Annotated in this window: 206 protein-coding genes, 1 pseudogene and 1 riboswitch (2 of these 208 cut by a window edge); of the genes and pseudogenes, 169 read left to right on the top strand and 38 right to left on the bottom strand. The window is 42.0% G+C overall.

Going from position 1 to position 230,686, the window contains the following annotated elements:
* The 7 genes from cntA to C4B60_RS12475 form a co-directional block, all read left to right on the top strand.
* Positions 1-479 carry the final stretch of a staphylopine-dependent metal ABC transporter substrate-binding lipoprotein gene (gene cntA / locus C4B60_RS12505; RefSeq protein WP_104058470.1) on the top strand. Its footprint begins 1,129 nt before the window's first position, so the window shows 479 of its 1,608 coding nt (coding positions 1,130-1,608); its start codon lies beyond the left edge, outside the window; its stop codon occupies positions 477-479.
* A 53-nt stretch (positions 480-532) separates the two neighbouring features.
* A complete protein-coding gene (gene opp1B / locus C4B60_RS12500; RefSeq protein ID WP_104058341.1) occupies positions 533-1,465 on the top strand; it encodes a nickel/cobalt ABC transporter permease in 933 nt (310 codons plus the stop codon).
* Positions 1,466-2,353: a staphylopine uptake ABC transporter permease subunit CntC gene (gene cntC / locus C4B60_RS12495; RefSeq protein ID WP_104058340.1), complete on the top strand. Its 888-nt coding sequence runs from the start codon at positions 1,466-1,468 to the stop codon at positions 2,351-2,353.
* The gene (gene cntD / locus C4B60_RS12490; protein ID WP_104058339.1) at positions 2,350-3,177 is read left to right on the top strand and encodes a staphylopine uptake ABC transporter ATP-binding protein CntD; all 828 of its coding nucleotides are present in this window, start codon (positions 2,350-2,352) and stop codon (positions 3,175-3,177) included. Before cntC ends, cntD begins: the two co-directional genes overlap by 4 nt.
* Positions 3,164-3,910 carry an ABC transporter ATP-binding protein gene (locus tag C4B60_RS12485; RefSeq protein WP_104058338.1) on the top strand — a complete coding sequence of 249 codons (747 nt, stop codon included), beginning with the start codon at positions 3,164-3,166 and terminating at the stop codon, positions 3,908-3,910. Before cntD ends, C4B60_RS12485 begins: the two co-directional genes overlap by 14 nt.
* 67 nt (positions 3,911-3,977) lie before the next feature.
* Positions 3,978-5,156, top strand: coding sequence for a staphylopine family metallophore export MFS transporter CntE (gene cntE, locus C4B60_RS12480; protein WP_104058337.1), 1,179 nt, complete (start codon positions 3,978-3,980; stop codon positions 5,154-5,156).
* Positions 5,157-5,318: 162 nt separating this feature from the next.
* Positions 5,319-6,230, top strand: coding sequence for a M23 family metallopeptidase (locus tag C4B60_RS12475; RefSeq protein ID WP_245153964.1), 912 nt, complete (start codon positions 5,319-5,321; stop codon positions 6,228-6,230).
* 28 nt (positions 6,231-6,258) lie between these two features.
* Here the strand turns inward: C4B60_RS12475 and C4B60_RS12470 are convergent, their stop codons facing one another.
* Positions 6,259-6,561 (bottom strand): spore coat protein, encoded by a 303-nt coding sequence (locus tag C4B60_RS12470; RefSeq protein WP_104058336.1) that lies wholly within the window; start codon positions 6,559-6,561, stop codon positions 6,259-6,261.
* A gap of 14 nt (positions 6,562-6,575) precedes the next feature.
* Complete coding sequence (locus tag C4B60_RS12465) at positions 6,576-6,782, bottom strand: hypothetical protein (RefSeq protein ID WP_104058335.1); 207 nt, start codon at positions 6,780-6,782, stop codon at positions 6,576-6,578.
* Between the two features lie 180 nt (positions 6,783-6,962).
* On the opposite strand from C4B60_RS12465, the gene C4B60_RS12460 reads away from it, so the two are divergent.
* A complete protein-coding gene (locus tag C4B60_RS12460; protein WP_104058334.1) occupies positions 6,963-7,208 on the top strand; it encodes a transcriptional regulator SplA domain-containing protein in 246 nt (81 codons plus the stop codon).
* Positions 7,201-8,229: a spore photoproduct lyase gene (splB, locus tag C4B60_RS12455; protein WP_104058333.1), complete on the top strand. Its 1,029-nt coding sequence runs from the start codon at positions 7,201-7,203 to the stop codon at positions 8,227-8,229. The genes C4B60_RS12460 and splB overlap by 8 nt, the downstream gene beginning before the upstream one ends.
* Positions 8,230-8,416: 187 nt before the next feature.
* Here splB and C4B60_RS12450 read toward each other — a convergent pair whose 3' ends face one another.
* Positions 8,417-8,620 carry a hypothetical protein gene (locus C4B60_RS12450; protein WP_104058332.1) on the bottom strand — a complete coding sequence of 68 codons (204 nt, stop codon included), beginning with the start codon at positions 8,618-8,620 and terminating at the stop codon, positions 8,417-8,419.
* A gap of 429 nt (positions 8,621-9,049) precedes the next feature.
* Here C4B60_RS12450 and C4B60_RS12445 point away from each other — a divergent pair, with 429 nt between their 5' ends.
* The 7 genes from C4B60_RS12445 (at position 9,050) to C4B60_RS12415 (ending at position 16,299) form a co-directional block, all read left to right on the top strand.
* Positions 9,050-9,838 (top strand): endonuclease/exonuclease/phosphatase family protein, encoded by a 789-nt coding sequence (locus tag C4B60_RS12445; RefSeq protein WP_104058331.1) that lies wholly within the window; start codon positions 9,050-9,052, stop codon positions 9,836-9,838.
* A gap of 257 nt (positions 9,839-10,095) precedes the next feature.
* Positions 10,096-11,112 (top strand): Gfo/Idh/MocA family protein, encoded by a 1,017-nt coding sequence (locus tag C4B60_RS12440; protein ID WP_104058468.1) that lies wholly within the window; start codon positions 10,096-10,098, stop codon positions 11,110-11,112.
* Positions 11,113-11,118: 6 nt separating this feature from the next.
* Positions 11,119-12,117 carry a Gfo/Idh/MocA family protein gene (locus C4B60_RS12435; RefSeq protein WP_104058330.1) on the top strand — a complete coding sequence of 333 codons (999 nt, stop codon included), beginning with the start codon at positions 11,119-11,121 and terminating at the stop codon, positions 12,115-12,117.
* A gap of 95 nt (positions 12,118-12,212) precedes the next feature.
* Positions 12,213-13,337, top strand: a complete 1,125-nt coding sequence (locus tag C4B60_RS12430) for an amidohydrolase family protein (RefSeq protein ID WP_167578650.1) — start codon at positions 12,213-12,215, stop codon at positions 13,335-13,337.
* Positions 13,338-13,513: 176 nt separating this feature from the next.
* Complete coding sequence (locus tag C4B60_RS12425; protein WP_104058328.1) at positions 13,514-14,716, top strand: processed acidic surface protein; 1,203 nt, start codon at positions 13,514-13,516, stop codon at positions 14,714-14,716.
* 3 nt (positions 14,717-14,719) lie between these two features.
* The gene (locus C4B60_RS12420; protein WP_104058327.1) at positions 14,720-15,400 is read left to right on the top strand and encodes a class D sortase; all 681 of its coding nucleotides are present in this window, start codon (positions 14,720-14,722) and stop codon (positions 15,398-15,400) included.
* 311 nt (positions 15,401-15,711) lie between these two features.
* Entirely contained in the window at positions 15,712-16,299 is a 588-nt protein-coding gene (locus tag C4B60_RS12415; protein WP_104058326.1) for a transposase, read from the top strand.
* A gap of 454 nt (positions 16,300-16,753) precedes the next feature.
* Here the strand turns inward: C4B60_RS12415 and C4B60_RS12410 are convergent, their stop codons facing one another.
* Complete coding sequence (locus C4B60_RS12410; protein WP_104058325.1) at positions 16,754-18,187, bottom strand: carbon starvation CstA family protein; 1,434 nt, start codon at positions 18,185-18,187, stop codon at positions 16,754-16,756.
* 377 nt (positions 18,188-18,564) lie between these two features.
* Here C4B60_RS12410 and C4B60_RS21840 point away from each other — a divergent pair, with 377 nt between their 5' ends.
* The 5 genes from C4B60_RS21840 to C4B60_RS12390 all read left to right on the top strand — a co-directional run bounded on the left by C4B60_RS21840 (position 18,565) and on the right by C4B60_RS12390 (position 23,068).
* A complete protein-coding gene (locus C4B60_RS21840; RefSeq protein ID WP_280632268.1) occupies positions 18,565-18,699 on the top strand; it encodes a hypothetical protein in 135 nt (44 codons plus the stop codon).
* A gap of 129 nt (positions 18,700-18,828) precedes the next feature.
* Entirely contained in the window at positions 18,829-19,782 is a 954-nt protein-coding gene (manA, locus tag C4B60_RS12405; protein ID WP_104058324.1) for a mannose-6-phosphate isomerase, class I, read from the top strand.
* A gap of 228 nt (positions 19,783-20,010) precedes the next feature.
* Positions 20,011-21,264, top strand: coding sequence for an ABC transporter substrate-binding protein (locus tag C4B60_RS12400; RefSeq protein ID WP_104058323.1), 1,254 nt, complete (start codon positions 20,011-20,013; stop codon positions 21,262-21,264).
* Positions 21,265-21,358: 94 nt separating this feature from the next.
* On the top strand, positions 21,359-22,240 hold the full coding sequence (locus C4B60_RS12395) for a carbohydrate ABC transporter permease (RefSeq protein ID WP_104058322.1): 882 nt from the start codon (positions 21,359-21,361) through the stop codon (positions 22,238-22,240).
* 18 nt (positions 22,241-22,258) lie between these two features.
* Entirely contained in the window at positions 22,259-23,068 is an 810-nt protein-coding gene (locus C4B60_RS12390; protein WP_104058321.1) for a carbohydrate ABC transporter permease, read from the top strand.
* A gap of 211 nt (positions 23,069-23,279) precedes the next feature.
* Here C4B60_RS12390 and C4B60_RS12385 read toward each other — a convergent pair whose 3' ends face one another.
* Positions 23,280-23,741, bottom strand: coding sequence for a hypothetical protein (locus C4B60_RS12385; protein ID WP_104058320.1), 462 nt, complete (start codon positions 23,739-23,741; stop codon positions 23,280-23,282).
* 98 nt (positions 23,742-23,839) lie between these two features.
* On the opposite strand from C4B60_RS12385, the gene C4B60_RS12380 reads away from it, so the two are divergent.
* Positions 23,840-24,457, top strand: a complete 618-nt coding sequence (locus C4B60_RS12380) for an SGNH/GDSL hydrolase family protein (RefSeq protein WP_104058319.1) — start codon at positions 23,840-23,842, stop codon at positions 24,455-24,457.
* 127 nt (positions 24,458-24,584) lie between these two features.
* On the opposite strand, the gene C4B60_RS12375 is transcribed toward C4B60_RS12380, so the two are convergent.
* The gene (locus C4B60_RS12375) at positions 24,585-25,436 is read right to left on the bottom strand and encodes an alpha/beta fold hydrolase (RefSeq protein WP_104058318.1); all 852 of its coding nucleotides are present in this window, start codon (positions 25,434-25,436) and stop codon (positions 24,585-24,587) included.
* 278 nt (positions 25,437-25,714) lie between these two features.
* On the opposite strand from C4B60_RS12375, the gene C4B60_RS12370 reads away from it, so the two are divergent.
* Positions 25,715-29,131: a pullulanase gene (locus C4B60_RS12370; RefSeq protein ID WP_104058317.1), complete on the top strand. Its 3,417-nt coding sequence runs from the start codon at positions 25,715-25,717 to the stop codon at positions 29,129-29,131.
* A gap of 73 nt (positions 29,132-29,204) precedes the next feature.
* Here C4B60_RS12370 and C4B60_RS12365 read toward each other — a convergent pair whose 3' ends face one another.
* The 4 genes from C4B60_RS12365 to C4B60_RS12350 are packed head-to-tail and all read right to left on the bottom strand — an operon-like array spanning position 29,205 to position 33,534.
* Entirely contained in the window at positions 29,205-30,206 is a 1,002-nt protein-coding gene (locus C4B60_RS12365; protein ID WP_104058316.1) for a bile acid:sodium symporter family protein, read from the bottom strand.
* Positions 30,207-30,240: 34 nt separating this feature from the next.
* Positions 30,241-31,683, bottom strand: a complete 1,443-nt coding sequence (locus C4B60_RS12360; RefSeq protein ID WP_104058315.1) for an aldehyde dehydrogenase family protein — start codon at positions 31,681-31,683, stop codon at positions 30,241-30,243.
* Positions 31,684-31,697: 14 nt separating this feature from the next.
* Entirely contained in the window at positions 31,698-32,447 is a 750-nt protein-coding gene (locus tag C4B60_RS12355; protein ID WP_104058314.1) for an SDR family NAD(P)-dependent oxidoreductase, read from the bottom strand.
* Positions 32,448-32,460: 13 nt separating this feature from the next.
* Entirely contained in the window at positions 32,461-33,534 is a 1,074-nt protein-coding gene (locus tag C4B60_RS12350) for a tartrate dehydrogenase (RefSeq protein WP_104058313.1), read from the bottom strand.
* 185 nt (positions 33,535-33,719) lie between these two features.
* Between C4B60_RS12350 and C4B60_RS12345 the strand changes: the two genes are divergently transcribed.
* The 16 genes and pseudogenes from C4B60_RS12345 to C4B60_RS12270 all read left to right on the top strand — a co-directional run bounded on the left by C4B60_RS12345 (position 33,720) and on the right by C4B60_RS12270 (position 44,193).
* Positions 33,720-34,418, top strand: a complete 699-nt coding sequence (locus C4B60_RS12345) for a FadR/GntR family transcriptional regulator (protein ID WP_104058312.1) — start codon at positions 33,720-33,722, stop codon at positions 34,416-34,418.
* A 25-nt stretch (positions 34,419-34,443) separates the two neighbouring features.
* Positions 34,444-35,712 (top strand): M48 family metallopeptidase, encoded by a 1,269-nt coding sequence (locus tag C4B60_RS12340; protein WP_104058311.1) that lies wholly within the window; start codon positions 34,444-34,446, stop codon positions 35,710-35,712.
* Between the two features lie 84 nt (positions 35,713-35,796).
* Positions 35,797-36,327 (top strand): GNAT family N-acetyltransferase, encoded by a 531-nt coding sequence (locus C4B60_RS12335; protein ID WP_104058310.1) that lies wholly within the window; start codon positions 35,797-35,799, stop codon positions 36,325-36,327.
* A gap of 287 nt (positions 36,328-36,614) precedes the next feature.
* Entirely contained in the window at positions 36,615-36,959 is a 345-nt protein-coding gene (locus C4B60_RS12330; RefSeq protein ID WP_104058309.1) for an ASCH domain-containing protein, read from the top strand.
* 141 nt (positions 36,960-37,100) lie between these two features.
* Positions 37,101-37,958 carry a GRP family sugar transporter gene (locus C4B60_RS12325; RefSeq protein WP_104058308.1) on the top strand — a complete coding sequence of 286 codons (858 nt, stop codon included), beginning with the start codon at positions 37,101-37,103 and terminating at the stop codon, positions 37,956-37,958.
* Between the two features lie 179 nt (positions 37,959-38,137).
* A complete protein-coding gene (locus C4B60_RS12320) occupies positions 38,138-38,680 on the top strand; it encodes a ribonuclease FAU-1 family protein (protein ID WP_104058307.1) in 543 nt (180 codons plus the stop codon).
* A 12-nt stretch (positions 38,681-38,692) separates the two neighbouring features.
* A complete protein-coding gene (locus C4B60_RS12315; RefSeq protein ID WP_104058306.1) occupies positions 38,693-39,223 on the top strand; it encodes an AAA family ATPase in 531 nt (176 codons plus the stop codon).
* Positions 39,220-39,756 (top strand): GNAT family N-acetyltransferase, encoded by a 537-nt coding sequence (locus tag C4B60_RS12310; protein ID WP_104058305.1) that lies wholly within the window; start codon positions 39,220-39,222, stop codon positions 39,754-39,756. The genes C4B60_RS12315 and C4B60_RS12310 overlap by 4 nt, the downstream gene beginning before the upstream one ends.
* Before the next feature lie 117 nt (positions 39,757-39,873).
* Entirely contained in the window at positions 39,874-40,302 is a 429-nt protein-coding gene (locus tag C4B60_RS12305; RefSeq protein ID WP_104058304.1) for an NUDIX hydrolase, read from the top strand.
* 50 nt (positions 40,303-40,352) lie between these two features.
* Entirely contained in the window at positions 40,353-40,787 is a 435-nt protein-coding gene (locus tag C4B60_RS12300; RefSeq protein ID WP_245153963.1) for a GNAT family N-acetyltransferase, read from the top strand.
* Between the two features lie 36 nt (positions 40,788-40,823).
* On the top strand, positions 40,824-41,156 hold the full coding sequence (locus C4B60_RS12295; RefSeq protein ID WP_104058303.1) for a hypothetical protein: 333 nt from the start codon (positions 40,824-40,826) through the stop codon (positions 41,154-41,156).
* A gap of 37 nt (positions 41,157-41,193) precedes the next feature.
* On the top strand, positions 41,194-41,679 hold the full coding sequence (locus C4B60_RS12290; protein WP_104058302.1) for a tetratricopeptide repeat protein: 486 nt from the start codon (positions 41,194-41,196) through the stop codon (positions 41,677-41,679).
* Between the two features lie 217 nt (positions 41,680-41,896).
* A pseudogene (locus tag C4B60_RS12285) lies at positions 41,897-42,429 on the top strand (GNAT family N-acetyltransferase).
* 141 nt (positions 42,430-42,570) lie between these two features.
* Positions 42,571-43,146: a GNAT family N-acetyltransferase gene (locus tag C4B60_RS12280; RefSeq protein ID WP_104058300.1), complete on the top strand. Its 576-nt coding sequence runs from the start codon at positions 42,571-42,573 to the stop codon at positions 43,144-43,146.
* An 85-nt stretch (positions 43,147-43,231) separates the two neighbouring features.
* A complete protein-coding gene (locus C4B60_RS12275) occupies positions 43,232-43,744 on the top strand; it encodes a GNAT family N-acetyltransferase (protein WP_104058299.1) in 513 nt (170 codons plus the stop codon).
* Between the two features lie 215 nt (positions 43,745-43,959).
* The gene (locus C4B60_RS12270) at positions 43,960-44,193 is read left to right on the top strand and encodes a hypothetical protein (RefSeq protein ID WP_104058298.1); all 234 of its coding nucleotides are present in this window, start codon (positions 43,960-43,962) and stop codon (positions 44,191-44,193) included.
* Positions 44,194-44,398: 205 nt separating this feature from the next.
* On the opposite strand, the gene C4B60_RS12265 is transcribed toward C4B60_RS12270, so the two are convergent.
* On the bottom strand, positions 44,399-44,830 hold the full coding sequence (locus C4B60_RS12265) for a VOC family protein (protein WP_104058297.1): 432 nt from the start codon (positions 44,828-44,830) through the stop codon (positions 44,399-44,401).
* 154 nt (positions 44,831-44,984) lie between these two features.
* Between C4B60_RS12265 and C4B60_RS12260 the strand changes: the two genes are divergently transcribed.
* Entirely contained in the window at positions 44,985-45,863 is an 879-nt protein-coding gene (locus C4B60_RS12260) for an SMI1/KNR4 family protein (RefSeq protein ID WP_104058296.1), read from the top strand.
* An 81-nt stretch (positions 45,864-45,944) separates the two neighbouring features.
* Positions 45,945-47,186, top strand: a complete 1,242-nt coding sequence (locus C4B60_RS12255; protein ID WP_104058295.1) for a pyridoxal-phosphate-dependent aminotransferase family protein — start codon at positions 45,945-45,947, stop codon at positions 47,184-47,186.
* 73 nt (positions 47,187-47,259) lie between these two features.
* Here C4B60_RS12255 and C4B60_RS12250 read toward each other — a convergent pair whose 3' ends face one another.
* Entirely contained in the window at positions 47,260-47,505 is a 246-nt protein-coding gene (locus C4B60_RS12250) for a hypothetical protein (RefSeq protein ID WP_104058294.1), read from the bottom strand.
* A gap of 116 nt (positions 47,506-47,621) precedes the next feature.
* Positions 47,622-47,858 carry a hypothetical protein gene (locus C4B60_RS12245; protein WP_104058293.1) on the bottom strand — a complete coding sequence of 79 codons (237 nt, stop codon included), beginning with the start codon at positions 47,856-47,858 and terminating at the stop codon, positions 47,622-47,624.
* Between the two features lie 437 nt (positions 47,859-48,295).
* Between C4B60_RS12245 and C4B60_RS12240 the strand changes: the two genes are divergently transcribed.
* From C4B60_RS12240 to C4B60_RS12215, 6 genes are all read left to right on the top strand, one after another.
* A complete protein-coding gene (locus tag C4B60_RS12240) occupies positions 48,296-48,766 on the top strand; it encodes a C1q-like domain-containing protein (protein ID WP_104058292.1) in 471 nt (156 codons plus the stop codon).
* Between the two features lie 161 nt (positions 48,767-48,927).
* The gene (locus tag C4B60_RS12235; RefSeq protein ID WP_104058291.1) at positions 48,928-49,395 is read left to right on the top strand and encodes an ABC transporter permease; all 468 of its coding nucleotides are present in this window, start codon (positions 48,928-48,930) and stop codon (positions 49,393-49,395) included.
* A gap of 218 nt (positions 49,396-49,613) precedes the next feature.
* Positions 49,614-50,702 (top strand): Gfo/Idh/MocA family protein, encoded by a 1,089-nt coding sequence (locus C4B60_RS12230; RefSeq protein ID WP_104058290.1) that lies wholly within the window; start codon positions 49,614-49,616, stop codon positions 50,700-50,702.
* A 259-nt stretch (positions 50,703-50,961) separates the two neighbouring features.
* Complete coding sequence (locus C4B60_RS12225) at positions 50,962-51,243, top strand: YhdT family protein (protein ID WP_104058289.1); 282 nt, start codon at positions 50,962-50,964, stop codon at positions 51,241-51,243.
* Positions 51,240-52,730 (top strand): sodium/pantothenate symporter, encoded by a 1,491-nt coding sequence (panF, locus tag C4B60_RS12220; protein WP_104058288.1) that lies wholly within the window; start codon positions 51,240-51,242, stop codon positions 52,728-52,730. The genes C4B60_RS12225 and panF overlap by 4 nt, the downstream gene beginning before the upstream one ends.
* The gene (locus tag C4B60_RS12215) at positions 52,711-53,937 is read left to right on the top strand and encodes a M20 family metallopeptidase (protein WP_104058287.1); all 1,227 of its coding nucleotides are present in this window, start codon (positions 52,711-52,713) and stop codon (positions 53,935-53,937) included. The genes panF and C4B60_RS12215 overlap by 20 nt, the downstream gene beginning before the upstream one ends.
* 47 nt (positions 53,938-53,984) lie before the next feature.
* Here C4B60_RS12215 and C4B60_RS12210 read toward each other — a convergent pair whose 3' ends face one another.
* Complete coding sequence (locus C4B60_RS12210; protein ID WP_104058286.1) at positions 53,985-55,601, bottom strand: PucR family transcriptional regulator; 1,617 nt, start codon at positions 55,599-55,601, stop codon at positions 53,985-53,987.
* A gap of 152 nt (positions 55,602-55,753) precedes the next feature.
* On the opposite strand from C4B60_RS12210, the gene C4B60_RS12205 reads away from it, so the two are divergent.
* The 5 genes from C4B60_RS12205 to C4B60_RS12185 all read left to right on the top strand — a co-directional run bounded on the left by C4B60_RS12205 (position 55,754) and on the right by C4B60_RS12185 (position 60,436).
* Positions 55,754-57,220, top strand: a complete 1,467-nt coding sequence (locus C4B60_RS12205; protein WP_104058285.1) for a CoA-acylating methylmalonate-semialdehyde dehydrogenase — start codon at positions 55,754-55,756, stop codon at positions 57,218-57,220.
* A 21-nt stretch (positions 57,221-57,241) separates the two neighbouring features.
* Entirely contained in the window at positions 57,242-58,600 is a 1,359-nt protein-coding gene (locus C4B60_RS12200) for an aspartate aminotransferase family protein (protein WP_104058284.1), read from the top strand.
* Positions 58,601-58,741: 141 nt separating this feature from the next.
* A complete protein-coding gene (gene coaA, locus C4B60_RS12195) occupies positions 58,742-59,686 on the top strand; it encodes a type I pantothenate kinase (protein WP_104058283.1) in 945 nt (314 codons plus the stop codon).
* Positions 59,687-59,700: 14 nt separating this feature from the next.
* The gene (locus C4B60_RS12190; RefSeq protein WP_104058282.1) at positions 59,701-59,940 is read left to right on the top strand and encodes a hypothetical protein; all 240 of its coding nucleotides are present in this window, start codon (positions 59,701-59,703) and stop codon (positions 59,938-59,940) included.
* A gap of 28 nt (positions 59,941-59,968) precedes the next feature.
* On the top strand, positions 59,969-60,436 hold the full coding sequence (locus tag C4B60_RS12185) for a GNAT family N-acetyltransferase (protein WP_104058281.1): 468 nt from the start codon (positions 59,969-59,971) through the stop codon (positions 60,434-60,436).
* 143 nt (positions 60,437-60,579) lie between these two features.
* On the opposite strand, the gene C4B60_RS12180 is transcribed toward C4B60_RS12185, so the two are convergent.
* The 3 genes from C4B60_RS12180 to C4B60_RS12170 all read right to left on the bottom strand — a co-directional run bounded on the left by C4B60_RS12180 (position 60,580) and on the right by C4B60_RS12170 (position 64,809).
* Complete coding sequence (locus C4B60_RS12180) at positions 60,580-62,016, bottom strand: sucrose-6-phosphate hydrolase (protein ID WP_104058280.1); 1,437 nt, start codon at positions 62,014-62,016, stop codon at positions 60,580-60,582.
* Positions 62,017-62,078: 62 nt separating this feature from the next.
* Positions 62,079-63,476 carry a sucrose-specific PTS transporter subunit IIBC gene (locus C4B60_RS12175; protein ID WP_104058279.1) on the bottom strand — a complete coding sequence of 466 codons (1,398 nt, stop codon included), beginning with the start codon at positions 63,474-63,476 and terminating at the stop codon, positions 62,079-62,081.
* A gap of 343 nt (positions 63,477-63,819) precedes the next feature.
* Positions 63,820-64,809, bottom strand: coding sequence for a LacI family DNA-binding transcriptional regulator (locus tag C4B60_RS12170; RefSeq protein ID WP_104058278.1), 990 nt, complete (start codon positions 64,807-64,809; stop codon positions 63,820-63,822).
* 195 nt (positions 64,810-65,004) lie between these two features.
* On the opposite strand from C4B60_RS12170, the gene C4B60_RS12165 reads away from it, so the two are divergent.
* The 9 genes from C4B60_RS12165 to C4B60_RS12125 all read left to right on the top strand — a co-directional run bounded on the left by C4B60_RS12165 (position 65,005) and on the right by C4B60_RS12125 (position 78,435).
* The gene (locus C4B60_RS12165) at positions 65,005-66,003 is read left to right on the top strand and encodes an aldo/keto reductase (protein ID WP_104058277.1); all 999 of its coding nucleotides are present in this window, start codon (positions 65,005-65,007) and stop codon (positions 66,001-66,003) included.
* Positions 66,004-66,344: 341 nt separating this feature from the next.
* Positions 66,345-67,964, top strand: coding sequence for an alkaline phosphatase (locus tag C4B60_RS12160; protein WP_104058466.1), 1,620 nt, complete (start codon positions 66,345-66,347; stop codon positions 67,962-67,964).
* Between the two features lie 278 nt (positions 67,965-68,242).
* A complete protein-coding gene (locus tag C4B60_RS12155) occupies positions 68,243-68,947 on the top strand; it encodes a FadR/GntR family transcriptional regulator (RefSeq protein WP_104058276.1) in 705 nt (234 codons plus the stop codon).
* Between the two features lie 33 nt (positions 68,948-68,980).
* The gene (locus C4B60_RS12150) at positions 68,981-70,300 is read left to right on the top strand and encodes an FAD-binding oxidoreductase (protein ID WP_425331164.1); all 1,320 of its coding nucleotides are present in this window, start codon (positions 68,981-68,983) and stop codon (positions 70,298-70,300) included.
* Entirely contained in the window at positions 70,300-71,679 is a 1,380-nt protein-coding gene (locus C4B60_RS12145; RefSeq protein ID WP_425331161.1) for a (Fe-S)-binding protein, read from the top strand. Before C4B60_RS12150 ends, C4B60_RS12145 begins: the two co-directional genes overlap by 1 nt.
* Complete coding sequence (locus C4B60_RS12140; RefSeq protein ID WP_104058273.1) at positions 71,660-73,120, top strand: FAD-linked oxidase C-terminal domain-containing protein; 1,461 nt, start codon at positions 71,660-71,662, stop codon at positions 73,118-73,120. The genes C4B60_RS12145 and C4B60_RS12140 overlap by 20 nt, the downstream gene beginning before the upstream one ends.
* Before the next feature lie 43 nt (positions 73,121-73,163).
* The gene (locus C4B60_RS12135) at positions 73,164-75,341 is read left to right on the top strand and encodes a malate synthase G (protein WP_104058272.1); all 2,178 of its coding nucleotides are present in this window, start codon (positions 73,164-73,166) and stop codon (positions 75,339-75,341) included.
* A gap of 89 nt (positions 75,342-75,430) precedes the next feature.
* Positions 75,431-76,213 carry a fumarylacetoacetate hydrolase family protein gene (locus C4B60_RS12130; protein ID WP_104058271.1) on the top strand — a complete coding sequence of 261 codons (783 nt, stop codon included), beginning with the start codon at positions 75,431-75,433 and terminating at the stop codon, positions 76,211-76,213.
* A 431-nt stretch (positions 76,214-76,644) separates the two neighbouring features.
* Complete coding sequence (locus tag C4B60_RS12125; protein WP_104058270.1) at positions 76,645-78,435, top strand: L-lactate permease; 1,791 nt, start codon at positions 76,645-76,647, stop codon at positions 78,433-78,435.
* Between the two features lie 37 nt (positions 78,436-78,472).
* Here the strand turns inward: C4B60_RS12125 and C4B60_RS12120 are convergent, their stop codons facing one another.
* The gene (locus C4B60_RS12120) at positions 78,473-79,219 is read right to left on the bottom strand and encodes a MurR/RpiR family transcriptional regulator (protein WP_104058269.1); all 747 of its coding nucleotides are present in this window, start codon (positions 79,217-79,219) and stop codon (positions 78,473-78,475) included.
* Between the two features lie 187 nt (positions 79,220-79,406).
* Here C4B60_RS12120 and C4B60_RS12115 point away from each other — a divergent pair, with 187 nt between their 5' ends.
* The 11 genes from C4B60_RS12115 to C4B60_RS12060 all read left to right on the top strand — a co-directional run bounded on the left by C4B60_RS12115 (position 79,407) and on the right by C4B60_RS12060 (position 96,424).
* Positions 79,407-81,374, top strand: coding sequence for a fructose-specific PTS transporter subunit EIIC (locus tag C4B60_RS12115; protein ID WP_104058268.1), 1,968 nt, complete (start codon positions 79,407-79,409; stop codon positions 81,372-81,374).
* Between the two features lie 511 nt (positions 81,375-81,885).
* The gene (locus tag C4B60_RS12110) at positions 81,886-84,549 is read left to right on the top strand and encodes a glycoside hydrolase family 38 N-terminal domain-containing protein (RefSeq protein ID WP_104058267.1); all 2,664 of its coding nucleotides are present in this window, start codon (positions 81,886-81,888) and stop codon (positions 84,547-84,549) included.
* The gene (locus C4B60_RS12105) at positions 84,546-86,219 is read left to right on the top strand and encodes an alpha-amylase family glycosyl hydrolase (RefSeq protein WP_104058266.1); all 1,674 of its coding nucleotides are present in this window, start codon (positions 84,546-84,548) and stop codon (positions 86,217-86,219) included. Before C4B60_RS12110 ends, C4B60_RS12105 begins: the two co-directional genes overlap by 4 nt.
* Before the next feature lie 15 nt (positions 86,220-86,234).
* On the top strand, positions 86,235-87,374 hold the full coding sequence (locus C4B60_RS12100) for a glycerate kinase (RefSeq protein WP_104058265.1): 1,140 nt from the start codon (positions 86,235-86,237) through the stop codon (positions 87,372-87,374).
* 42 nt (positions 87,375-87,416) lie between these two features.
* On the top strand, positions 87,417-87,914 hold the full coding sequence (locus C4B60_RS12095) for an NUDIX domain-containing protein (RefSeq protein ID WP_104058264.1): 498 nt from the start codon (positions 87,417-87,419) through the stop codon (positions 87,912-87,914).
* A gap of 645 nt (positions 87,915-88,559) precedes the next feature.
* Positions 88,560-90,098: an AbgT family transporter gene (locus C4B60_RS12085; protein ID WP_104058262.1), complete on the top strand. Its 1,539-nt coding sequence runs from the start codon at positions 88,560-88,562 to the stop codon at positions 90,096-90,098.
* Between the two features lie 148 nt (positions 90,099-90,246).
* Positions 90,247-91,449, top strand: coding sequence for a M20 metallopeptidase family protein (locus tag C4B60_RS12080; protein ID WP_104058261.1), 1,203 nt, complete (start codon positions 90,247-90,249; stop codon positions 91,447-91,449).
* Positions 91,446-92,762, top strand: coding sequence for an amidohydrolase (locus C4B60_RS12075; RefSeq protein ID WP_104058260.1), 1,317 nt, complete (start codon positions 91,446-91,448; stop codon positions 92,760-92,762). Before C4B60_RS12080 ends, C4B60_RS12075 begins: the two co-directional genes overlap by 4 nt.
* Complete coding sequence (locus C4B60_RS12070; protein ID WP_104058259.1) at positions 92,759-94,006, top strand: M20 family metallo-hydrolase; 1,248 nt, start codon at positions 92,759-92,761, stop codon at positions 94,004-94,006. Before C4B60_RS12075 ends, C4B60_RS12070 begins: the two co-directional genes overlap by 4 nt.
* Positions 94,007-94,008: 2 nt before the next feature.
* Positions 94,009-95,313, top strand: coding sequence for a helix-turn-helix domain-containing protein (locus C4B60_RS12065; protein ID WP_104058258.1), 1,305 nt, complete (start codon positions 94,009-94,011; stop codon positions 95,311-95,313).
* A 163-nt stretch (positions 95,314-95,476) separates the two neighbouring features.
* A riboswitch (cyclic di-GMP riboswitch) is annotated at positions 95,477-95,563 on the top strand.
* Positions 95,564-95,902: 339 nt separating this feature from the next.
* Positions 95,903-96,424: a VanZ family protein gene (locus C4B60_RS12060; RefSeq protein WP_104058257.1), complete on the top strand. Its 522-nt coding sequence runs from the start codon at positions 95,903-95,905 to the stop codon at positions 96,422-96,424.
* Positions 96,425-96,448: 24 nt separating this feature from the next.
* Here C4B60_RS12060 and C4B60_RS12055 read toward each other — a convergent pair whose 3' ends face one another.
* The gene (locus C4B60_RS12055; protein WP_245153962.1) at positions 96,449-97,543 is read right to left on the bottom strand and encodes an amidohydrolase; all 1,095 of its coding nucleotides are present in this window, start codon (positions 97,541-97,543) and stop codon (positions 96,449-96,451) included.
* A 292-nt stretch (positions 97,544-97,835) separates the two neighbouring features.
* On the opposite strand from C4B60_RS12055, the gene C4B60_RS12050 reads away from it, so the two are divergent.
* Positions 97,836-99,065, top strand: a complete 1,230-nt coding sequence (locus tag C4B60_RS12050; RefSeq protein WP_104058255.1) for an MFS transporter — start codon at positions 97,836-97,838, stop codon at positions 99,063-99,065.
* A 115-nt stretch (positions 99,066-99,180) separates the two neighbouring features.
* On the top strand, positions 99,181-100,068 hold the full coding sequence (locus C4B60_RS12045) for a hypothetical protein (RefSeq protein WP_104058254.1): 888 nt from the start codon (positions 99,181-99,183) through the stop codon (positions 100,066-100,068).
* A 42-nt stretch (positions 100,069-100,110) separates the two neighbouring features.
* Here the strand turns inward: C4B60_RS12045 and C4B60_RS12040 are convergent, their stop codons facing one another.
* Complete coding sequence (locus tag C4B60_RS12040) at positions 100,111-101,040, bottom strand: LCP family glycopolymer transferase (RefSeq protein WP_104058253.1); 930 nt, start codon at positions 101,038-101,040, stop codon at positions 100,111-100,113.
* Positions 101,041-101,344: 304 nt separating this feature from the next.
* On the opposite strand from C4B60_RS12040, the gene C4B60_RS21685 reads away from it, so the two are divergent.
* Positions 101,345-101,449, top strand: coding sequence for a putative holin-like toxin (locus C4B60_RS21685; RefSeq protein ID WP_245153961.1), 105 nt, complete (start codon positions 101,345-101,347; stop codon positions 101,447-101,449).
* A gap of 177 nt (positions 101,450-101,626) precedes the next feature.
* Here the strand turns inward: C4B60_RS21685 and C4B60_RS12035 are convergent, their stop codons facing one another.
* Both C4B60_RS12035 and serC read right to left on the bottom strand, forming a co-directional pair.
* Complete coding sequence (locus C4B60_RS12035) at positions 101,627-102,811, bottom strand: phosphoglycerate dehydrogenase (RefSeq protein ID WP_104058252.1); 1,185 nt, start codon at positions 102,809-102,811, stop codon at positions 101,627-101,629.
* A complete protein-coding gene (serC, locus tag C4B60_RS12030) occupies positions 102,808-103,920 on the bottom strand; it encodes a 3-phosphoserine/phosphohydroxythreonine transaminase (protein WP_104058251.1) in 1,113 nt (370 codons plus the stop codon). Before serC ends, C4B60_RS12035 begins: the two co-directional genes overlap by 4 nt.
* A 220-nt stretch (positions 103,921-104,140) precedes the next feature.
* Here serC and C4B60_RS12025 point away from each other — a divergent pair, with 220 nt between their 5' ends.
* Together C4B60_RS12025 and C4B60_RS12020 are read left to right on the top strand one after the other, a co-directional pair.
* Positions 104,141-104,983: a 3D domain-containing protein gene (locus C4B60_RS12025; protein ID WP_104058250.1), complete on the top strand. Its 843-nt coding sequence runs from the start codon at positions 104,141-104,143 to the stop codon at positions 104,981-104,983.
* A 192-nt stretch (positions 104,984-105,175) separates the two neighbouring features.
* Positions 105,176-105,634, top strand: coding sequence for an IDEAL domain-containing protein (locus tag C4B60_RS12020; RefSeq protein WP_245153960.1), 459 nt, complete (start codon positions 105,176-105,178; stop codon positions 105,632-105,634).
* Between the two features lie 675 nt (positions 105,635-106,309).
* Here the strand turns inward: C4B60_RS12020 and C4B60_RS12010 are convergent.
* The 3 genes from C4B60_RS12010 to C4B60_RS12000 form a co-directional block, all read right to left on the bottom strand.
* Positions 106,310-107,578, bottom strand: a complete 1,269-nt coding sequence (locus tag C4B60_RS12010) for a helix-turn-helix domain-containing protein (protein WP_104058248.1) — start codon at positions 107,576-107,578, stop codon at positions 106,310-106,312.
* A gap of 153 nt (positions 107,579-107,731) precedes the next feature.
* Positions 107,732-108,781, bottom strand: coding sequence for a C40 family peptidase (locus tag C4B60_RS12005; RefSeq protein WP_104058247.1), 1,050 nt, complete (start codon positions 108,779-108,781; stop codon positions 107,732-107,734).
* A 24-nt stretch (positions 108,782-108,805) separates the two neighbouring features.
* Positions 108,806-109,618, bottom strand: coding sequence for a hypothetical protein (locus C4B60_RS12000; protein ID WP_104058246.1), 813 nt, complete (start codon positions 109,616-109,618; stop codon positions 108,806-108,808).
* A gap of 193 nt (positions 109,619-109,811) precedes the next feature.
* Between C4B60_RS12000 and C4B60_RS11995 the strand changes: the two genes are divergently transcribed.
* The 15 genes from C4B60_RS11995 to C4B60_RS11925 all read left to right on the top strand — a co-directional run bounded on the left by C4B60_RS11995 (position 109,812) and on the right by C4B60_RS11925 (position 128,337).
* A complete protein-coding gene (locus C4B60_RS11995; RefSeq protein ID WP_104058245.1) occupies positions 109,812-110,558 on the top strand; it encodes a YveK family protein in 747 nt (248 codons plus the stop codon).
* Positions 110,548-111,249: a CpsD/CapB family tyrosine-protein kinase gene (locus C4B60_RS11990; RefSeq protein WP_104058244.1), complete on the top strand. Its 702-nt coding sequence runs from the start codon at positions 110,548-110,550 to the stop codon at positions 111,247-111,249. The genes C4B60_RS11995 and C4B60_RS11990 overlap by 11 nt, the downstream gene beginning before the upstream one ends.
* A 14-nt stretch (positions 111,250-111,263) precedes the next feature.
* Positions 111,264-112,034, top strand: coding sequence for a tyrosine-protein phosphatase (locus tag C4B60_RS11985; RefSeq protein WP_104058243.1), 771 nt, complete (start codon positions 111,264-111,266; stop codon positions 112,032-112,034).
* A 359-nt stretch (positions 112,035-112,393) separates the two neighbouring features.
* A complete protein-coding gene (gene tagD / locus C4B60_RS11980; protein ID WP_104058242.1) occupies positions 112,394-112,795 on the top strand; it encodes a glycerol-3-phosphate cytidylyltransferase in 402 nt (133 codons plus the stop codon).
* A complete protein-coding gene (locus tag C4B60_RS11975) occupies positions 112,792-113,988 on the top strand; it encodes a CDP-glycerol glycerophosphotransferase family protein (RefSeq protein ID WP_104058241.1) in 1,197 nt (398 codons plus the stop codon). Before tagD ends, C4B60_RS11975 begins: the two co-directional genes overlap by 4 nt.
* Positions 113,978-115,165, top strand: a complete 1,188-nt coding sequence (locus tag C4B60_RS11970; RefSeq protein WP_104058240.1) for a CDP-glycerol glycerophosphotransferase family protein — start codon at positions 113,978-113,980, stop codon at positions 115,163-115,165. The genes C4B60_RS11975 and C4B60_RS11970 overlap by 11 nt, the downstream gene beginning before the upstream one ends.
* 45 nt (positions 115,166-115,210) lie before the next feature.
* A complete protein-coding gene (galE, locus tag C4B60_RS11965; protein ID WP_104058239.1) occupies positions 115,211-116,218 on the top strand; it encodes a UDP-glucose 4-epimerase GalE in 1,008 nt (335 codons plus the stop codon).
* 35 nt (positions 116,219-116,253) lie between these two features.
* Positions 116,254-117,063 (top strand): ABC transporter permease, encoded by an 810-nt coding sequence (locus C4B60_RS11960; RefSeq protein WP_104058238.1) that lies wholly within the window; start codon positions 116,254-116,256, stop codon positions 117,061-117,063.
* A 30-nt stretch (positions 117,064-117,093) separates the two neighbouring features.
* Entirely contained in the window at positions 117,094-118,737 is a 1,644-nt protein-coding gene (locus C4B60_RS11955) for an ABC transporter ATP-binding protein (RefSeq protein WP_104058237.1), read from the top strand.
* 82 nt (positions 118,738-118,819) lie between these two features.
* On the top strand, positions 118,820-120,004 hold the full coding sequence (locus C4B60_RS11950; RefSeq protein WP_104058236.1) for a glycosyltransferase: 1,185 nt from the start codon (positions 118,820-118,822) through the stop codon (positions 120,002-120,004).
* A complete protein-coding gene (locus C4B60_RS11945) occupies positions 119,985-122,630 on the top strand; it encodes a bifunctional glycosyltransferase/CDP-glycerol:glycerophosphate glycerophosphotransferase (protein WP_167578648.1) in 2,646 nt (881 codons plus the stop codon). The genes C4B60_RS11950 and C4B60_RS11945 overlap by 20 nt, the downstream gene beginning before the upstream one ends.
* Positions 122,631-122,653: 23 nt before the next feature.
* Positions 122,654-124,195 (top strand): glycosyltransferase family 2 protein, encoded by a 1,542-nt coding sequence (locus C4B60_RS11940; RefSeq protein WP_104058234.1) that lies wholly within the window; start codon positions 122,654-122,656, stop codon positions 124,193-124,195.
* Positions 124,196-124,466: 271 nt separating this feature from the next.
* Entirely contained in the window at positions 124,467-125,078 is a 612-nt protein-coding gene (locus tag C4B60_RS11935) for a hypothetical protein (protein WP_104058233.1), read from the top strand.
* A 128-nt stretch (positions 125,079-125,206) separates the two neighbouring features.
* The gene (locus C4B60_RS11930; RefSeq protein ID WP_104058232.1) at positions 125,207-126,595 is read left to right on the top strand and encodes an N-acetylmuramoyl-L-alanine amidase; all 1,389 of its coding nucleotides are present in this window, start codon (positions 125,207-125,209) and stop codon (positions 126,593-126,595) included.
* An 83-nt stretch (positions 126,596-126,678) separates the two neighbouring features.
* Positions 126,679-128,337 carry a S8 family peptidase gene (locus C4B60_RS11925; RefSeq protein ID WP_104058464.1) on the top strand — a complete coding sequence of 553 codons (1,659 nt, stop codon included), beginning with the start codon at positions 126,679-126,681 and terminating at the stop codon, positions 128,335-128,337.
* Positions 128,338-128,383: 46 nt separating this feature from the next.
* Here the strand turns inward: C4B60_RS11925 and C4B60_RS11920 are convergent, their stop codons facing one another.
* Positions 128,384-129,022 carry a hypothetical protein gene (locus tag C4B60_RS11920; RefSeq protein WP_104058231.1) on the bottom strand — a complete coding sequence of 213 codons (639 nt, stop codon included), beginning with the start codon at positions 129,020-129,022 and terminating at the stop codon, positions 128,384-128,386.
* A gap of 122 nt (positions 129,023-129,144) precedes the next feature.
* Positions 129,145-130,155: a C40 family peptidase gene (locus tag C4B60_RS11915; RefSeq protein WP_245153957.1), complete on the bottom strand. Its 1,011-nt coding sequence runs from the start codon at positions 130,153-130,155 to the stop codon at positions 129,145-129,147.
* A 355-nt stretch (positions 130,156-130,510) separates the two neighbouring features.
* Between C4B60_RS11915 and C4B60_RS11910 the strand changes: the two genes are divergently transcribed.
* From C4B60_RS11910 to C4B60_RS11860, 11 genes are all read left to right on the top strand, one after another.
* The gene (locus tag C4B60_RS11910) at positions 130,511-135,265 is read left to right on the top strand and encodes a S8 family serine peptidase (RefSeq protein ID WP_167578647.1); all 4,755 of its coding nucleotides are present in this window, start codon (positions 130,511-130,513) and stop codon (positions 135,263-135,265) included.
* A gap of 205 nt (positions 135,266-135,470) precedes the next feature.
* Entirely contained in the window at positions 135,471-137,420 is a 1,950-nt protein-coding gene (locus tag C4B60_RS11905; RefSeq protein ID WP_104058229.1) for an S-layer homology domain-containing protein, read from the top strand.
* A 119-nt stretch (positions 137,421-137,539) separates the two neighbouring features.
* A complete protein-coding gene (locus tag C4B60_RS11900) occupies positions 137,540-138,274 on the top strand; it encodes a WecB/TagA/CpsF family glycosyltransferase (protein ID WP_104058228.1) in 735 nt (244 codons plus the stop codon).
* Positions 138,274-139,830, top strand: coding sequence for a putative polysaccharide biosynthesis protein (locus tag C4B60_RS11895; protein ID WP_245153956.1), 1,557 nt, complete (start codon positions 138,274-138,276; stop codon positions 139,828-139,830). Before C4B60_RS11900 ends, C4B60_RS11895 begins: the two co-directional genes overlap by 1 nt.
* 41 nt (positions 139,831-139,871) lie before the next feature.
* On the top strand, positions 139,872-141,779 hold the full coding sequence (locus C4B60_RS11890; protein ID WP_104058226.1) for a DUF5693 family protein: 1,908 nt from the start codon (positions 139,872-139,874) through the stop codon (positions 141,777-141,779).
* Positions 141,767-142,849 carry a polysaccharide pyruvyl transferase CsaB gene (gene csaB / locus C4B60_RS11885; protein WP_342365038.1) on the top strand — a complete coding sequence of 361 codons (1,083 nt, stop codon included), beginning with the start codon at positions 141,767-141,769 and terminating at the stop codon, positions 142,847-142,849. The genes C4B60_RS11890 and csaB overlap by 13 nt, the downstream gene beginning before the upstream one ends.
* A gap of 223 nt (positions 142,850-143,072) precedes the next feature.
* Positions 143,073-144,125, top strand: a complete 1,053-nt coding sequence (locus C4B60_RS11880; protein WP_104058224.1) for a glycosyltransferase family 4 protein — start codon at positions 143,073-143,075, stop codon at positions 144,123-144,125.
* Positions 144,126-144,305: 180 nt separating this feature from the next.
* Complete coding sequence (locus C4B60_RS11875; RefSeq protein WP_104058223.1) at positions 144,306-145,037, top strand: glycosyltransferase family 2 protein; 732 nt, start codon at positions 144,306-144,308, stop codon at positions 145,035-145,037.
* Positions 145,034-145,399: a DUF2304 domain-containing protein gene (locus tag C4B60_RS11870; protein ID WP_104058222.1), complete on the top strand. Its 366-nt coding sequence runs from the start codon at positions 145,034-145,036 to the stop codon at positions 145,397-145,399. The genes C4B60_RS11875 and C4B60_RS11870 overlap by 4 nt, the downstream gene beginning before the upstream one ends.
* On the top strand, positions 145,396-145,737 hold the full coding sequence (locus C4B60_RS11865) for an EamA family transporter (protein ID WP_104058221.1): 342 nt from the start codon (positions 145,396-145,398) through the stop codon (positions 145,735-145,737). Before C4B60_RS11870 ends, C4B60_RS11865 begins: the two co-directional genes overlap by 4 nt.
* Before the next feature lie 22 nt (positions 145,738-145,759).
* Positions 145,760-147,103: a glycosyltransferase family 39 protein gene (locus C4B60_RS11860; protein ID WP_104058220.1), complete on the top strand. Its 1,344-nt coding sequence runs from the start codon at positions 145,760-145,762 to the stop codon at positions 147,101-147,103.
* A 41-nt stretch (positions 147,104-147,144) separates the two neighbouring features.
* Here the strand turns inward: C4B60_RS11860 and C4B60_RS11855 are convergent, their stop codons facing one another.
* Both C4B60_RS11855 and C4B60_RS11850 read right to left on the bottom strand, forming a co-directional pair.
* Positions 147,145-148,173: an LCP family protein gene (locus tag C4B60_RS11855; protein WP_104058219.1), complete on the bottom strand. Its 1,029-nt coding sequence runs from the start codon at positions 148,171-148,173 to the stop codon at positions 147,145-147,147.
* Between the two features lie 104 nt (positions 148,174-148,277).
* A complete protein-coding gene (locus tag C4B60_RS11850; RefSeq protein WP_104058218.1) occupies positions 148,278-150,584 on the bottom strand; it encodes a CotH kinase family protein in 2,307 nt (768 codons plus the stop codon).
* 145 nt (positions 150,585-150,729) lie between these two features.
* Here C4B60_RS11850 and C4B60_RS11845 point away from each other — a divergent pair, with 145 nt between their 5' ends.
* The 3 genes from C4B60_RS11845 to C4B60_RS11835 all read left to right on the top strand — a co-directional run bounded on the left by C4B60_RS11845 (position 150,730) and on the right by C4B60_RS11835 (position 154,933).
* Positions 150,730-151,476: a polyphosphate polymerase domain-containing protein gene (locus C4B60_RS11845; RefSeq protein WP_104058217.1), complete on the top strand. Its 747-nt coding sequence runs from the start codon at positions 150,730-150,732 to the stop codon at positions 151,474-151,476.
* A 19-nt stretch (positions 151,477-151,495) separates the two neighbouring features.
* The gene (locus C4B60_RS11840) at positions 151,496-152,188 is read left to right on the top strand and encodes a DUF4956 domain-containing protein (RefSeq protein ID WP_104058216.1); all 693 of its coding nucleotides are present in this window, start codon (positions 151,496-151,498) and stop codon (positions 152,186-152,188) included.
* 207 nt (positions 152,189-152,395) lie between these two features.
* Complete coding sequence (locus C4B60_RS11835) at positions 152,396-154,933, top strand: DUF2339 domain-containing protein (RefSeq protein ID WP_167578646.1); 2,538 nt, start codon at positions 152,396-152,398, stop codon at positions 154,931-154,933.
* 51 nt (positions 154,934-154,984) lie between these two features.
* Here the strand turns inward: C4B60_RS11835 and C4B60_RS11830 are convergent, their stop codons facing one another.
* The gene (locus C4B60_RS11830; protein ID WP_104058215.1) at positions 154,985-156,112 is read right to left on the bottom strand and encodes an LCP family protein; all 1,128 of its coding nucleotides are present in this window, start codon (positions 156,110-156,112) and stop codon (positions 154,985-154,987) included.
* A gap of 168 nt (positions 156,113-156,280) precedes the next feature.
* Complete coding sequence (locus tag C4B60_RS11825) at positions 156,281-156,934, bottom strand: YigZ family protein (RefSeq protein ID WP_104058214.1); 654 nt, start codon at positions 156,932-156,934, stop codon at positions 156,281-156,283.
* Positions 156,935-157,273: 339 nt separating this feature from the next.
* On the opposite strand from C4B60_RS11825, the gene C4B60_RS11820 reads away from it, so the two are divergent.
* Positions 157,274-158,410: a sensor histidine kinase gene (locus C4B60_RS11820; RefSeq protein ID WP_104058213.1), complete on the top strand. Its 1,137-nt coding sequence runs from the start codon at positions 157,274-157,276 to the stop codon at positions 158,408-158,410.
* 31 nt (positions 158,411-158,441) lie between these two features.
* On the top strand, positions 158,442-159,116 hold the full coding sequence (locus tag C4B60_RS11815) for a response regulator (RefSeq protein WP_104058212.1): 675 nt from the start codon (positions 158,442-158,444) through the stop codon (positions 159,114-159,116).
* An 84-nt stretch (positions 159,117-159,200) separates the two neighbouring features.
* Here the strand turns inward: C4B60_RS11815 and C4B60_RS11810 are convergent, their stop codons facing one another.
* Together C4B60_RS11810 and treR are read right to left on the bottom strand one after the other, a co-directional pair.
* A complete protein-coding gene (locus C4B60_RS11810) occupies positions 159,201-160,310 on the bottom strand; it encodes an acyltransferase family protein (protein ID WP_245153955.1) in 1,110 nt (369 codons plus the stop codon).
* A gap of 175 nt (positions 160,311-160,485) precedes the next feature.
* Positions 160,486-161,205 carry a trehalose operon repressor gene (gene treR / locus C4B60_RS11805; RefSeq protein WP_104058210.1) on the bottom strand — a complete coding sequence of 240 codons (720 nt, stop codon included), beginning with the start codon at positions 161,203-161,205 and terminating at the stop codon, positions 160,486-160,488.
* A gap of 109 nt (positions 161,206-161,314) precedes the next feature.
* Between treR and C4B60_RS11800 the strand changes: the two genes are divergently transcribed.
* Positions 161,315-161,911 carry a nuclear transport factor 2 family protein gene (locus C4B60_RS11800; protein WP_104058209.1) on the top strand — a complete coding sequence of 199 codons (597 nt, stop codon included), beginning with the start codon at positions 161,315-161,317 and terminating at the stop codon, positions 161,909-161,911.
* Between the two features lie 1,018 nt (positions 161,912-162,929).
* On the opposite strand, the gene treC is transcribed toward C4B60_RS11800, so the two are convergent.
* Together treC and treP are read right to left on the bottom strand one after the other, a co-directional pair.
* Positions 162,930-164,615 (bottom strand): alpha,alpha-phosphotrehalase, encoded by a 1,686-nt coding sequence (gene treC / locus C4B60_RS11795; RefSeq protein WP_104058208.1) that lies wholly within the window; start codon positions 164,613-164,615, stop codon positions 162,930-162,932.
* An 87-nt stretch (positions 164,616-164,702) separates the two neighbouring features.
* Entirely contained in the window at positions 164,703-166,145 is a 1,443-nt protein-coding gene (treP, locus tag C4B60_RS11790) for a PTS system trehalose-specific EIIBC component (protein WP_104058207.1), read from the bottom strand.
* A 376-nt stretch (positions 166,146-166,521) separates the two neighbouring features.
* Between treP and C4B60_RS11785 the strand changes: the two genes are divergently transcribed.
* From C4B60_RS11785 to fliT, 21 genes are all read left to right on the top strand, one after another.
* Positions 166,522-167,373 carry a DegV family protein gene (locus tag C4B60_RS11785; RefSeq protein WP_104058206.1) on the top strand — a complete coding sequence of 284 codons (852 nt, stop codon included), beginning with the start codon at positions 166,522-166,524 and terminating at the stop codon, positions 167,371-167,373.
* A 46-nt stretch (positions 167,374-167,419) separates the two neighbouring features.
* Entirely contained in the window at positions 167,420-168,832 is a 1,413-nt protein-coding gene (locus C4B60_RS11780; RefSeq protein WP_104058205.1) for an ATP-dependent helicase ComFA, read from the top strand.
* Positions 168,829-169,518: a ComF family protein gene (locus C4B60_RS11775; RefSeq protein ID WP_104058204.1), complete on the top strand. Its 690-nt coding sequence runs from the start codon at positions 168,829-168,831 to the stop codon at positions 169,516-169,518. The genes C4B60_RS11780 and C4B60_RS11775 overlap by 4 nt, the downstream gene beginning before the upstream one ends.
* 145 nt (positions 169,519-169,663) lie before the next feature.
* Positions 169,664-170,014, top strand: coding sequence for a hypothetical protein (locus C4B60_RS11770; RefSeq protein WP_135122115.1), 351 nt, complete (start codon positions 169,664-169,666; stop codon positions 170,012-170,014).
* A 125-nt stretch (positions 170,015-170,139) separates the two neighbouring features.
* Positions 170,140-170,403 (top strand): flagellar biosynthesis anti-sigma factor FlgM, encoded by a 264-nt coding sequence (gene flgM, locus C4B60_RS11765; RefSeq protein ID WP_104058202.1) that lies wholly within the window; start codon positions 170,140-170,142, stop codon positions 170,401-170,403.
* 111 nt (positions 170,404-170,514) lie between these two features.
* Positions 170,515-172,569, top strand: coding sequence for a hypothetical protein (locus tag C4B60_RS11760; RefSeq protein WP_104058201.1), 2,055 nt, complete (start codon positions 170,515-170,517; stop codon positions 172,567-172,569).
* The gene (locus C4B60_RS11755; protein ID WP_342365037.1) at positions 172,569-172,859 is read left to right on the top strand and encodes an EscU/YscU/HrcU family type III secretion system export apparatus switch protein; all 291 of its coding nucleotides are present in this window, start codon (positions 172,569-172,571) and stop codon (positions 172,857-172,859) included. Before C4B60_RS11760 ends, C4B60_RS11755 begins: the two co-directional genes overlap by 1 nt.
* A gap of 48 nt (positions 172,860-172,907) precedes the next feature.
* Positions 172,908-173,357 carry a flagellar export chaperone FliS gene (locus C4B60_RS11750; RefSeq protein WP_104058199.1) on the top strand — a complete coding sequence of 150 codons (450 nt, stop codon included), beginning with the start codon at positions 172,908-172,910 and terminating at the stop codon, positions 173,355-173,357.
* Positions 173,358-173,361: 4 nt separating this feature from the next.
* Positions 173,362-174,237: a flagellin N-terminal helical domain-containing protein gene (locus C4B60_RS11745; protein WP_104058198.1), complete on the top strand. Its 876-nt coding sequence runs from the start codon at positions 173,362-173,364 to the stop codon at positions 174,235-174,237.
* A gap of 84 nt (positions 174,238-174,321) precedes the next feature.
* Positions 174,322-174,759 carry a YaaR family protein gene (locus C4B60_RS11740; RefSeq protein ID WP_104058197.1) on the top strand — a complete coding sequence of 146 codons (438 nt, stop codon included), beginning with the start codon at positions 174,322-174,324 and terminating at the stop codon, positions 174,757-174,759.
* An 86-nt stretch (positions 174,760-174,845) separates the two neighbouring features.
* The gene (locus C4B60_RS11735) at positions 174,846-175,322 is read left to right on the top strand and encodes a flagellar protein FlgN (RefSeq protein ID WP_104058196.1); all 477 of its coding nucleotides are present in this window, start codon (positions 174,846-174,848) and stop codon (positions 175,320-175,322) included.
* A 25-nt stretch (positions 175,323-175,347) separates the two neighbouring features.
* Positions 175,348-176,979 carry a flagellar hook-associated protein FlgK gene (flgK, locus tag C4B60_RS11730; protein ID WP_104058195.1) on the top strand — a complete coding sequence of 544 codons (1,632 nt, stop codon included), beginning with the start codon at positions 175,348-175,350 and terminating at the stop codon, positions 176,977-176,979.
* A 15-nt stretch (positions 176,980-176,994) separates the two neighbouring features.
* Positions 176,995-177,879: a flagellar hook-associated protein FlgL gene (gene flgL / locus C4B60_RS11725; RefSeq protein ID WP_104058194.1), complete on the top strand. Its 885-nt coding sequence runs from the start codon at positions 176,995-176,997 to the stop codon at positions 177,877-177,879.
* Positions 177,880-177,900: 21 nt separating this feature from the next.
* A complete protein-coding gene (locus tag C4B60_RS11720; RefSeq protein WP_104058193.1) occupies positions 177,901-178,464 on the top strand; it encodes a DUF6470 family protein in 564 nt (187 codons plus the stop codon).
* The gene (fliW, locus tag C4B60_RS11715; protein WP_245153954.1) at positions 178,442-178,930 is read left to right on the top strand and encodes a flagellar assembly protein FliW; all 489 of its coding nucleotides are present in this window, start codon (positions 178,442-178,444) and stop codon (positions 178,928-178,930) included. Before C4B60_RS11720 ends, fliW begins: the two co-directional genes overlap by 23 nt.
* 3 nt (positions 178,931-178,933) lie before the next feature.
* Positions 178,934-179,152, top strand: a complete 219-nt coding sequence (csrA, locus tag C4B60_RS11710) for a carbon storage regulator CsrA (protein ID WP_104058192.1) — start codon at positions 178,934-178,936, stop codon at positions 179,150-179,152.
* Positions 179,153-179,544: 392 nt separating this feature from the next.
* Positions 179,545-180,561 (top strand): flagellin N-terminal helical domain-containing protein, encoded by a 1,017-nt coding sequence (locus tag C4B60_RS11705; protein ID WP_104058191.1) that lies wholly within the window; start codon positions 179,545-179,547, stop codon positions 180,559-180,561.
* Between the two features lie 383 nt (positions 180,562-180,944).
* The gene (gene flaG / locus C4B60_RS11700) at positions 180,945-181,322 is read left to right on the top strand and encodes a flagellar protein FlaG (protein WP_104058190.1); all 378 of its coding nucleotides are present in this window, start codon (positions 180,945-180,947) and stop codon (positions 181,320-181,322) included.
* Positions 181,323-181,338: 16 nt separating this feature from the next.
* A complete protein-coding gene (locus C4B60_RS11695) occupies positions 181,339-182,838 on the top strand; it encodes a flagellar hook-associated protein 2 (RefSeq protein ID WP_104058189.1) in 1,500 nt (499 codons plus the stop codon).
* Between the two features lie 24 nt (positions 182,839-182,862).
* Positions 182,863-183,264 (top strand): flagellar export chaperone FliS, encoded by a 402-nt coding sequence (fliS, locus tag C4B60_RS11690; protein ID WP_104058188.1) that lies wholly within the window; start codon positions 182,863-182,865, stop codon positions 183,262-183,264.
* A complete protein-coding gene (gene fliT / locus C4B60_RS11685; RefSeq protein ID WP_104058187.1) occupies positions 183,261-183,608 on the top strand; it encodes a flagellar protein FliT in 348 nt (115 codons plus the stop codon). The genes fliS and fliT overlap by 4 nt, the downstream gene beginning before the upstream one ends.
* Before the next feature lie 201 nt (positions 183,609-183,809).
* Here fliT and C4B60_RS11680 read toward each other — a convergent pair whose 3' ends face one another.
* A complete protein-coding gene (locus C4B60_RS11680) occupies positions 183,810-184,115 on the bottom strand; it encodes a hypothetical protein (protein ID WP_104058186.1) in 306 nt (101 codons plus the stop codon).
* Positions 184,116-184,283: 168 nt separating this feature from the next.
* Here C4B60_RS11680 and C4B60_RS11675 point away from each other — a divergent pair, with 168 nt between their 5' ends.
* The 31 genes from C4B60_RS11675 (at position 184,284) to C4B60_RS11525 (ending at position 221,961) form a co-directional block, all read left to right on the top strand.
* Complete coding sequence (locus C4B60_RS11675) at positions 184,284-186,044, top strand: sensor histidine kinase (RefSeq protein WP_104058185.1); 1,761 nt, start codon at positions 184,284-184,286, stop codon at positions 186,042-186,044.
* Entirely contained in the window at positions 186,034-186,807 is a 774-nt protein-coding gene (locus C4B60_RS11670) for a response regulator transcription factor (protein ID WP_104058184.1), read from the top strand. The genes C4B60_RS11675 and C4B60_RS11670 overlap by 11 nt, the downstream gene beginning before the upstream one ends.
* Positions 186,808-186,922: 115 nt before the next feature.
* Positions 186,923-188,230: an extracellular solute-binding protein gene (locus tag C4B60_RS11665; RefSeq protein ID WP_104058183.1), complete on the top strand. Its 1,308-nt coding sequence runs from the start codon at positions 186,923-186,925 to the stop codon at positions 188,228-188,230.
* Positions 188,231-188,329: 99 nt separating this feature from the next.
* A complete protein-coding gene (locus C4B60_RS11660; protein ID WP_104058182.1) occupies positions 188,330-189,208 on the top strand; it encodes a carbohydrate ABC transporter permease in 879 nt (292 codons plus the stop codon).
* A gap of 13 nt (positions 189,209-189,221) precedes the next feature.
* Positions 189,222-190,151 carry a carbohydrate ABC transporter permease gene (locus C4B60_RS11655; protein WP_104058181.1) on the top strand — a complete coding sequence of 310 codons (930 nt, stop codon included), beginning with the start codon at positions 189,222-189,224 and terminating at the stop codon, positions 190,149-190,151.
* A gap of 24 nt (positions 190,152-190,175) precedes the next feature.
* Positions 190,176-192,296, top strand: a complete 2,121-nt coding sequence (locus C4B60_RS11650; protein ID WP_104058180.1) for a glycoside hydrolase family 52 protein — start codon at positions 190,176-190,178, stop codon at positions 192,294-192,296.
* 21 nt (positions 192,297-192,317) lie between these two features.
* Positions 192,318-192,947, top strand: coding sequence for a YesL family protein (locus C4B60_RS11645; protein WP_104058179.1), 630 nt, complete (start codon positions 192,318-192,320; stop codon positions 192,945-192,947).
* Positions 192,948-193,483: 536 nt separating this feature from the next.
* Positions 193,484-194,467, top strand: coding sequence for an aldo/keto reductase (locus tag C4B60_RS11640; RefSeq protein ID WP_104058178.1), 984 nt, complete (start codon positions 193,484-193,486; stop codon positions 194,465-194,467).
* 309 nt (positions 194,468-194,776) lie between these two features.
* On the top strand, positions 194,777-195,358 hold the full coding sequence (hpf, locus tag C4B60_RS11635; RefSeq protein ID WP_104058177.1) for a ribosome hibernation-promoting factor, HPF/YfiA family: 582 nt from the start codon (positions 194,777-194,779) through the stop codon (positions 195,356-195,358).
* Between the two features lie 110 nt (positions 195,359-195,468).
* Positions 195,469-196,521, top strand: a complete 1,053-nt coding sequence (locus tag C4B60_RS11630; protein ID WP_104058176.1) for a YecA family protein — start codon at positions 195,469-195,471, stop codon at positions 196,519-196,521.
* Positions 196,522-196,739: 218 nt separating this feature from the next.
* Positions 196,740-198,350 (top strand): gamma-glutamyltransferase, encoded by a 1,611-nt coding sequence (gene ggt / locus C4B60_RS11625; protein WP_104058175.1) that lies wholly within the window; start codon positions 196,740-196,742, stop codon positions 198,348-198,350.
* Positions 198,351-198,378: 28 nt separating this feature from the next.
* Positions 198,379-198,972, top strand: coding sequence for a chromate transporter (locus C4B60_RS11620; RefSeq protein WP_104058174.1), 594 nt, complete (start codon positions 198,379-198,381; stop codon positions 198,970-198,972).
* On the top strand, positions 198,969-199,502 hold the full coding sequence (locus C4B60_RS11615) for a chromate transporter (protein ID WP_104058173.1): 534 nt from the start codon (positions 198,969-198,971) through the stop codon (positions 199,500-199,502). Before C4B60_RS11620 ends, C4B60_RS11615 begins: the two co-directional genes overlap by 4 nt.
* Positions 199,503-199,591: 89 nt before the next feature.
* Positions 199,592-200,419, top strand: coding sequence for a DUF1028 domain-containing protein (locus tag C4B60_RS11610; protein WP_104058172.1), 828 nt, complete (start codon positions 199,592-199,594; stop codon positions 200,417-200,419).
* A gap of 291 nt (positions 200,420-200,710) precedes the next feature.
* Positions 200,711-203,224, top strand: a complete 2,514-nt coding sequence (secA, locus tag C4B60_RS11605) for a preprotein translocase subunit SecA (RefSeq protein ID WP_104058171.1) — start codon at positions 200,711-200,713, stop codon at positions 203,222-203,224.
* Positions 203,225-203,307: 83 nt separating this feature from the next.
* A protein-coding gene (gene prfB, locus C4B60_RS11600; protein ID WP_104058170.1) for a peptide chain release factor 2 occupies positions 203,308-204,412 on the top strand; the annotation gives its coding sequence in 2 pieces (ribosomal slippage) (positions 203,308-203,379 and positions 203,381-204,412; 1,104 coding nt in all).
* 268 nt (positions 204,413-204,680) lie between these two features.
* The gene (locus tag C4B60_RS11595) at positions 204,681-205,553 is read left to right on the top strand and encodes a YitT family protein (protein ID WP_104058460.1); all 873 of its coding nucleotides are present in this window, start codon (positions 204,681-204,683) and stop codon (positions 205,551-205,553) included.
* A gap of 58 nt (positions 205,554-205,611) precedes the next feature.
* Positions 205,612-205,923 carry a c-type cytochrome gene (locus tag C4B60_RS11590; protein ID WP_104058169.1) on the top strand — a complete coding sequence of 104 codons (312 nt, stop codon included), beginning with the start codon at positions 205,612-205,614 and terminating at the stop codon, positions 205,921-205,923.
* A 270-nt stretch (positions 205,924-206,193) separates the two neighbouring features.
* Complete coding sequence (gene ftsE, locus C4B60_RS11585; protein ID WP_104058168.1) at positions 206,194-206,880, top strand: cell division ATP-binding protein FtsE; 687 nt, start codon at positions 206,194-206,196, stop codon at positions 206,878-206,880.
* Positions 206,870-207,754, top strand: a complete 885-nt coding sequence (gene ftsX / locus C4B60_RS11580) for a permease-like cell division protein FtsX (protein ID WP_104058167.1) — start codon at positions 206,870-206,872, stop codon at positions 207,752-207,754. The genes ftsE and ftsX overlap by 11 nt, the downstream gene beginning before the upstream one ends.
* A gap of 53 nt (positions 207,755-207,807) precedes the next feature.
* Complete coding sequence (locus C4B60_RS11575; RefSeq protein ID WP_245153953.1) at positions 207,808-209,280, top strand: murein hydrolase activator EnvC family protein; 1,473 nt, start codon at positions 207,808-207,810, stop codon at positions 209,278-209,280.
* 677 nt (positions 209,281-209,957) lie between these two features.
* Positions 209,958-210,521, top strand: a complete 564-nt coding sequence (locus tag C4B60_RS11570; protein WP_245153974.1) for a peroxiredoxin family protein — start codon at positions 209,958-209,960, stop codon at positions 210,519-210,521.
* 77 nt (positions 210,522-210,598) lie between these two features.
* On the top strand, positions 210,599-212,026 hold the full coding sequence (locus tag C4B60_RS11565) for a S41 family peptidase (RefSeq protein ID WP_245153952.1): 1,428 nt from the start codon (positions 210,599-210,601) through the stop codon (positions 212,024-212,026).
* 147 nt (positions 212,027-212,173) lie between these two features.
* Entirely contained in the window at positions 212,174-213,376 is a 1,203-nt protein-coding gene (locus C4B60_RS11560; protein ID WP_167578645.1) for a PDZ domain-containing protein, read from the top strand.
* A 234-nt stretch (positions 213,377-213,610) separates the two neighbouring features.
* Positions 213,611-214,249, top strand: coding sequence for an HD domain-containing protein (locus C4B60_RS11555; protein ID WP_104058163.1), 639 nt, complete (start codon positions 213,611-213,613; stop codon positions 214,247-214,249).
* A 38-nt stretch (positions 214,250-214,287) separates the two neighbouring features.
* Positions 214,288-214,533 carry a CsbA family protein gene (locus C4B60_RS11550; protein ID WP_104058162.1) on the top strand — a complete coding sequence of 82 codons (246 nt, stop codon included), beginning with the start codon at positions 214,288-214,290 and terminating at the stop codon, positions 214,531-214,533.
* A 264-nt stretch (positions 214,534-214,797) separates the two neighbouring features.
* Positions 214,798-216,780 carry an excinuclease ABC subunit UvrB gene (gene uvrB / locus C4B60_RS11545; RefSeq protein WP_104058161.1) on the top strand — a complete coding sequence of 661 codons (1,983 nt, stop codon included), beginning with the start codon at positions 214,798-214,800 and terminating at the stop codon, positions 216,778-216,780.
* A gap of 6 nt (positions 216,781-216,786) precedes the next feature.
* Positions 216,787-219,666, top strand: coding sequence for an excinuclease ABC subunit UvrA (uvrA, locus tag C4B60_RS11540; RefSeq protein WP_104058160.1), 2,880 nt, complete (start codon positions 216,787-216,789; stop codon positions 219,664-219,666).
* Positions 219,667-219,952: 286 nt separating this feature from the next.
* Positions 219,953-221,194, top strand: a complete 1,242-nt coding sequence (locus tag C4B60_RS11535; protein WP_135122113.1) for a DUF4097 family beta strand repeat-containing protein — start codon at positions 219,953-219,955, stop codon at positions 221,192-221,194.
* Positions 221,195-221,360: 166 nt separating this feature from the next.
* Entirely contained in the window at positions 221,361-221,597 is a 237-nt protein-coding gene (locus C4B60_RS11530) for a hypothetical protein (protein ID WP_104058158.1), read from the top strand.
* A gap of 112 nt (positions 221,598-221,709) precedes the next feature.
* Positions 221,710-221,961: a hypothetical protein gene (locus tag C4B60_RS11525; protein WP_104058157.1), complete on the top strand. Its 252-nt coding sequence runs from the start codon at positions 221,710-221,712 to the stop codon at positions 221,959-221,961.
* Positions 221,962-222,011: 50 nt separating this feature from the next.
* Here the strand turns inward: C4B60_RS11525 and C4B60_RS11520 are convergent, their stop codons facing one another.
* Entirely contained in the window at positions 222,012-222,704 is a 693-nt protein-coding gene (locus C4B60_RS11520) for an N-acetylmuramoyl-L-alanine amidase (protein WP_104058156.1), read from the bottom strand.
* Between the two features lie 167 nt (positions 222,705-222,871).
* On the opposite strand from C4B60_RS11520, the gene hprK reads away from it, so the two are divergent.
* From hprK to C4B60_RS11495, 5 genes are read left to right on the top strand one after another with little or no spacing between them, the layout of a single operon-like run.
* A complete protein-coding gene (hprK, locus tag C4B60_RS11515; protein ID WP_104058155.1) occupies positions 222,872-223,807 on the top strand; it encodes an HPr(Ser) kinase/phosphatase in 936 nt (311 codons plus the stop codon).
* 27 nt (positions 223,808-223,834) lie between these two features.
* The gene (lgt, locus tag C4B60_RS11510; RefSeq protein WP_104058154.1) at positions 223,835-224,665 is read left to right on the top strand and encodes a prolipoprotein diacylglyceryl transferase; all 831 of its coding nucleotides are present in this window, start codon (positions 223,835-223,837) and stop codon (positions 224,663-224,665) included.
* Positions 224,666-224,677: 12 nt separating this feature from the next.
* On the top strand, positions 224,678-225,631 hold the full coding sequence (locus C4B60_RS11505; protein ID WP_104058153.1) for a nucleoside recognition domain-containing protein: 954 nt from the start codon (positions 224,678-224,680) through the stop codon (positions 225,629-225,631).
* Positions 225,615-226,268, top strand: a complete 654-nt coding sequence (ppaX, locus tag C4B60_RS11500) for a pyrophosphatase PpaX (RefSeq protein ID WP_104058152.1) — start codon at positions 225,615-225,617, stop codon at positions 226,266-226,268. Before C4B60_RS11505 ends, ppaX begins: the two co-directional genes overlap by 17 nt.
* Complete coding sequence (locus C4B60_RS11495) at positions 226,265-226,789, top strand: acyltransferase (protein WP_104058151.1); 525 nt, start codon at positions 226,265-226,267, stop codon at positions 226,787-226,789. The genes ppaX and C4B60_RS11495 overlap by 4 nt, the downstream gene beginning before the upstream one ends.
* Before the next feature lie 42 nt (positions 226,790-226,831).
* On the opposite strand, the gene C4B60_RS11490 is transcribed toward C4B60_RS11495, so the two are convergent.
* Complete coding sequence (locus C4B60_RS11490) at positions 226,832-227,434, bottom strand: biotin transporter BioY (RefSeq protein WP_104058150.1); 603 nt, start codon at positions 227,432-227,434, stop codon at positions 226,832-226,834.
* Positions 227,435-228,403: 969 nt separating this feature from the next.
* Here C4B60_RS11490 and C4B60_RS11485 point away from each other — a divergent pair.
* The 3 genes from C4B60_RS11485 to hisG form a co-directional block, all read left to right on the top strand.
* A complete protein-coding gene (locus C4B60_RS11485; protein WP_104058149.1) occupies positions 228,404-229,174 on the top strand; it encodes a SurA N-terminal domain-containing protein in 771 nt (256 codons plus the stop codon).
* A gap of 262 nt (positions 229,175-229,436) precedes the next feature.
* Positions 229,437-230,624: an ATP phosphoribosyltransferase regulatory subunit gene (locus C4B60_RS11480; RefSeq protein ID WP_104058148.1), complete on the top strand. Its 1,188-nt coding sequence runs from the start codon at positions 229,437-229,439 to the stop codon at positions 230,622-230,624.
* Positions 230,621-230,686, top strand: partial view of an ATP phosphoribosyltransferase gene (gene hisG, locus C4B60_RS11475; protein WP_104058147.1) — the 5' portion only. The gene runs 573 nt beyond the window's last position; 66 of the gene's 639 nt are visible here — the first part of the coding sequence; the start codon lies at positions 230,621-230,623; the stop codon falls past the right edge of the window. Before C4B60_RS11480 ends, hisG begins: the two co-directional genes overlap by 4 nt.

Raw genomic sequence — 230,686 nt, 5'->3', positions numbered from 1 at the left:
TGCAGCTATTTTATGACAATGCTTCTTCTTCTCAAAAAACACAGGCTGAGTTTATTCAATATTCCTTGCAGGAGATAGGCATTCAGCTTGAAATTATTGGTGAAGAATCTACCTCTATTGCAAATAGAAGAGCTACAGGCGAGTATGATTTACTGTTTAATCAGACCTGGGGCTTAGCTTATGATCCGCAAAGCACCATTGCTGCTTTTACTTCTGATGCGTCCTATCTTCACACGACCAGCGGAATCGAACAGGCGGATGAACTTTATAAAAAGATCGATGAGGTTATGGTAACGACCGATGAAAATAAACGGGAGGACCTTTACGCAGATATTTTGACGACGGTTCATAATGAAGCCGTTTTTATACCTATAACTAATGGAAGTGTAACCGTTGTTGCACCTGATAATCTTAATGGAATTTCTTTTAAACAAACGCAATTTGAGCTGCCTTTTGAACAAATGAATTTTAAGGATTAAGTTTTAAAAGGGAGGACTCCTCCCTTTATTCCTTTTATTAAAGGAGATCTAGTATGGCAATTTATATGATTAATCGTATCCTCTTGGCCATTCCTATGTTGTTAGTCGTATCATTTTTAACTTTCATTTTAATCAATCTTTCACCGCTGGATCCGGCAGAGGTGGTCTTACAGGCGCAAGGGGTTCCTGTAATTACAAGTGAATTACTTGCGCAAACCAGGCAGGAGCTTGGAATGGACAAGCCATTTTTAATGCAATATGTTGACTGGATTATTGCTTGTCTGCAGTTTGACTTTGGGCATTCTTATGTAACGGGACAGCCAGTGTGGTCACTATTGGCGCCAGCGTTTGTAAACACACTTAAGCTTACTGTTATTTCATCTTTTGTGATTATCATCCTGTCTGTGTTGTTAGGAGTACTTTGTGCCCTGAACGAAGGAAAGCTGCTTGATCAATCCCTCAGAGGTATTTCTTTTTTCCTGACGTCCATGCCATCGTATTGGCTGGCTGCTCTTATGGTATGGTATTTCTCTGTCAAATTGGATCTATTGCCAACAAGCGGGATGGGATCGCTTCAGCATTATATTCTGCCAGTCATTATTATTACGGTGAGCTACTCAGGCATTTATTTCAGAGTGGTCAGAAGCTCGATGCTGAACAATTTACATCAGGATTATGTGCTTTACAGCAGAGCTTGCGGCCTTCCGGAAAGAAGGATTATCCTGCATATTGTAAGAAATTCCTTGCAGGTGTCTGTTTCGGTTTTTTGTATGGCTGTTCCAATTATTTTAGGGAGCACAGTTGTCATTGAAAATGTGTTTGCATGGCCGGGCCTGGGGAGCTTAAGTGTCAGAGCCATCCTTGGCAGAGATTTTCCCATCATTCAGGCTTATGTTCTTATTTTGGCGGCAGCGTTTGTTCTTTTTAACGCGCTGTCAGACATCATTAATGCATGGATGAATCCTAAATTAAGGAATGACCTTTAAATGAAGATGTTACTAAACTTAAGGCAGGATAAAATCGGATTCTTATCGTCCATTGTGATTTTTGTAACGATTATGCTGGGGGTGTTTGCTCCGTTTTTTGCTCCTCATGATCCGAATCAGGTAAATATGAGTTTACGCTATGCTCCTTCTTCAATGGAATATCTGCTTGGAAATGATCACCTTGGAAGGTGCATATTATCAAGGCTTATTATCGGTATTCGCCCAAGTGTATTGTGGGTTTTGGCTGCCCTTGGTGTTTCTGTATTAATCGGAGCAGCTCTTGGTTTTCTCGCTGGCTATTTCAGAGGAAAGATAGACACTGTTATTATGCGCATGTGTGACACGATGCTCTCATTTCCGGGCTACGTCATGGCATTGGCGATTATTGGGGTGCTTGGAGTAGGGCTGCAAAATATCCTAATTGCTTTCATTTTAATTAAATGGGCCTGGTTTGCCCGAATCATCAGGACGTCTGTTTTGCAGTATGCAGAACTGGATTATGTGAAATTTGCTAAGGCTCCGGGGATCAAAGATCTTCAAATCATCTACAAGCATCTATTCCCGCTAACCTTTTCAGATATTGCAGTAATTGCTAGCAGCTCAATGGGCTCTATGATTCTCCAAATATCAGGTTTTTCATTTTTAGGGCTTGGTATTCAGGCGCCAAATGCCGAATGGGGAATGATGCTGAATGAGGCGAGGGAAGTCATGTTTACACGACCCGAATTAATGCTGGCCCCAGGTTTAGCCATTGTTATCGTGGTTTCAGCGTTTAACTTTCTATCTGATTCCCTCCAGGTTGCGTTGAATCCAGCACTTTCAACAGGACAGAAACGCTCAAAACAAGAATCGCTTTCCACCGAAAAGAAAGAGGTGCTGATGAAATGACCAGTCTTTTGGAAGTGAGAAACCTGAAAATATGGGATTCACGCACAGAAAAAATCATTGTTCCTGCAAGCACGTTTCAATTAACTAAAGGAAGCTGCCTAGCAATAGTGGGGGAAAGCGGAAGTGGAAAATCTGTAACGTGTAAAGCCATCATGCGGCTAAACAACTCCTCACTGCAGCAAACGGGAGAGATTTGGTTCAAAGGAGAAAATCTAAATACACTGTCTGAAAAGCAAATGAGAAAGAAACGGGGAAAACAGCTTTGCCTGATCATTCAAAATGGAATGAGTGCATTTGATCCTTCCTGTTTGATTGGAGTGTTCGCAAGAGAAGTTCTGACGCAGCATTTTGACTGGGGACGCAAAAAAATAGAAGAAGAAATGATAAATGCGATGGAAAGCGTTTTGCTGCAGGAGCCGTCTAAAATTATGAGGAAATATCCGCATCAATTGTCAGGTGGAATGCTGCAGCGGATCATGATTGCACTCGCGATTGTCCTTAAGCCTGAGATTATCATCGCTGATGAGCCGACCACTGCTCTGGATGTGATTTCTCAATATGAAGTGCTAGAGCAGTTTAAAAAGCTGCGTGAAACATTGGGATGCTCTATGATCTTTGTTTCCCATGACTTAGGGGTTGTTAAAAAAATCGCGGATGAGGTCTTGGTCATGAAGGACGGGGAAATTGTGGAGAGAGGGAGCACCAAGGCTGTATTTTTAGCTCCTAAACATGAGTACACCAGGTTTTTAGTGTCGACGAGACTTGCGGTCAGTGAGCATTTTAACCATGTAATGAAGGGAGATGCGGTTCTTGCTGAACGTTAAGGATGTTTATAAATCATATAGAAAAGGCGGACTGATCTTCTCTGAAACCCACCAGATTATAAAAAATGTGAGCTTTACCTGTCATGCCGGGGAATGCCTTGGGATTATCGGAGAAAGCGGGAGCGGGAAATCAACATTGGGACGCCTCATTCTTGGAATTGAAAAGCCGGATAGCGGTACTGTCCTTTTAAACGGGCAGAATATGGCGGACCGGCGTGTGAGAGCGGGTAATATCAGCGCTGTTTTTCAGGATTATAAATCCTCTATTAACCCTTTTTACACGGTTAAGGACGCCATAATGGAGCCGATGAAACGGAAAAATAAAACCGGAAAAGATGGGCTGAGAAAAATTGATCAGCTATTAATCCAAGTGGGGCTTGATCCTTCTTATAAAGATCGGTATCCACATGAATTGTCGGGCGGCGAGGTTCAAAGAGTATGTATTGCAAGAGCTATTTCAACAGGTCCTAACTATATTTTATTGGACGAAGCCATCAGCTCATTAGATGTGTCTGTTCAAACGCAGATTCTTGATCTATTAAAAGAGTTAAAAAGGATTTATAACATGAGTTATGTGTTTATTACTCATGACATTCAGGCAGCTGCCTATATTTGTGACAGAGTACTTATTTTTAAGGATGGTCAAATTGAAGAATTGGTCGATATCGACGAATTAAAGGATGTTCAATCTGCCTATGCAAAAGAATTATTTCAGTCAATAATCTCTTTTTAATTCTTAAGAAGTATCAAGCTGTGTATGCTGAAGGTTTAACGTGAAACAAAATTTAGGAGGTAGGCTTGTGGGTGGAGCTTTGTCATGGCCGTTTCTTCGTTTATATTTTTTAGTTCTTTTATATTTTAGTGCAAATTCGATCATAAATGTAATTATTCCTCTGCAGGGGGAGGCACTCGGTGCGAGTAACACAGCCATTGGAATCATAATGGGGGCTTATTTGTTCACTACGATGTTCTTTCGGCCGTGGGCGGGACGAATCATTCAGAAGCAGGGTCCAATTAAGGTCCTGCGTATTATTTTGCTCGTTAATGGCTTTGCCCTATTGCTTTATACCTTTACTGGTCTTGGAGGATATTTGGCGGCCCGCATGCTGCAGGGCGTCTCCACTGCATTTTTTTCTATGGCACTGCAGATTGGTATTATTGATGCATTACCGGAAAAGGTCCGCTCTCAGGGCATTTCCTTATATTCATTGTTTTCTTACATACCCGGAATAATTGGGCCGTTATTGGCCATTGGAATCTGGCAGGCCGGAATGGATTACTTCTCCATTGTTATGATTGCTATTGCCCTTTTTACGGGGGTGGTCGGCTACAGTGCCAAAATAGATAAGGGAGAAAGCAGGGCTGAGAATTCTGCAGGCGAGGCAGAAATCAGCACACTAAAATCCTTTAAAGAGTTATTTAAAAATCCATTTTTATTTAAATGCAGTGTATTAATGCTTACTGCATCAATTGTATTTGGGGCAATTACCACCTTTATTCCCCTATATGCCATGCAAGTAGAAAGCGGCAATGCCGGGGTATACCTTATGCTGCAGGCTGGGACAGTCGTTTACGCCCGTTTTGCTTTAAGAAAAAGAATCCCTTCAGATGGAAGGTGGCACTCGGCTTTTATGGTGGGGACAATGCTGATTTTAGCGAGTGCAGCACTATGTGTTAGCTTAGCCAGTACAGGCGGAGCGGTCTTTTTTTATACTGGCGCCATTTTGATGGGGGCTGCTCAGGCAATTATCTATCCAACCTTAACCACGTATTTAAGCTTTGTCTTGCCAAAGTTGAGCCGCAATATGCTCCTCGGGCTATTTATTGCTATGGCAGATTTAGGTGTCTCGCTTGGAGGAGTGATGATGGGCCCGCTTGCTGACCTTTTTTCTTATTCCTTTATGTATATGATTTGTGCACTAATAAGTTTGGCTGCGACCTTTTTTGCTTATGAGAGGAGAAAAATAGCTATAGAATAGACGGTTGAAAAGATTATAGGACTCTCTCCTATGGTCTTTTTTAAATTGAAGAAAATGTACGTGGTGAGTTGGAGCTTGCATCCTTATGTGGGTATTGAAATAATTAGGAATATTATTATCGTTTTATTCAATGAGCGAAACCGACTAGTAAGGAGGCATTCCATGAGTACGATGATCTGGTTTCAAGGAGTTATCAATATTGCGCTGCCGATTTATTTTCTGTGGCGTCTGTTTAAGGCCGATTATGTCAGCAGGCGTCAGTGGTGGGCTGAGTGGCTGTCAATTGCCATGTTTATCGGCTTTGTTTTTGTACTAAGTCCGTGGCATATCTATGTATATTATTTCCGTTATCTTTGGCCGCTGCTTTTTGTCATTATATCAATTTTTTCTTTTAAAAGGATCAAGGATAAGCCTGTAAAAGGACCGGAAAAGGATAAAAGCTATACTTTTTCATTAATCCTGAGCGGGGCTCTTGCTGTGTATTTCGGGTTGTTTTTTAGCTTGGGTCTGTCAGGTTACTTTTTCAATGACCGTGAAAAAGCCATTGAGCTTGAATTTCCTTTGAAGGACGGGGTGTTCACGACTGGTCATGGTGGGGCGCACACTTCTATCAATTATCATCATTCACATCCGGAACAGGCATATGCTTATGACATTCTTCAGCTAAATGGGTTCGGATTGAGAGCGAACGGTTTGACCCCTTCTGAAAATCGCCAGTATCAAATTTACGGGCAGACCTTATACAGTCCATGCTCAGGTACAGTGACAGCGGCAGTGGATGAGCATGAGGATCTGCCGCCTTTAGAAATGCCGACTGAAGTCGAGGATGCTGCAGGAAATCATGTGATCATTAACTGCCTCGATGCAGAGGTGCTGATTGCTCATATGAAGCCGGATACTGTGGTTGTCAGTGAAGGCGATGAAGTGGAGAGCGGTGACGTCATCGGTGGGGTTGGGAATACGGGAAATACTTCTGAAGCTCATCTTCATATTCACGCAGTAAGAGACGGGGAAGGAATCCCGATTTTATTTGATGGACGGTTTTTAAAACGGAATAGCCTCATTTTTAATTAAAAAAGAGACGCAGTTCGCGTCTCTTTTTTCACCCCTTTACAGGCGTTTTTTCAGCAATCTCTGCTTTTTTCAAATCATTTGCCAGCTGTTCTGTGACGTTATAGGCGTGATACATTTCATTTTCGATCATGTATGTAGCCACTTTATGGTGCAAGGCAATTGCTTCATCCAGCTGTTTTTTCAGCAGCTCGTGAATTTCAGGGGACGCCGTTTCCGTGATCGCCACGGCATAGCTTCTTACTGCTGCTTTTGCTGACACTAATAAATCAGATGCGATCATTTCATCGTTAATGATGTCTCTATTGCTAATTTTATCTAATAAACCAGCCATTATTTTTCCCTCCCTTAAGATCCGATTCCTTTTTCGATAACTTCGCTTAATTCCTTAACAGCCTTTTGCGCTGTTTCAGCGTCTTCCTGGAGGAGATCTTTAAGGCCTTTGTCAGAAGCGAGTCCTCTCATCAAGGTTGATTTGGCAACGCTTGCTGATTTGATCGTGATCATTTCATGTACCTCAAGAATTTCATGCACCGCATATCCGTTTCTTGCCAATTCTTCCACCTCCTTTAAATTTTTCTCTCGTAGTACGTGTATTTCCTCAAACTTTCCTAATGAAACAAGGAGCGGGATAAATAGGGTGATATACCTAAGCGGCGGCATTTCCTTTCTTATAAATAACTTTCTTATTTACGGAAACAATATAGGGAAAGGAAGAAGGAAAGGTGAAGATTTATGATTGATAATGAATCATTTTCAAATGGGGAAGTAGTGTACGTCATTATGCGGAATCCCCATGCACAGGGGGTTGCCAATATTCATGAAGCCTCTGTTGTGGTGAATCCTGATGACGCTGAGAGGAAATTTTTATATATGCACGATTCGTATTATCCGCTGACAGAGGAAGTGGCGGTGTATGCGTCTCATTTAGAAGCGGACAGTGCTTACCGTGCAGCCTTTGGGGAGGATCTTCATGGTTAAGCCGTTTGTTCCGCAGCTTGTTTATGTTGAGCCTCGTGCATTGGATTACCCGCTTGGCAGGGAGCTTGTGGAAAAGTTTAAGGGGATGGGGATTGAGATCAAAGAAACCACATCTCACAACCAGATCCGAAATCTACCGGGTGAAAATCATTTTCAAAAATACCGCGTGGCGAAATCAACTCTTGTCATCGGAGTTAGGAAAACGCTGAAATTTGATACGTCAAAGCCGTCTGCTGAATATGCGATTCCGTTTGTGACAGGCTGTATGGGGCATTGCCATTATTGTTATTTGCAGACAACGATGGGGGATAAGCCGTATATCAGGACATATGTAAATGTGGACGAGATATTTGAGCAGGCAGATGAATATATGAAGGAACGGATGCCTGAGGAAACACGGTTTGAAGCTTCCTGTACGTCAGATATCGTTGGCGTTGACCATTTAACCCATACGCTTAAAAAAGCAATTGAGTTTTTCGGTCAATCGGATCACGGCAGGCTTCGCTTTGTCACGAAATTTGCTCACGTGGACCATTTGCTTGATGCGAAGCATAACGGGCGCACCCGTTTTCGTTTCAGTATTAACGATCAGTACATTATTAAGCATTTTGAGCCAGGGACCTCGCGACTGGATGAGCGGATCGAAGCGGCTGTGAAAGTTGCTGAAGCAGGGTATCCGCTGGGGTTTATTATTGCACCAATCTATCTTCATGACGGCTGGAAGGAGGGCTATGGTGAAATGATGGAAAAGCTTGAGGCGAAGCTTCCTGCATTTGCGAAAAAGGATTTGACCTTTGAGATGATCCAGCATCGTTTCACCAAGCCAGCTAAACGAGTCATTGAAAAAAATTATCCGATGACCAAACTTGAGCTTGATGAGTCAGCCCGAAAATGGAAGTGGGGCCGCTATGGAATCGGCAAGTATGTGTATCAGGACGATGAGCAGGAGGAAATTAAAGACACGCTTGCGGGCTATATTGACTCGCAGTTTCCAGATGCGAAAATCGAATATTTCACGTGATTAGATCAAAAAAACCTGAGTCCGGCAGCTGCTGAGCTCAGGTTTTTTACGTACTATTATTCTGAAAAGGTTCCACTCATGTTCTCTCAAAAGACGGATTTACTTCATAATCAATGACAGTCATATTGGTTAAGGTTTCTCCAGCTGAGTGCTCGTCTTCTGATGAAATGGAGCTCTCTGATTTGATTTAATCGTTATAAAATACAATTGCGCCTTCCATCACCTCTTCAGCCGATACATCGTCATCAGGTGCGGGCTCATCCTCTTCATCAATTGGCGCATGGCCGCCTTCATCCTCTTCAACTTCTTCCTCATTGTCATAACCGTCATCCGGACTGCAGGCGCCAAGAACCAATGCACTTATCAATGCAAACGTCGCTGCTTTTTTCATTATATGATATGCACCCCTTTCGACCTGTTACTTACCTTATTCACTTGGGAACTTTGGTGTAAACATTTAAGTAAATCATCTAGTTTACGGTAATTATCTTCAGGAATTGGATATTTTATTTGAGGTCATTTTTTAATGAAGGTGGCAATAAACTGGAGTTAGGCGATTTATTTTAATTATTAGAGGACTATTTTTTAATCAGTGTTTTAAAGGCCAAAAATCGGGAAAATTCAGTGATAAATAAAATTGAAGTTAAGGACGTTTCGATTAGTGAACTGGTTTGCGGGGAAGAGAGTGGATAGGTGAAGATGGATCGCGGTTAATTTCCTTTTTCCCTCGCTTCTAAAATAAACGTGGTGTCCAAGTTTTTGCCGTATCAAAACAGAAGTGCGAAATTCACTATTTAAGATTGGTTAGGAGCCTGATACGATGAGACTGCTTACACTAAATTGCCATGCGTGGCAGGAGGAAGATCAGTTGGAGAAGATGGATATTCTGGCTGAGACGATTGTTGAAAGAAGCTACGATGTCATCGCGCTTCAGGAGGTAAGCATTAAAAAATTTGCAAGGTATGATAACGTGACATCTGAGGACCATTACGGCGAAGTGCTGTTGAAAAAGCTAGAAGCCCTCGGGTGCAGTGATTATAAAATGGTATGGACTTTCAGCCACCATAGCTATGGCTGGAATGAAGAAGGGGTGGCGATTCTATCCAGGGTCCCTATTTTAGATGTGGACGAGTTCTTTGTATCGCGCACAACGGATCCGGAGAAATGGAAGAGCAGGGCGATTATCCGTGCAGCCATTGAATGGAAGGGAGAAGAGATTGATATTTACTCCTGCCATACCGGCTGGTGGAGCGATAAGGACGAGCCCTTCCCTGAGCAGGTTGACCGCCTGATGGAAAAAATCGACCCAAGCCGCTTGTCCATTTTAGCCGGTGATTTCAATAATGACGCAAGGATAAAAGGAGAAGGATACACGTACTTGCTCGAGCAGGGACTGTATGATACCTATTCACTTGCTGAGAATAAAGACAAAGGAATCACCGTACCCGGAAGAATCGCCGGCTGGAGCCAAAACGATCACGCGCTTCGAATCGACTACATCCTGGCCACACGTGCCATCGAAGTCAGCTCCTCCACCGTCATCTTCAACGGCCAAAACAAACCCATCATCTCCGACCACTACGGCGTCGAGGTAGAAATCAATATCTAAAAGCCAATAGCCTACTATCCATCACCGCCTGAACTTGGGGCGGTGATTTTTTTGGGTTTAGGGAATCGGGTGGTGCCAGACACCACCCGAATGAAGGGCGTTGCTTTCGACAGAATTTGACAGGTGCCTGTCACCACGCGGGTTCGACAAGTGCCTTCGACAAGTGCCTGGCACCACCCGAAAATATCACCACCTGAAAATTCATTTGTCATATTTGCCTACTCTGATAAATAAAATAGGAGGGGAGGGGTGTGGAGATGCTGAGAGTTTTGGTGGTTGGTGCCGGGACGATGGGAGGTGTGCATGCGAGGGCGTATAAAAGCCTGCATGGGGTTGAGCTTGCGGGGATTGTGGATCCTCGTGTGGAAAAAGCGGAGGCTCTAGCTGTTAATTCATCGGCAAAGGTGTTTTCAGGATTTGATGAGGCTGCCGCAAAGCTTAAGAATCTTGATGTTATCGATATTTGTCTGCCTACTCATTTACATAAGGAATATGTACTTAAGTCTGTACAGCTTACAAAAAATATCATTTGTGAAAAGCCTCTGGCCAGAAGTCTGGAGGAAGCGAGAGAGATGATAGAAGTTTGTGGAAAAAAGAGTGTGAGATTATTTGTTGCTCATGTCGTGCGTTTTTTTCCGGAATATAAACGAATCCGCTCGCTTTTAGATAAAGGAAAAATCGGCTCGCCTGCTGTCGTTCGAACGACAAGAGGCGGTGCGTTTCCGAAAGCGTGGGAAAACTGGTACGGGGACCCCTCAAAAAGCGGTGGGCTGATTCTTGATTTACTGTTACATGACTTTGACTTTTTGCGCTCCTGCTTCGGCGAGGTCAAAAGGGTATTTGCTAAAACGCTTAAACGTGAAGAGGCATCGAAGGAAATGATTGACTATGCTCTTGTGACTCTGCGATTTCAAAGCGGAGTCATTGCCCATTTAGAAGGAACCTGGGCGCATCAGAACTTTTCCTATGGAATTGAAATCGCGGGAAGAGACGGCATTATAGAATACGACAGTAAGAAAATTTCTCCGCTAAGCTATCAGCCAAGAAACAAAAAATCAGGTGCTGGAGGGGTCAAGGTGCCTGAAAGTCCTCTCGCCTCGAGCCCTTACCGGGAAGAGCTCAAGCATTTTATCGAATGTATTATTTCCGGAAAAGAACCGCTTGTCACGGTACTTGACGCCTATCGTGCGATGGAGATCGCAATGGCTGCCATCATTTCAACGGAAAACGGATTGCCTGTGACACTTGGCGGCCACTCCGAAAAAGGGGGATAACGTTTTATGAAGCTTGGAATCATCAGCTTTGCACATGGTCATGCCTACAGCTATGCAAAAATCATCAAAAAGCAAAAAGGATTGGAGCTTGCAGGGATTTATGATGACGATGCTGCGAGGGGACTTGGTGCTGCCAGGCATTTTAAAACAACCTTCTACCGTCATCTCCCTCAGCTTCTCCAATCAACTATTGACGCAGTTATCGTCACTTCTGAAAATGCGAAGCATGCAGAGCATGTAATTGCGGCTGCACGTGCTAAAAAAAGCATTTTGTGTGAAAAGCCGATTGCTACCACGTTAAAAGATGCGAAAGAAATGATTTTCTGCTGCGAAGAAAATAACGTCTCCCTCAAAATTGCTTTCCCGGTCCGGTACAACACCCCGGTTAAAAGAGCAAGGGCCATTGTAAAAAGCGGAGGACTAGGTCGTATTCTCGCAGTTAAAGGGACCAATCGCGGCACGAATCCAGGCGGCTGGTTTTTAAAGAAAGAGCTTTCCGGTGGCGGAGCAGCAATGGATCATACCGTTCATGTCGTGGATTTACTCAGATGGTTTATGGGTGCTGAGATTAAGGGAGTGTATGCTGAAATAGGCAATCTACTAATTAATGAAGCTATTGATGACAGCGGAATCGTCACCATGGATTTTGACAATGGAGCCTTTGCCACACTGGACTTCAGCTGGTCAAGAAATAATAACTATCCAACATGGGGAGACGTCACACTCGAAATTATCGGAACCGGCGGCACTCTTTCCGTAAACGCCTTTGATCAGAAGCTCGAGCTATACTCAGACACAGACGGCATCAGCTGGAATTTCTGGGGGGATGACATGAACACAGCCATGCTCCTTGACTTCACCAATGCCATAAAAAAAGGGCAAAAACCCGCCATCACAGGCCACGACGGCCTAAAAGCATTAGAAGCTGCCCTATGCGCCTATGAGTCTGCAGAACGGGGGGTGCCTGTCACTCCCCGAATTTTTCAAATTGACTGGGTGAAGTGACAGGCACCCCTCGAAATTTGTCAAATCAATATACCGAGTCCGTGAGAGAACACAGCTCCTTGGGTTTTTTTATGCAATATTCAGGAGGGGGAGCAGTGGTGAAGGGGCTTCGGAATATTTCGATTGAAACGATTACAAATGGTTTTGTTCCTGATGGAGTGATTGTGTTTGATGAGGTTATTCATTATGTGGGAACGCCGCAAAATCTCCCCAGCTTTAACAAACCCATTGAGTGGATGGACGGAGGAGGTGCTGTAGCATTTCCAGGGTTGATTGATGTGCATACTCATCTTGGTATTAATGAAGAAGGAATTGGCATTGAAGGAGATAGTTTTAATGAACTATCGAGTGCGGTGACGCCGCAGATACGTGTAATTGATGGAATTAATCCTTTTGACGAGGGTTATTATAGAGCGTTAATGGGCGGCGTGACAACAGTACAGGTCGTACCTGGAAGCTCCAATATTATTGGCGGTTTAACAGCGATTATTAAGGTTAAGCCCGGGCGGCCGGTAGAAGAGCAGGTTCTTCAATCTCCGTCAGGTTTAAAGATTGCATTTGGTGAAAATCCAATTCTCGCACATAGAAATGTCGCCACTACACGAATGGGCGTTGCTGCAGTCATCCGTGAAGCATTTTGGCATGCGAAGAAAAATGAGGGGATTGCGCCTGCAACAATGGCGGAGGAAGCTATGCAGTATGTTCTCGCCCACCATCTGTCGGTTAAGGCGCATGCTCATCAGGCAGATGATATTCTAACAGCGATTCGGATTGCAAAGGAATTTGGTTTGAATTTAACAATTGTTCACGCAACAGATAGTCTTAAAATACTTCCACAGATCAAGAGCTCAGGCTATGACGTGGTACTTGGACCAACCATGATGGGGAAACTGAAGGTAGAGCTGGCCAATCTATCATGGGAGGTTTATCGTGCATTTGAAGAGGCTGGAATTCCATTTACCATAACAACAGACCACCCTGTGGTACCAATCGATGAATTATTAACAGAAGCAAGAAGAGCTATGTCTTATGGCCTTAGTGAAAAAACAGCTGCTGAAGCGATAACCATACAAGCCGCGAGACAGCTAAACCTCAGTGACCGGATCGGATCCCTCGAAATAGGAAAAGACGCAGACATCGTTCTGTGGTCTGCAAACCCCTTAAAAGACTTTAAAGCTAAGCCGGTTATGATTTTTATAGATGGGGAGCAGGTGTTTTAGGCCCAATTAGAGTGGGGCCTTCCGAGTGGTGACAGGCACCACTCGGTTTTTGTCGAACGAAACGTGCCGTAAATTGTAAATATATCTTAAAATATAGGTAAATAGTCTATATTCATAACCAGTATTTAGTTTTATACTATTCAGGTATATTACAAACAGATTACAGGAGGATGGGAATGAAGCGATTAATTGCAATACTTTTGACTGTTACTATGGGGTTTTGGGCTTTGCCAAGTATGACATTTGCACTGGAGGCAAATGACGCTGAATTCGAAACTTTTTTAGAGAAGAACGGGCTAAATAAAGATGAGTACGTTACATATTTGGAATCCAAGGGCTGGACTCTTGAGGATTTCGATACAGTAGACGAGCTTGGAACTCCAATTACAGAAGAATCTATTCAAACTATTTTAGTAGATTTTGATTTAACGAGAGAAGAGCTTAACGCATTGCTTGTTGATAATGGCGATCTGGAAGCCGGAGAGGATGTTACTGAAGGCACTTATCTTATTTTTTCTGAAGAGCTTTATATGTTTGTTGAGTTTTATTTAACAGAGTACACGCCGATCACGGATGAAACACTAAAGCAGCTTTTAGAAGAATATGGCTTCGAATCTAAAGAAGAGCTTGAGGCATTTCTAAATGAGCATGGCGACTCTATTGATAACTATGAATATATTGAAGACCTGGACTGGGCAATCTATATGTATTTAGATGATTATGATTTCCTTGAAGAACTCTCTTATCTTTTTTCGGGTATTGGTCTAACTTACGAAGAGCTTGAAAGATTATTTGCACATCTTGAAACACTGCCATATGAGGATCCGGCATTTGAAGCAAGACTGGATTCATTACTTGACCGCATGTTTGCAATTGAAGATTTTGAGACTGCTGATGAGCTTTCAGACGCTGAGTTGGTAGAGTTGTTCAACATCTACATGGAACTGCTGGACCTTTTCGAATTTGATACAAAGTATTATGTAATTCAGGACGGGGTAACGACTCCGGTAACAATTGAAGGTCTGCTTACTCTTGATACAACGAAGAACTTTGATTTATTAATAGAATTTTATAATAAACAAGGTGTATTTTTAGCAGATATTATATTAACAGCTGATATGTTCGGATCCGGCCTTATTAAGGATACTGGAAAAGACATTAAAGAGATGGAGCAAGTGGTAAAAGAAAACCCTCAAGCAGGAGCAGGTGGAAAAAAGAAGATAAATAAAAAAGCTTCAGAAGCAGCACCAGTTAAAACTGTTAAAGGAGCCAAACTGCCAAAGACAGCATCCAATTCGCTTGGAAATACGATGGCAGGCATGGCGCTTGTGTTAATTGGAATCGTCCTATTCCGCCGGTTCAAAACGCAAGGGATCTAATTTATGAGAGCAGATAGAAAAAAAGCCCGAGGCAGTCGCAGAAGGCGCAGTATTTTTCTAGCAGCATCCGTGGGGTTGATCTTGGTTGGTCTATGGTTTGGCGGTACAAATGCTTATGCATATTTTAAAGGATATTTCCTTTTAAAGCCTGCAGAAATTGCAGCAGAGGATCCAGAACCAGTACAGGTAAACATGGAGGAGGATACAGCGGATACAGAACAGCCGCTGTATCCCGTTCGTCCAAAGATTGGTGATAATATCGGTGACCTTATTATTCCTGTGCTAGATGCTAAGCTTCCTATCTATCATGGAACAGATGAGGATGAGCTTGAAAAAGGCGTAGGGCACTTTGCAGGAAGTGTGCTGCCTGGGGAGCAGGACAATTCTGTTCTTTCAGGTCATCGTGATACAATTTTCAGGACGCTAGGAGACGTTAAAAAAGGCGACCTTCTGATTGTTGAAACATCCGCAGGGAAATTTACGTACAAGGTAAAAAACACGCGTATAGTTGATAAAGATGAACTGAGCGTTATCGTTCCAAAGCCGAAAGCAACCCTAACTGTCTCCACCTGCTATCCATTTTATTACGTTGGACCTGCGCCTGAACGCTTCATCCTCATGGCCGACCTAGTTGATAGTCAGCTAACAAACCAGGAACAAACTGAAGTCAGCGCAGCCAACTAACCGCACAGCTATTGTGCGGTTTTTTTGTGTGAATGTGCAATTCGGGGGGTGCCAAATTCGGGTGGTGCCAGGCACTTGTCGAAAGGGTTTCGCGAAGTGCTTCGAGCAGTGCCAGGCACTTGTCGAACGAATAACCCATCCCTCCTTCCCATTTTTCAAAATCCAATGGTACAAAAAGATGGTATAGTAAGGTTGTGAAGGGAGCTTCACGAATAAGGATTTAAAGGAGGTTTTTTATTGGAAGAGTGTAGGCTTGATAAGTTTTCTGTTCTTTTTAATCTGCTGATACTTGAATTGGGAGGTGACGGCGAATGGTGAGGAAAAGACGCGCTTTTTTACCTGGGTATTTTTATCATATTGTATGCCGAGGTAACAGGAAAGAACCTTTATTTTTGCAGGACAGTGATTTTAGAGTGTTTTTTTATATTCTCAATCAAATTCATGAAAAATACCCCTTCGAGATTGCCTCCTATTGTCTGATGACAAACCACTACCATCTTCAGCTTAGACCGTTAGATCCCCAGCTTTCCATTTCAAAAATTATGTCTCTATTAAACAAACGTTATGCCAGCTATTATAATAACCGTTATGGACTTACGGGTCACGTTTTTGAAAAGCGCTTTTTTGCTCAGCTGATTGAACCCAAAATCGGCATGCTTGAGGTAAGCTATTATATCCACTTAAACCCTGTAACAGCGGGTATCGTAAAAAAATGCAAGTCCTACCCGTGGAGCAGCTCTCACCTCTACTATAACCCTCTAAAAAAAATACCCCCATTCATGAACCTGAACTCCATTTTAAACCTCTACCAAGGCTCAGACCCACAAAAACGTGCAAACTATCTCCAATCCCTCCAAACAAAGATGCTGGAAGCCACTTTACCTGAGATTAACGATTAGCGTAAGATAAGTGCCTTTCGACAAGTGCCTGTCACTCTGTCTGTCATTTTTCGACAAGTGACAGGCACCACGACAGGCACCACGATGAAAGGCACCAAAAAGCCACCACCAAAATTCCTCCAAAAAATGGTTTGATTTTAGTTGGGAAAGGGTTTATTCTTAATAGAGAACATTCTGTTAGTTAAATCATTTTCAAGGGGGAAGAGAATAAATGGTTCGGATGGATATAAAAATGCAGGTGATGGCAAATGAAGCTTAAATACAGGGTTGATTGCTGGCTGAAGAAGAAGCATAGGTATAGTATTTACACAGGAAGGTGCATTGTGTGTAATCGTACTAAAGAGGAAATTAACGGCAAGCGGAAAAACCAGCGTACTGGTTAATTTTTTTACGTTGTCTGTTCTGTAAAGAGAATAAAACAAGCGATTCTGCCTAAACAGAATCGCTTGTTTTATTATGCGGCCTTCAAGCCGCCTTTTTTATGCAGTTTTCGGTAGCGTACGATTTGTACCACATACCAGATAAGAACGAAGAGAGTGAGAATAGATCCGATAATCATTGAAAGGGTGTAGTCCATTCCGAGTCCTTCAGGCGCATAGAAGATATAGGTGCATACAACTGCTGTCATGAACATGGCAGGAACACCGCAGATCCAGTGAAATTTATTATGCTTCATTAAATAAACTGCGCCTGTCCAAAGCATAACGGAAGCGACCACCTGGTTTGTCCACCCTACATATCTCCATAGGAATGTGTAATCGATTGTTGAAAGATAGAATGTGGGAGCAGCTAGTAGAAATGTGATTAACAGCAGTCTGCCCTTATTTTCCATATTGAAAAATTTGGATAGGTATTCTGCCAAAATCATTCTTGAAGAACGAAGTGCCGTATCGCCTGTTGTGATTGGCAGGATAATAACACCTAAGATCGCAAGGATTCCGCCAAGTGTTCCAAGCAGGGAGGTGGAAATTTCGTTTACCACACCTGATGGTCCGCCTGCGGCTAAAGCCTCCTGTAGCCCGGCTGTTCCATTAAAGAACGTCATGCCGGCAGCCGCCCAGATCAATGCGATAATCCCCTCAATCACCATCGCTCCATAAAAGATTTTCCGGCCGTCAGATTCCTTTTTCATTGTTCTAGCAATGATCGGGCTCTGTGTAGAGTGAAAACCTGAGATCGCACCGCATGAAATGGTCACCATTAATAGCGGCCAAAGTGGCAGCTCACCTGGATGAAGATTGGATAGCGTTAGATTTGGAATCGGACGATCAAAAAACAGCAATGCAATGCCAATTGAAATCGCCATAAATAAAAGGATTCCGCCAAGTACTGGATAAATCTTACCAATTACTTTATTCACGGGGAGAATCGTTGCTAGCAGGAAATACGTGAAAATAACAGCCAGGGCGGTCATAAATGTTAATGGCGTCAGCTGGGAAATCAACTGAGCCGGTCCCGCTGTAAATGCAGCTGCTACAAGGAGCATTAAAACAAGTGACAGGAGGTTTATAAATGCTCTGACTGAGTTTCCTAAATATCGTCCAACAAGTGATGGAAACTGAGCGCCTCCGTGTCTCATCGATAGCATACCGGAAAAATAATCATGCACGCCTCCTGCAAAAATACAGCCCACAACAATCCATATAAAAGCAGATGGCCCGTAGAGTGCGCCCGCTACTGCACCGTAGATAGGGCCAAGACCTGCGATATTAAGCAGCTGAATGAGGTTACCCTTCCACCAGCTCATTGGAACAAAATCAAGATTATCTCTTTTCGTGTAGGCAGGAGTAGAGGTGTCGTTATCAATGACAAATACTCTTTCTACAAATTTTGAATAAAATACGTACCCTAATACAAGTAAAACAATTGCCCCTAGAAAAGTCACCATGGCTGATCCTCCTGCTGTCTGAGTAAAATATGTTATTTGAATATAGGGAATAGTAACACTAAAAATAAAGAAGTGGAACCTATTTTCTGAAAAAATATATTATTTCGTAAATTAAAGCGTTTACAGTTTTCAATCTGTGTATACTAAACCCTAAGTAAGTCAAATGAACCTTTATTTTCACTTGCCGGGTCTTTTTCTCCCATTTCGCTTGAGCTGTTATTGGATAGATTGGAATAGCATATTCACAGCCGGTTTAGGGTACACAAAACATAAAGCACTGTTAAAAGTATCATCACTCTTCAAATTCAATCTTTTTTGATGGAGGAAGGTAAGATGAACAGATTAACAAAGCGGCAAGGCAGGGTGAAAACATGAAAATGAAGTATTGGTTTGAATGCAGAATCAGAGGAAAGCACCGGTACAGCTTTTACTCGGACCGGTGTATCGTTTGCGGAAAACAGAGACCAAGTTCTTCTAAGGCAATCGAAAAGGAAGAACAGCTCAGCAAATAAGCTAAATTAGGGGGAACAGGCTGCATTTCAGTCCTGTTCCTTTTTAGTGTAAAAAGAGCAATTGACACCGGGCGTGTCTTGCCATATCGTTTATACGGGAAGCTTATCGAGAATGAGAGGATGACAAATATGAGTTTATATAAATTGAAACCGCTTTTTCAGGAGAGAATCTGGGGGGGCCGCAAGCTTGAAACAGAGTTTGGCTATCAAATTCCGGAAGGTCCAATTGGTGAATGCTGGGGCATTTCAGCTCATGCTAATGGAGAAAGTGTCATCGAAACGGGACCTTATGCAGGGATGAAGCTTTCTGCACTTTGGGCAGAGCATAAAGAAGAGCTTTTTGGCGATTATGACCTGGATGCATTTCCGCTCTTAGTTAAAATTTTGGATGCAGCAGATGATTTATCGGTTCAGGTGCACCCGAATGACGAACAGGCGATGAAGCTTGAAGGCGAGCCTTATGGAAAAACGGAATGCTGGTATGTGCTTGATGCAGATCCTGGCGCTGAACTGATTATCGGTCATACAGCCCAGTCAAAGGAAGAGTTCATTCAATTGATTGAAGATGGAAGCTGGGATATGCTTTTGCAAAAGAAACCTGTGACAAAAGGTGATTTTGTTTTTGTTGAGAGCGGAACCATCCATGCCATTGGAGCGGGGATTACTATCCTGGAAATCCAGCAATCAAGCGATACCACGTACCGAGTGTATGACTTTGACCGCCGGGATCCACAAGGAAATTTGAGGGATCTTCATATTGAGAAAGCGATTGAGGTATCTATGATTCCACATGAGGAGCCGAAAAATGAAACAGAGATCACTAAAACTGATTTCGGAGTTGAGAAAAAACTGATCGATCGTCCGGAATTTAAGGTTTGGCATCATGCGGTTGAAACCGGCTATCATTTAGACGTTTTGGATCGTTTCCGTTTAGTGAGTATTATAGAAGGAAGCGGCAGTATTCACATTGAGAAAACAGGGGAAAAAGCAGCTGTGAAAAAAGGTGATCACTTTTTGGTGCCGAAAGATACAGGACGTATTACTGCTGAAGGCACAATGGAATGGATGACAAGTGAATCATAACAAGAAGAGAGCAAAAGGGTTACACCCGATGCTCTCTTTTTATTTTATTTCCGAAAAATAGGGCTATATTCTTAAATTTCCTTATTTATAAAAAAATAATGTCGAAAAAAGTTTAATTTTGTATAAAAAAAGGAAAAAACTATTAGACTGGCATTATACATATAAAGGGAATATATTACATTTTTTATCATGAATCGTTTAAGAAACTTACACAAGGGGAGATGCAGAATGATAAAAAAAGTGGCGGGCATCACCGTATTAGCTCTAGGTGCCCTTTTAGCCGGCTGTGTGGGCGGTACAGGCGGAGGGAATTCCTCTGAAGACGGCGGGGAAGAGGGCACAATCAGTTTTATCCATTGGCGTGGTGAGGATAAGGCTGTTTTTGATGAACTGATTAGTAAATTTGAGGATGAAAATCCTGATATTTCAGTTGAAATGACGATTTATCCATCCGAGCAATACCAATCAACTGCTCAAACGCTTTTACGTGACGGTTCAACAGGCGATGTTTTTACGAGCTTTCCCGGCTCACAGTTTGACATTATTAACCGCGCAGGGCTTTTTGAGGATTTGAGTGATGAGGGATTTTTGGAAAAATATAATGATGAACTAATCAGCGTTGGACAGCTTGATGGCCAGCAGCTGGCGGTTCCGCTGCAGCTCGTCTTTAACCAGCCTGTTTACAATGTAGGTCTTTTTGAAGAACTAGGACTTAAGCCGGCAGCCAATTGGGAGGACTTTTTATCCCTTTGCCAGGATCTTCAGGATGCAGGCTATATTCCGATCGCTTTTCCTGGGTCTGATATTGGACCCGGGCAGCTGATGAATTCCATGGTCATGAATAATGCACCAAACGAGGATGTTTTTGATCAGCTGATGGCCGGTGAAACTTCTTTAACAGACGATTGGTGGATTGACACACTTTCACAATTCCAGGAGCTTGATGAGAGAGGGTTTTTAAATCAGGATTCTCTTGGCACCAACCATTCAGGCGCCATTTCCCTGATGGCTAATGAACAGGCAGCGATGCTTGGTAGCGGATCCTTTGCGATGGCGAGCATTAAGGAAATGAATCCTGATCTTGAGCTTGGTCTGCTTGCTCCGATTACGACTACGGAGGAAGAGGCTGAGTGGGAAGGGATCCATACAACGACCTTTATGCTTGCTGTTAATGCAAACTCAACGAAAAAAGGCGCAGCGAAAAAATTCGTTGAGTTTCTATCAGATGTTGAAAATGCAGGAACCTATGCAAATGAAACAGGTCAGCATGTAACAGTAGAAGGCGTTGAATATGATTCGGAGGAGCTGAAGTCAACGATTGACTGGACAGAGCGCAATACCCGTTTTCAGCCGCGATTCTTAATTACCAATGCGGATGTGGAAAAAGCAGTCCTCGCTTCAATCCAGGCGGTTCTTGGCGGCGACAGCCCGGAACAGGCTGCAGAGAACGCTCAGCAGATTGTGGATCAACATATTGATTAAAACCTGAATAGTGATAAAAAGGGAATCACGCTCAAGCGTATTCCCTTTTTGCCCATTCACCAGGAAGCAGGTTCATCTATTAAGGGGGGTTCCCATGCATTTTCGTAAAAACAAATCACTATTCCTGTTTATTGTTCCGGGACTTATTCTTTACACGTTATTTTTCATTGTCCCAACACTCAATGCGGTTATTTATTCCTTCACTGACTGGGACGGATTATCTCCTGATTTTACTATTGTCGGGTTTGAGAACTATATAAATGTGCTAACCAATGATTCAATTTTTCAAAAAGCCTTTTTTAATAATATAAAATTTATGCTGTTTGTTTTGGTTTTCCAGACTTTATTTTCGTTGATTTTTGCCATGTTTCTTATTAAAAATACGAAAACGAATATCTTCTTGCGCGCACTTTATTTTTTCCCGACGATTTTAAGCTCGGTATCAGTTGCTTTTATTTGGACATTTATTTATGACCCGAATATGGGTGTGCTGAATACAGTTCTGGATAGTCTAAACCTTGAATTTCTACGGCAAAACTGGCTCGGAAATCAAAATATTGCCATCTATTCAATTGCTGTTACGCAGGTCTGGTTTCATACCGGGCAAATGCTGATTATTTTCGTTGCCGGTCTACAGGCAATTCCGAAGCATCTTTATGAAGTGGCAGATATTGAAGGAGCGAGAAAGTGGGATCGTTTCCGTTTTGTCACCTGGCCGATGATTGCTCCTTCAGCGACCATTGTCATGGCGTACACAACGATTCAGTCGTTTAAAGCGTTTGATTTAATTTTTGCTATGACTCGGGGAGGCCCCAATTATTCAACTGAAATACTGGCTACGCGTATATATTCCACTGCCTTTAGAAGCTTTGAATTCGGCTATGCCTCAGCGCAATCCGTCATATTTATGTTCGTGATCGCTGTCATAACCGTTGTGCAGTTCCGGCTGCTTAAAGCAAGCAGGGTGCAGGAGTAATGGAAGGAGTGAAGAAGCATGAAGGTATTTAAGATAGTTATGCTGAGTATTTTTGCCGTAGTTATTATTATCCCGCTTATGGCGGTGGTGTTTACAACCTTTAAATCAACATCTGAGGTGTTTTCAAATATATTAGGCGTTCCTGAAGCGTTCCGTTTTGATAACTATGTGAATATATTTGTTGATCAGCCGATGGCGAGATACTTTATGAATAGTGTGATCGTGACGTTGTTTTCCGTTTCTTTAACAGTCTTTTTCTCAAGTTTAATAGCTTATGCAATCACACGGATGCTCGGCTGGATCGGTGTTGTGTTCTTTTCGCTGTTTACCCTGGGCATGATGGTGCCCGCCCAGGTAAATATGATTCCGCTTTATCAGCTTGTTTATGACCTGGGACTGACAAATTCACTACTTGGACTGATTTTGGTGAATATTTCAGTCACGATGCCAGTCGCCATTTTTATCATGAGCGGGTTTATGAAATCCATTCCAAAGTCGCTTTTTGAGGCAGCGAAAATAGACGGGGCAACGGAGTGGGCGATGTATCGGCGCGTGGCAATCCCGTTGTCTGTTCCTTCTATTGCGGCAACGGCAATCTTCCTGTTCGTCATGCACTGGAACGACCTGCTTTATCCCTTGCTCTTTATCACACAAAACCAATACAAAACACTCCCACTGGCACTGCTTGAATTTCAGGGAGAATACGCAACAAACTATCCCCTGCTCTTCACAGGCGTACTTATCGCCTCAGCACCCATGGTCGTCGCCTACATCTTCCTCCAGCGCTACTTCGTCGCCGGTGTCACCGCAGGCTCGGTGAAAGGCTAATAACAGTTGCATAACAGTTTTATCTACTGACAAAATGCGAGAGGTGCCTGTCACGCCCCGGTTTCCCGTGACGTAACAGGCACCTCTCTTTTTCAATCAAACGCCGTTTTTTGTGTCGACAAATTTCGGGTGGTGCCAGGCACTTCGTCTTTCTTACGTCGACAAACTTCGGGGAGTGACAGGCACTCCGCCTTTCTCCCCTTATCCCAGCTCAATTATAATCCCACAATATCATCCACTCTCCGTCTTCTTTGGCGAGGTAGACGTCCTGGATGAAGCGGAATTTGCCGTATTTGCCCTGGTAGGATTGGATGACGATGTATTTGTGGACGTTTTTGAGGGCGGGGGTTTCTTTGTTCATTTTCCATTCGCTGAGTTCTATGTCTTCTTCGATGATGAAGGTGAAGGTTTCAACGCCGAAGTGGTTAAGGAAGACGTGGGCACGGTCCTGGATATAGCTTCCTTTTTCCCATCGTTCATGCATGAGGGGGTGGAGAAGCTCCCACGATTCTGCAAATTGGGCTTCCTGCTCAAGCGTATAAAATTCTTCGACCACTTTTTTTGTTTGGTAATCTGCTGAAAAGGAATAAGTAATGTAGCCGGCTAAAGACAGAAGAGAAGCAATAACAATCAAAACAAAAAATAGTCGTTTTATTCGCCGTCTTCTTCTCATAGGGCCTCCTTTTTAAAAAAGGACTTATAATAAGATATGAGAAAAATAAATGTTTAGTATATGCTAACTATATACATAGAATCTAGGAGGAATAGTCAATGACAAAAAAGGTTGTATTAATTGGAGATAGCATTACAGATGCGGGGCGCAGAGAGGATCCAAACGGCATCGGCACAGGTTATGTTAAACATTTATATGAGGAGCTGTTTAAAAATAATAAAGACTGGGAGCTGATTAATAAAGGGGTAAGCGGCGACCGGGTGACAGATCTTGAAGCGCGCTGGGAGGAGGATGTCCTTAAGCTTAATCCGGACGTACTTTCCATTTCTATCGGTATTAATGATGTATGGTACCAGATTGATCATCCGGAAATGGAACAGGTGACGCCGGATCAATTTGAAGCCGTTTATCGTTCGCTGCTTGACAAGGTGCCTGCATCAACACAACTAATCCTGATGGAGCCGACAATCATTGAAGAGCATCTTGGCTCACTTGGAAACCAGGGGCTTGTTGAATACGCGGAAATCGTCCGGTTCCTGGCTGAAGAAAAAGGGGCAATCCTTGTTCAGAACTATGCGGTCTTTATGGGCACCCTGGCAAATGGAAATCACCCACCATTAACGACCGATGGGGTGCATATGACAGATGCGGGCAGCCGCTTGATGGCAGATACGTGGAAAAAAGCAGCAGGATATCTTTTTAAAACAGATAAGTAAGCTGCAACGCAAGAATAAAGAACAGATAAAGGCTCAGAGTGATTAATCGGCTCTGAGCCTTTGTTTATATTTATTAGCAGTGATAAATTAAAAGCTGAAGAGGCTGCAGTTTACTCACCTTTTTCATTCAATTTCCCACCCCCAAATCTAAAAACCGTTTAACCATCTCACCAAATTGTTCCCTTTCTTCTAAATGAGGAAAATGATTGCTTTCTTCAAATACAATAAATAATGAACCTGGAACAAGCTGATGAATTTCCTCTGAAAAAACGAAGGGACATTGACTGTCATACTTTCCGCAAAAAATAATAGAGGGGGTGTTAATTTTTGAAATATCCCCTTTGATATCATAGTCTGGAAGCTCAGTATACGAATAATAATCCAGACGCTTTTGAACCACTTTTCCGCTGCTAGGTACAGAAAAATACTCATTAAACCTCTCTGGGCGGTACAGTGACATTTTGGTCCATTCTCTTCCTGCCTGAACCCGTTCTTCTTTTGTTGCTTCCGGAGAGGCGAGGATCGTAAAGATCTCTTTTAATCGGTTATTTTTCGGGTTTTTAAAGCTATAAATACTGTCTTTATGCTTCATATACTCATTTGTAGCAGCTGCTCCGCCTGCGATGAACCGCTTCAAGGAATCAGGATGATGAGATGCATACACCAAACCCAGCATGCCTCCGGTCGAATGCCCTGCAAAGCTCCATTTTTCCAGACCTAACGCCGTCCGGACAGCTTCTAAATCCTTACACGTTTCGCTCATACTTAACTCAATTTCATCTTTTACAGAGTCAGACTGACCAGCTTCTTTCAGGTTAACAAGGAAGACGTGAAAATCGTCTGCAAACCGATCAGCAAAATAATACCCCCGGTCGTTAAATTCGCTGTATAGGTGAGTAACACTTAATGGTTCGCCGCTTCCTGTTTCAAAAATCTCAAATACTCCCCGTTTAGTATGTACTAGCTTTTGTGTCCACAAAGCTTTTCCTCCGTTCAACTTTATTGTTTTTACTGCTATTTTAACATAAATTCCCTTTTAAGTTTATTCAGCATTGCTTCCAAAAACTATTGATTTTTCCTCCTTCTCACAGGATAATAGACTGAAAGAAAGCGTTTGCATTAAAAAGAATACATATATCTAAATGAACTAGAACTTTTCACATCTAATTGTGCAAACGGTTTCATTAATTATCTATTATATTAAAGAGGGCAGCCCCAGCCTGGAAAACCACCATAATTAAAGGAGTGAAAGATTCATTGAAAAAACAAAAAGCAAAACGATCTCTGCCGCTGTTCCTAGTATTTGTATTACTGCTAAGCCTTGTGCCGTCCATTGACATCGTTCAGGCTGAGGAGGCTGCCAACAAGCCTGCAGAAGCCTTCCAACCCATTCCCGACCAAACGCTTCGTGTACATTATCAAACAGAAAGCAATAACTTCACAGGGCTCGGTCTGTGGGTTTGGGAGGATGTTGTTACACCTTCTGACCAGACCGGGTCATGGCCTGGAGGGGCAACTCCTTTTTCTGAAGGCGGATCTACTGCCTACGGAGCCTATGTTGATGTGCCTTTAAAGGATGGGGCGCAAAAGGTGGGGATGCTGGTCAATAACAGCACAGGTGAGAACCTTACCGGCGACATTCATCTAACACTTTTATCGCCCGACATGAATGAGGTCTGGCTATCACAAAATGGCAGTGTATCGCTCATTGAACCGGTTGAGCTGCCTGAAAACACGGTTAGAATCCACTACGTAAAGGAAGATGGAGTCTATGAGCCGTGGCGGGTCTGGACGTGGGGAGATGTACTCGAGCCTGGCGCAAGCTGGCCAAACGATGCTCATCCATTCACGCAGGATCAAATTGGAAAGCACGGAGCTTATCTTGACATCCCGCTTGCTGAAGCTGCAGAGGAAATAGGTTTTCTTTTTCTAAACCCTGAAACAGGGGAGCAGTCGGGAGACATGGTATTTTCGAACCTGCAAAGCAATCAGCATCTCTTTGTACGCGAGGGGGATGAAACGGTTTATACAAACCCGTATTACGTATTCGAGGATGGGCTTGAGCACGGTGTGCTTCTTTCAAACGAAACAATGGAGCTTCGTTTTTCTTCAACAGAAGACTTTTCAACAGAAGAATTAATCGGAGGACTGTCTGTATTGGATAAGGATGAGAATGAAGTGCCCATTCAAAACGCAGAAAAAAATGAAGATGGAAAAACCGTCCAACTTACAGGAACCTTTGATGCAAAGACTGCTCCATATTCCGTTACGTTTATGGACACAACAATTTCTGTCAAAGCAGGCTGGCGTTATAAGGATGAATTGTTTGCGTACGAAGGAGATTTAGGAGCCCAGCTGCACCAGGACGGATCGGCGACGCTTAAGGTGTGGTCGCCAAGTGCTGATCAGGTGTCTGTCGTTTTATACGATCGGGATGACCAGTATGAAGTAGCTGCTGAAGATATCGCGATGAATGCTGGCGACAGCGGAGTTTGGGAAGTGACATTAAACGAAACGAATACAGGAATCAGCGATCTGAATGGTTTTTACTATCATTACAAAATTGAGCGGGACGGTGATTCCGTTTTAGCGCTTGACCCGTATGCTGCTTCAATGGCTGCGTGGGATAGCGGTGATACAGAAAATATCCCTGTTGGAAAAGCGGCGATTGTCGATCCGGCAGCGATTGGGCCGGAGCTTGAATTTGCTGATATAAAAGGGTATGAAAAGCGAGAGGATGCGATCATTTATGAAATCCATGTTCGCGACTTTACCTCTGATCCTTCTCTTGAAGGCGAGCTGCAAAACCAATTTGGCACATTTGCTTCGTTTGCTGAAAAGCTTGATTACATTGAAGATTTAGGGGTGACCCATATTCAGCTCCTTCCTGTTATGAGCTATTTCTTTGCAGATGAGTTCAGTAACGGAGAAAGAATGCCGGACTATCAATCTACTGATACAAACTACAACTGGGGCTATGACCCGCATAGTTATTTTTCTTTATCCGGAATGTATTCAGAGAATCCAGAGGACCCTGAAAAACGGATTGAAGAGTTTAAAAATCTGATAGATGAAATTCACAAAAGGGGAATCGGTGTGATCCTCGATGTCGTTTATAATCACACCGCAAGAGTAGAGATTTTTGAAAACCTTGAGCCGGAGTATTATCACTTTATGAACGCTGATGGAACCCCGCGCACAAGCTTTGGCGGCGGACGACTTGGCACCACGCATTTCATGTCAAGAAGAGTACTGACAGATTCCATTATGCACTGGGTGGAGGAGTACAAGGTCGATGGCTTCCGTTTTGATATGATGGGAGATCATGACGCCGAAAGCATTCAGCTTGCTTATGACAAAGCGAAGGCAGTAAATCCGAATATGTTAATGATCGGAGAAGGCTGGAGAACCTTTGCGGGGGACGAGTACGGTGGAGATATTATGCCGGCTGATCAGGATTGGATGCAGTACACAGAGGCAGTTGGCTCGTTTTCTGATGAATTTAGAAATGAACTGAAATCAGGCTTTGGGAGTGAAGGACAGCCGAGGTTTTTAACTGGCGGAGCGAGAAACATTCAGCAGATTTTTGATAATGTAACCGCAAATCCGCATAATTTTAAGGCAACAAACCCGGGAGATGTTGTACCATATATCGCAGCACACGATAATTTGACGCTCCATGATGTCATCGCGCAATCCATTAAAAAGGATCCGGACTACCATCAGCAGGAGATTCATGAGCGAATCCGCCTTGGTAATTTGATGGTGCTGACTTCACAGGGAACCCCATTCCTCCATGCCGGGCAGGAATTCGGCCGGACAAAGCAGTTCCGCAGTGAAACGAATGAAGCGCCATACAAATCTACTTATATGGAAAATGCGGACGGAACACCATTTAATTTCCCGTACTTTATCCATGATTCATATGATTCATCTGATGCGATAAACAAAATCGACTGGGAAAAAGCGACGAATGAAGAAGCGTATCCAATCAATAATTTAACACGTGAGTATACAACAGGATTAATTGAATTACGCAGATCAACCGATGCCTTCCGTTTAGGAACGATGGAGGAAATCGCTTCAAACATTTCACTTATTGATGCACCGGAAATCAATGAGCAGGATCTTCTGATTGGCTATCATGCAAAATCAACGAATGATACAGGGGATTACTTTGTTTTTGTAAACAGTGACAGTAAGGAACGCAGCCTGACTTTGCCTGAGTATGATCTGACAAAAGGCACTGTGGTTGTTGATGACGACGAATCAGGAACACAGGCGGTTACAGATCCTTCAGGCTTTGAACTTGCAGCAGAGCAGATTACACTTGATCCTTTAACGGCTGTTGTGGTAAAAATGGGCGGGGAAGAAGAAACGCCTGAAAATCCGAAAACTGTTAAGGAGCTGCTTAAAGAGCTGGAAGACCTGCTTTCTGAGCATATTTCTTCCGGCGCTATTCGGGGGCCGCTCGCAAAGCAGCTTGAAAACTCACTCAGACAAGCGATTCATCACGAAAATAAAGATCATTCCAAACAGACAATTAAATTCCTTGAAAAATTTCTGGACCATTTAAACAATAAGCAAAACAGCAAGCATACGAATGAAGAAGTAAGATCGGAGCTTGAAGCAAGGGTGAACGAGGTTATTGAGCTGACTAAAAAAGAACAATAGCCCCTCCTAACAAAAGTTGCCGTAACAAAGGGCACCAGTCATCAATTTTGATGATCGGTGCCCTTTTCGGTGTTTATTTAGGCAGTTCCTTTGCAGCAGCAGAAGAATGAAGAGGGCTGTCCTCTTTTGGAACAGAATTTTTACCCTTTTGATCCTCATTCTTTGCCCAGTAGGAGGATAAAAAGGTCCCCGTGATGATTTGCCAGGCAGAGGCGAAGGCACTTGGCAATGCAGCCAGCGGGGTGAAATACACAGAAGCCAATGCGACCCCAAGACCTGAGTTTTGCATCCCTACCTCAATTGAAATCGCGCGCTGGTCCTGTGGAGACAGCTTTAATGCCTTTGCTGCCCAATAACCGAGCAAGAGTCCAAAGCCATTGTGCAGTAAGACTGCTGCAAATACGAGTAGTCCCGCAGTTGCAATTGTTTCTTTATTATTTGCAACGATCGCTGACACAATGATGGTGATGGCCACAATGGATATCAGGGGCAGAAAAGAAATACTTTTTCTCGTAAATGCAGGCAGGAACCTGCTAACGATTAACCCTAAAATAATCGGAATAATGATTACCTGGATGATGGAAATAAACATGGATCTTGGATCGATCGGCAGCCATTGCCCCGCAAAGATCAGCAGCATTAAAGGCGTCATAATCGGCGCAACCAATGTAGAAACACTCGTCATGGTGATAGAGAGAGGGACGTTTCCTTTTGCTAAAAAGACCATCACATTGGATGAAGTGCCTCCCGGGACACTGCCGAGTAATACGAGACCAGCTGCAAGCTCCGGAGGCAGGTTTAAAATGAAGGCGATGGTAAAGGCAATCGTTGGCATGATGAGAAACTGTGCCACAATTCCGATTAAAACAGGGAGCGGGCTTGAAAAAACTAATTTAAAATCGGATGCTTTCAGCGTAAGCCCCATACCAAACATAACGACGCCAAGCAGAATCGTGATATAGGCGCCAAAGGAAGAAAATAAACCGGGCACCATAAAAGCTAAAATTGAAAACACGATGATAATAAGAGCAAAATATTTGCCGGCGAGATTGCTGAGTGTATTAAGCGCTTTCATTTTAACCCTCCACTCCTTTTTCTGAGGATCCTTCTTACAGCTGTAGTTGAATCGCAGTATTTTTTATTTGGATATAATTTTGAACGGCTAAATGACTTTTTTCCCGGCCAATCCCGCTTTTCTTATAGCCTCCAAACGGCATTTGAACGCCGCCTGCCGCTCCGTAGCTATTGATAAAAACCTGACCGCTGTCAATTCGCGACGCAGCATAATGTGCACGGTCTATGTCCTTTGTCCAAACACCGGCCACCAATCCATAAGGGGTGTCATTCGCAAGGTCAATCGCTTCTTCCACAGAGGTAAAACGGATGACACTTAGAACTGGCCCGAAAATTTCCTCCTGTACAAAAAAATCACTGTGACTGGATGCTTCAATAATCGCAGGACTTATGTAAAAGCCATTTTCATAGCCTTTAACCTGTACCGCTTTTCCTCCAGCTAACACATTCGCATTTTTATCAATTGAACCAAGCATAGCTAAAATTCGTTTGTATTGTTTTTCGTTAATAATTGGACCAACATCAGCATTATGGGAAGGGGGTCCAACCTTAATCCCGCTGAATCTTTCCTTAATCCGCTCCAGTAATTCGTCCGCAATCGATTCATCAACTAATAAACGGGAGCCTGCAGAACACGTTTGCCCTGCATTTTGCAGAATAGAATTAACGATCGAAGGGACGGCGCGGTCTAAATCTGCATCTTTGAATACGACATTCGGCGACTTGCCGCCGAGCTCAAGTGTAACCGGAACCACATTGTCTGCGGCTGCTTTCATAACAGCAATTCCTGTAGGGACTGAGCCTGTAAACGTGATTTGATCAACGCCGGGATGTGAGGATAAAGCAGCACCGATTTCCGCTCCATATCCCGTTACATGCTGAAATACTCCTTTAGGGAGCTTTTCGTTGAACCACTCGGCTAAAAAGTTGGTTGTGAGAGGGGTATCCTCTGAGCTTTTAACAATAACAGCGTTCCCGGTAGCAATGGCAGCAGCCACACTGCGGGCTGTAATTTGGATTGGGTAATTCCACGGGACGATATGAAGGGTCACACCAATCGGTTCAATCGTGGTGAAATTTACTAGATTTTCTTCAATCGGAATCGTGTCACCGAATACTTTGTCAGCCAGTCCACCGTAAAATTCAAAGTAGCGGGCAGCAGCCTCAATATCGGCATTTGCCTGCCCGATCGGTTTGCCGGTATCGAGCGATTCAAGTCGGGCTAATTCCTCTGCATTTTCTCTGACATATCGAGCAGTATCCTGCAGAAGCTGTCCTCTTTCAAACGGTTTTACTGATTTCCACGTGCTGCTTTTTAATGCATTCTTCGAGGCTTGGACAGCACGGTCCGCATGTGCATTGTCTCCGCGGACAATTTGTGTCGTTAATTTGCCTGAAGCAGGATCAATGACATCAATCCATTGGTCATTTTGATCGCCAATCCATTCCCCGTCAATTAGCATTTGTATTTTCTTCATGTGAACCCTCCTTTCTAAACGCTTCTTCCTCCATCAACATGGATGACTGCACCGGTAATAATCTGGGCGCCGTCTGTTAATAAATGCGACACCGTTGCTGAAATGTCATTTGGCTTAATCAATCTGCCAAGCGGAACACTTTCTGAAAAAATATCTTTATTCAGCTCAACCTCCCCTTCTTTTTGGGAAGAGAATTGACTGAGCATTTGTGTATCGGCCGGACCTGGGTGCAGGACATTTACACGAATATTAAACGGAGCTGTTTCAAGTGCCAGCGCTTTTGAAAAGGCTTCAACAGCTCCTTTTGAGGCGACATAGCTTTGCAGGCCGGGCCGCGGTCTTGTAACTGAAACAGAGCCAATATTAATGATGGATCCATTTTCTGTTTTTTTCATATGCCGGACTGCTTCACGGTTGGTCAAGAAGACAGCCGTAGCATTAATATCCATGATTTTATGCCACTCAGAGGGCTCGACTTCCGTTATGGGCTTTGCAGCCTGTGCGATCCCGGCCGCATTAACAAGTCCGTCTAATCGGTTAAATTCATCATCAATCTCCTCGAATACTTCCTTAATGCTTGATTCCTCAAGCAGGTTAATCTGTTTAACCCGCAAATTATGATGATCAATAGAAGACAGTGAGTCTGTGTTAATATCAAGACCGATCACCACAGCGCCTTCTTCTAACAGATGCTCAACGACCACTTTGCCCATCCCGCCGCCAGCGCCTGTGACAGCAATAATCTTTTCTTCTAATTGTCCCATTTTACCATCCTCCTTACGCCTCTTTTTGAATCTCTTCAATGATTTTATCCGCAAATTCAGCAGTAGAAGCCGTGCCGCCTAAATCAGGCGTTCGCACTTCGCCTTCGACTAACGCAGCTTCGATTCCGTTCACCACTTTTTTTGCGAGCTCAGGATAGCCCAGATGCTCAAGCATAAGGGAAGCACTCCAAATTTGTGCGATTGGATTGGCGATTCCCTGATTTGCAATATCCGGTGCGGAGCCGTGAATGGCTTCAAACATAGACGGGTAATTTTTTTCAGGGTTGATATTTCCTGAAGGAGTGATGCCAAGCCCTCCGGATATTGCTGCACCTAAATCGGTTAAAATATCGCCAAATAAATTGCTGCCAACAACTACGTTAAAAATTTCAGGCTTCGAGACAAAAAAGGCGACTAACGCATCGATATGGTAAAAGCCTGCATCAATTTCGTTATAATCAGCTCCAATTTCCTTCACCACTTCATCCCAAAACGGCATCGAAAAATTAATGGCATTTGATTTGGTCGCAACAGAAAGCTCTTTAGATCCTCTTTTTCTTGCCAGCTCGTACGCATATTTGATGACACGCTCACTACCCATTCTGGTAAAGACGCTATTTTGAACGACAACCTCATAAGGCGTACCAATATGCAGCCGGCCGCCGCTGTTTGAATATTCGCCTTCTGTATTTTCCCGCACGACAACAAAGTCAATGTCGTCAACACCTTTGTTGGTCAAAGGGCTTTCGATTCCTTTTAATAGTTTGATCGGCCGTAAATTTATGTATTGCTGAAATTCTCTTCTTATCGGCAGGATCAATTCCCAAACTGAAATATGATCAGGAACCTCAGGTGATCCAACGGCACCGAATAAAATGGCGTCATAAGGGGCCAGGGTTTGAATTCCGTCCTCCGGCATCATTCGTCCGGTTTCAAGATAACGCTTACAATTCCAGTCGTACGAATCTATAGTAAAATGCAAATCGCCATGGATTGCTTCCACGGCTCTGAGAACCTTAATCGCTTCCTTCATGACTTCAGGCCCGATCCCATCTCCCGGGATACTGGCAATATTATGTGTTGGCAAAGCATACACGTCCTTTCAATCGATTACATACTACATATGATGTACTAACTCCTTGATCGTATCATCCCTTAAAAAGGATGTAAACAAAATATTCTAAATTGTTTAAATTTAATTGTTCTTAAAAATTTCCAATAAATCCGATATACTTTAAACGTAGGAAGCCAATTTAACTGGGGGATCCATTTATGCGTTTTGAAAAATTAACCGTATCTCATAAAATCTCAACAGAAATTGTTTCGATGATTAAAAATAAACTTCTCGATGGGACCCTTAAAAATGGGGATAAGCTGCCAACTGAAGCAGAAATGGTTGAACAGCTCGGCGTCAGCCGGACTCCGGTGCGTGAAGCGATAAAAGTGTTGGAATCGATTGGAGTCATTCAAATTAAGCGGGGAGAAGGAATGTTCATTACCAACAATCCTTCTCATTTTTCCTTGAATCCCTTAATCTTCAGCCTGATTTTGCACAGCAATAATACACAAAAGCTTGTTGAATTCCGACAGCATTTTGAAATTTTATTAATCAATCTCGTTCGAACGAAATGGTCTGAGGAAAAAATTAAAAAGATAGAAGATGTTTATAACAGTCAGGTAAGCCGGCTAAAGCCGGATTTGAGTCCTGAGGAATTAGCTGATATAGATCTTGAGTTTCATTACGCCGTTCTTGATGCAACGGAAAATGCTTTTGTCTTTGAAATCGGAAAAACAATTTATGAATTATATAAGCCTAAAATGATTTCTGCCAAGCAATCAAGCAATATTGAACAAACTCTTGATCGGCATAAGGCGTATCTGGATCTTCTTTCACAGAAAAATGTGGCGATCAGCGAGAAGCAGATCGATGAAATGATTAGTTACAACCAGGAATGGCTGGAGGAAAAGTAAGATTGAGGATTGGGGGAGTGAAGAGTTGGTAAGAGAGATTCAGTCGGAACCGTGTCCGTCGTGCGGGGAGGAATACCCTGTTGTTCCCGGTTATGTTTCATGGTGTGATCACTGTTTGTACAATGTAAATCCTTTAGCGGACGAGGAAAAGAAGACATTTATGGAAAGGGCTTATCTTTCGTTAGGTGAGAGAAACGGGAAAGCTTTACTGGATAAAATGATTCAGCAAAAATCAGAAAAGCCATCGCTAAATGTAAATGACGTCATGGCTTATATCTTTGCTTCTCTAGTTCATTTAGTGAGCCTGGGTTTAATTTTTCTGGCTGGTTATCTTTTAGCTGTGTTCTATCATGAACCTATTTTAGTCATTACAGCGGTCATGCTGCTCGGTGTTGCCTGGGTTGCACGTCCACGAATAAACCGGCTTGAAAAGGAAGATGTCGTGTTAGAGCGGAGTCAGCTGCCCGAGCTTTTCGGTGTGCTAGATGATATAAGCGATGGCCTTCACATTAAAAGAATTGACGGTGTAGTGCTTGACGGACAGTTTAATGCGGCAATAGGTCAGGTCGGACTGCGAAAAAAGGTTATCCTGCGAATCGGCATGCCTCTTTTTTCCATTATGACGCCTGAGGAACGTCTGGCCCTTTTAGGTCACGAGCTTGGTCATCTAGCAAATGGGGATTTATCAAGAGGCGGCTATATCGGCACAGCAATGAATACACTTGCGACATGGTATCAGGTGATTCATCCCGGAATTCCGAGCGAGCATGATGAGGTGGGGGTGCTTGAATGGATCAGCTCATTTTTCTTAAGAGGAATTGCCTTTTTCCCTAAAAGCGGTTATTATCTCCTGCTTTATTTGCTTTATTTCAATAGCCAGCAGGCAGAGTATTATGCCGATTACGCAGGAGCGCGGGTGGCAGGAGGAGAAGCATCCAAAATGGTTCTTGAAAAACTGCAGTATCATGATACGTACGCTTATTCGGTAAGGAAAACGGCTCTATCAAATGACAAAACAGATTTGTATTCTTTTTTTACGCACCAATTAGACACTATGCCTCAACGGGAAAAGCTGAGGCTGAAAAAAATAAACGAAATGGAAAAATCAAAGGTGGACGAAACGCATCCGCCGACTCATTACAGAATGAACTATTTGGAATCAAAGCAAATGATCGATCCCTTGATTGAAATTGATCAGGAAAGAGCTGAACGACTCGACAAAGAGCTGGCGTCTTACCGAAAAGAAATTCAGGAAACGCTTGTAGAGGAATATCGGTATTATTCGGGATGGTGAGGGTACAGTTCAGTTTCTTTATTCGGGCAAGGTAATGTAAATGCATTTAGAATAACGGAGGCGGTTTTAATCAAACACACGGAGATTAGCCTTTCTAATGAAAGAATATCGTTAAGAGAATTTACTTATAGCGATTGGACTGAAGTGCATAAATACGCCTCACAGGAAGTTGTCTGCCAATATCAGCCTTGGGGGCCAAATAAGAAAGAGGACTCGAAAGAATTTGTTAGTCAAGCGATGAAAGACGCTGAGCGAGAACCGAGAATAAGGTTTGTTTTGGCCATCATGTATAAGGAATTTTTGATAGGCGCTGGAGAATTTAACATCAAGGATTTCACTAATAAAGTCGGAGAAATCGGCTATATCGTCAATCCGGATTATTGGGGAAAAGGGGTAGCGACAGAAGTTGCAGCTCTGTTAATTGATTTTGGTTTCAAGGAGCTTAACCTGCATCGGATCTACGCAACCTGTGACCCAAGAAACATTGGTTCATCTAGAGTTTTAGAGAAAGCTGGAATGGTAAAGGAAGGCAGGCTTCGTGAGGATTTATTACTGAAGGATGGCTGGCGGGATTCATTTGTATATAGTGTTTTGGAGCATGAATGGGGGAAATAATAATAAGTATTTTATTGGGATTCACAATAAGGCTGGAACTAGTAGGATTTGACGTATTATATCCGGCTCACTGCGCTTCAGACGGACGCTTTCCGCAGGGCGGGGCTTGAGCTAACTTGCTATCGCAAGTGGATCTCAAGCTCCCGCTTCTTCCTGCAGGAGTCGCCGCCTTCCGCTCCGCTCACCTCATTTATGCTTATAAAAGTAATCGTCGATAATGTATCTTTTAAAGTTAGGTTCCAGCTTGGTTTTAAGATATTTCTTAATCAGTAAAAAGGAGAATTTTATTGAAGCATAAAATGGGTTTGTACGATGGGCCGTTTAAATCAATTCAGGAGAATAAGAAAGAATTTGAAGTCAGATTAAATGATGAAAAAAGAAGAAAAATAAGCATTGGCGATGTGATTGAATTTGTGAAGGTTCCTGAGAATGGTGAAGCGATAAAGGCCGAAGTTCTTGGACTTCGCAATTATAAAACATTCGAGGAAATGTATAAGGATATTCCTTTTACCCTTTTTGACTGCGAAGGCTGGACTATGGAAGAAATGATCGAAGGTACATATGAAATATATACACAGGAACAAGAAAGAAAATGGGGTACTTTAGCTATCCAGATTAAAGTCCTTAATTAATTTCCTCCAATCGAGGCATCCGGTCCGCTTTTACTTTTTGTGAGAATTCAGACTTTACACATGCACAACCCGCTGGTTTATCCCTGCCTTCTTAAGGGCAAATGAGTGTAAGAGATAAACAGTTTTAAAGGCGGTGTCGTTTTGGAAATTTTAATTGCATTAATTCCTGCAGTAATGTGGGGAAGTATTTTACTAGTCAGCACAAAACTTGGCGGCGGACCTTATCAGCAGGGGGTCGGAACCACCATTGGCGCGCTGATTTTTTCAGTTGCCGCTTTTTTCTTTACCTCTCCTGAGTTTACCTGGACGATTGTCATTGTCAGCTTTATTTCAGGGCTGATGTGGGCGCTTGGGCAGATGAACCAGTTTAAAACAGCGAAGCATTTAGGTGTTTCAAAAACATTGCCCATTTCAACGGGTATGCAGCTTGCCGGAACGTCTTTATTTGGTGTACTCGTGTTTGGTGAATGGTCCACAACGATGACACTGACGATTGGTATAACTGCCATTGTTCTTGTTATCGCAGGGGTTGTTTTTACTTCTTTTCGGGAAAAGAACGGGGATGATGAAGGGGAAAGCCCTATGAAAAAAGGCATCCCTTTGCTTCTTCTTTCCACAGCGGGTTTTGTCGGATACGTTGTGATTATCCGCTGGTTTTCAGTTGATGGGTGGGACGCGATCCTGCCGCAATCAGTGGGGATGGTAACAGGTGCCCTGCTGCTTAGCATCAAGCATAAGCCGTTTACAAAATACACGTTCAGAAATTTAATCCCAGGATTAATGTGGGCTGCCGGTAATATTGCACTCCTTCTTTCTATCCCAAGAGTCGGAACCGCAACCAGCTTCTCACTCTCTCAAACCGGGATCATCATCTCCACACTCGGCGGCATCTTCCTGCTGGGTGAAAAGAAAACCAAAAAACAAATGATCATGGTCATCTTTGGCTGTGTCTTAATAATTGCAGGTGGTGTCCTCCTAGGATTCACACGAGAAGGATAACACCAAGCCAACCAAAATTCCCTTTCACTCAGAAAAGGGGATTTTTTTAATTGAGTAATCTGCCTTTCTTTGGAATAATTGGTATAAACATCAGTTCGAGTGGTGCCTGTCACTTGTCGATTTGTCGAATGCACTTCACTTCGGGGAGTGACAGGCACTTGTCGAATAGGAGGATAATCATGCTCAAAAGAAAATACGGAGATCGTTCCGATTGGCCGAGGATTTTAGAGCGCAGGTATGCTCAGACTTTTATGGAATCAAAGGAATTTACAGGATACGTTACGCTGTTACAAACGGTTAAAGTGGCTGAACCGTTGTTTGTTTATTATGAAGGAAGAAGAATCTGCATTGTGGATGATGGCTACCTTTGGCTTCAGCAATTTCCTAAGGGGGAAAACCATGCACTGACGACGATGTTTGATTCAAAGGGGGAGGTTGTTCAATGGTATGTCGACATCTCTCTTGAAAATGGAGCAGAGGGAGATGTTCCATGGATTGATGATTTGTTTTTGGATGTCATTAAACTGCCGACTGGAGAGCTCATCCTAAAGGATAAAGATGAGCTGGAACAGGCGTTATCCGAAGGAATTATTAATCAGAATCTTTATGAATTAGCCTGGAAGGAAGCCAGAACTGTGATAGAGTTAATTCGAAATAACGAGTTCAATTTATTAAATTTATCTTCCCTCCACAAGGATGCATTGTTACCAAAACTAAATTAAAGCGGTGATCGTTTGATAAACAAAATCCCTCAAAAAATACATATCATCGGCTCAGTTGGAAGCGGGAAAACCACTCTGGCGAAAAAACTCTCCTCCCGCTTATCCATCCCTTTCTATGAACTGGATAATGTCGTCTGGGAAAGGGACAGCGTAAACGGGGATAGAAGACGAGCAGAAAAAGAAAGAGAAGAGTACTTGACTGACCTGACTAATAAAGAAAGCTGGATCATTGAAGGGGTTCATAATGAGGAATGGGTGGGGGAGAGCCTCCGGAAAGCTGAGTTAATTATTTACCTCGACACCCGGTATTCGGTAAGGACCTTTCGCATCATAAAAAGATTCCTGCTTCAGCGGCTAAAAATAGAAAAAGCGAATTATAAACCGACTGTTGAGATTTTCTTGAAGATGTTTAAATGGAATCGTTATTTTGAAGAGGTGGGGAAGCCAAATTTCTTCACAGCATTTGGACAGTATGCTGAGAAAATTCTTATAGTAAAAAACGGGGAAGCAGCGGAAAAACGACTAAAGGGGAAGGCTTTATGAACAAGCTAAGCTTCACAAAATTAAATGATGAAGGTCAGGAATTAATCGAATTATTAACGACAAACATCTGGGAGTTCCACTCAGAGAAATCAGTATTACCCGATCAAATAAATAAAGCCCTTCAAAAAGGCTGGTATTCAAACGACAGGGAAACGTATTGGATCGAGGAGAATGGAGCCAAAACCGGGCTGCTTATCATTCATGATTTCAGTGATACGATTCCTTCATTTGATATTCGGATCGCTAAAGATTATAGAGGCAAAGGACATGGAGCAGCAGCTGTTAAATGGCTGACAGACTATCTTTTTACCCATCCCGATCAAAAGATTAGAATCGAAGCCTACACGAGACGAGATAACCTGGCAATGAGAAAAACCCTTTATAACAGCGGATATGTAAAAGAAGGCCACCTCAGAAATGCGTGGGAAAACAAGGACGGCACCGTTTCTGATTCCTGTTGTTATGCAATCATCAGAAGTGACTGGGAGGAAGGGAAGACAACGCCAGTCTGTATTGACGATTATCCTTACTAGCTGCCATCTGAATTATAGTTTTTTTAATCTTTTTGATGAGTAACATTCGAGGAGTGCCAGGCACTTGTCGAAAGGCTTGTCGAAGCTCGTTCCAACAAACAATGAGGAGGGATTCACATGTTTATTGTAAATGTTGAAGGTGCGGTACATAAGGATGGTAAGTGGCTGATGGTTATTAGGAGTGAGAAGGAGGAGCATGCTGGAGGCGAGCTGGCAATGGTTGGGGGCAAGGTTGATCAGGAAGGGTTTTCGAGTGATATTTTAGAACGGACACTTGCAAGGGAGATGAAAGAGGAAGTAGGGATTGAGATACAGAATTTGCGCTATGTAAACAGCTCAACGTTTGTCACTGATGCGGGTGCACATGTAGTGGATATTGTATTTGTTTGCGACCATCTATCAGGAGAAGCGTATGCAGTTGATAAAGATGAGGTTAGTGAGGTCGTTTGGCTAACCACAGAACAAATAGTAGAGGACACCTCTCTTCCGGATTATTTAAGAGAAAATATACGATTAGCTGCTGCGGTACTAAATGGCAAAAGCTAATGGATGATAAGAAACGAGTGATTGCCTTGGTTTTGAAATTAGACATAAAAATGAAAGAAATCGCTGAAATGGTCCTAGCCGTCCAGCTGCCTGCTTACAGAGTGGAAGCTGCGATCATTGGCTTTTATGACATTCCGCCTCTGAAGGATACCGCAACAACCCTCCAGCAATGCAGAGAAACCTTTTATGGTTATTTTTTAAATGAAGAGCTTTGCGGCGTCATATCGTTAAAGCTTGAGAATGAAATAATTGATATTCACCGATTGATCGTCCATCCAAACCATTTTAAAAAGGGGATTGCCCAGAAGCTGTTAACCTTCATTGAGAACGAATATAAAACCAAACCCCTTAAAGTTAGCACTGCTTCTAAGAATCTTCCTGCCATTCGATTTTACGAAAAAAACGGCTTTCAAAAGTGTAAGGAACTAACACTGAGTGAAGAGCTGTCGTTAACCTTTTTCGAAAAGAGAGAACAAACCGTATAGTTGGCATCGGCTTTTCAGCGCTGGAAAGGAGATCCCATGAATACTTTAATTGAAAACCTTCTAATGCTTCTAATTCTTTTGCTTATCTTAAGCCCTTATATTGCGATTTCTGTCTACCAATCAAGAAAGTATAAACATACCGAAAAGGTGGACAAAGGCTCTGAGGTAACGTATTACAAGCTAAGCTACCGCAGGAAATTTATTCGAAGCTTGTGGATTCTGCTTTTTACTCTTATCATCATTTTTCTCTATCACCTGTATTCTAGTATTGATATTGAAAGATATATCTTCATTATTGCAGTTATTATTTTATACCCCATCGTTCAACTGGCCTATACTTTTTCCCGTTGGAAGAACGGAAATGCATGATGAAAAACTATTACGTAAGAAAGCTGGTGTGATGTAATTGGTAAGTAAATTGAATGAAGCAATTGAGCTGCGGCGTAACGGAGACTTAGAAAAATCCAATCAATACCTTTTAGACCTATGTAAAGAATACCCTGATGATCCGATCGTGTTCTACCAGTGCGCCTGGAGCTTTGACGTATTAGGAAAGGAAACAGAAGCTGTGCCTTATTATGAAAAAGCGATAGATTCAGGGTTATCCGGTAACGATCTTGAAGGAGCTTATATAGGCTTAGGAAGTACGTATCGAGTTTTAGGTGAATACGAAAAATCGAGGGAGGTTTTTCTAAAAGGGCTAGGAGCTTTCCCTGAAAACCAGGCACTTCGCGTATTTTACGCCATGACTTTATATAACGTAAACGATCATCAACAAGCCATGGAGATACTCCTAACCTCTCTGCTTGAAACAACCACAGACCCCCAGGTTTTAAACTACAGCAAGGCGATCAGCTTTTATAAGGACAAGTTGGATAGAGTTTGGAGTTAAAGACGTGCTGCTAGAAAAGGTTTTTTGAGGAGATAGATCGACATGCTCAAATACGGCTTTAAAGGAAACCGGAATACAATTTAATAATTTTGGAATTTAGTATGGAAACAAAACTACCCAGCTAAATGCTAAAAAGATCCAGCAAGTGAAAAGCGATGAAAGGGTCGATGGAAAATTAGTCGACTAAATGAAAAATTAATTACCAGGAGTGGTGACCATCCTTACCAACAATACGATAACCTTAAAACCATTTGAATTAAAGATGCTGAAGAACTTCTTCACTTCCAAACCAAAAACAAAGACTTCTTCGAGCAGTTTTCAGCGGGGCGCCCGGCTGAGTACTACACACTCGAATATCAGCAGGAAAAAATTAAAAAGTGGAAGCACCACATGGAAAACGACGAGGAGTATCAGTTCGGCATTTATTATGAGAGCCGCCTGATTGGCAGCATTAGCTTATTTCAGGTCATGCGCAGCTATCTGCAAAGTGCGTTCATTGGCTATTTTCTTGATAAAGAGTTTAACGGAAGAGGTTTTACGACACAGGCGGTAAGGCTGTTAGTGGACCATGCCTTTGACCATCTTCATTTACATAGAATCGAAGCAGGAGTCATGCCGCATAATGTGGGGTCCATACGGGTCCTCGAAAAGTCAGGCTTTCACAAAGAAGGTCTGGCTATTAAGAACGTTAAGATTAATGGGAAATGGGAAGACCATCTGGTGTTAGCGATCATAAACCCGATGGATTAAGTTCGGATAAGGACATAGGAATGTGTTAGGGGCTTTTCATCCAAATTCATCTTTCTTCCAAAAACCAATTGCTAACCTAAATTATCCCATGTTACCCTGTTTTTATAGAGAAAACGAAAAAAATGATTGGCGGTTGAAAGGATGAAGGAACTAAAGGGGAAAGCGGTTTATTTAAGGGAGCTGAAGGAAGAAGATATGAAAGGGCTGCATCAGGCGCTTTCAAATGATGAAATTAGGTATATGACCGGGACCAGAAACTCTTTTACTATGGAGCAGATGAAGAATTATTTTAAACGGATCAGCGAGGATCAAACCCGCTATAATTTTTCCATCCGCCTGCTTGAAACAGATGAATTAATCGGTGATCTAGCTATTATGGATATTGATGAGGACAATAAAAAAGCGGGTTTCAGGATCGCGCTTCATCAGACGAGTCTGTTAAACAAAGGGTACGGGACAGATGCGCTCAATCAGGCGCTGAAATTTGCTTTTGAGGTGCTGAAGCTGAACAGACTGCAGCTTGAGGTTTTTTCTCATAATATCCGGGGGATCAAATCCTATGAAAAAGCAGGATTTCAAGTTGAGGGCGTGCTAAGAGAGTCCCTTTATTATGAAGGTGCTTTTTCAGATGAAATCATTATGAGTATGCTGCAGAAGGATTATTTTGAACGAAAAAGTGAAGCGCTGAGAGAAGAAAATTATGCAATGGAAAAATAGATAGGATTAGGGAGCAGTTTGTTTTTTAAAGCATTCTCGCTCCTTTTTTCTTGAAAAAATTCACCTGAAAAAGAGGGGAACATATATGAGTGAAAAGCTGGCTATAAAAGAAATTACAGCGGTCGTGGAGACGTTAGACGACCTCTCAGACATCCTTGTACGTATTGTTGAAGATGGTGCTTCCATTGGTTTTTTAACCCCCTTCAGCAAACTAGATGCAGAACAGTACTGGCAGGCAGTTCCAGGCAAAGATGTAATTTTGCTGATCGCTGTAGACAGGTCTAAGGTGGTTGGAACCGTTCAATTGCACTTGGCTTCCAAACCAAATGGACTGCACCGTGCGGAGGTCGCTAAGCTTTTAACACACCCTGATTTTCAGCGTAAAGGAATCGGGAGAGCATTGATGCTAAAGGCGGAGGAAATGGCAAAAAAACAAGGCCGCACACTCCTTGTGCTTGATACACGCAAGGGCGATCCGTCGAACCTTCTTTATACCTCCCTTGGTTATCAGCTGACCGGTGAAATACCTTTATTTGCTAAATCCTCTATAGATGGATCGCTGGAGTCGACGATGGTTTATTACAAAAACCTGGAATGAAAGAAATGAACAAAGAATGCTTCCTCCAACAGATTTTAGCAGTCTACGATATAATTACCAGTAAAAAGAATAGGAGGAAACAGAATGAATAACAATGTAAAAAATGGTCTGCTAGTCGTATTCGGTATTTTGATTGGATTGTTTGTAATTCCTATGTTTCTATGAACTTTTAGTTGTTTATTTTCTCATTCTAAAAGAAAAGAGGCGATGTCATTATGGTGATAGCGGGAGGACTCCTAATCCTGTGGGGAGCATTTGTAGTGTATTCTTCTATTTTCAAAATGCGAAAACAAGATGTGAAAGATGACAGCAGAGTAGGAAGCAGCTGGTATATTGAATTGGAGGTTCTGTCTAAGCTGGCAAATAATCTTCCGTACGGCTTAGCAAAAGGCTTGATCGCTTTCATTGGTTTTTCTTTTATGGCCCTTGGCAGCTGGATGGTTTATTAATCCAGTCGATAAAAAGAGGCTGGTTTATAAACGTGAGGTGAACGGAGCGGAAGGGGGCGACTGCTGCGGGAGGAAGCGGGAGCTTGAGATCCACTTGCGCTAGCAAGTTAGCTCAAGCCCCGCCCCGCGGAAAGCGTCCCCCTAAAGCGCAGTGAACCGGGTTTAAGAGGATGAGACACATTTGTCCAACCCCCTTTTTATGGTCTTATATATCTGAGGGCTTACCAACGCTGTATTTCTCCCTAAAATCCTCGCTCAGCTCACTCCATACATCAAAAAGATTTCCATCCGGGTCGCGAAATACAAAATTTTTACCGGCATGACCTCTGTTTTCAATTTCTCCTACGTTTAGTTGTCTCTCTTTAAAATCCCTATGTAGTTCCTCTAGCGCGTGTAGTCCATTTACCTCAAATGTTAATGAAAAGCGTTCATCACCGTTGGCGTCATAAAAATTAAGGTTTTGTTTTTTCTCAGTTTTTACGAGAAAAAAGCTTTGATTCGCCAGGTTAAGTATAGCCTTATCCATATCCTGATAGGTTAATTTTGCACCGAGCTTGTTTACGTACCACTGGACAGAAGCCTCGACATTTGAGACAGGTAGATATGTCGTGCCAACCCGTATTAATCTCTCATTCATTCTGAACTCCCCTTTCGCAATAGGTTGAAAATTCCACATAATTATACCATTTTCATTCCAATTAAGAGAAAAAAGGTTACTAGAATCTAAAATCTTCTAGTAATAGAAACGGATACTATGTCATACTAATTCAAAAGCATTTCCGGAGGAAGAAATGAAAAAAGCGATTCATAGGATCAATCCAAGCTCAAAGGCAACAGGCGTCTCCGAGCTTCAATTAAAAAAGACGGAAAAAGAATTGGGAGCTGTCTTTCCCGAGGAGTACAAGGAGCTGTTTTTAGAAACGAATGGAGCAGCATTTGATGAATGGATTTTGTATCCTATCCAACCAATTGAGCAGGGAAGATTATCAAAGGATATTGTCAAAATGAATAAAGAAAAAAGACCCGAAAATCTTCCGGATGACATGATTTGTATCGGAGAGAAAACAAATGGGGACAAGCTCTGTTATCGTATAAGGCGAAGATTAATGCAGGAGCAGATCTACGTTTACTATGAAAAGACTGAGAAATGTGACTGCAAATCATCAGATCTAAAGTCTTTTATCGACTGGTTTGTGCCTAAAGTAGATACCACTAAACCAAATAATATTGGTGTATTTAAAATTGAAAGCGGTAATCTGGTTGTGGCGGACCCGTACTATCTTGAAGATGACGAATCGGAAGGGAAAATCAGCATATCAAATGTGAAAAACGGAGAGTGGACAGCCTCCCTTTCCTATTTACCTGATGAAACCATTAAGAGCTTAACCGTTTATTACGGGGATAAAAAATCAAGCGGCAGGTGGCATGCCTGTGAAAAAATGATTGCTGTTGACTCTGCATCGGCTGGTGTTTTTGATCCGTCTTTATCCGTACAAATTAAGGACGACGAATACATTGAGATAACCTCTTCAGATGTTCAGGGCGGAATCGTTCCCGGAGGAGCAATCTCGGTATCAGGTTACGGGGATGGATTGTATGAGGTAAACGTAAAATACAATCGTTCAAAAGAGGTAGTGGGGGTTATGATTGGCTTTGAGGAAGATTACTGAAAAGAATAGAAAAAGAAATAGCCTTTTGAAGACGATCATTCATTTTGATTGGCTTTTGTACAGAAGGGAAGGACGAAGAAAATGAGCTACAAGGAGTTAGATATGCCGCGTAGAACAATTTTAACGCCGGGTCCGGTTGAGGTTGATCCGCGTGTGCTGCGAATGATGTCAGCACCGATTCTTGGTCAATTTGATCCTGCATTTACGACAATTATGAATGAAGTAATGGAAATGCTGAGAAAGGTATTTAAAACAAAAAATAAATGGGCATTTCCCGTGGACGGAACCTCAAGATCAGGGATTGAAGCGCTGCTTTGCAGTGTAATAGAACCTGGTGACAAGGTTCTGGTTCCGGTGTATGGACGTTTTGGACATCTATTAATGGAAATTTGTGAGCGTTACGGAGCAGAGGTAAAAGCAATTTATCAGGAATGGGGCACTGTTTTTAACCCGGAAGAGGTTATTCGGGAAATTCAGGAGTGGAAGCCTGACGTGGTGGCAATGGTTCATGCTGAGACATCCACTGGGTGCATGCAGCCGCTAAAAGAGATTGGGGAAAGCTGCAGAAAAGAAGATGTTCTTTTAATTGTTGATGCCGTGGCTTCAGTTGGCGGAGTGGATGTTCGGGTAGATGAGTGGTTTATTGACGGACTGATTGCCGGTACGCAAAAATGCTTATCGATTCCATCCGGTATGTCGCCTCTTACCTATAATGAACGAATAGAAAAGCGCATCGCCCGCAGAAAAAAGGTGGAACGCGGGATTGCTTCAGAGGATGATCGGACGCAGAACGCTTCTTTCATCAAAAGTAATTATTTTGATCTTGGCATGCTGCAGGACTACTGGAGTCCGCGCCGGTTAAATCACCATACGGAAGCAACCTCGATGGTTTATGCGCTTCGTGAGGGCCTGCGTCTTGTGCTTAATGAAGGTTTGGAGGAACGTTTCGAGCGTCATCGCTATCATGAAAAAGCATTAACAGCCGGAATAAAAGCAATGGGTCTCGAGCTATTTGGCGACCCCAATGCCAAGCTTCCGGTTGTCACCTGCATTAAAATTCCAGAAGGAGTAGACGGGGAAGAGGTTAGAAGGGTGCTTCTCGACATGTTCGGGATTGAGATTGCCAGCTCGTTTGGTCCGCTGCACGGGAAAATATGGAGAGTCGGCACAATGGGCTACAGCTGCCGGAGAGAAAATATTTTGGCGTTTCTCGGTGCATTTGAAGCCGTGCTTGTTCAGCAAGGGGCGACTGTTCAGAAGGGAGCAGGTTTACAAAAGGCATTGGCATATTATATAGAAGAAACGGGTGAGTCTAAGGTGTAACTCCAATTGGGACACTCCATTTCAAACAGGGCTGCATATTGTGTCCAGCCCTGTTAAGCGTGGAAGAGCTTTTTTACTTGCTAAAATCGCTCTTAATTAAATAGGCAACCTCATATTTTTCCAGTTCATTTAAATATTCATCTACATCAGTTGAAAAATCGGTATGCAGTGCCTGGCTTATCATTTTATTTTCCGTAAAATAGATGCTGGCTAAAACTCTTTCTCCATCAAGCGAAATGGATTCATCGGGAAAGGAGGTAGAAGACGATTCTGTTACTAGCCCATTACCTAAAATAATATCCGGGCTGCGCATGGTCACTGTACTTTCATTGCTTGCAATCCCAATTGCAAGCCCCTGTTCAGTTTTGTCTTGCCCTATTCCCGGTAAGACAATGAAGATGGAACCGTCACCTTCAATCTGACCGGATAGAGCGCCTATCTCTTCTGTAAACTCTCCGAATTCATATTTTTCAATCCAAACGGCTGCCTCTTTATAGCTGCTGTCAGTAGTAAAATCAAATACATAAGAATGGTCTGAATTAACGGAGAGAGAAACGCTTTTTCTCTCTCCGTTAATTCAGCTGTTGAAATCGAATTTGGTTTTTCTCTGTCAATACAGCCGCTTACTGCAATCAATATTACAATAAAAGGGATGAGCATTTTCTTTTTCATGTTTTTAGGCTCCTATTCTACCATTGTTATTTTAATTCTGTTATTTACCTTTTTTGGTCCGATTGCAACACCTACCAAAAGCCCGCCCCCCCCTCACTTATAAGTGGGCTAAGCATATTTTTTTTGTACTCAATTTTGAATCCGTACAGCTATTTTTTCAATTTGTTACCAGATTTACGGAAACAAGAAAGAATAGTTTCAGTTATTTATTTATTATTACTCAGTTTTTTGCTTGCTAAGGAAAGTGAAAGTATTGATTTTTATATGATATTCAAAAGCTTCTTCCAAAACCGGAAGAGGCCTTTTTTTGTGTTCTTTTATATCAAGATTAATCTCTTAGTTTGTAGACAAATCTCCTCCCTCTATTTCTTAACCTGCATAAAATAACTAGAGGGACGATTTTTAACATTTTACTGAATAGAGTTGGAGGTGAAGTAATGTTTAAATTTTTTAAAAAGAAAAAGTCCAAACCCTCTGCTTTCAGAGCGGTATCAGGTGCAGATCAGAGGGTCGAGGCAAATGAGCAGACGAAGGTTCTCTTTGAAGCAATCAATTTTGATCTTGATGAAGAGTATCAGCCGGTTCAATCGGTATTTGTTCCAAAAGAGGACGGGATCTATGTGATCTCAAGTACGTTTTCTTTTCAGCCTGACGTCACTGACGAAAATTACCGGACCAGAATTCAAATCCAAAAAAACGGAGATCCAGCTGTCGATGGAGATAATGATTTTTGGGGAACAGGAGTCGACTTCAAGAATGCTGTACAGACATCATCCATCCTGGAGCTTGAAGCAGGGGATCGTGTAGAAATCTTTGCGCAAAGTACACTTGCAGGATTTATTAAGATCAACCAACCAGGGTTAAGCATCACCTATTTTTCTGCAGACAGGCTGATTGAGCTGAAGTAAGCAGGGAGAGCATGAGAAATTTACTTGCAATCTCATAGATAGGTTGCTTATTTAAGTGAAGACGTAGACTATTCCTTATTTTCCGCATCCACTAACGGCATAGGATATAGTTGGGCAGTTTATGATTGCTGCTCTAGTAAGAATGCAAAAGAGGTGAAAGAATGTTTGAGTGGTTTAAAAAGAAGAAAGAGAGACCCTCTGCTTTTCGGGCTGTATCAAGTGAAGACCAGCAGATGCCGGCTAATGAAGCAGTAAAGGTTCTCTATGATCTTAAGGAGTTTGATCTGAACTATGAATACCGGGCTGCGCGCTCTGTATTTGTTCCGAAAAAGGATGGAATCTATTTAATTATTGCAACGATCTCCTTTAATCCTGCAAGCTATGATCAGAACTACCGGGCTCGTTTGGATATCCGTATAAACCAAAATCCTTATGAAGTGGCTGATAATGATTTCTGGGGCGAAGGGGTTCCGGATGAAAATGTGGTACAGGTATCCGCCATCTTAAAGCTTGAAGCAGACGACGAGGTAGAAATTTATGCGGAGAGTTCGTTTCCGGGCACAATAAAAAAGAATGTGCCGGGGGATAATGCGACAAGTTTTTCAGCAGCTAGGCTGGTAGAGTTGTAGAAAGTATAGAAGTAAAAGCAAGGAGAAGGTCTTGGGATAGAACCTTTTCCTTTTTATTTTAGAAAAAAACTATTACTGCATTCAAAAAAGAAGATTCCGAATTTTAGAATAATACTAGAAGAGAATGCCCTAAAAAGGTATGATGAAAGGGTATACATAATAAAGCAGAGTTTATGCATTAAGAGTGCAATCTACTACCAACAGGAAGGATGAATAAAATGACAGAAAAGATACGAGTAGCAGTGATTGGCTGCGGAGGAATTGCGAATACGAAACATCTGCCTTCTCTTTCAAAATTAGAGCAGGTGGAGCTTGTGGCATTTTGTGATATTGAAAAAGACCGGGCTGAAAAAGCAGCAGCTCAATACGGGGCAGAAGGATCACAGGTGTATGAAAACTACCAGGAGCTTTTGGCAGATGAAACGATCAATGTCGTTCATGTTTGTACACCAAACAGCTCCCATGCTGAAATTTCAATTGCGGCTCTTGAGGCAGACAAGCATGTTATGTGCGAAAAGCCGATGGCTAAAACCTCAGAGGAAGCTAAAGCAATGGTGGAAGCAGCCAAGCGTTCAGGCAAAAAGCTGACGATTGGCTATAACAACCGGTACAGAGAGGACAGCCGGTATTTAAAGTCGGTTTGTGAGCAAGGCGATCTTGGCGAAATCTATTTTGCCAAAGCACATGCAATCAGAAGAAGAGCAGTTCCGACATGGGGCGTATTTTTAGATGAAGAAAAGCAGGGCGGCGGACCATTGATCGATATCGGGACCCATGCCCTTGATTTAACGCTTTGGATGATGAATAACTACAAACCAAAGGCTGTGCTTGGTACGACGTATCATAAATTAGGACAGAAAAAAAATGCCGCTAATTTATTTGGTTCATGGGATCCGGAGAAATTTACGGTGGAAGATTCAGCATTCGGTTTTATTACGATGGAAAACGGGGCAACGATTACCCTTGAATCAAGCTGGGCGCTCAATTCTCTTGAGGTAGATGAAGCAAAATGCTCCTTAAGCGGAACAGAAGGCGGTGCGGATATGAAGGATGGACTCCGGATTAACGGGGAAAACCACGGCAAGCTTTATACAACCAAGGTGGACTTTGCAAATGACGATATTGCGTTTTTTGACGGGGAGCTCGTAAGTGAAGCAGATCTTGAAGCAAGACTTTGGATCGAAAGCATTATTAATGACACACCGCCGCTCGTTAAGCCGGAGGAAGCGTTTGTCGTGACACAGATTTTAGAAGCGCTCTATGAATCAGCAAAGACAGGAAAAGCCATTTATTTTGATGAGCAATGAGTCGCTGCCGGAAGCGTTCGTTTGAAGCGCAGTAAACCGGCTGCAGGAGCCTGAGACTATTTGTCGCAGGCTTTTTCTCTTTCATTCAAAAATCTCGTCTATTAGACTGGTAAAGATGTACAATCAGGAGGAGAGTAAATTTTACCTTTTGGCAAAAAGGACATACGTTTTGTTTACATTTTGTCTAAATGAATAGCCGCTTCAATAAGTTAGAATTATTTTATAATTCTGAAAAGTTAGTCGGAATGGAGGGGGAAGGATGAAGGGGATGCAGGAAAAGGAAGACTGGCGTTTTAAAATTGCGAACCGGGAAGCATTGATCGGTGTAGCATTAGCCCTTTTTAACTTTGTTTGGTGGTTCGGTTTTGCCTATGGCTTAGGCTCACGCCCTGTTGAAGAATATACATATGTGTTTGGTCTCCCCAGCTGGTTTTTTTACAGCTGTATTGTTGGATTTATTACAATCGCTGTCTTAGTTATTTTGGTCGTCCGCTTTTTCTTTAAGGAAGTACCCTTTACAGAAGAGGGGGATGAACAATGAATTGGTCGGTCATTATTCCAATGCTCGGGTTTCTCGTTATCATCTTTTTCATCGGGATATGGTCAAGCCGGAAAACAGCAGCTTCCGGAGATGGTTTTATACAGGATTATTTCCTTGGCGGACGGGAGCTTGGCGGTTTCGTTCTCGCTATGACGATGGTCGCAACCTACGGGAGTGCGTCAAGTTTCTTAGGCGGACCAGGCACCGCTTATACGATGGGATTTGGCTGGATCCTGCTTGCCATGTCCCAGGTAGTGACGGGATATTTTGTCCTAATGATTTTAGGAAAGAAATTTGCGATCTTAGCCAGACGCTATAAAGCGATTACGCTCATTGATTTTCTGAAAATGCGTTATCAAAGTACTGCAGTAGTAATCCTGTCAGCGCTGGCGATTATTATTTTTCTTTTTTCTGCAATGGCTGCCCAGTGGATAGGAGGAGCCCGGCTTGTCGAGTCTCTGACCGGAATATCCTATAATACGGCTTTATTCATTTTCGCGATATCTGTTCTGGTTTATGTCACAATCGGCGGCTTTCGGGCAGTAGCTGTGACCGATGCGGTTCAGGGAGCGGTAATGGTGGTCGGAACCTTTGTCTTACTGATTGCTGTCATCATAGCTGGCGGAGGAGTTCCGAATATTATTGGCGATTTAGTCAGTGAAAATCCCAATTTGATTACGCCGTTTGGGAATGAAGGGAATCTATCGAAAGCCTATGTATCCTCCTTTTGGATTTTGGTCGGAGTCGGAGTGGTCGGACTGCCGCAAATAGCCGTGCGGTCCATGTCCTATAAAAGCTCGACCGCTATGCACCGCGCACTTATTATTGGGACGATTGTGACTGGAGTTATTATGCTGAATATGCACTTAATTGGGGTATTTGCACGTCCTATTCTTCCAGGTATTGAAGTGGGGGACCAGGTTATTCCCCTCATTTCAATGGAGGTGCTTCCTGCGTGGGTAGCTGGAGTTGTACTCGCTGCACCAATGGCTGCCATTATGTCCACCGTTGATTCATTGCTGATTCTCGTAAGCTCGACGGTTGTTAAAGATGTTTATTTAAATTACGTCAAACCTGATGCGTCAATGAAAGCAGTGAAGCGGGCAAGCTTCGGGGTAACAGGCTTTCTCGGGATTATTGTGTATCTGCTTGCACTGAATCCGCCTGACCTTTTAATCTTCCTGAATTTATTTGCATTCGGTGGATTGGAAGCAGCATTCATCTGGCCGATTGTCATGGGGCTTTATTGGAAATACAGCAATAAACATGGGGCCATCGCTTCAATGATTGTAGGGATCTCCAGTTATATTGGCCTTCATTTTTATAATCAGGCAAACGGTGAATTATTTGGCCTTCATACCGTTGCCATTCCGGTTCTTCTATCGTTTATCGCTTTTGTCACTGCCAGTCTTCTCATTGACCGGAAGGCATACAGCTTTACAGAAGCAAGAAGGGAGCAATTAAAACATGAGCAATCGGTTAACTAATCAATCGTATACAAGAGACAGAGAAGCGGTTATTAAGCTGACTCAGGCATTGGTAAGGATCCCAAGCGTCTATAGAGGTGAGGGGGTCAATGGAGGGAATGAAGAAGCGGCAGCTAATTATGCAGCCAGACATTTAAGAGAAATCGGCATCGAAACTCATATAGAAGAAGTGGTGCCGGGAAGGCCGAATGTAATCGGCATAATCGACTCAGGCACACCAGGGAAAACTTTATTGTTTGAAGGACACACCGATGTTGTGACAGAAGGCGACCGAAGCGCCTGGAAGTACGATCCGTTTGGAGCTGAAATTGTGGAGGGCCGGATGTACGGCCGCGGCACCAATGATACGAAAGGGAATTTAGCTTGCATGATTACAGCTGTTCACTCTATTTTGCAGGATAAAGAGGAATTCAGCGGGAAAATCATTTTGTGCATTCCCTGTGATGAAGAAGGGCTTATGATTGGAATTAAACACTTTATAAAACAGGGATGGGCAGAAGGGGTCGATGGCGCCATCATTTGTGAGCCGGAGGAAAATAATGTCTGCATCGCTCAGCGGGGAGCAATCCGTCTGCAGGTCGACTTTTATGGCAAAATGGCTCATGGCGCTATCTCATGGAGCGGAATTAACCCTAACTGGCGTCTCGCGCGTTTTATCACAGAAATTGAAAAGCTGGAAAAGGCAGAAACAAAACGCCTTGGGGAGGACCCGTATTTAAAGTGGCCGTCCATCACCCCAACCATTATTCAGTCTCCCGTAAAAGGAGATGCACAAATCAATGTAATTCCGGAGCATTGTTTATTGACGCTCGATATTCGTACAGTACCAGAGCAAAATCATGATGACATCCTCCAGGCTATTGAAAATATCGTAACGGGTATGAAGGCGGAGGATCCGGATTGCCGGATTGAATTAACGGTTTTGGATAATCGTCCTCCGACTGCTACATCTAAAGAGGATCCTGTTGTAAAAGCTATCTATGGAGCAGTTGAAGAGATCACGGGCAAGGAGCCGGTTTATAACGGGGTGCCGGGTGCGACAGACGGAACTTTTCTTCATATGGAAGGGATTCCGATCGTCACAATCGGTGCAGGGGATCGGGAAATTCCCCATCAGTTAAATGAGTATGTGGATATAGAGGAGCTTGCTGAGACGACCGCCATTTATAAAGAAGCGGCACTCCGGTTTTTAAATGACAGAGTGTAAAAGCCAGAGGAGAGGAGTGCCGGATCAGCTTCTGGCACGTTGGTTAGTTAACCGAGCAGCCGGTAAGCTTTTACAGCACTTTCAAGGGCAAGCCGGCTGGATGGTGCCATAAAATCTTTACCGAGTAGCATTTCCAGCTTTTCAAGCCGGTGATAAAGCGTCTGACGGACGATAAATAATTGCTCGGCAGCTTCTTTTTTAGAGCCGTTAGTCTCTAAATAAACCTCAAGCGTTTCAAATAAGCGGCTGTCCATCCTTTCATCGTATTCAAGCACCGGGGCGAGGTGGCTTTCCACATAAGATGTTAAGAATGAAGAATCATTTATTTCAAGGAGAAGCTTATAAAGACCAAGGTCTTCGTAAAAAGGAGAGTCAACTACGCCTTTTTTTCCCATCTGTTGTGCTTTCAAGGCTTCCCCGTAAGCCTTGGGAGCGAGGGCTAAATCCTGATAAACAGAACTGATGCCGCAGCTGCAATGCTGACCGTTCATATAATTGCTGCTTCTCATTTCAAGGATTTGTTCAATTGCATGAAGTGATCTGTTTTTCTCATTCTTGACCCGATCGTCTGCCAAAAAACAGGCGACGGCGTGTATCTCTGTTTTACTGCAGGACAGAGCAGGGAAAAACCCGCATCTCTTTAACAGAGTACGAATGCTCATCAGACGCTGCAGCTTCGTTTCTTCCCAGTCACCATGAGGTAAATCACTTTCAGGGGGATCCATCTGAATACAGAAAATACGGTAATACATATTTTTGCTTTGAACAGGGAGGAAGGTCTGCAGGTCTTTAGGGTCCACGGGTCTGCCGTTTACTAAATCCCGCACGAAATCATCTTCATTGTTTAATTTCCGTTCTTCAATCGTCCGTTCACGCAAAAGAATCTGAGCAATGGCAATCGCTGCACGATCAAGGAGCAAAAAGGTGAAATCCTCCGGGATTGAGTGGTTTCGCTGAAGGCATAAATGGCCGAGCACCTGTCCGAGCCCTTCCACCGGGAGAGCGCCAAACGTTTGATCGTCAACAGTGAGTGTTTTCTTTTCAGCAAATTCTCCTGTTGATTGCTCCAGCTTTCTGCGGATGTCAGTTTCCCATTTCTTACTCTCGGCAGGATAATAATAAAGCTTTGGCTGATCGGTGATGAACATGACACTTTGATTAAAAAAGCGATGCAGCTCCTGAAGAATTTTAAGAATGCCATTATGGGTCAGCGACAATGCATTAAATTTCCGTGATAAAGCATCCAATTGCGACAGCATATGGTGATGCTGATTGATAATGTATGTATGTAAATCCTGTGTGATATCGACAAAACGCACTTTCTTTTCAAATAGGATGATCGGAAACGCATGCTGGTTGGCTACATCAATGATTTCTTGGGATATTTCTTCAAAATAAGGACCAATTTCAATGCATAAACAGGCCACCTTGCGTTCGATCAGTTTCTTTACATAGGTAAGCTGAGCCGTCAGGTCCAACTGGAGACCAACGCCAGTGGTTAAAATTAGCTCTCCGCCATTGATTAAGCTATCAAGCTCCTGGACTTCAAGAACATGAGACCATTTGACTTCCCGGTCCAGCCCTTCCCTGCCTGCTGCGACCCTTGCACTCATAAAAGATTCCCTTTCGAGTATATGGCGAATCGTTAAAGTGAATTTTTCCATAAAGAAATCACCTCCATAACGTTAAAGTGCTTACTGCACAATTTGACATAATGTAAATTGAAAGATGACAGAATTTTTTGTAAAGTACATCTAACAGTTTAGTGAAAATCATTGGAAAAGACAAGAATCATATTGAATAGGAGGAGTGTAAGATGAGCATAGCAATAAATAAAAATCAAACTCTATCAAACTTCATTGGTGGACAATGGGTTAAATCAAGCACCTCAACTTATGAGAAGGTTCCAAACCCTGCCACAGGGGAGACTTTGGCAGAGGTACCGATATCAACAGCGGAGGATCTTGAGCAGGCGGCAGCTTCAGCGAAGCAGGCATTTACAGGATGGAAGAAAACTCCGGTGCCTCAGCGAGCCAGGATCTTATTTAAATACCAGCAGCTTCTCGTTGATCATTGGGAGGAGCTGGCGAAAATCATTACACTTGAAAACGGAAAGAATTTTAATGAAGCGTACGGAGAAGTGCAGCGGGGAATTGAATGCGTTGAATTTGCTGCAGGTGCCCCTACGTTAATGATGGGGCAGCAGCTGCCGGACATTGCAAACAGCGTTGAGTCCGGTATGTACCGGTACCCGCTCGGAGTAGTAGGAGGCATCACGCCCTTTAATTTCCCGATGATGGTGCCATGCTGGATGTTTCCTCTCGCCATTGCAGCTGGCAACACATTTATTCTAAAGCCTTCTGAACGCACACCTCTTTTAGCGAACCGATTAGCAGAGCTGCTGCAGGAAGCCGGGCTGCCAGACGGCGTCTTTACAATTGTCCATGGCGCTCATGACGTCGTTAACGGAATCTTAAACCACCCTGATATTCCAGCAGTGTCATTTGTCGGCTCGCAGCCGGTTGCTGAATATGTGTATAAGACAGGCACATCAAACGGCAAACGTGTTCAGGCGCTTGCAGGAGCTAAAAATCACACGATTGTAATGCCCGATGCGGATTTGGATCTCACAGTTACAAATATCATCAATGCCTCCTTCGGCTCAGCCGGTGAACGCTGCATGGCATGTGCTGTTGTAGTCGCAGTCGGAGATATAGCGGACGAGCTGTCAAAAAGACTTGTTGGGGAAGCGGATCAAATGACGATTGGAAACGGGCTCGATGAAGATGTATTTCTTGGTCCTGTCATTAGAGAAGCCCATAAAGACAAGACGATCGGGTATATTGAGTCGGGCGTCAAGGAAGGGGCTAGTCTATTGCGTGATGGCCGCAAGGATCCGGTTTCTGACGATGGGTACTTTGTGGGACCGACGATATTTGACGGGGTTACGAAAGAGATGAAAATCTGGAAGGAAGAGATTTTTGCACCGGTGCTGTCCGTGATACGGGTCGAAACGCTTGATGAAGCCATCGAGCTGACGAATCAATCTGATTTTGCAAATGGTGCCTGTCTCTTCACGGATAGTGCTAAAGCGATCCGTCAATTCCGGGAAGAAATCGATGCGGGAATGCTCGGCATTAATCTTGGCGTCCCTGCACCGATGGCATTTTTCCCATTCTCAGGGTACAAGAAATCCTTCTACGGGGATTTGCATGCAAACGGGCGGGATGGCATTGAATTTTACACACGCAAAAAGATGGTAACAGCGCGTCACTCATATTGATCAAATAAGGAGGCGGGTGGCATGACATCTGCGAAAGAAAAGCTGAACACCTTAGCTGAAAGAGACCGGAAAACCATATGGCATCAGATTTCCTCTTATAATGAAACCAAACGCCCGATGGTAGTCCAAAAAGGCGAGGGTGCATGGATCACAGATCATGAAGGCAATCGTTATTTGGACGGAATGTCAGGTCTTTGGTGTGTGAATGTCGGATATGGCCGGGAAGAGCTGGCAGATGCAGCGGCGGAGCAAATGAAAAAGCTTGCCTATGTACCCATGACTCAAAGTCATGAACCGGCGATTCGCCTGGCTGAAAAGCTAAATGAGCTGCTTGAGGGCGAATACAAAATTTTTTACTCTAACAGCGGATCAGATGCAAACGAAGTTGCCTTTAAGCTTGCCCGCCAATACCACCAGCAAAACGATGAACCGTCACGCTTTAAATTTATCTCCCGCTACCGTGCCTATCATGGCAGCTCAATGGGAGCACTGTCTGCCACAGGCCAGGCGCTGCGTAAATATAAGTACGAGCCCCTGGTTCCCGGCTTTTTGCATATCGCTCCACCCGATAATTACAGACGTCCGGCTGGCCAGTCAGTTGAGGACTATAATGTAAAATGTGCTTTGGAGTTTGAAGAAAAAATCATTTGGGAACAAAAAGAGACGATTGCAGGCATCATTATGGAGCCGCTCATCACAGGCGGCGGTGTCTTGATTCCACATCCTGTTTATGTGAAAAAAGTGCAGGAAATCTGCCGGCGGCACGGTGTCCTGCTTATTATAGACGAGGTCATCTGCGGCTTTGGGAGAACGGGAAGAGTATTTGGACATCAGCATTTTGGTATCAAACCGGATATCATCACGATGGCAAAGGGGCTGACAAGTGCTTATCTGCCACTTTCTGTCACAGCAATCCGAAAAGATATTTATGACCGGTTTGACAGTGAAGAGGAAAATAGCCACTTCCGTCACGTCAACACATTTGGCGGCAACCCATCTGCATGTGCTGTGGCGTTAAAGAATCTGGAAATCATCGAGCGGGAAAACCTTGTGGATCGTTCTGCCCAATTAGGCGAGCGTCTGTTAAAAGAGCTGGTTGACTTGCGTGAGCATCCTCATGTTGGTGATATCAGGGGCCTCGGGTTCCTTCTTGGGATTGAGCTCGTTGAAAACAAGGAATCAAAGGAGCCCGCTTCAAATGAAAGAATGGCTGCAATCGTCGGTGCTTGTAAAGAAATCGGTCTGATCATCGGTAAAAACGGAGATACCGTAGCGGGATTTAATAATGTACTGACAGTAAGTCCGCCTTTATCATGTACAGATGAAGATGTTGACTTTATTATCGCTGTACTAAAAAAAGTGTTTAATGAAATCAAATAGGATATTCTAAGCCCCTTTGAAATCAGCCCGTTTCAAGGGGCTTTTTTTCGAAAACAATTGCATAAATGCTGGGAAATTGAAATAATGACTTAAAATGAAAGAGGCTTTGAGAAAGCATTGGACCGGAAAGGATTTTACACAATGACAAAGGAACAGTTTTCACCTTATATCACTTATTCAAGAGAAGAATGGGCAAGGCTTCAGGAAACAACCTCCATCACAATTTCTGAGGAGGAGCTTGAAAAGCTTGAAGGAATTTATGAGACCTTATCGGTAAAAGAAATAACAGAGGTATACCTGCCCCTTGTTCGTCTTTTATCCATTAAAATAGAAGCCGCAAAACAACTGCATGCACTTACCGATCACTTTTTGCAGCAGGAAACTAGAAAAGTACCATACATCCTTGGGATAGCTGGAAGTGTCTCCGTAGGGAAAAGCACCACGGCAAGAGCACTAACCTTTTTACTTTCTTCCTTAACTCCCAACTACAAGGTTGATCTTGTGACAACAGATGGCTTTCTGTATCCAAATCAGGTGCTAGAGGAGAAGGGAATAATGAATCGAAAAGGGTTCCCTGAAAGCTACAATGTAAAAGCGTTAATCGAATTTTTAACAGAAATAAAATCAGGAAATACCAATGTTCGTGCGCCGGTCTACTCGCATCTGCATTATAACGTGATTCAGGATGACTATACCGAGGTGGTTGAACCGGATGTCGTTATTCTTGAAGGTGTGAACGTTCTGCAAACCCCGATTCAGACAGGAGAAAGAGTATCGAGTATTTATGTCTCTGACTTTTTTGATCTGTCTCTTTATATTGATGCTGAAGAACAAAACATAGCCAATTGGTATGTGGAGCGATTTAAGCTTCTTAAAAAGACCGCTTTTACAGAAGAGGCGTCCTATTTTAAACGCTATGCAAACTTATCTGATCAGGAGGCTGAGCAGGTTGCTAAGGATATATGGAACCGGATCAATAAAATGAATCTGGAATTAAACATCCGGCCGACAAAAGGCAGAGCGGATATCATTATAGAAAAAGGGAATGACCATAAAGTTTCCAGTTTGGCGCTTCGAAAGCTATAACATAGGAGACCAAAATGGAAATTTCGTTAATCAGACACGGTATAACAACGTGTACCGATCATAAATCAATTACATATAAAGAGTTTACCGACTGGGTCAGGCAGTATGATGACAGCGGTGTCTTTGAAGAAGATAACTATCCAGTAGAAACAGGTAGAAAAATAGATAAAGCAGCATTTATTCTGACAAGTGACTTAAAAAGGTCGATTGAGTCAGCAAAGCTCTTGAACTGCGTGCAGTTCGTATACGTATGACAGTAAGTAAGGGATTGGAGGGGGAAAGATGTCATTAAATTTCAGAAAATCAGCCATGGAAGATATCGATCGTTTACTTCCGATTCAAAGAGCCTCGTTTCAGGACGACCTGGAAAAGTATGAGGATTTCGAAACGAATCCAGCCTGTGAAACGGCTGAAAAACTAACGGAAAATATCAGGAAATATCATCACTTCACCATTTTAGACGGAGAAACAGTGATCGGAGCAATTGATGTAAGAGGAAATAATGAACGTATGCATATCGATAAAGTATTCATTTCCCCTGGCAATCAAAATAGAGGAGCCGGTACGGAGGCCATTCGGTTTTTAGAAAAACAATTTTCTGATGTAAAATTATGGACCTTATACACCCCTCATTTAAGCTTTCGAAACCACTATTTTTACGAGAAGTTCGGCTATAAAAAAACAAAAGAAGTTAGACTTACTCCAAAGTTAATTTTGTTTAAATACGAGAAATTACGATCAATCAAGTGATCCAAATGCCTTCAAGATGGGAGCAGTCCAGGGGAAACCAGCCGGTTAAACTAGTATTAACTCTAAAAAAATGAATAAAAATGATGTACAGCCACAAATGCTAAACGCTGACTCAAACCATCGTCTGAGTCAGCCTGTATCCATTACTTATAATCATTCCGGTAATCAACTGTATCATTTTTTAATGCCCACACCGTCAAGTGGACATCCTCACCACAGACTGCCAACGATTGGTTCTCTGGATTAGCAAATAATCTAGAAGTAAACACTTCCTCACCGTCATTTACGAATATTTCAAGTGAAGAGTGGTCAACCCATACTTTCAAGTTTCGAAGTTCGTCCTTTAAATGACAGCTTCTGCATTCTATCCGGCCATCTACATAGCTCGGTCTTTCGAGAGTAAGCAGCTGCGTTTCTTCATTATAACTAACTTCCATATTCCCAAACAGCGTCAACTTCTCCATTTTTCCTTCAATTTCAATCTCTGAGGTGCGGGAAATGGAGTCTGAAAATGTTCCGTTCACTTTTGAATTTACCGTTTTGGCAGTACGCAGCTGCTTCATTTCCTCTAAAGGCATCTGGTGAATGTGTCCGTTTATAAGCTTCAGCTCACGGGGCAGAGTCAGCTGGTGAACCCAGCCATTTTTTACTGTCGGCTGATCAAATTCGTTTTGGTCAGGAACACCCATCCAGCCAAATAGGATGCGGCGGCCTTTATCGACGGTGGTCTGAGGTGCGTAAAATTCAAAGCCTCGATCAATTTCAGTAAAATCCCCATGCGTAAATTTCGCTTTTTTATAATTAAGCTCGCCAACGACGTAGCCTGACTGGTACTGATTATTGAAATGAATGCCTTCTGCTTTAAGTCCCTGTGGAGAAAATAACAGAACCTCTTGATCCCCAAGCGTAAATACATCCGGACATTCCCACATATAGCCGAAGCGTTCAAGCGGACGTTGATTGGCGTGGCTGATAATGCCTTTATTTGTCCAGTTCTCTAAATCAGCGGATTCAAATAAAACGACAGAACCTTGCATTTCTTCCGTTTGCGCACCAATCACCATATACCAGTGATCCTCGTGCTTCCACACCTTTGGATCTCTGAAATGAGGGGTGAAGCCTTCAGGAAGCTCAATTTTCACGCTTTTATTTGTGAAATGAATCCCGTCCTCACTTTCGGCCGTGCACTGGTAGCTTTGACGGAGGCCCTGCTCATTTTTCACATTTCCAGTATAAAATAATGTTAATTTTCCATCTGCATCAATAGCACTTCCTGAATAGCAGCCATTTTTATCAAACGAGTCACTCGGTGTTAGGGCAATGGGTTCAAGTGTCCAGTCCGTTAGATTTTGTGAGGTAAAGTGTCCCCAGAACTTGGCGCCATGAGCGGTTTCAAATGGCAGCCACTGAAAGAATAGATGATAAATTCCCTTCCACTGAATCCAGCCATTTGGGTCGTTCAGCAATCCGGCAGGCGGGGCTAAGTGGTAGCCAGGAAAGTACGGGTCTTCCTTCACGGATTTCCACTGATTATCAACTGCAGTATACGCCTCTAGTTTTAATTTTTCGTCACGATTCATTTAAAAACCTCCATATAAGAAAAGAAGGCCCAGAACGTTCTCCAGGCCTCTTTTTAGTTTCATTATTTTTTCTCAAGCATTTTATCGGTAAAACCAAATAGATACGTTAGGGTAAAGGCTGTTCCGATTGCCACAAGATTAACGAGTATATAGCTGAAGATCTGCTCATTTAAGTATAGCAGGGTTCCCGGGATAACCGTGATCGCCATCCCTGTTGCCTGCAGGTTCAAAATAGAAGCAAGGAAGCCTGAAACACCACCGCCGATTAATCCCATCACAAACGGCTTCACATAGCGCAGGTTCACCCCGAAAATGGCCGGCTCTGTAATTCCAAGGAATGCAGATAGGGCAGATGGGTATGAAAGTGCTTTTAATTTCTTTGAGCTCGTTTTAACCGCAACAGCTAATGCAGCCCCGCCCTGTGCGGCGATCGCACCGGTGATAATCGGGTTAAATGGGTTAAAGCCAAGTCGTTCCAGGAGCTGGATTTCCAGGAAATTAAAGATATGGTGTATACCAGTCACCGTAATGATCTGGTGAGTAAGACCAATAACTAGACCGCTCAAGCCAAATGGCAGATCTAGAAGAAAGTTCATCGATGCAAAAATACCGTTTTCTGCAGCGTGAAGAATTGGTCCAAGCACAAACAATGACAACATGATCATGATAAGCAAAACAAGAAACGGCGTTAAAATTAAATCCAATGCTTCCGGTATTCGTTTTCTGAGTGCTTTTTCAAGCTTAGCACCAACCAGACCGGCAAAAAAGGCTGGAAGAACAGAGCCCTGATAGCCGCTCACTGCAATAAAGCCAAAGTAGTAAAGGGGATCAGCAGCACCCTCAGCCACTGCCCATGCGTTAGGAAGGGCAGGAGAGACAAGCATCAAACCAAGGACGAGACCGATAATCGGTGTCCCTCCAAATACCCTGAACGCTGACCAGGCAACAAGCGCCGGCAGGAAGGCAAATGCTGTATCCGTTAAGATTTCTGTAAAAAGAATTAAGTTTGTCGGCACACTGTCAGGCGTTAACCCAAACCAGCCGAGTACGGTTTCCTGAAGAATTAAACCCCTGAGCCCCATGAAAAGTCCTGTTGCAACTAGAACGGGGATGATTGGAACAAAGACGTCACCGAAGACGCGGATTGCACGTTGAAAGGCAGAACCCTGTTTTGCGCTTTCTTTTTTTATATCAGATTTTGTGCTTCCTTCAACTCCGAGTTCTGTAACAGCTTCAAATACCCGGTTTACTGTGCCTGTGCCAAATATAATCTGGTACTGGCCGGAGTTGTAAAAAGCTCCTTTTACTTTCTCGATTTCTTCTATTGCTTCTGCGTCCACTTTTTCACGGTCGTGAACCATGACCCGTAATCGTGTAGCACAATGGGCAATGGACTGAATGTTCTCCTGTCCGCCAAGTGCGTGTATAACCTGCTTCGCTATTTCAGCATAACCTGCCATTGATGTATCCTCCTTTTTGTATGTGGTATCGATTCCATACAGGTCACAAAAACATTGGTAATCACTAAAAAGATAAATGTGGTATCGATTCCATAAACCGATAAAAAAATTTGTGAACTATAAAGCATCTTAAAGGGACATGCTGCCTCCTGTCTCCTCCTTGATCAATTAATGCCTGGAGCAGAGTGAAACAAAAAGGGAGGCTGCTGATTTTTAAAGAGGCTTTACTGAGAGTCCCATGCATCCGACTACTCCATTTCTTAAAAATGTAAGCGGTTGTATGTTACCTCAAAAGAATAAGGAGCATGTGTGGAATCGATTACATGTCCTTTGTTGATTTGTACTATACACTATCTCTTTTAATGAGTCTATAGCTTTGCACAAATTTTTCTTTTGGCTTTTTTTTCTTCATTTGTGCAAGCAGCAGCTGGGCTGCTTTTTCACCGGCGTGTTTATTAAAATAGTCCACAGTGGTTAGGGCAGGGGTGACATATTTAGAAAGTGTTGAAGCTCCGATTCCTGCTATGGCAATGTCTTTTGGGATGGAAAAGCCTTGCTCTCTCAAGTATTCCATCGCACCAATCGCCATTCTGTCTGTTACGCAAAAGATGGCAGTGGGCAGGTTACTGGCGCTGTTTTTAATAATTTTTTTTGCGCATTCATAGCCTGATTCGATACTGAAATCACCTTCCTGTATCCACTCATTATGGATTGGAAGTTCATTTTTTGCCATTGTATCAAGATACCCTTCTTTGCGGAGGCCTCCGACTGAAGGGTCCTGTTCACCAACACCGATATAGGCAATTTTTTTATGCTGGTGACTAATCATCATATTCGTCACATCAGCTGCAGCATGGTAATCATCGTAAAGGATAGAGGTCACACCCGGAAGGTCCTGGCCAATTGAGATGAAGGGAAGATCTGCAGTTTGGATTGCCTGGGTCAGATCCTCATTTATATTTGTAGCAAGCAGGATAATCCCATCAACTTGTCTGCTCTTAAGCAGACGGATAAATTCTATTTCCTTTTCTTTATTCAACTCAGTATCAGTTAAAAGAATTTGATAGTCTTCTTTTGAAACGACTTCATTAATTCCGCTTACAACACGGCTAGCTGTTTCTGTGCTGATTTTTGGAAGAATCACCCCGATAACACCGGACTTTTTCGTGCGGAGTGATTTTGCAGAAAGGCTTGGGGTGTAACCTGTTTCTTTTACCAGCTTCAAAATTCTGTCGCGTACGTCTTCACTCACATAGCCTTTGTTATTCAAAACTCGGGAGACGGTTGTGCGGGAAACATTCGCCATTTTTGCAATATCATTAATCGTTGTCATTCAAGCGCCTCCCTCACATAATCTATCGCTATTTTAGGGTAAATTCTAAAAAATGTCTATCACTTATAAAAAGGGTCGTTCATTTTATCAATGTTTTATTTAGAAAAAACCAGATTATTGAAGTGGTTTAAAGGGTATTAAAAACGATATGAAGACAAATCAGCCAGCAACAAAAATTTATAATGAGGTGAAAAAATGAAGAACAACATATCGATCAATAATAAAATTGGAATGGGTACAGCTCCCCTCGGAAATATGTTCAGGGAAGTACCGGAAAGCGAAGCCCGGGAAACGATTCAGGCAGCCTGGGATCAGGGGGTTCGCTACTTTGATACGGCTCCCTTTTACGGTGCAGGTCTTGCTGAAATGAGACTGGGCGAGGTTCTCTCCTCCTATAACCGTGATGACTATCAGCTGAGTACAAAGGTAGGCCGCCTGGTGCTTGATGAGGAAGAAGAAAAAGAGGGCTTGTTTGCAAATGGCCGGAAGAATAAAATTATTACGGATTACACCGCTGATGGCACAAAATGGTCAATTGAAGAAAGTTTAAAGCGGCTTAAAACGGATCGTCTGGACTTTGTGTATGTACATGATATTTCCCCTGACTTTTTAGGAGATGAGTGGATTACAAAATTTGATGAAGCAAGAAATGGAGCATTTAAGGTCCTCGACAAGCTCCGGGATGAAGGTGTCATTCAGGGATGGGGAGTCGGTGTGAACACGACTGTTCCAATTGAGTTAGCATTGGAGCTTGAGGAAGCACATCCGAATTTAAATCTATCTGCCACTCAGTATACACTTCTTCAGCATGAGCGGGCGCTTGAGCGAATGATGAAGTTGTCTGAGGAGAAAAACGCAGGCCTTGTCATTGGCGGTGCTTTAAACTCCGGCGCCTTAATGGGAGGCGATTATTTTGATTACCAGGAGATCACACCGGAGATCAAGCAGCGTGTTGAAAAGTTTAGCGAAGTAGCTAAAAAGCATGATGTTTCGCTTAAGGATGCAGCTCTTCAATTCTCTACTGCCCATCCTGCCGTGAAAGCAGTCGTAGTAGGCTCTACTCGTCCGGATCGGATCCAGGAGGATTTAAACGCTATGAAAGCTGATATTCCGGAAGCTTTCTGGCAGGAACTGATTCAAAAAGAACTAATATCAGCTTCCGCGCCACTTCCGACTAAACAATTAAATCTGTAATAGGCTGAGAAGCACTAGTATGAAATAGAAATTTAACTAGCACCCTGATTACACGCTGGCATGTGAAATTGTTATCGTGTTAATCAGGGTGTTTTTTGTTATTTTTTATGTGTTCGGGAAAGCTATCAATTGGAAACTCCCGCTTTTGGGCTGATTCGATTCTCTCCAAAAATTCCCTCTAATTGTATTATTTGCGTACTTATCTACAAAAGTGGAGCTTCTAAATTAGCCCCATTCTCTGATAGGAATCACTAGTTATAGCCTATATAATGATGTGTGAATGATTTGAATAGTAAAAAAACGGAGGGATTTTATTGAAAATACCGAAGAAAATTATTGGGATGACGTTAGCTGCAAGCTTAGCAGTCGGCACGGTGGCAGTAGAAACAACGCCTGAAAACGTAGGGGCTAAAAAAGAGAAGGCTAAGGCGGATAACGTCATTGTGCTAGTAATGGATGGTGTAAGCTCCACGACTACCACACTTGCAAGATGGTATAAGGGCGGACCGTTAGCTATGGATGAGATTGTGACCGGAGGCGTTCGTACATATTCAGCCGAATCGGCTATTACAGACTCTGCCCCTGCAGGAACAGCAATGGCAACGGGGTATAAGTCAAATGATAAATTTATTGGCGTTCTTCCGGCAACAGTAAGCTCTCCTGGCGTGGATCCTTCTCTTGCAAATGACCCGTATAAGCCTGTGGCAAATGTGCTTGAAGGAGCACAGGCACAGGGGAAAGCAACTGGAATTATCTCCACATCAGAAATTCAGCACGCCACACCTGCAGCATTTTCCTCACATGCTGAAAATCGCAGTCAATACGACAATATCGCAGAACAGCAGGTTTATCAGAACATGGACGTTATTTTGGGCGGAGGAAAAAGAGCTCTGATGACCCCTGAAGATGACGGAAGCAGACTTGATGGAGAAAATCTTCTAAATGTAATTGAAGAACGCGGCTACGACTTGGTTGAAACACGTGATGAACTGCTTAACTCCAGTTCTGATAAACTTTGGGGAGCTTTTGCACCTGACGAACTGGCCTATGATCTTGATCGTGAAGCTTTACGTCCTGAAGAGCCGACTCTTGCTGAAATGACTGGTAAGGCAATCTCCACGCTTTCACAGGACAAGGATGGTTTCTTCCTATTTATTGAAGGAAGCAAGCCGGACTGGGCAGCTCACGGCAATGATGTTATGGGAATGATTGGTGATGTGCTGGCATTTGACGCAGCAGTTGAAGAAGCACTTGAGTTTGCTAAAAAGGATAAAAAGACAATGGTTGTAGCTGTATCTGACCATGGCAACAGCGGCATTTCGATAGGCAATCAAAACACTTCTACCTCCTATTCCTCACTGCCGGTTTCTGAAGTCATCGATCCTTTGAAGGATGCGAGTATGACCGTTGAAGGAGCACTCAGCCTGCTTGAAGAAGGTCATGTTAATTTAGAGGAAGCAGCTGCCTTATATGGATTGAAAGACTTAACGGCGGAGGAAAGAGAAGCAATTGATGCGTCAGAGGACCTTGAGAAAACCTTTGTTGAGCTGTTGGCTGAGCGGGCAAATATCGGGTTTACAACCGGAGGGCACACCGGTGAAGATGTATTCCTGCATTCCTACGGTCCAGGCAAACCAGTTGGCATGATTGAAAACACGGACATTGCTAATGCAATAGCTGCTGCGTTGGGCTTTGATTTAGGAAAGCTGGATAAGGATTTATTTATTAATGCTGAGGAAGCATTCAAAGGCGAGGCCTTTGATGTACGAACAGACATAACAGATGAAAATAATCCTGTTCTAGTCGTATCCCAAGGAAAAACAACCGCTGAATTCCCGGTCAACAAAAACATCGTTGTAATTAACGGGAAAGAAATTCAACTTAACAGCGTAACCGTCCAAACAAACGGCCAATTCTACATCTCTAAAGAAGCCGTAAAAGCAGTCAAAAAAGGAAAATAAATAAAAAATCGCTCCCCAGAGTATTTGGGAGCGATTTTTTTTATTCGTTAAGAGCGATTCGACAGGTGCCAGGCACCACGCCGGTACCACGCAAAGAAAGACGCAGCGAAAGTAGAAAAATAGATGACAGGAATCGACAAGTGACAGGCACTACGCTTTAATAGTTTAATAATTCATTAAATTGAGAAAACGGTTGAAGTTTAGTAGGCTAGGTGCTTTAATGGAAAAAAGAGAACTTGTCAGATATGTGATGTCTGAAAGGAGAGGGCGGGGGAGTTATGGTTGTTGATAAGATTCCGACGAGGAAGGTGTCTGAAGCGGTAGCGGAAGAGGTCGAAAAGCTGATCGAGAAGGGGACGTTTCAGGCAGGTGAGAAGCTTCCGTCGGTCAGGGAGCTTTGTGAGATGTTTGGTGTAGGGCGCTCCGCTGTACGGGATGCGATTACAACCTTAAGCGGAAAAGGAATCGTTTATGTTAAGCAGGGAGAAGGCACGTACGTTTATGAGTTTGATCCTTCCAGGCTTTTCAATCATACGCTTATGCTTCCGAGTTCAAAGGATATTATTGAATTATTCCAGGTCAGAAAGATCCTTGAAACCGGTATTGCTGAAAAAGCGGCCATTCATCGTTCTGAAGTGAATCTGGAAAGAATGGAGGAATGTCTGAATGATCAGACGGAAAACAACTGGGAGTCAGATTTCCAATTTCATTTAACGCTGGCTCAGTCGACCGGAAATGAGATTTTGATTCAATTCATGCAATTCATTTCAGCAACGATTCAAAAAGCGATGATTGATTTTCATCAGTACATCGGACAAAAGCCAGAGACGCTAAAAAAGATCCACCAGCAGCACCGCGAGATATTCGAGGCTATTCAAAGCCGTAAGCCAAAGGACGCTCATAAAAAAATGGGCGAGCATTTAAGCTTTGTTGAAAAAGAGTTATTAGAGAGCCATGTTTTGCAAGAGGAATCCGAACAATAAACTACTAGATCATTTATTGGAGGGAAGCACATGCTGCTTGCAGAAAATCTGCTGGAGGAGTTAAAAACGATCATCCCACAGGAGCGGATAAAGGAAAAGGATAGGAAGTCTGATCCTCTAGGCAATAGCGGGAAAATAACGGTTTTACCTGTCACAGAAGAAGAGATCTCAGCCGTGTTAGCCTATGCAAATGAGCAGGGTAAAAAGATTGTGATTGAAGGCGGCGGCACAAAACGCGGCTTCGGTGGAGTGGAGGAAGAGGGGGATATCCTTCTTTCCATGGCTGAATTCAAAGGCGTTGTTGAGCACACAGCGGGTGATATGACGCTGACCGTAAAAGCGGGAACCACCTTTAATGAGCTGCAGGATTTTTTACTAGATTACGAGCAGCAGATCTCCCTCGATCCCCCGCTGCGGGAACAGGCGACAATAGGAGGAATTGTATCTGCAAATGAAAGCGGTCCCAAAAGACTCGGATACGGCTCCTCGCGTGACGCGGTAATTGGTCTTCGGATGATTTACCCGGATGGAACCATCATTCGTGCAGGAGGAAAGGTCGTAAAAAATGTAGCGGGCTACGATATGAATAAGCTTTTCATCGGTGCGATGGGCACACTTGGCGTCATCACTGAAGTAACGGTTAAGCTGAGACCAATAGCAAAATACGAAAGCCTTATTCTGCTGAGCTTTGAAGAACAGGATCTGGAAAAGATAAGAGCCTTCTCAAAGGAGCTGCTCGATTCCTCCATTGAGCCGGTGGTCTGCGAATTGCTCAATCCATCCTTATCAAAAAAACTGATCGGTGAGGAACAGTACACATTAGCCGTAAGCTTTGAGGATGTTGAAAGCTCTGTGCATTACCAAGAAGAATTTGTGAAGAAAATGAAGCCAGACGGGGCCAAATTAAAGCTGCTGTCAGGTATGGATGCACAAGACTTTTGGCGAATATTTTCTGCGATTGCTCCAAACGGAAATGAAGAAGAATCGTTCGAAGAGGCAGCTGTAAAAATAGGAGCTGTCAACCTCACAATAGTAGATATCATCAAAGAAAGCCGCCAATTATCCAGCTCCTTTTCCGTTTCAGCTGAAGCGCACGGTGGACTTGGTCACGGCATTTCAAGCGTCTACTTAAAAGGAGAAAGCAAGGAATTGCTCAAAGCGATTACTCATTTGAGAAAAACGGCCGAAAGCCTCGGAGGCTATGCCATAGTAAAGCATCTGCCGCTTGCTCTGCGAAAAGAGATCGAGGTGTGGGGCAAAAAGCCTGCGTACTTCTTTTTACTTGAAGGAATTAAAAAGAAGATTGATCCTAAAAGAACACTTAATCCGAAACGATATGTGGGAGGGTTATGATGGTTAAACAAGCTGAAATAAAGGAAAATCCGCCTTGTACTACTCAAAAGAGCTTAAGCAATTATCTCTGGAAGGATCATCCGGATGAAAATAAATGGGCAGATTGCACACATTGCGGGATGTGCCTTGAATCATGTCCCACCTATGAGCTGACAGGGCAGGAACAACATTCCCCAAGAGGTCGCGTTCATTTAATCAAGTCAGTAGCTGAAGGGAAAATTGCAGTCAATGAACAGTTCATGGATCCCGTTTACACCTGTCTTGACTGCCGGGCCTGCACAACAGCCTGTCCTGCAAATGTGGATGTCGGCGGTTTAATTGAAGAAGCACGGGGGCAAATACGCCAGTCCATGCCGCTCACAGGAGCAAAAGGAGCCGTCAGTAAGCTGTTTTTAAACGGAATTTTTCCTCATCAAAACCGTCTTAATTCATTGGGCGGCGCATTAAAGCTTTACCAGAAGAGCGGAATGCAGAAGGTTATTAGAAAATCTAAGCTGATCAATGTTATGCCTAAGCATTTAGTCGAAATGGAAGCCATCATGCCTAAGGTACATATGCCGGTCAAAAAGAAATACAAAAATGAAAGCGTTATACCGGCGAAAGGAACACCTAAAGGGGATGTTGCTTTGTTGACCGGCTGTGTGATGGATGTGATGTTCAGTGATATTAATGAAGCAACCATTAATGTCCTTACCCGAAACGGCAGCAATGTGAGAATTCCGCAAAACCAGACGTGCTGCGGAGCTCTTCATGTGCATGCAGGAGACCGCGATTCAGGAAGAAAGCTCGCCAAACAAAATATCAAAGCATTCAGTGACGCAGAAAAAATCATCGTCAACGCTGCAGGCTGCGGCTGCATGATGAAGGAATACGCTGAGCTGTTCAGAGAAGTTGAGCCTGAATGGCATGACCGCGCTGTCGCGTTTTCTGAAAAAGTAGAGGACGTCTCAAAATACCTTTATGACACAGGCTATGAAAAACCAAAAGCCTCAATTAATAAACGAATTACCTATCATGATGCCTGTCACTTGGCCCATGGGCAGAACGTACGAGAGGAGCCAAGGGATATCCTCCTTAAAATTCCGGGAGTAGAAATGGTTCATATGCCAAATGCAGACCGGTGCTGTGGAAGTGCAGGAATCTACAATATTACCAACCCTGAAATGGCCGGTGAGGTTTTGGAAAGCAAAATGAAGAATGTCCCCGATGATGTTGACATGATTTCGATGGGAAATCCAGGCTGTATGCTGCAAATGGCGATGGGCGTTCAAAAATACGGAAGAAACCAAAAAATCGTCCACACCGTTCAGCTGCTTGATTGGGCCTACCAAAAAGAACGGGCAGAAGAGGAGGAGAACCATGGCAGTGAAGGGAATTAAAACAAAGGACAAGCATATCCACGGCCTTGCTAAGCTTGTTGGCGGTCAGAGAGCCATTCTTTATCATAAAGAGGATCTTGTCGCCTACGACTGCGACGGGTTTACGATTCATAAGCATCTTCCAAGAGCGGTTGTTTTTCCGAAAAACACAGAGGAAGTAGCTAAATGCGTAAAATACTGCGCAACGCATAACCTGCCTTTTCTTGCCCGTGGAGCTGGTACAGGACTTAGCGGCGGAGCAGTTCCGCTTCATAACGAAGTCATCATCAGCCTTGTCCGAATGAAAAATCTGATTTCCGTTGATCTGGAAAACAGACGCGCCGTTGTAGAGCCTGGATTCGTCAATTTAAAGCTTACCAACTCAATCGCAGACAGAGGGTATTATTACGCACCGGATCCTTCAAGCCAGTACTGCTGCACAATCGGCGGGAATGTAGCGGAAAATGCAGGAGGCGCTCATTGTCTCAAATATGGAGTCACAACAAACCATATTTTGGGACTTGAAGTAGTACTGCCAGATGGGGAAATAATCGAGCTTGGGCAAAACGGAATTCCGGACGCCCCTGGCTATGACCTTTTAGGACTGATGACCGGTTCTGAAGGAACGCTTGGAATCGTCACAAAAATCACAGTCAGGATTTTAAAAAATCCGGAAGCGAAAAAAACAGTTCTCGCTTATTTTGATAATGTGACAGATGGCAGCCAGGCGGTTTCTGATATTATTTCTGCAGGAATTGTCCCGGCAGCACTCGAAATGATGGATAAAACGGCGATTGAAGGCGTGGAGGCAGCAGCCTTTCCTGTCGGGCACCCGAAGGATATCGCAGCTGTTCTGCTGATTGAAGTAGATGGAATTGCAGTTGGTATCGATGAACAAATCACACAGATTCTAGATGTGTGCACTGCCAGAAACGTCAGGGAGGTTCGGGCTGCCAAGAATGAAGAGGAGCGTGCCAGATGGTGGGCCAACCGCAAAACAGGCTTTGGTGCGATGGGCGCAATTTCTCCAGACTACCTTGTTCAGGATGGTGTCATTCCAAGAAGCCGTCTGCCGGAGGTTTTAGAACGCATTGAACAAATCAGTGAAGAAACAGGTCTTCGCATCGCGAACATCTTTCATGCAGGAGACGGTAATCTTCATCCACTTGTTTTATTTGATGCACGAATCCCGGGTCAGACAGAAAAAGCAATTGAAGCGGGAAGTGCCTGTCTTCAGGCCTGTGCAGATGTTGGCGGAACCATCACCGGCGAGCACGGAGTCGGTATTGAAAAAAGGGAGGAAATGCGCTTTGTCTTCAAGGATGAAGAAATTATCGCCCAGACAAATATTAGAGAAGTCTTTAACCCTGGCAATCTGCTAAATGCAGGCAAGCTGTTCCCGACTCCGGGGCGATGCGGTGAGGTTAAAAAAGAAATGAAGGAAGCACTTCTTGCCCAGTAGATTCATTATTTTTTAGATAAATCAATTGAAGGAGGAACAAGTGATGGAAAATTACATTAACATTCATGATCTTAAGGTGGCATCGGTACTCTATGAATTTATTAATTCCGAGGCTCTTCCGGAAAGCGGGATCGACCAGGAAGAATTCTGGGCAGGTTTTTCAGAGATTGTAAGAGACTTTACGCCAAGAAATAAAGAACTGCTTGCGATCCGTGAGGAAATTCAAACGAAAATAAACGCGTGGCATCTTGAAAATAAAGAGTTTACCTTTGACTCCTACAAATCCTTTTTAGAGGAAATCGGCTATCTTGAGCCGGTGACAGAGGATTTTAACATTACATCTGACCGGGTTGACGATGAAATTGCCGTGCAGGCTGGTCCTCAGCTCGTTGTTCCCGTTAATAACGATCGCTACGCTATTAATGCAGCTAATGCAAGGTGGAGCAGTCTTTACGATGCCCTTTACGGAACGGATGCTATTTCCGATGAAGGCGGAGCAGAAGCGGGATCAGAATATAATCCGGTGCGGGGAGAACGAGTTATCGAATTTGCCCGGAATTTCCTTGATCAGTCTGCACCGCTGAAGGCAGCCTCTCATAAGGAAGCGGTTCAGTACCTCGTAAAAGACGGAAAGCTTGCTGTAAAACTCAGCAGCGGAGAGGAGGTTGCTCTAGAAGACGGGGAGAAATTCCTTGGCTATCAGGGTGAACAGGAAAATCCAAGTGCCGTACTTCTAAAAAACAACGGACTTCATTTTGAAATTCAAATCGATAGAAACCATCCGATCGGGAAAACGGATGATGCCGGAGTGAAAGATATTTTAATGGAAGCTGCCATCACAACGATTATGGATTGCGAGGATTCCGTAACTGCTGTAGATGCAGAAGACAAGGTGCTCGTATACCGCAACTGGCTCGGGCTGATGCGGGGCGATTTAACCGCTACCTTCTCAAAAAACAACAAAACAGTTTCCCGGACATTAAATCCTGACCGCAGCTATACGTCACCAGATGGAGGAGAACTTACTCTTTCGGGGCGCTCACTCTTGTTTACAAGAAATGTTGGTCATTTAATGTCTAATAATGCCATCCTTGACGAAAATGGTGAAGAGGTGCAGGAGGGGATCATGGATGCAGTCGTGACCAGCCTGATCGGAATGCATACTCTTTTAAGAAACGGCAAGTATCAAAATACGAAAAAAGGCTCCATTTACATTGTAAAACCAAAAATGCACGGCTCAAAGGAGGTTGCATTTGCCAACGAGCTCTTTGACCGGGTAGAGGATCTTCTAAGACTCAATCGAAACACCCTGAAAATCGGGGTAATGGATGAGGAAAGAAGAACTTCTCTGAATCTGAAAAACTGTATTCGCGAGGTAAAGGACCGCGTTGTCTTTATTAACACAGGCTTCCTCGACAGAACAGGCGATGAAATGCATACGTCTATGGAAGCAGGGGCGATGATCCGGAAAAACGAAATGAAATCCTCGACATGGCTGGCAGGCTATGAAAAATCAAATGTCACCACTGGGCTTTCAAGCGGGTTTAAAGGAAGGGCACAAATTGGAAAAGGCATGTGGGCAATGCCTGATATGATGAACGAAATGATGCAGCAAAAAATCGGCCATCTAAAAGCCGGCGCAAACACTGCATGGGTACCGTCCCCAACAGCTGCCACCCTGCATGCGCTGCATTATCACCAGCTCAATGTGACAACCGTTCAGGACGAGCTTGCAAGCCAGAATGTTGATTACAGAGATGATATTTTGCAAATTCCAGTGGAGAAAAATCCGCAATGGACTGCAGAGGAAATCCAGGAGGAACTTGATAATAACGCGCAGGGCATTCTTGGTTATGTGGTCCGGTGGGTTGAGCAGGGAATCGGCTGCTCCAAGGTTCCGGATATCAGTAATGTGGAACTGATGGAAGACCGGGCAACTCTGCGAATCTCCAGTCAGCATATGGCAAACTGGCTGCACCAGGGGATCTGTACAAAAGAACAGGCAGAAGAAACGCTGCAGCGCATGGCGAAAGTAGTGGATGAGCAAAATGCCGGAGATCCCAACTACCTGCCAATGGCTGCTGATTACGAGAACTCCGTTGCATTTCAGGCAGCAAAGGAGCTTGTATTTGAAGGATACGCTCAGCCAAGCGGCTATACAGAGCCCATTTTGCACCGCCGCCGTTTAGAAGCAAAAGTAAAATACGCGATTAAACAATAATTGATTAGGAAAGTGATTGGGAAAAGCAGGACATCCTGCAACAAAGATGTCCTGCTTTCTCTGAACCATTCTTGAAAGGGGAAAACGCGATGAAATTTGTACGATTTAAAACCAGCAGCTTTGAGGTACATAATGGCATTTTAAAGGATGAAAAAATTCAGAAGATAAATGGAGACTTTTTAGGTGGCTGGGATTACGACGAAAAATCTTTTTCGCTTAGCGAGGTTCAGCTTCTTGCACCACTCGAGCCTAACAGCATCATTGGAATTGGAGCAAACTACGTAACGGATGAAAGTGAGCTGCCGGATGAATTGCCTGAGATTCCTGTGTTTTTCTTCAAGCCTAATTCCTCTGTCATTGGGCCTGATGAGGAGATCGTGATTCCTGAAGGAACTGAGCAGGTAAAGTTTGAGTCTGAACTAGCAGTCGTGATTGGAAAAGAAGCGAGAAATGTCTCGGAATCAGAGATTTTAGATTATGTGTTTGGTTATACAGTCGGCAATGACGTAACAGCTCCTGATTTCTTTCATCAGGACGGGCACTGGACGATCGGAAAATCTTTTGATACCTTTACACCGCTCGGTCCTGTGATTGAAACAGAGCTTGATCCTTTTGCGGTTAAAGTAGAAGCAAGATTAAATGACACGGAGAAACAAAACAGCCCTACCTCACTCATGATCGTACCAATTCGCGAAATGCTGTCCTATCTGACTAAGGTGATGACCCTTAAACCGGGAGATGTCATTTTAACAGGAAGTCCTGCAGGAGCTGAGCTGGTCGGTTCCGGAGATGTTATTGCCTGTACAATTAAAGAAATTGGAACACTTGAAAATACCTTTACCTCAGCCAGACAAAAAGCTCAAATTCGGTAGTTTAGCAGTTAGTAATAAGGTTTATGAGAATGCTGCGAAACATGTTTTAGTTTTAGTTAGTGACAACTTATAAGAAAGTTGAGATGATCGGAGTGTAAGGTGGCGACTCTGCGGGATGAAGCGGGAGCTGGAAGAAAGTTAGCTCAAGCCCCGCCCCGCGGAAAGCGTCTACCTGAAAATCATCAATATTTATCTATAGAATAGTTGTAAGCGCATACATTTTGTCTTGTAAAACCAGATTTAAAAATCTGTACAGTACATATTGTTAGTTTGCCCGATGAAGCAATACAAATAAACCATAGCAAATGGGGTGAGGCACGCTAAAAAATGGTCAGCAGCTATAATAACAGGATTTTGCGTTTAATGGATGAAATAGAGAAGCTGCCGGGGGAACTGGGAAAAATCATTTCAAACATGAAAGGGGAAAATGTATGAGTACTGGAATGTTAGCTTTCTTATCACTTTTGCCTATTTTAGCTGTTGCCATTTTTTTAGTCGGTCTTCGGTGGTCTGCCAGTAAAGCGATGCCTATCTCTTATCTTGTTGCGATTGCCCTGGCATTATTTGTGTGGCAGGTGCCTGCAGGAAAGGTAGCTGCAGCCTCCATTAATGGTCTTGTTGTGGCAGGAACCCTGCTTTTTATCATTTTTGGAGCTATCCTCCTTCTGAACACATTAACTGAAAGCGGAGGAATCAAAACGATTCGTCGGGGCTTTACTGATATTTCGCCTGACCGCCGGATTCAGGTCATTATCATTGCCTGGCTGTTTGGTTCATTCATTGAAGGGTCTGCAGGCTTTGGTACACCGGCTGCAGTAGCTGTACCATTACTGGTTGGACTTGGATTTCCTGCAATGGCTGCTGTTGTGGCAGGGATGGTCATACAAAGTACGCCTGTATCGTTTGGGGCAGTAGGGACACCAATGCTTGTCGGCATTCAGAATGGTTTATCAGCCGATGCTGGAATCACCGGCAATTTTCTTGCACTGACGACGTTAATTGGCGGGCAGGTAGCGATTCTTCATATGATAGCAGGAACGTTGATTCCGTTATTTGTGGTCGCTTTGATGACACGATTTTTCGGTAAAAACAAATCGTTTACCGAAGGAATTAAGATATGGAAATTCGCTCTTTTTGCAGCCTTTGCGATGACAGTTCCATATGTAATCGTAGCAAATGTCCTCGGTCCTGAATTTCCATCAATGATCGGCGGGCTTGTTGGACTGGCAGTTGTTGTTATGTCTGCGAAAAAAGGCTTTCTTATGCCGCCAAAAGAAGAAGTGTGGGATTTTGAGGAAAAGTCCAAATGGGATCCTGAGTGGATCGGAGGGCTGGAAATTAAGGATATCACCCATAAAAGCGGGAATATGAGCATGATCCGTGCGTGGACTCCTTATATTTTAGTGGGATTGTTTCTCGTGCTGACCAGACTGACCTTCCTTCCTGTACAGGGATGGATGCAGTCCTGGACCGTTCAATTTGAAAATATTTTTAATTCCGGCATCACATCAAGCTTTCAGCCGCTGTATCTGCCGGGAACCATCTTTATTATCGTTTCACTAATTACGTATTTCCTTCACGGCATGAGCTTCAGCTCGTATAAGCGTGCATGGAGACAGTCAGGGAAAACGATGATTGCAGCATCTACCGCACTTGTCTTTACCGTTCCAATGGTCCAGGTATTTTTAAATTCCGGAGGCGGTGCAGCCGGGTATAGTCAAATGCCTATTGAGCTTGCAAACGGTGCAGTGGCAATGGCAGGAGATTTCTGGCCGTTCTTTGCGACATTCATCGGCGGATTAGGCGCCTTTATCGCTGGAAGCAATACGGTAAGCAATATGATGTTTGCCCTGTTCCAGTACGATGTAGGCTCACAAATGGGCGTAAATGCCACCTGGATAGTGGCGCTTCAGGCTGTTGGAGGAGCAGCGGGGAATATGATTTGTGTGCATAATGTCGTTGCAGCCTCTGCTGTTGTGGGGCTTGTTGGAAAAGAAGGCGCGATTATTCGAAAAACATTGTTTCCCTTTTTCTATTATGCGTTGCTAACAGGGGCAATTGGTTATTCGATCGTCTGGTATGCTGAAAAAGGAATCTTTAACCTTGGAACCTTTGTTGCTGCATTTATTGCAATGGCTGCAGTTTATGTGATAGCAACAAATAATAAGCGTGCTAACTCTCTAGCAGTAACGCCTCCAAAGAATGTCCGTATTGCGAAATAAGCACAGAAAAAGCCGGAGTGTTTCTTCTCCGGCTTTTTTACTGCTCGCTTTTCTTTAGGTAATCAGCGAATAAAAGATCAATTAAAAGCATGAGTGTGGATCTCGCTGTTATGTCATAGCCTGCTAATGCTGCTTTTTCAACCGTCATGCTTAAATTGGCTTTTACAGTCCTCCCTAGAGAGGAGTCAGCTGAGTTGGTTATCGCAGCTGTATCAACAACTAAAAAGGAAAGCTTTTCTGCTGCCTGGATTAATGTTTTCGTTTCACCGCTTGAGGAAATAAAAAACACAAGATCCTCCGGCTTAACCATATTCGGAAGTAAATCGATCATATGGGACTCATACGTATAGTGCGTCTGTTTGTTCGTCTGCATTAAAAGCTTGCTGAAATATTCCGCCATCATCTTCGACAATCCAACTCCAACCACTATGACACGCTTTGCCCGGTAAATCTTTTCGCTCAGTCTTTCAAGCTCATGAGGCTGAATCGTGTCAAAGGCAGTAATAAACTCCTCTTTGTATAGCTCGATCGGACTGCTATTTAACAGGGCGTTTGTATAATCTTTTTTCCTTAGTAAATATTTAAGCTCGGAAAACCCATCTAAACCAAGCTTATGGGACATCCTGACGACCGTAGTTGTGCTGACATTATTGACTTTAGCAATCTCAGTCAGCGAAAGTCCAGATGCTTCATCAGTATGCTGGTCGATGTAGTACAGCACTTGTTTTTCAGTTGGTGTCAGATTAGCCAGGCTGTTGGCAAATTGATCAAGAAATTTCCCCATCCCTTTTCCCCTTTTCCATCCATTTCACCTCATAGTATAGCATTAACTTTTTCAAAACCTCTCATGCTCAGATGTAATTCAGTACAAATGTACAGACTCTGTACAAAATGATCCTGTCATTTCATGATAAAACAATAGTATAAGAACATGTAAGTGTTTTCATACTTAACAGACAGGAGTGACGAATATGAACCTTAGAAGCATGACCGAGCCGGATCTGGTTTTGTTTGATGTACATGCTCAATCAAAGGAGCAGGTAATCAGGCAGCTTGTTTCGGAATTAAATAAAAAGAAATACCTGGAATCTGAACAAACTTTTCTGGAAGCGGTTTTACACCGTGAGGAAATTTCGCCGACAGGACTTGAAAGAGGACTGGCAATCCCTCATGGAAAGTCAGTAGCTGTTAAAAAAGCAGCATTCGCTGTAGCAAGATTAGCATCACCTCTTGAGGACTGGGAAAGCATTGATCCTGCAAATAAAGTCCAACTTGTCTTTTTAATTGCCATACCTGAAGGAGAGGCTGATACCACCCATTTAAAGGTGCTATCTACATTAAGTACAAACCTCATGAAAGAGGGCTATTTAGAGGGGGTGATGTCTGCCTCTACGATCCAGGACTTCCTTGTAAGACTGGATGTAACGGAAGAAACGAAAGAAGAACAGGCACCTGAATTCACGAAAACGGTTGTTGCAGTAACAGCCTGTGCTACAGGAATTGCCCATACCTATATGTCCGCCGAAGCACTTGAAAAAGCGGGACGTGAGCTTGGAATCAGGGTAATTGTAGAAAAACAGGGAGCTACCGGAATAGAGGACAGGCTTTCACCTGAGGAAATCAAGCAGGCAGATGCAGTCATTTTTGCCACTGATATTGCCCCAAAAGAGAAGGAACGCTTTGCAGGCAAACCATTTATTCAAACGCGAGTAGCAGAGCCCTTGCGTCACGGGAAGGAACTGATCCAACGATCCCTTGAACGCCCGGATGGTTTAGTGGAGAAAGGCGAAAATGAAGATTCTTCACCTCAGTCTTCAGGCGGCGGATTTTTTAAGGATGCTGTGCAGGCAGTTATGACAGGTATTTCTTATATGATCCCGGTCATCGTAGCAGGCGGTCTGATGATGGGAATTGCAAAACTCGGGGCAATGCCATTTGGTCTTGTAAATGAAATCGGAAACCCAGAATATGCAAGCCATTCCAACGAGCTATTTGTCATCCTGCATCATTTAGATAAATTCGGGGGCCTAATCTTTAAATTTATGTACCCAATCTTTGCTGCCTTCGTTGCTTATTCATTAGCAGACAGGGTTGGGTTAGTCGCAGGGTTTATAGGAGGAGCCTTCGCAGGAGGTCTTCACCATACGTTTTGGGGAATTGAAGAAGGGATTCCATCAGGATTCTTAGGTGCCCTATTCCTTGGATTGACAGCTGGTTATATCGCGCGGTTCTTAAACCGAAATATTCGCTTGAGTAAGAACTTCCAGGCAATGAAACCAATGTTTTTAATCCCTGCAATTAGTGTACTATCCATCTTCTTTTTAAATTTCTATCTTGTAGACCCGGTCTTCGGGGGCTTGAACGTTGTCCTTCGCAACTGGATTGAATCAGCTCAGGGTACAGGAGATGTTGTACTGGCTTCTATCATTGCTTCAGCCACTGCCTTTGATTTGGGCGGGCCGATCAATAAAGCTGCAGGAGCCATCGCAATCGGTCTGGCAGCGGATCAGGTTTATCCGTTGACTGCCCGTGTTCTTGCCATCGTCATCCCGCCAATCGGGCTTGGTCTTGCAACTGTTATTGATAAATATGTTGTTGGAAGACGCGTGTTTGATGCAGACCTTCGTGTTGCAGGAAACACTTCCTTGCTGCTTGGATTCATCGCCATCAGTGAAGGAGCGATTCCATTTATGCTGCGCAACCCGTTAATTACGATCCCAATTAATATTATCGGGGCAATCCTAGGTGCTACAACAGCCGTCCTATTAGGCGCTGTCCAATGGCTCCCGCTCCCGGCAATCTGGGGCTGGCCGCTGGTAGAAAACCTATGGGCCTACCTGCTCGGCCTCATAGTAGGTGCCGGCTTCATCGCCTTCGCCAACATCTTCATCCGCTTTTCCATCATCAAACGAAAAGCAAAGGCTGAGATGAACTATTAGATTATGTTGAGATAAGCTCATAACAACACCAGCTGCATTAAGAGGTATTTATTCATAACACATTAGTTTCAAAGAAGCGAAAAAGTTATCTAGGAGTTGATTGGAGTGTAAGGGGCTGACTCCTGCGGGAGGAAGCGGGAAGGCTGAGATCCACTTGCGCAGCAAGTTAGCTCAGCTCCCGCCCCGCGGAAAGCATGCCCCTGAAGCGGAAATCAACACGCTGTATTAAGAGGTATTTACTCATAACACATTAGTTTCAATAGGAGTTGATTGGAGCGTAAGGGGCTGACTCCTGCGGGAAGAAGCGGGAGCTTGAGATCCACTTGCGCAGCAAGTTAGCTCAAGCCCCGCCCCGCGGAAAGCATGCCCCTGAAGCGGAAATCAACACGCTGCATTAAAAAGTATTTACTCATAACACTCAAGCTTCAAAAGTACCAGCACGACACAAACCAAATAAAGGGGGTGCATCAGCATAGATGCTCCCTCTTTCTATTACCTGGAGGTCTCACACATGAAAACCAAAAAAGTCTACGTCGTACCACACTCCCACTGGGACCGCGAATGGTACTTCACCATAGAAGATTCCAACCTGCTGCTTGTAGAAAACATGGACCGTCTCCTTGACGTTATGGAAAAAGACCCGGACTACACCGGCTATGTATTCGACGCACAATCCTCCATCCTTGACGAATACCTGAAAATCCGTCCTGAGGAAAAACAGCGCTTATCTGCCCTCATCAAGGCTAAGCGTATTTTCGTCGGTCCCTGGTATACCCAGGCAGATTCTCTTCTCGTCAACCGGGAATCACTCATTCGCAACCTGTTATACGGCACACGCATAGCAGAAAAAATGGGACACAGCATGAATATCGGTTATCTTCCAGACATTTTCGGACAAAACACGTACCTTCCGTCTATATTCAAAGGATTTGATATCGACTATAGCGTGCTTCAGCGTGGAATCTACACCGACCAGCTAAAAGAAGATCTAAACTTCATCTGGCAATCCCCGGATGGGCAAAGCGTAAAAGCAAACAACATCTATTTTGGCTATGGTCCAGGCAAGTTTCTCTCCTCTGATGATGACTATATGGATGAGCGTCTTTTGCCTATTTTAGAAAAAATTTCAACGATGAACAAAAGCACCGACCATTTACTGCTCCCTGCAGGCGGAGACCAGGTTCTTGTGCGCGAGCATTTTCCTGAAACGGTTAAGCAATTAAACCAAAAAGATTCAACCCATGAATATCTTCTATCAGACTATGAAACGTTTATGGAAGAAACCTTTGCGGAAGGCCATTTTGAAAATGTGATTGAAGGAGAGCTTTTGGCACCTCAGAAATCACGCATTCATAATACGATCCGCTCTCAACGCTATGATATAAAGAAGCTTAATGCGATTGCTGAAGAAAAAATCATTTACCATCTTGAGCCTTTAGCCAGTATTGCTTGTACCTTGGGATTTCATTATCCCGACAAGTGGCTGGATGAAATGTGGAAAATGCTGTTTGATGTCCATGCGCACGATAGCATTGGCGGCTGTAATTCTGATGATACGAACAAGGAAATTGTTAACCGTCTTAAAAAGGTTATCCGTCTGGCGGACGGCTGCATGAATTTGCTTAAGAAGCAAATGACAGAGGCGATCAGCAATTCCGTAAAAAAAGACACGCTCTTAGTATTATTTCACCTTCTTCCAGTTGGCTTTAAAGGCTTAAAGAAAGCGGTGCTATTTACAAAAGAAAAAGAATTCTCAGTAACAAATTTAGACGGAAAAGAAATCAATCTCGATATCATGAAACAAGAATATATGAGCGGCGGGAAAACCATTGTCGTGACAGCTGATGGCGAGAAGGAAGTGGACGCTCCCGGCTATTACCGGAGCGAGGTTCTCTTAGAGGTTACACTTCCTTCAATGGGCTATGAAACGTATGAAATAGTCCAAACCAGCGAATCCAATCCTACCAAATTGAAAGAGCTTGAAAAGAAAGAAATTGCAAATGAGCACTTCCGTATTTATGAGGAACAGGGAGTTCTTCAGCTGAATCTAACGAAAATGAATAATACAATTTCAGATTTCCTTCGCTTTGAAAACACAGGAGATGCAGGGGATTCATATGATTACTCTCCTTTACCCGGAGATGAACCTGTCTTTACGAGCAAGCTTCTTTCTGTCAAAACAGAAGCAGGAAGCCAAACAGAACGGATGGAGGTGACCCATAGCCTGAATCTTCCACACGATCTTGAAGAGCGTAAAGAGAATAAAGCCTCAAAGGACCTAATCATTAAAACCTTATTTGAGCTTCGAAAGGGAGAGTCCTTTGTACGCGTTCAACACGACATTAACAACGAAATAAAAGACCATCGATTACGCGTGATGATTCAAACATCAATCAATCATCCTGACAATTCATTCGGCGACCAGGGCTTTAGCATGATCCAAAGACCGACCGTCAATCCCTATATGACTGAGTGGAAAGAGCAGGGCTTTGCTGAAGCGCCGATGCCAATTTATCCACTGGAAAACATTGCGGGTGCTGCAAATGAAAACGTAACGGCTGCTGTTGCTACAAAAGGAATCAAGGAGTATCAGCTGCTAAGAGAAACAGGTGAGCTTGCCTTGACCTTATTTAGAAGTGTTGGCCTCCTTGGAAGAGATAATCTTGCATGGCGTCCAGGGCGGGCATCAGGCATCAACAATAAGGTTGTAACTACACCTGATGCACAGATGCTTGGAGAAATGACGTTTGAGTATGCGATTTATTTCTCACCCACCTATAGCGAGCAGGACCTATATTCGTTCGTCAATCAGTTTAATGAGCATACCGCAACATATCAAAAGCAAGTCCTAAACTCGTTTGAAGAGCGATTGGACCGTTTTGAAATTCCGTTTCCGGTTGACATGCTCCCTTCAAGCTTTCAATTACTTGAAGCAAACAATAGTGAAGTGTTTTTCAGTTCGTTAAAAAAAGCGCATGATGACCATTCACTTATCCTTCGATTATTTAACCCGGGTCTTAAAGACCAAAGGGTTGAATTAACCAGTAAAGCCCTTCAGTTGATGGAGCAGACAGCGCTGAACGAAAAAAGCCAAGCATTAACTAATCAGTCAGTAATAATTGAACCAAAAGGATATGTCACACTTAGGCTTAAAGGGAAGGAGAACTATTTATGAACTTCACGCAAAAAGCGGAAATGCTATTAAAAACGATTTATGGAGAAGGATATTCTCCCCTTTATAAAGAAGAGATAGTAGAGGCTGTTAAAGGGTGGAAACAAAGAAAGTGGAGGCAGCCTTCTGCGCTGTCTCAAAAAAATGTTTACTTAATTACCTATGGGGACAGCATATGGGAGGAAAATAAGCCGGCTCTATCCACATTGAAAAAATTTCTAAACACGTATGCGCGGGATGAAATATCAGATGTCCATCTTCTTCCGATGTTTCCATATACGTCGGATGACGGTTTCTCGGTGGTGGATTATCTTACCATTCACCGGGATCTTGGGAGCTGGGATGAGGTTGAAAGCCTTTCAGCCGATTATCGTCTTATGTTCGATTTTGTCGCGAATCATATGTCCAAGTCCAGCAGCTGGTTTCAGGGATACTTAAAAGGCTTGCCTGAATTTGAGCATTATTTCATTCCAAAAGAAGAAAGCTTTGATGCAGCAAAGGTAGTTCGGCCCCGCACCTCTCCTATTTTTCATGAATATGAGGGGGGAAAAACAGACTGGACCACCTTTAGTGAGGATCAGGTAGATGTAAATTTCAAGCATTTTCCCGCTCTTTTAGAAATGACAAATATCCTTCTCGAGTACGCATGGCGGGGCGGGAGCAGTATCCGTCTTGATGCAATCGGCTTCTTATGGAAGGAATCAGGCACGACATGTATCCATCTACCTCAGACGCATGCGATTATTCAACTTTGGAGAGTTATTTTGGAGGAGTTAGAGCTTAAGACCCTTTTAATAACCGAAACAAATGTCCCGCATAAGGAAAATATCAGTTATTTAGGCAACGGCAAAAATGAGGCTCATCTTGTCTATCAATTTTCCCTGCCGCCTCTTGTTCTGCATAGCTTTACCACACACAATACGACAACATTAACAAACTGGGCAAAGACAATCGAGAAAATATCGGACCAGGCTACGTATTTTAACTTTTTAGCGAGCCACGATGGAATCGGTATGCGTCCAACTGAGGGAATCCTGACAGATAAAGAGCGCCATTCTTTAGCAGATAAGGTGCTTGAAAATGGAGGACGAGTTTCCTATAAGAGCAACCCTGATGGAACAGAATCTCCATATGAACTGAATATTAATTATATGGAAGCCCTTATTAATAAAGAGGAGGACGCAACGGAGGATCTTCAAATTCAAAAAATGCTTGCTGCCCATTCTGTGCTCTTTTCAGTGATCGGCGTTCCGGCAGTGTATTATCATTCCTTATTAGGGTCTGGAAATGATGTAAAGGGTCTTGAAGAATCAGGCATAAACCGCCGGATTAACCGAAAAAAATTTCAATACGAGGAAATCGTCGGAGAGCTTCAGACCTCTTCAAGAAGGCAAAGAGTTTTTGAAGGAATAAAAAAGCTTATCCGTGTCAGACAAAAGGAAGCAGCACTCAATCCTTTTTCAACGCAGGAAATTGTAGAGCTTCACGACCAGGTATTTTCATTAATCCGAAGAAACGAAGAAACAGAAGATGCTCTATTATTCATCGTTAATAGTGGTAATACTCCTGTTCAGGTTGAACTTCCTTTTAATGGTGAAGATCTTTGGAGCGGGGTTCAATGTGACGGACAGATTGAGCTTTCGCCGTACCAATTTGTATGGATTAAAAAATAAAGCAGGTGAAAAGAGTTGAAAATTGTTCTGGCACCAGATTCATTTAAAGAAAGTATTACGGCAATTGAGGCTTGCGATGCGATTAAGGCTGGATTTAAAAAGGTTTTTCCTGATGCCGAATACGTGTCGGTTCCTATCGCTGACGGAGGAGAAGGTACTGTCCATTCGATTGTGGCAGCAACTGGAGGAGAGATCATAGAGACTCAGGCAACCGGTCCCTTAGGTGGACAGGTCGAGGCGTTTTATGGACTTACAGGAGACAGAAAAACGGCTGTCATCGAAATGGCTGCTGCATCAGGGCTTCACCTTGTGCCAAGAGAGCTTCGTAACCCATTGCTCGCTACCACCCGAGGGACAGGGGAGCTTATCCTTCATGCGTTAGATCTTGGGGTCGACCGGATTGTATTAGGGCTTGGCGGCTCAGCTACCAATGATGGGGGTGCAGGTATGGCTCAGGCGCTTGGCATAAGATTGCTGAATGAAGCTGGAATAGAGCTTCAGCCGGGAGGAGCAGCATTAAACAGCTTATCCTCAATCGACATCTCAGGAATGGACGCACGCCTGAAATCAGTCAAAGTAGAAGTAGCTTGCGATGTAACGAATCCTTTAACAGGACCCAAAGGAGCCTCGGCAATTTTTGGTCCGCAAAAAGGCGCGAGTGCAGAGATGGTTGACATACTGGATGCTTCGTTAAGCCGATATGCTGCTGTCATTGAGCGGGATTTAGGGAAAGGAGTTAATGAGCTCCCTGGTGCCGGTGCAGCAGGCGGACTTGGAGCAGGAATTGTCGCCTTTTTAGAAGGAGAGCTTGTCAGCGGAATTGATTTGATTCTTGATGTCATCCGTTTTGAAGAGCTCGTTAAGGATGCAGCACTTGTTATTACAGGAGAAGGAAAAATCGACAGCCAAACCATTCACGGCAAAGCGCCAATTGGTGTAGCAAAAAGAACTGGAATGGCAGGCAGCGCATCCGTCATTGCAGTTGCCGGCTGTCTTGGAGAAGGCTACGAAGCAATATTTGACCATGGGATTGACGCTGCCTTCAGTGTAGTAAATGGCGCCTGTACATTGGAGGATGCACTAGCAGAAGGTGCAACCAATGTTGAAAAAACGGCTGAGAACATCGCAAGGCTATGGGCACTTGGGAAAAAATAAACCAAAGCTTCCAGACTGAATTAAATAGTGGGAGGATATCAGTTGACTACTGCATATGTAAACTGGGGAGAGTCGAGGGTTAAGTTAACATGGGAGAAAAACAGCCTGCTGCCCCAAAGGGACTTAATTACAAGCGTTCACGGCTTTTGTTTTTTCGACGACCAATTGTTATTGATAGACTTATATGATAGGGGATGGGATTTCCCCGGAGGCCATATCGACCCTGGTGAAACAGCAGAAGAATGCTTTAAACGGGAAGCTTTTGAAGAAGGATACGTTGAAGGAGAATGTGAATTAATAGGGTACATCATCGTCGACCATACCGAAAACCCTCAATGGACGGAAAGCAGCCCATACCCTAAAATTGGTTTTCAAGTGTTCTACAAAATGAACATAACAAAACTGCATCCATTCCAAGGCCAATACGAATCAACCAAGCGCATCTTCGTAGACCCCGAAGAAGTATCCTCCTATTATCCAAACTGGCATTCTATTTACCAGGAAATAATAGAAAACGCAAAAAAATGTAGACCTTCTTAACAAGAAGGTCTTATTTTTATTCTGTAAAACTATTTACCGGGAAATAATTTGTCTGTTCACTTCTTTAATAGATTATCAGGTAAGGAGATTAACTTCCAAATTAATAGGTTTTCACCTATAACCAACTAAGTTCAAATCAAAAAATAAGATACCCAGGAGTTGATTGAAGAGGAAGGGGCTGACTCCTGCGGGAAGAAACGGGAAGGGTGAGATCCATTGGCGAAGCCAATTAGCTCAGCTCCCGTCCCGCGGAAAGCATGCCCCTGCAACGAAAATCAACATGTTAATTAAAAAGTTTTTCACTCATAACCTGCTAAGTCCAAAGCAGAAAAAAATTACCAGGAGTTGATTGGAATGGAAGGGGGCGACTCCTGCGGGAAGAACGGGAGCTTGAGATCCACTTGCGACAGCAAGTTAGCTCAAGCCCCGTCCCGCGGAAAGCGTCCCCCTGCAATGGAAATCAACATGCTAACTTAAGAGGCATTCATTCCTAATTAGTAGAAAGCATTTTTTATTAATAATTATCTGAAAATGGAGAACAATCCTAAAATTATCATTTACAAGAATAATAGACTATGATAATTTGTTACTTAACGGAATCAATAAAGAAATTGTCCGTAATTAAAAACAAGGAGTGAATGCCTTATGGCCGATTCAAATAGAACCCCAAAAAGAGGGTTCTTCGCAAAATTTCTTGATTTCGTCGAACGAGCAGGAAACAAGCTCCCTCATCCATTCATGCTTTTTATCTATCTTGCACTCGGAGTCATCGGCCTATCCTGGCTGATCAGCTTATTCAATATCTCCTTTGAACATCCGGGAACCGGAGAAGTCGAACAAATCAATAACATGATCTCAGCAGAAGGTCTTGAATACATTCTCTCCTCCATGCTCGATAACTTTACAGGCTTCGCCCCATTAGGCTTAGTACTGGTTATGATGTTTGGTATCGGGCTTGCCCAGCGCGTTGGTCTAATTGAAACCTTTATGAAAAAGACCATATTAAATGCTCCAAAAAGCCTCGTTACCTACGCGATAATCGCTACCGGAATCATGGGGAACCTGGCATCAGATGCAGCATTTGTTATCGTGCCGCCGCTTGCCGCGATGATGTTTTATGCTCTAGGGCGCCACCCTCTTGCCGGAATGGCAGCAGGCTTTGCAGGTGTTGGAGCTGGCTTCACAGCAAATATAATTATCACAGGAACCGACGCACTGCTTGCTGGAATTTCAACTGAGGTTGCGACAACGATTAACGCCGAAGCAGCCGTCACACCGTTGGACAACTGGTACTTTATGCTGTTTTCAGTTCTTATGCTGATGTTTGTTGGTGCGTGGATTACTGAAAAAATAATAGAGCCTCGTCTTGGCAAATATGATCCTTCTCTTGGGGAGGACGATGTGACAAATCAGCAGCTTGAGGAAATTACTCCTGAAAAAAATCGTGCACTGCGAAACGCAGGTATTGCAGGGCTGCTCTATTCTATATTGATTGCTTTTATGATTATTCCATCAAACGGAATTTTAAGAGGGGAAGACGGAGGGGTTGTTGATTCTCCTTTCATAGCAAATATTGTTCCTCTTATTCTGTTTTTCTTTGTTATTGTGGCAGTTGCATACGGATTAACCACAAAAGTAATCAAATCAACGAGAGATGTACCTGAATTTATGACAGATGCAATGAAGGATATGGCAGGCTATATTGTCTTGATCTTTGCAGCATCTCAGTTTATTGCCTATTTTGGCTGGACAAATCTCGGAGCGTTTATCGCCGTAACCGGTGCAGATACACTTACAAACTTAAACTTCACCGGTATGCCTGTTGTTGTTGGATTTATTCTGCTTGCAGCCATTTTGAATCTGTTTATATTCAGCGGATCAGCTCAGTGGGCACTAATGGCGCCAATTTTTATCCCTATGTTTATGCTGCTTGATTACAATCCGGCCTTTATTCAACTGGCTTACAGAATTGCGGATTCCACCACCAATATTATTACACCGCTCAATCCGTATGTGCCGATGGTTTTGGCCTTTATGAAAAGATACGACAAAAATGCAGGCTTTGGAACATTGTTTTCGATTATGCTGCCATATACGCTAATATTCTTAATTTTGTGGATCATCATTTTTGTGGTGTGGACAATGCTTGGGATCCCGATTGGACCGGGAGTCGGGATGCGGTAGGTAGTTCACGGGAAGAGTCTGGGATATAACACTCATTTAGAAACGAGAGGTAAGCGCAGTGAACCGGACGAACTAGGCTGAGACACTCATTTGTCTCAGCCTCCTTTTCTCGTTTCAAATCTAAAACTAACGAAGGAGACGTTTTACCATGCTGTCTTTTAAAGGACAAGGAAAAAGTATTAAACAAACGGTCGTAAACTATCGAAGACATTTTCACCAATACCCAGAGCTTAGCAGGGAGGAGTCGGAAACCTCTAAAACCATTCAGGCGTTCCTAAAGGAAGAAGGGATCTCTTTTAAAACCGGCTTTGCTAAACATGGCGTTCTTGGAATAATCGAAGGAAAAAAACCCGGCAAAACAGTTGCTCTTCGTGCGGATATTGATGCTCTGCCGATCGAAGAAAAAAATAATGTGTCTTATGCTTCCAGAAAAAAAGGCGTGATGCATGCATGCGGACATGATGCACATACAGCCATGCTTATGGGCGCAGCCTCTCTTTTGAATCGTCATAAAGATCAGACTGCAGGGAAAGTGCTTCTTGTTTTTCAACCGGCTGAAGAAATGGGCCCGGTAGGCGGTGCTTCCGAGATGATGAAGGATGGGGTGTTTTCTGAACATCAGCCAGACGCTATCTTTGCTCAGCATGTATGGCCTGACTTAAAGGTTGGAGAAGCAGGTGTGATGGGAGGACCCATCATGGGCAACTCCGATCAGTTTACCGTAACCATCCAGGGAGCTGGGGGCCATGCAAGTATGCCGCATCAGGGAAAGGATGCAATTGTCATTGCAGCCCAGGTGATTACTCATCTTCAAACCATCATCAGCCGAAATGTCGACCCCATGGAATCAGCAGTACTGACTTTTGGTGAAATCCATGGGGGAGACCGCTATAATGTCATCCCAAGCAGTGTTACCCTCGAAGGGACAGTGCGAACGAATAATGATGCTATAAAAGAAAAGGTAAAAGACCGTTTTAAGAAAACAATTTCAGGTCTTGCAGATGCGAACGAAATTGACATTACACTTGATTACCGCGACGGCTACCCTGCTACAGTGAATTCTCCGGAATGGGAGGAGCCGGTCCGAAAAACAGCTCATGCCATCTTAGGTTCTTCCTCTGTGCCAAACGTGAAGCCAAGCCTTGGGGGAGAGGATTTTGGACGATTTCTTAAAAACTACCCTGGTCTATATTACTGGCTTGGAACGGCTCTGCCGGATCGGGAAGTTCAAAAGCCGCTTCACGATGCAGAGTTTGATATCGATGAACGAGCGCTGGTGTTTGGAACAGAATTAATGGCGCAGCTTGCCTATGATGCGCTAACCCGATTGAATGGAGATGGTTCGGAATGAATGCAGATTCCTACGCTGAAGCAATGTATCCGAAGATGAAAACATGGAGAAGAGAGCTTCATCAGTTCCCTGAAACCGGCTGGACTGAATACGTCACGACCTACCGGATCTACGAGATTCTTAAAGAGCTTGATTTTACGCTTTTCACAGGAAAGGATGCGATCCATTCATCTTCAAGAATGGGTGTTCCAACGCAGGAAGAGCTTGGTGAAGCGGTAAAAAGAGCCAAAGAAGCAGGGGCAGACGAAGCCTTTTTATCCAAATTAGAAGGAGGGCATACCGGTGTAGTGGCTGTTTTGGATACTGGAAAAGCTGGTCCTCACACCGCTCTGCGCTTCGACATTGATGCACTGCCTATTCATGAAGCAGAGGAGGCAGTGCATTTTCCTGCAGAAAAAGGTTTCTCCTCCTCCAGAAAAGGCGCGATGCACGCCTGCGCCCATGATGGCCATACTGCCATTGGACTGGCGACAGCCTCCTTTCTTTCACGTCACAGACAGGAGCTGAAAGGGAAATTTACTCTTTTGTTTCAGCCTGCCGAAGAAGGAAGCAGAGGAGCAAAATCGATGGTAGACAAGGGCTGGCTGGATGATGTGGATTATTTTTTAGGAGGACATATAGGAATTGAAGATTTGCAGATTGGGCAAATTGCTGCAACTGCAGATCAATTTCTGGCTACCACTAAATTTGATGTCCGCTTTCATGGAAAAGCTTCACACGCTGGGAAAAGACCTGAGGAAGGGAAAAATGCCCTGCTTGCGGCAGCTTCCTGTGTTCAAAGTCTTTTTGCCATTTCTCCGCATTCAGGCGGTGCCACCCGTTTAAATATTGGTACGCTTACAGCAGGAAGCGGCAGAAATATTGTTCCGGATCATGCAATCTTTACAGGAGAAACGCGCGGCGAAACGAATGAATTAAATGAATATGTATTTAGTGAGGCAAAACGAATTATTCATTCCTCGGCTGATTTGTGGCAGGTAGAGGCAGAACTGATTGAAGCGGGACACGGCACAGCAGCCAGATGTGATGACATTTTTCCTGAGCTTGTGAGTCGTGCAGCAAAACAATCCTCTTTCCTGACAGAGGTTCTTCCCGTCATAGCGCTCGGTGCTTCAGAGGATGTGACCCATATGATCAACAGAGTGCAGGAAAAAGGAGGCAAGGCCACCTACATGATATTTGGTACTCCTTTAAAGGAAGGGCATCACCACCCTCGATTTGATTTTAACGAAGAGGTGCTAAAAACGGGTCTTCTTGCTTTTCTTACCGTGCTCATTTATATGCAAACAAATGAAAAGGAGTGGTCTGAATGAAGCAATGGCTTAGTGATACACTTGCAAAACTAAATTTAGTCGACTCAATGAATCAGCCTGAAGGATTTACACGTTTAAGCTACTCAAAAGAAGAATGGAAAGCAATGGCCGTTTTTCGTGAAATAGCAGAGGGTCTTGACCTTGAGGTGCACCAGGATCAGGCTGGCAATATGATTGCAAAGTGGGTTCCCGAAGGAGTATCTCAAGATTTACCTGCTGTCGCTGCAGGGTCCCATTTGGATACAGTTACAAACGGTGGAGGGTATGACGGAGCAGCAGGTATTTTATGTGCTCTGGCAGCAGTTAAACATTTAAAAGACAATCATTTTTCTCCAGCCTGTCCGGTTGAAGTGATTTGCTTCGCCTCAGAGGAATCAGCGCGTTTTGGCGTTTCTACAATTGGCAGTAAAGCAATGTCTGGTATGCTTGATCTGCCTTCTTTAGAATCTGTTACTGATCAGGAGGGCATAACTGTAAAGGAAGCGGCAGAAGAAAGAGGACTGAATTGGGAACAGTTTAGGAATGCAGAGCGTTCTCAGGAAGAAATTGCCTCTTTTATTGAGCTGCATATTGAACAGGGGTTAAGAGTTGAACAGGCAAAAGCCGACTATGGGGCTGTTACAGCAATTGCCTGTCCAATAAGGCTGCTTGTGACAATAGAAGGGAAAGCTGGTCATACTGGCACCACACCGATGGGTTCAAGGCAGGATGCACTTGTTGCTTCTGTCCCTTTAATTGACTTTATTTCAGAACGGGCTTTTGAGCTTTCTGCAAAATCAAGTTTGCCTATTGTTGCAACAGCTAGTACGATTGAGGTAAAACCGAATGTCATGAATGTCATTCCTGCAAAAGCAGAGCTTGGAATTGATATCCGAAGTGTGGATGATCAGCTTAAAGAACAGCTGGAACAGGAAATTCTCGAAAAATGCAGAGAAATAGAAGAAACCCGTAATGTAACGATTTCCTCTTTAAAGCTTGTCCACAATCCTTCTGTATTCTTAGATCAAATGGTGCATCATGCACTTGTTGATGCCGGCAGAACTGAGGGGTTTACGCCATTCACTCTTGAAAGCGGTGCGGGTCATGATGTCATGAATATGGCGAAGAAATGGCCGTCAGGACTGATCTTTATTCCTTGTGAGAACGGCCTCAGCCATCACCCTGATGAAAAGGCAAGTTTGGAGGATCTTTTAAAAGGAGTTCTAATTATAGCAGCGTATTTACGAAAAGAAACAGGTGAATAAAAATGAAAATCCGTTTAGGAGCAGTTGGTCCGGAGGATTCAATCGAAAAAATTGAACGAGAAGCAGCACAATTCGAGGACCTGATAATCATTCCCTTTTCATATGAAACCACAGAAGAGACGAAGGAGATTATTCAGGAAAATAAAAGCAAGGTAGATTTCTGGTTATTTTCAGGTCAAGCCCCTTATTATTACGCTCAATCACTTGGTCTTATCCAGGAGCATGAAGCGGGCTATCCCCCGTTGTATGGATCGAGCCTTCTTGGAGAGTTATTAAATGCACAGTACAAGCATGGAGCGATCATTCCAAGTATCAGTGTTGATACGATAAGTACAGATGAAATGGACTCTTTTAGAAGAATGGTCCCGCTTGATGAATTAAATGTTTATGCTCTTCCTTATGATGGCTACCTGCCTTCTGAGGAGATTGTCCGTTTTCACGAGAAGCTTTATTTTGAAAATAAGATTTCAGCTGCTTTTACAGGGATTCGCTCTGTTTATCTGGAACTAAAAAAGCGTGGGGTTCCCTGTTACAGAGTTATGGCAACTGAGCTTGCGATTCAACTAACGATTAAATATATCAGAGAACAGCTGCACTCCTCCTACTACCGGAAATCCCAGATTGCGATTGTAGGGATCGAGCGGATTTTAAATCCTGCACAATCTGAGGAGGATTATTATTCCTATAAGATGAAGCATCTAGATTTGGATATGAAGAGACTTATTCTTCATTATGCAGAAAGGATAAAGGGTTCTTATGTTCAAATCGGAGATGGCTTGTTTTCTATTTATACGACGCTTGGCGAACTTGAGCTGCAGACATTTGAACCATTGTTTGAGCTGCAAAATCAGTCTCTTTTACAAACAAAGCTGCCTCTAAGAGCAGTTGTGGGGTACGGAAGAACAGCGATGGAGGCAGAGCAGAATGTACGGCAGGCTTTTCTGGAGTCAAAAAAAACGAAGGGTCAGGTTGTCTTTTGTGTGAACGAAGATAAAGTGGTTCATCAAATAATTGAAAATGAAAAGGCACTTACCTATAATCAGCGTCAATGGGGGGAGGAGTGGCTTGCTAAATTTAAAGCAGCCCGCATCAGTCCTTCCATTGTATCGAAGCTGCAGTCAATTTCAGGTTATTATAATAAACAGATGGTAACGTCTAAGGACATAGCCACATGGCTCAATAGCACGGAGCGTAATGCCAGAAGAGTGCTTACAGCATTAGAGGAAATGGGTCTTGCACAGGTGAGCGGAGAGGAACAGCCCGGTCAGCGGGGAAGGCCGCGAAGATTTTATACTTTGTTATTTTAAGTTTGTTAAATAAAAATGATAAGCTTACTCCTTATTTAAAAGTAAAACTCTAGTGAATAAATAGTTCTGAAAGTAGTTTATGGATTGAATAATTTTACAAAAAAAATAATTTAATAGGCTTTACTTGATGAAAAATAGTTGTATACTATAAATATCTTAGTATCGATAAAGAAGGCAAACCATTTGAAAGATTGGGACGCAAAGCCTCGGGTCTAAGGTGTAATTACGCTATGGTAGCCGGGTTGCCGATGTACAGGTGAATTGTATTTTGGAGGCAAAAAGATGAATAATGTGCTGGCAGCTGTGGGTTGTAGCGAATGAAGAAACTGAGATACTGGCTGGATTGCCGATTTAAGAAAAAACATCGTTATAATTTTTACACAGATCGCTGCATTGTTTGTGGGAAAATGAAAAAAAACTCTTAAATTCAAGCTCCTCATCAGCTGAGGAGCTTTTTCTTTTTGAATGAGAAAGGGCACCTTTTAATGGAACGCTTTGAATTCTAGTACATATAATAGAGAAGATTCAATCTAGTATATTATTGTTTTGGATATTTATAGAGTAGAAAAGGCTTTAAGGTGGTTATGAATTGAGACAGAAAAGAAAGAAAAGAGAAAAAAACAGAAAGATTAAAGGGGCACTGCTTCGCTTAATTCCATTTATTTTGTTTTGCGGAACAGTCTGGTATTCTTCCTCGCAGCCTTATGAGGATCAAACCTTGATTCCGTTTTTAGAAAGCGCATTATCAAAGGAATACTTTCGTCATTTGCTTGAAGGAATTCAATTTACTTATGGAGGAACTGCAGTGAGTATCGATGCCCTGGGATATTCCGGTTTTATCGAGTTTTTTATTAGGAAATCTGCTCATCTATCAATTTTCTTTTTAATAGGATTATTTTTAAGCAGCTTTCTCTATTATCTACTAAGAAGATTGCGGCTATCCTCTCTTTGTACTTTCCTGTTTATTGTGATGTTTGCATCTCTGGATGAATATCGGCAGTTTTTAACGGGGGGCAGAACACCGCTGGTTGAGGATGTTGTTCTCGATACAATCGGAGGTATTCTGGCAATTGGAGTATATAGTTTGTATCGAAGTTTCTATAAAAAATAAAACGGGAAAACCTTTCCCGTTTTTTTATTGGTTGAGAGCTCTTTTTACAGCGTCAGTCAATATGTCTACTCCATGAAGCAAACACGATTGATCGAAGGTCATGCTTGGATGATGCAGACCAGGAGTAAGGTCAGCCCCTAGTGCAAGCATTGCTGCTTTTAAATTAGTTCTTTCAATAGTATAGAAATGAAAATCATCACTGCCGGGAGTTGTAATTGGCTCAGCTAAATTCTCTTCGCCTCTAATTTCCCGAATTGCAGCTGACAGTATTTCCTCAGCTTCCCTTGAAACCTCTGCTCCAGGAGTATAGTCAATCCATGACCCTTCTATTTTTACCCCATATAGTGTCTCAATAGAATCTAATTTTTTTTGAGCCAGCTCCTTTAACGAGGTTAAGCCGTGATTTGTCTGGGCGCGGAGATCCAGGCTGAATTCAGCAGACCCGGGTATGATATTCGGATTTTTACTGCCTGCACTGAACCTTGTCATTTTGATGGAATGCGGGAGCATGGGTGAGAGACTTAGCTGGTTGATATACGAATTTAAAGCCATTCCAATATCAATTGCATTCACTGTGCATTGCGGGCGTGCTCCGTGTGCATCATCTCCTATTATTTTACCCTTGTAAAAAATTGCAGCGCCATGGCGAAGCGATGGTGCTGCTTTACCAATCTCCAGTTCATCCTTTGGTCTCAAGTGTACCCCAAATAAATAATCCATATCATCTACAAATCCTGTTTTTACGACTGACAGGGAACCGTTTCCCTGTTCTTCAGCAGGCTGAAATAAACAACGCACCGTTCCCTGTAGACTTGTTTCTATCCGCTTAAGATTAAGAAGTACACCAATAGCGATGGTCATATGTGCATCGTGGCCGCAGGAATGATTAGCCTGCATTTTACCGTTTAATTCCTGGAAAAGTGCATTGATGTCTGCACGGATGCCGACAACCGGTTTTCCCGATCCTACTTCTGCAATGAGACCCGTATGGTCGGTGAACCGCTCTACATAAATGTCATGCTCCTTCAGAAACGCTTCAATATATTCAGTCGTATTCTTTTCCTCCCAGCTAATTTCAGGAATTGAGTGCAGTTTTTCAAAGATTTCCAAGAGTTCCATTGAATATTCTCCCTTCATGTGTTGATAAGAAAAAAGAAAGCTGCAATATAAGCAAGAAGAGTATGCAAGCCGGCAAGCAAGTAGAGCCAGGAGCACGGATTCAGTGAAAAAAATTACCTTAGTAAAAATTTAGTAGTATTCCCAATATTACTAGTATAGCAGGTAAGTCCACATTTTGAATAATGGTTAGAAAATGGGGGGGAATACATTTGATCGGTTTTACTTCAATGGAAAGTGGTAGTAAAGTAGATATAGAAAAGATGAAAAATAAACTTATAGGTGTTGATTACGGATGAATAATGCCATATTACCTGACAGCCGGTATCATTCCAGGTTGGGGTGGCAAATGCTCGGGTGGCTGCTTATGGCTCAAATTTTAGTAGCATTAGTAGGAAGAGGCGTAGCTCCGCTATCTCCGTTAATTGCAGAGGATTTAACCTTGACTAACGCTCAGGTCGGACTTCTTCCATCCGCACTTTTTGCCGGACAAATGCTTGTCAGTATCCCCTCCGGACTCCTTGTCGATAAAATGGGAACTAAAAAGCTGCTTTTCATTGTCTGTCTTTTATTAGGACTTTCATACTCTGCGGCATCACTATTTTCATCCTATTTTGTTATTTTGCTTTGTATTGTTATTGGGGGGATGGCATATGGAACCATGCATCCGGTAACGAATAGAGGTATTTTATATTGGTTTCCCCAAAGACAGCGTGGAACGGCAATGGGAATTAAGCAAATGGGCATTACTCTTGGCTCTGCGCTTGCGGCCGCTGCCCTGCTGCCATTAGCAGCTGTATGGGGCTGGCGGCCGGCACTTTTAGCGGCCTGCCTGGTATTAATTGGGGCAGGAGCTCTCTCCTATTTAAACTACAAAGAAAATCCGCTTCAAAAAAAAGAGAGCGTAAGTGAGCCGGCGTCTATTCTTCATCAGATTATGGAAGTGGCTAAATCCCGCTCGCTCGTTCTCATCAGTATCGTTGCCTTTATTATCAATGGCTCCCAGATGAGTTTGAATGTGTACATTTTATTTTATGTAGGAAATGAGCTTTTATTTGGACTAGGAATAGCAGGGACAATGTTTGTTCTCTCGGAAGCGGGTGGATCGTTCGGAAGAATTGTTTGGGGCACAGTAAGTGATAAATTTTTTGGAGGCAGGCGCGCTCCTGTTATGTTTATTCTTACTCTGATGGCGTTTGCCGGTTCGTTATCCATGCTCCTATTGACACCGGAAACGCCTGTATGGGTGCTTGCTGTGGTCATTTTTCTTCTGGGTTTTGCCGTCTCTGGCTTTAATGGGTTGTGGATGAATATCGCTACTGAACTCACTCCTCCTCAGACAGCGGGGCTTGCGAGCGGATTCAGTCTAACCATTGGTTCAATGGGTGTCATTATTATTCCGCCTGTTTTTGGCTGGATAGCTGATCTTAACCAAAGCTTTACTGCGTCTTGGATGTTTATGGCCGCGGTGATGGCTGCAGCTGTTTTCTTCCTCGGGCTGTTAAGAAGGAGAAGGTCGTTTTAGGCTTTTACTCGACAATGGTCGAATAGGTCTTTTATGATATAATAAAGAGATCTGATGAAAGTTATTGCACTAATCCCTTTTATAGGTAAAAATGTAGTAAAAAGGAGGCGGCTTTTTGAAAGATCAAGAGTTTCTTCTTACAGTCCATTATTTAGATGAAAAATATTCGGTAAAAGGCACACCTTATGTGATTGAACATCATGTGAAAAAGCTTTTACAGGACCTGCAGGAAGAAAAGGGAGAGGTCCAGACTGATAAAGAACTTAAGATTCAACTTAATACATATTCTCCTGCTAAAAACGAACCCTCCGATAAATTTGAAGAAGAAGCTGAAGCAAAGAAATTAAAAGCGCTTTTAGATGATGTTGAACCAACTTCCGAGTGGCTGGTCGTTTTGACTTTTATTTATTTTTTAACACATTATCAAAAGGAATTACTTGTAACTGCGAAAGCGATTAGCGGCCTTTATCTGACTTCGTCGCTTACACCTCCGGGAAATGTCCACTTATCTATTTTTCAATGTGTTAATAAAGGCTTCCTTCAATTGATCGGTACCTCTGACAGTCAGCAGACTTATGAAATCACATCGCTGGGCACAAAGCATATTGATGATCGAATAAGCTACAGCCAAAAATCGAGAAAAGAAGATAGTGAGATTTATTATGAAACCGAGGAACAGAAAAGTAAGGTAGAGAAGTTTTTGCAGGAGATCTCCTCTGTCGAATACGAAAAAATAAAGAAAACAAAAAACTTTGAAGACCAGGTACTGCTCATTATTTATTACTTATTAAAAAAAGGTATCTCAAAACAAATACGAGCACTTATGATTTATCAAATTCTTGTGCATTTAAACTGCTACAAAGGTGCACCGCGCTCCGTGCAAACGACATTGAGCAGGGCAAGACCGCTGGTAAAGAAAGTAAAGCTCAATAATAAAATTTATTATAAGCTTACTGAAGAAGGAAAAAACCATATTGAAGTTCGTGTGCTGAAAGCAAAATAAAAAAAGCCCCAGCTGAAAAAAATGCAGCTGGGGCTTTATCATTTAAATATCTAAATGCTCTTTTAATGCTGTTTGAACTGCTGTTAATTCTTCTGCTGGTACAACATAATAATAAATTCCGTCAATCCGCTCGCCAGATCCATTTTGAATAGAAGTCTGTTCGAAATTAGAAGCTGCAGACCGGTATTCACTTTGAATATCAACCATCTGTTTAAAGGTTAGATTTGTTTTAATATTGTTGCCAAGCGCATCAAAAATATTGCTGAAATTCCAAAGAGAATTCAGGCTGGCACCTTCTCTGACTACACCCTGAATTATCTTGCGCTGACGCTCCTGACGGCCAAAGTCTCCGTTAGGATCTTCATAACGCATTCGTGAGTAGGCAAGGGCTTCATGGCCGTCCAGTTTAAGCTCGCCTTCTGGGAAGGAGTACCCTCCAGAATCAAATGAAAAATTATTATCCACAGAAACTCCGCCAACTGCGTCCACAATATCTTCAAAGCCTTCCATATTTACCTGCAGATAATAATCAATCGGAATATCAAGCAGGTTTTCTACTGTATCCATTGTCATCGGGATACCGCCGAATGCATAGGCGTGATTAATTTTATCCTGCGTACCTCTGCCAACGATCTCAGTTAATGTATCACGGGGGATGCTTAATAGCTTAGTAGACTCTTCATTAGGATTAACCGTCATGACGATCATAGTATCGGAACGGCCGGCATCGTCCTCACGTTCATCGACGCCAAGCACCAGTACAGAGAACGGATCTTTTTCATTAAAGTTCACCTGTTCACTTCTTTTGGTAGAAATGTCACGGTCTATAGGATTGTGCATTTTGTCAGTGGCGCTGTTTAATGATTGATAAATGGTAAAAAGATAAATTGCAAGACCTACAAACAGGATGGAGAACGAGATCAGCACCCATTTTAGCCATTTCTTTTTCTTTTTTCGACTTTTTCTATTCATTCATTCTGTCCCTCATTTCAGAAATATCTATTAATAAAGATAGCATGTAGCACTTGAAAAAGGAATAACACAAAATAAAAATTTAAGAATTAATAGACAATAAAATCTTTTTTCTAGGTGTTTTACAGCCCTTAGATAATGAATTTTATAGGAAAATTTACTCGGTTAAGTAATTAATTCTGGATACAATGAAGTGAAATGGTACATTTTTCAACCTATAATAGAACATATGTTCGAAAAATGATATAATGAATGTGCAGCAGAAAAAGCGGTAGGCTACTTCCCAAGGAGGGAGGTGGTATGGGTGACAGTATATGAAGCTGTGAGTATCGTGGGACAATACAGCATCATTGCAATCAGTGTCCTTACACTGGTCGTGACATTAATCATCAACCAAAAAAAGAAATAACCGTCCCCCCTGGCAAGGATTACGGTTATTTCCCAATAATCTGATTCCGAGTCAGCCGTTTTATTAAATGCTGCTGCGGAAGTGGGGGGTACACATACCCCTCATTTTTCACGTATATATCTACTATAACTTTTTTTATAACGAAAATCCATGACAAACCATTTTACATAGCAATTTTTACTGCCAGCCGTTTGAAATATGCCGTACCTTCACAACACCTTCTATTTTTTGAAGCCGATTCAGGATATCTGTCTCGTGCTCCTCAGAAAGCTTGTTATCAATGTCAATCATTGTGTATGCCCACTCACCCCGGCTGCGGTTTAACATATCAGCAATATTGAACTCCCGCTCTGCAAGGAGGGTGGAGAATTGGCCAACCATGTTTGGGATGTTTTTGTGCATAATGGTTAGTCTCCCCGGTGATGTCAATGGAAGGCTGACATTCGGCAGATTAACAGAATTTCGTATATTTCCCGTTTCAAGAAATACTTTAAGCTGTCTTGCTGCCATTACTGCACAATTTTCTTCAGATTCTGTTGTTGAAGCGCCAAGATGGGGGATTGCTACGACGTTTTCAACACCAAATAGATGATCATTCGGGAAATCGGTAATGTATTTACCGACGGTGCCATCTGCTAAAGCCTCCGTTAAAGCTTGTTCGTCAACAAGCTCACCCCGTGCAAAGTTGATAAAATGAATTCCCTTTTTCATCGCACGGAAGGCTTTTGCATCAATAAAGCCAGTCGTTTTTTCAGATAAGGGCACATGAATGGAAATATAATCACAGGCAAAAAGTAATTCCTCAAGATTATGAACCCGCTGTACATTTCGTGAAATCGTCCAGGCTACATCAACTGAAACAAAAGGATCGTATGCCATAACATCCATATCAAGTGCAAGTGCATCATTAGCCACGATGGACCCAATATTGCCGAGTCCTATAACCCCGAGCTTTTTCCCGCTGATTTCATGACCAATAAAAGCCTTCTTATTCGCTTCTACTTGACCTGCTACATTAGCGGTGCCTTCTAATGAGTTCGTCCAATGAATCGCATCAAACAGATTTCTTGCACTGGCTATCAGACAGGAAAGTACCAGTTCCTTAACCGCATTGGCATTTGCACCAGGTGTATTAAACACAACAATTCCTTTGGACGTACAATCTTCTAATGGAATATTGTTAGTGCCTGCACCGGCTCTTGCGATAGCTTTAACCGAATCATTAATTGCCTGATCGTGTAAAGAGTGGCTTCTAAGTAAAATAGCATCCGGTGATTCGGCGCTATTGATGGTATATGAGTCTTCAAATAAGGAAAGTCCTGCTTCAGCAATCTGGTTATAGGTCTGGATCTGATAGGTCACAGTTTGAGTCCTCCTCTGCCAGGTGTGGCATTCGTTTTTTGTTCAAACTTTGTCATCGCATCAACTAGTCGTTCAACGCCATCATATGGCATCGCGTTATAAATGCTTGCACGCATGCCTCCTACGGAACGGTGCCCCTTTAATTCAACCAGTCCCTGAGAATCAGCCCATTGCAGAAAAGCTGCGTCTGTCTCGCTGTTCTCGGTTTTAAACGGAATATTCATTAATGAGCGGTCCCGTTCTCTTACAGGTGAGAAAAATAAAGGCGAGCTGTCGATTGCCTCATATAGAAGTGAAGCTTTTTTATGATTGCGTGCTTCTATTTCTTCAATACCCCCAAGTGACTCAATCCATTCAAGCACCAAACCGACCATATAGATACCGAAAGTAGGAGGTGTATTATAGAGAGAGTTTGCCTTAGCGTGGGTAGCATAGTCAAGCATCGTGGGAATTTCCTGATCTGCTTGACCAATAAGATCCTCGCGAATAATTGCTAAAGTTACTCCGGATGGACCAAGATTTTTTTGCGCACCCGCATAAATAAGGCCATAATCCTCAACATTAATTTTCTCAGAAAGAATACTTGAGGATAAATCAGTAACCACAGGGACCGATCCGAATTTAGGAACCTCAGTAATTCTAGTTCCTTCTATTGTATTGTTACCTGTTACATGAATATACGAAGTTGCCGGTGACACGCTTGCATTAGTTAATGAAGGGATAGATCTGAAGGCATCTTCTTCAGAAGAAGCAAGGATTCTTGTTTTTCCGACCTTTTTCGCTTCGGCTAATGCTTTTTTAGACCAGGATCCTGTAATCAAATAGGCTGCTTCGTGATCTTTTTGTAATAAATTTAATGGAATCATAGAAAATTGTAACGAAGCCCCCCCTTGTAAAAAAAGAATTTTGTAGGAATCGGGGATATTTAATAATTTTTTCAGGCGATCCTTTGCTTCGTGTAAAATACGTTCAAATGTTTTTGAACGGTGACTCATTTCCATGACAGACATTCCGGATTGGTGGGTATTAATCAGCTCAGACTGCGCTCGCTGCAACACTTCGAGCGGAAGAGCAGAAGGTCCTGCGGAAAAATTTACTACGCGATCCAATGTCACTCAACTCCTCTAATATTCTCCAAACCCTAGTAAACTTTGAAAATTCCTTCACAAAGATAGGTATTAGTATAGTTCTATGAAGGACATGTGTCAATGAGGGGAAAACAGATTACCATGTAATCTAATTGTTACCACATTCTAACTCTCTTGATATGCTCTTGAAATCTATAGATGATAGTATAGGGATTGTTAGTGAAAAGGAGGGTTTCATTTCATGAAAAAACAAATTGTAGCACTAACTGCAGTAGCAGCACTGACAGCTGGAGCAGCTGGTCAGGCATCAGCATCATCTTCACACACAGTACAAAAAGGAGACACGCTGTGGGCGATTTCTCAAGCCAACAATGTCACGGTTCAAGACCTTAAAGACTGGAACAGCCTATCATCTACTATTATATATCCTAGCCAGGAACTAAAGGTTAGCAAAAAAGAAGAAGTTAAAGAAACATATACAGTCGTTAGTGGTGATACATTATTCAATATTGCTAAAACGCATGGTATCACATTAGAGCAGCTTGTAAGCTGGAATGGTTTATCCAGCGATCTTATCTTCCCTGGTGATGAGTTTGTAGTGTCAGGCGGCACTGCTCAGGAAGCAGTAGCAGCTCCTGAAGCAGCAGCACCAGCTCAGGAAACAGCAGCACCAGCCGAAGAAGCAGCACCAGCCCAAGAGGCGGCACCAGCTGAAGAAGCAGCAGCGCCAGCTGAAGAAACAGCAGCAGCTCCTGCAGAGTCAGCACCGGCAGAACAAGCACCTGCTGAAGCTGTTCAGGAATTAACTGTAACAGCAACCGCTTATACAGCGTATTGTAACGGTTGTTCAGGAACAACGGCAACAGGAATTGACCTGCGTGCCAACCCGAACCAAAAAGTTATCGCTGTTGACCCTAACGTGATTCCACTTGGATCAAAAGTATGGGTTGAAGGCTATGGTGAAGCAATCGCTGGAGACACTGGCGGAGCTATTAAAGGCAACAAAATTGACTTGTTCATTCCTTCTCAGGACCAGGCACTAAATTATGGTGTTCAAGAAGTACAGGTTAAAATTTTAAATTAATAGGCTGTTAATATAGAGTCGTTTCCTTCGGGAAGCGGCTTTTCTTTATTAAGTGATAAGATTGGAAATTGTAAAAACCTAACGATCTTCTTTAAATTGGTAAGCATTATTTCTTTATCTTTATCATAAAATATATGATAATATAATTAAATAACTGAATATTCCTAAAATAAAAGACAGGGGGAGGGTACTATGTTGCTGACGATCAAGATGATGAAGCCTTTTTATACACTGCAAGAAGGAAACGATCTCAAGCTCGTATTCGCATATCAATATTTCTCCGTCATCAAAGGAAAAGAAGTGTACCAATTTATCCCCGTTGAGGCAAATGAAATCCGCATTGATTTAAAAACCAAACAAATAGAAAATTTAACGGATATATTTGTATTTCAACGAGGCACCCGAATTTTTCGAATCCCATTATTCCAGCTTCTTCAGATTTCTGATTTAGTAGACCATTTAAAATCCATAGTAAGCTTCTACGTGCAACAGGTTAAGTCTGAGGAAGAGGAAGAGGCGGTATGTGAAGAAATCCTGCTCCTTGAGAAACAAAATCTACACCGTCTCATTGATAAAGCACTACTTAAAGGAAACCGCGAACAGTTTATGGAATTGACCGATCTGCTTAAACTCGAGGAGGCTGCTCACTAATGCCCTGGATGCTAATTTTGTAACCACCGTTCCTTTTAGTAGGGAGGTGGTTTTTTGTGTGAGCTGGAAGGGAGCGTGGTCACTTCGGTCATATAAACGCGGACAAATTAGAGGAGGGTTTGGACAGATTAAGGGTGTAAATGGACAGATTAAATGAATGCTTAAGTTTGATGTAATCGGAAATTGGTGGTGGAGGAAGTATTAGGTCGATCTTAGAAACCTGTTAACAGAGAAAAGCTGAGCTGAGGAATAAACCCAGCCCAATAGCCAATCGGGAAATATGGTAAATCATTAAAAATTTCATTGAAAACATTTTGATTTTAAAGTTAAAGCAGGTATTCCCTAAACGGATAATCTTTATATTTAAAAAATATCTCAATATAAAGATAACGGAAATAAAAAAATACATATGAATTGACAAAAAAATGCCGCCTGCGAAGCAGACGGCCAATGAGAGGGTATTGCTGGGTCATTTCATATTCTTATTGTATGGTACATTTTGCTGTGAGTCTATTGGGAAAATTGTAACGTCATCGGATCGGAGGATGGATAACTTTGTCACCAGCTGTTTCAAAAGTATCTCCTGAAAGGTGTTTTCCAACATCACTCTTAGTTGAAGATGACGCAAATCCGCTAAATGCCAAGACCGCTCCTAAAGAAAGAGTTAACAACAGTTTACAAGCCTTTTTCATTATAAAATCTCTCCTTTTCCTCCAGTATTCTCCACTGTTTATAGTAGTATCCTACCTTGCTTAGATCCCCTTTATTATCATAGTGGTCAATAATCCTGGTAATGATCGTCTTTGCCTCGTCATGATGACCATTTTTCAATAAGAAGGGGTAAAACCATTTTATCGCATATTTAGTTGCTTCGACTTGGGAAAATTGACTTTTTTTATAGAAAACGGAGTAGTAATAATAATATTTATATTCGTGTTTAAGGCTTAGATTATGAAGCTCTTCAAGTCGTTCCTCCCATAATTTGGTGGTCAAGTTTAATTCTAACCCAATTTCCAGCCATCCAAGCAGCGCAGTCAGGTATTCTTCTGAATCATCGGGGAGGATAACCAATGCTTCTTCTATCAGTTTTTTTGCTTTATGATAATCCTTTGAAAGAAGAAAGCACCTTGCATAATTTACAAGTATATGAGGGTAAATGCTATCCCGATAAAATAACCTCGCATTTCTCATCATAAGCTTGTAAACTGATTGGGCTTCAGAAAATAACCGCAGCCTCATATAATTAATGCCTAAAATCATTTGTGTATGAATAAGCCGTCTCCAATTACATTCTTTTTCATAAATTTCAAAGGCCTTTTTTCCATAAATTACAGCGGCCTCGGGTTGATTATTTTGACTATAAGCCAATGAAATTTGATAGTATGCTTCGGCAGTCCAGAAACGTCCAAGCGGGAGGGGATTTTCTAAAAATTGTTTATTATATTGTATAGCACCTTCACGGTCTCCCTCAATGAGCATTTTGGTGGCTTTAAAAAAGGTATAAATATTCTCTTCAATAGGAGTGAATGTGGTTTTTATTCGCTGAAGAATACTAAATATCGCTTTCTCCTCTTCTAACATCTCTTTCCACCAGTAATACCGGAACAAATAAAGATGATATAAATTTACAAAATCACTCGTTTCAATATAATCTTTATTGTCCACTATCTCTTGATAGATGATGTCAGCCTGTTCTTCATCGGTTGCAAAAATTGCCTGGATAAATTCAAGTAAAATTTCCTGAATTTCATTCATTCGATGTTTTTCATCTTCCAGGCGAAGACCCAGTCTTTCAAGAAGCATATTTAAGGTTTCTTCATTTGCTGTGTACATATTTGTCTCGATTTTGCTCAAGTGGGAGGTGGAACAGATGCCTTCTGCAAGCTCTGTTTGTGTGATCCCTTTTTTAGTACGGTAGTATTTTATGATAGACCCTACGTTCATCTTTGATCGGTCCTTTCAGAAAAATAGTGCAGCAAGCAGTTCTTGCAGGGGTCTTTATAAATTCGTCAAAGTTTATCTATTATCCTGCTTTAACGAAAAAGCTGTTCCAACAATCGATATCGGATCGGTCGTTGAAACAGCTTTTTATAGATCTTAATAAAAACGCTTAAAGCTTTCAAATTTTGATTTCCAGTAGCTGTTGCTTAAGCTGGTTACGATAACACCATTGTCATTGGCATGTACGAATTGATTGTTTCCGATATAGATACCTACATGGGAAATGCCTGCCTTGTATGTATTTTCAAAGAAGACTAAATCTCCGACCTGCGGGCTGCTTACTTCGTATGAACGGGCATGCTGTCCTTCAGCATTTGTACGGCTGATATTGTAGCCTGCCTGCTTGTATACATAATAGATAAATCCACTGCAATCAAATCCAGCTGGGGAAGATCCGCCCCATGAGTATGGTACTCCGAGATGACTCATGGCTACATTAACAACTGAGCTTGCAGAAGCTCCTCCAGTAGAAGGGGTTGTTGGGGCAGGAGATGATGAACCCGATCCCTGTGCTGGTGCCGAACCGCCTTTTACAGATAACTTTTGACCTACACGGATTAAATCTGAAGAAAGATTATTCCATGATTTAAGATTCGCAACTGTTACTCCGTAGTTTAAAGCGATTCTTCCGAGTGTATCGCCAGATTTAACTGTGTAGCTTGTGTCTGATCCGCTTGGCTGCGAAACATTTGACGCAGGTGGTGCAGCAGGGGTAGTGGCTTGAGCTGTACCACTGACGCGTAAACTTTGACCCGGATAAATCAGGTGGCCTGAAATGTTATTCAAGCTTCTTAAAGTTGCGAGTGTCATATTATGTCTTTGAGCGATCGCCCCGAGTGTATCGCCTGATTTTACTGTATATGTACTAGAGCCTGTGCTTGGTGCCGGTGCTGAAGATGAAGATGAACCTGAGCCAGAGGTTGAGCTTGCTGAAATCTTTATAACCTGATTTGGATGAATTAAATCTGATGAAAGATTATTAAGGCTCTTAAGATTTGAAACTGTAGTGTTGTACTTGTTAGCAATTTTCCAAAGATTATCGCCTGAGCTTACCTTATGTGTGCTGCTCGCTTCCGCTTCTGAATCAAAGCCGAAAAAAGAGGTTAATGCTGCTGTTGTTGCTACTGCAAATAACGTTTTCTTCATTTTCTTTTTCACTCTCCTAAAGGGTTAATTGGATGAAAAATAGTTAACTAGATTTGTTCCCCAGGTTGTATGACCAAGCTCTGTAGGCTCATCATCTTCAGTTAAATAGTTTTCAAGTTCGGGATCATCTGTTGAAGGCCAATCTGTCCAGTGATTTAAATAAGGTATATTATTTTCTTCAACTGTTTCTCTGACTGCCTCAACCATTTCAGGGTAATACGTTGCATTTTGAAAAGGCTGAGATGGAAAGGCGAATAAAGCGCTGTCAGGGTAAGATGTCTGAAATTCTTCTAAAAATAAACGAGTGTAATAGACCTGGTCATCAATTGATAGTACTCCTCCATCATGGATGGTTGGAAGCTCATATAATACGATGTCCTGATCCTCCAGCGAAATACTTCCTTCATCTAATGAAGTAAGCTGGTCCTCAGAGGTCCCTTCATAAGGAATAATAGAATAATTAAGAACTACTCCACTATAATTAGAAGTTAAACCCTCTTGAAGCAGTGTTGTCCAGTTTTCATCTAATAATAAACTGGATTCCGTGGCTATAATAGCAATATCGACAGGTTCATCAGTTTCTTGACTGTTCAGCCAGATTTCCTGAACATGCTCAGGCTGGTTTGCGATAAGTGCCGATAGACCGGTGTCTTCTTCTGAGTTATTGTCAGTCGATTCCTCTGAATCTGTGGATTCGACACTCTCACTAGTAGATTCTACCACAGTTGGTGACAAACGGTGAATATCTTTCTGAGAGTTTACCCACGCCCGGTGGCCTAAAATAATAATAATGACAGTAATAATGATGCTTAGGATAAGCATTGATTTCTTAAACATATAGGTTAAAACTCCCTTGCTGCATGATATAAAAGATACATTTAATTCATGCTAAATATTATATAAGATATTCAATCCAAATGGTAGTTCAAATGTAAAAGTTTAACGATAGTTGAAAAATATAAATCTATTTTTTCTTCGCTGTGATATAATGGGGTGGTTATTTTTATCTATGTCAGGAGGAAATACCCGTATGGAAGAAACGATAAGTTTAAAGGAATTATTCAACACACTTAAGAAGAGAATGGCAATGATTATCACCATTACGTTACTTGCTGTTTCCATTAGTGCGTTGGTCTCTTATTTTTTGATTACACCGGTTTATCAGTCTACAACTCAGCTGCTTGTCAACCAGGAACAAACTGAACAGCCGAATTTAAATGTCTCAGATATTCAAGCAAATCTTCAGCTAATAAATACATATAATGTGATTATTAAAAGCGCCAGAATTCTTGATAAAGTATCTGACGAAATGGATGGGCAATTTACAGCAGGTCAATTAAACGAAAAGATCACCGTACAAACAGAGCGTGATTCTCAGGTAGTTAATCTTTCTGTACAGGACCCGGATCCATACGTTGCTGCTGATATAGCCAATAAGACGGCAGCTGTTTTTCAGGAAGATGTAGTAGGGTTAATGAGTGTCGATAATGTAAACGTCTTAACGCCTGCTGTTGTCACACCTTCACAGTCGCCTGTAAGCCCTCAGCCGTTTTTAAATATGGCAATCGCTTTGGTTGTCGGGTTAATGGTTGGTGTAGGAGTTGCCTTCCTGCTTGAGTATTTGGATAACACGATTAAAACAGAGCAGGACATTGAAAAAACATTAGACCTGCCAATCTTAGGTGTTATTGGTCAAATTACTGATCTGCCAAGCGGAGACATCTCACCTGGAAGGTCCCAGGCTACCGAAGTGAGGAGTGAGCGATATGGCAGCTAAAAAGAAGCCAAGCAATTTAAATATCAAAAAAAGAAATCTAATTACTCAATATAATCCTAAATCAGTTGCGTCAGAGCAGTACCGTACAATCCGGACAAATATACAGTTTTCCGCAATTGAAAATGAAATCCGCTCTATAACTGTTACGTCTTCAAGCCCGGGTGAAGGGAAGTCAACGACTGCTGCAAATTTAGCGATTGTTTTCGCACAGCAGGGGAAAAAAGTGCTGTTAGTGGATGCAGATATGCGAAAACCGACCGTGCATTTTACCTTTAATATTATGAATACAATCGGCCTGACTACCGTGCTGACCAGACAGTCGGAATTAGTTAAAACCGTTCAAAAAACAGATATAGATAATCTGGATGTCCTGCCTTCCGGACCTGTTCCGCCAAATCCTTCAGAGCTTTTATCTTCAAGGGTTATGAGCCGTTTCTTTGAAGCAGCAGAAGATGTATATGATCTTGTAATATTTGATACCCCTCCGATTCTTGCAGTTACGGATGCACAGATTCTTTCTCATCAATGTGATGGCACTATTTTAGTTGTACGTTCAAGAATTGCAGATAAAGATAAAGTTGTAAAGGCTAAGGAGCATATGATTTCAGCAAAAGCTAAAATTCTTGGAGTCATTTTGAATGACAAGAAGATGGAAAGTAATGATGAATATTATTACTATGGAAACAGCTAAAGGGAGGCACGCAAATGATTGATATTCATTGTCATATTCTTCCGGGTGTAGATGATGGTCCGCAGAAACAATCAGATACCTTTGCAATGCTGGCCCAGGCGATTGAAGATGGAGTGACCGATATCATCGCCACTCCCCATCACCGAAACCGCAAGTACGTAAATGATAAAAAGGATGTCCTCGCAGATGTGGATAAACTTAATTCCTTCATTAAAGAGCATCAGCTGCCAATAACGGTGCATCCCGGCCAGGAAGTTCGGATTTACGGTGAAATTGTGGAGGATGCACAAAGAGACGAAATTCTCACTTTAGCAGGAACAACAAAGTACGTGCTTGTGGAGCTTCCATCGAGTCAGGTGCCTGCTTATACAGAGCGTGTCCTCTATGAAATGATGGTAGCAGGCATGATACCGATTATTGCCCATCCTGAAAGAAACTCTGCTATTGTGGAGGATCCCGGGAAGCTATTCAGATTGATTAATCAGGGGGCTCTTTCACAGGTAACTGCTGCTAGTGTAGCGGGAGATTTCGGGAAGAAGATTCAGCGTTTCTCCATGGAACTTCTTGAGCATCACCTTGCTCATTTCATGGCATCTGATGCCCATGATACAGAATACAGGGGCTTTGCGATGACGAAAGCATTAAAAGCACTTCACCATGCCCATGATCATGATTTTGGTGTGCTGGAAAATGCGGCTAATCTTCTAAAAGGAGATCCGTTGTTTCTTAATCCTCCGGTGGAGATAAAACCTAAAGGATTTTGGTCGAAAATATTGTCCAGATAATAAAGATAAGAAAAACGACATTCTTGATTTAAGTCTAAATCGTCTTTCTTTATAAAATGGGTGGATCGTCACCTTCATTTTATTAGAAAGGCGTTTTTCTATGGGAAAATTTATTAGGAAAAAAAAGGTTCATCGACTATTAAATAGTAATCTTCGAGATACCGGGAATCCTTTCAAATATTTTACTTTTTAGTATACGGAAGATTAATTGAATAATTTATAATGGTAATGTAAGATGGTAAAATGAATCTAACAGTATTTAAGATAATTAGGTTCTTACAAGCTTTAACCGTATAAATAGGGGTACATTAAATAATAAATGAAGAAGTATGAAAAAATCTTATTAGAGGTGATATAAAATGAAAACCGTTTTAACATACGGAACCTTTGATCTTTTGCATTGGGGACATATTAATCTTCTTAAACGTGCGAGAGAATTAGGCGATGAACTAGTTGTAGCTGTCTCAACAGACGAGTTTAATAAACTGAAACACAAGGATGCTTACCATTCATATGAACACCGTAAACTAATTTTAGAATCTATTCAGTATGTGGACAAAGTAATTCCTGAAAACACATGGGAACAAAAGGTTCAGGATGTTCTGGATAATAATGTTGATATTTTTGTAATGGGAGACGATTGGAAAGGGGAATTTGATTTCCTTAAAGAATACTGTGAAGTGGTTTATTTAGACCGTACAGATGGGATCTCCACCACAAAGATTAAAAAAGATTTGTTAATAGGAACAAAAAATGCATGATTACCGACGTCATTAAGACGGTATACCTATTTATATATAAATTTTTCTTTTCCATTTTCAAAGTGCTCCCGATTAAAAGAAAAGTAGTTATGTACGTAACTTTCAGACAAAACGCTTATTATATTATTCGTGAGCTTTTATCAAGAGAAATTGAACTTCCTATAGTTCTTATTTGTAATAAGGCATCATATAGAAGATTAAAAAAATTTGAGAATAATAATGTGAAGTTAATTTTAAATGACAATAAACTATTATTCTTTAAGAAAATTTTTCATTTATCAACTGCGAAAATAATAATTGTCGATAACTATTTTCCATTTCTTGCTGCCACCAACTTTAAAAAAGAGGTCGAATGCATACAGATATGGCATGCTGCAGGCGCAATAAAGAGCTTTGGACTGCCTGCAAATAATACCCATACACGTACTAAAATTTCGATTAAACGGTTTCACTCTGTTTATAACAGATTTGATAAGATCGTGATTGGTTCCGATGAGATGGGGACTATCTTTAAAAAAGCCTTTGGCTTAAAGAAGGATATTTTTCTGAAGACGGGGATTCCCAGAACGGATTTGTTTTATTTGGATGAAAAAAAAGAACAGTTAAAATCCGCCTTTCTTAAAAAATATCCAATGGCTGCTAAAAAGAAAATTATTCTTTATGCTCCAACGTTCAGAGATACAGAAAGCTATGATTATAAACTTGATATCCCCTATCTAAAGAAAAAATTAGGGGATCAATATTATCTTATCGCAAAGCTGCATCCCGTAACAAAGCAAACGATTATCGCGCCGGATGAAGTCAGCGACTTTTTTAAGCTCATTGATTCTCCATATGATGTTAATGAGCTTTTACAGGTTACTGATATTTTGATAACGGATTACTCTTCAATCCCATTTGAGTTTTGTATATTGGAAAAGCCGATGGTGTTTTTCCCATATGATTTAGTAGAGTACTCTGCTGAAAGAGGACTCTGGATGGACTATGAAAGCTTTGTACCGGGACCTGTCGCGAAAGATACTGAATCACTTGTGGATAGGATACAAAATATCGACAAGCTATTTGACCGTCAGGCTGTAAAAGAGTTTAACGAAATATGGAATAAATATTCCAAGGGCCAGTCTTCAAAAGATTTTGTTGATTATATAATGAAAAGGCTTGATGAAAACCAGGTGATTAAACATGAAAGATAAGTTGAAAAATGCTGCCAGAAAAGTAGTGGGAAAGCTATTCAGGATATTATTTAAAGTTTTTTCCCGTTTTCCACGAAATGAAAAACTTGTCATATTTGAAAGTTTTCATGGTAAACAGTATAGCTGCAACCCAAGAGCCATCTATGAATATATGCTGCAGGAAGATCTGGATTATGAAATGTATTGGAGTATGAATAAGAAGGATGCAGTTAAATATAAAGGTGAGAACCTGCACGTTTTGCAGCGGTTCAGTTTACAATGGATCTACAAAATGGCAACTGCTAAATACTGGGTTATAAACGCCAGACTTCCTCAGTGGATAGAAAAGCCCAAAGGTACCGTTTATTTGCAGACATGGCATGGTACTCCTTTAAAAAAGTTAGGGCAGGATATAACAGATGTCAAGATGCCTGGTACGACTACGGAGAAATACAGGAGTAACTTTATAAAGGAATCTTCTAAATGGGATTATTTAATTGCACCGAATCTTTACTCTAAGGATATTTTTAAACATGCCTTTTCTTTTAAAAAAGAAATTATTTTATCCGGCTATCCGAGAAATGATCTTTTGCACAAAAATAACAATCTTAAAGAAATAGACCTTCTCAAAACAAAGTATGGTCTTCCTTTAAATAAGAAAATAATCCTTTACGCTCCTACATGGAGAGATGATGAGTATCTCGAAGTCGGGAAGTACAAATTTTCTTTAAAGCTTGATCTGGAAAAAATGCAAAAAAAATTAGGTGAAGAATATATCATCCTGACAAGAATGCATTATCTGATAGCCGAATACCTGGACCTTTCGCAATTTAAAGGTTTTGCTTATGATGTATCAAACAATGCAGATATCAGAGAGCTGTACTTGATTTCAGATCTGTTAATAACAGACTATTCCTCAGTATTCTTTGATTATGCAAACCTTAAAAGACCTATTTTATTTTTTGCTTATGATCTTGAAAAATATAAAGATGAATTAAGGGGCTTCTATTTTGATTTTGAGAACTTAGCACCAGGTCCTATTGTAGAGACCACTGATGATCTGTTAAAAGAAATTGGTGAAATTACTGTTGCTGATTCTCAGGATAACCTGGTTAAAATGAAGCGTTTCTTCGATCAATATTGTTCACTTGAAGATGGATATGCATCAAAAAGAGTCGTTGAAAAGTTATTTAAATAAAAGAAACACACTCAGTATTTGTTTCTAAATAGAAGGAGATGTAGTATGGCAATTCTTGTTACAGGCGGAGCAGGATACATCGGAAGTCATGCGGTAGTTGAGCTTTTAAAAGAAAATTATGAAGTTATCGTCGTTGATAATCTATCTAACAGTAAAATTGATTCAATTAATAGAGTAAAGGAAATAGCAGGAAAGGACTTCCCTTTCTATATATGTAATTTAAGCAATAAGGAAGCACTGACAGATATTTTCCGTGCACACTCTATTGAGGCGGTCATGCATTTTGCTGGGTTAAAAGCTGTAGGGGAATCCGTTTCAATCCCATTAAAGTATTATTATACCAATATCATAGGAACGTTAAACCTCTGCGAAGTGATGAAAGAATTTAACGTTAAGAAACTCATCTTCAGTTCTTCGGCAACTGTTTACGGAAACCCGGAAATTGTACCGATCAAAGAGGACTTCCCTTTATCTGCTACGAATCCTTACGGGCAAACCAAACTAATGATTGAAAATATCTTAAAGGATCTGCATGTGTCTGACCCAAGCTGGAGAATTGTGCTGCTGAGATATTTCAATCCTATCGGTGCGCATGAAAGTGGTAGAATTGGGGAAAATCCTAATGGCATACCGAATAATATCATGCCATATATTACGCAGGTTGCTATTGGAAATCTAGAAAAACTATCTGTTTTCGGCAATGACTATGATACAGTTGACGGGACAGGAGTCAGAGATTTTATCCATGTAACTGATTTGGTTAAAGGCCATATTAAAGCTTTGGAGTATACACAGCATCACGAGGGAATCGAAACGTTTAATTTAGGAACCGGTCAAGGATATAGTGTATTGGATCTAGTCAATACGTTTAAAGATGTAACAGGTCAGGAAATCCCCTATGTCATTACTGAAAGAAGACCTGGAGATATTGGTGTTTGTTATGCTGACCCAACAAAAGCGGAAAATAAATTAGGCTGGCGAGCAGAAAAGAACCTTTTAGAAATGTGCCAGGACTCTTGGACGTGGCAGTCTAAAAATCCTAAAGGTTATTAAATGATCTATCGTTAACAGCGAAAAAGGTGAAAAAAATGTTTATGATTTACAAGGAGATGTGGAACAGAAGAAAAATGATCCACACTCTCTCCTTACAGGAAATGAAGAGAGAGTATGCGGGAACGGTATTAGGTGCTTTTTGGGGACTTGTAAACCCCTTAATGCGAATAGCTGTTTTCTGGTTTGTCTTCAGTGTGGGAGCAAGAGCAGGCGGGCCTGTTAACGGAGCTCCCTTTATTGCATGGCTTTCGATTGGGATGGTAGCCTGGTTTCTTCTGAATGATGGGTTTAAATTATCTCAGAAATCGTTTAGAAGCAAGAGGAATATAATAAAGAACACACCATTTCCCATATCAATTTTACCTGCTGTGCAAATTGCGTTTGCATTTTATACCCATCTAATTTTACTGGTTGTAATGTTAGTCATCACAGCTATTGGGTTAAAGTCTATCTCATTTTATTGGCTTCAAATCCTTTATTACGATTTTGCAGCTTTGATGCTCTTAATTGGACTGGGGGCTGTTACTGCTCCTATTGTTGCTGTCAGTAAAGACTTTGGCCGTTTCCTGGATACTATTTTAGTTTTCCTTTTTTGGATGACTCCGATTTTCTGGTCTATAGAGAATTTAAAGGGTCTTGAACAATTATGGTTTATCGAATATATTGTTAAATTAAATCCGTTCCACTACATTGTACAAGGGTATAGAGATTCTGTTTTTTATCAGGTAGGATTTTGGGAACAGCCAGTCTACACTCTTTACTTTTGGGGATTAGTTTTTTTCTTGTTGATTTTAGGGAATTATTTATACAAACGTATGAAACCAATATTTTTGGATTTATTATAAAAGGGATTTTATGTGAAAGGCTGATTTAGGATGGAATATGCAGTCAGCGTAAAAAGCTTATCAAAAAAATACAAGCTCTATACTGATAAATGGGGACCCATTAAAGAGGTTATATCGAAAAAGAAACTTCATAATGAGTTCTTAGCGTTAAATAATATTTCATTAGACTTTCCAAAAGGAGAGTCTATTGGCGTTTTAGGGAAAAATGGATCAGGTAAATCAACGTTGCTGAAGATTATTACAGGTATTGCTGAACCCTCTAACGGAAACGTTGATGTCCGGGGCAGTCTTGTGTTTTTAGATGTAAGCTCAGGTATTGACGCTGAGTTAAGCGGATACGACAATATTTTCATGAAAGGTACACTTCTTGGGTATTCAAGAGAAGAGATGCAGGAAAAGCTTGATGATATCATCGATTTCTCCGAGCTTGAAGAATTCATTCATCAGCCTGTTAAGAACTATTCATCCGGTATGCGGGCGAAGCTGGGTTTTGCAATATCAGTGAATGTTAATCCTGATATTTTAATCGTAGACGAAGCTTTAGCAGTGGGAGATTCAATCTTCAGGGAAAAATGCATGAAAAAGATGAATGAATTTAAAGAGAAGGGTAAGACCATCATTTTTGTCAGTCATGATAAAAATGCTGTTGAATCCTTCTGTTCAAAAGCTGCCTGGATCCATAAAGGCCAGCTTGTTATGTACGGCGAATCAAAAGAGGTTTGCAGAGACTATCAGTTGTTTATGAGCGGGAAAAGAAGTATTGAGTCCATAAAAGCAGAAAAAACATTAATAAATATGGTAGAAGAAGTGAAAACAGAAGGGCAATATAACAGTAAAATCAGGATTAGTGGAAAATTATATGAAAACAGTACTAATTCTTCTGAAGGATCCTATAGAATTAAGCTGATTAATAATCGTACCAGGCAGCATGTAACAATACCGATTGAAAGAAACAGGTATAATGGTGAGGATTCTGAAATTCCAAAAGAGAGGCTTTCAACTGCCGGATTTACAGCTTCAGTGCAGCTGGAAGAGTATTCTCAATTTCTTTTACCTGATAACTATAGTTTTTATATCCAACTTTCCCAAGATGGAAATTGGGCAGAGGTTCCATTATCAGCAGGAAAAGAATTTAGTGCTGTCCAGCTGGATTCTTCATTACCAAAATTCCGTACTGAAATAATTACTCTCAATGATCAGCTTTCAATTAAAGTTGAAAACCATAAAAAGTTAAATGAACAAGTAAATAAAATCTGGTATGAAGAAAATTATTTATGCCTTGAAGGCGTAGCTTACGTAAAGGAACTAGAAACAACTAAAGAGTCAGATGTCTCTTTAAACCTGATTTTAAAAAATAAGGAGACATATGAGTCCAAATCCTTTAAAGCTACTATGCTCTATACGAAAGAAATTACTGATAATAGCTCATTAAATCCTGAGAAGAAAAATTATGATTATTCACATTTCAGCTGTAAGGTATGTTTAGATGATCTGGGCGAGGGTGAACTAGAGGCTTACTTCCACTTTGAGCATCTTTCAGGGGCAGAGATTTATGCTTCTGCATGGGCGTCTCTATTCCAAAACTACGATACCGCCCTAAGAGAGATTGGACATAAAACGGCTGAAGTGAAAACAGTAAGCAAGTATTTAACTATTGAGTTGAAAAAGAAATAAAAATGGCTTTTATATAGGGAAAAATTAGCCGGTTTAGTTTGCCGGCTTTTTTAATAGGAAAGCTAATTTAAGGGGTAAAATAATGGAAAATAAAAAGGTTGTATTTGTTTTAAATGAATATAATGGGCATGGCGGTGCACAGCGTGTTGCAGCAATTTTATCAGAAGAATTTATTAAAGACGGCCATGAGGTTTCTATCTTAAGTATAAACGAAAGTAAGGATGAAGACAGTTACTTTACTAATGAAATACCTGTAACGGTCCTGCACGAGGATAACTATCGTGCGGGACTCCCTAAGGAGCTTTCTTCAAATTTAAAAGCTTTCCGGTTAAATACGGTAATGAAAGAAGTTATCAGAAGAAAACAACTGGAAAAGCGTCGTAAGGATGTAAAGAAATACTTTGAGCAATTTGGTGACAGTGATGTATTTGTTATTGTCGTCCAGGTTTGGGGAATGCAGTGGCTTGAAGAAGTGTTATATAAAAAAAATATCCATATTATCGGGCAAAGTCATGAAAGCTATGCAGCAGGAAGATTTACTAAACGCTATAAAAACATCCTAAAATATTATCGCCAGGTTTCAAAATTTCTCTTGCTCACTCAAAAAGACGAAGAATCCTTCCAAAACGAAGGTTTTCAAAATACAGGGATGATTTACAACCCTACTCCATTTAGAGACCAGGTAGATCCAGAGAAATTGTTTAGTAATAAAGTGTTAGTTTCCTCAGGAAGATTGGTCGAAGGCAAAGGCTTTGACGTTCTTATTGAAGCCATCTCTCTTATAAAAGAAGAATTAGGGGAGTGGAAGCTCCATATCTACGGAGACGGTCCTGAGCGGGAATCGCTGGAGAATTTAATAAAGATTCTTGAATTAGAAGATCATGTATTTTTAAAAGGACAAACAAACAATATTGAGGAATCATTAAAAAAATCCAGTATTTTTGTCTTAACATCAAAGGCTGAAGGTTTGCCTATGTCGCTTATTGAGGCTCACTCATGCGGACTTCCTTGTATTTCTACAGATTGTGCACCGGGTATAAGGGAAATCATTATTGATTACAAGACCGGATATATTACACCGGTTGATGATGCTCATTTAATTTCCCGCCATATTCTTAGATTGATACAAAACCCGGATGTCTTTAATCAATTTAGTAAAGAGGCATTTCAAAGCAGTTTGAAATTTGACCGTTCTGTAATTAAAAAACAATGGTATGAACTGTTTGAAGAAGTTGGAGGCTATAAAAATGACACAATTAACCAATAATCAACGCCCTAAATTATCTGTCGTAGTAATAGCTTACAATAATGAGCTGTACATTGATGAAGCTTTGGAATCCTTATATCACCAGACGCTGAAGGATATTGAAGTAGTAGTGGTTAATGATTTCTCTACAGATAATACAAAAGAACTCATTGATGAGTATGTTAAGGATAAGCCGAATTTTAAAGCTATCCATTTACAAGAAAATAGCGGAGGCTGCAGCGTGCCCCGTAATACCGGGATCGAAAACTCTACTGGCGAGTACGTAATGTTTTTAGATGGGGACGATTGGTATACGGTAGATGCTTGTGAAAAAATGGTGGAGGCAATCGAACGGACAGGTTCTGATTTTGTTGGGGGGCAGGTAATCAGAACGAACAATTATGAAATTTGGTATCATAAGCAAATTTATTCAAAAGAGATTATTAATACGAATATTCGTGAATTCAGCACTTTGTTTTATGATAGTTTATCTGTAAATAAAATTTATCAAAGATCATTCCTGGATAAAAATAACCTTAGATTTCCTGAAGGCATTCATTACGAAGATATCGTTTTTACAGGAAAAGCTTATTTCTTAGCAGATGCGATCAGTTTTATTCCTGAACCTATTTACTATTGGAGAGTAGTGGAGAATGCAGAAGACAAATCCATTACCAACAGAAGATTTGAATTCGATAATTTTAGAAACAGAATTGTCGCCCACCGGATGTTCGATGAATTTTTAAGAGGCAAAGGTGATGGAAGATACCAAAACCATAAAAACAACAAATTTCTTCGTCATGATTTAAAGTTGTATGTAAACGATTATGATGAGTTTGATGAGGAGTATAAAGAGCAGTTCCATCAATTAATTCATGAATACCTTCACGAGGTAATGGATGAGTATGCGTTTATCAATCTCCCTGAACGAGAGCGAATTATTTATTATCTATTATATATCGATGATAGAGAAGCTTTTCAGGATTATATTTCTTACCTTAACGGAGAGGAAACCAATCAGTTCAGAATTAAATTTGAGGGCGGAGAATATTATTTTGAGGCTTCCGTAAGCAAGCCAAATTCAAATAAGTTTCTTTCTATTTCCTCTTTAAATATAGAGGCTGAATTAACGGATATACGAATCGATTCAAATATGCTTTCGTTTACTCCGTACCTATCTGTCCCTGGGATCAATCCTCAGGAAGTGCACTTTGAGTGGTTACTTAAAAATAGACAGACGGGACATGCACTTAGAAGTAAAAATAAACAGACGGTCAAGCTTTTATTGTTAAATATGGAAGCAGGAAATTACTATTTGTCTCTCCATATGCACCATCAGGGAAATATACACCGGAATGTAATAAAGAAGCAGCAGCTTGAGAATTTTGCAAACGAGGAAGTCGAGAATTCAAGATTTAAACTTAGATTGTTTGTAAATCATAAAAATACTTTTGGCCTTAAAGTTCTCCCTAAGAAAACGAAGGATAAAGTGAAGTTGTTTATCCTTAAAAGAAAGAAACAAAAAAAATCTCAAAATTTATTCGATAAAGAGAAAATCAGTCAATTGTATTCAAAGCTGCCTCTAAAATCGAATTGGATTCTTTTCGAAAGCCATATGGGAAAACAATACAGTGATAGTCCAAGAGCGATCTATGAAGAGTTAGTTAAATCAGGGAGAAACTATAAATATATCTGGAGTCTTGAAAACCCTGATCAGGTTGATATTCCAGGGCCTGCAATAAAGGTTAAAAGAAATTCAATGAAGCATTTCTATTATTTAGTACGATCAAAATTCTGGGTTGATAATCAGGGACTGGCTCACCTTGCTCCAAAAAGAAAAGATCAGGTTTACCTTCAAACTTGGCATGGAACACCTTTGAAGAAAATGGGCTTTGATCAAAAGAAAAGACCCGATCGAAACGAGATAGCCAAGTTAAAACGGCAGACAGATGCGTGGGATTATTTTGTTTCTCCTAATGCTTATAGTACTAAAATATTCAGAAGAGCCTTTAGATATCATGGAGAAATACTGGAAACAGGTTATCCGCGAAATGACTTATTGCTGAATACAGATGAAAACTATTCAATTGAAATGAAAAAAAGGTTTGATATCCCAGTTGATAAAAAGCTTATTCTGTTTGCGCCTACTTTTAGAGATTGGGATGAAAATTCATATCAGAAGGCGATATCTGATATTCATGTGTTAAGTCAGAAGATAAATGAGGAAACGGTCATTTTGTTAAGGCTGCATTACTTGTTGTCTTCTAAAATTTCACAGACAGACCTGCCGAAAAATGTCATTAATCTTTCAGAACATGAGGATATTCAGGATCTTTATAAAATATCTGACATACTCATAACTGATTACTCATCTGTTATGTTTGATTTTGCGATATTACAACGTCCTATCATCCTCTATTGCTATGACCTGGAACAATACCAGAGCAGAAGAGGTATGTATCTGGAACTGGAACAAGAGGGCCCAGGTCCGTTATGTACTAATTTAGACGAGGTTATTTATTATATTTCAAATCCAGCAGCACTGGAAAGCTATAAAAAACAATATGAAAAATTTCATGAGGTATTTTCCAGTCTTGAGGATGGGGCAGCCACTCGACGGGTAATCAATAAGGTATTTGATTATTAAAGAAAGAAGACGAGGTGAGCCGAATGGCGAAGGTAACGATCATTGTCCCCATTTATAATGCTGAAAAATATTTAGAGGAATGCTTAGAATCAGTTATTAATCAATCCTATAGGAATCTTGAAGTTATTTTGATTAACGACGGTTCTGAGGATAAAAGCGTTGAGATCGCAACTTCTTTTGCAGAGCGGGATGATCGTTTTAAGTTACTTATGCAATCGAACCATGGACTCGGCTATACAAGAAACAGAGGTGTAAAAGAGAGCAGCGGAAAATATATTTTCTTTTTAGATTCTGATGATGTAATACCTAAAAAGGCAATAGAGGCTCTTGTTACTAAAGCAGAGAAAAGTGAGGCAGATATAGCCGTAGGTAAGGTCCTGAGAAAGAATCAGCAAAGGAGCTATATACCTGTTCGACACCTTGAATTTAATTTATATGCAAAACCTGAAGTGACAAATGTCCACTCTCAAAAACACTTGGTGCAGGACAGTATTGTATGCAATAAGCTTTGGAAAACATCCTTTGTAAAAGAGCATAACCTGTTATTTTTGGAGGGGAAATATTACGAAGATTTATTATTTTCCCTGCAAGGACAGGTTTTAGCTACTCGGATTGCCATAATTAATGAGACAGTCTATTACTGGAGGCTTCGGGAGGACACGGAAGAGCTTTCCATTACTCAGGAGCAGATGAAACTGCAGAACACACTGGATCGCTTAGAGGTTTTGAAGCTGTGCCATAATTGGCTAAAAACAGAAAATATTGATGGTCTTATTCAAAGAGAGTATGAGCTTAAAGGTTGTTTGGATGTTATTAGGCTTCACGCCGAAAAATACTCTCTAGTTCATAAAGAAGACAGAGATGTATGGTTTGAGGAAGTGAGTAACTACCTCCTGAATCTTCAGGAAACTGTTGTCACTAAACTGAGTGGTAAAGAACGGCTTTTTGCAGCTGCAATTTTTAAAAATAGTCCGGAGGATTTACTGCTCTTATCTACAGTTAAAAATAATTTAGAGAATAAACAAATCGTTTACGAAGCTGATCATACGCTCTATGTAGACGGCGTGCAGCAGCGATATTCTCTAAAGGGTGTATTTAAACCTGAAGCAATTATTGAAGCGGTTAATGTAAATCATGATGAGCTGATGTTAAGTATTAAGGTTATGAATCCTAAAATGATTAAGCCTTTTACAGCTTCGTTAGTCGGAACAAGCAGGCAGGGAAAATCGCGAATAAGGATAGCTAACTTTAATTGTAATAAGGCGAACGATATGCTCATATACCCTTATTCACTTCAGGAGGTTAATGTTTCTTTATCAATACAATCCCTCCATCAATCATTCGAGGGTTTAATAGGGGAATATGATTTATTTATAGAAATTGAATCAAAACGATCTGCCAGACTCCGTTATTTTGATCTTGAAAATAAAAAAATCAAAGTAAGCACTTCAAATCGAGAATTCCAGATTTATAGGACCAATCGTGGAAATGCTACCATTACTATAAGAGAAAAGACAGTCTATTACAGGTTCAGAAAGCTTATGGCAAAGATAATTAAACGATAACGGCGGTAAGCAATCTATCACGGACCATCAAGTCATGCCGAAGTACGAAGCCTTTTTAAAAGAATATAAATCAATGTCCAAAGCTGAGCAAAAAGCGTTCAGAGAAAAAGGTGCAGACCTGCAAAGCGAATACAATCCAATAGCTTAAAAGATATTAAGGTTCCCGACAATGCAGGATATTTGATCCTTGCATTTGTCGAGAGCCTTTTTTTATCAATAGGAATGCTATAGTATAAAAATAGATAACCGATCAAAGCAGGCAGGTGAAAAGATGTTTTTTCAAAACAAGAAAAAGAAATTAACTAGTAATAATGATGAGATAGAAAACAAAAAGGTTAAGGCCCGGAAAGACATTCAGCAGCTGGTTGAACATGTTTCAAGTCATTATAGCCATAAATCTGTTATGGAATCCTTTCATTTTCTTATTCAAAAAAAGGCCTTTATTTATCATACTGACCACCTCTACAAAGAAAACCTTTTAAAAGAAATTATCATTTTTAGAGAGTTATACACAGCACTGCAAGTAGATCTTCATCGCTTATTGAAATGGAACAAATTTAACGATAAAGAAGACCTCAATAATCATATAAATGAAACAAAAAAATCGATTGTTAAAAATACAGACATCTACCTAAATACTTATTACGATGAGTATTTTCATAAATACTTTTCCAATGATAGAGGAGTTAAAGGAATTGAAAGTGAATATCTGGAGAGAAAGCTAAAGGTTTCTATGTTGCATGATTTATTGCTGCATGTTCTCCAAAGCAGTTCAAGCAGCAGTTTAAGTGAAATTGAGCTGTCCGGTAAGTGGCTGGTTAACGAAATAATAATCGAAATAGAAGTAAAAGCAGATACCATCTTATACATGAACATGAAATAATATGTAACTTATTGTAATAATATAGTACCTTTATCACCATTTTGAAAAAGATGTCACAATATAGTATAAAATACTGATAAAATTCTCCTTATGAAACTATTAAAGAATTAAGGAGAGATGTCAGCATCATGAAGAATGTTTTTCACAAGGTTTTACTGTTTCTTACCGTTTCAGTTTTAGTGTTTTCGAGTTTAGGTACGGCTCAGGTATCGGCCAGTACCCCTTTTACTGACGTCAGTTCTTCAGACAAAGAAATTATTTATCTATATGAACGTGGGTTTATTAATGGTACGTCTAAGACTACATATAGCCCAGCTGCTCCAGTTACACGTGAACAGGCGGCGACCATGATCGGACGGGCATTAGGTTATGACGGAGCTCCAACAAAGACATCCTTCCCGGATGTTAAAGCTAACGGGTACAGTTCCGGGTACATCCAGGAAGCAGTTAAAAATGGCATTATCACAGGTGATTCTGATGGGACTTTCAGACCGTTAGATACAATGACACGTGGAGAAATGGCGTTCTTATTAAGCAGAGCTTTTAATTTATTAAAAACCAGCTCCGTATATTTTACGGATGTTAAAGTAAATACGAATGCTAACAGTCAGTATACTGCCATCAATAAAATTGCCACATTTGGCATTACAAATGGAACAGGCGGAGGCAAGTATTCTCCTAACCTCGCAGTAAATCGTAAGGACTTTGCTGCCTTCGTTGCAAGGGGGCTTAATCCCGATTTTAGAGTCGTTTTTCAAAATGCAAAGATCGAGGAAATGACTGTTACGACAAATGATTTAAACGTACGTAAGGGACCTGGGACGAATCATGCATCCATCGGGAAAGTTCATACCGGTGCGAAGGTAGAGGTCTATGGCTACAATGGCACCTGGGTTTATGGTAAGTCCGGCAATTTGACAGGTTATATCAGTATGGATTATCTGGCTAAAGCCGGAGAGGTAAAGAGAATCGTAGTAATTGATCCAGGTCATGGCGGTAATGATCCTGGTGCAGTAGCTAACGGTTTACAGGAAAAAGATGTTAATCTCGATGTTTCCAAGAGAATTAACACCCTTTTACAAGGGAAAGGGATTTCTGTTCTCATGACAAGAACCACAGATGTGTTTATTTCCCTGGATGATCGGGCAAGCTTTGGTGTTCGCAATGGAGCAGATGCTTTTGTAAGTATTCATGCTAACGCTGCAGGTTCATCCGTCAGCGGGTCAGAAACCTTCTATTCAGCTTCAACGGATCAGCGCTCTGCTGACAGTAAACAGCTGGCGACATTTATTCAAAACAGGCTTTATAAAGCAATGGATCACCCTAATAGAGGCGTAAAGGATGCTCAATTCCGGGTAATTAACTCAAATCCTCTTCCTGCTGCTTTAGTAGAGCTTGGATTCTTAACCAACTCTTCAGATGCTCAAAAGCTCGCAAGCAACACATATAAAGATCGTGCAGCAAAAGCAGTAGCAGATGGAATTGAAGATTACTATAATTGGAAGCAAAGCAGATAAATAATTTAAAAGAAAAACGGATTTTGCAATCCGTTTTTCTTTATGTGTTATATAATAAAATCATTACGGGGGAGGGGAAAGGATTGGCAAAAAAGCTTTTATATGGATTACTAACCATTCTATTGATTTTTGTCAGCAATAGTCCGGAAGAAGCAAGGGCAGAATCAGTCAATGAGGACCAGGAAAAAATCATGATTACCTTTGAAGAGGAAATAGATTATGAGCTGTTAGATGAAATGGGTGCTGAAATACATACAGAGCTTTCCACTATTTCTACAGTCATTGCAACCCTTCCGGAATCACAGACTGTGCGGGCAGCAGGTGAAAGCTCCATCGCATACATAGAAGAGGATCAAGTTGTGGAAGCAGCTGCACAGGCGCCAAGCTGGGGCTACAATCATATTAAAGCACCAGCTGCAAAAGCTGCAGGATACACTGGCAAAGGAATAAAGATTGCGGTTGTCGATTCAGGGATTAATAGAACACACCCGGATTTAAAAATCGCCGGGGGAATTTCGATCATTGAAAACAGTTCTCCCTACACTGATCCTACGGGACATGGAACCCATGTTGCCGGAATTATTGGTGCTTTGGATAATACTATAGGCGTAGTAGGAGTAGCACCTGGTGCAGATATTTATTCTGTAAAAGTATTATCCAGTACCGGCCTTGGAACGTTAATTGATGTAGTTGAGGGGATCGACTGGGCGATTAAAAATGATATGGACATCATTAATTTAAGCCTGACAACTCAATCAAATTCAGAAACATTGCGAAATCTATTAAATGAAGCCAATAAAAAAGGATTTACCTTTGTAGCTGCAGCTGGAAATAATGAAACGAATGCAACTATTACGGATGTTTTATATCCTGCAAAATATCCATCTGTTATTGCCGTAGGTTCAGTATCGAAAAATAATACCCGATCGTATTTTTCTTATTACGGCCCTTCATTAGAAATCATGGCCCCAGGAGAAGGAATAAACAGTACGGCAGTAAATGCCAAAACAGAAACTCAAAACGACTATGGTATTTCAAACGGAACTTCAGTTGCCACACCGTTTGTCACTGGTGTTATCGCTCAATATATGGAGGCCTACCCTCATCTATCGCATTCACAAATTAGAGGAATTATGAGAAATAGCGCCATAGACCTTGGACCAACTGGAAGAGATAATCAATTTGGCTATGGGCTTGTACAGCCGATTCAATCTAAAGCAGCCCTTTTTCCTGATCTGAAAAATAATGTCTGGTATACAGAGTCGATAACGGGAATCTTTAATGAAGGGGTGGTGACCGGGTTTCCAGATGGGACCTATCGCCCTGATGCTAATATTACAAGAGCGGAAGCCATAACGATGATTGGAAGAGTATTAGAGCTAACAGAATCGAAGCAGGAGAACTTTTTTAAAGATGTTTCAAAGGATTCTTACGCTTTAGGATACATTAATGCTGCGTATAAGCTCGGCTACGTAAAAGGAATTACTGATGGTGTATATGGACCGGAAGTGAACATCAAAAGGGGAGACATGGCCCTTATTCTGCAGAGAGCATTTGGCCTTGAAAGCACCGGAGAGAAGGCATTTACAGATGTCTCATCTAATGAATATTATTATGATGCAATTCAGGCAGCCTATGATAATAACATTATTCAGGGCCGCCCGGATGGTTTATTTTACCCGCAAAATCCAATTAACCGTGCTGAATTTGCCGAGATGCTTAATAAAGCCATAAAGGAATAACCGAAATAAAAAAGACATGAGTTGAAATGGCTCATGTCTTTTCTGCTTAAACGAGTAATTTATTATTTTTTGCGTCATTTTTAATCAGCATATGTGTTAGCAAATAGGTGCAAATTACGATAAGCAGGGTTCCGATGGCTACATATAGCCATTCTGTTGCTGAAAAATAAAATAAAGAGGTTAAGCTATTATTTACATATCTTATACCCAGGGTGCCGACATAAGAGATAAGGATCCCCGTTCCCATCCCAAAAACCACCCAATGCATCTGAGGATTTTTCTTTGTTTTAATAACAAAAAAGCCTGCGATCATCGTTGCTAACGGTAAAAAAACAAGCCAGTCATAAATAGCCAGCATTTCGTCGGAAGCATTTCCATACATCGCTGACCCATTAATAATGAACCTTACAATTGTTATAATAAACAGTCCTGCACCAGCACCAATCATAGCTCCGCTCAGGTTAATCCTGTCATGAAAAAAGTAAAAATAAACTGGTAAGGCAAATAAAAGTCCCAGAAAGATCGAAAATAGTAAGAGCGGAAACAATAAATCAAACTCATAAGGCAGAAAACGATAAAACAGCTCCTGAACGGGATCTGAGCTAAAAAAAACATAGATAAACATTCCTGCCAGAACAGTGGCTCCTCCGCTGTACAAAAGTTTTGCTAACCGATTCCACTTCATGTTAAGCCCGCCTCCTGCAAAGTTATCTTACCAAAAGTATATCAGCTTTTTACGCATTTAAAAGATAAATAATGGAAATAAAAAAACGGACCTGAAAAGTATATTCTTCAGGTCCGTTTTTTTTAATGATTAATTGCCCGGTAGATAAAAGCAGAATACTCTGCTCTTGTCGCATTCGCATTCGGTTTAAATGTACCATCTTTATATCCATTGGCAAGATTGCTTGAAGCTACCTGCTTAACAGCTGATTCTGCCCAATGGCCGCGAATATCCGAGAAGGTTGTTGAGCCGTTAGATGCCTTTAATGCAAATGCACGTGTTAGCATCGCGCTGATTTCTCCGCGGGTAATTTTTGCATTAGGTGCAAAAGCCCCGTTCCCGCGTCCGCTCACAATTCCAGCCTGATGTGCAGCATTAATATAACCGTTAGCCCAATGTGAGCCTGGTACATCCTTAAAAGCTGAGCCGGAAGTCTGCTCAAGCTTCAGAGCTTTCGCGATCATGGTCGCAGCTTCTGCTCTTGTGACAGTATCATCGGGTTTAAATTCACTATGCTTATATCCAGTAACTATTCCCTGCTGACTAAGAGTTCTTATTTCTGCTGCTGCCCAGTGACTGCTTTTAACATCATAATATTGTCCTATTGGAAGATCCGGCTTTGGCTTAGCAGGCTCCTTTAAAATCCTTTTAGCTCCTGCATATTTACTTCCCCAATAATAGGGATCATTAATATTGTCAATTTTGACACCTGCGTTTGCTGCTGAAATAAATTCATTATTTCCTATGTAAATACCAGCATGAGAAATGCCTGCTTTATATGTGTTTTTAAAGAAAACCATATCACCTGGCTGCAGATTTGCTTTTGATACCGAGGTACCTACATTATACTGTGCTGCTGAACCGTGAGGCAGAGAAACGCCTAGCTGGTTGTAAACATACACTAAAAATCCTGAACAATCGAAGCCCTTTGGGGTTTTACCTCCATAAAGATAGGGGGTTCCAATGTATTTTTTTGCGATATTAACTGCTTGTTGTCCTTGACTGGCGGCTGATGATGTTTGTGGGGGTTGAAGCGCGAGTGCTAACAAAAATGCGAGAGTGACAATGAGTGTTTTAGAAATAACCTTTTTCAACCAATTAATCCTCCTGTAATCTACTAAAAGTACCAATATTTATTACGAGATTCATCGTAACACATATAAACATTAAATTATTTTACGATTATATTTCAAACATTACTGAATAGGTTTTCTGAAAATTAAATTAGATTATCCTCTTTAAACTGTTTATTTTTTGAAGTATTAAGAATCTATAAGACTATAAAAAATAGATATTCAATTATTTAAATGAGGTTATAGTCACTTCCTATTTATCTTCCGGCTTCTTTAATAGGTAATAAGAATCATTTAATTGGATGTAATTTTACTGTAATATGATTAATGTCAGATTTTTTAAAAAATACTAATTTTCATAGGAGGAATGAGTAGCTTGAAAGTATTGAAGAGAAGTCTGCTTTTATCATTAGTCTTTTTGCTTTTCTTTAGCAGCATGGCCATGGGGGCCAGGCAAGAGCTTCCTGAAAAGCCGGACAGAGATAATTTTCCATTGGAAATCACAGAAGACCCTGATAAAGATCTCAGGATTATTGTAGAGCTGAACGACGCTCCTGTCATTGAGAAGGCAATTAAGAAAGGGATTTCCCTTAAAGATCTTTCCAAACAGGAACAAAAAACAACTGAAGATGATCTGATTGTAAAACAGGCTTCAGTACAGCAGGCAGTACAAAAGGTCTCACGGGATATAGAAATTATTAATGAATTTACTACTGTTGTTAATGGATTTAGTGCAACAGTTAAAGCGAAAGATGTTTCCGCTATTGAAAAAATCAACGGCGTAAAAGAAGTACATATTGCAACTGAGTATGAACGACCGGTAGTTAAGCCGGAAATGAAATATTCCAAGGAATTAATTGAAGCACAAAGGGCCTGGAATGATTATGGTTATAAAGGAGAAGGAATGGTAGTAGGGGTTATTGATACCGGTATTGACCCTTCTCATAAAGATATGACAATTAGTGAAGGTACTGAAAATAAGCTGTCAGAAAGTGCGGTTAATAAGAAAATAACCGATCTGCAGCTTAAGGGTGAGTTTTACACTGAAAAAGTACCTTACGGCTACAACTATATGGACAATACAACCGAGATTAAAGATATTGGAGCGGGAGCCTCTGAACACGGTATGCACGTAGCCGGAACGGTAGGTGCAAACGGGAATGACGAAGAGGGAGGTCTTTCAGGAGTAGCTCCTGAAGCCCAACTATTGGCATTAAAGGTGTTTGGAAATGACCCGCTGATGCCTTCCACCTTCAGTGATATCATCATTAAAGCCATCGATGATGCCATTAAAATGGATGCAGATGTTTTAAACCTCAGCTTAGGAGCCACAGCGGGGTTTGTCTCTGCTGATGATCCTGAGCAGGAAGCAGTTAAAAGAGCAGTTGACAGCGGAATTATGGTGTCGATCTCAGCCGGGAACTCTGCGCTTCTTGGAGATGGATTTGACGCTCCTTATGCTTCAAATCCTGATTACGGCGTAAGCGGATCACCTGGTGTTTCCTATGAATCACTCCAGGTTGCTTCACTTGAAAACACGTATATTGATATGGATGCTTTAACCTATGATATTGACGGGGAAACCGGCACTGCTTCATTTTTATCTGCAAGTTCCGTACATCCAAATGATTTTGTTAAAACAGAATATGAGCTGGTAAATAGCGGCTTGGGAACAGAAGCGGATTTTGCCGGTAAGAATTTAACAGGCAAATATGCATTAGTTCAGCGGGGTGGCATTACGTTTGTTGAGAAAGCCATGAACGCTGAATTTGCAGGAGCAGAGGGCGTCATTATTTATAATAATCAAGACGGTGTATTAAATATGGCGTCTGATCCTTCTATTACAATTCCTCAGCTTGCCCTGTCTAAAGCAGATGGTGAACGCCTGGCCTCAGCACTTAGCAACGGCAGCACAGTAAAAGTCAATTTTAATGGAGAGACTATTACGGTAATGAATCCTCAGGCAGGAGCCATGAGTGATTTTACTTCCTGGGGGCTTACGCCTAATCTTGATTTTAAACCTGAGATTACAGCTCCAGGCGGAAATATTTTATCTACATTAAACGATAATGAATACGGAGTAATGAGCGGTACTTCAATGGCAGCCCCACATGTTGCCGGCGGTTCAGCTCTGGTATTCCAGCGTGTGGATGAAGAATTTGGAGCAGAAACTTCCGACAGGGTAAACCTTGCGAAGAATCTTATGATGAATACATCAACACTCGTTTATGACAGTGAAGATTTTCCGGTTTCACCTAGACGACAGGGAGCAGGGTTAATGCAGCTGCATGCAGCACTCAGCACACCTGCAGTCGTGACTGAAAAAGAAACTAACGAGGCTAAAGTGGCTTTAAAAGAGATTTCAGGAGATTCTTTTGAGTTTACTCTTTCAGCTCAGAATTTATCGGATGAAGAAGTTAAATATGATGTTGCTGCAAATATTCAAACGGATTATTCACAGCAAGGGTATGTCTACCCTAACGTATGGGGAGGTCAGGAAATTCAGGGAGCTGCCATCTTAATTAATGGGCAGGCTGAAAATACTGTTAGTGTACCAGCCGGAGGATCTGTTGATATAAAGGTTGAAGTGGATCTTTCAAACGCTGCTGTAGAGGGCGGCAGTCCTGAAGAAATATTTGAAAATGGCTATCATGTTGAAGGATTTGTAACATTTACTGATCCAACTGATACAGTGGTTCCATTACATGTACCATATGCAGGGTTTAAAGGAGATTGGACGAAGGCGCCTGTCGTCGATTCGCCACTATATGATGATACTTCTTTTTATGGAATCACAAGCCTTCTTTCTGGTGATACACTGGAATTTTTAGGTCAGAATATTTTTGATATTGCGAATTTGACAGTTGATCCTGAGAAAGTGGCATTTTCTCCAAACAATGATAAGCATTACGATACTGTTCTTCCTGTGATATCCTTCCTGAGAAATGCGAAGGAATTCAAAGTAAATGTAACTGACAAAGATAAAAATGTATTAAGAACGATCCGTTCAGAGAAAAACGTCCGTAAAAACTTTTTTGACAATGGGTCGAGTCTTGAATATACATTAGACCCTTCCTTTGCTTGGGATGGAAAAGTAAACAATAAAATCGCAAAAGAAGGCCAGTATTATATCGAATTACTTTCGAAGGTGGACTACCCGGGAGCTGAATGGCAAGCTGTTCACTTACCGGTTAAAGTTGACGTAACACCACCGGAAATTGAAGCATCACTTGATTTTGAAAATCAAACGATTACCTACCAGGCACAAGATGCCGGCGTCGGTGTTCAATATCTGGATGTTCTTGTTGACGGAACAAGTGTGATTACAGAATTTGTATCACCTCAAGATGATACTTTTGCTTTTAAAAAGAAAGTGAAAGAAAATCAAAAAGTGGAAATCGTAGCTTACGATTACGCAGGTAATAAAAAGAGTGCTGTTGTGCAGGATGGAGGAGACAATCTTGTTCCTGAGCTTTATGTCTTGTCACCTGCACCTTTAGAGGTAACGAGTGAAAAAACGGTTTTTGTTGAAGGATTCGCAACAAGTCCATTAGGTGTAGAATCCATTGAGATTGATGGGAAGAAAGTTGAGCTAGAGGAATTTGATGGAGAAGTTTATTTCTTCGAAGAAGTAACCTTTGAAGAAGACGGTGTGCATGATATCCAGATTAAAGCCACAGGAAAAAATGGCAAGTCTGTTGAAATTGCACGTAAATTCCTTTTGGATTCAACTGCTCCTGTATTAGAGGTTCTTACCAAAGTACCGGGAACTGTTGGAGCAAATGAACCAAACCCGAAAATTGATGTAAAAGTGGCAGATAACTTTGATGAACTAAGATTTCATGTAAATGGAAGCGAGGTTTTTGCCAATTCGTTTGACGAACCATTTGAAATGCGTTCAATTGAAAAAGTAATTGAGGGCATTGAATTACCGCTACAGCCTGGTGTAAACCGTATTGTGCTTGAGGTATCTGATCTGGCAGATAACGTTACGCAAAAGACCTTAACCATTTATAAAAATGCTGAAGGAGATGCAGGCAACCATCTGACCATCGGCTATACTGATGAAGAAATTGCACAGCTAATTTCTGAAGCGGATGGAGAGGATATTGAATTAGAGATTCCTCTTAATGCTGAAGGAAAGCTGAGTGCCGATGTTAGTCTTGGAGAAGGCGCTCTGAAAGATCTTGCAACAAATGAAATGAATCTCTGGATTGGTTCTGGTGACAAAGGCGTCTACATTCCTGCAGAGGTTATTAAACAAGATTTGCAGGGGAATGTTGTGCTTACGCTAAAAGAAAGTAATTCCCTGGGCAATAATGCTAAGGGGCTGACTCTGTTATCGCCAGTCGTAGCATTTGAAGCGAAAGTAAACGGAGCTGCAGTGACAGTTACGTCAGAACCGCTAACGTATGTACTTCCTACTGATCTTTCTAAAGTGAAGGATGAGCGAAAGGTAACAGCTGCTTATGTAAATTCTCTTTCAGGTAAATGGGAATATGCAGGCGGTTTAGAAGAAGACGGAGTTTACGTGTTTAATACTCAGTCGTTTGCATCAGTAGCTATTGTGGAAGGCAATAAAACCTTCTCCGATATCATGAAGCACTGGGCAAAGGATGAGGTAGAGGTATTAGCTTCACTTCTTATCGTCAATGGACGTACAGATACAACCTTCGTTCCTAAAGGTCAACTGACACGGGCTGAGTTTGCGGTATTGCTTGCGAGAACACTTCAGCTTCCGACAAGAGAAGCAGCTGGATCGTTTACGGATCTACCTGCATCTCATTGGAGTGTTCAGGGAGTAGAAGCAGCAGCAAGAGCCGGCATTGTAAACGGTATGCCAAATGGATCGTTCCAGCCGAATGCTCCAATCACACGTGAGCAGATGGCAACAATGATTATGCGTGCGGTTGAGTATCTGGATCCTGAGCTTGTTGAGGAGATTGATGTCTCCGATTACGAAGGTCATTTCAGTGATGAAGCAAAAATCGCTCCTTATGCGAAGGAGTCAATTTATCAGGCAGTTGAGATAGGGCTTCTTCAAGGGCTGCCAAACGGTTCATTTGCACCGAAGAATAATACGACCCGCGCTGAGTCGGCAGTTGTAGTGTACAGATTTTTACAGAATTAATAAATGATAAGAAGCCTGCAGGAATTTCCTGCGGGCTTCTTTTTTGTGTTTACTGTTTTTTTTACTGCCTCTTATTTTGAAATACAGGTAATAAAACCTATTTAAAAGAATTAATAAAGAAATAATTGTTAAGATTACTAGAATATTGACGATATAAAGATAGTGTTATGTATTATTTTGTAGAAAAGGGAGGAAATAATCTTAAATGAAGAAAATTTTTATTGCAGCTATCGCGTTAATGTTGATTATGTCACTTGTAACCCCTGGAGAAGCCAGTGCGGCGGATGATCTGACAGGGCATAAATATGAAGAACAAGTTAGAAAGTTAATGGAATTGGGCGTTATACAAGGGGACGATAAAGGTAAGATTGAACCGGATAGAGATGTAACGCGTGCAGAGTTTGTTAAAATGGTTGTAGAAGCATTTGAAATAGGAAAGGCAGCAGAAGGAGCAGCTTTGAGTTTTTCTTCAGCATCTAATCAACTTGATTTTAAAGATTTGAAGGCAGGAGCCTGGTATATTGGACCGATTACTGCTGCTGTAGAGGCTGGAATAACAACCGGGTACCCAGGAAATCTTTTTAAGCCTAGTGAGAAAATTACCCGTCAAGAAATGGCTTCTATGGTCTCTCGTGCACTTACAGCAAAGGGGATAAATGTAAAAGCTGAAGACACAGCTGAGTTATCATTCAGTGATTCCAACAGCATTCATCCTGCACATAGGGATAATGTGCGAATCCTGACACACCATGGAATTATGAACGGGAATACAGATAATACCTTCAAACCATTGGATAATTCTAAACGCTGGATGGTGGCGCTTGTTATGCTAAAGGGAAGAGATGAAGTATTTCCTCCTCAAAATTTGCCGTTTCAAGCTTCTACAGTTCTAACTGATTCCACTAAGGTAGTAAGGCAGTTTGAAACCTTTGCTCAGGCCAAGCAATATGTTCAGTCTACTAACAATGTGCATGCAGTTGAGGCAAACAACAAAGTTATATGGATGCAAAGCGGAATTGTTGCAACGAACGCCTTTACAGAGGTTTATCATACTCAAAACTTCCAATGGGCGCCAGGCGGCCAATTTAGACCGTATGTAAGCTCAAACACGGAGATGAAATATCTGGATTCAACCGATCAGTTTGTAAAGGTTGAGCTTGCTGGAAAAACAGGATATGTAAAACCGGAAAATGTAGTGTTAATACCGGATGGAATGAAAAAAGGCCAGTCGTATTACCGTGTAGCGAATGGCAATCTTGAGCATATTTTATATAATCATTTTACTGGTGCCTATGTTTCAACAGGTGCAATTGGAAAAGCTCCAGCAGGGCTTAGTCAGGGAGTAGAGTATTTTAGCTGGGACGGTGCAAACTTTACTACTAAAAATGGACAAAAAGTAACAGAATCCCATCAGTATTTTAATAAACTGCCATTGCATACCGTCTCAAATTATACGGCTGCAGAGCTGGATAAGTATTTAAATGACAAGTTTCCTTACTACAATCAGACTGCCTATGGCAAAAGATGGACGACAAGTCCTCTAGTAGGAAGCGGGAGGTTCTTTAAGGAAATGGAGCAGAAATATAAAATTAATGCTCTTTACTTAATGTCCCATGCAATTCATGAAAGTGCCTGGGGAACAAGCAAAATTGCGCAGGATAAAAATAATTTGTTTGGTTACGGTGCAGTGGATTCAGATCCATACCGTGGAGCTTATACGTATGCTACTTTTAGAGAATCAATTGAAGATGCAGCGCAGCGTGTGAATCAAAATTATCAAACCGTAACAGGAAGTTTTTACAATGGTTCAATCTTAGGAAATAAAGCCGCCGGAATGAACGTGCGTTACGCTTCAGATGCGTATTGGGGAGAAAAAATTGCCGGTCATATGTACCGGGCTGATGTTCATTTAGGAAGTAAGGACATCAACAAAAAAACACTTGGCATAACAACAACGGACGGCTTGAATTTCCGCAGTGGAGCAGGAACGTCTCATTCAAGTCTTTATAAGCTGAACGAGAATATCCCTGTTGTCATTAACGGCAGCCAATCAGTTAGCGGTGTCAATTGGCACCGGGTCCAATCAGAAAATAAATTGTATGCAGAAGCCTTCGTTTCTGGTCAATACATCAGAATGCTTCCTGTAGCTAAATAGGTAAGATTACCTGCATAAAAAGAGTACTGCGTTAAGAGTTTTAGCTCTTTAACACAGTACTCTTTTTTTATGATATATTATGAAAAGATATTTACCTATATGCTTTAAGGAGAATAAAAATGGCAAATAAATTTGTTTCGATATTGGGCGTACCGTTTATCAATACGACGATGGATAAGTTTATCGACCTGGTGCAGAACCATATTCGTAAGGAAGAAAAAACATTTGTAGTTACAGCTAATCCCGAAATTGTAATGCATGCTAAAAAGGATGATACATATAAGAAGTATTTAGATAAAGCCCATTATATTACTGCTGATGGGATCGGAATTGTAAAAGCTGCTAGTATTGTTGGAGACCCGCTGCCTGAAAGAGTGAGCGGGTATGATGTGATGATGAGGCTTTTAAAGGAAGCAAATGAAAAAGGTCAGCGCGTCTTTTTTCTTGGAGCGTCAGAGCATGTTCTTAAAGAAACAGTGGCAAAGACTGAAAAAGACTACCCGGGAATCGTTATTGCGGGCAGCCAAAATGGTTTCTTTGATTGGAAGGATCCGTCGCTGGCTAATAGGATAAAAGAAGCAAAGCCTGATTTGGTCTTTGTTGCTTTAGGTTTTCCTCGTCAGGAAACATGGATCGGTCAAAATCTTGACCAGTTTGAAAAAGGGGTTTTTATCGGGATCGGAGGCAGCTTTGATGTTTTCTCAGGGAACGTTAAACGGGCGCCTGAGTTTTGGCAAAAGCTTAATCTTGAATGGTTTTACCGCCTGATTAAACAGCCATCCCGGTGGAAGCGAATGCTCGTTCTTCCATTATTCGCATTAGTCGTGATTAAAAATAAGGCAGCAGGAAAATAATGAAAAATACATTTATTAAAAGTACCATTATTCTTTCTATTGCAGCATTAATCTCAAAAGTTTTAGGGAGTTTATTCAGAATTCCTTTACAGAATATTGCCGGGGATGAAGTTCTTGGTATCTTTACGTTAGTGTATCCAGTTTATATGGTTGCTCTGACACTGTCCGTAGCAGGAATTCCTATTGCGATTTCCAAGTTAATTGCAGAAGCCAGAGCAAAAAATGATGCAGAGAAGGTCAGAGAAATCTTTCTTACCTCCAGTGTACTAGCTTCATTATTTGGTCTGCTCAGCTTTATACTCATCTATTCGTTTTCCGGCTACATAGCGGAGGTTCTTGGAGGACCTTCCACCCGTTTAGCATTAATTGTTGTAACAGGGACACTCCTCATTGCCCCTTACATGGCTGTTTACAGAGGTTTCTTTCAAGGCCATGGAAATATGACGCCAACCGCATTATCTCAGGTTTTAGAGCAGTTTATCAGAGTAGGCTTTATTCTGGCTGCTGCTTATCTGATGGTGAACCGCCTTTATGCCAGCGAAGACATTGCCGGCGGCATTATGATCGGGTCTATTATAGGCGCTGCTGCTTCTCTCATTTACCTGAGAATCTCTTTCGTAAAATCACAGTATCGTGTGCAAAAAAGCGGCAAGGCTTTTAGCTGGCCTGTCTTTAAGAAACTAAGTAAAACCATCTTAAAAATTTCAATACCCATTTGTATAGGAGCTATTACAATGGCTCTTTTAAATCTTGCAGACTCAATTTCTGTTCCAACCGGTTTAAAAGCTTACGGAAATACCGAAGCTGACATTAACTCACTTTATGGAATTTATGGTCGGGGATTGGCGTTGGTTCAAATTGTTACGGTATTTGCCACGTCAATCGTTCTGCCTTTAATTCCAGCTATTTCTGCAAAAATAACCAAAAAGGATTCTTTAGGTACAAAAAGGATTATGGAGGATACTTTTTTCCTGACTCACCTGATTTCCTGGCCGGCAGCAATAGGATTATTCGTTTTAACACTCCCAATTAACTTAGCGCTATTTGGAGATTTTCAGGGAAGTAATATTTTAGCGGTTATTTCTTTAAGCTCTGTTTTTACTTCTCTAACGGTCCTGAGTACAGGAATTCTTCAAGGAATCGGTAAAGAAAAAATGGCAGCCTGGATTATCATGGGCGGCGTACTGGTTAAGCTCGGTCTTAACTTTTTCCTTGTTAACTCAATTGGCTTAATTGGAGCGGCCATTTCTACATTGGTGGTTTATCTGCTGATCTTCTTCACGAATCTTTATTTTATTGGAAAATATGAAAGCTTTTATTTTGTATCCAGAAAAATAGTCGTTGTTATTGTTTCTTCTATTATCATGGGAGCAATAATAGGCATACCAATGTTATTTTTAGAATTTGGGGATTGGTCCCGGTTAGCTGCATTTGGCTATTTGGCGATATCCGCGGTTATTGGTGCGATTATTTATTTTGGATTACTGATAGCAGGCAAAGCTGCAGACAGTAGTCTCTTAGCCAAGGTCCCCGTAGTGGGAAGGTTTTTTAACTGAGTAATCTTCTAAAGCGATTAAAATTAAGGGTGTGTAATTAATTGAAAAACAAGCTAATAGGGATGGGAATTATCCTTCTGGCGTTTATTCTCACGATTCCTTCAGTTTACCAAAGAGTCCAGGTCGAAGAAGCCAATAAAACATATGAATATATAATCCCCTTTCAGTTAGTAGAAAGCTGGCTGAAAACAGATCCCACATTGTCTGAAGACGATGTATATGCCGGTTTGTCAGATGCGGGTATTCATTCGATTAGCCTCGAACCCCAGACGATCCGTTCACTTGAGCAAAAAGGGCTGATATCAGCAGTTAACTCAATTAGAATGAGAGAGCACATTATTCTTAATCAGCTTGAGAAGCTCGATGATCCAATCTTTACTAATGGATTATTTGTTCATCCCGAAAATGGGTTTGAATTCGAAGAAGTAGCTAATAAACTATTTGAGGAAGTGCGGCCAGTTTCAATTAATGGGGTCGAGTATATTTTCATCCCTGGAAGCCAGGAACAAATATTATCCACAATGATCGGCTATGACCAGGAAGCAGTGGAGACTTTGTCAGCACAAGGGTTTAATACCGTTTTACGGCTGACAAATCTGACCGATGAAGTACAATTAAATCTTATTGTAGATGAACTAATTTCATTAAAAGCCGATAATAGAAATAAAGTATTATTTACCGGCCAGCAGCTTCCAGGCTATCCAGAAACGGAAAAATTGAAGACCTATGCCAATCAGTTAAGCGATGCAGGTTATTCATTAATGTTTATTGAGCTTGCAAAACAGGCAGGATTTACTGAAATGGCCTATACGATGGACCTGGATGTAATAAGGCTGCATAGCTTAAGTATCAATAGTGGCGAGCGTTCTATTAATTCCGAACGGATCATCAGAGCTGTAAAGGAACGAAATATAAGGGCCATTTTCCTCAATACGAGTATCGCAGATGCTGGAGAGGCAATTGAAGAATTAAGTGAAATTACCTCTTCTGTTCAGGATGGACTGCCAGACTTTTATCAGGCTGGGGAATCTTCAACCTATAAAAAAATAGAAGTGGCAAAATGGCAGATTATAATGGCTTTGATAGGGTCAATTGCCTTTTTGGCTTCAGCAATATCATCTATTTTTCAGCGGAGAATACTAACTTTACTTACAGCTGGTTCATTATCAATACTGGCACTGGCTTATGTGGTCTTAAGTCTTCCTATTATTTTAAAGCTATTTGCATTAATGATGGCAGTGGGAGTTCCTGTTTATGCCATTATGCTTAGACATAATCCTCAGGAAAAATGGTATTTGGTTAAGGCGTACCTTAAAGCTGTTGGAACTACCTTTATTGGGATCTGGTTTATTATTGTCTTGCTAAATGGAAACCAATTTATTCTTGGTATTGATTCCTTTAGGGGTGTAAAAGCTGTTTATATTATTCCAATCGCATTTGCCTCTGCCAATGCTATCTGGTGGATTATTAGGGACCATTTGCAAAAATTGTTGAAAATTGATGTGAAATTTTTAAATATTAACGTAAAATACTGGCATCTATTAATTTTTGTTGTCATTATGTCGGTGTTTTATTTTTATCTTGGCCGAACGGGCAATTCTGGATCGGTTACAGAGCTGGAGCTTCAGGCAAGGGTGTTTTTAGAGAAGATTCTTTATGTAAGGCCAAGAACAAAAGAGTTTCTAATTGGGTTCCCATTCTTTGTCCTAGCTTTGTATGTAGCTAAGTCAAATAAAAAGTTGGGTTATTTCCTTCTAATCCCTGGTGTAATTGGCTTTTTATCAATGGTTAATACCTTTACCCATTTACACATTCCGCTGTCGGTATCATTGCTAAGAAGTTTTTATAGTGTAGTCTTAGGGTTTTTAATCGGATTAATCTTCATTTACTTATATAAATGGCTGATGAAAAACGTAGTCATCCGTATTAAAGAGAGGTGGCAGACTTGAGATTAGTTTTATCAGGATATTATGGCTTTGATAATGTTGGGGATGAAGCGATTCTCTACGCCATTATTCAATCGTTAAGATCAATTGAACCTAAAGTGGATATCGTCGTATTATCGAACAATCCCGAAAAAACAAAGGAGCAATACGACGTTAAAGCAGTAAACAGATGGAGCATAAGGGAAGTATCCAGCGCAATTAAGCATTCTGATGGATTAATCAGCGGCGGGGGAAGCCTGCTGCAGGATGAAACAGGATGGAAAAGCATTCCTTATTACACAGGTATCATGAAAATAGCCCAATTTTTAAAGAAGCCAGTTTTCGTATATGCACAGGGAATGGGTCCATTTAAGAACAGGGTAAATAAGCTGATCGTTAAAAGCACGCTAAACCGCGCTTCCATTTTGACTGTTAGAGATGAACAGTCAAGACAGCTTCTACAAAGTATTGGTGTAAATCGTGCTATACAAATTGTGCCTGATCCGGTTATCAGTTTAAATCCCTTTGAGTTTTCCAGCCCATGGATGGACCAGCACAAGGCTCCAAGTAAGTCTGTAACGGTCTCTATAAGAGATTGGCCTTCAGATTCGAATTATATGGAAGAGGTTGCTCTTTCGCTGGACGAACTGGCTGCTAGAGGGTATCAAATCATTTTTATTCCGATGCATGGCAAGCATGATCTGGAAGCTTCAAAAACCGTACAGGGAATGATGAAGCAAAAAAGCTTAATAGCTCCTCACGATTCGACAATACAGGAGAAGATGGCGGTTATTAGGGAATCAGATATCTTACTGGGAATGCGGCTGCATGCCTTAATCTTTGCAAGCGTCGGTTATACTCCGTTTGTAGCGCTATCCTATGACCCAAAGGTTGATTCTTTTGCTTCAATTGTACAGCAGAAGGTAGCAGGGAATGTGAATATAAACAATTGGTCTCACCATGATATTGTTTCATCAATTGAGATGATTAATGACCATTACGGGGAAGAAGTGGATAAACTGAAGGCTCTTGTCTCTCCTCTTCAGCAAAGCTCTCTTCATACAGCCAAGGACGTAATTGTAAAATTAACGTAAAGGTCGAAACTAAATTCACTTATAAACCGTCTATATAAAGGGTTAACGTAACACAAAAAGAGGAATAAGTAGGTAACCCACTCAAAATAGGCAATATTTCATGTTTTTTAGAAGCCAGTCCTAATGTATGCTATACTTTGTGGAAAAGAATCGTCTTTTGAAATGATTAACATACATGTATTGACGAAATAGAGGATAGGCTATTGTTAAGGAGGACCAATTGATGACACTTGAATTCGCGCTAGTGCTCTTATTATGTTTAATCAGTTCGGTGCTGTTAACACCGGTAGTGAAGAAATTCGCTGTCCGTGTTGGCGCTACTGATGCACCAAATCATCGTAAAGTCCATAATAAAGTAATGCCGCGTTTGGGCGGTCTTGCTATTTTTATTAGCTTTTCCATAGGGATTATAATTATGCGTCCAGCTGGGGAGGATACCTGGCCGATTATGATTGGTGCACTAATAATTGTTTTAACCGGCGCATTGGATGACCGTTTTCAATTATCTCCTAAAGCAAAGCTGATTGGACAAATTACTGCTGCCTTAATTGCAATTATTTGGGGCGGCGTGCAGGTAGAGTTTATTAATTTACCGTTCGGAGGAAGACTGGAGTTTGGAATATTCAGCATTCCGCTCACTCTACTGTGGATCGTTGGAATTACGAATGCCATTAATCTGATTGATGGATTGGATGGCCTTGCAGCCGGCGTATCAACAATCGCTATTTTCACCATTTCTGGAATGGCGATTATAATGGGCGATGCCTATGTAGCGATCTTCGGTTTGATTTTAGTTGCAAGTACGTTAGGGTTTCTCTTTTATAATTTTCACCCGGCTAAGATCTTTATGGGGGACACAGGAGCTCTTTTTCTTGGCTTCATGATTTCCGTTCTGGCCCTTCTCGGGTTTAAAAATATTACAGTTATCTCCCTGATCATACCGGTTTTGATTCTTGGTGTACCAATTTCAGATACCTTCTTCGCGATTGTAAGAAGAATTTTGCATAAGCAGCCCATTTCGGCTCCGGATAAGTCTCATTTGCATCACTGTCTGCTTAATGCAGGGTTTACGCATAGAGAAACCGTAGTCATCATTTACGGAATCGCTTCAATGTTCAGCTTATCTGCTTTCATTTTCTCCCAGTCCACGATCTGGGGAGCGATCGTCGTGATCGCCGTCGTTTTATTCTCGCTGGAGATTATTGTAGAAAGTGTTGGATTGCTGGGGAAAAACTACCGCCCAATATTAAATCTTGTGCGTGAAAAAAAATCTTAGGAAAAAATATTTATTTATAGAGAACTTGCTTAACCTGAAAGTCACAGGGGAAGCAAGTTTTTTTGTAGGTCTATTTTACAAAAAGAATAAACTTTCTTAATGATTTTATGCTAATATATGTAATGAAATGCTTTTGCAACCATTTTCTCCTGATTAATGTTTAAAAGAAAGGGTCATTTAATGAAATTTCCAGCAGACCAAAACATATTGATTATTGTACCGGCATATAACGAGGAAAAAAGTATTAGCTCTACTTTGTCCCAGCTTTCAGAAATAAAGGAAGAACTTCCAGTGATTGATGTATGCGTGATAAATGACGGCTCAAAGGACAATACTTCAAAGATTGTAAAACAATATCCAGATGTTATCCTAATTGATTTGCCATTAAATCTTGGCATCGGCGGCGCTGTCCAAACAGGCTATAAATATGCCCACCGCCATGGATACAGCATCGCGATTCAGTTCGATGCAGACGGCCAGCATAGTGCAGAGGATTTAACGAAGCTCATTCAGCCGATTATGGACGGAGAGGCTGACATGGTGATCGGCTCACGATTTGTTCAGAAGACATCTTATAAGGGAAGTCTCGCAAGAAGAATAGGAATCTACTACTTTTACCTTATTTTAAAAGCTTTAACAAAGCAAAGTTTTACGGATCCGACCTCTGGTTACCGTGCAAAAAATGCAAATGTAATAAAGCTTTTTGCGAATCATTATCCAAAAGATTACCCAGAGCCTGAAGTACTTATCCAGCTTTACAAGAAAGGGTTTAAGAGCAAGGAAGTTACGGTCAACATGAATGATAGACAGGAAGGAGAATCTTCCATTACGCCTCTTAAGACCATCTATTATATGGGGAAAGTAACACTGGCTATCTTTATGCAAAAAATTGTTAGGAGTAAAACGATATGAGTATTACACTGGTTTCCTTTTTTATCATCTTTTTTTTCTTCCTGATTGTTATTGAATCAGTGAGGAGAGGAATCCTTGAAACAAAGTATTCAATTTTATGGATTATCGTTTGTATTGTATTGGGTGTTATGAGCTTAGCGACTGATTTTTTGGAGCAGATGGCATATTTGCTCGGAGTAGTCTATGCACCAAGCCTGCTGTTTCTATTTGGTTTGATTGCCAGTCTTATTTTAATTTTCGATCTGACAAGGAGAATATCGAATTTAAATAGCAGATTAATAGCCTTAACACAGGAGTATGCTTTATTTAGAGAGGAATCGAATAAAGAAATGACTAAACAAGAAAAAGAGAATGAACAATGAACTTTGTCCTTTTAACGATCAATGTATTGCTATTAGTCAGCGGTCAGGTACTTTGGAAAATTGGTATGAATCAGCTTGGAGAATGGAATTCAGCAATTTTTATCAATCTGATTAAATCCCCTTATATCATAGGGGGAGGACTTATTTATGTTTGTGCAACGGTATTATGGCTGTATATCATCTCCAAAATGCCTTTTAGTATTGCTTATCCTTTTCAAAGTTTAGCGTATGTATTCGGGATTTTTCTGGGTTACGCACTATTTAAGGAAGTGGTTACACCTACTCAATGGGCAGGTGCTGCTGTTATTGTGTTTGGTGTGTATTTAATTGCGAAGTGACAGGAAAAGGGAGAGTTTGTTTGTGAACACCAGAAGGAAAAATCTTATTACTTCTTATCTTATGATTGGTATTTTACTTTTTTCAGGATTTAGTCAGCTTTACTTGTTAGTAAAGCATCCAGGGACAAATTTTATTCAGACTCCGCCAGAGGAAATTCAGCGTATGTTAAGTGAGGCAGAAATAAGCGAATCACAAGCCAGGCTGATGGAGCATACGTGGGAGTTTGGCAGTAGAGATGCGTATCTTTATGCGAAGATGACCAATCAATGGATTGAACATGGCGTGTACGGCTTTGACAGCTTAAATACCGGGGAGATTGAAAGCAATGCTTTTGTAACACCAGGATTTCCTATTTTGCTTGCCGGTATTTTCAGCGCTGCCAACCTGTTTAATGCTGATCAAATGCTTTTTGTAAAGCTTTTTAACATGCTGTTAAACCTAGGGACAATTTTCCTGCTTTATTTATTGAGTGCAAGGCTGTTTAAAAATAAGTGGATGGGGATTACAGCAAGCCTTCTGTATGCTTCTTATTTTTCACCGCTCCACTTCTTTAGAACAGCTTTGACCGAAGTGCCTGGAATCTTTACTTACTTGTTGGCCTTTTACTTATTTTTACTTGCTTATGAAACGAATAAAAAGAAATTTCATTTTCTTTTTGCTGCGGTATTTTGCTTTGGTTTGCTAATACGTCCAATTTTAGCGCCAGTTGTGCTGCTTTTGTATTTAGCTGTTATTATTAAACATAGAAAATTCTACAAAGAGTGGGTTACCATAGGCTTAATCTGGGCTCTGGGTTCTATTCTTGTCATTGGACCATGGGTTGTACGGAATTATCTTCTTTACAGAGAGTTTGTTCTTTTCTCGACCCATTCAGCTAACAGCTGGTATGCGGGGAGCAATCCTTACAATCTCTTTGATTTCTCAGATTATTGGAGAGAGCGGGAATCACTTGGGATGGAGACAAAGGACTTTGCCTTTATGAAAATCAGGGAAGGATTTCAGAATGAATTTAATCTCTGGTTTTCCTGGTTTACTGTAGGAAAAACCTACGAGCTTTTTAAAATTCCGGATGCTATTTACTTTTATCGGCACTGGACCTTGCCGTATTTTAAGCTTCAGCATGAAATCCTGGTTATAATTGGGTTTTTAACAGCTTTTCTTGTAAGGAAAAAAGAAGTTCTGGCTGTCGCTTTAATTCTATTAACCTATTTAATTTTTTCAAATCTGTTTCTTACCATACCAAGGTATGGCTATTATATTATTCCTCTTTTTTGTATTTTAAACGGCTATGCATGGGTAACAGTTATCGAAAAGATAATCTTTTTTGCAAGAATGATTCTGACTCAAATAAAAACTGCTATATAAAAACAGCGCCAGGTAAACTCCTGGCGCTGTTTTTGCTTAGTTTAATTTTGATTATCCAGTGACAAGTCCGTTGTTGTCTCGGATTCAATAAGTCCTAAGTGAACCTGAAGTTTTTCCTGCAGTGACCAAAGCTCGTACTCATCAGGACGATAATAATAAATGCCCTCTATATAAGTTTCCTCTCCGTAAAGGGAAAGGTTATTTACGGAAAGCTCAGAGTTGGCCGCATAGGAAATGAAAGATTTCATTTCGTCAAAGGTTAAATTGGTTTTAAGGTTTTGTCCAACAGCCTGAATAACATCACTGTATTTTGAAATGGAAGAAATGGAAGTGGATTTGTCAAGAATCGCTTCAATGACTTCCACCTGTCTTTTACCGCGTTCAATATCACTGTCATAATGTCTGGTTCTTGCAAAGGCAAGTGCTTCTTCACCATCCAGTGTCTGAATGCCCGGCATAAGGTGAATAGCATTCTTTTTATCCCGTGAATCTTGTTCCTTAAGCTCATAAGGTACATTTACTTTCACACCGTCCAATGAATTTACAACATCAATAAATGCATTAAAATTCATTCGCACATAATAATCGACAGGGACTTCAAGAAGAGACTCGACTGATTCCATAGCAGCCTGCGGTCCGCCAAAGGCGTGAGCATGATTAATTTTATCTTTGTAGTCGACATGTGGAATATAAGCAAGTGTGTCTCTAGGGATACTGAGCAGATTAATCGATTTTTCTTTGTTATTTAAGGTTGCAAGAACCAAGGCATCCGTTCGACTATTGTCAGATGTAAACCCATTTTCTTCCCTTTTTTCACTGGCATCCACCCCCATAAAAAGGATTGAAATATTATCAAAATCGGGATCGGGGATATTCTCGCGAAGCTCTGATGACTCACGATTTAAATTATCATATGAATCATTAACAGCACTTTCTGCCTGTTTAAAAAGATGCGTACCGTACACAACAGCAGTACCTCCAAGAATAAATAAAGGGAGTACCATAAATAATAAAAAGCGTTTTCTCATTCTTTTACGGGCTGTTTTCTTTCGATAGTTGCTTCTATTCATTTAATTGCTCCTTAGACATATTATTCAATAAATTTAATAGTACTAGAATTTGACGAAAAAAGCTAGATTTCGTCAGAAATCTAGCAAATGGTTTTTCCCTTTACTCAATCTGGTGTCCTTTCAAGGCGCTCATTTAAATAATTCATTACCGCTTCCGGGCGCCTTTGGGCAAATTGACGGAACATATCAAGTTCTGCTTCCCACGTTTCAATGGAATTTATATTTTCCCAGCGACTGATCATACGCGGCATTTCACCGCGAATCTGCCCAGAGAGAGAATTGATGGTTTCAATTACATTTTCAGGAGCAAACTCCTCATCAAGCAAGCCTTCCATAATGGAGATTAACTGAGCGTATACTTCCTCGTTTTCCAGTAATGCCCTGATTAATTCAGTTGCAGGGTGGTCTCTTAGAAGCCAGTCCAGTGTGTTATCATTTATCGTCTCTTCAAATTCCCCGTTTAGGGCAAAGCCGAAGTCTGTATCATATAACAGCCATCTCCACCGGCCATCCTGACCATAAGGAGCTTCTGGAGTATAGTCTGTTTTCTTTCTCCACATGGCGGTATTATTGTATAAAGAATCGGTGTTGCCAAAATATACTTGATAAGCAAAGTACTCCAGGTAATTCTCAACATCCATTTGAGTATTCACATAATCTAAATTCTCTTGTATCCGTAGATCATTATTCATTGCATATTCCACTAGGGAAGTATAATGCTGCTGATCACCTATCAATCCCTCATCAATTATAAAGCCTGTAGCATTGGTTACGTCTGTTCCCAGCATAACAATTTCCTCTGCATTCAAATTATATTTGGTTTCCAGGTATTCGGCACTGTATGCCTCTCGTAAATTTTGAATGCCCCAATACTCACCGTTTAACAGGACGATGACAGGCTGATAGTTTTGGGTGTCTACATTCCTATCTTTAATTAATTCATGCATTAATGCATCTCTTAAATAGGTTCTGCCCCAGTCGTTTCCTGAGTTGCGAAGCATGAGCCGGTTAAATTCGACATTGGCATCATCCTTAAAAAAAGGATAATACATTCTGCTTTGACCGTAATCACTTCTCGAATACAGTCTCAGGCTTTTTTGAGGGTGCTCTCTGCTGTAGCCGCCGTGAATCCGAATCCCTATATTTTGTGAGTATTCAAGAGCTCCATCCTCTGAAAAATACTCTAAAGTGGCGGGTCTTTCCCATTCGTCCCCTCGTTTAAAATAGTTGCCATCTCTAGTGTCCCGGGTATTCTCATAATAAATCCCAGGGACATAAATGCCTCTTTCTTCATTAAATAGTCCTTCTGGATCTGTTGTTAGAGAGACAACAGGCAGTTGAGAGGAGGAAAAAAGTGCATCATTTAAAATATATGAGCGGGTTTCCACTTCACTCAGAGTGCGGTTATGATAGACAGCTGCCCTAATAACGATTCCTTCCAGGATTTCTTCTCTGGTAAACTGAAAAGGTTCCCTGAAAACAGAAGTACCAATATTAGCTAAAATATCATTATCATTAATAAGTGACTCTTCAAGTACAATTGGCTCAGTATAAAGCAAAGAGGCCGGGGTAGGAAGTGAACCGTCCAATGTATAATAGATCTTCGCTTCTTCAATACTGCTTTCCATACTTACTGCAGTCCCTGAATTTATTACACCGCTTTCAGCTGATAAAACAGGAGGCGGAGGGGATAGCTCAAAATCAATATCGTTTATCGCTCCTATAATGGTTTCAAGCGGCATATAGTCTTTAATCCCATTCCCGGTTAGATAAAGTCTTTCAGTAATAGCCGGAAGAGAGGCAAGAGGATTTACATCCTTAATTTGGTTATTACGCAGATTTATATCTGATAATTGAACCAATCCCTGTAATGCTTCAACTGAATCGATTTGATTTCCACGTGCATTTAAATAAGTTAATGTTTCAGCAGCTGATAGAGGAGAGATATCCCGTATTTGATTATCGCGAATGGTCAGGTGCTGAAGCTGAGGAAGATCACTTATAAAGGAAACGTCAGTAAGAACATTACCCTCTAAATCAAGACGGGTAATTCCGCTGCTTTCAAAGGAAATAGTGGATAAGTCATTAAAACTAAGGTCGACTATTCTTAAATTTTCAAGCTGCTCGATACCATCCATTTCCGTCAGTAAATTATTCGATAAATTTAACACTTCTAAAGAACGGAAATGTTCAATTCCTTTAACGTCAGTAATTTGATAATTTGATAAGTCCAGTTCAGAAATATCCTTCACTTTGTTTTTATCGAAGGTTCCGGCTGCAATGCCAAGCTCCTTTTCCAGTGCGTCTTCAAAAGCCGTATCAATCTGAATTGGTTCTTCAGCAAGAAAATACATCCCTGCCCAGAATATAGATAAAAAAATTAGTAACAAAAATGGTAAGACTCTTTTCATAAATCCTCCAAAAATTTTATTCTATCAAACGACAATTCAAATGATCAATTGAAAGTCTTGATAACTATTAGTATACTATAACAGACGAAAAAAATTTACATTACCGTAATATAATTTACAAAAAATCAATAAAAGGAGCGGAAACGTGGCACAGGAAATTTTCAAACGGTATGAAATAAAATATCTGATCCCATTTAAGCAATATTTGAGTCTCCGGGAAAAGCTTCTTCCCTATATGACATTCGATACATATGGCAACCCGGAAGGAAAATATAATATTGTAAGCCTCTACTATGATTCTGATGATTACTCGATTTATTATGAAACCAGGAACAAGCTTCGCTTCAGACAAAAGTTGCGCCTGCGCATTTATGATCAGGCAGATTTAAATAGTACAGCCTTTTTCGAAATTAAACAGAAGTTTAAAAACGTAGTAAATAAGAGACGAACCTCCATTCCTTTGAATGAAGCCTACGCGCTTTCGGATCTGGATTATGATGATATAGATTTTGCAGCCTTCAATGCATCCAACCCCCAGATCCTTAAAGAGGCTATGCACTTTAAACAGCTCTATCAGCTAAAGCCGGAAGTCGTGGTAAGCTATGACCGTCAGGCATTTTCAGGAATTTATGAAAAAGATCTGAGGGTAACCTTTGATTATAATTTAATGTGCAGAAATCATGATCTTTCCATCGAAAACGGTCCTCAAGGCTTGAATTTTGTGGATCCCGGTATGGTGGTATTAGAGGTAAAGGTTTCAGAGACAGTGCCATTTTGGCTTGCACGTCTTTTAAGTGAGTTTGATTGCTCAAAGCAAAGTGTCTCAAAGTTCTGTACAAGCATTGATTTAATGCTTGAAGAAGAGCAAAGAAAGAATAAACAAATAAATTAAATGGGAATTGGTGCACAGAATGACAACTTTATTAAATGAAATTCGCCAGCTGGCAGATGTAACCTCGAGATTAACGGTCCTTGAATCATTTGCTGCGATCATTTTAAGCTTTATTTTAACAACCATTATAGCTTATTTATATAAGAAGACTCATACAGGAGCACGTTACTCTCAATCATTTGTTCAGACCATCATCATTATGGGGGTAACTGTTTCTGTGATCATGATTGTGATCGGGAATAATGTTGCAGTAGCGTTTGGACTAGTTGGAGCGTTTTCCATCATCCGCTTCAGAAGCGCGATGAGCGACCCGAAGGACATTGCGTTTATCTTTTTTGGCATGGCTGCAGGAATTTCCTGCGGATTAGGGTTTTATATTCTGGCCATTATTTTTACCGTTTCCTTATCTATTATCATTTTATTCCTATATTTTATCGATTTCGGGAAAAGTGGATCTTCCAAAAAACGTCTCACTATTACAGTGCCGGAGAATCTTCATGATGAAAATACCTTTGATAAAATTTTGGATCAATACTTGAAATCATATGATCTGCGCTCTATTGAAACGACAAATTTAGGCACAATGATCCAGCTTGTTTACATCGTTCAAAATAAAGAAAATGTGAAGGATAAAGAACTGATGGATGAGCTGAGAAAAGTTAATGGGAATTTAAAGGTCTCCGTTAACTACCTTAGTACAGAGGTATATTAGTCATAATAAAATTTTAAAAGGCGCCATTTCATTCCATTAGGAGGGAAATGACGCCTTTTTTTACGTTTTCAAACAAAAGGAAAACCATAATATAAATAACAAAACCACCATACTAAATCTCTGTTTTATATAGTAAAATGGTAGTACTTAGTTTAAGTTCCAGTATTTTATTTTTCCTATCACATGCGGTTTTGAGGGGGCTCAAGGATGGATAACATGAAAGAGCAGCTGATACAAATGAGGCTGGACCAGTCAAGGCTCATTAAGCAATTTGATGACATGGTAAAAGAGTATGAATCAAGCGATGTACTACAGGAAAATGAAGCACTGCGTAAAAGTGATGCTGATTATAAAAGAAAGCTTCACGAATTAAGCGAAAAGCATAGGCAAATGGAAGTGGAGAACCGGAAGCTGCGCTATGCACTCCAGGAGCAAATGTTCGATGAAAAACGGAATATCATTAAAGTTTCAAAGCTAAAGCTGAATACGTACTTTGCGAATACAGTAAAAACGGAAACCAACCGTCTAACAGCACTCGAAGAACAATCAAAAAGAGAAATTCTTCGGCTAAAGCAGCGAACTGCCCAATCAGTACAGAACGAGAAGCAGGAAATCCTGTTAAAGATTGAACAGTTATCAAAAGAAATTAATGAGAGCATTAAGAAAGAACGTGAACTGGCGGTAAGAGAGCAGCAAAATGTACGGGAAAGGTACTCAAATCAATTTAACAACCTCGCTGAAGAAAACATGAGTGAAGAAATCATCCAAAAACGGATGCAGCAAAACCAGATTGAAATGAAGATCGGGTTAAACTGGATCAATAAGCTTGGGATCCTATTAATTATTATCGGTGTGGCAGCTGCGTTCAGATACTCCTACAGCAACTGGTTTAATGATTATGTAAAAGGAGGACTGTTCTTTGTTGTCGGCCTTATCATGCTTGGAGGAGGGGAATGGCTGCACCGCAGGAATAAGCAGGTATTTGCTCTCGGCGTTATTGGCGGAGGGATTTCAATCCTCTATGGCTCCATTTTCTTTAGTTACTTCCTGTTAAAGATTATTGGACTCACTCCTGCCTTGCTTTTATCAATTTTAGTAACCGCACTGGCCGTATTCCTGTCACTGCGCTATCAGTCCAGAACTATTATTTCGTTTGGCCTGATTGGCGGGTATATCCCTTTTTATTCCTACTTATTTGCTTTTGGACTAGAAGGCTATGCTGTTTACACGGCAATGGCTTATATACTGATTTTGAACATGTCTATTTTATTGATATCATTTAAGCGTCAGTGGAGCATTGTTCATTATCTAAGCTTCGTATTAAATATTCCATCACTTCTCGTGCTTATTTTAATTTCGGCGAGTTCTATTATTTCTTTGCTTTATTCTATCCTGATCTTCTGTCTTTATTTAGTGCTGACCATTGGTTATCCATTTGTGTATAGGGTAGCGATCAAGTGGATGGATGTTGCGCTATTGGCAATGAACACGTTCTTCAGCTTTCTTGTTATTTACTTCCTATTTAACGAGCTTGGATGGGATGATTTTGAAGGGTTGTTAGCAGCAGCATTCTGTGTGCTTTATTTTGGTCTTGGCCGATTTGTTGAAACGAGAATGAATAAGCAAAAGATGATGATTGTTCTTTTTTACGGGACGTCCATCACATTTGCTGTCCTCGTTATTCCGTTCCAGTTTGGCGTCCAGTGGCTGTCGTTAGGGTGGTTAGTAGAAGGGGTTGTAATCATGCTTTACGCCAACCGCTACAAGCTTAAGGTTCTCGAAAGAGCAGGGTGGGGAATTTTTACTTTAACCCTTTTCACCTTCCTGATAGAATTTCTCGAGAATTTACTCTGGCCTGTTGAGTTTTTCCACTTTAAATACATGGCCATTATGGCAGGGCTTATCATTGTTATGGTGTATTACGCTCTGGATCAGAGAAAAAGAGACAGCACAGAATTATTCAGGGGATTTTCAACGTTTATTGCAGGGTTTAAATACTTTACGCTTGTAAATAGTTGGATTTATCTTCTGCACGAAAGCAATTATCTCTACGATCAGCAGGTAGCCATCACATTTGACCAATACTGGTTTTATAAGTGGATGCTGTTTGCCTTTATTACGATGGGTCTTGGATACGGATTAAAGCAGATTCCTTTGCTCTATGACCGCATTGTGAGCTATTACTGTCTTCTTTTATATGGGCTTGGAAGCTTGATCGGATTAGTCGTTACTTTTACAATCCCAGCCTTAGAGCCTGCGGCAGCGCAAAATACCTTCCTGAATTACTTAGCACTCGTGATTCTAATCGGATTTAATGTGCTGATCTTCTTAATTGGAAGGGATCTGCTAAGCAGCTATATACGAGAGAAATATCATAATTATGAGCTTTACCCGACGATTCTTTCTGTTTATTTCCTGGGGGTTCTTACAGCCTTTTTAAATGTGCAATTTCAGCTTGGAGATGCAGGATTTGTTATTAGCTTAGTCTTTCTTGCTGTAGCAGTAGCCTATATTTTATATGGCTTTAAATATCGTTATGTCTATATCCGGCGTATCGGGCTCGGATTGTCTCTGCTTTCGACGGGCAAATTATTTCTTTTAGATCTTGCTTTTCTTACTGAAAGCAGTAAGATTCTTGCTTACTTCTGCTTCGGTTTAACACTGCTTGGAATTTCGTATATTTATCAAAAGGTTTCAAGCCATCAGAAGGAAATTGAAGACAAAGAGGAGAAAAACTCAGAATAAAGAACACCCTCACGAATTTTCGTGAGGGTGATTTTAATACCTTTATCTTTTTTACCAATCGTTCTCAAGTCCGTCCTCCTGATAGAGATCTTCTTCTCTTTCATGAAGGTCAGTTTCAGGATATTCTTCCGTACCGGATGGGTCCTCGTAGGATGGATCCGATTCAGGATCAACCATTTCATCAGAAGGAGAAGCGGGCAAGCCTAAGTGCTCGCGAAGCTTGAGTTGCAGCTCACTAAGCGATTCTGGCTCAGGTTCATAGTAATATACGCCATTATACGTCGCGTTATCACCGATAATCGTCTCCATTTCGACAGAGAGATTTGAATTTGCTGCATAGGATATGAATGATCTCATTTCATTAAAACGCATATTGGTCTGCATATTATTTCCGACTGCTTCAATGACATCAGCATATTTATTGATCGAGCCGACTGAAGCTGCCCGGTCTAAAATCGCCTGCATAATTTCAAGCTGACGTTCTCCTCTTGCAAGGTCGCTGTCATACGAACGCGAACGTACAAAAGCCAGTGCTTCCTCACCATCAAGCGTTTGTCTGCCTTCTCTTAAGGAAATAGCGTCTGTTGAGTCATCAGAATTCATTTCTTCCATATCAAATGGAACATCAACCTGGATGCCATTAAGGGCTTCAACCACATCCATGAAAGCGTAAAAGTTCATTCTTACATAATAGTCAACTGGAACATCCAGCAATTCTTCTACTGCTTCCATGGAAGCCTTAGGACCGCCGAAAGCATGAGCGTGATTAATTTTGTCACTATAGTCCACTTCAGGAATATAAGCAAGGGTATCACGGGGGATGCTGGTTAATTTAACCGTTTTATCGTCATTATTCAGTGTAGCAAGAATCATGGCGTCTGTTCTGGCGATATTACCCTCAAAGCCCGGACTCGAGCTTCTTTTTTCGCTTTCATCAATACCCAGAAACAAAATAGAGACGTGATCAACATCCGGGTCTACGATTTCCTCTCTTTTTTCAGACTGCTTCCTGTCTAGTTCCTCGTAGGAGTTGTTAGCTACTGCTTGCGCTTTAACATATAAATATCCGCCGTAGCCGATAGCTGACAAGCCGAGCAATAGGATAGGAAAAAGAACCCAGAGAATTCTTGTGCGTCTCTTTCGTTTATTTGTCTTTTTTTTATGCGATTTTCTATCCATTGGATTTGTGGCTCCTTTGTTCATGTATTTCCACGGTACCTGTATATATCCTTATTTCTCCATGATGTGAACGATTACACATAGTGGATAGGAGATAGGCAGATGTCAAGCCCAAACCCTATTCTATACTTTTTCCTCATTTCATTACAATGAAACTTTGATTACAATTTAAAAATTGTCGAAATATGCTGAAATTTTTTCCTCTCTATACAATTGTTCCCCGATTTCAACTGAAGCCTGCCCGTTCGTCAGCTCAGTTATCCAGCTTGTAAAGGATTCAGTTTCATCCTCCTCGACAAACGACTCAATCGCGACATTTTCAAGATAAGAAATCTCTTTTAAAGGATAACTAGAATTACGAATTTCATTTTCGACCTTGCCGAGCCAGGTGTAATCAATTGTAGTAGTTACGAGTCGGTTAAGACGTCTTTCCACTACTCCTGCAGCATTAATGCCCTCGGTAGCAGATCGCCCATAAGCTCTGATCAAACCGCCTCCGCCAAGCTTTATACCGCCAAAGTAACGGGTGACCACGATCGTTGTGTCTTTCAGCTTACGTTTTTTCAGCACTTCAAGGATAGGCACACCAGCAGTACCGGATGGCTCTCCGTCGTCGTTCGCTTTTTGAATAAGATCATGCTCACCAATCATGTAAGCTGAGCAATTATGGTTGGCAGCAGGGTGTTTTCTTTTTATGTCCTGTATAAATTCAAGAGCAGCTTCTTCCGTCTCTGTCCGTTTTACGTAGGTGATGAAACGGGACTTTTGAATAGTGATCTCATTTTCTCCATAGGGGGCAACAGTATGGTATTTCTTTAGCATATTTAAAACTCCTTATCATATCGAATAGTCGTAATTTATTACATCATTATAACAATAAAGAACAAAAATCGTCATAAGTTGCGGAAATGAAAAGAAGGTGAAATGTCATATGCGCCAATTGTAATGCAACTTTAATATCGTGACCTTTTACCGATGATATAATAGTTAAGTAAAGTTTCTTTGATATGCGCAACAATTATTATTTTGAAATAGCAATAAAACCTTTATATTCCGACATATACTGCGTTTAAAACATATTCTTTTCAAAGCTTCCTTTTTTTCGGTTTTAACAGTATAATTTTTAAAAAGACGATGTTAGTAAAGGAAGGAGTCTGGATTGTGTCCGCAACTACTTTAGATTCCCAAATGCTTGATATTATTCTGGGTAAAATGATCGATACCGTGGACCAAAGTAAATCAGAAATCTTTGAAATAGGTGAACAAACTCGTAATGATTACGAAAAACTTGTGCGGGAGCTTGGAGAAGTACGGGAAAAATTAACCTCAGTCATTTATGAGGGGGATGAACTCGAAAGACGATCCATTCTTGCCAGGAAAAGACTTGCAGAAGTCAGCCACCATTTTAAAAATTTTTCTGAGGAGCAGGTCCGGCAAGCCTATGAGTCTGCTCATGACCTCCAGATTCAGCTTTCAATAAACCGCCAGGAAGAAAAACAGCTGCGAAACCGAAGAGATGAGCTTGAGCGCCGCCTGCAAAGTATGCTTGATACAATTGAACGGGCAGAAAATTTAGTGAATCAAATTTCTGTTGTCCTGGCATATTTAAACAGCGATATAAAGAAAATGGGTGCAGCTTTGCAGAATGCTGAGCAAAAGCAGGAATTCAGCATTCAAATTATTGAAGCACAAGAGGAAGAGCGCAAAAGACTTTCCCGGGAAATACATGATGGACCGGCTCAAATGATCGCCAATGTCCTCATGCGTTCGGATTTGATTGAACGGGTTTATAAAGATAAAGGAGTAGAACAGGCTTTTCTTGAAATTAAAAGTCTTAAAAAAATGATACGCTCAGCTTTATCAGAGGTCAGAAGAATCATCTATGATTTGCGCCCTATGGCATTGGATGATCTTGGATTAATTCCGACCCTCAGAAAATACCTTAGCTCTATCGAAGAGTATAGTAATGGAACTAAACTATCATTCATTCAAATAGGAGAAGAATCCCGCTTACATCCAAAATATGAGGTATCTTTATTTCGTCTTGTCCAGGAATCTGTCCAGAATGCACTAAAGCATGCGAAAGCGTCAGAAATTACTGTAAAAGCAGAGATGCATCCCAGCCGTATTACCATTGTCGTAAAAGATAACGGAAAAGGCTTTGATACTGCTGAGAAGAAAAAAGGATCCTTCGGTCTAATCGGGATGAGGGAACGGGTTGAACTGTTAAATGGAGAGCTTTCCATTTTGTCAAAACCCGGCTCCGGAACAATGATAATGATAAAAGTGCCGCTATAAGGATTTCATATGATCAAGGAGGAAAATGTACATGACTAAAATCGTAATTATTGACGATCATCAGCTATTTCGTGAAGGAGTAAAGCGCATTCTCGATTTTGAAGAAACATTTACAGTAGTTGCCGAAGGGGACGATGGATCTCAAGTAAATGATCTATATGAACAATATAATCCTGATGTGGTATTAATGGATATAAATATGCCTCAAGTAAATGGAGTAGAAGCAACTTCCAAATTATTGGAATCTTACCCTGAGGCAAAAGTCATTATCCTATCTATTCATGATGACGAAAACTATGTTTCTCATGCACTAAAATCAGGCGCTTTAGGCTATATGCTAAAAGAAATGGATGCTGATGCACTTATTGAAGCGATTAAAACAGTGACTGACGGAGGCTCTTACTTGCACCCGAAGGTTACAGTGAACCTTGTAAACGAATTCCGACGGCTGGCAGAAGCAGAATTCACAGGCAACTTTCAACAGATAGAGGTGCGCAGACCACTGCATCTGTTAACGAAACGCGAATGTGAAGTTCTTCAAATGCTTGCTGACGGTAAAAGCAACCGGGGAATTGGAGAAGGCCTGTATATTTCCGAAAAAACAGTTAAGAACCATGTAAGCAATATTTTACAGAAGATGAATGTAAATGACCGCACCCAGGCAGTTGTTACTGCGATTAAAAATGGCTGGGTAGAAGTAAGGTAACGTACAAAAATGTAACGAAGCCCAAGGAGCAATTCGCTCTTTGGGCTTCGTTGTGTTTTAAACTAATTGCCCGGTTGGTGCCGGCTAAAATGCCCGAACCTTCCCTCCTTTGCCGAAAATGATCCAGCTCATCGGCAGATAACTGAAGGCTAATCTGACAATTCCCCAGCTTCCAAAGAAGGTTACTAAGAAAGTAATCAGCTGCCAGCCGTGAAAGGTTAATGGGTCTCCACCAGGCAGCAGCATTCGTAGAAATAAAAGAAATAGCGGATGAATTAAATAAACCCCGAAGGATACAGTTCCAATTTCATACCAAAACTTTCTTGAAATCCTGGAGTGCTGAAAATTCACTAAATGCGCCGCGATAAATACAACCAAACAAGCAAATAAAGCATAGGTGCTCCAGGCAAATTCGATCATTCTGCTTGAAAATACTGCCTGGTTTGTTCTGATCAGATAATACATTCCCACGTAAAAGCAAAGCATAAATCCATAGCCTGCAAATAAGGTTGATACACGCAGGAAGTTTTTCTTCCAGTTACGGAACCAATCAAGCACCTGTTCATAATAAACACCTAAAAATGCCCCTAAAAAGTAAAACATAAAATAAGAGAGGGCAATGGAGCCCTTCAATTGAATTTGAAAGTAGTGGGCGTTTAACAGAACCCAGGTCCATTGAAGTACAATTCCGATGACAATCGAGTATTTCCTTATAAACCGTACCTTCTTAAATAAAAGAAGCAAAAATGGGAACAGTAGATAAAACTGAACACTCACAAACACAAAGTATAGATGTGAATAGGCTTTACCGGTTGCAAGCTTGGATAAGAAATCCTGGATTAAAAAAGAAAAACCGGCAAAGCTTCCGTTTAAATAGATATTTATGCAGTAGTAAATAAGAGAAAATAAAAAGTATGGAACTAAAATATAAAGCAGTCTTTTTTGATAGAACTTTACAAAAAGCTTTGTTGTCAGCTCTCTAGGGTAATACGTGTAAAACAAAATGAAGCTGCTTAAAAAGATAAAAGTGGGTGTTCCAAGCTTCCCGGCAATATTAAAAAAATTATAGATGAGCAGCATGATGGAGCCTTCGCCGCTCCCCCCGACTCCTGTAGAGGAGGAATGCACAGCAAGCACCGCAAATAGGGCAAATGCCCGGGCGAACTGTACTTCATTTAAATGTTTTCTGTCCAAATTCAAATTCTCACCTGGCTTTCAAAGCTGATTAATATGATAAACATAATTTTATTCTAACCAAGAGTAAAGATTAGATGAGGAAATTTAATAAAAGCAATAAAATCCTGTAATAAAAGACTTATAAAAGGAAAAAATTGAATCTGACCTGCAGATTCAATTCAACAGAAAGTACCTATTTTCTTCTTCGTGCAAAATCAACAAATTTAAACTTGTCAAGACGGTGCCGTGATTCTGTATATTGAAAAATGGTCGTGTCCTCAAGATGAACAAAATTTTTCACCAGCACAATATGGCTGTAGCCTTCAAGATCGAGCAGCACTCTGTCTTCCTCTGTAGCAGATTCAACCGTTATTTCTTTTTTTGCATAAGAAATATTTAATCCTAAATGGTTTTCCAAATAGGCATAAATGGAGTCACTACAGATTTCTTCTGTTAAAGAAGGAACTTGAGATTGCAGCAGCCAATCCTTATCAAGGATGACACGCTCGCCCTGTATTGTTCTGGCACGAACAATTTCCCAAACAAGTGCGCCTTCGTCACATTCAAGCTGTGAGGCAAGCTGTTCAGGCGCCTCGTTCAGCTCGAGCTTATGGACATCTGTTTTAATGTCGCGACCCAGCGACTCCTGAAGCTCCTTAAAGCTTACAAGACCGGAAACAGGAAACGTCATTTTACTAACATCCAGCACCAATGAGCCCTTACCCTGCATTTTTTGTATAAATCCATTTTGAGAAAGTAATGTCAGCGCTTTGCGGATGGTTTCACGTGAAGTGGAAAAGCGTTCACAAAGCTCATGTTCAGATGGCAATAGCGTATTTGATTCATAGACGCCATTTTCAATATCCTTCGACAATTCTTGAAAAATGTTCAAATATTTATTGGTTGTAGCCATATAAGATCACCCTATCTTATTGTATCATAAGTGGGGGAAGCATCGCGGACATTACCTAAGATCATACGATCAACCTAGATACACTCGAAGCAGAAAGGACGGTCCACTTATGAAAAACACTTTTAAAACAGCGATAGGCGCCGGCTTACTCGCTTTGATCCTGGCAGGGTGCAGCAATGATGAGCCTGCGCAAAATCAAAACAGCGGTACTGCAGACGATGGCGAATCAGGTCAGGGGATGGATACTCATGCCCAGTCAGAGCAATCAGAAGGCAACGGACATTCAGAAATTGGATTTGAAATGGATCCAAGCGGAGAAGTAGAAGAAGCAGAAGGTGTTCCGGAGGAAGAAAAAGAAGCCATCTTAAACACCTTCGATCAATACATCGAAACATTTAATAATGAGGACATAGAAGGATATCTTGTACTGCTTTTAACCGAAGAAGGATATTTTAATGAAGAGGAAGAACGAGCGGCCCTGGAGGAAGTGTTTGACTCCTTTGATGTAAGCAGGGAAGTACAATTAAAAACAGTAAATGAGTACAAAGATGAAGAAGCCCATGTCTATTCAGACCTGCTTATAACGACCGTTGATCCAGCCAACGGAGCAGAAGTATCACGCACTGGCCGACAAATTACTGTCATGCATAAAGTAAAAGACGAATGGAAAATTGCATCCATTCATTTTATGGCTAATCCTCAGTGAGGTACTATTTATATCCACATTAATAAAACACCTTGCCCGCTGAATGCTTCTTACTAAAAGGAGCTGGCGGACAAGGTGTTTTTTAAAAACTAGTCGCTTTTAAGCATATGAACACAAAATATATCACTTTTTACGGCAATTTTTACATACCTTCAAAGAATCCTTCTCTTCAGTAAGATGGGTATAGAGAAGCTTTATCCCGGTTCGTGTACAAAGAGGACATTTACCTCTTAAAGCAGTGCCATTTTTTTTAGCGATTCGTTTAATATGCTTTCCACGATTGCTTTTTGCCATAATTGCATCCATCCCTTTATCCGAATTTCAAATCCTTCTTTATTTAATGACGAAAAAAGGAATAGAGAGTAGGCGTTTGTCTAGAGGGTGAAAATTTTTATTACCTTTGAAAAGCAAATTTCAGAAAGCGGTATTGACAGCCGATCCTAATAGTAATAGTAAAACTCTAAATCTATCAAAGTAATCATAAAAAATTTCAAAAAACAAAATAACTTCCCCAGGAGTTGATTGGAGCGGAAGGGGCGAACTCCTGCGGGAAGAAGCGGGAGCTTGAGATCCACTTGCGCTAGCAAGTTAGCTCAAGCCCCGCCCCGCGGAAAGCATGCCCCTGCAGCGCAAATCAACACGCCTCATTTAAAACGAATTTTCTCATCACTTCAAAATAGTCGATGTGGATATGGATGTTTTGCATTAACCCTGTAAATCAACGACCCCAATAAAAGAATTCGCTTCTAACATTAAAACTTCGAAGCAGTAAATTCCTTACCAGGAGTTGATTGGAGCGTAAGGCGGGAAAAAGCGGGAAGGCTGAGATCCACTTGCGAAGCAAGTTAGCTCAGCTCCCGCCCCGCGGAAAGCATGCCCCTGCAGCGCAAATCAACATGCCCCATTTAAACTACTATTCTCATAACATCCAACCTCCGAAGCACCAACACAATTTTAATCAGAGTTGATTCCAGCCAAATAAAAAACCTCCCAGAAATTAACCCTGGGAGGTCACACCTTACTTCTTCAAATAAAACACAATCGACTCATATGGCCGAAGCTCATACTCATCCACCGAACCATTTACATCTCCGTAATTTTGAATCAGCACTTCCTTCTCGGGATAACCCTCAAACCGCTCCTTCACATCATCAGGAAGCTTAAACACAGCCTTATCAGCATAAAAATTATTCACCACAAGAAGAGACCCTTCATCCGTATTCCGCGTATAAGCAAAAATCGCCGGATCATCCTCAAGCAATAGTTCGTAATTTCCATCTGTAATCACATCATATTCCTTACGAAGTCCGTTCAGCTTTTGATAATAATAGAAAACAGAGTCCTCATCCGCAACGGCTGCTTCTGCATTAATCTCCTTATAATTATGCGCTAAAGGAATCCACGGAACCCCTGTTGTAAACCCGCCATTTTCCTCACTGCTCCACTGAACAGGAGTTCGTGAATTATCACGGGATTTTTGATTTAAAATCTTAAGAATCTCTTCTTTCGGTACTTCATTTTCCATCATATATTTATAAATATTTAACGACTCAACATCACGGTATTCTTTTATCGAAGTGAAATTCGGATTCGTCATGCCAAACTCCTCGCCCTGATAAATATAAGGCGTACCCTGCATCATATGGATCGTTGTCGCAAGCATTTTCGCTGACTCTACTCGGTATTCTTTATCATTACCGTAGCGGGAAACAATTCTCGGCTGGTCATGGTTGCACCAGAACAGGGCGTTCCAGCCGCCGCCTTCATGCATCCCAATCTGCCATGTAGATAAAATGTCTTTCAGCTTTAAGAAATCAAAATCCGCTGTTGTCCATTTTTCACCGTTAGGGTAATCAACCTTTAAATGGTGAAAATTAAAGGTCATGCTTAATTCCTCGCGTTCCGGGTTTGAATACTTGATGCAGTGGTCAATGGTTGTTGAGGACATTTCACCGACTGTCAGCAAATCATGCTTGGAGAACACCTCTTTATTCATTTCATGCATGTATTCGTGAACCTTTGGACCGTCTGTGTAAAACTTTCTTCCGTCGCCATCTCCGTCTTCGTCGGGGAAGGACTGGTCCTTTGAAATTAAGTTAATAACGTCTAAACGGAAGCCATCTACGCCTTTTTCTGCCCAGAAATTCATCATGTCGTATAGCTTGCGTCGGAGTGTTTCATTCTCCCAATTTAAATCAGCCTGCGTGACATCAAAAAGGTGGAGGTAGTATTGTTCTGTCTCATCATCATACTTCCAGGCATTGCCGCCAAATTTAGATTCCCAATTGGTTGGAGGGCCGCCGTCAGCATTCGCATCCTTCCAAATATAAAAATCACGGTATTCGTTATCCTTCGATTTTCGGGATTCAACAAACCACTCATGCTCTGTAGAGGTGTGATTGATTACGATATCCATAATGATTTTAAGGCCGCGTTTGTGCGCTTCCTCTAGCATACGGTCAAAATCCTTCATGGTCCCGTATTCATCGTGAATATCAAAATAATCACTGATGTCGTAGCCATTATCGTTTTGAGGAGATTTGTAAGGAGGTGTCAGCCATAGAACATCGACCCCAAGCTTTTGTAAATAATCAAGCTTTTCTGTAATACCGTTTAAGTCACCTACACCATTTCCCGTAGTATCGTTAAAGCTTTTCGGGTAGATCTGATATACGACTGCTTTTTTCCACCACGATTGTTCCATTGAACACACTCCTATCATTTTTGTTGTTTTTAAAAGCTGAGCTATAAACAAAGCGTTCGCGAGTAGTCAGCGAACGCTTTGTGGTTTTTAGTCGTCTAATTGGCCTTTTTTAACGAATAAGCCGTAAAGTAATGTCAATACGAATGGCACGATGATAACGATTAACATTCCTATAAAAAAGATAAGCCAGAACTCCTGATTGATCGAAATAATTCCAGGAACACCGCCGACACCAATTGAATTAGCCAGTACAAAGTTTGCTCCAAGCAGTAAACCGCCAATAGCAGCACCGATTATGGCACAAACAAATGGGAATTTATAGCGAAGGTTTACCCCAAATAGGGCAGGCTCTGTTACACCAAGCCATGCTGAAATCCCGGATGAGCTGGCAAGACCCTTTAGCTTTTCGTCCTGCTTTTTAGCAAAGAACGCAAGAACAAATACTGCAAAGGCTGCAGAACCCTGAGCGATATTAGAAAGAGCTAAGATCGGCCACAGGAATGTTCCATTAATATCACTTGAGATAAGCTGAAGATCAACCGGCAGGAACGTATGGTGCATCCCTGTGATTACGAGAATTCCATACACACCGCCATAAATTAATCCACCTAACCAGCCAAAGTTATTGAAGATCCAGATAACACCGTCTGCAATAGCTGTACCAGCTGCAAAGGTAAGTGGTCCAATGGCAATAAATGCTGCAAGAGCTGTTACAAGCAATGCTACAGGTGCCACGACTAAAAGCTTGATTGAATCATGAACCTTGCGATTTAAGAATTTCTCAATTAAAGAATAAAGGTATGCGGCAAACAATACCGGCAGCACCTGACCCTGGTAGCCGATCGATTCAACTGTTAGACCGAATAATGACCAGGTAGGGACTGTTCCCTCTTCAACTGCACCAGGATAATCATAAGCACTTAAAAGTCCCGGATGTACAAGAACCAGTCCAAGCACAATCCCCATTAATGGGTTTCCGCCAAAGCGTTTAACAGCTGACCAGCCGATTAAGGCAGGCAAGAAATTAAAAGCAGCACTGGCGATAATACTGATGACTTCTGCCAAATCAGCCCACTGTGGGTACATGACGACAAGTGAGTCATCTCCGAAAAGATCTTCCACTGTTAAAACATTATTTAATCCAAGTAAAAGACCGGCTGTTACGATTGCTGGTAAGATGGGAATAAAAATATCAGCAAGCAATTTAATAAGGCGCTGCAGGGGGTTCATTTTTTTCGCTGCAGCATTTTTCACATCTTCTTTTGAAACTTCTTCAATACCTGTTTCCGCTGCAAGGACCTTGTAAACCTTGTCCACAAGACCCTGACCAATAACAACCTGATACTGTCCGCTATTTGCGAATGACCCTTTAACAATATCAATAGACTCGAGCTTCTTTTTATCAACCTTGCTGTCATCGTGCAGCACAAAACGTAGCCGCGTTACACAATGGGTCGCAGAGTCGATGTTTTCCTGTCCGCCAATTGCCTCAATAATCTGGCGGACTGATTCTTTATTTACATCGCTCATCTTTTATCCTCCCGTAACCGTTTTCATTCCCGTGCCAAAGTGCCGACTATTTATCTATTCCCTGCTTTTAAAATAGTAGTCCCTAAAACCTTAAGAAACAGCGCTTTCATTTACAACCCAATCATATACGTGTATATACAAGTTGTCAACGGTTTAGTTTGAATTCAAGATGAACAGAGTGTGAATACTTTTCTTGGGATTTCCAAGTATTGTTTGGGTGCTGTTTTTGAATCGGCTATATATGATTCATTTTTTACAAGATAAACTGATGCAATCGCATCATTTTTGGGCTAAAATAAAGAGGTATGGCGGGAGGGGGATTTCCCGGGTGAAACACAAGGAAGAGGAAATTTCAACGTGGAGATAGGATGGTTTAATGAAAACGGCGATTGTAACGGATAGTACAGCATATATACCAAAAAAGCTTCGGGATGAGCTTTCCATTCATATGATTCCACTTAGTGTCATCATTGGGGGAGAGACGTATCAGGAGGAAGTGGATCTGACAACTGATGATTTTTATGAATCTGTCCGTGCAGAAAAAGATCTTCCGACGACATCTCAGCCGCCTGTGGGTCAGTTTGCAGCACTTTTTGAGGAGCTTTCGGCAGACTATGATGAAATTGTCTCCATCCATTTATCCAGCGGCATTAGCGGAACTTTCTCCGGTGCAGTTCAGGCGGGAGAAATGGTGGACGGTGTTCGGGTGTTTCCGTTTGATTCAGAAATATCCTGCATGGTTCAGGGGATGTTTGTGCTTGAAGCGGCTGAAATGGCGAAGTACGGCTGCTCAGGACAAACGATTATTGATTATTTAACTAAATTGAAAAAGACCACAAAAGCATACTTTATGGTAGACAGTCTTCAGCATCTTCAGCGGGGAGGCAGGCTATCAAATGCCCAGGCAATCATTGGAAGCCTGCTGCAGGTAAAGCCGCTGCTTCATTTTGTTGATACAAAAATTGAGCCGTTCGAAAAAATCCGCACGCGTAAAAAAGCGATGACCCGAATGGTCGAGCTTCTTTCAGAGGATGCAGCGAAATACGATCAGCTTCAGGCTGTTATTATCCATGCTAATCGCGAGGATGAAGCGCATGAATGGAAGCATGAATTAGAACAGCAGCTACCAAACGTAACATTCCGTATCAGTCATTTTGGACCTGTGATCGGAACTCATTTGGGCGAAGGGTCTATGGGGCTTGGCTGGATGGAAAAGGATGCTAAATAAGAGAGCGGCAATTGCCGTTCTCATTCTTAATTAAAAGGAGGCCTTTATGCGACAGATTTCCACTCAATCTCGTGAGCTTGGTTCAGTACTAAGCGGCAAACAGCTTCTCAAAGATGAAATCCTTCAGCAATTCCCTTCAAACGAACTCCACTATTATCTTCAAAAAAACTTCATTGAGCTCGTTCCTTCAATTGTTAAGAAAAAATATACGTATTCTTGTAACCGATGCTTTAATGATCAAAGCTATTTATTTTACGAACATCCCTGCACACGTTGTGAAAAGCTCTGTGTTTATTGCAGAAACTGTATCAACATGGGAAAAGCCTCCACCTGCAATCCGATCGTCAAATGGATTGGACCTCCTGTAATGCCCCCGGAATCTCCCTCAGAACCTATTCTTCAATGGAATGGCACTCTTTCAAAGCCCCAGGAAAAAGCCTCTCATCTACTTGCCCGATCAGTGAAAACCAAAACTTCAACACTCGTCCATGCGGTTTGCGGAGCAGGGAAAACAGAAATTCTTTTTCAGGCTGTTGAAGCGGCACTTGAAACAGGAAAGCGGATCTGTATTGCAACGCCAAGAAGGGACGTTGTCCAGGAGCTGTTTCCACGTTTTCAAAAAGCATTTCCGACAACCACTATTCAGGCGCTGTTTGGAGGGAGTGAGCATAGAAACGACGGGGCGCACGTAACCATTTCAACCACTCACCAGCTTTACCGCTATCAAGATGCCTTTGATGTGATGGTGATTGATGAAGTGGATGCGTTTCCGAATACGGCAGACCTGACGCTTCAGCGAGCTGCCAAAAACGCTCAAAAGCCGGATGGGACATTAATTTTTTTAACTGCTACACCTACTCAGCCCATCCTTTCACAAGTTAAAAAAGGAACGCTTCAGTCAGTCAAAATCCCTGCACGCTACCACGGCTGCGCAGTGCCTGAACCGAAAACCAAATGGATCGGAGACTGGAAAAAAGCGATTGAGAAAAATAAGGTTCCCTATTCTTTACTACAATGGCTAAAGCCAAGAATTTTAGCAAAAAAGCCTGTACTGCTCTTTTTACCTGATATCCCTTCGATGCTGAAGCTTGAAAAACTGCTGACTCCTTACACACCAAAAATTAAATCTGTTCATGCAAAGGATCCTGACCGCGGTAAAAAGGTAGAGGAAATGAGGAAAAAAGAAATCAACCTTCTGCTCACCACGACTATTCTGGAGAGAGGGGTGACTTTTTCCAATGTAGATGTTGCTGTATTGGGTGCAGAGAAAACCATTTTTACTGAAAGTGCACTTGTTCAAATCGCAGGAAGAGCGGGGCGTGATCGAAATTTTCCAGAGGGGGATGTAACTTTCTTTCATCATGGTCATACAGAAGCTATTCTGAAAGCCCAAAGACATATTCAGCAGATGAACAGGGAAGCAAGAAAAGCAGGCTTATTGAAGGCGGAAAAAGCATGAAACGCTGCATCTCATGTCATGAGCCCATTCTTTTAGAGATGCGGTGGAGTGATCTGTTTACAAAGCAGACCATTGACCCTTTATGCAGCGAGTGCAAAAGCGTCTTAAAGCCCATTGTTCCTGATCGAATCTGTTCAATTTGCTCACGGCAAATGAACGAAAAAACATATGCATGCAGTGACTGTAAGGCCTGGTCAGCGCATCCTCTCTACTCTGATGTGCTGCATTCCAACCGCTCCATTTATCTTTATAGTGAAGAGCTTAAAGAGCTGATCAAACGCTTTAAATATGATCGGGATTATTATCTGGGCGCCTGCTTTTCTATGCAGATTAAAGAGGCCTTAAGCAGCATGGCACCTTACGATTTCCTCGTTCCCATCCCTATGCACCCTGCAAAAGAAAAGAAAAGAACCTTTAACCAGGCAGAGGCACTTCTTGCTCTTTCTGGTCTGCCCTGTCATCATCTTCTTATAAGAGCCGAAAGCTCCTCATCAGCTCAGGCACAAAAAAACCGGCATGACAGGCTCCTATCTCAAAATCCATTTAGCTCAACCAAAAAACTTAACAATCAGTCGATCGTGGTTATTGATGATCTATATACGACCGGCACAACGATCAGGCATGCTGCTTATGCATTAAAGCAGGCAGGTGCGGGAAAGGTTTCTTCCATAACAGTTGGAAGATAAAGAAAGGATGAAAATCCTATTTTAATATCGATGATGACGTTTTTAGATTATAATAAGAAAAAAAGGCACAAGGAGAGTACGAATGGAAGAGTTACGAAATTGTTCCTCCTGTTTTAAGGTTTATTTTTTTAAGGGTGTAATTGATATGTGTTCTGAATGTCACGCCGAAGAAGAGGCTTCTTTTAAGCAGGTATTTTCCTTTTTAAATGAAAATCCTCAGGCAGGGATCGATCAGATTGTTGAAGCTACAGGCGTAAAGGAAGATCTGTTGTTTAGATGGGCAAAAACAAGACGTTTTCAGGCATCTCACTTTCCCGGAATCGGCTACCCGTGTGAAAAGTGCAGCACAAAAATTAATCAAGGAAAGCTTTGCTCCAGTTGTATTGAAGACATTAACCGTGAGCTGGCGATTTTTGAAGCAGGGCGTAAAACAGTCTCTCCTGCTCCTGAAAGGAAAACAACGTATTTTTCAACTAGAAGCAATCGTAAGAGATAAAATAAATAACAGGCGCATGGGACTTTCATTCTAATTTCCCTATGCGCCTTTACTTTTTTAAAAAGCAGCCGATATAGTGAGTAACAAGCAGCCTTATTTAAGAAAGGAAGCAAGGTGATTCGACGATGAAAATTAATTCAGTAAACAGTGCAAATATTAACCCATACAAACAGCAGCAAACGAAAATTGACCAGATGAAAACGCAGCATGTTCAGCAGGCAGACAAGGTTGAGATTTCAACCAGGGCAAAGGAAATGCAGGAAACAAACCGTATCCAGACAGAACGTAAGGAGAAGGTTGATCAGCTGAAGACAGAGGTTGAAAACGGAACGTATAAATTAGAGCCAAACCGAATCGCAGCAGATCTGGCTAAATTCTTTCAGAAATAAAGCAGTGAGGCTGCAATTCCGGTGCAGCCTTTGCTTATTTCAAGATGCTCTTAGTTGAGCTCTTTTTTTTGGAAAAAATATTTTAGGTGCTTTAACAGGAGGTGCAAAACCATGCAGGTACATAATCAACAGGGCATCCTATCTCCTCTTCCAGGAGGCGGTTCTTTTGCTTTAAACACAGGAGGAATTTATAAGGCCAAGGTAAAAGAAACGCTGCCAAACAATGAAGCGGTCCTTGAGGTCTTAGGACGTGATGTAAAGGTGAAGATGGCAGACAGTCTTTCAGGAGAAGGGAAAATAGCCGTTGAGATTACCGGGACAAAGGATGGTTTGCCTGTCGCAAAGGAAGTGACAGCTCCTAAAGGCGCAGAGACGAAGCCGGCTTTAAACCAGACAATCGCAGAGGGGAAACCTATGTCCTCTGATTTAAAATCTGCCTTCGATTTTTTGCAAAAAAAAGGGGTCACACTGGACCGGAATGGACTAAACGAGCTTAAGAGCTTTATGGAGAAGAGTGAGGGAACGGTACAGGAGAAACTCGCAACGGTTGAAGCTGCTGTTAAAAAGCAGCTTCCTATTACGTCCAAAGTTCTGCATGCTGTTCATTCTGCGCTGCATGGCGAGTCATTTGGACGAGCGGTCGGCGAAATCCTGAAGGCTGAGGGAATCGAACCGTCGCAGCAGACCAGATCTTTACAGGACTTAGGAAGTGTGAAATCAGTGACAGTTTCGTCCTCTTCTGCTATAGAAGCTGACTCATTAGAAGCGATTCAGCAGGCGATCAAGCTTGTGGCGTCTAACCCTGATTTGAAACAGGTGCTTCAGTCTATTCAGCAGATTCTTTCGGATGGTGATGTAACTGATAAAGGGAAAGCCTCCATTCAGCAGGCAGTACAACAGGCAAATGCTGCAATCGAAAAGGGGCAGGAGCTTAAAGCGCGTTCACTTTTAATGAGCGGGCTTCAGGAAGCAGGTGCCGGTCTAAAGCCTGCTATGGCAGAGGCGCAAAGCAGCTATCTTTTTTCAGAAGAGCTTTTATCCGCACTCCCGGCCCAGTCAAAGGACGTCATTGTGACAAAAATAACGGAAAAACTCTCTCAGGCAGCGATTGATTTTAAAGGTATCCAGCGGGATATGCTCCGCAATCTGAGTCAGCTCGAGAGTCAGGCAGGAAGGCCTCTCCCTCAGACGAAGCCTCTACTTGAAGCGACAATCAAGATGCTCGATAATGCGATTTTAAAAAGTGATTTTATGCTTTATACCGATATGGATACAGAAAAAAAGCTGCTAAAAGCCAGCTCACAGCTTGCAGAAGCTTCAAAGCTTTTAGGAAGAGGCCAGCTGGCAGAAGCAGGCAAGCTTGTTGCTGAGATAAAGGGCGTTGTGGAGAAAATTCAATTTAAGCCTGCTGAGGTTCGTGTGCAGCATATGGTATCAAAAGAGCTGCTTCTAATGGATGCTCCATCTTTAACCAAACAGGCTGCGGCATCAGTAGCTCAGTCGCTTGAGCGTGTTCAAATGGAGCCAGGCGGACGAAACCTTTTCGAACATATCCGCAACATGGGTCTGACTCAGGAGCATGACATTTCCCATTCTCTTTTAACAAAAGGCAAGCCGCAGGAGGAATTAAGCTCCTCTTTAAAAAGTCTGCTTTTGCAAATGGTCCAGTCAGATGCGGAAGCAGGGATGAAGCAAAAAGGAGACTCAATTCTCAGCCAGCTGACCGGACAGCAGCTATTAAGTAAAACTGACACCTCAGGCCTGCAGAGCATGGTCATGTCTATTCCTTTTCTTTTGGGCGATAAAGTAGAAGGCTTTAAGGTGTTCCTTCAATCAAAAAACGGTCAGCAGTCAGTCGATTGGAAAAATTGCAGTCTTTACTTTTTATTTGAAACGAAAAAACTGGGTGATGTAGGAATCGCTTTAATGGCTGTTGATCGCACGCTTTCAATTAAAGTGAAAAATGACAAGCCGGGCTTTGAAGAGAAAATGCAGCCGCTGGCAAATGCGGCTAAAGAAAGGCTGCAATCGATTGGCTATGAAATTGGCAGCATTCAATTTACGAAGCTTTTAAAAGAAAGCAACGCGCAGCAAAAGGATGAAGCAAAGCCGACTAAGGTAACCCGCGCTGCGATAACTGAGAAAGGGTTTGATTTTAGCGTATGATGCCAAAATATTTTAACCATGCCGCTTACAAAAAATTAAACGGCCCCTCTGCGGCTGTTCTTAAATATGATGATGAAGGCGGACCGCCAAAGGTGGTGGCGAAAGGAAACGGTCTTCTTGCTGAGCGGATCATTGAGCTTGCAAATGAGCATGATCTTCATCTGGAGGAGAATGAAGGACTGCTTTTAAGTCTTCTTGAGCTTGATCTAGGCGACAGCATTCCTCCGCAGCTTTATACCGTCATTGCAGAAATGATGATTTTCATCGAAGAAATGGACAAGCGCTATTAAATGAAGCGGTAAAATAGCCGATAGGAGTAATAGGCAGGAGGAGAAGCGATGAATTTTTTAACTAAAGAGCTTATTTACCAAAAGTCGTCTCAGGAATTAACCTCACTTTTATATGAAGCTGCAATTATTAATTTGCAGGATGCTATTACCTTTATAAATAGCAAGCAGTTTATTGAAGCAAACGAAAAGCTGCAAAAAACAAATGACATCATCAGGCGGCTGGGAGCGGGGCTGAACTATGAGTCCGGCATTATCGCAGACCAGCTTGATGCTTTATATAATTACATAGCAGAAAAGCTAATCGAAACGAATTTAAAAAAAGATGCTGTCTTAGCTCAGGAGCTGCTGACGATTCTTGAAGATTTATTTTCTTCATGGAATGAGGCTCAAAAAGCAGCAGGATCAGTAAACCGGGCGATCAAAAAACCTGGTACGCTTTACGAAAAACAAGTGATGGTTCAGGGAACCGGCCATTATGGCACGGAAGAGAGGAAGTAGAAATATGAGAATCAACCATAATATTCAGGCGTTAAATGCCTACCGAAATTTAAATCAGACGATGGGTGCTACTTCAAAAAGTCTTGAAAAGCTTTCTTCCGGGCTTCGCATTAACCGGGCGGCCGATGATGCAGCAGGCCTTGCCATCTCAGAAAAAATGCGCTCACAAATCCGCGGTCTTGAAATGGCGGAACGCAACACACTTGATGCGGTTTCATTAATTCAAACAGCAGAAGGAGCGCTTTCATCTGTTCATGATATTCTTCAGCGCATGAGAGAGCTTTCCGTTCAGGCAGCTAATGGCACGCTTGAAGGGCAGGATCGTCAAGCGATTCAAACGGAAATCAATGAACTCACCCTTGAAATTGATCGGATTGCTGATACAACTCAATTTAATCAGAAAAAATTGCTAAGCGGCTCAACAGCAGCAGATGGCCAGCTAAGCGTCAAGTTCCAAATCGGCAGCAATCAGGACGAAATGCTGACGCTCTCACTCAGTCCGATGGATGCTTCGAAGCTTGGAATTGGAAGAACTGCTGCAGACGCACCTTCAGCTCCAGGCACTAATGCTGTAAAAGGAGTCAATATCGGAACAGTTGAAGCGGCATCTCAGGCGATCACAACCTTTGAAAATGCCATCCGTCTTGTTTCAGAGGAGCGTTCAAAGCTTGGTGCAATTCAAAACAGACTGGAGCACACGGTAACGAATCTTCAAACTGCAAATGAAAATCTTACATCTGCTGAATCCCGTGTACGCGACCTTGATATGGCGAAGGAAATGTCCGCCTTCACACGAAATAATATTTTAAACCAGGCAGGACAGGCAATGCTTGCACAGGCAAATCAGCTGCCGCAGGGAATTTTACAGCTGCTTCAATAAAGCATCAGGTTGGGGAGGAAACCGTCCATTAGGTTCTTCCCTTTTTACAATTAATAGATTAAGAGCAGGCAAGGTGGGGATTAGATGGAAATACAGCGAGTGTCAAAAACGGGTCCGGCCAATAGCATTCAAAAAACAGAAACAGCGAAGGAGTCTGTTTCGTTTACTGAAGTCATGAAATCAAAGCGCGGGGACGTATTGATTGAAAAAATGTCTACAATGGCAAAGGATGTTGAACAGCAGGGAAAGGTTCTTGCTGAGTCGAGATCGATTGATGACCTGAAAAAATATAAAAAACTCGTGAAGGAATTTATGGAGGAAGCCGTGGGCAATGCCCTGCAGCTAGAGGATCAAAGAGGCTTTAACCGAAGAGGGCGGACAAAGGTATACAAAATCGTAAAAGAAATTGACCAGAATTTAGTCCAGCTGACAAATGAAGTGCTCAAAAAAGAAGAAAATGGTCTCACGATTCTAAGCAAGATCGGGCAAATTCAAGGCTTGCTTATTAATGTGTACACATAATTAATCCTGCATGATTAACTTGAAAACGGAGATTTATTGCCGATAAAGAAAGAGAGACTTTATTACGAATAAAAGAGGGATGGCAGATGACAGGACAACCGCTCATTCAGGTGCTTGATAAAACGCTGAAGCTGCATAAAAGCCTGCATCAGCTGGCACTTAAAAAAACTACTATTATTAAAGAGGGAGATATTTCCCGATTAAATGAGTTAATGAAAGAAGAACTGAAGCATGTCAGCGCGATTCAGATGCTTGAAGGCAAACGAAGCGGGCTTGCATGTACGATAACCGGAAAAAAGGAGAGCACCTTAACGGAGTGCCTGCCGTTTTTACCTCAAGGGGAGCAAAAGGAGCTAAAGCTTTTGCAGGGTAAAATGGAAGAGGTCCTTTCCGGACTAAAAGAACAGAATCAATTAAACCAGCAGCTGATTGAGCAGTCGATGCAGTATGTGTCGATGAACCTCCATCTCCTTATGCCACAGGCAGAATCCCAGAGCTACAGCAGCCAGGGACAGGAGCAGTCAGCGGATCATATAAAACCTATTTTTAATTCAAAAGCGTAAATGAACGATAAAAGGAGGGTAAACCATGAGCTCAACTTTTCACGGACTGGAGGTCGCCAGACGTGCGCTAAACACGCAGCAAAGCGCCCTGCACACGACAGGTAACAATATCGCAAACGCCAGCACGCCGGGCTATTCACGCCAGCGGGTAAATATGACTCAGACATCAGCTTTATCGATCGGCGGAATGAACCAGTCAATCACTGCCGGACAGATCGGAACCGGTGTTCAGGCAGGGTCCATCCAGCGGATACGGGAAAGCTTTCTTGATGATCAGTTCCGAAATGAAACCACAAAGCTTGGATACTGGGATGCAAAAAGAACATCGCTTAGCCAAATGGAGGATGTTTTGAATGAGCCTTCATCCAATGGCCTTTCAGCTGTGATGGGCGAGTTTTGGCAGTCTCTTCAAGATCTTTCGGCAAATCCTGAGAATACAGGAGCCAGAGGAGTAGTTCTTGAAAGAGGACAGTCTGTGGCGGATACCTTTCATTATCTTAGTGATTCATTGACTAAAATCCAGCAGGACATCGGCAAAGAAATCAGTCTTGGCGTTCAGGGCGTAAACTCTCTGCTTGAACAAATCAGTCAGTTAAATAGTCAGATTAAAAGCGTTGAGCCACGCGGCTATCTGCCGAATGACCTTTATGATAAACGGGATGCGTTAGTGGACGAGCTTTCTCTCATGATGGATGTAAAGGTTACGAAAACACCGGCTGGCGGCAACAGCTCCTCTCAGGCAGAAGGAATTTATACGATTTCAATGCTTGGAGGGGATGGCAAGGAATACGCGTTAGTCAACGGGGACCGCTTCAACAAACTCGGATTTGCAGGCCCTGACGAGAAGCTTTCTGTTAATACGCCAACGCCTATCACCTCCATCCAATTTTTCAACAGCAGCGGCAGTCCACTTACGACATCTGTACCGATTGCAAATGAATCAGGTAAAGTAACCTTTTCACAAGGAAAGCTGTTAGGAATGATTGAATCCTATGGCTACAGCTATACGAATTCAGGCGGTAATGAGGTAAACAAGGGAATGTATCCGGACATGCTGAATGATTTAGATAAGCTGGCCTTTACGTTTGCGAGTGTGTTTAATGAGGTGCATGAAAAAGGCTATGATCTTAATGGAGAAAGCGGAAAGCCTGTATTTATCCTTAATGGCAGCACGTCACAGGGAGCAGCAAAAGCGATTCGTCTTGCTGATCTTGACACCCAGGACATTGCTGTATCCATGACCGTAACGCAAAATGGTACCGTTCATGCAGGGAACGGTCAAAATGCATTGAATCTGGCGAATATTCCGAGCATGCTTCTATCAAATGGCGTGATTTCTCTCCAGGGAACAGCCGACACCATTGATTTAAGTAGCTATGGACTCGGTCAAAATGGATCTCTGAACTCTTTTTATGAGGGAATGATCGGACGGCTTGGCGTAAATGCAATGCAGGCAAACCGGATGACACAAAACAGTTTGCTGTTAAGCCAGTCTGTGGACGAAAAACGCATGTCGGTTAGCGCCGTTTCTTTGGATGAAGAAATGACCAATATGATGCAATTCCAGCATGCCTACAATGCGGCAGCACGAAATATTACAATGGTCGATGAAATGCTTGACCGGATTATAAACGGAATGGGCTTAGTCGGAAGATAAGGAGAGTGAAAAAAGATGCGCGTAACGCAATCGATGATCGCAAGCAGTATGCTGCGTAATTTATCTCAAAGCTTTGATCGGATGGGGACATTGCAGGAGCAGGTTGCCAGTCAGAAAAAGATCAACCGTCCATCCGATGATCCGGTTATTGCCATGAAGGGTGTTACCTACAGACGCAATCTTCTTGAGATCGAGCAGTTTAAACGGAATTACGGCGAGGCGTATAACTGGACGGAAAACTCTGATGCTGCACTGGATAAAACCGGCGGCGCTATGCAGCGGATCCGCGAATTAACCGTACAGGCGGGAAATGATACATACGACGCTGAACAACGAAAATCCATCAGCGAGGAAATCCGCCAGCTGAAGGAGCATATTGCCGAGCTTGGCAATACAAAATTCGGTGATAAGTATTTGTTTAATGGAACGAATACGCTTGAGAAGCCTATCAATCTCTCTCATGAGCCGGCTAAAACCTCAACAAATGCTGAACCGGTTCAAATAGAACTGTCTAAAGGGATTTTTGTTTCGGTAAATGTAAATGGGGGGCAGATCTTTTCCCCTGAACTGTTCGAGGATCTTGATGCGCTGATTGGAGCATTAGAAGATCCTGAATCGACCGGCGAAGACATTGGCGGCTATTTAAATCAATTGGACGGTCATATGAACAACATCACAAACACCCGGGCAAATCTTGGTGCAAGACATAACCGGATCGAATTGATGGAGGTTCGTACAGGTGAGATGGAAGTAATCTCAACGAAAATCATGTCCCAAAATGAAGACATTGATTTTGAGCGGACTGTAACAGATTTAACCGTTCAGGAAAGCATTCACCGTGCTGCTCTTTCCATAGGCTCACGAATCATACAGCCCTCTTTAATCGATTTTCTACGTTAAAAATGATCAGAGGTGATTCACATGCAAATCACACAGCTGCGCATGCAATCGAGTCCTGCAATTCTTGGCATTAATCATACAGAGTCTTCGCAATCAATCCGTCAGCCAAAAGCAGAGCTGAATCTTCAGTCGCCTAAAGCAGAAATGAGTATCCGTTCTCCGAAAGGCATTCTGACGATCGACCAGTCACAGGCCTGGGCTGCAACAGGGCTAAAGCCAACGTCACAGCAGATTGCTGACGAGGCAAGAAAAGGAATCCAGGAGGCCTATGCCGGGACGAGCAGGAGAACAAGAGAAGGAACGCAGTTAATGGAGATTGAAAATGGAGGAAACGCAGTCAGCCGAATTGCCAGGCAGAGAAGCGACCTACCCATGAAATTCTCCAATATAGGGTTCATTCCGCCTCCGGTTAGTGTTAAATTGAAGTATCAGCCAATAAAACCTGATATTCAAGTAACCCCGCAAAAGGTCCAAATGGATGCCCGCGTGCAAAAGCCTCTTATTCAGTATCAGCCAGGTACGGTTTCATTTCATATGAAACAAAAGGAATCACTTGAGATCCATGCGATTAATCTGGAAATCTAACAAAAAAGGAATGGAAGCTATGAGAACGCTGCAAACAAAATACCACGGTCCTGTGGAAGCTGCAATAGAAGATGTATGGCGCTTTGAAGCAGGGATACCGGGCTTTCTGGACGAAAAGGAATTTATCTTACTTGCTTTCCCTGAAAACGAATTATTTCATGTGCTTCAATCCACTACTACTCCAGGACTCGGCTTTGTCGTAACAAATCCGTTTACCTTCGTCGGCGATTATCAATTTAAGCTTGAGGATGCCACCGTTACAGCACTCCAGCTTGAAAAGCCAGAGGACGCAATGATTCTCGTCATTTTAAATGTTCAGGAGCCTTTTGAAAAAACAACAGCCAATCTGCAGGCGCCGGTTGTGTTTAACACCGCAAACCAAAAAGCAAAACAAGTAATCTTAACAAGCAGTGAGTACTCAACACGTGAACCCATCATGCATCAATCGCTGAAAGGAAGTGAGTGAAGCATGTTAGTATTGACACGTAAAACAGGTGAAGCAATAAAAATCGGCGATGACATCGAAATCACGATCGTCAGCACAAACGGCGACCAGGTGAAGCTTGGCATCGACGCTCCGAAGCATGTGGATATTCACCGCAAGGAAATCTACCTGAGCATTCAGGAGGAAAACGAGTCGGCTTCAGTTGGGGTTGCGGATGTGTTTAATTTATTGGGTAAGAAGTGAGTGTGCCTTGAGGATGAGGCGCGCTTTTTTTATTCGAAGGGTAAAGCCGGTTCACTGCGCTTCAGAGGGCGCTTTCCGCGGGGCGGGGCTTGAGCTAACTTGCTAGCGCAAGTGGATCTCAAGCTCCCGCTCTATCCCGCTGGAGTCGCCCTCTTCCGCTACGTTCACCTCGTAATATCTATATAAATCCCTTTCACATTTATGTCACAGGACTTTTATGATAAAAGTCCCGGTAATTTAAATAATTTTTTCTCTGAACCTATTAACTTCTTTCAAACCTCTCCGATATTAGAAGTGTAAGCAAAAGGAAAGCGGCCGCTTCTCACTTGCTCAAAAAACTATACTTATCGCAAACAAGGATGTTTGCGACAAATTCAGGGAGGAAAATACTCATGATTATCAATCACAATATTGCTGCTTTAAACACTCACCGTCAGTTAGCAAATGCTAATACTGCTCAAGCTGGTTCAATGGAGAAATTAGGTTCAGGAATCCGCATCAACAAAGCAGGCGACGACGCTGCTGGTCTTGCAATTTCTGAAAAAATGCGCGCTCAGGTACGCGGTTTGGACATGGCTTCTAAAAACGCTCAGGACGGAATCTCTATGATCCAGACTGCTGAGGGTGCTTTGAACGAAACTCATGACATTCTACAGCGTATGCGTGAACTAGCAGTTCAATCTTCAAATGATACGAACACGGATATTGACCGTGGGGAGCTTCAAAAAGAAGTAAATGAACTGGCAAAAGAAATTACACGTATTGCTAATGATACTGAGTTTAATACTCGGAAATTGCTGGATGGTAATTTTGAAGGGAAATTTCATATCGGAGCTAATGCTGACCAGAACATTTCATTAAGCATTAGTGGTATGGACTCTCAATCACTTGAGGTAGGTGTATCTTACACTGTAGGTACCGATGGAGATACTATCACATATGGAGCTGATAATGAGGTAGCTACGTGGCAAGATGCTATCGCGGTTGGAGATGATGTGGATGGAACTACTGCAACAGAAGCTTCAGTAGCTGGTTATTATAGCACTTCCAACGAGTTGATTTTAGCTTCTTCAGATAAATTAGTGGAAGATGCAGAAGGGTTTACTGGAATTAACATTTCTTCCCAAGAAGCTGCTAACTCAGCAATCACTACAATCAACTCAGCTATCGAAACAGTATCCGCTGAACGCTCAAAACTTGGTGCTAACCAAAACCGTCTTGAGCACACAATCAACAACCTGAATACATCTTCTGAAAACCTGACAGCGGCTGAATCTCGTATTCGTGACGTTGACATGGCGAAAGAAATGATGAACCAAGCGAAGAATTCAATTCTTGCTCAAGCTGCACAGGCTATGCTTGCACAAGCAAACCAGCAGCCACAAGGTGTTCTTCAATTACTACGTTAATCTTTTTAAAGGAGCGGCCCTCGGCCCTCCTTTTTTTATGCCATGAAATAACTATTAATGTTCTTAACCTAGTAAGATGTTCTTGATTATCCAAAAATCAATTTAATTAAAAATAGGTATATATAACAAATTTAGGTGAACGAAGTGGAAGGTGGCGACTCCAGGGGGAGGAAGCGGGAGCTTGAGATCCACTTGCGAAGCAAGTTAGCTCAAGCCCCGCCCCGTGGAAAGCGTCCACCTGAAACGCAGTGAACCGGGTCTAATAGACTTAGGCAAATTTTTCATCTATAAATAATAGTAATAAACCTCTTATAAACCCTACTAACTATTCAACATCCCACGCATAATGCCGATATAAAAGAAAAGAGAAGAGGGCTGGTGTCATGATGGAAAAGGGTATTCCTTCCCTACACCCGATTGATCTTTCTTCGCGTCTATCACCACAGAATACTGCCCCTGCTGCTAAACAGACCCGAACAGTAAATGAGGAAGTGGAGCTTTATCATGGCGCTGCCTCTTCATCACGGATCGATAAAGATAAGGCAGATAAAATTGTTAAAAGTATGAATGAAGTTCTTTCAGCATCTCCATCACCAACGCATATTAAATTTGAATACCATGAGAAATTAAATGAATACTATGTGACCGTCGTCGACGAGCGGACACGTGAGATCGTGCGGGAAATTCCGACGAAACGCATGCTGGATTTGAACGCCTCTATGAAAGAACTACTAGGCATTATCGTAGATAAGAAGAGCTAAAAGGATGTGAAAGAGTATGGGTATGAGAGTACACGGATTAGCAAGCGGAATGGATGTTGACTCAATTGTTAAGCAAATGATGAATGCAAGCCGCATACCGCTTGATAAGCTTAATCAGCAAAAACAGTATATGGAATGGCAGCGGGATAATTACAGAGATTTGAATCGGAAGTTAAACGATTTCAGCAATCTCGTTTTTGATACAGTCCTGCGTCCCGCGACCTTTGCTCAAAAAACGGTTACGACTACTTCAAGTGATGTCTCAATAAGAAGTCTCACTGCAACTGGTGACATGAGTGGAACGATACGTGTCAGTCAGCTTTCGAGAGCAGCGAATATGAAAAGTGCTGAAGATCTCAAGATCGACCCTGCTGCGAAGCTTGATTCAAAGGTAACCGGAGAGCAGACGATCACCATCCAGACGATAAATGCGGATGGGGTCTTGGATCCTGAAGGCTATACCTTAACCTTTGACCCTTCCAAGGAATCACTGAATTCAGTCATTGATAAAATCAATAAAAACTCAAATGTAAATATGTTTTATGATTCGTTTACAAAAGCAGTTTCTCTGTCCTCCAAGCAAAGCGGCAGAGCATCCGGTGATGTTGAAATTAAGCTGACAGGTGACTTTTTTACAAATACCTTAATGCTTGATGAGGATAATCGGACGGCTGAAGAAGAAGGACGGGGACTAGCCGGACAAAATGCAAAATTCACTTACAATGGGCTTGAAACCGAGCGGCTGACAAATAAGTTTCAGCTTAACGGGTTTGAATTTACACTTTCAGAGGCGACAAATAAGGATGTCCAATTCAGTTCCTCGCCAAATACGGAAAAAATCCTGGAATCCATCGTTAAATTTACGGATGAATACAATAAACTCATTGAAGAAATTCAAAAGATGACGAAAGAAGTAAAGTACAGAGATTTTCCTCCCCTCACTGATGCTCAGCGCTCAGAACTTACAGAAAAAGAAGCGGAAATGTGGGATGAAAAGGCAAAGAGCGGAACACTAAGAAGCGATCCTGTTTTAAACAGTGCACTTTCCAAAATGAGACAGGATTTATATAGCACGGTTTCAGGACTTGGCGGAGCTTCGCAATTAGCACAGATCGGAATTACCACTTCGAACAATTATCTGGACGGCGGTAAGCTGGTCATTAATGAAGATAAGCTAAGAGCAGCGATTACAGAAAATCCTACCTCTGTATACGATCTTTTTGCGAAGGACAGCACAAATAAAAGCGAGCAGGGGCTTGGCAGAAGATTAAGAGAAACGATCGCCTCGACCCGAAACGATATTATTACAAGAGCGGGTCGGGATACGAGTGCAGGAACTTCCTACACACTTGGCCGCAACCTCGAAAACATGAACGATCAAATTAAACGGTTTGAAAACAGATTAACTACACTTGAATCCCGCTACTACAAGCAATTTACGGCAATGGAAGTAGCGATTCAAAAAGCTAATTCACAGTCTGCTTATTTAATGAATGCATTCAGTAGTGGAATGTAATGAGGCAAGAAAAGGAGTGTCAACATGGCTGTCAATAACCCATATGCTGCATACCAGCAAAACAGTGTAACAACAAAAAGCCCAGGCGAGCTGACCCTGATGCTGTACAACGGCTGCATTAAATTTATCAATCAGGCAAAGCTTGCGATTGAGGATGAAAATATCGAGAAGAGAAATGAATCTATCCAAAAGGCACAGAAAATCGTCCAGGAATTTATGGTCACCTTAAATATGGATATTGCTGTATCTGAAAACCTTCTTGCAATTTATGATTATGTGAATCGCCGGTTAATGGAAGCGAATATTAATAATGACCCTGTGATTTTAGATGAGGCTGAGGGGATGATGACAGAGCTTCGCGATACGTGGAAAACGGTTATCCATACCCAAAGACAAAAGCAATTTGGAGCAGGAAATCACGCATGAGTGCGGTAGAAGAATGCCTTCTCGTGACAAAAGCGCTCTATACCGTTATTTTAAATGGATCGGAAAAACCAGGAGACGAATGGGTTGCTCAGATGAATGAGCTTTTTAACCGCAGGGAAGCAATCCTGCCTGCCATTAAAGAGCCCTTCACAGACGAGGAAAAAGAAATGGGAAAGCAGATCATTACGTTAAACACACAAATCGAAAAAGCGCTGCATAAAAATCGCAATGAGGTACAAAGTGAAATGGGGCATTTACGCTCCAAGAAAACCAATATGAAACGATACATTAACCCATACGACCAGGTCGATCGTGACGGAACATTCTATGATAAAAGAAATTAACAAGAGAAACTAAAAAAATTTAAAAACGTGAGGTGAACGAAGCGGAAGATGGCGACTCCTGCGGGATGAAGCGGGAGCTTGAGATCTACTTACTGCAAGCAAGTTAGCTTAAGCCCCGCCACGCGGAAAGCGTCCATCTGAAGCGCAGTGAACCGGATAAAAGAAGGTGAGACCCAATTGAGTCTCACCTTCTTTTCTATGTTACTTCTTCTTCTTATTCCGCTTCGCTATTTCCTCAGACACCACAAATGCCAAGTCATCATTCTCAAACATCGCAAGAACTCCCATCACTGTATCATCCGGAATCTCACCTGCTTCATCCTTTGGAACAGTCAAATCGATGGCATCCTTTAATTCCTGGTTCTCCGCCTGGTTAGGATAGGCATCTAAATACAATTCCTTCGGATCCAGGTCGTGGTTCACGCACCACTGGGCGAATACGAGAATCATCATTTTCTCTTCACGCTGGTAATTCTGTATGATGAAATCTTCCATCTCTTTACTCATCGAATTCTCCTTTAAGTTTAGTAGATTCAGTATAAAGGATACTCACAGTAATTTCATTGTTAAGAAATTCTCTCTTTTTTCGGTCAAAATCAAAATACATTCCCTACTATTCGAATAATCTCTCATCTGGTAAAGTTAGAAAAAAAGACCTTATGGGGACTGGTGTAGATGAAAGCGCATCTTGCAAAATACAATACACTCCGCAATCAGATTCTAGTTGTTTTTTTAGCGGTAATGACCATCGTCCTGTCGTTTGTCGCAATTATGACGTATCATTTTGGCGGCACACTAATTAAGGATAATGCAGAAATACAGCTCCAGCAAACAGCGGTCCAGGCGTCAGGGAGAATGGACACCTTATATAAACAGATTGATTTGTTAACGACACAGGCTGCCACAAATCCAGCGATCCAGCAGCTTTTATACAGACTGGCGGAAGGAGAAGAGGCGACATTTCAGCAAAGGCAATCTCTTTTAACGATTGGCAATACGTTTCAGGCCTATTCTGACGGCATCCAGTCGTTTGAGCTGTACTCTGCTCAAAACGAACGGCTTTTCCCAATCGATGATACGAGCCTTCTTGACCGGGTTGACTGGAAATGGGTTGAAGAGGCGGAGCGGGCAAAGGGGCGGCAAATATGGGTGGGCAATGATCCGGATTTTCCGGATTCTCTCTTAGCTATTCGCAGAGTCAGCCTGGTAGATCGGAGCTTTTCAAGCGGAGGCTATTTAGTGGTCCGGATTGATCCAGCTTATTTTAGCTTTTCAGACGGAACAAACGGAAACGCTTCAGAAGACTATAAAATTTTACTCGACAGCAATGATCAGGTGATTACTTCAAATTATGACGAGCCGATTTTACCCCTGCTGAATCAGCATAGCCAGACGGTTCAAATGAATGGACAGGATTATATTCTTGTGCAGGAAACGTCTGCTATTACGGGCTGGAGGGTAGCGATTGCAACACCTGTTCAGGCATTAACTGCTGGAACCTCCATTTTAGGCACCATCATATTTATCTCAGCTGCATTAGGTCTTGTCATCTTTTCGATCTCCTCCTATCTTTTTTCAACCGTGATTACGAATCCTATTCAAAAGCTGACGAAAACGATGAAAAAAGCAAGAGAAGGAGAGCTTTATCCGATTACGGCTGATCCTTCAACAGCAGAAATAAATGAATTGAACCTTTCCTATAATCAAATGGTTGAGCATACGAATTATTTAATCCGGATGGTGTATGAAAAAGAGCTGATTCGAAACCAGGCGGAGCTTAAGGCGCTTCAGGCGCAGATCAATCCCCACTTTCTCTTTAATACGTTAAATGCCCTGTACTGGCTTCTTGAGGATAAAGAGGAGGAAGAGCTTGCTGATCATGTGCTCGCAATGTCCGAGTTATTCCGCTACACGATCAGCGGACCGAAAAAGGATGAGTGGGTTACACTGAAAACAGAGCTTGATCATGTGGAGCGGTATATGCAGCTGATGAAGATGCGGGTAGGAAAACGTCTTGAGTGGAACATTTCGCTGCCGAAATCCTATGAATCTGTCAAAATACCAAAGCTGATTATACAGCCGATCGTAGAAAATGCCATTATGCATGGGATTGAAAATAAACCCGGTAAAGGTCATGTAACGATAACTGTCGTGCCATCCATGCGCTCAAGCAGCTTAATTCTTTCAGTAGAGGATGATGGACCGGGTATGCCAAAGCATGTGCTGCGCGCGATCCAAAATTCGATGGAGACAGAAGGGATCTCTTCTGTCAAAGGAAATGGAGTGGCGGTGGCGAATGTACATAAGCGGCTGAAGCTTCATTTTGAAGGGCATGAAAATAATGGACTTGAAATAAAAAGTGAGATGGGAAAAGGGACATCTGTTTCGTTTGAATTACCCTATTTCACAGGGATGAGGAAGTTTTATGAACAATAAGGTCATTATGGTCGTTGATGATGAAGAAACAACCCGGAGAGGCCTCAGGAAAACGCTGATAGTATGGTCAAATGGCCGCTATGAGATTTTAACAGCCTCAACAGCTGGGGAGGCGCTTGCACATTCTGGAAAAACAAAAATTCATATTTTAATTACGGATATTTGCATGCCGGAAATGACGGGACTTGAGCTTGTGAAAGAAATGAAAGAGTCGGGCCAGCAGCCTGTAACGCTTATGATATCCGGGCATTCCCAGTTTGAATTTGCTCAGGAGGCGATAAGACTTGGTGTGTTGAATTATCTCGTTAAGCCAGTATCAAAAGCAAAGCTGATCGAAGCGGTGGAAGAGGCACTCGTGAAGGAAGAATCCATTGAACGGGCCGGTATTATCGAAAAATCAGCTGACCTGACGCTGCTGCAGGTAAACCGCGAGCAGGAGCAGGCGAAAAACCCTGTAAAGACTGCGTACCGCTATGTAGATGATCATATTCACCGCCAGATTTCCTTAAAGGAAGTGGCAGACCATGTGCACCTGAATTCAAGCTATTTCAGCGTCCTTTTTAAAGAGCAAGCCGGTTTAACCTTCAGTGAGTATGTAACCAGAATCCGGCTTCAACATGCCAAGCAGCTTCTTGCTGCAACCGGGCTGCCAATCGCACAGATTGCTGAGGAATCAGGGTATCAGACAGCAAAATACTTTAATAAGATTTTTAAAGAATACGAGGGCATGACTCCGGGAGCATACCGCAAGTCGTTAAGGTGACAGAAAATTCGATCTAAAGAAAGTGGAATTTTCCCCAATCACCGTGACCTTACGGGAAGAATTGCACGGTGCTAAACTTAAAGCAGTTCTACTAAACAAAGGGGGAAACACAAAGATGGGAAAGAAAGCGCATACATTACTTGTTGCAATGCTTGCGGTCTTCATGGTTGTGATGGCTGGATGTTCATCGTCAAACGAAGCGACCGGGGATTCAGGAAGTAACGGGGAAAAAACGATAAAGTTCATGCACTTATGGCCAACGGGAAGTGCAAAGCAGCATAATCTTATTACTTCAGATATTATCGCAGAATTTGAAGAAGAAAACCCAGGCATCAAAGTTGAAACAGAAGTGCTTGAAAATGAGCAATATAAAAATAAAATTAAGGTGCTTTCTTCATCCAATGACCTGCCTGACGTAGGAGTTACATGGGCAGCTGGCTACCTTCAGCCATTTGTTGAAGGAGAACTGTTTGCACCGCTTGATGAAGTGTTAAATGACGGATTGCAAGATTCCTTTGTAGCCGGCACAACTGAAGCGTATGCAATCAACGACCAGACGTACGGTTTGCCGCTTGAGCTGAATATTGCACCTGTTTATTACAATAAAGCCATCTTTGAAGAATACGGTCTTGAAGTTCCTGAAACATATGAAGAATTTCAGGAAATCGTGAAAACGCTTACTGATAATGGTGTTGCACCAATTGCACTAGGAAACAAGGATCGCTGGACAGGATCTCTTTGGTATATGTATTTTGCAGACCGTTTTGGCGGACCTGAAGTGTTAACAAGCGCAATTAACCGAGAAGGTACATTTGAAGATCCTGCTCTAGTAAGTGCTGCAGAAGAAATTCAAAAGCTTGTCGATAACAATGCGTTTAACCGCGGTTTCAATGGACTGTCAAATGACGAAGGGAAATCTGAATTTATGAACGGTAAAGCAGCCATGTACATGATGGGTACGTGGGAGCTGCCTAACTACACGACAAATGAAGATGTTCCTCAGGAGTTCCGCGACAGCATCGGATTCTTTAAATTCCCAACTGTAGAAGGCGGGAAAGGGGACGTTGACAGCTTTGTAGGCGGACCGGGAGTTGGATTGTTTGTGGCTGAAAACTCTGATGTACAAGAAGAATCTAAAGCATTTGTTAAATTCTTTGTAGAAAAATGGGGCGAGCGTGCAGTTACAGAAGCTGGTGTCATTCCAGCAACAAAAGTGGACACAGCATCTGTAGATCTACCTGACATGTATATCGATATCCTTAACGAACTGAATAACGCCAGCAATCTGACTCTTTTTGCAGATGTTCAGATGAGTGCAACCGTTGCTGAAACTCACTTGAATCTGATTCAATCTTTGTTCGGCAAGGAAGTAACACCTGAAGATTTTGCCAAACAGCATGAGGATGCACTTTCGAGAGAATAGGCAAAGGAAAACGGAAAAGACATATCTGCCTGTTTTGATATGTCTTTTCTTTATGAAATTTTTGATCAAAGTTTGTACCTAAAGAAAGGATTGACCGATATGGACAAGGCGATGTCTAACAAAGGCGTCATCATGCTTTACATTTTTCCTGCCCTGTTTCTTCTCCTCGCGTTAATTTATATTCCAATTGTTCAAACCGGCTATTTCGGGCTGATGAAGTGGAACGGGATGGGAAGCAAAGAATTTATTGGACTTACCAATTACTCGCGCCTGGTTCAGGATTCATTGTTTTGGAGCAGTGCCTACCACTCATTTTTACTGGCGCTCTTTTCGGTATTAAGCTTAGTCGGCTACCTTATGATCTCTGTTGTGCTGGCCGGGAAAATTAAAGGAGCGGACATTTTACGAAAGATTTATTTAATTCCAATGCTTCTCGCCTCTGTTGCAATCGCCCAGCTTTGGATGAAAATCTATCATCCGACAAACGGGATTCTAAACAGCATGCTGATGTCAATTGGCATTGAAGAGCCGCCGATGTGGCTGGCTGATCCCAACCTGGCCCTTTTTGCGATTTTTATTCCGATTATCTGGCAGTATGCAGGATTTTATATTTTGATTTACTATGCTGCATTAAAAAACATCCCGGAATCACTTATAGAGGCTGCGCGGATTGACGGGGCGACAGCATGGGACATTGCCTGGAAAATTAAGATTCCGCTCATTATGAACGTTATTAAAGTAACGATCGTACTGGCGGTTGTCGGTTCATTAAAATACTTTGATTTAATTTATATTATGACAAACGGCGGACCGAATGGTGCCAGTGAAGTAATGGCTTCCTATATGTACGGTCATGCTTTCCGCGGCTTTGACTTTGGTTATGCAAGTGCGATCGGATTCTTTTTATTAGTTATTTGTCTGGTTATCACATGGATCATCCGTAAAGCAACAGCAGTAAAAGAAGAAATTCAATATTAAGGAGGCTCTAAGAATGAGAAAAGAAATTGTGGAAAATCATGAGCCTGCAGCACCCCCAACCCAGCCAGTAAAGAAAAAACAGGTAAGGAAAAACGAAGTACGGAGCTCAAACGGCTTTGGCTACAAAATCGGTCTTGCATTGATTTATCTCCTATTAGGTGTTGTCGCCGTGTTTCAGATTTTTCCGCTCGTCTGGCTGTTTCTGTTTTCACTGAAAAATAATCAGGAGGTATTTGAGCTTTCGCCTTTTGCCATTCCAACTAATCCGAAATGGGAAAATTACGTGAATGTGTGGACAGAGGGAAATATCAGCCAATACTTTTTAAACAGTGTTTTATACACGGCCTCATCCGTTATTTTAACGGTCATCCTTGCAAGCATGGTGACATTTGCGATTACTCGGATGAAGTGGAGATTGAGCAGCCTCGTTTTAGGATTATTTATGGTTGGGTTAATGATTCCGATTCATTCCACCTTAATTCCGCTGTTCAGCACTTTTTCATCTCTTGGTCTGATTGACCATCCGCTGTCACTCATTTTGACCTACACAGCGTTTAACCTTCCAATCACGATTATGATCCTGTTTGGTTTTTATCAGGTGCTGCCACGTGAAGTGGAGGAAGCGGCGATTATGGACGGCGCATCCATTCACCGGATTTTCTTCCAGGTGACGCTTCCGATGACGGCTCCTGTCATGGCGACTGCAGCGATTATCAATATGATTTATAACTGGAATGAATTTGTTTTTGTAAACACCTTTATTAGCTCGGATAATTTTAAAACCCTAACGGTGGGAATCCAGAACTTCATCGGACAGTACATGACTGACTGGGGAGCGATTGGCGCCACGTTAATGATCAGCATTATCCCGATCCTGCTTGCTTTTCTGTTTTTAAGCAACCGGATTGTTGAAGGGATATCAGCTGGTTCAGTAAAAGGATAACTTGCAGCGAAAGGATGACGGACTTTGAGCAAAAATGAATTTTTTAATGCCCACCATTCTCCAATTGGGGCCTTTTCAAGCTTTACGCTTGGCTTTGGAGGCAGCGGGGGAGGATTTGACATCGAGCTTGGCCGGTCGCCAAGACAAAATATTTATATTGGAACTGAAACCCTTAATAAAGAAGGGACATATGAAGCTTTTCCTTTCTTTGATGCGGGGGACGATGAAGAAAGCAAGCGGTATGATATTGAAAATCCGGATCCCGATCAAGATAAACCTAAAATCATTTTTCCTTTTGCAAGAGAGAATGTAAAAAGAGATTTTCGTTTGGGAACTGATACGTGGAAAGCAGGGGACCTAGAATTTACGATTTTTACGAAAGCAGAATCCGTGCCTTCACCTGATCATGCAACTGATGAAGAAATGAAAAGCGTCATCGCCCCTAGCGTCATCGCACAGCTGACGGTTGATAATGAGACAGGAACAAAATCAAGACGTGCTTTTTTCGGCTATCAGGGAACCGATCCTTATACTTCAGTACGGAGGCTTGATGACACATGTGATGGAATTGCCGGGGTCGGACAGGGACGTTTTACAGCTCTTGCATCGAAGGATTCAGGCGTACGCTCTGCCATGCATTTCAGCCTCGAAAACATTTTAACGACGCCGTTTGAAGAAAACTGGGCATTTGGCTTAGGACCGGTTGGTGCCTTAATTATGGATGTGCCGGCAGGTGAGAAAAAGACTTTTACCTTCACGCTGAGCTTTTACCGTGGAGGCCTTGTAACTGCAGGGATGGATACAAGCTACTGGTACACAAGACTGTTTTCAAACATAGAAGAAGTCGTTCAGTATTCGCTTGATCATGCTGAGGATTGGATTGAAGGGGCAGAGATAGCAAACAGGCTCGTTGACGAAGCGGAGCATTTATCAGAGGATCAACGCTTTATGATGGCTCATTCGATCCGAAGCTATTACGGCTGTACTCAGCTGCTTGAGCAGGACGGAAAGCCTTTGTGGGTTGTCAATGAAGGCGAATACCGGATGATGAATACATTTGATCTAACCGTCGATCAGCTCTTTTTTGAATTGAAAATGAATCCGTGGACGGTAAAAAATGAACTTGATTTATTTGTGAGCCGCTACAGCTATGAGGATGAGGTTCGCTTTCCGGGTGAAGAGAAAGTGTATCCGGGCGGCCTCAGCTTCACACATGATATGGGTGTTGCCAATACCTTCTCAAGACCGGGATACTCCTCTTATGAGCTCTACGGCTTAGATGGCTGTTTTTCTCATATGACCCATGAGCAGCTTGTGAATTGGGTGTTATGTGCAGCCGTCTATGTTGAGCAAACCGGGGATCAAGCCTGGCTTGATGAAAACCTTCCTATTTTCGAACAATGTTTTCAGAGTATGTTAAACCGGGATCATCCAGAGCGGGATAAACGAAACGGGGTTATGGCCCTTGATTCAACCCGTGCAATGGGCGGAGCAGAAATCACCACCTATGACAGCCTGGATGTGTCATTAGGCCAGGCAAGAAATAATTTGTATTTGGCAGGGAAAAGCTGGGCAAGTTATCTCGCTTTAGAAAAACTGTTTAACGAAAATGATCGCTCAAACCTTGCAGAGGAAGCCGGAGCTCAGGCAGTGAAATGTGCTGCGACCATTGTTGGTCATGTAACGGCAGAAGGCTATATTCCCGCTGTCATGGGGGAAGGAAATGATTCTAGAATCATCCCGGCAATTGAAGGATTAATTTTCCCTTATTACACAAATTGCAAGGAAGCGCTGGACCCGGAAGGTAGATTCGGTGAATATATCCAGGCGCTTAAGCATCATTTTAAAACGGTACTAACGAAAGAAGACTGTTTGTTTGAAGACGGCGGATGGAAAATTTCCTCAACAAGCAATAATTCATGGCTGAGTAAAATTTATCTCTGCCAGTTTATCGCAAGAGAGATTTTACAGGAAGAATGGGATGAAGCAGGAGCAGAGGCAGATGCTGCTCATGTCAAATGGCTGACCCATCCGACATTATCGGTTTGGAGCTGGAGTGATCAGATTATTGGAGGAGAAATTGCCGGCAGTAAATATTATCCGCGCGGCGTTACCAGCATTCTATGGCTTGAAGAAGCAAAATAAACAATAACAGAAGGTGAGAAGATGCAGGAGGGCGTAATCGGAGGATTTTATCGTGTTTGTGAATGGATCATGAGGCTCGCATTTGTAAATATCCTATGGATTGGCTTCACGCTTTTAGGAGCTGTCTTTCTTGGGATTATGCCAGCAACGGTTGCGCTGTTTACAGTGATCAGACAGTGGCTGATGAAAAGAGAAGGAGTGCCTGTTTACGCCCTGTTTTGGCGGACTTATAAATCGGAGTGGCTAAAGTCAAACAAGCTTGGCGTGCTTATTTATCTGGGCAGTCTGCTTCTTTATCTTGATTTCCGGTTTGTCTTTTCCGTACAAGGGGAGATGCAGATGCTGTTGCTTATTCCATTCATTGTGCTGCTTCTCCTTTTTATGCTTATCCTGCTCTATATCTTTCCTGTTTACGTTCATTTTGAGCTGCCGGTTGGAAGGCTGCTTCACCACGCTTTTTTAATTGCCTTCGCTCAGCCATTCTGTACCTTTTTTATGATGGTAAGTACAGGGGCATTCGCAGTGGTGTATATCATTATTCCAACACTAGCTCCCTTTTTCGGTGCAGTTTCAATCGCCGTCTGTCTGATGGCAAGCGGCATGTACGGCTTTCAGCGGGTGGTGAACAGACGTGCGGTTGCTGGACAGTAAAAATAGTGTCTCTTCTAAAAGGAAGTAATGAGTGGTGGAATGCTTTAGGCAGGAATTGAATTACAAAATGTTACGAAAAAGAAAGAAGTCTACATTTTAATTTAGTACTCGTTTAAGAAAAAAGAGGTGAGCGGAGTGGAGGATGGCGACTCCTGCGGGATGAAAACGGGAGCTTGAGATCCACTTGCGCAGCAAGTTAGCTCAAGCCCCGTCCCGCGGAAAGCGTCCATCTGAAGCGCAGTGAACCGGAAAAGGGACTGAGACAAAAATTTGTTTCAGTCCCCTTTTTGTGCATGAATTCATGAAAATTCCACTCAAACTTTTTATCTACTTTCATTGCCGAATAATAGTTTAAAAAGACTCGGAATTACCTCTCAGCAAGTTTAATGATACATATATCGACAAAAATCTACTTGCATGCTTTCTTGTTAGTAGTATTCAAAACTGTTCCAATATTATGAAAAGGTGTACACTCAAGCTAGTACACGAAATAATTTATCTTCATAACTTCTAAAAAATAGTCAGGAGTGGTGTGAATGCATTATCGTCAACTGGGAAATACAGATATCCGTGTAAGTGAAGTCAGCTTTGGAACGTGGGCTATCGGCGGTTCGTGGGGCTCAAACAATGATGAAGAATCGCTGCGGGCGTTAAACTACGCCATTGACCGAGGAGTGAATTTCTTTGATACGGCTGATGTATACGGAGATGGTCACAGTGAAGAGCTGCTTGCAAAAGCAACGAAGGGCATGAAGGACCGTATCTACATTGCGACTAAATTCTGCCGTCAGGGTGATATTCACGATCCAGAGACGTATTCAAAGGAACGTGTACGTGACTATTGCGAAGCGAGTTTAAAAAGACTTGAGCGTGACAAAATCGACCTTTACCAGATTCATTGTCCCCCTATTGAAATTTTAAAAGAAGGCAGCGTATTCAATGTATTGGACGAACTGCAGGCTGAAGGGAAAATTAAGCACTATGGCGTCAGTGTAGAAACCGTGGAGGAAGGCCTGCTATGTCTTGAGCATTCAAATGTGAAAAGCCTCCAGGTAATTTTTAATCTATTCCGCCAAAAGCCTATGGAGGAGCTCTTTGCACAAGCGAAAAAGAGCGGAGTAGGTATTATTGTCCGTCTGCCTCTTGCAAGCGGCTTGCTGACAAATAAATTTTCAAAAGATCATCAGTTTGAAGAAGACGATCACCGCCGCTTCAATGAAAACGGTGAATCCTTTAATGTAGGAGAAACCTTTGCAGGACTAGGCTTTAAAAAAGGAGTAGAGCTTGCAAGCGAGCTTCAGTGGATTGCTGAAGGCAGAGGGAATATGGCAAGAGCAGCCCTTCGCTGGATTCTCGATCAGCCGGAGGTAACATGCGTGATCCCGGGCTTTAAAAACAAGCAGCAGGTCGAAGAGAACCTTCAGGCAATAGAAGTTCCTTCCTTCTCAGCAGAGGAGCAAAGAAAACTTAGTGAGTTTTATCATCAGAATGTAAAGCAGCATATTAGAGGCGGCTATTAAAAGAAACATATACTTATAAGAGTAAAGCTATTTTTAAAAAGGCTTCACTAGGTGAACAGAGCGGGTGTGGCGACTCCAACAGGATATGACGGCAAGTGTCCACCTGAAGCGCAGTGAACCTGATTAAAGACCCCAAGACAACCCAGTCTTAGGGTCTTTTTTTGACACCAAACCCCTTAGTGTGACATTAATCGCTAAGTTCTCCAATATTTTTTACGGAAAAATTATAAAACTTTTACGCTTAGGCAGGAGATTCTCGGGGTAGAGGAGAAATAGGTAGTATAGCTTTAGATTAAAGGAGGAGTTTACATGTTGAACTACAATATCCGAGGCGAGAATATCGAAGTAACTCCAGCAATCCGCGACTACGTGGAGAAAAAAATTGATAAGCTAGAGCGTTATTTTAATGATACACCTGACGCAAACGTTCATGTAAATCTAAAGGTTTACAATGATAAACAGACGAAGGTGGAAGTGACTATTCCAATGCCGAGATTAACGCTGCGTGCAGAAGAGCGTCATGAAGAAATGTATGCTGCGATTGACCTGATTTTAGATAAATTGGAGCGTCAGATTCGTAAACACAAAACAAAAGTGAACCGTAAATTCCGTGAAAAAGGAAATGAGCCTGAATTCTTTGCAACGACGGTTGATCCTGAAAACGGAATTGAAACGATTGAACCAACCTATGAAGATAATGATGAAAATGAAATGGACATTGTCCGTACGAAAACCTTTAATCTGAAACCAATGGACAGCGAGGAAGCTGTTCTTCAAATGAATATGCTTGGCCACAGCTTCTATGTATTTACAGACGCTGAGTCTAACGGAACAAACATTGTTTACAAACGTAAAGATGGAAAATACGGCTTGATCGAAACAGAAGCCTGATTCAACATACACTTACTTAATCAAATCGCTCCCTTTTAGGGAGCGATTTTTTTAATCCAATCCCAATGCATGTTACAATTAAAGGTATCAAGGAAAAAGGAAGTGCCTAAATGCAGGAAGTTGGAAGAAATGAACCGTGCCCATGCGGCAGCGGGAAGAAATTCAAAAAATGCTGTGCCAGCAAAAAGGTTGTATCGATTCATACGCTTCTCGTTACAGAACAAATGGATCTGCAGCTGCAGTTTTTAAATGAAGTGATGGTGCCTAAGCAGGGAGATTTTAAAGAGGACCTTACGTATATACTTGATAAAGTTACCCCCACGTTTGAAGAAAAACAGTTCCTTACTGTCTACTCAACGTTTATGTTTGGATTAAGTTCTCACGGTAAAACGACTCACTGGTCTCAATTTTTAACGGACAAAAAGGAAGCAACAGAAAGACCGCGTATGCGGGATCTTATGCAGCACTGGCATGAACCAAAGCCGGTTCTGGTTGAAGTGACATCTATGGATGAAAGTACAAGGGAAATCGCAGCAAGAGATTTGCTCGATGACAGGGAATATACGATCATCATGCCTGAATTTCATTCCTGGGCAGAAATAGATTTTCTATTTGCTGTACTGCTGCCGTTTGAGGATAAATGGGTACCGTATGGCTTTATGTTTCCTTCCATTTACCGTAAGGACGAGCGCGATCTGCTAATCGACCGCACGTCAAAGCTGGATATTGAAGGAGAGGACCGGTCAGACTGGCTTACAGTGAGCAGAATGGTCCAGATCATTAACGCTATTGTAGAACGGGAACAGGAAATACCTGACTGGATGAGCCAAATGACCTCTGAGGTTCCGAGTGAAGCGCAGCGGGAAGCACTTCAGTTTTTAAAAGATTACTGGGATGAACGTGGGGATGAAAATCTGTCTCTGATTGCCTGCCATATTGCGGCAAGGTTCTTCTCTGAGAATGGCGATAAAGTCCGCAAGCCGCAAAGCTATTTGGCCGCTGTGTCTTATTTAACTGCCCAGCACGCCACTGATTCTCCGCTTACTCAAAAAGGAGCGGGTGAAGGCTTTGGTGTAACAGCATCAAGTGTTTCTTCAACGGTGCGGAAAATGGAGAAATGGTTCCTTGAAGAGCTTAACGCGCTCCAGGAAGAATCCAAATAAAACTGGGTTCACATTTTGAGAGATTCTGTATAACTTATCTTGGTAAATGAAGGGAAAAGCGTACAGCAATGTATGCTTTTTTCTTTAGCTAGGTGTGCAAGCAGGATTCTGCATAGAATTTTTGCAAGATTTAAACTATAATAGACCAGTAGATTGTTATTCGGTAACCGAAATAGTACATAGACTTACAGAACGAGGAAAAAGGAGCGTACATACTTATGACTACTGATTACTTGTATCACCCGTTTCCATCTCAACGCCAGACCGTTTTTGCTAAAAGGGGAATGGTCGCTACCTCACAACCGCTCGCAGCTCAGGCGGGACTTGAAATTCTTCAAAAAGGCGGCAATGCAATCGATGCGGCTATTGCAACAGCAGCTGCCCTTACAGTTGTTGAGCCCACTTCCAATGGAATAGGCGGAGATGCGTTTGCTCTTGTGTGGGCAAAGGATAAGCTTCATGGTTTAAATTCAAGCGGACCCGCTCCAAAAAGCATTTCAATCGAAGAAATGAAAAAACGCGGGCATGAAAAAATGCCTGTATTCGGAATAGAGCCAATAACTGTTCCAGGCGCGCCTGCTGCGTGGGCCGAGCTATCTGAGAAATTCGGCAAACTGCCTTTTGATGAAGTGCTGGCACCGGCAATCAGGCTGGCAGAGGAAGGGTATCCTGTATCTCCAGTCCTTGGAAAGTACTGGAATGGAGCTGCTAAGAAATTTAAGGAAATATTTAAGGGTGATGTCTATCAATCCTGGTTTGATACATTTATCAAGGACGGGAGTGCGCCGCAAATAGGGGAAGTCTGGGCCTCACAAGAACATGCTTCAACACTTAAAGAAATCGCAAAAACAAAGGCTGAGAGCTTTTATAGAGGAGAGCTTGCAGAAAAAATAGATTCATATATTAAAGAGCATGGCGGTTTTCTCTCTAAAGAGGATTTAGAATCATTTACGCCTGAATGGGTAGAGCCGGTGTCGGTCAATTACCGTGGCTATGATGTGTGGGAGATCCCTCCAAACGGTCAGGGCATGATCGCATTAATGGCATTAAATATTGCGCAGGGCTTTGAATTTAATGAGTTCCAAAGCGCTGAAACCTATCATAAGCAAATCGAATCGATGAAGCTTGCCTTTACAGACGGGAAGGCATTTATTACAGAGCCTGAGGATATGCCGATTTCAACCGAAGAGCTTTTATCCTCCGCCTATGCAAAAAAGCGCCGCGAAGGGATTGGCGAGGAAGCAATCAATCCTCAGCCGATGGAGCTGCCTAAGGGCGGAACTGTTTATTTAGCTGCAGCAGACGATGAAGGCAATATGATTTCCTACATCCAAAGTAATTATATGGGCTTTGGCTCTGGAGCCGTCGTGCCGGGTACAGGAATCGCACTTCAAAACCGCGGACATGATTTTAGCCTGGATCCCGAACATCCTAACGCATTAAAGCCGGGCAAAAGGACGTATCATACTATCATTCCAGGCTTTCTAACCAAGGATGGCCAGGCAGTCGGCCCGTTCGGTGTAATGGGAGGCTATATGCAGCCTCAGGGGCATTTACAGGTTATTTCAAATACGATTGACTTTGGCTTACATCCACAGGCGGCACTTGATGCACCGCGCTGGCAGTGGTCACAGGGGAAAACGGTTCAGGTTGAACCATCGTTTCCAAACCATCTTGTTCAGGCGCTTGTCAGAAAAGGTCATACCATTGATGTTACAACAGATGGCGGGCCGTTTGGGAGAGGTCAGATTATCTGGCGCGATCCAAAAACCGGTGTCCTATCAGGGGGCACAGAATCACGCACGGATGGCCATATTGCAGCCTGGTAAATGGAATCTTTAAACGGAGTTGAGCATCATGAGTGAAAAAAAGAATCATCAGGCTGGTTTGTTTTCAGCATTTTTTCGGGTTGGTATTTTAGGGTTTGGAGGAGGTCCATCTTCCATTCCGCTTGTTCATAAAGAAGTAGTTGAAAAGTACAAATGGATGGATGACAAAGAATTCTCAGATATTTTGGCACTTGGAAACGCCATGCCGGGACCGATCGCAACAAAAATGGCAGGCTATATCGGCTACCGGGTAGGGGGCATAGCAGGACTTTTAAATGCACTCCTTGCCTCAACTCTGCCGACTGTGGCAGCGATGATTTTGCTGTTAACCACTTTAAATGCCTATAAGGATCTTCCGTGGGTGAATGGAATGTCCCAGGCGGTTGTGCCGGTGGTAGGGGTAATGCTTGCTGTATTAACCTGGGATTTTGTGAAAAAATCCACCGCAGCTCTCGGGTGGACGGTTGCCGGAATGTTAATTGGTGCGAGTCTGCTTCTGCTTGAGTGGTTCAATGTACATCCCGCCATCCTCATACTAGCTATTCTTGCTTATGCACTGCTATTTGGGAACAGAAAGCAGAAGGTCAAGGCACCTAAAGGAAACGGAGGGGTGCCGAGATGATTTATTGGGAGATTTTCTTAGCCTTCTTTATTCCCGGGATTTTAGGCTATGGTGGAGGACCTGCGTCCATTCCTCTTGTTGAAAATGAGGTTGTCGGGCGCTACGGCTGGATGACCACACAGGAATTCAGTGAGTTTCTGGCTCTTGGTAACTCACTTCCAGGACCGATCGCAACAAAAATGGCAGGCTATGTAGGCTATACTGAGGGAGGCATTTTAGGCGCGGGCGTGGCTCTTTTTGCGACAGTCGCTCCTTCACTCATCCTCATGGTTGCATTATTAGGTCTTATTATGAAATACAAAGATTCACCACGTGTGAAAAAAATGTCAAGTCTTGTCCGCCCTACAATCGCTGTACTGCTTGGCGTCATGACATGGGGATTTTTTTCAGATGCCATTAAAGCATCGGGAAGTGTTCAAACAGCGATACTTGCTGTAATCAGCTTTGTCTTAATGGAACGATTTAAGGTTCACCCGGCTTTTGTGATAGCAGGCGCATTACTTTACGGCGCATTGTTTCTCGGAAGATAAAAAGTGGTATGGAGAGATAGGGCTTTCCGGTGTACTGGAGTGAAAGGATTCTTTCGTATTCGGAAGCTGATGAAAAAGGAGTGATAAAGTTGACGTATTCTATTGTCGGATATGACCCAATTGAAAAAGAGTGGGGAGTTGCGACCCAATCGAAATTTCTCGGTGTCGGCGCCGTGGTTCCATACGCGGTTGCGGGCGTCGGCGCAATAGCGACCCAGTCTTATGCGAACACTACATATGGACCAGAAGGCATCGCCTATATGATGGCTGGAAGCAATGCTGAAGAGACTCTGAAGCTTTTAACGCAGGACGATGAAGATCGTGAGCTGCGCCAGGTAGGGATTGTGGATGGAATGGGCAACGCTGCCACATTCACCGGCGATCGCTGCTTTGATTGGGCAGGTGGATTATCCGGCAAAAACTATGCTATACAGGGAAATATTCTTGTGCCCGGCACAGTAGAGGCAATGGCTGAATCCTTTGAAGGCTCTACAGGCAGCCTGGCAGAACGGCTGCTGGCATCACTCGCTGCAGGCCAGGCGGCAGGTGGCGACTCAAGAGGACAACAGTCAGCTGCATTACTCGTGGTAAAGGAAAAAGGAGGCTACGGTGGATACAACGACCGTTTTATTGATCTGCGGGTTGATGATCATCCGACTCCTGTAGACGAGCTTTCCCGTATTTTCCGTTTACATCAGCTTTATTTTGCCCCATCAAACAAAAACAACATCGTTCCGATTGAGGGGGAGGTAGAAACCAAGCTTGAATATCAGCTTGTCCGTCTTGGTTATAAAAAAGAAAATGTGTCGCTTTCTCATGCACTTCGTAATTATCTTCACACTGAGAACTTTGAAATGCGCAAGCAGGACGACGGGTATATTGATTTAGATGTGCTCGAGTATATGACGCAGTCGTAACAAAATAAAAAGATGCTGAAATCAGATGATGATTTCAGCATCTTTTTTCATTTGAAAGAATCGTGAAATTTTTGTGAGAAAAGAAAATATAAGCCTTTTATTATTCCCTGTCCCGCACTGCGGGCTCCTTGTACTGGTGTACGCTAAATGGTAGAATAGATAAGTATATCTGTGTGGATTTTTTGATTAGCAGCAAGCTTTATTTTATGCTATAGATAAAACGTAACTCAACATGACAGACGACCGAAGAGTAATGGCTTAATGAAAAGCCTAAGATAAAGGAGCGTTAACATGCTTGGAATTTTAAACAAGGTGTTTGATGGAACCAAAAGAGATGTAAAGAAATTTGAAAAAGTAGCAGATCAGGTCGAGGCTTTGCAATCTGAAATGGAGCTTCTCTCCGATACTGATTTACGCGATAAAACAGAGGAATTTAAAAAACGTCATGAGGACGGCGAATCTCTTGAGAGCCTGTTGGCAGAAGCATTTGCAGTGGTTCGGGAATCTGCACGCCGTGTGCTTGGGCTGCATCCTTACCGTGTTCAGATTTTAGGCGGCGTTGCCCTTCATGAAGGGAATATTGCAGAGATGAAAACTGGTGAAGGTAAAACACTTACCTCTACTATGCCGGTTTATTTAAATGCAATCAGCGGTAATGGCGTCCATGTTGTGACGGTCAATGAATACCTGGCCTCACGTGACGCTGAGGAAATGGGCAAACTGTATAATTTCCTTGGTCTGACGGTAGGCCTTAATATGAACAGTCTCACAAAGGACGAAAAGCGGGACGCATATGCTGCTGATATTACTTACAGCACCAACAATGAGCTCGGCTTTGACTACCTGCGTGATAATATGGTTCTTTATAAGGAGCAAATGGTTCAGCGTCCCTTAAATTTCGCAGTAATTGATGAGGTTGACTCCATATTAATTGATGAAGCGAGAACGCCTTTGATTATTTCAGGGCAGGCGCAAAAATCAACCCAGCTTTACATCCAAACAAATGCTTTCGTCCGCAATTTAATTGCTGATGAAGACTATACGTATGATGAAAAAACAAAAGGGGTTCAATTAACAGAAGAGGGGATCAACAAAGCAGAGCGTGCCTTCCGCATTGATAATTTGTTCGATATCACCCATGTAACCCTGAACCACCATATTACCCAGTCATTAAAGGCTCATGTCAGTATGAAGGCTGACTTCGACTATGTCGTGCAGGAAGGCGATGTTGTTATTGTTGACCAATTTACCGGCCGTTTAATGAAGGGCCGCCGTTACAGCGATGGATTGCATCAGGCAATCGAAGCAAAGGAAGGCCTTGAAATTCAAAATGAATCCATGACAATGGCTTCGATCACGTTCCAGAACTTCTTCCGAATGTATAAAAAGCTGTCTGGAATGACCGGTACGGCTAAAACAGAAGAAGAGGAATTCCGGAATATTTATAATATGCGCGTCCTTTCCATTCCAACAAATCGCGAAATTATCCGGGACGACCGGGCTGATCTTATCTTTGCTTCAACAAAAGGTAAGTACATGGCTGCTGTTGAGGATATTGCCGAGCGTCATAAAAATGGTCAGCCGGTACTGGTTGGTACGGTTGCAATTGAAACCTCAGAGATTATTTCTTCTGAGCTTAAAGCAAAAGGCATTCCGCATAATGTCTTAAATGCAAAGAATCATGAGCGGGAAGCTGAAATAATCCTTGATGCGGGTAAACGCGGTGCTGTTACGATCGCTACAAATATGGCAGGACGCGGTACCGATATTAAGCTTGGAGAAGGAGTTACAGAGGTGGGCGGACTTGCTGTTATCGGAACAGAGCGTCATGAGTCCCGCCGGATCGATAATCAGCTCCGAGGACGTTCAGGCCGTCAGGGAGATCCTGGTGTAACCCAATTCTATCTTTCGATGGAAGACGATCTAATGCGCCGTTTTGGATCTGATAATATGAAAAATATGATGGCAAGACTAGGTATGGATGATACTCAGCCTATTCAAAGCAAGATGGTAACACGTGCTGTAGAATCTGCTCAAAAACGGGTTGAAGGAAATAACTTTGATGCCCGTAAACAGCTTCTGCAATACGATGATGTACTGCGCCAGCAGCGCGAGGTTATTTACAAGGACCGTTTTGAGGTGCTGGATTCAGAGAACCTTCGCTCTATAATTGAAAACATGCTTGAAAGTACTGTTGTAAATGCCGTTGACCAATATGCCCCTGTTTTTGAAGAAACGGAAAAATGGGATTTAAAAGGACTTGAAAACTTCATTTTTGCGAATCTTCTTCCTGAAGGCACGATCGTTGAGGAAGATATGACCGGCAAATCAAATGAGGATATTAAAGCGCTCATTTTAGACAAGGTCAAAGCCCGCTATGACGAGCGTGAAGAAGAGCTTGGCGAGCGCATGCGCGAGTTTGAAAAAGTTATCCTTCTGCGTTCTATTGATACAAAGTGGATTGACCATATTGACGCAATGGATCAGCTGCGCCAGGGGATTCATTTGCGTGCATACGGACAAATTGATCCTCTTCGTGAGTATCAGAATGAAGGATTTGCAATGTTCGAAGCAATGCAGGCCTCCATTAACGAGGATGTAACGAAGTATATTATGAAAGCGGAGATCCGCAATAACCTAGAGCGTCAGGAAGTCGCAAAAGGCCAGGCGGTTAATCCTAAGGAAGAAAGCGGAGCAAAGAAAAAACCGCAGCCAGTCCGCAAAACAAATGATGTTGGCAGAAATGAACCATGTCCTTGTGGAAGCGGCAAGAAATTCAAAAATTGTCACGGGGCTGGCCAATAAGCCTCCCTGTTTTGGCTGACCCGGGCCTGTTGACCGGGTCAGCTTTCTTCTGAAAAAAATAAGTTTATAAGGTGGATATCGAAATGGAAATGTTTGAAGTAAAAGCAGAGTTAGAGAGAACAGCTAAGGTTTTAGCGGACTTCAGGGGGTCTCTTTGACTTAGATAACAAGGAAGCTCAAATCGCAGAAATTGATGAACGGATGGTTGAACCGAATTTCTGGGATGATCAGCAAAAAGCTCAAGGAGTCATTAACGAGTTAAATGCGTTAAAAGAAACGGTACATGGCTACCGGGATCTACTTGAAACACAGGAGAATCTTGAATTAACGCATGAACTGTTAAAGGATGAGCCTGACGCTGAGCTTGAAAAAGATATGGTAGCAGAAATGAAGGAATTTATGAAATCACTCGATGAGTTCGAACTCCAGCTGCTGCTCAGCGAACCCTACGATAAAAACAATGCAATTTTAGAGCTACACCCTGGAGCCGGCGGAACGGAATCTCAGGATTGGGGCTCTATGCTGCTGCGTATGTATACCCGCTGGGGAGAAAAACGCGGCTTTAAAGTGGAGACGCTTGATTATCTGCCTGGAGACGAGGCGGGAATCAAAAGTGTTACCTTGCTTTTTAAAGGGCATAACGCTTATGGCTATCTAAAAGCCGAAAAAGGTGTACACCGTCTTGTACGAATCTCGCCGTTTGACTCTTCAGGACGGCGACATACTTCTTTCGTATCCTGTGATATTATGCCGGAGTTTAACGATGAAATTGAGATTGATATTCGTACAGAGGACCTGAAAATTGATACGTATCGTGCGAGTGGAGCTGGAGGTCAGCATATTAATACGACAGACTCTGCCGTGCGGATTACTCACTTGCCAACAAATACAGTCGTTTCCTGTCAGTCAGAGCGCTCCCAGATCAAAAACCGCGATCATGCTATGAAAATGCTTAAATCAAAGCTTTATCAGCTGCGCATTGAAGAACAGGAGCAAAAGCTTGCTGATATACGCGGGGAACAAAAAGAAATTGGCTGGGGCAGCCAGATCCGCTCATATGTTTTCCACCCTTATTCAATGGTAAAGGATCACCGGACAAGTACGGAATCCGGGAACGTACAGGGTGTAATGGACGGGGAATTAGATCCATTTATCAATGCATATTTACGTTCACGACTGAACCAATAAATTTTTCCTTCTATTATATATAAGCACAAATAAATATACATTTTTCAAACACTGTGAAATTACTCCTTCCACGAAATGGACATATATTCATTTCGTGGAAGGATTTTTTTGAGAAAAGCATAGAAATTAACTCATCCTTCCAGCCTTTACTCCTTTACCACAGTGCCGCTCTATTTTACTGATATTCACATAAATCGCCTTTCATGCTATACTCTCAAACGGCTAAGAAGAAATGGCATCAAACACGTGGAAGGATTGAATGGTAGTTATGAAAAAAAGAAACAGGAATGCTCAGCGTTCACAGTCCACGGTAAGGGACTCTATTTTAGATTATCTTTTTATTATCATCGGTTCGGTTTTTGTCGCAATTGCGTTTAATGTATTCCTCCTTCCCAATGGAGTTGCTTCAGGGGGAGTGAGCGGGATCAGTACCATTTTGTATGGACTGTTTGAATGGAGACCTTCTCTCGTTCAGCTTGCATTTAATATACCGCTGTTTATATCCGGTCTGATTTTTCTGGGCTTTCAATTTGGAATAAAAACTGCTGTAGGCTCGTTTTTCCTGCCTTTTGCCGTCTTTTTAACAGAGGGCTGGGAGCCGGCGACTAATGACCCTTTGCTTGGTGCTCTCTTTGGCGGTATCGGCGTCGGGATTGGCCTTGGTATTGTGTTCAGAGGTAAAGCATCTACTGGCGGAACAGATCTTGCAGCTCAAATTATTCATAAATATTCAGGGCTTGGTCTGGGCACTTGTGTTGCGATAATTGATGGATTGATTGTTATATCAGCTGCGATTGTATTTGAAATTGAGTACGGGCTATATGCAATGATCGGTCTATATGTTACGAGTAAAACGATCGATTTAGTTCAAATAGGCTTTGGACGTTCAAAGATGATTTATATTATTACCAATCGCCAGGAGCAAATCAGCCAGGCGATCTTTGAAGAAGTGGACCGTGGAGTTACAAAGCTTTCAGCTCACGGAGGGTATACTGATCACGAAAGACCGATTTTAATGTGTGTGATTGACCAAACAGAATTCTCCAAGCTTAAAAATGTGGTGAAGAGAATTGACCCTCACGCATTTGTAATTGTAAGCGACGCTTCAGAGGTTTTAGGAGAAGGTTTTAAGAGAGCATGATTTTTTGGTATACTGATAAGTGGATGAAAGAATCTTCAGGTATGGATGAGGTGAAGAAATGAAAAAAATTCTGTCAGGTTTTTTATTAAGTACTCTTCTTTTAGCTGCCTGTGGCGGCGGAGATACAGAAAGCTCTGATTCTTCAGCGGAGCAGCTGGACCCTGAGAAACTTTATATGGGGAAATGTTCAAGCTGTCATGGAGGAAATCTGGAAGGCTCCAGTGCTCCCCCGTTAGCAAATATAGGTTCTCAAAAAAGCTATGAAGAAATTTTGGATGTTATTGAGAATGGCCAGGGAAGAATGCCAGGTGGGATGTTAAAGGGTGAACGCGCAGAAGCAGTTGCACAGTGGCTTTCTGAGCATGAATAAGAAAAAAGTTAAAGGAGACTTTTTCTTTAAATGGAAAAAGTTTCTTTTTTTGTTTCACTAAAGAAATATAAATGTAATATAAAAGTCGTTAACAAACTAGTTTAGAATAGTTATAATACTCGTGTAGCAAAAATTCGAGTGTATCCACCGTATTTAGACAATAGCTGTTTACTCCCATTCTACATATTTTTTAGTAGGGAATAATTACTGTCGATTTACACCTCTGAGAAACCAGCAAGATCAAATTTTAAGATTAGGTGAGTATACAAAATGATCCAAATGAAGCAGGTATATAAAAAGTATTCAAATGGCGTTATGGCTGCGAACGGTCTTAATGTAACGATCAACCCAGGTGAATTTGTTTATGTCGTTGGTCCCAGTGGTGCCGGAAAAACTACATTTATTAAAATGATGTACCGCGAGGAAAAACCCACTAAAGGTTCTATTCTCGTAAATAATGTAGACGTTGGTCCATTAAAAAGAAAAAGAGTGCCGTTTCTCCGCCGAAACATCGGAGTCGTCTTTCAGGATTTTAAGCTGTTAAATCGTTTAACCGTCTTTGAAAACGTCGCATTCGCTTTAGAAGTAATTGAAGAGCCACCAAAGATTATTAAAGATAGAGTAATGGAAGTTCTCGATCTTGTAGGGTTAAAGCATAAAGCCCGCATGATGCCCGATGAGCTTTCCGGAGGAGAACAGCAGCGTATATCCATTGCACGCTCAATTGCAAACCGGCCAAAAATTGTTATAGCCGACGAGCCAACTGGTAATCTTGATCCGGAGACGTCATGGGAAATTATGAATCTATTCGAAGAAATTAATTCAAGAGGAACAACTATTGTTATGGCCACACATAACCGTGAAATAGTCAACACGATTCGTCACCGTGTCATCGCGATTGAGAATGGTTTAATCGTGCGGGACGAGCAGCGAGGGGAGTATGGTTATGAAGGCTAGAACAGTATCAAGGCATTTTAGGGAAAGCTTCAAAAGTTTAGTGCGAAATGGCTGGATGACATTTGCATCTGTCAGTGCCGTCACTGTAACGCTTTTACTGGTTGGTGTATTTACAGCACTGATGCTGAACATGAACAAAGCTGCAACAGATATTGAAAATGACGTTGAAATGAACGTTTATATAGAAATAGAAGCAGAGCAGGAAACGATCCAGTCACTTGAAGATGAAATAAGTGATTTATCAGGTGTTGAATCTGTTGTGTATTCATCTAAAGAAGAAGAGTTAACAAGTTTGATCGATAGCTTCGGCGAAGAAATGGCGTTGTTTGAACAAAACAATCCATTAAGAGATAAATTTATCGTAAAAGCCACGGACCCTCGACAAACCGAACGACTCGCGACACAAATTCAAACTTATGAAAATATCGCGGCAGTTGAGTACGGGAAAGGCAAAATCGATCAGCTGTTCGAAACATTGGAAATCAGTCGAAATGTCGGAGCTGTTCTTATCTTCGGTCTTCTCTTCACCGCAATGTTCTTAATTTCAAACACGATTAAAATTACGATAGTTGCAAGAAGAAAAGAAATTGAGATTATGAAACTTGTAGGAGCATCAAACTGGTTTGTCCGCATTCCATTCCTGCTGGAAGGAATCTGGCTTGGTTTAATTGGTGCCATTCTGCCAATTGCTGCTGTTTCAGTGCTTTATTACAACGTATATGAATTTATGCAGCCAAGGCTTGAAAATTCGTTTATTCAGATATTGGAATTTACCCCCTTTATCTATCAAATAAACGCACTTATTCTACTAATGGGCATCTTAATTGGAGCTTGGGGAAGCTTCATGTCCGTACGTAAATTCTTAAGAGTTTAAGAGTTTTAGAACGATAAAATAAACGGATGCTAGATTCGAAGGGAGAACATATTGTGAAAAAGTCTTTACTAAGCTTGTCGATTACTTCAGCATTAATTTTTGGAAGCCTGCCAGTCATTTCAGGTACTGCTTCTGCGGAATCACTAAATGAATTAGAACAAAAACAACAGGAGCTTCAGCAGCAGCGTGAAAAAGTTGGAGGGGAAATTTCCTCTAAAAACAAAAACATTGAAAATGTAATTAGCGAGCAGGAAAAAACAACTGCTCAAATCGTAGAGCTAGATAAAAAGATCTCAAAAACAACTGCTGATATTGAAAGTGTTTCTAAGAAAATTGATGAAACAAATGCTACCATCGATGCGCTTCGTGAAGAGATTGAAATTCTAATTAAAAAGATTGAAGAACGTACAGCTCTTCTTGAAGAGCGTGCACGCGCTATTCAAGTTAGCGGCGGAACAGTCAGCTACATGGATGTGCTGCTTGGAGCAGAAAGCTTCAGCGATTTTATCGACAGATTCTCTGCGGTTAACACACTTGTAGCAGCAGATCGTCAAATCATGGAAGAACAGGCTCGTGATCAGAAAGCACTTGAAGAAAAAGAAGCACAAGTAAAAGAAGAGCTTGCAGCTTTAGAAAACCAAAAAGCAGAGCTTGACCAATTAAAAGCAGATCTTGATGGTCAAAAAGCAGAAAAAAGCAGCCTGATGGCACAGCTTGAAGAGCAGCAAAAAGAGCTTGAAAAAGAAATAGAAAAGCTTCAGGACAAGGATGGAGAGCTTCAGAACATGTCAGCTGATGTTCAAAACCGTATTGTGGCTGAGCAGGAACGTCTTGCAGAGCTTGCACGCCAGCGTGAATTAGAGCGTCAAGCCGAAGAAAAACGCCAGCGTGAAGCAGCAGAAGCTGCTGCAGCGGCAGAAGCAAAAGCGGCAGCTGAAGCAAAAGCAGCAGCAGATGCAGCTTCTGCACAAGCGGCTTCTGCACAAGCGGCTTCTGCACAAGCAGCACAGTCATCAAACTCTTCTTCATCACAGCCAAAAGCACAGGCTTCAACTCCGGCTCCAGCGCCAGCTCAATCAGCGCCTGCAGCTTCTCCAAAGCCGGCAGTCAGCTCAGGAGCTTGGACAGTACCGGCTTTTGGCCGCACAACATCTGAGTTTGGTTATGACGTATTAAACGGAAGCCCACGCTTCCACTATGGAATTGATGTAGCAGGACCAGTTGGAACTTCAATTGTTGCTGCAGCAAGCGGATATGTAGTTGAAGCAGGCTTTAATAGCGGCGGATACGGGAACTGGGTTATGATTACACATAACATCAACGGTAAAACAATTACTTCAGTATACGCTCACTTAAGCAGCCTTGCAGTATCGTCCGGTCAATATGTTGAAAAAGGACAATACATCGGCGGAATGGGTAACACAGGCTACTCATTCGGATCTCACCTTCACTTCGAAATTCACGAAGGCGGATGGAACGGATCAAAATCAAACGCAGTCAACCCACGTAAATATATCTCATTCTAATAAATCAAAAGACCGCCAAACTGGCGGTCTTTTTGTATGTTTTAAAAAGGCATTTACCTATAACTCTCTATAACCGATAGTAAGGTAAATTGTTTAAATAGAAATTGACTAAGCTCCTAAATTCTTATCATTCACCCTTTGAAGAACGAAAACTACTCCATCTCCCAAGTTGATTGAAGTGGAAGGGGGTGACTCCTGCGGGATAAAGCGGAAAGGCTGAGATCCATTGGCGAAGCCAATTAGCTCAGCTTCCGCCCTGCGGAAAGCATCCCCCTGAAACGGAAATCAACGACCCCCTTGAGAGGTATTCACCCATAACTTCAATTATTAAAGCCAGTTAACAAAGGTGAAATAGATATATCTTCTAAATCAATACCATTCACTCTTTAAAGAACGAAAACTATTCCAACTCCTAAGTTGATTGAAGTGGAAGGGGGTGACTCCTGCGGGATGAAGCGGAAAGGCTGAGATCCATTGGCGAAGCCAATTAGCTCAGCTTCCGCCCCGCGGAAAGCATCCCCCTGAAACGGAAATCAACGACCTCCTTAAAAGGCATTCACTCATAACTTCATAACATTCAATCCCAAAAACAACTTTATAAACCACTGCTCTATTTTCCATTTTCCTACGTATACTCTTTCCAATGGGACTTGCTTAAAGGGGGCTTGAGGAAAGTGATGAAATGGATGAGATCAGGCACATGGGCGCTTCTCGTCGGAGGTTTCGGATTCTACCTACTACTAACAAACGGAGGTTTAATCAATGAGCCAGGATTTGAACGGAGTACTCCAGTCACAGCTGAACCGGCTGAAACAAAGAACATTGCTACGCCAGCACCAGACTTCACGCTGCAAAATCTACAGGGAGAAACGGTCAAACTTTCTGAACTACGCGGAAAAACGGTTATCCTGAACTTCTGGACAAGCTGGTGTCCTCCCTGTCGTGAAGAAATGCCCGAGCTGCAGGCCTTCCACACAGAGTACGTGAAGGATCACCCCAATACAGTGCTGCTTGGCATAAATTTAACAAAAGAAGATCACGGCGAAGACAAAATACAAAGCTTCAAAGAAGAAATCGGACTTACCTTTCCTCTCCTGCTCGACAGTGAAGGTCAAACGCAAAAAGCCTATCAGCTCCTTACCATACCAACCACCTTCATTATTGACGAGCAGGGAAATATCAAGGAAAAAATCATGGGACCTGTAACAAAAAACCAGCTCATTAAAGAGACGGAGGGATAAAGCTGCTCGTCCTTCTATATCGGACGAGCACATCATACAGTAGGGTGTAAGTGATTTTTAGAGAGGAGATGAAGAGCTTGAAAAAGTATAATAAGCTGCTCCTGATGATTACCTGCATGGTACTCGGAGCTGCTCTGTTTTTTGCAGTAGAGCATCTTGTCTTGAAAAAAGGAGAAGGACATCAGACAAAAGAAGCTGAAGTAACTGAAACCCTGAAAAAGCTGCAAAAAGCACAAAACCTTATTACAGAAAGCTATGTGGAGAAGGTGGATTCTGCAAAGCTGCTTGATGGGGCCATTCAGGGGATGGTCGCTTCACTAGGTGATCCCTATTCTGTTTACATGGACGAGGAAACCTCTCGTCAATTTGAACAGTCGCTTGATTCTTCCTTTTCAGGAATCGGTGCTGAAGTAACGAAGGAGGGAGAAGATTTTATTATCGTAGACCGTTTTAAAGGGTCGCCGGCTGAAAAAGCGGGGATCAAACCGAATGATAAAATTAAAACGATCGACGGCAAAAGCATACAATCACTCACACTATACCAAGTAACTGCAAAGATTCGGGGACCAAAAGGAAGCAAGGTTCAAATCGGGGTAGAGCGGGGAGACCACGCTAAGGATCTGGTTATTACGGTTACACGTGATGATATTCCAATAGAAACAGTACATAGCAAGAGATTTAAAAAAGGAAATGGCTATATAGGTTATCTTGAAATCACCACTTTTGCAGAGGGTACTGCGAAGGACTTAAAAGAAGAGCTGACAAGACTGGAAGCAGAAGGCATCGATGGCTTAATTTTAGATGTCAGAGGTAATCCGGGAGGGCTTCTCTCAAGTGTGCATGAAGTGCTGGATGAATTTGTAACCGGTAAAAAGCCTTTTATGCATATTGAAAAACGAAACGGAGATCGGGAGCCGCTTAAATCAGTTTTGAAGGAGAAAAAGGATTATCCTATTGCCACATTAATTGACGGTGGAAGCGCATCTGCGGCTGAAATTTTAGCAGCGGGCATGCAGGAGGTGGAGGGCTATCCTTTAATTGGGGTCACTACATTTGGGAAAGGAACCGTGCAGCAGTCCTTTGATCTTGGCGATGGCAGCCAAATGAAGCTTACCATGTCAAAATGGCTGACGCCTAATAAGAAATGGATTCATAAAAAGGGAATAGCGCCTACGCTTGAAGTTATGCAGCCGCCTGTTTTTGAACTCGTTCCACTGCAATCCGCTGTGGTACTGAAAAAAGGAATGAACAATGAAAAAATAGCGGTCCTTCAAAATATGCTGAATGGACTCGGGCTTGATGTAGACCGTACAGACGGCTATTTCAGTGCAAGCACAGAGAAAGCTGTACAGAACTTCCAGAAGACGGTTGGTTTAACTCAAAATGGCGAAGCAAATACGGCCACCTTAAATGAACTTGATAAGGCGATTCAATCTTATAAAGAAAATCCGAAAAACGATCATCAGCTGCAGTCAGCAATCGAGTTTATAACAAAGAACGAGTAAAATTTCTTATATAAGAGTTATCTTGGATTTGATACAATAGGTTTATCAGAATCTTCCTTTCAAAAGGACCATTTGATGTTAAATGGTTCTTTTATTTACATTAGGGACTTTGCTTACACTGAAGCAGGAAACGGAAATAGAAGGGTTGTGTTCGATTTGGTAAACCTATGGATTCAGGAGGCAGGAGAAGGAGCACTTGCGATGCTGCTTAATCCTGTTTTGTATGCTGCAATTGCTGCAGTAATTATTGCCGGGGTACTTCGCGTGAAAAGAGAGCGGAGGGATTTGCGCACTGGAATTGTATCGCCTGCTGTTGAGCTAAAAAGCCTGTTTGGGTTGGGAATTCTAATCGGAATCGGGCTCTCAGCTATTATTTTGGCAGCAGGGATTGTTATTTCTTCTGCCTGGATCTACATTATTAGCGCTTTAATGCTTTTAGGTCTGATCACTTGGCAGTTTCGGGCGCTTTCCCCTGCTTTATTAATACCGCTTGCAGCCGGGGGTTTATATGCGCTGTATTACTTTAACGTCACACTTCCTTCATGGGCGCCTGAACTGCCGGAGGAGGCTGGCCTTATTGGAACCATAAGTATCATCATGGGGCTCCTGTTATTTGCAGAGGGACTTTTAATTACGCTGAATGCGGGAAAAAAAACTTCGGCCCGGTTTATCAGAACTCCGAGAGGGCTAAAAGCTGGAGCATTTTTTACCCAGAGACTATGGCTTGTTCCCTTGTTTCTTCTCGTTCCGATGGGAAGCCTAGAAGGATTAGGCGGCTGGTGGCCGGTATTTACGTTTGGATCTTTCTCCTTTTCACTGATAGCTGTTCCTTTTGTCATCGGCTTTCAATTAACGGTTGTGCACGACCTCCCAGCGCCGGTAATCCGAAAGGCAGGGCAGGAAGTTATATGGCTCAGTACCCTTGTAACGGTACTTGCAATAGCGGGCTACTTTGCACCATACTTATTTATTGCGGCATTTTCTGTAGCTTTTATTGGAAGAATTTATCTTGCCCTAAAATTAAGAGCTTTGTGCAGAAGATCCGGCTACCATTTTATGAACAAGGAGCGGGGAGTCATGGTCGTTGATGTGATCCCTGGCACGCCTGCTGATAAATTGGGAATCGTAAGAGGAGAGCTTGTCAGTAAAATAAATGGTGAGTCTGTAAGAGACGAACGTGAATTTTACAAAGCGCTTCAGAAGAATCGTGTTCATTGCAAGCTGGAAGTACTTAATCACCAGGGAGAAATCCGATTTATGCAGCGTGCTCTTCATGAAGGGCAGCATCATTTATTAGGAATTATAATGGTGGAGGACCGGATGAGAAGCTATACATCTGATTCCGCCTGATTTGAAGGAAAAAGAGACTGTTGGATAGCCGCTTAAAACGGCTGTCGCCAGTCTCTTTTTTTCGCTGATTTAATTTTAAACAGAAAATTCCGCCAAAAAAGGAAGCGGTTTTAAGTGCAGGAGAATCAGCTTTTGTTAATGAATGATTTACACAGATAATATATAACCTACTTGTTCGAACATCAATGGAGTGCTAAGATAGGCTAAATTACATCGAGGCAGGAGAGGATTCTCATGGGAATACACCATTACTTTAAAAGCTTATCTGATATGGAAAAATTATATCGCTGTCCTGGTAAATTCAAATACCATGAACATACGGTAGCTGCTCATTCCTTTAAAGTAACGAAAATTGCCCAGTTTCTTGGCACTGTTGAGGAATACCATGGAAAAAAGGTGGATTGGAAATCACTTTATGAAAAAGCGTTAAACCATGACTATCCGGAAATTTTTACAGGAGATATTAAAACACCTGTAAAATATGCTTCGTCTGAGCTTAACCGCTTATTCAGCGAGGTTGAAGAAGAGATGGCTCATAAATTTGTCACCCAGGAATTTCCGGCTGCATTTCAGGACGTTTACTTAGAAAGATTTAAAGAGGGTAAAGATGATACGCTTGAAGGGAATGTTTTATCTGTTGCAGATAAAATCGATTTGCTTTATGAATCTTTTGGTGAGATTCAAAAAGGAAACCCTGAGCCCATTTTCCTTGAAATCTACCAGGAAGCTCTGACTACGATTATGAAGTTCAGTAACATGAACTCTGTACAGTTCTTTTTAAATGAAGTTCTTCCTGATATGCTCTCCGAAAAATTCATTCCTCATAGTGAATTAAACAAAATTACCCAGAACCTTATTGCAGATGGAGACTGAAAGTCGTAAGATGAAAGCATGGATCGAGGTGGATTAAAATGGGGACCAAACTGCTAATGGCTATATTTGCTCCTGCCCTTCTAGTTATTCTTTTTACACGTGTCACTTACAGCCGGACCATTGCCATGATTCTGACCATTGCCCTTATTGCAGCTTCATCCTACAAAGGCTATGTAGGGAGCTGGCTTATAATAATCGTGGATGCAGCCTCCCTCACCGTAGGGCTGTGGTTTGCAAACCGATACATGAAACAGCATAGCGATAGCATGCGCGGCGTTTCCTGACGCCGTGTTTTTTTATGTATAAAATAAACTTCTTCAGCCATTTTTCCTCATTCATGAAACCGAAGTCGTTTTCCATTCCGGAACATCCAGAAAATACATGCGAATATACGTTCTCTTTTTCTTTCTTTTCATGAATGCCTTGTGGTAAAATTGAATGAGATTTTGTTTAAGTCGATTATTTTGACGTTTAACCCTGTTTCATTCTAGGATAAAGGGTATGAATAATATAGAAGAAGGATAGGGATGAGAAAGGGAGGCATATTCATGGTGCAAGAGTTTGATCTTCAGTCGCATTACCAGCCGGGAGGCGATCAGCCTGCGGCAATTAAGAAAATCGTACAAGGTATAAAAGAAGGCAAAAAACATCAAACGCTGCTTGGGGCCACAGGGACAGGTAAAACCTTTACCATCTCGAATGTCATTCAGGAAGTGAAAAAGCCTACCCTTGTCATCGCACATAATAAAACACTTGCTGGTCAGCTGTACAGTGAGTTTAAAGAGTTTTTTCCAAATAACGCAGTTGAGTATTTTGTCAGCTATTATGATTACTATCAGCCGGAAGCATACGTGCCGCAGACAGATACATTTATAGAAAAGGATGCCAGTATTAATGATGAGATTGATAAGCTTCGACACTCTGCAACATCATCACTTTTTGAGCGGGATGATGTCATCATTATTGCCAGCGTATCATGCATCTATGGTCTAGGTTCACCGGAAGAGTATAGTGAGCTCGTTGTTTCGATCCGCCAGGGAATGGAAATCGAACGAAATCAACTGCTGCGTAAAATGGTAGATATACAATATGAAAGAAATGATATTGCCTTTACACGAGGGACGTTCCGTGTAAGAGGAGATGTGGTTGAGATTTTCCCGGCCAAAAATGATGAGCACTGTATACGGGTTGAGTTTTTTGGGGATGAAATTGACCGGATCCGCATGGTGGATGCACTTACCGGTGAAATTCTCGGAGACCGGGATCATGTCGCAATCTTTCCGGCTTCCCACTTCGTAACAAGGGAAGAAAAAATGAAAAAAGCCATTGCAAATATTGAGGTTGAATTAGAAGAACAGCTAAAGGTGCTGAGAGAAGAAGATAAACTTTTAGAAGCACAGCGTCTCGAACAGCGGACACGCTATGACCTCGAAATGATGAATGAAATGGGTTTTTGTTCAGGCATTGAAAACTACTCAAGACACCTGACATTGCGGGAAGCGGGTGCCACACCGTATACCCTGATTGACTATTTTCCAAAGGATTTTCTGCTTGTTGTCGATGAATCCCACGTTACATTGCCGCAGGTGCGCGGAATGTATAACGGGGACCAGGCGCGGAAAAAAGTGCTGGTGGATCATGGCTTCAGATTGCCATCTGCTCTTGATAACCGCCCGTTAAAATTTGATGAATTTGAACAGCATGTAAATCAGGCTGTTTTTGTTTCCGCAACCCCCGGTCCGTATGAGCTGGAGCATACCCCTGAAATGGTCGAGCAGATTATCCGGCCGACAGGATTGCTTGATCCGACCATTGAGGTTCGTCCGATTGAAGGACAGATTGATGATCTGCTTGGAGAAGTTCAGGACCGGATTAAACGAAACGAACGGACACTTATTACCACACTGACCAAGAAAATGTCTGAGGATTTAACCGATTATCTGAAGGAAATCGGCATTAAGGTTCAATACCTGCATTCTGAAATTAAAACACTTGAGCGGATCGAAATTATTCGGGATCTGCGTCTTGGTAAATATGATGTACTCGTTGGAATCAACCTTTTAAGAGAGGGACTTGATATTCCGGAGGTTTCTCTCATTACCATTCTGGATGCTGATAAAGAAGGCTTTTTACGTTCTGACCGTGCATTGATACAAACAATTGGACGTGCAGCCCGTAATTCAAACGGCCATGTTATTATGTATGCTAACAAAATTACCGATTCTATGCAGCGTGCACTTGATGAAACCGCACGAAGACGTGAAAAGCAGATTGCCTATAATGAAGAGCATCACATAACACCTGTAACCATCGATAAAAAAATACGGGATGTTATTCGCGCCACACATGCAGCAGAAGATACAGAAGAGTATGTATCACCGGCATCAAAAATGAAGAAGCTGTCTAAACAGGAACGGGCTAAAGTGATTGAATCAATGGAAATTGAGATGAAGGAAGCTGCCCGTGCATTAGACTTTGAACGAGCTGCAGAGCTTCGTGATTTGGTGTTAGAGTTAAAAGCGGAAGGATGACCTTTTATGGCAAAAGATCAAATAATTATTCAGGGCGCAAGAGCCCATAATTTAAAAAATATAGATGTAACCATTCCACGGGATAAGCTAGTAGTGATGACCGGCCTCTCAGGATCAGGGAAATCATCCCTTGCTTTTGACACAATTTATGCAGAAGGGCAGCGCCGGTATGTTGAATCACTATCGGCTTATGCCCGTCAATTTCTTGGACAGATGGATAAGCCGGATGTTGATGCCATTGAGGGTCTGTCGCCTGCTATTTCCATTGACCAGAAAACGACCAGCAAAAACCCCCGTTCAACAGTTGGAACGGTTACAGAAATTTATGATTATCTGCGACTGTTGTATGCGCGTGTAGGTAGACCGGTTTGTCCTGAGCACGGCATTGAAATCACATCGCAAACCATTGAACAGATGGTAGACAGGATTTTTGAATATCCGGAACGGACACGGCTGCAGGTTTTAGCCCCTGTCGTTTCAGGGAGAAAAGGCACGCATGCAAAAGTCATCGAAGATATAAAAAAACAAGGCTATGTCCGCATCAGAGTTAATGGAGAAATGATGGATATTGGTGACGAGGTCACATTAGATAAAAACAAAAAACATTCCATTGAAGTAGTCGTTGACCGCGTTGTTGTGAAAGAAGGTGCGGAATCCCGTCTGGCCGATTCGCTTGAAAGTGCACTTCGGTTAGCTGAAGGAAACGTCATTGTTGATGTAATGGAGCATGAGGAAATTAAATTTAATGAGCATCACGCCTGCCCGATTTGCGGATTTTCGATAGATGAGCTTGAACCGCGGATTTTTTCCTTTAATTCTCCATTCGGCGCCTGCGGCGAGTGTGACGGACTGGGATCAAAGCTTGAGGTGGATCTGGATCTGGTTATTCCGGACCGGACCCGTACATTAAAGGAGCATGCCATTGCCCCGTGGGAGCCTACAAGCTCTCAATATTATCCATCCATGCTTGAAGCGGTGTGCAAGCATTATAAGATCGATATGAATAAGCCGGTTAAGGATATTCCTAAGAAGCAGATGGATAAAATTCTTTATGGCTCCGGCAAAGATCGTATTCATTTCCGTTACCGCAATGATTTTGGACAGGTGCGGGAAAATAATATTCAGTTTGAAGGGGTACTGAGCAATGTAGAGCGCCGCTTCCGTGAAACAAGCTCTGAATATATCCGTGAGCAGATGCAAAAATACATGGGCAAGCAAAACTGCCCGACCTGTAAGGGGCACCGCCTGAAAAAGGAAAGTCTAGCAGTAAAAGTGAGCTCACACCATATTGGAGAAGTAACGGCCTATTCAATCGAGGAAGCAAGACAGTTCTTTGAGGACCTTACCTTAACGGAAAAGGAAACCCAGATTGCGAAGCTGATTTTAAGAGAAATCAACGAACGTCTGTCCTTCCTTATAAATGTAGGACTGGATTATTTAACCCTAAGCCGTGCAGCAGGAACATTGTCGGGGGGAGAAGCGCAGCGTATCAGACTTGCAACACAAATCGGCTCTCAGCTTTCGGGAGTGTTGTACATTCTAGATGAGCCTTCAATTGGTCTGCACCAGCGCGACAATGACCGGTTAATCGGCACATTAAAAAACATGCGTGATATTGGAAATACATTGATTGTCGTAGAGCATGATGAAGATACCATGATGGCTGCTGATTATTTAATTGACGTGGGACCGGGCGCAGGTGTGCATGGAGGCGAAATCGTTGCTGCAGGTACACCGAAACAGGTTATGAAAAATAAAAATTCTCTTACAGGGCAGTATTTGTCCGGTAAAAAATTCATTCCTCTTCCTCATGAAAGAAGAAAGGGAGATGGGAGGAAGCTTGAAATTACTGGAGCAAGTGAAAATAACCTGCAAAATATAAAAGTTAATGTACCGCTGGGTGTATTTACCTCCGTTACAGGGGTGTCCGGATCAGGAAAAAGCACGTTAATCAACAGCATTTTGCATAAGTCTCTTGCTCAGCAGCTCCATAAATCCAAAGTAAAGCCCGGAGCACACAAGTCGATTAAAGGAATTGATCAATTAGAGAAGGTAATTGATATTGATCAATCTCCAATCGGACGGACGCCAAGATCAAACCCTGCTACGTATACCGGGGTATTTGACGACATTCGGGATGTCTACGCGACAACCAATGAAGCAAAGGTACGCGGCTACAAAAAAGGACGCTTCAGCTTCAATGTAAAAGGCGGTCGTTGTGAGGCATGCAGAGGAGACGGCATCATTAAAATTGAAATGCATTTCCTGCCTGATGTGTATGTGCCATGTGAAGTTTGCCATGGTAAACGCTATAATCGTGAGACGCTTGAAGTAAAATATAAAGGCAAAAATATTTCAGATGTACTCGAAATGACAGTGGAGGACGGATTGTCCTTCTTTGAGAACATTCCAAAAATCAGCCGAAAGCTTCAAACCATTGTAGATGTCGGGCTTGGTTATATCCGTTTAGGACAGCCGGCTACAACCTTATCTGGAGGGGAAGCGCAGCGGGTTAAGCTTGCATCTGAGCTTCACCGCCGGTCTACAGGAAGATCGCTTTATATCCTTGATGAGCCGACAACAGGTCTGCACGTGGATGATATTTCCCGCCTGCTTGAGGTCTTGCAGCGGATCGTCGATAATGGAGATACAGTTCTTGTGATAGAGCATAATCTTGATGTTATTAAAGCATCCGACTGGATTATTGACCTTGGCCCTGAAGGCGGAGACCGTGGAGGCACGATCGTTGCTACCGGTAAGCCTGAAGACATTGTTAAAGTAAGTGAATCATATACTGGGAAGTATTTAGGCCCGGTTCTTGAGCGTGAAAGAAAAAGAATGGCTGAGCGTATGGCTGAACGCACCGGAGAGCCGGTAACATCATAGTTTAGACAAAACTTACAGGACTGATTGGACGGCTTAGCAGAGGGATGCATATAAGCAGGAGTCAATCAGTCCTTTTTATTTTGATAAGGATACATCTCTGGTGCCTTTTTTTCTCAGCCTCCAGACCGGGTTATTTTTTCTGCTGTCTGATATGCTATAGATAACAGTGTAAGGAAAGTGAAAAAAACGGGGATAATACTCCCGCGTGAAACTTTTTAAGTTTTTCCCCGTATTACCTTTTAAGAACGTTCAAAAGAATTGAAATAACTATTTCGATAGAAGGAGCGTGTCAAATATAATGGAAAACGAACGCAAGCGAATTTTGAATATGGTTGAAAAAGGAACCATTACAGCCACCGAAGCATTAACGCTGCTGGAAGCTTTAGAGAAGGAACCGGGTCAAAAAGCCTCTCAGTCTGAAAGCACCCATTCTCATTCTCATACAAGCAGTCAATCAACAAGCAGTCATTCAACTGACAAGACAGCTGATCAGTCAGGACAGGGTGAAACACATTCCTGGAAAAAAGATTTTCCTTTTAATTTGGATGAGTTTTTCCAGACAGATTCAAAAAAGAAACCAGGTGGACAGCCAGCTGATCGGATCATGGACTTTGTGCAAAATGCGTTTGAAAAGGTCAAGGGTATGGACCTTGAGTTTAATATAGGTCCTTCATTAGAGTTTAAGCATACGTATGAAGTGCAAAATGCTGATGATATTCATGATATTGAAATCAGTGTAGCCAACGGAAAAGTATCAATTCGTCCATGGGATGAAAACTATGTAAAAGCAGAATGCGACGTTAAAGTCTACCGTTCTGAGGATGAGATTAAAGCAAGAAAACAGCTTCAGGAAGCAGTTGTGTTTGCAATTCAGTACAAAAAGCTCCGATTCTTATCCGACCTCAAGATGATTAAGATCGATACTGTTATTTTTGTCCCTAGAAACAGCTATGACCGTTGGGATGTTCGTTTATTTAATGGGAAATTCCAAGGCGAATCTGCTAACGTGAATAAACTCAAAGTAAAAACAGCGAACGGAAAAATTGAGCTTTCAAATATGCTCATGGAACGTGCTGAGCTCGAGACAGCAAACGGAGGCATTGATGTATCAAATACCCGTGCTGATCTGATCGATGCAGAATCGGTTAACGGCAAAGTTTCTGTGGAAGGTGCAATCGATGAGATGGACGTTCAGTCACTTAACGGCAATGTGATTTGTAAAACCTCCAGTAACTCGGCCAGAAAAATCGAAGCAAAAACACTCGCAGGTACCATTAACATATTTGTGCCTGAAGCAGCAAATCTTGATGGAACCCTAAAATCTAATTTTGGCCGGTTTGACATTAACCACCGGGAAATGGATCATGTGGAGGAACGGGAAGAGCTTATGCAAAGAAAGCTTCATTTTACCCGTGAGAAAAATGATGGCTCCAAGCTTTATTTATTCGCAGATGCAAAAACAGGTGCAGTTAGTGTAAAACCATATCAATCAAATGATCATTCCACTGAGTCAAATTCAGAGGAATAAATCAGTTATATAAGAATAAACTATAAAATGATGACCGGTTTCACCCAAATAAGAGAGTGCTGATGAAGTCCCCCAACTTTATCTGCACTCTCTTCATTTTTGATATACTTAAGTGGAGATTTACCGAAAAAATGTATGCAAAGTAAAGGGACGGGGAAATTAAAAAATGAATCTAAAAGCTGTGTTCTTGATATTAACCCTTTTACTAGCCGTTGCGGGGTGTCAGTTTAAATCCAAAACCTATGATGCTGTATGGGTTCAATCCTCAATCAGTTCCCAGGAAACAATTGATTCTGCAGTTGAAAGACTCTCAGACGCAAATATTAAATTTATTATTAATAAAAATGGAGATGTTCTAATCGATGAGCGAGATATGGTCAAGGCAGTAACGTGCTGTTCGTAAGGCGAAATTTGACTTGTTCAGTTTTAATGTCCTAATATGTTTTTAAAATGGGCCATAATGGTATAGACATACATAAGGCATTTAAGGAAAATACAAAGAAGAAGGTGAAGACATGGAAACACTTATTAATCGCACGACCTGGTTTGGACTAAGCGCCATTGGTGCCACCTTTTTAGGTATTAGTGTATTATTTTCATTTTTAGGCTTCTACATAATTGGTGTTGAGATGATGGGGTTTTTTAAATGGATCCTATATATCTTTTTCTTTGGGACAGGCATTATCGGTGCCCTAATCGCATTAGGCGCAATTGCTGTAGGGTTAAAGATGAGGTTTTCTTCAAATGGGGAGACGGCAGAAGAATAAAAAAACGGGTGCAAAATCTTATTGATTTTGCACCCGTTTTTTGTTGATCATTATTTAGACTCCGTAATAAAAGCATCAAATCCAGCTTTCTTTAATTTAGCGGCTAGAACAGCAGCGCCTGCCTGGGTTGAGAAAGCACCTGCCTGTACCCGGTACAATGCATTGCCAGTTTTTTTAGATGCAGAGGTTGCCTCGGATCCTTTAAAGTAAGAAATGATCGCCCCGGCAATTAATTCTCCGCATTTTACCCGATAGTCGGTTGAAGCAAGCAAAGCTTTTTCCTCGCGATTAGTCATAAATCCGCATTCGATCAGAACAGCCGGCATGGAAGATTCCCTCAGGACATGGAAATTTTCTTTCTTTACCCCTCTGTCCTTCCGTCCGGTTCCCTGGATAAGAGACGTCTGTATTTGCTTAGCAAGTGTAAGGGCATTGTTTCCTTTCGTTGAATGGATATACGTTTCAATTCCGCTTACCTCATTCCAGCCTCCGTTTCCAAACGCATTGGCATGAATAGAGATGAAAAAATCAGCACCTGCCTGATTTGCTTTATCCGTTCGATTTTTTAAAGATACATCAATTGTATCGTGATGAGTTTTTAGTGTTTTGAGAGAGGCTTTTTCGAGCTGTTTTATGCATTCAGCTGCCACTGCCCTGTTAAACGCATATTCCCGCATGCCATCAGGACTTCTTTTACCCGGCGTTTCATACCCATGTCCTGCATCAATAGCAATTAATGTCATATAAATTCCCCCTTTTATAATGTATATTGCATATAGCAAAGGGAATGGACACCCTGGTGTCATTCTTTCAGCGATCTCATATAGTGAATCATTTTCCAAAGTGATACAATAGAAAGTACGGAATTAAGCTAGCCGTTACATAATGGATTTTTGTGGGAGGTTTAATCATGGCAAAGGTTACGACTAAAGATATTATTGATCAATTTAAGCTAGAACTCGTCAGTGGGGAAGAGGGGATCCACCGCCCGATTACCATGAGTGATATTTCCCGGCCGGGTCTTGAAATGGCAGGGTATTTCAGTTATTACCCGGCAGAACGTATTCAGCTTTTGGGACGGACAGAAATGTCTTTTTATGAGCTGCTTTCAAAGCATGAGAAAGAAGACCGGATGGCTCAGCTCTGTACAGATAACACACCAGGTATTATCCTGTCACGGGATAGCGATGTACCCCCTGAGTTAATAGAAGCTTCGCGCCGCACCCAGGTTCCTGTTATGAGGACGCCTGTAAAAACAACTCGTTTTTCAAGCCGTCTGACCAATTTTTTGGAGAGCAAGCTTGCTCCATCTACAGCCCTTCATGGTGTTTTAGTTGATATTTATGGGGTTGGGGTACTGATTACAGGGAAAAGCGGAGTCGGTAAAAGTGAAACTGCACTTGAACTGGTTAAGCGCGGCCACCGGCTAGTAGCTGATGACAGTGTTGAGATCCGTCAGGAAGATACTGATACGTTAATTGGAACCTCTCCTGAATTAATTGAGCATCTTCTGGAAATCAGAGGACTCGGCATCATTAATGTGATGACGCTGTTCGGTGCAGGGGCAGTTCGCAGCAATAAACGCCTGACTCTGGTAATCGACCTTGAGATCTGGGATAAGTCAAAGCAGTATGACCGTTTAGGTCTTGATGAAGAAAAGATGAAAATTATCGATACAGAAATCACAAAAATCACATTGCCTGTACGCCCCGGGCGTAACCTGGCAGTTATTATTGAGGTGGCAGCTATGAACTTCCGTTTAAAACGGATGGGTGTTAACGCTGCTGAGCAATTTTCAAACCGACTTGCGGATGTAATTGTTGACGGGGAACATGACGATATTTAATAGGCTTCGGTCGAAAGGAGAAAGAGAATGTTAGGAACAGTTCAACCGATTGATCCAATCGCCATCAGTCTTGGACCCATTAATGTTGCCTGGTACGGGCTGATTATTGGTATGGGGATCATTGTCGGGTATATCCTTGCTAACCGCGAAGCGGACCGGCTTGGAATGCCTAAGGATTTATTTGCAGACCTGCTCATATGGGCGGTGCCGATTGCTATTATTTCGGCCAGAATTTATTATGTTATTTTTCAATGGGATTACTATTCTCAAAATCCAGGCGCTATTATTCAGATCTGGAACGGGGGAATTGCGATACATGGAGCCTTAATCGGTTCTGTAACGACGGCAGTGGTTTACAGCAGACTTAAAAAGCTCGACGTCTGGAAAATTGTTGACATCGCTGCACCGAGCATCATTCTTGGTCAAATGGTAGGCCGATGGGGCAACTTTATTAACCAGGAAGCTCACGGAGGAGAAGTCACGAGATCCTTTTTAGAAGGTTTGTATATTCCGGATTGGGTCATTGATCAAATGTATATCGAGATTAACGGTACATTTGCGTATTATCATCCTACATTTTTATATGAGTCCCTTTGGAATCTTGCAGGACTCATTTTATTACTCGTGCTGCGCAAGGTGAATCCAAGACGCGGAGAGATTTTCTTAACTTACGTCATTTGGTATTCCATTGGACGCGCGTTTGTCGAGGGACTAAGAACGGACAGCTTAATGCTGACTGAGACGATCCGTGTGGCCCAGGCTCTATCCTTTGCCCTAATCGCAGGAGCAGTTGCGATAATTATTTATCGACGAATGAAAGGAAACAAGACACGGTACGCGGATAAACGAAATAACTAGGTGGGGATTAGTTTGACGAAACAAACCTTTATTGACGGCCTGAAGTCAGGCCTTCAAACCACATGGACGCTCGGGAAAATTATTTTTCCCGTCACTTTTATTGTCGTCCTTCTTCAATACACACCAGTACTGCCATGGATTACGCGTATGATCGCTCCTTTCATGGGGCTGTTTGGTTTAAGCGGAGAGGCTGCTGTGCCGCTTGTACTGGGTAACTTTTTAAACCTCTATGCAGGGATAGCGGGTATTCTGTCCCTGGATCTGACGGTCAAGGAAGTTTTTATTCTGGCAGTCATGCTGTCCTTTTCTCATAATCTGCTCGTTGAAACCGGCGTTGCATTAAAAGTAGGCGTTAAGCTTTGGGTCGTGCTGCTGGTGCGTTTAGGACTGGCTGCTGTATCAGCTATCATTATTAATTTAGTGTGGAGCGGCGGTCAGGAAATGGCTCAGTATGGCATGGTTCCTCAGCAGCCTGAAGCAGTTGCCGGTTGGGGATCTATTTTACTTGTTGCGATGGAAAAAGCCGCATTTGGTGTCCTGCAGCTTGCGATCATTGTCATTCCATTAATGGTGGTCATTCAAATTATGAGAGATTTGAAATGGCTTGAGCTGTTTTCTAAATGGATGGCCCCTGTAACAAGAGGGCTTGGTATGAAAGAAAATACGTCGATGACACTTGTAGCAGGTTTAACGATTGGACTTGCTTATGGCGCCGGGGTCATGATTAAGGCAGTAAAAGAAGATGGCGTCAGCAGGAAGGATGCCACACTTGCCTTTATTTTTCTTGTTGCCTGTCACGCTGTCGTAGAGGATACGTTAATTTTTATTCCGCTTGGCATTCCAATCCTGCCATTATTTTTAATTCGAATTTCAACAGCGATCGTCCTGACGATGGTGGTTGCTTATGTATGGAAGCGGAATGACGCAGTAAAAGAAAGGAAGCTTGGCTATGAGCAAACCCATTGATACGGTACTGTTTGATTTAGACGGTACATTAATTGATACAAATGAATTAATTATTTCTTCCTTCATGCATGTCATGGACCACTACTTCCCAGCCCAGTATACGAGAAATGATGTCCTTCAATTTATGGGACCGCCGCTGGTAGAGTCATTTGAACGAATCAACCCCGCAAAGGTAGATGAAATGGTTGATTTTTACCGCGCTTATAATCTTGAGAATCATGATCTACTCGTTACCGGCTTTCCGAAGGTGGAAGAAGCGGTTAAAGAGCTTGCTGAGCGCAATATCAAGATGGCTATTGTATCGACTAAACGGAATGATGTCGTCATTAAGGGATTAAAGCTGATGAAGCTTGATCATTATTTTGATGTAGTCGTCGGGTTGGATGATGTGAAAAATGCAAAGCCGGATCCCGAGCCGCTGCTCCTTGCGCTTAAACGGCTTAACTCACTTCCTGAAAACACAATCATGGTAGGGGATAACCACCATGATATTGTAGGAGGGCAAAACGCAGGCACAAAAACAGCCGGTGTGGCCTGGTCTGCGAAAGGCAGAGACTATCTGCTGAAGTATAAGCCCGACTGGATTCTTGATTCCATGATGGATATCGTCTCTATCATTTCGGAGCCTAAGAAATGAGAAGGACAGAACGCTTTTTTGTAAAAGGCGCAAACTCCTTATGGCATGTCTACAAAACCATTCCTTTTTGGAAGGTAATGCGAAACTTTATCGTTATTCAGACTGCGAGATATACTCCTTTTTTAGGAATGAAGAATTGGATGTATAGTACGTTTTTAGGGATGAAAGTGGGCGAACAGACCTCCTTTGCCTTAATGGTTATGATCGATGTTATGTTTCCTGAAAAAATATCGGTTGGCAAAAATAGTGTGATAGGCTATAACACCACGATTCTTGCACATGAGTACCTGATAAAGGAATACCGGCTGGGGAATGTTGAAATTGGTGATGAGGTGTTAATCGGAGCCAATACAACCATTCTGCCTGGTGTCCGAATTGGCGACGGGGCGATCGTCTCGGCAAGTACCCTGGTCCATAAAGATGTACCTGCCGGAGCTTTTGTAGGGGGAAATCCCATGCAGATTATCCGGCTGGCTGAGGCAGGTCAGCAGGAAGATACAAAGGAAATTGATCCACAATAAAAAGACGGCACTCCTATTAGATAGGAATGCCGTTCTTTTATATTAGATGGCCTTTCGGTTTTCGACGAAAGGTTTTTTTGTGCGGGTTTGCGGGAACGCTTGCAGGACTTTTTGAGAAACAAGCGCTGCAACAACCGCTAAAATTAAATCCTTTGGAACAAATGGAAGCATCCAAAGCCATGCCATCCAGTAAGAAAAACCTTCTGGAGCAGAAAGCCAGATCTTATACGCCGCATACAGCCAGCTTGTTCCAAGAACATAATTGACAACAGTTCCAATCACTGCAGCGGTAAGCAGAATAGGATACGTTTTCTTTTTCTCAGTAATAACCCCTGCAACCCAGGCCGTAGCAATATAAGAAAGTATAAACCCAAAAGTAGGACTAACAAATACTCTGATGCCGCCTGACCACTGCGCAAAAACAGGCATTCCTGCAAGGCCGATCAATGCGTAAATCACCATCGCAATCGGTCCCCATTTCTTTCCTAATAAAAGACCCGCAAGTATACAAACCACGGTTTGAAGCGTAATAGGAATATTCCCAATTACCATAATCGGAACAATTGAAGTAATATTAGCCCCAATTGCCATAAGAGCTGCAAACAAAGAAGCAAGAACCATTCCATGAACAGGTGATTTCACCATAAAAAACCGTCTCCTTTAACGTTATGTACTAGATTGATTATAAAACTCAAAAAGATTTTAAGTCAACCTAATTTTTAAAAAGGTTAACTTAAAAATAGAATTACTATCTAGGAGGCTTGAAAGGTCAAAAGAATTTTTAAATTGAAAACCCATAACACTTAAAGTTCGAAGTTCTTTATTCATTAGTAACTCAGTTGATTGAAGTGTAAGGGGGCGACTCCTGCGGGATGAAACGGGAGCTTGAGATCCACTTGCGCCAGCAAGTTAGCTCAAGCCCCGTCCCGCGGAAAGCGTCCCCCTGAAACGGAAATCAACCAATTTTTAAGAGGTATTAACTCATAACACTTAACGTAACAAGTTCTTTATTTAATATTAAACCAGTTGATTGGAGCGGAAGGCGGGGACTCCAGCGGGATGAAGCGGGAAGGCTGAGATCCACTTGCGAAGCAAGTTAGCTCAGCTCCCACCCCGCGGAAAGCCTCCGCCTCCAGTGTAAATCAGCCAACTTTTAAAAGGTATTCAGTCATAACACTTAACGTACCAAGTTCTTTATTAATCATCAACTCAGTTGATTGAAGTGTAAGGGGGCGACTCCTGCGGGATGAAACGGGAGCTTGAGATCCACTTGCGCCAGCAAGTTAGCTCAAGCCCCGTCCCGCGGAAAGCGTCCCCCTGAAACGGAAATCAACCAATTTTTAAGAGGTATTAACTCATAACACCTAACGTACCAAGTTCTTTATTTAATATTAAACCAGTTGATTGGAGCGGAAGGCATTCACTCATAACCTTCAACCTGTGAAGATTTCAAACTTACACGTTTAAAACAAACACAATAACACATCCTACACATGACAATTTAATGTCATTTCCATGTTATTAAGCCTTAAGGGTTTATCTTTTTGCAAATCTCCGTTACAATGCAAGCTAGGCTTAGAAAAGAAAAATGAATGATCCGAAAGGAGTTTCACTATGAACTTAAAGAAGTTTTTACTTCCTTTCGCTGCAGGAGCATTAGCCTTGGGCTTGGCTGCTTGCAACGATGACGAAGATAAAGCAAATGATGCACCAGAAGATGAAGCAGCTCAGCAACAGGAGCCAACCGAAGAAGAACAGGCTCAGGCTGAAGAAATGCAGGCAAAACTGGACGAGCAGCAGGTTGAAGAAGGTGAAGTTGTTGCTACAGTAAATGAAGAAGAAATTACCGGTGAAGACTATAATGGTGCTCTTGGACAGGTTCAATTCCAAATGCAGCAAATGGGTCAGGACCCAACAAGTGAAGAAGCAGCTGAACAAGTAAAAACACAAACACTTGATACATTGGTTAATCAAGCCATCCTTGTTCAAAAAGCAAATGAAGGAAACCACACGGCTTCTGAAGAGGAAATAAATGAAGAATATACTGCCTTTCAAGAGCAGTATGGCGGTGAAGAAGCATTCAATGAATTGCTTGAAGAACAGGGACTTGAGGAAGAAGTCATAAAAGAATCAATTGCTGACACCATTATCATTGAAAAATATATTGATGAAGCTGTACCGGTAGATGAAATAACAGATGAAGAAATCCAAGAGTACTATGATCAGGCATCTGCATCTTCTGAAGAAACCGGACAGGAAGTACCTCCATTAGAGGAAGTACGTGAAGACATCAAATCATCTCTTGAACAACAACAGCAGCAGGAGAAGCTCATGCAGCATCTTGAAGAGCTTAAGGCTGATTCAGAAATTGAATATTTAATCTAAATGACAAGAAGCACTCTCTATTTTTAGAGGGTGCTTTTTTATTCTTTTTTTCCATTTACATTTAAATCTTACCCCCTTGACGTCATCTTTGAAAATTAGTACACTACTTTATATCTTTATTTTACTACCACATTAGCGAACTAAAGGATTTTGTTTTTAACCACTAACCCGTTGCCGTTTCATGCATTAGGGGTAGGGGTAAGATGACAAGTATGAGATGATAGAAAAAATACCTCCCATAATAGAAAGGGATGTCACATGTATGTCTGAATTATTTATGTTTGAAAAACCCATGGGAATGAGAGATACCTTCCCGCATCTATATAGGATGAAAAAAGAAATTCGATCCTTGGTTGAGCAGGAGATGACAGGCTGGGGCTATGAGTTTTTAGAAACACCGACGCTTGAGTATAACGAGACAGTGGGAGAGGCTTCAGCGATCCTGGAGCAGCAGGTATTTAAGCTGTTGGACCAGCAGGGACGATCTCTTGTTCTAAGGCCAGATATGACCGCTCCAATCGCACGGGTAGCAGCTTCAAAGCTGTTAAAGGACCGCAACCCTCTTCGACTTGCTTACTCTGCAAATGTCTTTCGTGCACAGCAGCGTGAGGGAGGAAGACCCGCTGAATTTGAGCAGATGGGTGTAGAGCTCATTGGAGATGGGACTGTTAGTGCCGATGCTGAGACTATCGCACTGTTAATCTCTTCTTTACTTAAAGCAGGTCTTAAGGATTTCACTATTTCAATCGGCCATATGGAATTTGTTCAGGAGCTCTTTTTGCAGATCGTCGGCACAGAAGAGCGCGCCGAGCAGCTTCGCCGGTACTTATATGATAAAAACTATGTAGGCTTTCGAAAGCATGTGGAATCACTTCCGCTCTCTTCAATCGATAAACAGCGTTTACTGGGCCTGCTTTCAATTAGAGGAAACGGGGAATCCATACTTGATGCCAGATCGCTGATCGAAGGCGCAAGAGGAGAAAAGCCATTAACAGAGCTTCAGGAGCTGATGGGTATTTTAAACGACTATGGATATGAAGAATATATAAATATGGACGTATCACTCGTCAGCCATATGAGCTATTATACCGGAGTTGTTTTTGAGGTATATGCTGACCGGGTTGGATATTCAATCGGCAATGGCGGCCGCTACAATCATTTGCTGCATAAATTCGGTGCAGAGGTTGCAGCTACAGGCTTTGCGTTCAGGCTCGATTATTTAATTGAAGCACTTTCGCCTGAAGCAGCTAAAACTGAGACAGAGCTGATTTTATTTTCATCTGAACGGCGGTCTGAGGCGATCTCGCTTGCAAACGAGCTCCGGACGGAAGGAAAGTCTGTCATTAGTCAGGATGTAACCGGGATTAGTGACGTAGATCGATACACGGCCCAATTTCATGAGGTTCACTGGATTGTGGGCAGAGCAGGAAAGTCAGGTGGGAGAGAATGAAGGAATTAACGATCGCGATGCCAAAAGGCAGGATTTTTGAAGAAGCTGTTGTCATGCTCAAG

The sequence above is a fragment of the Jeotgalibacillus proteolyticus genome, assembly GCF_002926065.1.
In the GTDB taxonomy this organism is placed as follows: Bacteria; Bacillota; Bacilli; order Bacillales; family Jeotgalibacillaceae; genus Jeotgalibacillus; species Jeotgalibacillus proteolyticus.
This window is presented reverse-complemented; position numbering and strand designations above follow the sequence as displayed.

Bases quoted from the DNA above. Each gene is read 5' to 3' on its own strand.
- opp1B (WP_104058341.1), top strand. From the start codon at position 533: ATGGCAATTTATATGATTAATCGTATCCTCTTGGCCATTCCTATGTTG.
- cntC (WP_104058340.1), top strand. From the start codon at position 1,466: ATGAAGATGTTACTAAACTTAAGGCAGGATAAAATCGGATTCTTATCG.
- cntD (WP_104058339.1), top strand. From the start codon at position 2,350: ATGACCAGTCTTTTGGAAGTGAGAAACCTGAAAATATGGGATTCACGC.
- C4B60_RS12475 (WP_245153964.1), top strand. From the start codon at position 5,319: ATGAGTACGATGATCTGGTTTCAAGGAGTTATCAATATTGCGCTGCCG.
- C4B60_RS12470 (WP_104058336.1), bottom strand. From the start codon at position 6,561: ATGGCTGGTTTATTAGATAAAATTAGCAATAGAGACATCATTAACGAT.
- C4B60_RS12460 (WP_104058334.1), top strand. From the start codon at position 6,963: ATGATTGATAATGAATCATTTTCAAATGGGGAAGTAGTGTACGTCATT.
- splB (WP_104058333.1), top strand. From the start codon at position 7,201: ATGGTTAAGCCGTTTGTTCCGCAGCTTGTTTATGTTGAGCCTCGTGCA.
- C4B60_RS12450 (WP_104058332.1), bottom strand. From the start codon at position 8,620: ATGAAAAAAGCAGCGACGTTTGCATTGATAAGTGCATTGGTTCTTGGC.
- C4B60_RS12445 (WP_104058331.1), top strand. From the start codon at position 9,050: ATGAGACTGCTTACACTAAATTGCCATGCGTGGCAGGAGGAAGATCAG.
- C4B60_RS12440 (WP_104058468.1), top strand. From the start codon at position 10,096: ATGCTGAGAGTTTTGGTGGTTGGTGCCGGGACGATGGGAGGTGTGCAT.
- C4B60_RS12435 (WP_104058330.1), top strand. From the start codon at position 11,119: ATGAAGCTTGGAATCATCAGCTTTGCACATGGTCATGCCTACAGCTAT.
- C4B60_RS12425 (WP_104058328.1), top strand. From the start codon at position 13,514: ATGAAGCGATTAATTGCAATACTTTTGACTGTTACTATGGGGTTTTGG.
- C4B60_RS12420 (WP_104058327.1), top strand. From the start codon at position 14,720: ATGAGAGCAGATAGAAAAAAAGCCCGAGGCAGTCGCAGAAGGCGCAGT.
- C4B60_RS12415 (WP_104058326.1), top strand. From the start codon at position 15,712: ATGGTGAGGAAAAGACGCGCTTTTTTACCTGGGTATTTTTATCATATT.
- C4B60_RS12410 (WP_104058325.1), bottom strand. From the start codon at position 18,187: ATGGTGACTTTTCTAGGGGCAATTGTTTTACTTGTATTAGGGTACGTA.
- C4B60_RS21840 (WP_280632268.1), top strand. From the start codon at position 18,565: ATGAAGTATTGGTTTGAATGCAGAATCAGAGGAAAGCACCGGTACAGC.
- manA (WP_104058324.1), top strand. From the start codon at position 18,829: ATGAGTTTATATAAATTGAAACCGCTTTTTCAGGAGAGAATCTGGGGG.
- C4B60_RS12400 (WP_104058323.1), top strand. From the start codon at position 20,011: ATGATAAAAAAAGTGGCGGGCATCACCGTATTAGCTCTAGGTGCCCTT.
- C4B60_RS12395 (WP_104058322.1), top strand. From the start codon at position 21,359: ATGCATTTTCGTAAAAACAAATCACTATTCCTGTTTATTGTTCCGGGA.
- C4B60_RS12390 (WP_104058321.1), top strand. From the start codon at position 22,259: ATGAAGGTATTTAAGATAGTTATGCTGAGTATTTTTGCCGTAGTTATT.
- C4B60_RS12385 (WP_104058320.1), bottom strand. From the start codon at position 23,741: ATGAGAAGAAGACGGCGAATAAAACGACTATTTTTTGTTTTGATTGTT.
- C4B60_RS12380 (WP_104058319.1), top strand. From the start codon at position 23,840: ATGACAAAAAAGGTTGTATTAATTGGAGATAGCATTACAGATGCGGGG.
- C4B60_RS12365 (WP_104058316.1), bottom strand. From the start codon at position 30,206: ATGAAAGCGCTTAATACACTCAGCAATCTCGCCGGCAAATATTTTGCT.
- C4B60_RS12360 (WP_104058315.1), bottom strand. From the start codon at position 31,683: ATGAAGAAAATACAAATGCTAATTGACGGGGAATGGATTGGCGATCAA.
- C4B60_RS12355 (WP_104058314.1), bottom strand. From the start codon at position 32,447: ATGGGACAATTAGAAGAAAAGATTATTGCTGTCACAGGCGCTGGCGGC.
- C4B60_RS12345 (WP_104058312.1), top strand. From the start codon at position 33,720: ATGCGTTTTGAAAAATTAACCGTATCTCATAAAATCTCAACAGAAATT.
- C4B60_RS12320 (WP_104058307.1), top strand. From the start codon at position 38,138: ATGCTCAAAAGAAAATACGGAGATCGTTCCGATTGGCCGAGGATTTTA.
- C4B60_RS12310 (WP_104058305.1), top strand. From the start codon at position 39,220: ATGAACAAGCTAAGCTTCACAAAATTAAATGATGAAGGTCAGGAATTA.
- C4B60_RS12305 (WP_104058304.1), top strand. From the start codon at position 39,874: ATGTTTATTGTAAATGTTGAAGGTGCGGTACATAAGGATGGTAAGTGG.
- C4B60_RS12300 (WP_245153963.1), top strand. From the start codon at position 40,353: ATGAAAGAAATCGCTGAAATGGTCCTAGCCGTCCAGCTGCCTGCTTAC.
- C4B60_RS12295 (WP_104058303.1), top strand. From the start codon at position 40,824: ATGAATACTTTAATTGAAAACCTTCTAATGCTTCTAATTCTTTTGCTT.
- C4B60_RS12280 (WP_104058300.1), top strand. From the start codon at position 42,571: ATGAAGGAACTAAAGGGGAAAGCGGTTTATTTAAGGGAGCTGAAGGAA.
- C4B60_RS12275 (WP_104058299.1), top strand. From the start codon at position 43,232: ATGAGTGAAAAGCTGGCTATAAAAGAAATTACAGCGGTCGTGGAGACG.
- C4B60_RS12270 (WP_104058298.1), top strand. From the start codon at position 43,960: ATGGTGATAGCGGGAGGACTCCTAATCCTGTGGGGAGCATTTGTAGTG.
- C4B60_RS12265 (WP_104058297.1), bottom strand. From the start codon at position 44,830: ATGAATGAGAGATTAATACGGGTTGGCACGACATATCTACCTGTCTCA.
- C4B60_RS12260 (WP_104058296.1), top strand. From the start codon at position 44,985: ATGAAAAAAGCGATTCATAGGATCAATCCAAGCTCAAAGGCAACAGGC.
- C4B60_RS12255 (WP_104058295.1), top strand. From the start codon at position 45,945: ATGAGCTACAAGGAGTTAGATATGCCGCGTAGAACAATTTTAACGCCG.
- C4B60_RS12245 (WP_104058293.1), bottom strand. From the start codon at position 47,858: ATGAAAAAGAAAATGCTCATCCCTTTTATTGTAATATTGATTGCAGTA.
- C4B60_RS12240 (WP_104058292.1), top strand. From the start codon at position 48,296: ATGTTTAAATTTTTTAAAAAGAAAAAGTCCAAACCCTCTGCTTTCAGA.
- C4B60_RS12235 (WP_104058291.1), top strand. From the start codon at position 48,928: ATGTTTGAGTGGTTTAAAAAGAAGAAAGAGAGACCCTCTGCTTTTCGG.
- C4B60_RS12230 (WP_104058290.1), top strand. From the start codon at position 49,614: ATGACAGAAAAGATACGAGTAGCAGTGATTGGCTGCGGAGGAATTGCG.
- C4B60_RS12225 (WP_104058289.1), top strand. From the start codon at position 50,962: ATGAAGGGGATGCAGGAAAAGGAAGACTGGCGTTTTAAAATTGCGAAC.
- panF (WP_104058288.1), top strand. From the start codon at position 51,240: ATGAATTGGTCGGTCATTATTCCAATGCTCGGGTTTCTCGTTATCATC.
- C4B60_RS12215 (WP_104058287.1), top strand. From the start codon at position 52,711: ATGAGCAATCGGTTAACTAATCAATCGTATACAAGAGACAGAGAAGCG.
- C4B60_RS12210 (WP_104058286.1), bottom strand. From the start codon at position 55,601: ATGGAAAAATTCACTTTAACGATTCGCCATATACTCGAAAGGGAATCT.
- C4B60_RS12205 (WP_104058285.1), top strand. From the start codon at position 55,754: ATGAGCATAGCAATAAATAAAAATCAAACTCTATCAAACTTCATTGGT.
- C4B60_RS12200 (WP_104058284.1), top strand. From the start codon at position 57,242: ATGACATCTGCGAAAGAAAAGCTGAACACCTTAGCTGAAAGAGACCGG.
- coaA (WP_104058283.1), top strand. From the start codon at position 58,742: ATGACAAAGGAACAGTTTTCACCTTATATCACTTATTCAAGAGAAGAA.
- C4B60_RS12190 (WP_104058282.1), top strand. From the start codon at position 59,701: ATGGAAATTTCGTTAATCAGACACGGTATAACAACGTGTACCGATCAT.
- C4B60_RS12185 (WP_104058281.1), top strand. From the start codon at position 59,969: ATGTCATTAAATTTCAGAAAATCAGCCATGGAAGATATCGATCGTTTA.
- C4B60_RS12180 (WP_104058280.1), bottom strand. From the start codon at position 62,016: ATGAATCGTGACGAAAAATTAAAACTAGAGGCGTATACTGCAGTTGAT.
- C4B60_RS12175 (WP_104058279.1), bottom strand. From the start codon at position 63,476: ATGGCAGGTTATGCTGAAATAGCGAAGCAGGTTATACACGCACTTGGC.
- C4B60_RS12170 (WP_104058278.1), bottom strand. From the start codon at position 64,809: ATGACAACGATTAATGATATTGCAAAAATGGCGAATGTTTCCCGCACA.
- C4B60_RS12165 (WP_104058277.1), top strand. From the start codon at position 65,005: ATGAAGAACAACATATCGATCAATAATAAAATTGGAATGGGTACAGCT.
- C4B60_RS12160 (WP_104058466.1), top strand. From the start codon at position 66,345: ATGACGTTAGCTGCAAGCTTAGCAGTCGGCACGGTGGCAGTAGAAACA.
- C4B60_RS12155 (WP_104058276.1), top strand. From the start codon at position 68,243: ATGGTTGTTGATAAGATTCCGACGAGGAAGGTGTCTGAAGCGGTAGCG.
- C4B60_RS12145 (WP_425331161.1), top strand. From the start codon at position 70,300: ATGGTTAAACAAGCTGAAATAAAGGAAAATCCGCCTTGTACTACTCAA.
- C4B60_RS12140 (WP_104058273.1), top strand. From the start codon at position 71,660: ATGGCAGTGAAGGGAATTAAAACAAAGGACAAGCATATCCACGGCCTT.
- C4B60_RS12135 (WP_104058272.1), top strand. From the start codon at position 73,164: ATGGAAAATTACATTAACATTCATGATCTTAAGGTGGCATCGGTACTC.
- C4B60_RS12130 (WP_104058271.1), top strand. From the start codon at position 75,431: ATGAAATTTGTACGATTTAAAACCAGCAGCTTTGAGGTACATAATGGC.
- C4B60_RS12125 (WP_104058270.1), top strand. From the start codon at position 76,645: ATGAGTACTGGAATGTTAGCTTTCTTATCACTTTTGCCTATTTTAGCT.
- C4B60_RS12120 (WP_104058269.1), bottom strand. From the start codon at position 79,219: ATGGGGAAATTTCTTGATCAATTTGCCAACAGCCTGGCTAATCTGACA.
- C4B60_RS12115 (WP_104058268.1), top strand. From the start codon at position 79,407: ATGAACCTTAGAAGCATGACCGAGCCGGATCTGGTTTTGTTTGATGTA.
- C4B60_RS12110 (WP_104058267.1), top strand. From the start codon at position 81,886: ATGAAAACCAAAAAAGTCTACGTCGTACCACACTCCCACTGGGACCGC.
- C4B60_RS12105 (WP_104058266.1), top strand. From the start codon at position 84,546: ATGAACTTCACGCAAAAAGCGGAAATGCTATTAAAAACGATTTATGGA.
- C4B60_RS12085 (WP_104058262.1), top strand. From the start codon at position 88,560: ATGGCCGATTCAAATAGAACCCCAAAAAGAGGGTTCTTCGCAAAATTT.
- C4B60_RS12080 (WP_104058261.1), top strand. From the start codon at position 90,247: ATGCTGTCTTTTAAAGGACAAGGAAAAAGTATTAAACAAACGGTCGTA.
- C4B60_RS12075 (WP_104058260.1), top strand. From the start codon at position 91,446: ATGAATGCAGATTCCTACGCTGAAGCAATGTATCCGAAGATGAAAACA.
- C4B60_RS12070 (WP_104058259.1), top strand. From the start codon at position 92,759: ATGAAGCAATGGCTTAGTGATACACTTGCAAAACTAAATTTAGTCGAC.
- C4B60_RS12065 (WP_104058258.1), top strand. From the start codon at position 94,009: ATGAAAATCCGTTTAGGAGCAGTTGGTCCGGAGGATTCAATCGAAAAA.
- C4B60_RS12055 (WP_245153962.1), bottom strand. From the start codon at position 97,543: ATGGAACTCTTGGAAATCTTTGAAAAACTGCACTCAATTCCTGAAATT.
- C4B60_RS12050 (WP_104058255.1), top strand. From the start codon at position 97,836: ATGAATAATGCCATATTACCTGACAGCCGGTATCATTCCAGGTTGGGG.
- C4B60_RS12040 (WP_104058253.1), bottom strand. From the start codon at position 101,040: ATGAATAGAAAAAGTCGAAAAAAGAAAAAGAAATGGCTAAAATGGGTG.
- C4B60_RS12025 (WP_104058250.1), top strand. From the start codon at position 104,141: ATGAAAAAACAAATTGTAGCACTAACTGCAGTAGCAGCACTGACAGCT.
- C4B60_RS12020 (WP_245153960.1), top strand. From the start codon at position 105,176: ATGTTGCTGACGATCAAGATGATGAAGCCTTTTTATACACTGCAAGAA.
- C4B60_RS12010 (WP_104058248.1), bottom strand. From the start codon at position 107,578: ATGAACGTAGGGTCTATCATAAAATACTACCGTACTAAAAAAGGGATC.
- C4B60_RS12005 (WP_104058247.1), bottom strand. From the start codon at position 108,781: ATGAAGAAAACGTTATTTGCAGTAGCAACAACAGCAGCATTAACCTCT.
- C4B60_RS12000 (WP_104058246.1), bottom strand. From the start codon at position 109,618: ATGTTTAAGAAATCAATGCTTATCCTAAGCATCATTATTACTGTCATT.
- C4B60_RS11995 (WP_104058245.1), top strand. From the start codon at position 109,812: ATGGAAGAAACGATAAGTTTAAAGGAATTATTCAACACACTTAAGAAG.
- C4B60_RS11990 (WP_104058244.1), top strand. From the start codon at position 110,548: ATGGCAGCTAAAAAGAAGCCAAGCAATTTAAATATCAAAAAAAGAAAT.
- C4B60_RS11985 (WP_104058243.1), top strand. From the start codon at position 111,264: ATGATTGATATTCATTGTCATATTCTTCCGGGTGTAGATGATGGTCCG.
- tagD (WP_104058242.1), top strand. From the start codon at position 112,394: ATGAAAACCGTTTTAACATACGGAACCTTTGATCTTTTGCATTGGGGA.
- C4B60_RS11975 (WP_104058241.1), top strand. From the start codon at position 112,792: ATGATTACCGACGTCATTAAGACGGTATACCTATTTATATATAAATTT.
- C4B60_RS11970 (WP_104058240.1), top strand. From the start codon at position 113,978: ATGAAAGATAAGTTGAAAAATGCTGCCAGAAAAGTAGTGGGAAAGCTA.
- galE (WP_104058239.1), top strand. From the start codon at position 115,211: ATGGCAATTCTTGTTACAGGCGGAGCAGGATACATCGGAAGTCATGCG.
- C4B60_RS11960 (WP_104058238.1), top strand. From the start codon at position 116,254: ATGTTTATGATTTACAAGGAGATGTGGAACAGAAGAAAAATGATCCAC.
- C4B60_RS11955 (WP_104058237.1), top strand. From the start codon at position 117,094: ATGGAATATGCAGTCAGCGTAAAAAGCTTATCAAAAAAATACAAGCTC.
- C4B60_RS11950 (WP_104058236.1), top strand. From the start codon at position 118,820: ATGGAAAATAAAAAGGTTGTATTTGTTTTAAATGAATATAATGGGCAT.
- C4B60_RS11945 (WP_167578648.1), top strand. From the start codon at position 119,985: ATGACACAATTAACCAATAATCAACGCCCTAAATTATCTGTCGTAGTA.
- C4B60_RS11940 (WP_104058234.1), top strand. From the start codon at position 122,654: ATGGCGAAGGTAACGATCATTGTCCCCATTTATAATGCTGAAAAATAT.
- C4B60_RS11935 (WP_104058233.1), top strand. From the start codon at position 124,467: ATGTTTTTTCAAAACAAGAAAAAGAAATTAACTAGTAATAATGATGAG.
- C4B60_RS11930 (WP_104058232.1), top strand. From the start codon at position 125,207: ATGAAGAATGTTTTTCACAAGGTTTTACTGTTTCTTACCGTTTCAGTT.
- C4B60_RS11920 (WP_104058231.1), bottom strand. From the start codon at position 129,022: ATGAAGTGGAATCGGTTAGCAAAACTTTTGTACAGCGGAGGAGCCACT.
- C4B60_RS11905 (WP_104058229.1), top strand. From the start codon at position 135,471: ATGAAGAAAATTTTTATTGCAGCTATCGCGTTAATGTTGATTATGTCA.
- C4B60_RS11900 (WP_104058228.1), top strand. From the start codon at position 137,540: ATGGCAAATAAATTTGTTTCGATATTGGGCGTACCGTTTATCAATACG.
- C4B60_RS11895 (WP_245153956.1), top strand. From the start codon at position 138,274: ATGAAAAATACATTTATTAAAAGTACCATTATTCTTTCTATTGCAGCA.
- C4B60_RS11880 (WP_104058224.1), top strand. From the start codon at position 143,073: ATGACACTTGAATTCGCGCTAGTGCTCTTATTATGTTTAATCAGTTCG.
- C4B60_RS11875 (WP_104058223.1), top strand. From the start codon at position 144,306: ATGAAATTTCCAGCAGACCAAAACATATTGATTATTGTACCGGCATAT.
- C4B60_RS11870 (WP_104058222.1), top strand. From the start codon at position 145,034: ATGAGTATTACACTGGTTTCCTTTTTTATCATCTTTTTTTTCTTCCTG.
- C4B60_RS11865 (WP_104058221.1), top strand. From the start codon at position 145,396: ATGAACTTTGTCCTTTTAACGATCAATGTATTGCTATTAGTCAGCGGT.
- C4B60_RS11855 (WP_104058219.1), bottom strand. From the start codon at position 148,173: ATGAATAGAAGCAACTATCGAAAGAAAACAGCCCGTAAAAGAATGAGA.
- C4B60_RS11850 (WP_104058218.1), bottom strand. From the start codon at position 150,584: ATGAAAAGAGTCTTACCATTTTTGTTACTAATTTTTTTATCTATATTC.
- C4B60_RS11840 (WP_104058216.1), top strand. From the start codon at position 151,496: ATGACAACTTTATTAAATGAAATTCGCCAGCTGGCAGATGTAACCTCG.
- C4B60_RS11835 (WP_167578646.1), top strand. From the start codon at position 152,396: ATGGATAACATGAAAGAGCAGCTGATACAAATGAGGCTGGACCAGTCA.
- C4B60_RS11830 (WP_104058215.1), bottom strand. From the start codon at position 156,112: ATGGATAGAAAATCGCATAAAAAAAAGACAAATAAACGAAAGAGACGC.
- C4B60_RS11825 (WP_104058214.1), bottom strand. From the start codon at position 156,934: ATGCTAAAGAAATACCATACTGTTGCCCCCTATGGAGAAAATGAGATC.
- C4B60_RS11815 (WP_104058212.1), top strand. From the start codon at position 158,442: ATGACTAAAATCGTAATTATTGACGATCATCAGCTATTTCGTGAAGGA.
- treR (WP_104058210.1), bottom strand. From the start codon at position 161,205: ATGGCTACAACCAATAAATATTTGAACATTTTTCAAGAATTGTCGAAG.
- C4B60_RS11800 (WP_104058209.1), top strand. From the start codon at position 161,315: ATGAAAAACACTTTTAAAACAGCGATAGGCGCCGGCTTACTCGCTTTG.
- treC (WP_104058208.1), bottom strand. From the start codon at position 164,615: ATGGAACAATCGTGGTGGAAAAAAGCAGTCGTATATCAGATCTACCCG.
- treP (WP_104058207.1), bottom strand. From the start codon at position 166,145: ATGAGCGATGTAAATAAAGAATCAGTCCGCCAGATTATTGAGGCAATT.
- C4B60_RS11785 (WP_104058206.1), top strand. From the start codon at position 166,522: ATGAAAACGGCGATTGTAACGGATAGTACAGCATATATACCAAAAAAG.
- C4B60_RS11780 (WP_104058205.1), top strand. From the start codon at position 167,420: ATGCGACAGATTTCCACTCAATCTCGTGAGCTTGGTTCAGTACTAAGC.
- C4B60_RS11775 (WP_104058204.1), top strand. From the start codon at position 168,829: ATGAAACGCTGCATCTCATGTCATGAGCCCATTCTTTTAGAGATGCGG.
- C4B60_RS11770 (WP_135122115.1), top strand. From the start codon at position 169,664: ATGTGTTCTGAATGTCACGCCGAAGAAGAGGCTTCTTTTAAGCAGGTA.
- flgM (WP_104058202.1), top strand. From the start codon at position 170,140: ATGAAAATTAATTCAGTAAACAGTGCAAATATTAACCCATACAAACAG.
- C4B60_RS11760 (WP_104058201.1), top strand. From the start codon at position 170,515: ATGCAGGTACATAATCAACAGGGCATCCTATCTCCTCTTCCAGGAGGC.
- C4B60_RS11755 (WP_342365037.1), top strand. From the start codon at position 172,569: ATGCCAAAATATTTTAACCATGCCGCTTACAAAAAATTAAACGGCCCC.
- C4B60_RS11750 (WP_104058199.1), top strand. From the start codon at position 172,908: ATGAATTTTTTAACTAAAGAGCTTATTTACCAAAAGTCGTCTCAGGAA.
- C4B60_RS11745 (WP_104058198.1), top strand. From the start codon at position 173,362: ATGAGAATCAACCATAATATTCAGGCGTTAAATGCCTACCGAAATTTA.
- C4B60_RS11740 (WP_104058197.1), top strand. From the start codon at position 174,322: ATGGAAATACAGCGAGTGTCAAAAACGGGTCCGGCCAATAGCATTCAA.
- C4B60_RS11735 (WP_104058196.1), top strand. From the start codon at position 174,846: ATGACAGGACAACCGCTCATTCAGGTGCTTGATAAAACGCTGAAGCTG.
- flgK (WP_104058195.1), top strand. From the start codon at position 175,348: ATGAGCTCAACTTTTCACGGACTGGAGGTCGCCAGACGTGCGCTAAAC.
- flgL (WP_104058194.1), top strand. From the start codon at position 176,995: ATGCGCGTAACGCAATCGATGATCGCAAGCAGTATGCTGCGTAATTTA.
- C4B60_RS11720 (WP_104058193.1), top strand. From the start codon at position 177,901: ATGCAAATCACACAGCTGCGCATGCAATCGAGTCCTGCAATTCTTGGC.
- fliW (WP_245153954.1), top strand. From the start codon at position 178,442: ATGCGATTAATCTGGAAATCTAACAAAAAAGGAATGGAAGCTATGAGA.
- csrA (WP_104058192.1), top strand. From the start codon at position 178,934: ATGTTAGTATTGACACGTAAAACAGGTGAAGCAATAAAAATCGGCGAT.
- C4B60_RS11705 (WP_104058191.1), top strand. From the start codon at position 179,545: ATGATTATCAATCACAATATTGCTGCTTTAAACACTCACCGTCAGTTA.
- flaG (WP_104058190.1), top strand. From the start codon at position 180,945: ATGATGGAAAAGGGTATTCCTTCCCTACACCCGATTGATCTTTCTTCG.
- C4B60_RS11695 (WP_104058189.1), top strand. From the start codon at position 181,339: ATGGGTATGAGAGTACACGGATTAGCAAGCGGAATGGATGTTGACTCA.
- fliS (WP_104058188.1), top strand. From the start codon at position 182,863: ATGGCTGTCAATAACCCATATGCTGCATACCAGCAAAACAGTGTAACA.
- fliT (WP_104058187.1), top strand. From the start codon at position 183,261: ATGAGTGCGGTAGAAGAATGCCTTCTCGTGACAAAAGCGCTCTATACC.
- C4B60_RS11680 (WP_104058186.1), bottom strand. From the start codon at position 184,115: ATGAGTAAAGAGATGGAAGATTTCATCATACAGAATTACCAGCGTGAA.
- C4B60_RS11675 (WP_104058185.1), top strand. From the start codon at position 184,284: ATGAAAGCGCATCTTGCAAAATACAATACACTCCGCAATCAGATTCTA.
- C4B60_RS11670 (WP_104058184.1), top strand. From the start codon at position 186,034: ATGAACAATAAGGTCATTATGGTCGTTGATGATGAAGAAACAACCCGG.
- C4B60_RS11665 (WP_104058183.1), top strand. From the start codon at position 186,923: ATGGGAAAGAAAGCGCATACATTACTTGTTGCAATGCTTGCGGTCTTC.
- C4B60_RS11660 (WP_104058182.1), top strand. From the start codon at position 188,330: ATGGACAAGGCGATGTCTAACAAAGGCGTCATCATGCTTTACATTTTT.
- C4B60_RS11655 (WP_104058181.1), top strand. From the start codon at position 189,222: ATGAGAAAAGAAATTGTGGAAAATCATGAGCCTGCAGCACCCCCAACC.
- C4B60_RS11645 (WP_104058179.1), top strand. From the start codon at position 192,318: ATGCAGGAGGGCGTAATCGGAGGATTTTATCGTGTTTGTGAATGGATC.
- C4B60_RS11640 (WP_104058178.1), top strand. From the start codon at position 193,484: ATGCATTATCGTCAACTGGGAAATACAGATATCCGTGTAAGTGAAGTC.
- hpf (WP_104058177.1), top strand. From the start codon at position 194,777: ATGTTGAACTACAATATCCGAGGCGAGAATATCGAAGTAACTCCAGCA.
- C4B60_RS11630 (WP_104058176.1), top strand. From the start codon at position 195,469: ATGCAGGAAGTTGGAAGAAATGAACCGTGCCCATGCGGCAGCGGGAAG.
- ggt (WP_104058175.1), top strand. From the start codon at position 196,740: ATGACTACTGATTACTTGTATCACCCGTTTCCATCTCAACGCCAGACC.
- C4B60_RS11620 (WP_104058174.1), top strand. From the start codon at position 198,379: ATGAGTGAAAAAAAGAATCATCAGGCTGGTTTGTTTTCAGCATTTTTT.
- C4B60_RS11615 (WP_104058173.1), top strand. From the start codon at position 198,969: ATGATTTATTGGGAGATTTTCTTAGCCTTCTTTATTCCCGGGATTTTA.
- secA (WP_104058171.1), top strand. From the start codon at position 200,711: ATGCTTGGAATTTTAAACAAGGTGTTTGATGGAACCAAAAGAGATGTA.
- C4B60_RS11595 (WP_104058460.1), top strand. From the start codon at position 204,681: ATGAAAAAAAGAAACAGGAATGCTCAGCGTTCACAGTCCACGGTAAGG.
- C4B60_RS11590 (WP_104058169.1), top strand. From the start codon at position 205,612: ATGAAAAAAATTCTGTCAGGTTTTTTATTAAGTACTCTTCTTTTAGCT.
- ftsE (WP_104058168.1), top strand. From the start codon at position 206,194: ATGATCCAAATGAAGCAGGTATATAAAAAGTATTCAAATGGCGTTATG.
- ftsX (WP_104058167.1), top strand. From the start codon at position 206,870: ATGAAGGCTAGAACAGTATCAAGGCATTTTAGGGAAAGCTTCAAAAGT.
- C4B60_RS11570 (WP_245153974.1), top strand. From the start codon at position 209,958: ATGAAATGGATGAGATCAGGCACATGGGCGCTTCTCGTCGGAGGTTTC.
- C4B60_RS11555 (WP_104058163.1), top strand. From the start codon at position 213,611: ATGGGAATACACCATTACTTTAAAAGCTTATCTGATATGGAAAAATTA.
- C4B60_RS11550 (WP_104058162.1), top strand. From the start codon at position 214,288: ATGGGGACCAAACTGCTAATGGCTATATTTGCTCCTGCCCTTCTAGTT.
- uvrB (WP_104058161.1), top strand. From the start codon at position 214,798: ATGGTGCAAGAGTTTGATCTTCAGTCGCATTACCAGCCGGGAGGCGAT.
- uvrA (WP_104058160.1), top strand. From the start codon at position 216,787: ATGGCAAAAGATCAAATAATTATTCAGGGCGCAAGAGCCCATAATTTA.
- C4B60_RS11530 (WP_104058158.1), top strand. From the start codon at position 221,361: ATGAATCTAAAAGCTGTGTTCTTGATATTAACCCTTTTACTAGCCGTT.
- C4B60_RS11525 (WP_104058157.1), top strand. From the start codon at position 221,710: ATGGAAACACTTATTAATCGCACGACCTGGTTTGGACTAAGCGCCATT.
- C4B60_RS11520 (WP_104058156.1), bottom strand. From the start codon at position 222,704: ATGACATTAATTGCTATTGATGCAGGACATGGGTATGAAACGCCGGGT.
- hprK (WP_104058155.1), top strand. From the start codon at position 222,872: ATGGCAAAGGTTACGACTAAAGATATTATTGATCAATTTAAGCTAGAA.
- lgt (WP_104058154.1), top strand. From the start codon at position 223,835: ATGTTAGGAACAGTTCAACCGATTGATCCAATCGCCATCAGTCTTGGA.
- ppaX (WP_104058152.1), top strand. From the start codon at position 225,615: ATGAGCAAACCCATTGATACGGTACTGTTTGATTTAGACGGTACATTA.
- C4B60_RS11495 (WP_104058151.1), top strand. From the start codon at position 226,265: ATGAGAAGGACAGAACGCTTTTTTGTAAAAGGCGCAAACTCCTTATGG.
- C4B60_RS11490 (WP_104058150.1), bottom strand. From the start codon at position 227,434: ATGGTGAAATCACCTGTTCATGGAATGGTTCTTGCTTCTTTGTTTGCA.
- C4B60_RS11485 (WP_104058149.1), top strand. From the start codon at position 228,404: ATGAACTTAAAGAAGTTTTTACTTCCTTTCGCTGCAGGAGCATTAGCC.
- C4B60_RS11480 (WP_104058148.1), top strand. From the start codon at position 229,437: ATGTCTGAATTATTTATGTTTGAAAAACCCATGGGAATGAGAGATACC.